196 protein-coding genes and 3 tRNA genes (2 of these 199 cut by a window edge) are annotated in these 229,660 nt (G+C 69.0%); 93 read left to right on the top strand and 106 right to left on the bottom strand.

Going from position 1 to position 229,660, the window contains the following annotated elements:
* Positions 1-174, bottom strand: the beginning of a protein-coding gene (locus tag V5F59_RS19930; RefSeq protein ID WP_393976914.1) for a phosphoglycerate dehydrogenase. 816 nt of this gene lie to the left of the window's left edge; only the first 174 of its 990 coding nucleotides appear in the window; its start codon is at positions 172-174; its stop codon lies off the left edge, out of view.
* A 219-nt stretch (positions 175-393) separates the two neighbouring features.
* On the bottom strand, positions 394-891 hold the full coding sequence (locus tag V5F59_RS19935; protein ID WP_393976916.1) for an Hsp20 family protein: 498 nt from the start codon (positions 889-891) through the stop codon (positions 394-396).
* A gap of 362 nt (positions 892-1,253) precedes the next feature.
* Here V5F59_RS19935 and V5F59_RS19940 point away from each other — a divergent pair, with 362 nt between their 5' ends.
* Complete coding sequence (locus V5F59_RS19940) at positions 1,254-1,751, top strand: hypothetical protein (protein WP_393976918.1); 498 nt, start codon at positions 1,254-1,256, stop codon at positions 1,749-1,751.
* A 113-nt stretch (positions 1,752-1,864) separates the two neighbouring features.
* Positions 1,865-2,809, top strand: a complete 945-nt coding sequence (locus tag V5F59_RS19945; RefSeq protein WP_393976920.1) for an alpha/beta fold hydrolase — start codon at positions 1,865-1,867, stop codon at positions 2,807-2,809.
* A 656-nt stretch (positions 2,810-3,465) separates the two neighbouring features.
* On the opposite strand, the gene hisN (V5F59_RS19950) is transcribed toward V5F59_RS19945, so the two are convergent.
* Both hisN (V5F59_RS19950) and V5F59_RS19955 read right to left on the bottom strand, forming a co-directional pair.
* Positions 3,466-4,248 (bottom strand): histidinol-phosphatase, encoded by a 783-nt coding sequence (gene hisN, locus V5F59_RS19950; RefSeq protein WP_393976922.1) that lies wholly within the window; start codon positions 4,246-4,248, stop codon positions 3,466-3,468.
* A 1,226-nt stretch (positions 4,249-5,474) separates the two neighbouring features.
* A complete protein-coding gene (locus V5F59_RS19955) occupies positions 5,475-6,362 on the bottom strand; it encodes an N-formylglutamate amidohydrolase (RefSeq protein WP_393976924.1) in 888 nt (295 codons plus the stop codon).
* 157 nt (positions 6,363-6,519) lie between these two features.
* Between V5F59_RS19955 and cpdR the strand changes: the two genes are divergently transcribed.
* The 3 genes from cpdR to hemH all read left to right on the top strand — a co-directional run bounded on the left by cpdR (position 6,520) and on the right by hemH (position 8,269).
* Positions 6,520-6,912 (top strand): cell cycle two-component system response regulator CpdR, encoded by a 393-nt coding sequence (cpdR, locus tag V5F59_RS19960; RefSeq protein ID WP_393976926.1) that lies wholly within the window; start codon positions 6,520-6,522, stop codon positions 6,910-6,912.
* A 62-nt stretch (positions 6,913-6,974) separates the two neighbouring features.
* A tRNA-Val gene (locus tag V5F59_RS19965) sits at positions 6,975-7,049 on the top strand.
* A gap of 158 nt (positions 7,050-7,207) precedes the next feature.
* Positions 7,208-8,269, top strand: a complete 1,062-nt coding sequence (gene hemH, locus V5F59_RS19970; RefSeq protein WP_393976928.1) for a ferrochelatase — start codon at positions 7,208-7,210, stop codon at positions 8,267-8,269.
* A gap of 9 nt (positions 8,270-8,278) precedes the next feature.
* Here hemH and V5F59_RS19975 read toward each other — a convergent pair whose 3' ends face one another.
* Complete coding sequence (locus V5F59_RS19975) at positions 8,279-9,157, bottom strand: methylated-DNA--[protein]-cysteine S-methyltransferase (RefSeq protein WP_393977088.1); 879 nt, start codon at positions 9,155-9,157, stop codon at positions 8,279-8,281.
* 157 nt (positions 9,158-9,314) lie between these two features.
* The gene (locus V5F59_RS19980) at positions 9,315-10,088 is read right to left on the bottom strand and encodes an SDR family NAD(P)-dependent oxidoreductase (protein ID WP_393976930.1); all 774 of its coding nucleotides are present in this window, start codon (positions 10,086-10,088) and stop codon (positions 9,315-9,317) included.
* Positions 10,089-10,389: 301 nt separating this feature from the next.
* Between V5F59_RS19980 and V5F59_RS19985 the strand changes: the two genes are divergently transcribed.
* Positions 10,390-10,950 carry a protease inhibitor Inh/omp19 family protein gene (locus V5F59_RS19985; protein ID WP_393976932.1) on the top strand — a complete coding sequence of 187 codons (561 nt, stop codon included), beginning with the start codon at positions 10,390-10,392 and terminating at the stop codon, positions 10,948-10,950.
* A 21-nt stretch (positions 10,951-10,971) separates the two neighbouring features.
* On the opposite strand, the gene bluB is transcribed toward V5F59_RS19985, so the two are convergent.
* The gene (gene bluB, locus V5F59_RS19990) at positions 10,972-11,652 is read right to left on the bottom strand and encodes a 5,6-dimethylbenzimidazole synthase (RefSeq protein ID WP_393976934.1); all 681 of its coding nucleotides are present in this window, start codon (positions 11,650-11,652) and stop codon (positions 10,972-10,974) included.
* Between the two features lie 308 nt (positions 11,653-11,960).
* On the opposite strand from bluB, the gene V5F59_RS19995 reads away from it, so the two are divergent.
* Positions 11,961-13,394, top strand: a complete 1,434-nt coding sequence (locus V5F59_RS19995) for an NAD-dependent succinate-semialdehyde dehydrogenase (protein WP_393976936.1) — start codon at positions 11,961-11,963, stop codon at positions 13,392-13,394.
* A 60-nt stretch (positions 13,395-13,454) separates the two neighbouring features.
* Here V5F59_RS19995 and V5F59_RS20000 read toward each other — a convergent pair whose 3' ends face one another.
* From V5F59_RS20000 to V5F59_RS20020, 5 genes are all read right to left on the bottom strand, one after another.
* Complete coding sequence (locus tag V5F59_RS20000; RefSeq protein WP_393976938.1) at positions 13,455-14,651, bottom strand: amidohydrolase family protein; 1,197 nt, start codon at positions 14,649-14,651, stop codon at positions 13,455-13,457.
* A 179-nt stretch (positions 14,652-14,830) separates the two neighbouring features.
* Positions 14,831-15,604, bottom strand: coding sequence for a ferredoxin--NADP reductase (locus V5F59_RS20005; protein ID WP_393976940.1), 774 nt, complete (start codon positions 15,602-15,604; stop codon positions 14,831-14,833).
* A 30-nt stretch (positions 15,605-15,634) separates the two neighbouring features.
* Positions 15,635-15,964 (bottom strand): ferredoxin FdxA, encoded by a 330-nt coding sequence (gene fdxA, locus V5F59_RS20010; RefSeq protein ID WP_393977090.1) that lies wholly within the window; start codon positions 15,962-15,964, stop codon positions 15,635-15,637.
* A 341-nt stretch (positions 15,965-16,305) separates the two neighbouring features.
* Entirely contained in the window at positions 16,306-19,857 is a 3,552-nt protein-coding gene (locus V5F59_RS20015; RefSeq protein ID WP_393976942.1) for a molybdopterin cofactor-binding domain-containing protein, read from the bottom strand.
* Positions 19,854-20,357 (bottom strand): (2Fe-2S)-binding protein, encoded by a 504-nt coding sequence (locus tag V5F59_RS20020; protein ID WP_393976944.1) that lies wholly within the window; start codon positions 20,355-20,357, stop codon positions 19,854-19,856. The genes V5F59_RS20015 and V5F59_RS20020 overlap by 4 nt, the downstream gene beginning before the upstream one ends.
* Positions 20,358-20,664: 307 nt before the next feature.
* Between V5F59_RS20020 and V5F59_RS20025 the strand changes: the two genes are divergently transcribed.
* The 9 genes from V5F59_RS20025 (at position 20,665) to V5F59_RS20065 (ending at position 29,551) form a co-directional block, all read left to right on the top strand.
* A complete protein-coding gene (locus tag V5F59_RS20025; RefSeq protein ID WP_393976946.1) occupies positions 20,665-22,155 on the top strand; it encodes a 6-hydroxynicotinate reductase in 1,491 nt (496 codons plus the stop codon).
* Between the two features lie 4 nt (positions 22,156-22,159).
* On the top strand, positions 22,160-23,122 hold the full coding sequence (locus tag V5F59_RS20030) for a UPF0280 family protein (RefSeq protein WP_393976948.1): 963 nt from the start codon (positions 22,160-22,162) through the stop codon (positions 23,120-23,122).
* Entirely contained in the window at positions 23,115-23,699 is a 585-nt protein-coding gene (locus V5F59_RS20035; RefSeq protein ID WP_393976950.1) for an amino acid synthesis family protein, read from the top strand. The genes V5F59_RS20030 and V5F59_RS20035 overlap by 8 nt, the downstream gene beginning before the upstream one ends.
* Positions 23,700-23,707: 8 nt before the next feature.
* The gene (locus tag V5F59_RS20040) at positions 23,708-24,292 is read left to right on the top strand and encodes an amino acid synthesis family protein (RefSeq protein ID WP_393977092.1); all 585 of its coding nucleotides are present in this window, start codon (positions 23,708-23,710) and stop codon (positions 24,290-24,292) included.
* 67 nt (positions 24,293-24,359) lie between these two features.
* Positions 24,360-25,556 carry an ABC transporter substrate-binding protein gene (locus V5F59_RS20045; protein WP_393976952.1) on the top strand — a complete coding sequence of 399 codons (1,197 nt, stop codon included), beginning with the start codon at positions 24,360-24,362 and terminating at the stop codon, positions 25,554-25,556.
* Between the two features lie 115 nt (positions 25,557-25,671).
* Positions 25,672-27,576, top strand: a complete 1,905-nt coding sequence (locus tag V5F59_RS20050) for an ABC transporter permease (RefSeq protein ID WP_393976954.1) — start codon at positions 25,672-25,674, stop codon at positions 27,574-27,576.
* Positions 27,573-28,355 carry an ABC transporter ATP-binding protein gene (locus tag V5F59_RS20055; RefSeq protein WP_393976956.1) on the top strand — a complete coding sequence of 261 codons (783 nt, stop codon included), beginning with the start codon at positions 27,573-27,575 and terminating at the stop codon, positions 28,353-28,355. Before V5F59_RS20050 ends, V5F59_RS20055 begins: the two co-directional genes overlap by 4 nt.
* On the top strand, positions 28,352-29,056 hold the full coding sequence (locus tag V5F59_RS20060) for an ABC transporter ATP-binding protein (protein WP_393976958.1): 705 nt from the start codon (positions 28,352-28,354) through the stop codon (positions 29,054-29,056). Before V5F59_RS20055 ends, V5F59_RS20060 begins: the two co-directional genes overlap by 4 nt.
* A gap of 6 nt (positions 29,057-29,062) precedes the next feature.
* The gene (locus tag V5F59_RS20065; protein WP_393976960.1) at positions 29,063-29,551 is read left to right on the top strand and encodes a MarR family winged helix-turn-helix transcriptional regulator; all 489 of its coding nucleotides are present in this window, start codon (positions 29,063-29,065) and stop codon (positions 29,549-29,551) included.
* 60 nt (positions 29,552-29,611) lie between these two features.
* Here V5F59_RS20065 and V5F59_RS20070 read toward each other — a convergent pair whose 3' ends face one another.
* Both V5F59_RS20070 and V5F59_RS20075 read right to left on the bottom strand, forming a co-directional pair.
* Positions 29,612-30,220 carry an invasion associated locus B family protein gene (locus tag V5F59_RS20070; protein WP_393976962.1) on the bottom strand — a complete coding sequence of 203 codons (609 nt, stop codon included), beginning with the start codon at positions 30,218-30,220 and terminating at the stop codon, positions 29,612-29,614.
* A gap of 146 nt (positions 30,221-30,366) precedes the next feature.
* Positions 30,367-37,692 carry a beta strand repeat-containing protein gene (locus V5F59_RS20075; protein ID WP_509211117.1) on the bottom strand — a complete coding sequence of 2,442 codons (7,326 nt, stop codon included), beginning with the start codon at positions 37,690-37,692 and terminating at the stop codon, positions 30,367-30,369.
* 740 nt (positions 37,693-38,432) lie between these two features.
* Between V5F59_RS20075 and V5F59_RS20080 the strand changes: the two genes are divergently transcribed.
* Positions 38,433-39,119, top strand: coding sequence for a helix-turn-helix domain-containing protein (locus tag V5F59_RS20080; RefSeq protein WP_509211118.1), 687 nt, complete (start codon positions 38,433-38,435; stop codon positions 39,117-39,119).
* Between the two features lie 225 nt (positions 39,120-39,344).
* Positions 39,345-40,400, top strand: a complete 1,056-nt coding sequence (locus tag V5F59_RS20085; RefSeq protein WP_393976968.1) for an aldo/keto reductase — start codon at positions 39,345-39,347, stop codon at positions 40,398-40,400.
* A gap of 30 nt (positions 40,401-40,430) precedes the next feature.
* Here the strand turns inward: V5F59_RS20085 and V5F59_RS20090 are convergent, their stop codons facing one another.
* Genes V5F59_RS20090 through V5F59_RS20115 form a run of 6 tightly spaced genes read right to left on the bottom strand, consistent with a single transcriptional unit; the run spans position 40,431 to position 48,796 of the window.
* Positions 40,431-41,408, bottom strand: a complete 978-nt coding sequence (locus V5F59_RS20090; protein ID WP_393976970.1) for an NAD(P)H-dependent flavin oxidoreductase — start codon at positions 41,406-41,408, stop codon at positions 40,431-40,433.
* A gap of 50 nt (positions 41,409-41,458) precedes the next feature.
* On the bottom strand, positions 41,459-42,613 hold the full coding sequence (locus V5F59_RS20095) for an acyl-CoA dehydrogenase family protein (protein WP_393976972.1): 1,155 nt from the start codon (positions 42,611-42,613) through the stop codon (positions 41,459-41,461).
* 14 nt (positions 42,614-42,627) lie between these two features.
* Entirely contained in the window at positions 42,628-43,824 is a 1,197-nt protein-coding gene (locus V5F59_RS20100) for an acyl-CoA dehydrogenase family protein (protein ID WP_393976974.1), read from the bottom strand.
* A 3-nt stretch (positions 43,825-43,827) separates the two neighbouring features.
* Positions 43,828-45,015 (bottom strand): acetyl-CoA C-acyltransferase, encoded by a 1,188-nt coding sequence (locus tag V5F59_RS20105; RefSeq protein ID WP_393976976.1) that lies wholly within the window; start codon positions 45,013-45,015, stop codon positions 43,828-43,830.
* 20 nt (positions 45,016-45,035) lie between these two features.
* Positions 45,036-46,706: an AMP-binding protein gene (locus tag V5F59_RS20110; protein WP_393976978.1), complete on the bottom strand. Its 1,671-nt coding sequence runs from the start codon at positions 46,704-46,706 to the stop codon at positions 45,036-45,038.
* Positions 46,706-48,796: a 3-hydroxyacyl-CoA dehydrogenase NAD-binding domain-containing protein gene (locus V5F59_RS20115; protein WP_393976980.1), complete on the bottom strand. Its 2,091-nt coding sequence runs from the start codon at positions 48,794-48,796 to the stop codon at positions 46,706-46,708. Before V5F59_RS20115 ends, V5F59_RS20110 begins: the two co-directional genes overlap by 1 nt.
* 400 nt (positions 48,797-49,196) lie before the next feature.
* On the opposite strand from V5F59_RS20115, the gene V5F59_RS20120 reads away from it, so the two are divergent.
* The 10 genes from V5F59_RS20120 (at position 49,197) to V5F59_RS20165 (ending at position 59,132) form a co-directional block, all read left to right on the top strand.
* Entirely contained in the window at positions 49,197-50,387 is a 1,191-nt protein-coding gene (locus V5F59_RS20120) for an ABC transporter substrate-binding protein (protein ID WP_393976982.1), read from the top strand.
* A 93-nt stretch (positions 50,388-50,480) separates the two neighbouring features.
* Positions 50,481-51,353 (top strand): branched-chain amino acid ABC transporter permease, encoded by an 873-nt coding sequence (locus tag V5F59_RS20125; protein WP_393976984.1) that lies wholly within the window; start codon positions 50,481-50,483, stop codon positions 51,351-51,353.
* Positions 51,354-51,364: 11 nt separating this feature from the next.
* Positions 51,365-52,357 (top strand): branched-chain amino acid ABC transporter permease, encoded by a 993-nt coding sequence (locus V5F59_RS20130; RefSeq protein ID WP_393976986.1) that lies wholly within the window; start codon positions 51,365-51,367, stop codon positions 52,355-52,357.
* Positions 52,344-53,054 (top strand): ABC transporter ATP-binding protein, encoded by a 711-nt coding sequence (locus V5F59_RS20135; protein WP_393976988.1) that lies wholly within the window; start codon positions 52,344-52,346, stop codon positions 53,052-53,054. Before V5F59_RS20130 ends, V5F59_RS20135 begins: the two co-directional genes overlap by 14 nt.
* Positions 53,047-53,769 (top strand): ABC transporter ATP-binding protein, encoded by a 723-nt coding sequence (locus V5F59_RS20140; RefSeq protein WP_393976990.1) that lies wholly within the window; start codon positions 53,047-53,049, stop codon positions 53,767-53,769. The genes V5F59_RS20135 and V5F59_RS20140 overlap by 8 nt, the downstream gene beginning before the upstream one ends.
* A 28-nt stretch (positions 53,770-53,797) precedes the next feature.
* Entirely contained in the window at positions 53,798-54,541 is a 744-nt protein-coding gene (locus tag V5F59_RS20145) for an enoyl-CoA hydratase-related protein (RefSeq protein ID WP_393976992.1), read from the top strand.
* Positions 54,542-54,562: 21 nt separating this feature from the next.
* Positions 54,563-55,366, top strand: coding sequence for an IclR family transcriptional regulator (locus V5F59_RS20150; RefSeq protein ID WP_393976994.1), 804 nt, complete (start codon positions 54,563-54,565; stop codon positions 55,364-55,366).
* Between the two features lie 26 nt (positions 55,367-55,392).
* Positions 55,393-56,529, top strand: a complete 1,137-nt coding sequence (locus V5F59_RS20155) for a CaiB/BaiF CoA transferase family protein (RefSeq protein ID WP_393976996.1) — start codon at positions 55,393-55,395, stop codon at positions 56,527-56,529.
* Positions 56,530-56,679: 150 nt separating this feature from the next.
* Entirely contained in the window at positions 56,680-57,432 is a 753-nt protein-coding gene (locus tag V5F59_RS20160) for a sulfite exporter TauE/SafE family protein (protein ID WP_393976998.1), read from the top strand.
* Between the two features lie 77 nt (positions 57,433-57,509).
* Complete coding sequence (locus tag V5F59_RS20165) at positions 57,510-59,132, top strand: ABC-F family ATP-binding cassette domain-containing protein (protein WP_393977000.1); 1,623 nt, start codon at positions 57,510-57,512, stop codon at positions 59,130-59,132.
* Between the two features lie 62 nt (positions 59,133-59,194).
* On the opposite strand, the gene eutC is transcribed toward V5F59_RS20165, so the two are convergent.
* The 7 genes from eutC to V5F59_RS20200 all read right to left on the bottom strand — a co-directional run bounded on the left by eutC (position 59,195) and on the right by V5F59_RS20200 (position 69,182).
* On the bottom strand, positions 59,195-59,986 hold the full coding sequence (gene eutC, locus V5F59_RS20170; protein WP_393977002.1) for an ethanolamine ammonia-lyase subunit EutC: 792 nt from the start codon (positions 59,984-59,986) through the stop codon (positions 59,195-59,197).
* A 14-nt stretch (positions 59,987-60,000) separates the two neighbouring features.
* The gene (locus tag V5F59_RS20175) at positions 60,001-61,401 is read right to left on the bottom strand and encodes an ethanolamine ammonia-lyase subunit EutB (protein ID WP_393977004.1); all 1,401 of its coding nucleotides are present in this window, start codon (positions 61,399-61,401) and stop codon (positions 60,001-60,003) included.
* 36 nt (positions 61,402-61,437) lie between these two features.
* Complete coding sequence (locus V5F59_RS20180) at positions 61,438-62,316, bottom strand: phosphotransferase (RefSeq protein WP_393977006.1); 879 nt, start codon at positions 62,314-62,316, stop codon at positions 61,438-61,440.
* Positions 62,313-64,298: an ABC transporter permease gene (locus V5F59_RS20185; protein WP_393977094.1), complete on the bottom strand. Its 1,986-nt coding sequence runs from the start codon at positions 64,296-64,298 to the stop codon at positions 62,313-62,315. Before V5F59_RS20185 ends, V5F59_RS20180 begins: the two co-directional genes overlap by 4 nt.
* 41 nt (positions 64,299-64,339) lie before the next feature.
* The gene (locus V5F59_RS20190; protein ID WP_393977008.1) at positions 64,340-65,374 is read right to left on the bottom strand and encodes a quaternary amine ABC transporter ATP-binding protein; all 1,035 of its coding nucleotides are present in this window, start codon (positions 65,372-65,374) and stop codon (positions 64,340-64,342) included.
* Positions 65,375-65,578: 204 nt separating this feature from the next.
* Complete coding sequence (locus V5F59_RS20195) at positions 65,579-66,526, bottom strand: ABC transporter substrate-binding protein (protein WP_393977010.1); 948 nt, start codon at positions 66,524-66,526, stop codon at positions 65,579-65,581.
* Between the two features lie 208 nt (positions 66,527-66,734).
* Positions 66,735-69,182 (bottom strand): GcvT family protein, encoded by a 2,448-nt coding sequence (locus tag V5F59_RS20200; protein WP_393977012.1) that lies wholly within the window; start codon positions 69,180-69,182, stop codon positions 66,735-66,737.
* A gap of 306 nt (positions 69,183-69,488) precedes the next feature.
* On the opposite strand from V5F59_RS20200, the gene hisN (V5F59_RS20205) reads away from it, so the two are divergent.
* The gene (gene hisN, locus V5F59_RS20205) at positions 69,489-70,262 is read left to right on the top strand and encodes a histidinol-phosphatase (protein WP_393977014.1); all 774 of its coding nucleotides are present in this window, start codon (positions 69,489-69,491) and stop codon (positions 70,260-70,262) included.
* 238 nt (positions 70,263-70,500) lie between these two features.
* Here the strand turns inward: hisN (V5F59_RS20205) and V5F59_RS20210 are convergent, their stop codons facing one another.
* Positions 70,501-71,469: a phosphotransferase family protein gene (locus tag V5F59_RS20210; protein ID WP_393977016.1), complete on the bottom strand. Its 969-nt coding sequence runs from the start codon at positions 71,467-71,469 to the stop codon at positions 70,501-70,503.
* A 61-nt stretch (positions 71,470-71,530) separates the two neighbouring features.
* A complete protein-coding gene (locus V5F59_RS20215) occupies positions 71,531-73,951 on the bottom strand; it encodes a GcvT family protein (protein WP_393977018.1) in 2,421 nt (806 codons plus the stop codon).
* Positions 73,952-74,301: 350 nt separating this feature from the next.
* Between V5F59_RS20215 and V5F59_RS20220 the strand changes: the two genes are divergently transcribed.
* The 8 genes from V5F59_RS20220 to V5F59_RS20255 all read left to right on the top strand — a co-directional run bounded on the left by V5F59_RS20220 (position 74,302) and on the right by V5F59_RS20255 (position 84,865).
* Entirely contained in the window at positions 74,302-75,114 is an 813-nt protein-coding gene (locus tag V5F59_RS20220) for a DeoR/GlpR family DNA-binding transcription regulator (RefSeq protein ID WP_393977020.1), read from the top strand.
* Between the two features lie 374 nt (positions 75,115-75,488).
* Complete coding sequence (locus V5F59_RS20225; protein WP_393977022.1) at positions 75,489-76,748, top strand: aromatic ring-hydroxylating oxygenase subunit alpha; 1,260 nt, start codon at positions 75,489-75,491, stop codon at positions 76,746-76,748.
* Between the two features lie 18 nt (positions 76,749-76,766).
* Positions 76,767-77,885 carry an FAD-binding oxidoreductase gene (locus V5F59_RS20230; protein ID WP_393977024.1) on the top strand — a complete coding sequence of 373 codons (1,119 nt, stop codon included), beginning with the start codon at positions 76,767-76,769 and terminating at the stop codon, positions 77,883-77,885.
* Between the two features lie 19 nt (positions 77,886-77,904).
* The gene (locus V5F59_RS20235) at positions 77,905-78,906 is read left to right on the top strand and encodes a GlxA family transcriptional regulator (protein WP_393977026.1); all 1,002 of its coding nucleotides are present in this window, start codon (positions 77,905-77,907) and stop codon (positions 78,904-78,906) included.
* Positions 78,907-78,949: 43 nt separating this feature from the next.
* Positions 78,950-80,989 (top strand): oxidoreductase, encoded by a 2,040-nt coding sequence (locus tag V5F59_RS20240; RefSeq protein WP_393977028.1) that lies wholly within the window; start codon positions 78,950-78,952, stop codon positions 80,987-80,989.
* Between the two features lie 5 nt (positions 80,990-80,994).
* Entirely contained in the window at positions 80,995-82,917 is a 1,923-nt protein-coding gene (locus V5F59_RS20245) for a DUF3483 domain-containing protein (protein ID WP_393977030.1), read from the top strand.
* A complete protein-coding gene (locus tag V5F59_RS20250; RefSeq protein WP_509211119.1) occupies positions 82,914-84,110 on the top strand; it encodes an FAD-binding protein in 1,197 nt (398 codons plus the stop codon). Before V5F59_RS20245 ends, V5F59_RS20250 begins: the two co-directional genes overlap by 4 nt.
* On the top strand, positions 84,107-84,865 hold the full coding sequence (locus V5F59_RS20255) for an electron transfer flavoprotein subunit beta (protein ID WP_393982598.1): 759 nt from the start codon (positions 84,107-84,109) through the stop codon (positions 84,863-84,865). The genes V5F59_RS20250 and V5F59_RS20255 overlap by 4 nt, the downstream gene beginning before the upstream one ends.
* 407 nt (positions 84,866-85,272) lie before the next feature.
* On the opposite strand, the gene betA is transcribed toward V5F59_RS20255, so the two are convergent.
* Positions 85,273-86,949 (bottom strand): choline dehydrogenase, encoded by a 1,677-nt coding sequence (gene betA / locus V5F59_RS20260; protein ID WP_393982599.1) that lies wholly within the window; start codon positions 86,947-86,949, stop codon positions 85,273-85,275.
* An 11-nt stretch (positions 86,950-86,960) separates the two neighbouring features.
* Positions 86,961-89,066: a betaine-aldehyde dehydrogenase gene (betB, locus tag V5F59_RS20265; protein ID WP_393982600.1), complete on the bottom strand. Its 2,106-nt coding sequence runs from the start codon at positions 89,064-89,066 to the stop codon at positions 86,961-86,963.
* Between the two features lie 328 nt (positions 89,067-89,394).
* On the opposite strand from betB, the gene V5F59_RS20270 reads away from it, so the two are divergent.
* The 3 genes from V5F59_RS20270 to choV all read left to right on the top strand — a co-directional run bounded on the left by V5F59_RS20270 (position 89,395) and on the right by choV (position 92,766).
* A complete protein-coding gene (locus V5F59_RS20270; protein ID WP_393982716.1) occupies positions 89,395-90,357 on the top strand; it encodes a choline ABC transporter substrate-binding protein in 963 nt (320 codons plus the stop codon).
* A gap of 318 nt (positions 90,358-90,675) precedes the next feature.
* A complete protein-coding gene (gene choW / locus V5F59_RS20275; protein WP_393982601.1) occupies positions 90,676-91,533 on the top strand; it encodes a choline ABC transporter permease subunit in 858 nt (285 codons plus the stop codon).
* Between the two features lie 3 nt (positions 91,534-91,536).
* A complete protein-coding gene (gene choV, locus V5F59_RS20280) occupies positions 91,537-92,766 on the top strand; it encodes a choline ABC transporter ATP-binding protein (RefSeq protein ID WP_393982602.1) in 1,230 nt (409 codons plus the stop codon).
* Positions 92,767-92,871: 105 nt separating this feature from the next.
* On the opposite strand, the gene maiA is transcribed toward choV, so the two are convergent.
* The 5 genes from maiA to V5F59_RS20305 all read right to left on the bottom strand — a co-directional run bounded on the left by maiA (position 92,872) and on the right by V5F59_RS20305 (position 98,605).
* Entirely contained in the window at positions 92,872-93,507 is a 636-nt protein-coding gene (gene maiA / locus V5F59_RS20285; RefSeq protein ID WP_393982603.1) for a maleylacetoacetate isomerase, read from the bottom strand.
* Between the two features lie 4 nt (positions 93,508-93,511).
* On the bottom strand, positions 93,512-94,831 hold the full coding sequence (fahA, locus tag V5F59_RS20290) for a fumarylacetoacetase (protein WP_393982604.1): 1,320 nt from the start codon (positions 94,829-94,831) through the stop codon (positions 93,512-93,514).
* 73 nt (positions 94,832-94,904) lie between these two features.
* Positions 94,905-96,272 (bottom strand): homogentisate 1,2-dioxygenase, encoded by a 1,368-nt coding sequence (hmgA, locus tag V5F59_RS20295; protein ID WP_393982605.1) that lies wholly within the window; start codon positions 96,270-96,272, stop codon positions 94,905-94,907.
* A gap of 45 nt (positions 96,273-96,317) precedes the next feature.
* Complete coding sequence (locus tag V5F59_RS20300) at positions 96,318-97,547, bottom strand: ABC transporter substrate-binding protein (protein WP_393982606.1); 1,230 nt, start codon at positions 97,545-97,547, stop codon at positions 96,318-96,320.
* 89 nt (positions 97,548-97,636) lie between these two features.
* Positions 97,637-98,605 (bottom strand): MBL fold metallo-hydrolase, encoded by a 969-nt coding sequence (locus V5F59_RS20305; protein ID WP_393982607.1) that lies wholly within the window; start codon positions 98,603-98,605, stop codon positions 97,637-97,639.
* A 201-nt stretch (positions 98,606-98,806) separates the two neighbouring features.
* Between V5F59_RS20305 and V5F59_RS20310 the strand changes: the two genes are divergently transcribed.
* Complete coding sequence (locus V5F59_RS20310) at positions 98,807-99,274, top strand: MarR family winged helix-turn-helix transcriptional regulator (RefSeq protein WP_393982608.1); 468 nt, start codon at positions 98,807-98,809, stop codon at positions 99,272-99,274.
* 49 nt (positions 99,275-99,323) lie between these two features.
* Here the strand turns inward: V5F59_RS20310 and V5F59_RS20315 are convergent, their stop codons facing one another.
* On the bottom strand, positions 99,324-99,788 hold the full coding sequence (locus tag V5F59_RS20315) for a MarR family winged helix-turn-helix transcriptional regulator (RefSeq protein WP_393982609.1): 465 nt from the start codon (positions 99,786-99,788) through the stop codon (positions 99,324-99,326).
* Between the two features lie 220 nt (positions 99,789-100,008).
* Between V5F59_RS20315 and V5F59_RS20320 the strand changes: the two genes are divergently transcribed.
* From V5F59_RS20320 to V5F59_RS20330, 3 genes are all read left to right on the top strand, one after another.
* Entirely contained in the window at positions 100,009-100,548 is a 540-nt protein-coding gene (locus V5F59_RS20320; RefSeq protein WP_393982610.1) for a VOC family protein, read from the top strand.
* A gap of 102 nt (positions 100,549-100,650) precedes the next feature.
* Complete coding sequence (locus V5F59_RS20325; protein WP_393982717.1) at positions 100,651-102,255, top strand: FAD-dependent oxidoreductase; 1,605 nt, start codon at positions 100,651-100,653, stop codon at positions 102,253-102,255.
* A gap of 11 nt (positions 102,256-102,266) precedes the next feature.
* On the top strand, positions 102,267-102,500 hold the full coding sequence (locus V5F59_RS20330; RefSeq protein ID WP_393982611.1) for a DUF2783 domain-containing protein: 234 nt from the start codon (positions 102,267-102,269) through the stop codon (positions 102,498-102,500).
* A gap of 18 nt (positions 102,501-102,518) precedes the next feature.
* On the opposite strand, the gene V5F59_RS20335 is transcribed toward V5F59_RS20330, so the two are convergent.
* The 12 genes from V5F59_RS20335 to V5F59_RS20390 form a co-directional block, all read right to left on the bottom strand.
* Positions 102,519-104,066 (bottom strand): fumarate hydratase, encoded by a 1,548-nt coding sequence (locus V5F59_RS20335; protein ID WP_393982612.1) that lies wholly within the window; start codon positions 104,064-104,066, stop codon positions 102,519-102,521.
* 58 nt (positions 104,067-104,124) lie between these two features.
* On the bottom strand, positions 104,125-105,114 hold the full coding sequence (locus tag V5F59_RS20340) for an MBL fold metallo-hydrolase (protein ID WP_393982613.1): 990 nt from the start codon (positions 105,112-105,114) through the stop codon (positions 104,125-104,127).
* A gap of 217 nt (positions 105,115-105,331) precedes the next feature.
* Positions 105,332-106,081, bottom strand: coding sequence for a glucose 1-dehydrogenase (locus V5F59_RS20345; protein ID WP_393982614.1), 750 nt, complete (start codon positions 106,079-106,081; stop codon positions 105,332-105,334).
* Positions 106,082-106,094: 13 nt separating this feature from the next.
* Positions 106,095-107,558, bottom strand: a complete 1,464-nt coding sequence (locus V5F59_RS20350; protein WP_393982615.1) for an aldehyde dehydrogenase family protein — start codon at positions 107,556-107,558, stop codon at positions 106,095-106,097.
* Positions 107,555-108,232, bottom strand: coding sequence for an ABC transporter ATP-binding protein (locus tag V5F59_RS20355; protein ID WP_393982616.1), 678 nt, complete (start codon positions 108,230-108,232; stop codon positions 107,555-107,557). The genes V5F59_RS20350 and V5F59_RS20355 overlap by 4 nt, the downstream gene beginning before the upstream one ends.
* Positions 108,233-108,234: 2 nt before the next feature.
* The gene (locus V5F59_RS20360) at positions 108,235-108,984 is read right to left on the bottom strand and encodes an ABC transporter ATP-binding protein (protein WP_393982617.1); all 750 of its coding nucleotides are present in this window, start codon (positions 108,982-108,984) and stop codon (positions 108,235-108,237) included.
* Positions 108,981-109,952 carry a branched-chain amino acid ABC transporter permease gene (locus V5F59_RS20365; RefSeq protein WP_393982618.1) on the bottom strand — a complete coding sequence of 324 codons (972 nt, stop codon included), beginning with the start codon at positions 109,950-109,952 and terminating at the stop codon, positions 108,981-108,983. The genes V5F59_RS20360 and V5F59_RS20365 overlap by 4 nt, the downstream gene beginning before the upstream one ends.
* A 2-nt stretch (positions 109,953-109,954) precedes the next feature.
* Positions 109,955-110,860 (bottom strand): branched-chain amino acid ABC transporter permease, encoded by a 906-nt coding sequence (locus tag V5F59_RS20370; RefSeq protein ID WP_393982619.1) that lies wholly within the window; start codon positions 110,858-110,860, stop codon positions 109,955-109,957.
* 115 nt (positions 110,861-110,975) lie between these two features.
* Entirely contained in the window at positions 110,976-112,274 is a 1,299-nt protein-coding gene (locus V5F59_RS20375; RefSeq protein WP_393982620.1) for an ABC transporter substrate-binding protein, read from the bottom strand.
* 130 nt (positions 112,275-112,404) lie between these two features.
* Positions 112,405-113,382, bottom strand: coding sequence for a LysR family transcriptional regulator (locus V5F59_RS20380; protein WP_393982621.1), 978 nt, complete (start codon positions 113,380-113,382; stop codon positions 112,405-112,407).
* Positions 113,383-113,445: 63 nt separating this feature from the next.
* Complete coding sequence (locus V5F59_RS20385; protein WP_393982622.1) at positions 113,446-114,174, bottom strand: class I SAM-dependent methyltransferase; 729 nt, start codon at positions 114,172-114,174, stop codon at positions 113,446-113,448.
* Positions 114,175-114,200: 26 nt separating this feature from the next.
* Entirely contained in the window at positions 114,201-115,343 is a 1,143-nt protein-coding gene (locus tag V5F59_RS20390) for a CaiB/BaiF CoA transferase family protein (RefSeq protein ID WP_393982623.1), read from the bottom strand.
* Between the two features lie 321 nt (positions 115,344-115,664).
* Between V5F59_RS20390 and V5F59_RS20395 the strand changes: the two genes are divergently transcribed.
* The 4 genes from V5F59_RS20395 to V5F59_RS20410 are packed head-to-tail and all read left to right on the top strand — an operon-like array spanning position 115,665 to position 119,938.
* A complete protein-coding gene (locus V5F59_RS20395; RefSeq protein WP_393982624.1) occupies positions 115,665-116,507 on the top strand; it encodes an HpcH/HpaI aldolase/citrate lyase family protein in 843 nt (280 codons plus the stop codon).
* Positions 116,504-117,880 carry an MmgE/PrpD family protein gene (locus V5F59_RS20400; protein WP_393982625.1) on the top strand — a complete coding sequence of 459 codons (1,377 nt, stop codon included), beginning with the start codon at positions 116,504-116,506 and terminating at the stop codon, positions 117,878-117,880. Before V5F59_RS20395 ends, V5F59_RS20400 begins: the two co-directional genes overlap by 4 nt.
* Before the next feature lie 28 nt (positions 117,881-117,908).
* Positions 117,909-119,072, top strand: a complete 1,164-nt coding sequence (locus V5F59_RS20405) for an acyl-CoA dehydrogenase family protein (protein ID WP_393982626.1) — start codon at positions 117,909-117,911, stop codon at positions 119,070-119,072.
* 14 nt (positions 119,073-119,086) lie between these two features.
* Complete coding sequence (locus V5F59_RS20410; protein ID WP_393982627.1) at positions 119,087-119,938, top strand: HTD2 family dehydratase; 852 nt, start codon at positions 119,087-119,089, stop codon at positions 119,936-119,938.
* Positions 119,939-120,215: 277 nt separating this feature from the next.
* Here V5F59_RS20410 and V5F59_RS20415 read toward each other — a convergent pair whose 3' ends face one another.
* The 9 genes from V5F59_RS20415 to V5F59_RS20455 all read right to left on the bottom strand — a co-directional run bounded on the left by V5F59_RS20415 (position 120,216) and on the right by V5F59_RS20455 (position 128,866).
* The gene (locus V5F59_RS20415) at positions 120,216-121,577 is read right to left on the bottom strand and encodes an LLM class flavin-dependent oxidoreductase (protein ID WP_393982628.1); all 1,362 of its coding nucleotides are present in this window, start codon (positions 121,575-121,577) and stop codon (positions 120,216-120,218) included.
* A gap of 18 nt (positions 121,578-121,595) precedes the next feature.
* Complete coding sequence (locus V5F59_RS20420) at positions 121,596-122,378, bottom strand: class II aldolase/adducin family protein (RefSeq protein WP_393982629.1); 783 nt, start codon at positions 122,376-122,378, stop codon at positions 121,596-121,598.
* The gene (locus V5F59_RS20425) at positions 122,375-123,208 is read right to left on the bottom strand and encodes an ABC transporter ATP-binding protein (RefSeq protein WP_393982630.1); all 834 of its coding nucleotides are present in this window, start codon (positions 123,206-123,208) and stop codon (positions 122,375-122,377) included. Before V5F59_RS20425 ends, V5F59_RS20420 begins: the two co-directional genes overlap by 4 nt.
* An 8-nt stretch (positions 123,209-123,216) precedes the next feature.
* On the bottom strand, positions 123,217-124,092 hold the full coding sequence (locus tag V5F59_RS20430) for an ABC transporter permease (RefSeq protein ID WP_393982631.1): 876 nt from the start codon (positions 124,090-124,092) through the stop codon (positions 123,217-123,219).
* Positions 124,089-125,096, bottom strand: a complete 1,008-nt coding sequence (locus V5F59_RS20435; RefSeq protein ID WP_393982632.1) for an ABC transporter substrate-binding protein — start codon at positions 125,094-125,096, stop codon at positions 124,089-124,091. The genes V5F59_RS20430 and V5F59_RS20435 overlap by 4 nt, the downstream gene beginning before the upstream one ends.
* Positions 125,097-125,212: 116 nt before the next feature.
* Complete coding sequence (locus V5F59_RS20440; protein ID WP_393982633.1) at positions 125,213-125,971, bottom strand: ABC transporter ATP-binding protein; 759 nt, start codon at positions 125,969-125,971, stop codon at positions 125,213-125,215.
* The gene (locus V5F59_RS20445; protein WP_393982634.1) at positions 125,964-126,794 is read right to left on the bottom strand and encodes an ABC transporter permease; all 831 of its coding nucleotides are present in this window, start codon (positions 126,792-126,794) and stop codon (positions 125,964-125,966) included. Before V5F59_RS20445 ends, V5F59_RS20440 begins: the two co-directional genes overlap by 8 nt.
* Positions 126,795-126,862: 68 nt before the next feature.
* Complete coding sequence (locus V5F59_RS20450; protein ID WP_393982635.1) at positions 126,863-127,831, bottom strand: ABC transporter substrate-binding protein; 969 nt, start codon at positions 127,829-127,831, stop codon at positions 126,863-126,865.
* Positions 127,832-127,903: 72 nt separating this feature from the next.
* Positions 127,904-128,866 carry a TauD/TfdA dioxygenase family protein gene (locus V5F59_RS20455; RefSeq protein WP_393982636.1) on the bottom strand — a complete coding sequence of 321 codons (963 nt, stop codon included), beginning with the start codon at positions 128,864-128,866 and terminating at the stop codon, positions 127,904-127,906.
* 295 nt (positions 128,867-129,161) lie between these two features.
* Here V5F59_RS20455 and V5F59_RS20460 point away from each other — a divergent pair, with 295 nt between their 5' ends.
* The 4 genes from V5F59_RS20460 (at position 129,162) to V5F59_RS20475 (ending at position 133,392) form a co-directional block, all read left to right on the top strand.
* Positions 129,162-130,589: an MFS transporter gene (locus V5F59_RS20460; protein WP_393982637.1), complete on the top strand. Its 1,428-nt coding sequence runs from the start codon at positions 129,162-129,164 to the stop codon at positions 130,587-130,589.
* Between the two features lie 43 nt (positions 130,590-130,632).
* Positions 130,633-131,499, top strand: coding sequence for a sulfurtransferase (locus tag V5F59_RS20465; protein ID WP_393982638.1), 867 nt, complete (start codon positions 130,633-130,635; stop codon positions 131,497-131,499).
* Between the two features lie 79 nt (positions 131,500-131,578).
* Positions 131,579-132,445, top strand: a complete 867-nt coding sequence (locus tag V5F59_RS20470; RefSeq protein ID WP_393982639.1) for an ABC transporter substrate-binding protein — start codon at positions 131,579-131,581, stop codon at positions 132,443-132,445.
* 17 nt (positions 132,446-132,462) lie between these two features.
* A complete protein-coding gene (locus V5F59_RS20475) occupies positions 132,463-133,392 on the top strand; it encodes an NAD(P)-dependent oxidoreductase (protein ID WP_393982640.1) in 930 nt (309 codons plus the stop codon).
* Between the two features lie 37 nt (positions 133,393-133,429).
* On the opposite strand, the gene V5F59_RS20480 is transcribed toward V5F59_RS20475, so the two are convergent.
* Positions 133,430-133,726, bottom strand: a complete 297-nt coding sequence (locus V5F59_RS20480) for a transposase (protein WP_393982641.1) — start codon at positions 133,724-133,726, stop codon at positions 133,430-133,432.
* A 242-nt stretch (positions 133,727-133,968) separates the two neighbouring features.
* Between V5F59_RS20480 and V5F59_RS20485 the strand changes: the two genes are divergently transcribed.
* The 5 genes from V5F59_RS20485 (at position 133,969) to V5F59_RS20505 (ending at position 140,941) form a co-directional block, all read left to right on the top strand.
* Positions 133,969-134,844, top strand: a complete 876-nt coding sequence (locus tag V5F59_RS20485; RefSeq protein ID WP_393982642.1) for a sulfurtransferase — start codon at positions 133,969-133,971, stop codon at positions 134,842-134,844.
* Positions 134,845-135,140: 296 nt separating this feature from the next.
* Positions 135,141-136,595 (top strand): NRAMP family divalent metal transporter, encoded by a 1,455-nt coding sequence (locus tag V5F59_RS20490; protein WP_393982643.1) that lies wholly within the window; start codon positions 135,141-135,143, stop codon positions 136,593-136,595.
* 828 nt (positions 136,596-137,423) lie between these two features.
* Complete coding sequence (locus V5F59_RS20495; RefSeq protein WP_393982644.1) at positions 137,424-139,607, top strand: FAD-dependent oxidoreductase; 2,184 nt, start codon at positions 137,424-137,426, stop codon at positions 139,605-139,607.
* Between the two features lie 26 nt (positions 139,608-139,633).
* Positions 139,634-140,506: a hypothetical protein gene (locus V5F59_RS20500; protein ID WP_393982645.1), complete on the top strand. Its 873-nt coding sequence runs from the start codon at positions 139,634-139,636 to the stop codon at positions 140,504-140,506.
* Between the two features lie 12 nt (positions 140,507-140,518).
* Positions 140,519-140,941, top strand: coding sequence for a hypothetical protein (locus V5F59_RS20505; protein ID WP_393982646.1), 423 nt, complete (start codon positions 140,519-140,521; stop codon positions 140,939-140,941).
* Between the two features lie 488 nt (positions 140,942-141,429).
* On the opposite strand, the gene V5F59_RS20510 is transcribed toward V5F59_RS20505, so the two are convergent.
* Both V5F59_RS20510 and V5F59_RS20515 read right to left on the bottom strand, forming a co-directional pair.
* A tRNA-Ser gene (locus tag V5F59_RS20510) sits at positions 141,430-141,519 on the bottom strand.
* Positions 141,520-142,006: 487 nt separating this feature from the next.
* The gene (locus V5F59_RS20515) at positions 142,007-144,442 is read right to left on the bottom strand and encodes a thiamine pyrophosphate-binding protein (RefSeq protein ID WP_393982647.1); all 2,436 of its coding nucleotides are present in this window, start codon (positions 144,440-144,442) and stop codon (positions 142,007-142,009) included.
* 211 nt (positions 144,443-144,653) lie between these two features.
* Here V5F59_RS20515 and V5F59_RS20520 point away from each other — a divergent pair, with 211 nt between their 5' ends.
* The 5 genes from V5F59_RS20520 to V5F59_RS20540 all read left to right on the top strand — a co-directional run bounded on the left by V5F59_RS20520 (position 144,654) and on the right by V5F59_RS20540 (position 150,967).
* Positions 144,654-145,058 carry an Lrp/AsnC ligand binding domain-containing protein gene (locus tag V5F59_RS20520; RefSeq protein WP_509211237.1) on the top strand — a complete coding sequence of 135 codons (405 nt, stop codon included), beginning with the start codon at positions 144,654-144,656 and terminating at the stop codon, positions 145,056-145,058.
* 27 nt (positions 145,059-145,085) lie between these two features.
* Complete coding sequence (locus tag V5F59_RS20525) at positions 145,086-145,886, top strand: DUF72 domain-containing protein (RefSeq protein ID WP_393982649.1); 801 nt, start codon at positions 145,086-145,088, stop codon at positions 145,884-145,886.
* Positions 145,887-146,028: 142 nt separating this feature from the next.
* Positions 146,029-147,024 carry an HlyD family secretion protein gene (locus tag V5F59_RS20530; RefSeq protein WP_393982650.1) on the top strand — a complete coding sequence of 332 codons (996 nt, stop codon included), beginning with the start codon at positions 146,029-146,031 and terminating at the stop codon, positions 147,022-147,024.
* An 11-nt stretch (positions 147,025-147,035) separates the two neighbouring features.
* A complete protein-coding gene (rbbA, locus tag V5F59_RS20535) occupies positions 147,036-149,765 on the top strand; it encodes a ribosome-associated ATPase/putative transporter RbbA (RefSeq protein WP_393982651.1) in 2,730 nt (909 codons plus the stop codon).
* Positions 149,765-150,967: an ABC transporter permease gene (locus V5F59_RS20540; RefSeq protein WP_393982652.1), complete on the top strand. Its 1,203-nt coding sequence runs from the start codon at positions 149,765-149,767 to the stop codon at positions 150,965-150,967. The genes rbbA and V5F59_RS20540 overlap by 1 nt, the downstream gene beginning before the upstream one ends.
* 13 nt (positions 150,968-150,980) lie before the next feature.
* Here V5F59_RS20540 and V5F59_RS20545 read toward each other — a convergent pair whose 3' ends face one another.
* The 3 genes from V5F59_RS20545 to V5F59_RS20555 all read right to left on the bottom strand — a co-directional run bounded on the left by V5F59_RS20545 (position 150,981) and on the right by V5F59_RS20555 (position 152,967).
* Positions 150,981-151,427, bottom strand: a complete 447-nt coding sequence (locus V5F59_RS20545) for an RrF2 family transcriptional regulator (protein ID WP_393982653.1) — start codon at positions 151,425-151,427, stop codon at positions 150,981-150,983.
* Positions 151,428-151,511: 84 nt separating this feature from the next.
* Positions 151,512-152,144, bottom strand: coding sequence for a septation protein A (locus V5F59_RS20550; protein ID WP_393982654.1), 633 nt, complete (start codon positions 152,142-152,144; stop codon positions 151,512-151,514).
* Positions 152,145-152,292: 148 nt separating this feature from the next.
* Entirely contained in the window at positions 152,293-152,967 is a 675-nt protein-coding gene (locus V5F59_RS20555) for a biosynthetic peptidoglycan transglycosylase (RefSeq protein ID WP_393982655.1), read from the bottom strand.
* A gap of 154 nt (positions 152,968-153,121) precedes the next feature.
* Here V5F59_RS20555 and V5F59_RS20560 point away from each other — a divergent pair, with 154 nt between their 5' ends.
* Positions 153,122-154,048, top strand: a complete 927-nt coding sequence (locus V5F59_RS20560) for a polyprenyl synthetase family protein (RefSeq protein ID WP_393982656.1) — start codon at positions 153,122-153,124, stop codon at positions 154,046-154,048.
* A gap of 131 nt (positions 154,049-154,179) precedes the next feature.
* Positions 154,180-155,511, top strand: coding sequence for a flavin monoamine oxidase family protein (locus V5F59_RS20565; RefSeq protein WP_393982657.1), 1,332 nt, complete (start codon positions 154,180-154,182; stop codon positions 155,509-155,511).
* Between the two features lie 155 nt (positions 155,512-155,666).
* Here V5F59_RS20565 and phoB read toward each other — a convergent pair whose 3' ends face one another.
* The 7 genes from phoB to V5F59_RS20600 form a co-directional block, all read right to left on the bottom strand.
* Entirely contained in the window at positions 155,667-156,368 is a 702-nt protein-coding gene (gene phoB, locus V5F59_RS20570; RefSeq protein WP_203194853.1) for a phosphate regulon transcriptional regulator PhoB, read from the bottom strand.
* Positions 156,369-156,406: 38 nt separating this feature from the next.
* The gene (gene phoU, locus V5F59_RS20575; protein WP_393982658.1) at positions 156,407-157,135 is read right to left on the bottom strand and encodes a phosphate signaling complex protein PhoU; all 729 of its coding nucleotides are present in this window, start codon (positions 157,133-157,135) and stop codon (positions 156,407-156,409) included.
* 20 nt (positions 157,136-157,155) lie between these two features.
* Positions 157,156-157,980 carry a phosphate ABC transporter ATP-binding protein PstB gene (gene pstB / locus V5F59_RS20580; RefSeq protein WP_393982659.1) on the bottom strand — a complete coding sequence of 275 codons (825 nt, stop codon included), beginning with the start codon at positions 157,978-157,980 and terminating at the stop codon, positions 157,156-157,158.
* Positions 157,981-158,034: 54 nt separating this feature from the next.
* The gene (gene pstA, locus V5F59_RS20585; protein ID WP_393982660.1) at positions 158,035-158,868 is read right to left on the bottom strand and encodes a phosphate ABC transporter permease PstA; all 834 of its coding nucleotides are present in this window, start codon (positions 158,866-158,868) and stop codon (positions 158,035-158,037) included.
* A gap of 18 nt (positions 158,869-158,886) precedes the next feature.
* Positions 158,887-159,864 (bottom strand): phosphate ABC transporter permease subunit PstC, encoded by a 978-nt coding sequence (pstC, locus tag V5F59_RS20590; RefSeq protein ID WP_393982661.1) that lies wholly within the window; start codon positions 159,862-159,864, stop codon positions 158,887-158,889.
* Between the two features lie 183 nt (positions 159,865-160,047).
* Positions 160,048-161,088 (bottom strand): phosphate ABC transporter substrate-binding protein PstS, encoded by a 1,041-nt coding sequence (gene pstS / locus V5F59_RS20595; protein ID WP_393982662.1) that lies wholly within the window; start codon positions 161,086-161,088, stop codon positions 160,048-160,050.
* A gap of 123 nt (positions 161,089-161,211) precedes the next feature.
* Entirely contained in the window at positions 161,212-162,741 is a 1,530-nt protein-coding gene (locus V5F59_RS20600) for an ATP-binding protein (protein ID WP_393982663.1), read from the bottom strand.
* Between the two features lie 433 nt (positions 162,742-163,174).
* Here V5F59_RS20600 and V5F59_RS20605 point away from each other — a divergent pair, with 433 nt between their 5' ends.
* Positions 163,175-163,852, top strand: a complete 678-nt coding sequence (locus tag V5F59_RS20605) for a hypothetical protein (RefSeq protein WP_509211120.1) — start codon at positions 163,175-163,177, stop codon at positions 163,850-163,852.
* A gap of 36 nt (positions 163,853-163,888) precedes the next feature.
* On the opposite strand, the gene V5F59_RS20610 is transcribed toward V5F59_RS20605, so the two are convergent.
* Together V5F59_RS20610 and V5F59_RS20615 are read right to left on the bottom strand one after the other, a co-directional pair.
* Complete coding sequence (locus V5F59_RS20610; RefSeq protein WP_393982665.1) at positions 163,889-164,710, bottom strand: exodeoxyribonuclease III; 822 nt, start codon at positions 164,708-164,710, stop codon at positions 163,889-163,891.
* A 74-nt stretch (positions 164,711-164,784) separates the two neighbouring features.
* Positions 164,785-165,972: a type I restriction endonuclease gene (locus V5F59_RS20615; protein WP_393982666.1), complete on the bottom strand. Its 1,188-nt coding sequence runs from the start codon at positions 165,970-165,972 to the stop codon at positions 164,785-164,787.
* A gap of 176 nt (positions 165,973-166,148) precedes the next feature.
* Between V5F59_RS20615 and V5F59_RS20620 the strand changes: the two genes are divergently transcribed.
* Positions 166,149-166,391, top strand: coding sequence for a hypothetical protein (locus V5F59_RS20620; protein ID WP_393982667.1), 243 nt, complete (start codon positions 166,149-166,151; stop codon positions 166,389-166,391).
* Positions 166,388-166,621 (top strand): type II toxin-antitoxin system HicB family antitoxin, encoded by a 234-nt coding sequence (locus V5F59_RS20625; protein ID WP_393982668.1) that lies wholly within the window; start codon positions 166,388-166,390, stop codon positions 166,619-166,621. Before V5F59_RS20620 ends, V5F59_RS20625 begins: the two co-directional genes overlap by 4 nt.
* Before the next feature lie 28 nt (positions 166,622-166,649).
* Here V5F59_RS20625 and V5F59_RS20630 read toward each other — a convergent pair whose 3' ends face one another.
* Positions 166,650-166,994, bottom strand: a complete 345-nt coding sequence (locus V5F59_RS20630) for a hypothetical protein (RefSeq protein ID WP_393982669.1) — start codon at positions 166,992-166,994, stop codon at positions 166,650-166,652.
* An 86-nt stretch (positions 166,995-167,080) separates the two neighbouring features.
* On the opposite strand from V5F59_RS20630, the gene V5F59_RS20635 reads away from it, so the two are divergent.
* The 4 genes from V5F59_RS20635 to V5F59_RS20650 all read left to right on the top strand — a co-directional run bounded on the left by V5F59_RS20635 (position 167,081) and on the right by V5F59_RS20650 (position 169,213).
* Positions 167,081-167,533 (top strand): hypothetical protein, encoded by a 453-nt coding sequence (locus V5F59_RS20635; RefSeq protein ID WP_393982670.1) that lies wholly within the window; start codon positions 167,081-167,083, stop codon positions 167,531-167,533.
* 85 nt (positions 167,534-167,618) lie between these two features.
* The gene (locus V5F59_RS20640; protein WP_393982671.1) at positions 167,619-168,089 is read left to right on the top strand and encodes an SRPBCC family protein; all 471 of its coding nucleotides are present in this window, start codon (positions 167,619-167,621) and stop codon (positions 168,087-168,089) included.
* Positions 168,090-168,189: 100 nt separating this feature from the next.
* Entirely contained in the window at positions 168,190-168,408 is a 219-nt protein-coding gene (locus V5F59_RS20645) for a hypothetical protein (RefSeq protein WP_393982672.1), read from the top strand.
* A 79-nt stretch (positions 168,409-168,487) separates the two neighbouring features.
* Positions 168,488-169,213 (top strand): TetR/AcrR family transcriptional regulator, encoded by a 726-nt coding sequence (locus V5F59_RS20650; protein WP_393982673.1) that lies wholly within the window; start codon positions 168,488-168,490, stop codon positions 169,211-169,213.
* A 9-nt stretch (positions 169,214-169,222) separates the two neighbouring features.
* Here the strand turns inward: V5F59_RS20650 and V5F59_RS20655 are convergent, their stop codons facing one another.
* The 5 genes from V5F59_RS20655 to ahcY form a co-directional block, all read right to left on the bottom strand.
* Positions 169,223-170,242 (bottom strand): phosphotransferase family protein, encoded by a 1,020-nt coding sequence (locus V5F59_RS20655; protein ID WP_393982674.1) that lies wholly within the window; start codon positions 170,240-170,242, stop codon positions 169,223-169,225.
* Positions 170,239-171,456: an acyl-CoA dehydrogenase family protein gene (locus V5F59_RS20660; RefSeq protein ID WP_393982675.1), complete on the bottom strand. Its 1,218-nt coding sequence runs from the start codon at positions 171,454-171,456 to the stop codon at positions 170,239-170,241. Before V5F59_RS20660 ends, V5F59_RS20655 begins: the two co-directional genes overlap by 4 nt.
* A 138-nt stretch (positions 171,457-171,594) precedes the next feature.
* The gene (locus tag V5F59_RS20665) at positions 171,595-172,671 is read right to left on the bottom strand and encodes a lysylphosphatidylglycerol synthase domain-containing protein (RefSeq protein ID WP_393982676.1); all 1,077 of its coding nucleotides are present in this window, start codon (positions 172,669-172,671) and stop codon (positions 171,595-171,597) included.
* Positions 172,672-172,830: 159 nt separating this feature from the next.
* Positions 172,831-174,681 (bottom strand): KUP/HAK/KT family potassium transporter, encoded by a 1,851-nt coding sequence (locus V5F59_RS20670; RefSeq protein ID WP_509211121.1) that lies wholly within the window; start codon positions 174,679-174,681, stop codon positions 172,831-172,833.
* Between the two features lie 469 nt (positions 174,682-175,150).
* Entirely contained in the window at positions 175,151-176,548 is a 1,398-nt protein-coding gene (ahcY, locus tag V5F59_RS20675; RefSeq protein ID WP_393982678.1) for an adenosylhomocysteinase, read from the bottom strand.
* Positions 176,549-177,059: 511 nt separating this feature from the next.
* Here ahcY and V5F59_RS20680 point away from each other — a divergent pair.
* On the top strand, positions 177,060-177,647 hold the full coding sequence (locus tag V5F59_RS20680; protein ID WP_393982718.1) for a CarD family transcriptional regulator: 588 nt from the start codon (positions 177,060-177,062) through the stop codon (positions 177,645-177,647).
* A gap of 145 nt (positions 177,648-177,792) precedes the next feature.
* A complete protein-coding gene (locus V5F59_RS20685) occupies positions 177,793-177,969 on the top strand; it encodes a hypothetical protein (protein ID WP_393982679.1) in 177 nt (58 codons plus the stop codon).
* Positions 177,970-178,080: 111 nt separating this feature from the next.
* Here the strand turns inward: V5F59_RS20685 and V5F59_RS20690 are convergent, their stop codons facing one another.
* Complete coding sequence (locus tag V5F59_RS20690) at positions 178,081-179,688, bottom strand: gamma-glutamyltransferase family protein (RefSeq protein WP_393982680.1); 1,608 nt, start codon at positions 179,686-179,688, stop codon at positions 178,081-178,083.
* A gap of 199 nt (positions 179,689-179,887) precedes the next feature.
* Between V5F59_RS20690 and V5F59_RS20695 the strand changes: the two genes are divergently transcribed.
* On the top strand, positions 179,888-180,142 hold the full coding sequence (locus tag V5F59_RS20695; protein WP_393982681.1) for a hypothetical protein: 255 nt from the start codon (positions 179,888-179,890) through the stop codon (positions 180,140-180,142).
* Between the two features lie 15 nt (positions 180,143-180,157).
* On the opposite strand, the gene V5F59_RS20700 is transcribed toward V5F59_RS20695, so the two are convergent.
* Complete coding sequence (locus tag V5F59_RS20700; RefSeq protein WP_393982682.1) at positions 180,158-180,814, bottom strand: nitroreductase family protein; 657 nt, start codon at positions 180,812-180,814, stop codon at positions 180,158-180,160.
* Between the two features lie 680 nt (positions 180,815-181,494).
* Between V5F59_RS20700 and V5F59_RS20705 the strand changes: the two genes are divergently transcribed.
* Both V5F59_RS20705 and V5F59_RS20710 read left to right on the top strand, forming a co-directional pair.
* Positions 181,495-182,013, top strand: coding sequence for a cold-shock protein (locus V5F59_RS20705; protein WP_393982683.1), 519 nt, complete (start codon positions 181,495-181,497; stop codon positions 182,011-182,013).
* A 217-nt stretch (positions 182,014-182,230) separates the two neighbouring features.
* Entirely contained in the window at positions 182,231-182,419 is a 189-nt protein-coding gene (locus V5F59_RS20710) for a hypothetical protein (protein WP_393982684.1), read from the top strand.
* Positions 182,420-182,812: 393 nt separating this feature from the next.
* Here the strand turns inward: V5F59_RS20710 and yihA are convergent, their stop codons facing one another.
* From yihA to V5F59_RS20725, 3 genes are all read right to left on the bottom strand, one after another.
* Entirely contained in the window at positions 182,813-183,484 is a 672-nt protein-coding gene (yihA, locus tag V5F59_RS20715) for a ribosome biogenesis GTP-binding protein YihA/YsxC (RefSeq protein WP_393982685.1), read from the bottom strand.
* Positions 183,485-183,530: 46 nt separating this feature from the next.
* On the bottom strand, positions 183,531-185,753 hold the full coding sequence (locus V5F59_RS20720; RefSeq protein WP_393982686.1) for a transglycosylase domain-containing protein: 2,223 nt from the start codon (positions 185,751-185,753) through the stop codon (positions 183,531-183,533).
* A gap of 305 nt (positions 185,754-186,058) precedes the next feature.
* Positions 186,059-186,364, bottom strand: coding sequence for a hypothetical protein (locus V5F59_RS20725; protein ID WP_393982687.1), 306 nt, complete (start codon positions 186,362-186,364; stop codon positions 186,059-186,061).
* 476 nt (positions 186,365-186,840) lie between these two features.
* Between V5F59_RS20725 and V5F59_RS20730 the strand changes: the two genes are divergently transcribed.
* The 5 genes from V5F59_RS20730 to V5F59_RS20750 all read left to right on the top strand — a co-directional run bounded on the left by V5F59_RS20730 (position 186,841) and on the right by V5F59_RS20750 (position 192,432).
* Complete coding sequence (locus V5F59_RS20730; RefSeq protein WP_393982688.1) at positions 186,841-189,645, top strand: [protein-PII] uridylyltransferase; 2,805 nt, start codon at positions 186,841-186,843, stop codon at positions 189,643-189,645.
* A 198-nt stretch (positions 189,646-189,843) separates the two neighbouring features.
* A complete protein-coding gene (mnmA, locus tag V5F59_RS20735; RefSeq protein ID WP_393982689.1) occupies positions 189,844-191,013 on the top strand; it encodes a tRNA 2-thiouridine(34) synthase MnmA in 1,170 nt (389 codons plus the stop codon).
* Positions 191,014-191,044: 31 nt separating this feature from the next.
* Positions 191,045-191,689: a class I SAM-dependent methyltransferase gene (locus tag V5F59_RS20740; protein WP_393982690.1), complete on the top strand. Its 645-nt coding sequence runs from the start codon at positions 191,045-191,047 to the stop codon at positions 191,687-191,689.
* Positions 191,690-191,765: 76 nt separating this feature from the next.
* Positions 191,766-191,842, top strand: a tRNA-Met gene (locus V5F59_RS20745).
* Between the two features lie 161 nt (positions 191,843-192,003).
* The gene (locus V5F59_RS20750) at positions 192,004-192,432 is read left to right on the top strand and encodes a DUF805 domain-containing protein (protein WP_393982691.1); all 429 of its coding nucleotides are present in this window, start codon (positions 192,004-192,006) and stop codon (positions 192,430-192,432) included.
* A gap of 110 nt (positions 192,433-192,542) precedes the next feature.
* Here V5F59_RS20750 and mmsB read toward each other — a convergent pair whose 3' ends face one another.
* The 5 genes from mmsB to V5F59_RS20775 all read right to left on the bottom strand — a co-directional run bounded on the left by mmsB (position 192,543) and on the right by V5F59_RS20775 (position 197,049).
* A complete protein-coding gene (gene mmsB, locus V5F59_RS20755; RefSeq protein ID WP_393982692.1) occupies positions 192,543-193,442 on the bottom strand; it encodes a 3-hydroxyisobutyrate dehydrogenase in 900 nt (299 codons plus the stop codon).
* A gap of 243 nt (positions 193,443-193,685) precedes the next feature.
* A complete protein-coding gene (locus V5F59_RS20760; protein WP_393982693.1) occupies positions 193,686-194,828 on the bottom strand; it encodes an isobutyryl-CoA dehydrogenase in 1,143 nt (380 codons plus the stop codon).
* 1 nt (position 194,829) lies between these two features.
* Positions 194,830-195,255 carry a type II toxin-antitoxin system VapC family toxin gene (locus tag V5F59_RS20765; RefSeq protein ID WP_393982694.1) on the bottom strand — a complete coding sequence of 142 codons (426 nt, stop codon included), beginning with the start codon at positions 195,253-195,255 and terminating at the stop codon, positions 194,830-194,832.
* A complete protein-coding gene (locus V5F59_RS20770; RefSeq protein WP_393982695.1) occupies positions 195,252-195,476 on the bottom strand; it encodes a FitA-like ribbon-helix-helix domain-containing protein in 225 nt (74 codons plus the stop codon). The genes V5F59_RS20765 and V5F59_RS20770 overlap by 4 nt, the downstream gene beginning before the upstream one ends.
* Positions 195,477-195,552: 76 nt before the next feature.
* Positions 195,553-197,049 carry a CoA-acylating methylmalonate-semialdehyde dehydrogenase gene (locus tag V5F59_RS20775; protein ID WP_393982696.1) on the bottom strand — a complete coding sequence of 499 codons (1,497 nt, stop codon included), beginning with the start codon at positions 197,047-197,049 and terminating at the stop codon, positions 195,553-195,555.
* A gap of 137 nt (positions 197,050-197,186) precedes the next feature.
* Between V5F59_RS20775 and V5F59_RS20780 the strand changes: the two genes are divergently transcribed.
* Both V5F59_RS20780 and rpmB read left to right on the top strand, forming a co-directional pair.
* Complete coding sequence (locus tag V5F59_RS20780; RefSeq protein ID WP_393982697.1) at positions 197,187-198,107, top strand: LysR family transcriptional regulator; 921 nt, start codon at positions 197,187-197,189, stop codon at positions 198,105-198,107.
* Between the two features lie 136 nt (positions 198,108-198,243).
* Positions 198,244-198,549: a 50S ribosomal protein L28 gene (gene rpmB, locus V5F59_RS20785; protein ID WP_393982698.1), complete on the top strand. Its 306-nt coding sequence runs from the start codon at positions 198,244-198,246 to the stop codon at positions 198,547-198,549.
* Between the two features lie 337 nt (positions 198,550-198,886).
* Here the strand turns inward: rpmB and V5F59_RS20790 are convergent, their stop codons facing one another.
* Both V5F59_RS20790 and dapE read right to left on the bottom strand, forming a co-directional pair.
* Positions 198,887-199,648 carry an alpha/beta hydrolase gene (locus tag V5F59_RS20790; protein ID WP_393982699.1) on the bottom strand — a complete coding sequence of 254 codons (762 nt, stop codon included), beginning with the start codon at positions 199,646-199,648 and terminating at the stop codon, positions 198,887-198,889.
* 13 nt (positions 199,649-199,661) lie between these two features.
* Complete coding sequence (gene dapE, locus V5F59_RS20795; protein WP_393982700.1) at positions 199,662-200,843, bottom strand: succinyl-diaminopimelate desuccinylase; 1,182 nt, start codon at positions 200,841-200,843, stop codon at positions 199,662-199,664.
* Positions 200,844-201,619: 776 nt separating this feature from the next.
* On the opposite strand from dapE, the gene V5F59_RS20800 reads away from it, so the two are divergent.
* The 3 genes from V5F59_RS20800 to V5F59_RS20810 all read left to right on the top strand — a co-directional run bounded on the left by V5F59_RS20800 (position 201,620) and on the right by V5F59_RS20810 (position 206,344).
* The gene (locus V5F59_RS20800) at positions 201,620-203,953 is read left to right on the top strand and encodes a DUF3772 domain-containing protein (protein ID WP_393982701.1); all 2,334 of its coding nucleotides are present in this window, start codon (positions 201,620-201,622) and stop codon (positions 203,951-203,953) included.
* A gap of 134 nt (positions 203,954-204,087) precedes the next feature.
* On the top strand, positions 204,088-204,630 hold the full coding sequence (locus tag V5F59_RS20805) for a CAP domain-containing protein (protein ID WP_393982702.1): 543 nt from the start codon (positions 204,088-204,090) through the stop codon (positions 204,628-204,630).
* Between the two features lie 115 nt (positions 204,631-204,745).
* Positions 204,746-206,344, top strand: a complete 1,599-nt coding sequence (locus V5F59_RS20810; protein ID WP_393982703.1) for an AMP-binding protein — start codon at positions 204,746-204,748, stop codon at positions 206,342-206,344.
* A 27-nt stretch (positions 206,345-206,371) separates the two neighbouring features.
* Here the strand turns inward: V5F59_RS20810 and V5F59_RS20815 are convergent, their stop codons facing one another.
* Positions 206,372-207,136 carry an aldolase/citrate lyase family protein gene (locus V5F59_RS20815; protein WP_393982704.1) on the bottom strand — a complete coding sequence of 255 codons (765 nt, stop codon included), beginning with the start codon at positions 207,134-207,136 and terminating at the stop codon, positions 206,372-206,374.
* A gap of 382 nt (positions 207,137-207,518) precedes the next feature.
* On the opposite strand from V5F59_RS20815, the gene V5F59_RS20820 reads away from it, so the two are divergent.
* Positions 207,519-207,881, top strand: coding sequence for a nuclear transport factor 2 family protein (locus V5F59_RS20820; protein ID WP_393982705.1), 363 nt, complete (start codon positions 207,519-207,521; stop codon positions 207,879-207,881).
* 237 nt (positions 207,882-208,118) lie between these two features.
* Here V5F59_RS20820 and V5F59_RS20825 read toward each other — a convergent pair whose 3' ends face one another.
* Positions 208,119-209,216 carry an NAD(P)/FAD-dependent oxidoreductase gene (locus V5F59_RS20825; protein ID WP_393982706.1) on the bottom strand — a complete coding sequence of 366 codons (1,098 nt, stop codon included), beginning with the start codon at positions 209,214-209,216 and terminating at the stop codon, positions 208,119-208,121.
* 253 nt (positions 209,217-209,469) lie between these two features.
* Here V5F59_RS20825 and V5F59_RS20830 point away from each other — a divergent pair, with 253 nt between their 5' ends.
* The 3 genes from V5F59_RS20830 to V5F59_RS20840 all read left to right on the top strand — a co-directional run bounded on the left by V5F59_RS20830 (position 209,470) and on the right by V5F59_RS20840 (position 212,435).
* Positions 209,470-210,657, top strand: coding sequence for a pyridoxal phosphate-dependent aminotransferase (locus V5F59_RS20830; RefSeq protein WP_393982707.1), 1,188 nt, complete (start codon positions 209,470-209,472; stop codon positions 210,655-210,657).
* Between the two features lie 30 nt (positions 210,658-210,687).
* On the top strand, positions 210,688-211,398 hold the full coding sequence (locus V5F59_RS20835; RefSeq protein WP_393982708.1) for a lysozyme inhibitor LprI family protein: 711 nt from the start codon (positions 210,688-210,690) through the stop codon (positions 211,396-211,398).
* Between the two features lie 98 nt (positions 211,399-211,496).
* The gene (locus V5F59_RS20840; RefSeq protein ID WP_393982709.1) at positions 211,497-212,435 is read left to right on the top strand and encodes a sugar kinase; all 939 of its coding nucleotides are present in this window, start codon (positions 211,497-211,499) and stop codon (positions 212,433-212,435) included.
* Between the two features lie 53 nt (positions 212,436-212,488).
* Here V5F59_RS20840 and V5F59_RS20845 read toward each other — a convergent pair whose 3' ends face one another.
* Positions 212,489-212,995 (bottom strand): PadR family transcriptional regulator, encoded by a 507-nt coding sequence (locus V5F59_RS20845; protein WP_393982710.1) that lies wholly within the window; start codon positions 212,993-212,995, stop codon positions 212,489-212,491.
* A gap of 292 nt (positions 212,996-213,287) precedes the next feature.
* Here V5F59_RS20845 and V5F59_RS20850 point away from each other — a divergent pair, with 292 nt between their 5' ends.
* The 3 genes from V5F59_RS20850 to V5F59_RS20860 all read left to right on the top strand — a co-directional run bounded on the left by V5F59_RS20850 (position 213,288) and on the right by V5F59_RS20860 (position 215,145).
* Entirely contained in the window at positions 213,288-214,310 is a 1,023-nt protein-coding gene (locus V5F59_RS20850; protein WP_393982711.1) for a tyrosine recombinase XerC, read from the top strand.
* Positions 214,311-214,405: 95 nt separating this feature from the next.
* The gene (locus V5F59_RS20855) at positions 214,406-214,843 is read left to right on the top strand and encodes a VOC family protein (RefSeq protein ID WP_393982712.1); all 438 of its coding nucleotides are present in this window, start codon (positions 214,406-214,408) and stop codon (positions 214,841-214,843) included.
* A 134-nt stretch (positions 214,844-214,977) separates the two neighbouring features.
* Complete coding sequence (locus V5F59_RS20860) at positions 214,978-215,145, top strand: hypothetical protein (RefSeq protein ID WP_393982713.1); 168 nt, start codon at positions 214,978-214,980, stop codon at positions 215,143-215,145.
* Positions 215,146-215,379: 234 nt separating this feature from the next.
* Here V5F59_RS20860 and lpdA read toward each other — a convergent pair whose 3' ends face one another.
* The 12 genes from lpdA to modD form a co-directional block, all read right to left on the bottom strand.
* Positions 215,380-216,783 (bottom strand): dihydrolipoyl dehydrogenase, encoded by a 1,404-nt coding sequence (gene lpdA / locus V5F59_RS20865; RefSeq protein ID WP_393982714.1) that lies wholly within the window; start codon positions 216,781-216,783, stop codon positions 215,380-215,382.
* 185 nt (positions 216,784-216,968) lie between these two features.
* Positions 216,969-218,198, bottom strand: coding sequence for a 2-oxoglutarate dehydrogenase complex dihydrolipoyllysine-residue succinyltransferase (gene odhB, locus V5F59_RS20870; protein ID WP_509211122.1), 1,230 nt, complete (start codon positions 218,196-218,198; stop codon positions 216,969-216,971).
* A 26-nt stretch (positions 218,199-218,224) separates the two neighbouring features.
* Positions 218,225-218,566 (bottom strand): YciI family protein, encoded by a 342-nt coding sequence (locus V5F59_RS20875; protein WP_509211123.1) that lies wholly within the window; start codon positions 218,564-218,566, stop codon positions 218,225-218,227.
* A 9-nt stretch (positions 218,567-218,575) separates the two neighbouring features.
* Entirely contained in the window at positions 218,576-221,530 is a 2,955-nt protein-coding gene (locus V5F59_RS20880) for a 2-oxoglutarate dehydrogenase E1 component (protein ID WP_509211124.1), read from the bottom strand.
* A gap of 378 nt (positions 221,531-221,908) precedes the next feature.
* Entirely contained in the window at positions 221,909-222,793 is an 885-nt protein-coding gene (sucD, locus tag V5F59_RS20885) for a succinate--CoA ligase subunit alpha (RefSeq protein WP_509211125.1), read from the bottom strand.
* The gene (gene sucC / locus V5F59_RS20890) at positions 222,793-223,995 is read right to left on the bottom strand and encodes an ADP-forming succinate--CoA ligase subunit beta (RefSeq protein WP_509211126.1); all 1,203 of its coding nucleotides are present in this window, start codon (positions 223,993-223,995) and stop codon (positions 222,793-222,795) included. Before sucC ends, sucD begins: the two co-directional genes overlap by 1 nt.
* Positions 223,996-224,244: 249 nt before the next feature.
* Positions 224,245-225,210 (bottom strand): malate dehydrogenase, encoded by a 966-nt coding sequence (gene mdh / locus V5F59_RS20895; protein ID WP_509211127.1) that lies wholly within the window; start codon positions 225,208-225,210, stop codon positions 224,245-224,247.
* 907 nt (positions 225,211-226,117) lie between these two features.
* Positions 226,118-226,459, bottom strand: a complete 342-nt coding sequence (nifW, locus tag V5F59_RS20900) for a nitrogenase stabilizing/protective protein NifW (RefSeq protein WP_509211128.1) — start codon at positions 226,457-226,459, stop codon at positions 226,118-226,120.
* 34 nt (positions 226,460-226,493) lie between these two features.
* Positions 226,494-227,300: a serine O-acetyltransferase gene (cysE, locus tag V5F59_RS20905; protein WP_509211129.1), complete on the bottom strand. Its 807-nt coding sequence runs from the start codon at positions 227,298-227,300 to the stop codon at positions 226,494-226,496.
* Positions 227,301-227,303: 3 nt separating this feature from the next.
* The gene (gene nifV / locus V5F59_RS20910; RefSeq protein ID WP_509211130.1) at positions 227,304-228,551 is read right to left on the bottom strand and encodes a homocitrate synthase; all 1,248 of its coding nucleotides are present in this window, start codon (positions 228,549-228,551) and stop codon (positions 227,304-227,306) included.
* A 77-nt stretch (positions 228,552-228,628) separates the two neighbouring features.
* Positions 228,629-228,970, bottom strand: coding sequence for an iron-sulfur cluster biosynthesis family protein (locus tag V5F59_RS20915; RefSeq protein WP_509211131.1), 342 nt, complete (start codon positions 228,968-228,970; stop codon positions 228,629-228,631).
* 333 nt (positions 228,971-229,303) lie between these two features.
* On the bottom strand, positions 229,304-229,660 hold the 3' portion of the coding sequence (gene modD / locus V5F59_RS20920) for a ModD protein (protein WP_509211132.1). Its footprint extends 486 nt past the window's final position; only the last 357 of its 843 coding nucleotides appear in the window; its start codon lies off the right edge, out of view; it ends in the stop codon at positions 229,304-229,306.

Consider the following 229,660-nt stretch of genomic DNA (forward strand, 5'->3'; position numbering starts at 1 on the left):
GCCCCGCGCGCCGTCGAGCAAGGCGTGGAGCTCGGCGTCGGGAATGGGGGTGTCGAGCGCATCCGGCGGAAGTCCGCAGGGCACCGCCTCGCAATCATGGGCGGCGAGAAAGCGCGCCGCCGCATCGTCGAACAGGCGGGTGGTGATGAGGACCTTGCGGACGGAAGATGCCAAGGCGCGGACTTTCCTGGGGCAAAGGAAGGGTGGGGGTCTCCTCCCCCGCCGGCCGGCAAATTTCAAGCCCCGCGGCGGCGCGGCGGCCCTGCGGCGAGCGCAGGCCGCGCGCAAAAAAGGGCACGTCCCCACCGGAACGTGCCCTCGCAGAAACGGAATAACGCGGGAAACCGGCGGGCAGATGCCGCCGTCTCCCCCGTTTCCTCCGTCAGGCCACGGTCACGCGGCCTGGGAGGGAGCCGCCGCCGCGCCCGCGACGGTTACGCTCTCCACCGCCCTGGGCGCATCGGCGCCGCTGGCGATGGGGATGATGCGGGGCTTCTTCGCCTCGGGAATGGTGCGCACGAGGTCCACGTGCAGCAGGCCGTTCTCAAGGGCCGCGCCCTTCACCTCCACATGGTCGGCGAGCTGGAAGCGGCGCTCGAAGGCGCGGGCCGCGATGCCGCGATAGAGCACCTGGCTGTCCTTCTGGCTCTCGGCCACCTTCTTCTCGCCCTTGAGAGTGAGGGTGTTCTCCTTCACCTCGATGCCGAGCTCGGCCTCGGTGAAGCCCGCCACGGCCACGGTGATGCGGTAGGCGTTCTCGCCGGTCCGCTCGATGTTGTAGGGCGGGTAGGTGGGCGCCGTATCGACGCCGCCGACGGAATCGAGCAGCGAGAAGAGCCGGTCGAAGCCGACGGTGTTGCGATACAGCGGAGCAAGATCAAACGTACGCATGGCATATCCTCCTTTGAAGCGACATGCAGGGCCCGCATGAAGCCGGGCCCGGGTTCGGCGCCGCCAGGGATCTGCCCGGCGCCGTTTTCGATGTGGGAAGAGGCCCCCGGGCCGTCAAGGGACGGCGAGCCACCCGCACGGCCCGCCGCGAACCTGAACGGCGGATGAATGCCGGCGTCGGCCCGCGTTCAAGCGGGGGGCCTAAACTCGCCCGGAGCGTTTTCGAGCGAAGTGGAAACCGGGCCGCGTCCGGAAGGCGCGGCGGCGCGATGCGGCCGGGCGCTGGCCCGATTCCATGAAGCGGGGACACGCTCGAGACAACAGGCCTCCAACCGCCGCGGGCGGAACGAGAGGAGCGGGCGATGCGGGCGCTTGTGGCTGCCGTCTCGGCGATCATCCTGGCGATGCTGGGCGCGCCGGCCGCCCGCGCCGAGTGCGCCCTGCCCGAAGCGGCCGCAGGCATCGCGCCGCCGGCCGTCACGCTCCCGCGGCTCGACGCCCGGGCTGCCGATGCCCACGTCGCCGCGCGCCTGCTGCCCGCCCCGCCGCCGCTGCGGCTCGCCGACGAGATGCCCTCCACCCGCGCGCCGTCGGCTCTCACCCTGACCGAGCCGAACCCCTACAAGCCCTACACCACCCACACCCCCGCCCAGGGCGAGGGGCGCGCGCCGCTGCGGCCGGCGGACGTGGCCGCCCACCTGAGGGCACGCGGCTTCGTGGACGTGAGCGAGGTGCGCCAGCGCGGCCGCGCCTTCCTCGCGGAAGCCACCGGCCCAAGGGGAGAGCGCGTGCGCCTGGTGGTGGATGCCTCTTCCGGGGAGATCAGCGGCATGCAGGTGATCGGCTTCGGGCCGCGCTGAACGGCACCCGATGGCAGTCCCGGACGAGGGTGCGTGATTGTGGCGGATGCCGCGAGCGTGTAACCCTGCCGGAAGAGCCTTACCGCTTCCCGCCGCACGTTGCGCGAGCCGCCATGACCCTGTTCGCCCTTCCGAACCACCCGGTGCCCGATGGCTGCGTTGATGGCGAGCTGATCGCCGCAGACGGGGTGAAGCTGCGCTATGCCCGCTGGATGCCGGAGGGCGCCTCGAAGGGCACGATCGCCCTCCTCACCGGCCGCACCGAATTCATCGAGAAATATTTCGAGGTGGTGCGGGAGCTGCGCTCGCGCGGGTTCGCCGTGGCCATGCTGGACTGGCGCGGCCAGGGCGGCTCCCAGCGCCTGCTGCGCAACCGGTTGAAGGGCCACGTGCCGCGCTTCTCCGATTATGTGCTCGACCTGGAGGTGTTCGCCCGCGAGGTGCTGCTGCCCGATTGCCCGCCGCCGCATTTCGCCCTGGCCCATTCCATGGGCGGCACGGTAGCCCTGCTCTCGGTGCTGGCCGGCCACCGCTGGTTCGACCGCATGGTGCTGAGCGCGCCCATGCTGGGCATCGAGGCGATTCCCCTGCCCGACCTCGTGCGCCCGCTGGCCACGGTGCTCGCCCATGTGGGCTTTGCCCGGGCCTATGTGCCGGGCGGGCAAGGCAAGCCCATGTCGCGCCGCCGCTTCGAGGGCAACCCGCTGACCACCGACCGCGCCCGCTTCGAGCGCACGCAGGAGCTGCTGCGGGCGCACCCTTCCCTCGATCTCGGCGCGCCCACCCTCGGCTGGCTGTCCTCCGCTTATGCCGCCATGGCGGAGATCACCCATCCCGATACGATCCCGCGCATCCGCCAGCCGCTGCTCATCATCGCCGCCGGGGGCGACCAGCTGGTGTCCAACACGGCGATCGAGCATTTCTCCGCCCGGCTGATCGCCGGCGCCCATGTGGTGGTGCCGGCCAGCCGGCACGAGCTGCTGGCCGAGCGGGACATCTTCCGCGCCCAGTTCTGGGCCGCCTTCGACGCCTTCATCCCCGGCACGCCGATCCTGTGAACGGAAGGCCGGGGCTTCCGGCGCGGGTGGCGATCCAGAGGGCAGGCGCCGGGCATGGCCGGCGTGCCGGCCCGCTGCGCCTCCCCGGCGCGCTGTTGCGTTCAGGGAAGCGCCTGCGGATGCCGCGCAGATGGAAAGGGCGCGCAGCGCAGCCGCAACGCTTCCCTTTTGCACCGCCGGCGGGCGCCCAGTTCCCCGCCGGGAGACAACGGGAGCTGACACGCCCGAAAGCGAACGTTTGAGCGACGGCGCTCGCAGGTTCGCCCTGATGCGCGTCATCCGTCAGGCGGCACAAGAGCTTTTGGCGCATGACCAGGGGGCCACAGCGATGCGGGCTGGGCTGTCCGCTTCCCGTCGCCTCCATCCGCGCTGTCCACTCGCGGGCCCTCGAAACGTCGCGAATTTTGGCCCGAAGTCCCCGGGGCCAATTGTAGCGTTCAAGAACGCGCACCCGGAGGCAGCTCAGGCGGTGAGGGCGCGCAGCGCTTCCCGGTCCCTGCGTTCGAGGACGCGCACCCGGAGGCAGGTCGGCGGTGAGGGCGCGCAGCGCTTCCCGGCCCCTGCGTTCGAGGACGCGCACCCGGAGGCAGGTCAGGCGGTGAGGGCGCGCAGCGCTTCCCGGTCCCTGCGTTCGACGACGCACACCCGGAGGCAGGTCAGGCGGTGAGGGCGCGCAGCGCTTCCTCATGAACCTTGCGGCTGCCCGCCGCCACCACCCGGCCGCCGGCCACCGGGGAGGTGCCCTCCCAGCTGGTGACGATACCACCCGCGCCCTCGATGATGGGCACCAGCGCGATGATGTCGTGGTCGTGCAGCTCGGTCTCGATCACCAGATCCACCAGGCCCGCCGCCACCATGCAATAGGCATAGCAATCTCCGCCGTAGCGGGAGAGGCGAACCCGCTCCTCCACCCCCTCGAAGGCCGCGCGGTCCTCCTTGTTCATGAGGCGCGGGCTGGTGGTGAAGAGGATGGCGTCCTCCAGGCGGCCACAGTCGCGGGCGGTGAGGATGCGCTCTCCCGCCGGGCCGCGATAGCGCGCAACCCCGCCGTCGCCGAAGAAGCGCTCGCCGATGAAAGGCTGGTGCATCATGCCGTAGACCGGGTCCCCCTCCTTCAAAAGGCCGATCAGCGTGCCCCAGGCGGGCAGGCCGGCGATGAAGGACTTGGTGCCGTCGATGGGGTCGAGGGCCCAGGTGTAGGGCGCCTCCGCGACCACGTTCTCGAACTCCTCGCCGATGATGCCATGGGCGGGGAAGGTCTCGCGGATGAGCTTGCGCATCACCTGCTCGGCCGCCCGGTCCGCCGCCGTGACCGGATCGAAGGCGCGGCCCGCGCTCTTGTCCTCCACCCCGAGGGCGGTGCGGAAGAAGGGCAGGATCGCTTCGCCGGAAACGGTGGCGAGCTTGTGGACGAAGGCGTCGAAATCGACGGCGGTCATGGCGGCTCCGGAAATGGACGAGGCATCGGCACCGTCCCTCCGGCTCCGCGACCCGAGGGGGTTCGCCCGGAACCCCGCCGAAGGCATCGAACCGGCCGGCGAAGGCATGCCGAACCCCGTGAACGTCTGGAAGTCAGCGCGCCGCCCGGAACCCCGGCGCAGCCGGCCCGTCCGGCGCCTGCCCTTCAGCCGGCAAGAAAGCGCGCATGCCCGGGACTGCCAAGGGAAAAGTGCGCCGGAGCGGGCCGGAGCCCCCTCCGTGCAGCGCACCACGCTGGCAAGCGGACGGGCATTCCCGGGAGGCAATCGCGCAAGGATTATGCACGACCCCTCGGAAAGCCTTGGATATGAAATGATTTAAACACGCGCGCGGTGCCCAAACTATCGGCCGGGAGGCATCTTGAAGCCGACCACCGATCCGCGCATATTGATGCGGCGCGGCAATGCTTGTTGCAGTGCCGCTGCCCTCCTTGGGCGTTTCCTCCCTAGACTTGGGCCGCAGCGAATTTCGCGAGCGGCCCCTTTCTTTTTCAGCCCGGCTGTCCCGCCGGTGCTCCAACGCCCCTGCCCTATCGCCCTGCCTTTGGGCTCTTCCATCCCATCAGGAACCGCGCTGCTGCCGCGGGCCATCGCGCCATGTCGGGCGGCCGAGTCGCCTCGCGAAGCGATATTCGCATTCACGAGGCGTGCGCACTGCGACATGCACATGCGGCGACGCAGTCGGCAGCCTCAAGAAAAGCCGTTGGATAACAACGACTTGCTCTGGCATACCAGACTGCGACAAACGCGCACTTGATTTTCGGCAGCGCACTGGGCTATTTGTGCATTGCGACATGGCGATTGGCGTCGCTGTGTCGCTGCCCTCCTTGGGCGTTTCCTCCCTAGACTTGGGCCGTTCGCTCACGCGGACGGCCCCTTTCTTTTTGGGGCCGGCTCTCTCAGGAGCCTTCTGTGGCCCGGACATTCCGGCTTCAGCGCCGCATTCCCCCTCGAACACGTTGTTCTTGCGCACACACTGCTCTTGCGCACTCCGAGCCCGTGGGTACGTCCACCGGGCCCGCAGAACCTTATTCCATTCACAGCGCCATAAACGCCGGGCTCAACGACAAAAGCCTCCGCGCGGCCTTTCGGACGCTGCTGGGCGACCCCCAATCGGAGCATGGCGATAGTCGTAACCTTGCCATTCGAAAAACGCAAGGCACCAGGCTAATTTTTGCAAGGCTCTGTCATTCTGCTGCCGCACGCGGCGGCGCCAGGCCTTCCGCAACGGCAGAGAAAAGCACCGGCATCAGCGCGGCGAGATCCGCCTTAACCCTTGAGAAACCAGCATTTCGCTCATAAGCAGCCTCATCCATGTAAAGGCCACGGTTGAGCTCGATCTGCACGGCATGCAGGCCGGCGGACGGGTTGCCATAGTGCTCGGTGATATAGCCGCCGGCATAAGGCTTGTTGCGCACCACCCGATAGCCCCGGGCCACCAGAGCCGTCTCGATGGTCTCCGTCACCAGCTCCGAGCAACTGGTCCCGTAGCGGTCGCCGATCACGAAATCCGCCCGAACCGCGTCATCGCGGCTGGAGGTGGAAGGCATGGAGTGGCAATCGACCAGCACGGCGTGGCCCCATTGCCGCTGGGTGCGGGCGATGAGACGACGCAAAGCCTGATGATAGGGCTTGTAATAGGCCTCGATGCGGTCGAGCGCCTCGCTCACCGCCAACCGGCGCGGATAGATCTCCTGCGCGTCGCCCACCACGCGGGCGATGGTGCCCAGCCCGCCGGAAACACGAATGGACCGCGTATTCGCAAAAGGCGGCAGCCGACCGTCGAACATGCGCGGGTCGAGCTCGTAGGGCTCGCGGTTGAGATCGAGGAAAGCGCGCGGGAACAGCGCCCGCATCAGCGGCGCGCCCGCCGTCACCGCATCCGCGAACAGCTCGTCGACGAAGGTGTCCTCCGAGCGGCGCAGGGTCTGGAAGTCCAGCCGCGCCTGCTCGACGAAGCCGCGCGGATAGATGCGGCCCGAATGGGGGGAGTTGAAAACGAAGGGCGCCGCGGCTTCGGCCGGAGCGAGCACCTCGAAGGCGGGTTCTACGGTGTCAGCGAGACAGGCGGTCATCGAGAACCCAGCACCTTGGAATCATTCCAGAAAAATAGATCGAGGCCCAGCCATCATGGCCGGTCCGCCCGGCTCTTGTGAAGAGGCGGCGCAACTTTCACTTCGAATTTACCCGATTGGGGCAGACAAGTCATATGCACCCCGGCCCCGCCGGGGAATGACCGAACACGACATCAGGGGAAATGGCGTGCCCAAAATCCTGCTCGCCGAAGACGACAACGACATGCGCCGGTTTCTCGTCAAGGCGCTGCAGAATGCGGGCTACTCAGTGGCCTCCTGCGACAACGGACGCTCCGCCTATGAGCGCATGCGCGAAGAGCCCTTCGAGCTGCTGCTCACCGACATCGTGATGCCGGAGATGGACGGCATCGAGCTCGCCCGCCGGGCCACCGAGCTCGATCCGGACCTGAAGGTGATGTTCATCACCGGATTCGCCGCCGTGGCGCTGAATTCCGATGGCGAGACGCCCACCGAGGCGAAGGTGCTCTCCAAGCCCTTCCATCTGCGCGATCTCGTCCATGAAGTGGGAAAGATGCTGGCGGCAGCCTGATCATCCACACCCCCGCCTTGCCTCCGGCGATTCAAGTCGATATAGAGGCGGCTCCTGCGAGGGGGCGCGTAGCTCAGCGGGAGAGCACTACGTTGACATCGTAGGGGTCACAGGTTCGATCCCTGTCGCGCCCACCATCCCTCACCCAGCCTTTCAGGCACCGGCCCGGGACCGCCATCCGGCGGGTCTCCCGGCGCGTAGATGCGGGCGACGGCGCCTGCGGTGCCGCATTGACGCGCGAATTGCCGACCGCCATTCCGGTGGGCCATCTCGCCGCCGATCAGGTGAGGAGCTGATGACGACGCCTGTGCCCGCATTTTCCCCCGACATGACGCACCTGTCCGCCGACCATCCGAAGGTCGCGTGCGGCCGCATCGGCGTGCTGATCGTCAATCTCGGCACGCCCGAGGGCACCGATTACTGGTCCATGCGGGCCTACCTGAAGGAGTTCCTCTCGGACCGGCGCGTCATCGAGGCGAATCGGGTCGTGTGGTGGTTCGTCCTCAACGCCATCATCCTCACCAGGCGCCCGGGGCCGAAGGGGCGTGATTACGCGAGCATCTGGAACACAGAGCGTGATGAAGGGCCGCTGAAGACCATCACCCGCGCCCAGGCGGAAAAGCTCGCCGCCCATCTCGCCGGCATCGACGGGCGCATCGTGGTGGACTTCGCCATGCGCTACGGCAAGCCGCCCATCGCCGAGCGCCTCGCGGCGCTGCAGGCGCAGGGGTGCGAGCGCATCCTGCTGGTGCCGCTCTATCCGCAATATTCGGCCGCGACATCCGCCACCGTATGCGACGAGGCCTTCGACGCGCTGAAGGAAATGCGCTGGCAGCCGACGCTCCGCGTTGCCCCGCCCTGGCATGATGACCCGGTCTATATCGATGCCGTGGCGAACGATCTGGAACGGCGCCTCTCGGAGCTCGATTTCGAGCCGGAGGTGATTCTCGCCTCCTTCCACGGCGTGCCGAAATCCTACCTGCTGAGGGGAGATCCCTATCACTGCCAGTGCGTGAAGACCGCGCGGCTGCTGCGGGCCCGCCTCGGCATGGACGAGACGCGCCTCAAGCTCACCTTCCAATCGCGCTTCGGGCGGGAGGAATGGCTGAAGCCCTATACGGACGAGACGGTGAGATCCCTCGCCGAGAGCGGCGTGAAGCGGCTCGCGGTGTTCAATCCCGGCTTCGTCGCCGACTGCCTGGAGACCCTGGAGGAGATCGGGGTCGAGAACCGCGAGATCTTCCTGCACCATGGCGGCGAGAAGTTCGCCGCCATTCCCTGCCTCAACGCGGGCGACGAAGGCATGCGCGTTCTGACCAGCGTGGTGGAACGGGAGCTGAAAGGCTGGGTCGGCTGAGCCCGGCCGCTACTCCCCCGCAGGCTCCACCTTCCCCGCCTCCCAGCCGAGTATGGCGCGCTTGCGGGTGAGGCCCCAGTGGTAGCCGGTCAGGTCCCCGCTCTTGCCGATGACGCGATGGCACGGCACCACGAAGGAGATGGGGTTGCGCCCGATGGCCGCGCCCACCGCCCGCGCCGCCCTGGGCTTGCCCACGTGCTCGGCGATGCTGGAATAGGTGGTGGCCCGGCCCATGGGAATGCGCAGCAGGGTCTCCCACACCTTGATCTCGAAATCCGTGCCGATGAAGACGATCCGCAGCGGCTGGTCGCCGAGCCAGGAGGCCGGATCGAAGATGCGCGCCACCAGCGGGGCGGTCGCGGCCGGATCCTCCACATAGGTGGCGTTCGGCCAGCGCCGGCGCATGTCGGCGAGGGCGGCCACCTCCTCGCCGGGATCCGCGAAGGCCAGCCCGCACAGCCCCCTTGGCGTGGACATGGCCAAGGACTGGCCGAAGGGCGAGGGGTGGAAGCCGAAACGGATCACCAGCCCCGCCCCGCCGGTCTTGAACTCGCCCGGCGACATGGCCTCATGCACCACGAAGAGATCGTGCAGGCGCCCCGGCCCGGACAGGCCCAGCTCCAGCGCGGCATCGAGCACATTCGGGCATTCGGAGACGATGCGGCGGGCCCGGTCGAGGGTCACCGCCTGGAGGAAGGCCTTGGGGGTCAGGCCGCACCAGCGGCGGAAAAGGTCCGTCAGCGCCCGGGACGAGACGCCGGCGGCGGCAGCGATCTCCTCCACCTCCGGCTGCTGGCGCATATGGCGCGAGATGTACTCCACCGCGCGGCGCACCACGTCATAGTCGCTGGCGGCGATGGCGAGCGGGGTGGCCGGGGTCGCGGTCATGGCGCGGCAGGACACGGGCAGGACGAGACCTGGGGGATCGAGCGCCAGCACGGGGCATCTCCTTCACATCGAGCGTGCCCTATCTGAGCAGAGCCGGCAAACCCGGCCCACCCGATTTCACCGCTCCATGCCATCCAGCCGCAGCGCGCCACCGGCGTCAGGCCGGATCGCGCTTCACCGCCAGCGGCGCGAAGGTCTGCTGGGCGGCCATGGATTCGATGCTGTTGATGTTCACGTGCCGCGGCAGGGTGCAGGCGAAGAACACCTGCTCGGCAATGTCCTCGCCGGTCATGGGCGCCATGTCGGCATAGACCTTCTCGGCGCGCCCGGCGTCGCCGGCGAAGCGCACGGAGGAAAATTCCGTTTCAGTGAGCCCGGGCTCGATATTGGTGACGCGCACGCCCTTGCCGGCCACGTCCGCATAGACGTTCATGGCGAAGAGCTTCACGAAGGCCTTGGAGGCGCCGTAGACGTTGCCGCCCGGATAGGCATAGGTGCCGGCCACGGAACCGGTGAACACCACATGCCCCTCGCGCCGGGCCACCATGGCCGGCAGGGTCGCCCGCACCGTGTAGAGGACACCGTTCACGTTGGTGTCCACCATGGTCTTCCAATCGTCGAGGCTCGCCTCATAGGCCGGCTCCAGCCCGCGGGCGAGACCGGCATTGGCGAACACCACGTTATAGGCATCGAACGGGGCCGGCAGGCTGGAAAAGGCGGTAAACGTCGCCGCCTCGTCGCGCACGTCCAGCTCCAGCGTGTGGACGAGGTCCCCGAACTCCGCCTTCAACCCCTCGAGGCGATCGGCCCGACGGCCCACGGCCACCACGCGTGCGCCCGCGCCAGCGAAGCGGCGCACGGTCGCAGCGCCGATGCCGGAGGTCGCTCCGGTGACGATCACGGTGAGGGTGCGGGGATCGAGCATGCTCATGGGGAGATTTCCTGCGCGGGGCAACAGCGGGGCGGAACGAGCGGACGGCGAAAATACCGCGCCCGCTGATAAACCGCCTTAACCATCCCGTCCATCCGCTGCGGCCCGCAGGTATCAAGGTAAATAGCCGCCTTGCTGCTGCCATGTTCTGCCGAAAGGGTGCCTCTTCACGCAGTTGCGAGCGGGGCGTCCGATCGTGGCGAGCGGTCCGAACGTTGATAGCGCATCATTGGCGCGCCGCCCCGAGTGGCGGAAGCACTGGTGACACGCTAGGGTTTGCGGGCACGTCCGGAGAGTGTGTATGCGGGTGGTTCTGGTATCGGCGGCGCTGGCGTTCGTCCTTGGGGGTTGCAGCACCGAGCTCGACGGCTTCGGGGCGAAGCCGTCCGCCGTAGCGGGCAATAGGGTTCTGACCGCGCCGACCGGCTCCGTGGAGAGCACGCCGGTGGCTGAGGCCGTGTCTGCCTCCACGGCCGAGACGGCGACGGGCGCCATCACGCCGCGCACTGCTGCCAACAACGTTCCCCTCACCCCGCCCCCGGCAAGCCCCACCGGCAATGCCTATGCCCCCACGGCTGCGAAGGAGCAGCTCTCCGGCGCCTGGAGCTTCGGCTGGGACAACGGGCGCAACACCTGCCCGCTCCGCCTCAGCACCGACCGCGGGCTGAACGGCCTGTCCGCCCAGGCGGACGTCTCCTGCCCCAGCGAGATCTTCATGACCAAGGGCTGGGACATGATGGGTCCGGACATCGTGCTGCAGAATCACCAGGGCAAGGTCACCGCCCGCCTGCAGCCCGCCGGACCGAACCGCTACGTGGGCCTCATCACCGACACCAACCAGCAGATCAGCCTGACGCGCTGATCTCGCGGCGGCATCCACAGCTCAGTCGCCCGCCGGCATGGGGTCGCGCCGGCCGAACTCCTCCTCGAAGACCAGCTCCTCCAGCGGCAGGCGCTTGCGCCAGCCGGCCCGCTCCAGGTCCGGCGTGGTCTCGAAATGGTCCACATAGCCGATGCACAGCAGCGCGATGGGCACGATGTGCTCGGGAATCGCCAGAATCGCGTGCAGGTCGGCGAGCGAGAGGATGGAGACCCAGCCCACGCCGAGGTTCTCGGCCCGCGCCGCAAGCCAGATGTTCTGCACGGCGCAGACCGTGGAATAGACATCCATCTCGCTCTGGTGCGTGCGCCCCAGCACCACCGGCCCCGCCCGCCCCCGCTCGCAGGTGACGCACAGCAGCACCGGTGCTTCCCTCAGCCCTTCCAGCTTGAGCGAGCGATAAAGCGTCGCCCGCTCATCCTCGAACATGGCCGCTGCCTCCGCGTTGGCGCGGATGAAGGCGGCATGCAGCGCCTCCTTGGTGGCCGCCGCGCGGATGACGATGAAATTCCACGGCTGCAGAAAGCCCACCGATGGCGCCGCGTGGCCGGCACTCAGGACCCGGCCGAGCACCGCATCGGGCACCGGCTCAGGCAGGAAATTGCGCCGGACATCCCGCCGCTCGGCGATGCAGCGGTAGATGGCGGCGCGCTCCTCGGGAGAGAAGCTCTCGTCCCTGCTCATGCGCTGGGCCTCCCGTTCTTCTTGCGCACCATTCGGCGGCAAGCCAGCCATGAGGTCAAGGGAGAGGCCGAAGCTTCGCTCTGCGCGGCGCGCAATTGCGGCAGGCCCAGCCGGGCACTACCATGCACGCGCCGCCGCGCCTCGCGGCGCTGCCCAACCTCTCGGCACGGACGGATCCCTCCAGGCCAGCCTTCCTCCTCCGGCCCGCGCGCCCGCGCGGGTAAAACCGCCGAACCGCGGGGGAGCGCCCATGGGCGCCCCGAAGGCCCCGCGCCCGGCCAAGACCATGGATTCGCAAGGAGACGCTCATGTATCCCGATGTTCAGCTTCACATCGACGGTGTCTGGCGCGACGCAGAGGGTGCGCGCCGCATCCCGGTGATCAACCCCGCCACGGAGGAGCAGATCGGCACCGTCGCCCATTGCTCCATCAATGACCTCGACGAGGCCCTCGCCGCCACCACCCGCGGCTTCGAGGTCTGGAGCAAGGTCTCCGCCTTCGACCGCTCCAAGCTCATGCGCAAGGCGGCCGACCTGCTGCGCGAGCGCGCGGACGGCATTGCCCGCCTGATGACGCTGGAGCAGGGCAAGCCGCTCCCCGAAGCACGGGCCGAAACCCTGGCGGCGGCGGACGTCATCGACTGGTTCGCGGAAGAGGCCCGCCGCGCCTACGGCCGTGTGATCCCGGCCCGCGCGCCGGGCGTCTACCAGCTCGTCATCAAGGAGCCGGTGGGCCCGGTGGCGGCTTTCACGCCCTGGAACTTCCCCATCAACCAGGTGGTGCGCAAGCTGTGCGGCGCGCTCGCCGCCGGCTGCTCCATTATCGTGAAGGCGCCGGAAGAGACCCCCGCCTCCCCGGCCGAGCTGATCCGCGCGTTCGTGGACGTGGGCATTCCGAAGGGCGTCATCGGCCTTGTCTACGGTGTCCCGGCGGAGGTGAGCGAGTATCTCATCCCGCATCCGGTCATCCGCAAGATCACCTTCACCGGCTCCACCCCGGTGGGGAAGAAGCTGGCCGCGCTCGCCGGCGAGCACATGAAGCGCGTGACCATGGAGCTGGGCGGCCACTCCCCCGTCATCGTGTTCGACGACGCGGACGTGAAGGCGGCGGCCAGGCAGATCGCGACGGCCAAGTTCCGCAATGCCGGGCAGGTGTGCGTCTCCCCGACCCGCTACCTGATCCAGGAGAGGGTCTATGAGGAATTCGTGGACACCTTCGTCTCCGTAGCCAAGGCGGTGAAGGTGGGCAACGGCCTCGATGAGGGCACCACCATGGGCCCGCTCGCCAACGAGCGGCGCATCCCCGCCATGGAGGCGCTGATCGCCGACGCCCGCCAGAAGGGCGCGGAGGTCCCCGCCGGCGGCGCGCGCATCGGCAACAAGGGCTATTTCTTCGAGCCGACGGTGGTCACCGGTGTGAACCGCGACATGCGCATGATGAACGAGGAGCCTTTCGGCCCCCTCGCCATGATGCTGCCCTTCACCGATTTCGACGAAGCCGTCACCGAGGCGAACCGCCTGCCCTACGGCCTCGCCTCCTACGCCTACACACGCTCCGCCAAGACGGCGAACGCCATCGCCTCGCAGGTGCAGGCGGGCATGATGACCATCAACCACCTGGGCCTCGCGCTGCCGGAAGTGCCGTTCGGCGGCGTGAAGGATTCCGGCTACGGCTCCGAGGGTGGCTCCGAGGCCATCGAGGCCTATCTGAACCCGAAGTTCGTGTCCCAGGCGGGCATCTGAAACGAGAAAACCCGGCCGCAGCTTCCACCGCGGCCGGGTTTTCCTTTGCTGCTCGGGCCTTTACCTGACGACGAAGGGCATCCGCGTCGCCGGCGGCGTGTTGCGCGAGCGCTCGGTGCGCACGATGCCGTCGATGATGGTCATGCCGATGCCCGGCAGGTCGCCAAGGCGCACGCTGTCGAGGAGGGTGGTGCCCGCCGAGTGCTGGGCGGCATCCATGATGATGAAATCGGCGACCCGTCCCACCTCGATCATCCCGCAATCCAGGCTGCGCATGCGTGCCGTGTTGCCGGTGGCGAGGCAGAAGGCCTGCTCGGCCGGCAGATCGCCGAGCGACGACAACAGTGAGATCATGCGCAGGATGCCGAGCGGCTGGACGCCCGAGCCCGCAGGGCCGTCGGTGCCGAGGATCACCCGGTGCAGCTCGCCCATCTCGCGCGCCGTGCGCAGGGTGAAGAGGGCGGAGCGCTCGTTACCGTTGTGCACCAGCTCCAGGCCGCGCTTGCAGCCCTCGCAGATGCAGCGGATCTGACTGTCCGGCAGGGCCGTGTGGCCGCCATTGATGTGGCCCACCACGTCCGCGTCCGTCTCCAGCACCACATCCTTGTCGATGAGGCCCGAGCCCGCGATGGACGGTCCGCCGGTGTGGATGGTCGACTGGATGCCATACTTGCGCGCCCAGCCCACCATCTTGTTGGCAGTCGGGCCGTCCTTCACGCCGCCGAGGCCGATCTCGCCGAGGAGCTTCACGCCGGCGGCGGCAAGCTCCTTGAAGTCATTCTCCTCCATCTCATGCTCGATGACCGGGGCGCCGGCATGGAGCTTCACGCCACCGGGGCGGAAAGCGGAGAAGCTGCGCTGCGCCGTGATGGCGAGGGCCTTGATGCCGATGACGTCCTTCGGCCGCCCGGGATAATGCACCTCGCCCGCCGAGATCATGGTGGTGACGCCGCCATGCAGCGAGGAATCGATCCAGCTGACCTGGTTCTGGCGCGGCGTCCAGTCACCGGCGACGGGATGCACGTGGCTGTCGATGAGGCCGGGGGTGACGGTCGCGCCATTGGCATCCACCGTGGTGGTGGCCCCTTCCGTGTCCACGTCCTTCAAGCGGCCGATGGCGGTAATGCGCCCGTTCTCGGCGACGATGGTGTCCGCGTCGAGGATCGGCTTCTCGAGGTCACCACTCAGGATGAGGCCGATATTGCGGATGACAAGCTTGGTGGGGCCGGAAGGGGCGCCGGGGGCATCGTGGGCCATCTTGCTACTCCGGAAGCGGGCCGAGTGACCATGGAGGCGATCCATGAGAGCGCACCACTTGGGCGCGCTGATTGGGCGCCTCATTTGGGCAGTCCCGGCCTTTTATTTGTAGGCATATGAATGTTAGACCCGCGCACGGCGCTTGAGAACCGCGCGTGGGATTTTTTTCCCGACGCGGGTCAGCGCTCGGCGAAGGCCTTCTCCAGCACGAAATCGCCGGCCTCGCCGTGGTTGCCTTCCTCGAAGCCGCGCGCGCCGAGCATGGTGCGCAGCGCGCCCATCATCTGCGGCGATCCGCAGAGCATCACCCGGTCGCGCGCCTTGTCGAGGGGCGGCAGACCAGTGTCCTGAAACAGCTTGCCGCTTTCGATGAGGCTGGTGATGCGCCCCTGGTTGCGGAACGGCTCGCGGGTGACGGTCGGGTAATAAATGAGCTTCTCGGCCACATCCTCGCTCAGGAATTCATGGGCCAGAAGATCGTTCACGCTGCGCTCGCCATAGGCCAGCTCCGCCACGTGGCGGCAGCCATGCACCAGCACCACCTTCGCGAAGCGCTCATAGGTCTCCGGATCGCGGATGATGGAAAGGAACGGCGCAAGGCCGGTGCCGGTGCCCAGAAGGTAGAGGTTCTCGCCCTCGCGCAGGTTGTCGATGACGAGGGTGCCGGTGGCTTTGCGGCCCACGATGATCGCATCGCCTTCCTTCAGGTGCTGGAGGCGCGAGGTCAGAGGGCCGTCCGGCACTTTGATGGAATAGAATTCCAGCGTGTCCTCGTAGTTCGGGCTCACCACCGAGTAGGCGCGCAGCAGCGGCTTTCCGTCCACCTTGATGCCGATCATGGTGAACTCGCCATTGCGGAAGCGGAAGCCCGTGTCGCGCGTGGTGGTGAAGGAGAAGAGGCGGTCGGTCCAGTGGCGCACGCTGAGCACGCGCTCTTCCATCAGGTTGCTCATGGGACGGCTCCGGAGGGGAATGGTCGTGGATCAGGAGGAGGCGACCGGCGAAAACAGCGCGGCCTTGTCGCCCTTGCCGTTCCAGGCATCGGCATCGTCGGGTGGGGCGCCCTTCTCGGTGATGTTCGGCCACTTCGCCGCATATTCGGCATTCAGGGCGGTCCACGCGGCCGCGCGCGGATCCGTATCCGGCACGATGGCCGCGGCCGGGCACTCCGGCTCGCACACGCCGCAGTCGATGCACTCGTCCGGCTGGATCACCAGCATGTTCTCGCCAGCATAGAAGCAATCGACCGGGCAGACCGAAACGCAATCCATGTATTTGCAGCGGATGCAGCCATCGGTGACGACATAGGCCATGGGGGACGCCTTGCACATGGATGCGGGATCGGCCGCATCATTTTCATTTGTGTACAAATAAAATATGGACAGACCACCTGAGCTGTCAACGGTTTGAAGCACGCCCGAATGCGGATTTTTCGAGCAACCCTGCCGCAGGAAAGCGCACAGCGTGCCCAGGCTCGACCACGGATATCCCGGGCGCACGATGGGCGAAGCCGGCTTCGCTCGAAATGTCAGAGAGCGCTTCATCAAAAACTGGAAGCCGAAGCAAGGCTTCATACGTCGGGATCGCCCGCTAATTTTAAGATAGAGAACGCGTAATCCGATTCGATTGTGATGCAATCGGATCGGCGCGCGCTCTAATGCGCGGGTGCATTGCGCAGCCGCGCCACCTCCGCCTCGACCCCTTCCCAGACGGGCGCATCGGGAGCGAATTTCGCGCGAATGTAGCGCACCAGCGCCGCCACCTGCGTGTCGTCAAGACTGTCGCGGAAAGCCGGCATGTCGCCGAGATCCCGCGCGGCGGGCTCTGGAATGCCTTCCAGGATCACGCGAATGAGGTTGTCCGGCCGCGCCGCATGAACATTGCTGTTCAGGGACAGCGCGGGCCGCACGCCAAACATGGTCGGCCCGCTCTCGGCATGGCAGGCCGCGCAGGCGCCCTCGTAGAGCCGGCCGCCGAGGCTGTCGAGCGGCCGGAGCGAAGCGCTGGCCTTCGCCTCCAGCTCCGCCGCGCGGGCCGCCGGATCGGCAAGGCCAGGTCCCGCGAAGGATACCAGATAGACCGCCATGGCGCGGATGTCCGCGTCGGGAAGCGTCGAGAGTTCGCGGACCACCGGCGCCATGGGCCCGGCGGCGGTGCCGTGGAAGCGGGAAAAGCCCGTGCGCAGGTAGGCGTAGAGCTCCTCCTCCGTCCAGGGGATGGGAGCGGCGGAGAGCGCGGTAAGGGCGGGGGCCTCCCAGCCGTCCACCATGGCCCCGGCGAGCTTCGCCGCGCCATCCTTCTCCGCGCCAAGGAGGTTGCGCGGCGTGTGGCAAGCGCCGCAATGGCCCAGCCCTTCCACCAGATAGGCACCCCGGTTCCACTGCGGCGAACGGGCCGGCTCGGGCGCAAGCTGCCCCGTCCTCAGGAACAGCGCATTCCAGCCCGCAAGGAGCGGACGGAAGTTCAGCGGAAACGCCATCTTCGCCTCGGGTGTCGCGGCCGGGACCGCCGTCTGCGACATCAGATAGGCATAGAGGGCCTGAAGATCCGTGTCGGACGCCCTGGTGAAGGCGGTGTATGGGAAGGCGGGATAAAGGTGGCGCCCATCCCGCGAGATGCCCTCGCGCATGGCCCGCTCGAAAGCGGCATAGGACCAGCGGCCGATGCCGGTCTCAGGGTCCGGCGTGAGATTGGTGGAATAGACCGTGCCGAAGGGCGTCTCCATGGCGCGCCCGCCGGCGTTTGCCATTCCGCCGGGCACCGTGTGGCAGACAGCGCAATCCCCCAGCGCCGCGAGCTGTCGCCCACGTGCGATCATTTCCACTGAGAACTGGGCCGGATCCGGCGGGGAGATGGGGGCGATGGCGCCGCGGATGGGCAGAGCGAGCGCAGCCATGCCCAGGGCGCCGGCCAATGCCGCGCCCGCCAGGGCGAAGAGCGAGCGGCGCTTTTCTGGCGCGCGCACCGGGTCCCTGGGCGGCGCTTCCCCGGCAAGGGCGGCGCGCACCCGCTCGGGCGTGAAGGGCGGCTCGCGCATGCGTACGCCGGTGGCGTCGAAGATGGCGTTGGCGATGGCGGCCGCGCTCGGCACCGAGGCGGATTCGCCCGAGCCCAGGGGTGGATCATCCGGCCGCGGCATCAGCACCACGTTGATGACCGGCACCTCGGGAAAGGTAAGGATGGGATAGGCACCCCATTCCCGGCTCGCCACGGCCGAGTCGGTGAAGCCCACCTGCTCCTTCAGCACCCGGCTGGTGGACTGGATGACGTTGCCGTGGATCTGATGCTCGATGCCGGCAGGGTTGATCATGAGGCCGGAGTCCTGCCCCACCACCACCCGCCTCACCTTCACGTCTCCGGTGGTCCGGTTCACCTCCACCTCAGCCACCCAGGCCGACCAGGCCGCCCCGTAGCCCGGGAACTTCGAGTGCACGTAAAGGGCATAGGCAAAGCCCTGCCCGCGCACCACGTCGCCCTCCACCACCGTGCGCCGCGGCCCGGTGCGCGGCTCCCACCCGGCACGGGCGGCCACCTCCTTCACGAGGTCGACGGCGCGGGAATCGTGGAGGTGCCGCAGGCGATAGTCCACCGGGTCGACGCCCGCTTCCGTCGCCAGCTCATCGATATAGCTCTCGTGGGCGAAGGAATTGGGCAGCGCCGATACGCCCCGCAGCCAGGCGGCGCGGACGATGGGCGCCATGTCGTGCACCTTCACCCTGAGATTGTCATAGGCATAAGGCGGGATGGCGGTGCGGTCCCCCATCTCGAAGACGGGATTGTTGGCCGGCACTCGGCCCGTCAGCAGCAGCGCCAGCGTGACGGCGGCGTTGGAGGGATAGCGCGTGGCGAAATCGTAGGCGGCGGGCGTCCCGTCCGCATTCAGGCCACCGCGCACATCCATGAGCTGGGCGGCGCCTTTGGGCTCCCAGGCGTGCTCCTGCTCGCGCGTCAGCTGCACCCGTACCGGCCGCCCCACGGCGCGGGAGAGGAGCGCGGCATCCGCGGCCACGTCGTCGGCGCAGTTGCGGCCATAGCAGCCGGCCGCCTCGAAGCGGACGATCTCGACATCCTCTTCCCGAATGCCCAGGAGCACGGAGATGTCCACGCGCAGCGGGTAGGGATTCTGCGTGCCGGACCACACGCGCACACCATCCGGCCGCACGTCCGCGACCGCGCAGGAAGGGCCGATGGAGGCGTGCATCTGGAACGGCCAAACATAGGTACGGTCCATGGGAACCGCAGCATCCGCGCGGGCGCGCTCCACATCGCCGCGGTCGATGAGAACACGCTCGGTGGAAGGGTTCGTGCGCAGCGCCTGCGCCACGTCGCCGAGGTCCGGCAGCGCGGGCGGCGCCTTCCAGCGGACGACGAGGCGGCGGGCCGCTTCGGCCGCCTGCTCCTCCCGCTCGGCCACCACGCCGACGAAATCGCCCATGGTGACCACGGCCACCACGCCGGGGACGGAGGCAATGGAGGCCTCGTCCACAAAGATCAGGCTGTTGCCGATGAAGTCTCCCGCATCGATGCCGGCATAGGGCGGACGCACCACCCGCCCATGAAGCATGCCGGGCACGCGCACATCGTGCACATAGACGAGCTGGCCCGTGGCCTTGGCGGGGATGTCGACCCGCGGAACCCGCCGGCCCACCACGCGATGCTCGGAGGCGGGCTTCACCGCCACCGTCTCGGCGAGCAGCAGTCGATCTTCCCGCCCGGCGAGAAGCTCCGCGTAGGAGATGCCCGCATTGCCGCCCGCCCTGGGATGCACCACCCCATCGGTGACGGCGAGCTCCTCGGCCGGCAGGCCCAGGCGCGCCGCCGCCAAGGCGACGAGGTGATGGCGCGCCTGCGCCGCCGCCCGGCGCAAGGGAATAGCGGAGACCTGGATCGAATCGCTGGCGATGGTGGCGCCCTGGTTGGGCGTGCCGCCGGTGTGGCCGAGCACCATCAGCACCCGCTCGAAGGACACGTCCAGCTCCTCCGCCACGATCTGGGCGAGGGCGGTACGGATGCCGGTACCAAGGTCCACATGGCCGTTGAAGGCGGTGACCGCCCCGGCGTCATCCATGAACAGGAAGAGATCGAGGGCCCCCTCTCTCGGCGCCGCCGTGCGCTGAAGTCCGCCGACCACCTGCGCGGGACGCAGCACCGCAAGGCTGCCGGTGCGGGCGAGGAGGGATTGAGGAGACGGCGCTGGCTCGGTCATGATGCAGGAGCCTCGCCGGCGGGAACCGCCATCGCGCTCATCTCCGCGGCGGCGCGCATCACGGCGCGGAGGATCTCCACGTGCGTCCCGCAGCGACAGAGATTGTAGCGCAGGGCTTCCCGCACCTCATCGAGGGACGGATCGGGATGGCGCGCGAGGAACGAGGCCGCGGTCATGATCATGCCATTGAGGCAATAGCCGCACTGCGCCGCCTGCTCGGCGATGAAGGCCCTCTGCACCGGATGGGGCCGCTCGAGGGTGCCAAGCCCCTCCAGCGTGGTCACGCTCCGCCCCGCCACGCTGCCGAGCTTGAGGACACAGGCGCGTGCCGCAAGGCCGTCCACCAGCACGGTGCACGCGCCGCATTCGCCGAGACCGCAGCCGAACTTCGGTCCGTTGAGGCCGAGATCGTTGCGCAGCACGTAAAGCAGGGGCGTCTCGCGCGGCAGCGGAAAGGCGTGCATCATCCCGTTCACGATCAGGCTGACCGGCTCGGACATCTCACGCGGGCCCCACTGCCGGCGCATTGTTTCCGCCGCGGCGCCCGCGAAGGCGCAAGCATGGGTGTGCTGTCGGGGTCATGTCCGCCCTCTGGCTCGGTCGGAAGATCTCTCGTTGGGCAGATTGTTTCTATACTAATGAACTGCGTCAAGCGGTGCGTCAGCAATGCTGCCCTTTAATGCAGCGTGCCCGTTCCTTGTGCTTGACACCGGGCGGGACGCATATTTCATTAGTACACATATGAAATGCGCCGACCGCCGGCGTTCTGGTCCCGGCGCCGACCCGCGCCCCGGAGCTGTGAGCGACATGCCTGAAGATTCCATCGGCGCGCCCCGTTCCGCCGCAGACGACAAGATCCGCTGCGATGCCTGCCCGGTGATGTGCTACATCAAGCCAGGGATGACGGGGGCGTGCGATCGCTACGCCAACAATGCGGGAGAGCTGGTGCGCGTGGATCCCCACGTGGTCCTCGACCGGACGCTGGCCCTCGGGGGCACCGTGGTGCCCTTCCACCGCGACGGCGCGGACTGGGACGGCAAGCTTGTCGGCGGCGCTGAGACCTTCGTCACCGCCATCGGCGCCGGCACCACCTATCCCGACTACAAGCCCGCGCCCTTCATCGTCTCCGCCGAGGTGGAGGGCGTGGACATGGTGACGGTCGTGACCGAGGGCATCTTCAGCTATTGCGGCGTGAAGGTGAAGATCGACACCGACCGCTTCCTCGGCCCCGAGCAGGCCACCGTGCGCGCGGCGGGCGAGCCGGTGGGCCATGTGACCACCTCCGAATATGGCTCGCAGATGCTCTCTTTGGGCGGCGTGCATCACCTCACCGGCGGCGGCAAGAAGGAAGGCCGCGTCACCTGCGAGGCCTTGCTCGATCTGTGCAACGGCAAGGCCGTGGAGCTGACCATCGACGGCGGCTCCACCGTGGTGGTGGAGGCGGGCAAGCCGCCCATCGTCAACGGCGTTCAGGAAGAGCGCATGCGCGTGGGCTGCGGCTCGGCCACCATCGGCATGTTCGCCAAGCAATGGTTCGGCAAGGCCGACGAGGTGGTGGTGGTGGACGACCACATCACCGGGGTTCTCTCCGAGCACCAGGCAGGCAAGCTGCTCGGCGTCAGGGAGACCGGCATCCGGATGAAGGGCCGGCGCTCCACCCCCGGCCGGTACTTTCAGGTCGCCGACCCCGGCACCGGTTGGGGCGGCACCGACATCACCGATCCACTCGCCATCATCGGCCCGTTCGACCCGAAGGTGGCGTGGCCGGGCCTGCGACTGTTCTTCATCTCCACCACCGGCGAGCATGCGGCCTATTTCGAGCTCGACGACCAGCTGGCTCCCGTGGCGAAGGAAATGCCCGCGGATCTCGCCGCGTCCGCCGAGCGGGTGAAGGAGAATTGCGAGCCTGCCCTGTCCACCGTGCTGTTCATGGCGGGGGCCGGAGGCTCGCTGCGCTCCGGCGTCACCGAGAATCCGGTGCGACTGACCAAATCCGTGAAGGACGCCATCACCTATGTCACCTCCGGCGGCGCGCCGGTCTATGTCTATCCCGGTGGCGGCATCACCTTCATGGTGGATGTGACGCGCCTGCCCCAGAACGCCTTCGGCTATGTCCCGACACCGGCGCTGGTGGCGCCCATCGAGTTCACCCTGCGCCTCTCGGACTATGAGGCGCTCGGCGGGCACATGGCCGAAGTGCGCCCGGTCTCCTCCGTCCATGGCGACCTCCCGGTGGCGCCGCGGCCGGATAACCCATGGCCGCTGGCGCCCCAGAGCGCCAAGCGCTCGCACGGCTGACCCCATGCCCCCTGCCGCCCCCCTCCCCTCTCCCGGCACGCGCGCGCCACAGGCGGCTCTGCTGTCGGACGGGCGTCGCCTGCACCTGCAGGACGGGCCGATCGACCTCGTGATCGAGGCGAACGGGGACGAGGCGGCAGTCCGCGCGGCTTATCACGACGCGGTGGCGCGCTTCACCGGCCTTCTCGATGCCTTGTGCGACGAGCTGGAGCTGCTGCGCCACCCGGCCCAACCCGGCCCCTGCCCCCTTCAGGGGCCGGTGGCGCTGCGCATGCGGGCGGCTGTCCTCCCGCATGCGCGCGCCGGCTTCATCACGCCCATGGCCGCGGTCGCCGGAGCGGTGGCGGAAGAGGTGCTCCTCGCCTTCCATCGGCCGGGCATCACCCGCGCCTATGTGAACAACGGCGGGGACATTGCCCTCCATCTCCCGCAGGGCGCCCGCTTCATGGTCGGGCTGGTGGACCGACCCGACCGGCCCCGCCTCGTCGGCACCTCCTGCGTGACCTTTGAAAGCCCGGTGCGCGGCATCGCCACGTCCGGCTGGCGGGGGCGGAGCTTCTCGCTCGGCATCGCCGATGCGGTCACGATCCTCGCCCCCACCGCCTCCATGGCGGACGCGGCGGCAACGGTGGTGGCGAATGCCGTCGATCTGCCGGACCACCCCGGCGTCCTGCGCGTGCCGGCCTCGGACATCCTGCCCGACAGCGACCTGGGCGCGCGCCTGGTGACACGTCATGTGCCGGAGCTTTCCGCCTCCGAGCGCGCCGAAGCCTTGGGACGCGGCCTGGCGATGGCGCGGACGCTGGCCGGGCGCGGGCTCATCTGCGCCGCCGCCCTCCATCTCCAGGGGGAGACCGCGAGCACGGACCCGCTCGCGCTTGCCCCCACCCTACTTCCCGCCGCCGCCGCGCCGGCTTCCGACCTTTCCCTCCCGCCAGAACCAGAACAAAGGCTCGCCCATGCCTGAGGTGAAAATCCGCAAACGCCTTCTGATCCTCGAGGAGATCCTCCACGAGGGCGGCCCTGCCGCCGCCACGCCCCGCAAGCGTGGGGCGATCCTCGCCGTCGTCGAGAATCCCTTCGCCGGCCGCTATGTGGAGGAGATCGCCTCCTTCATGGACGACCTGAAGCCCCTCGGCCTCGCCATGGCGCAGGACCTCATCGCCGCGCTCGGTGTTCCGCCGTCCGCCATCGACGGCTATGGCAAGGGCGCCATCGTTGGAGCCGCGGGCGAGCTGGAGCACGGCGCCCTGTGGCACGTGCCCGGCGGCTACGCCATGCGCGAGGCCCTCGGCGACGCCAAGGCCATCGTGCCGTCCACCAAGAAGGTGGGCGGCCCCGGCACGCGGCTCGACGTGCCGGTGACCCATGTGAACGCCTCCTATGTGCGCAGCCATTTCGACGCCATGGAAGTGGGCGTGCCGGACGGCCCCAAGGCCGACGAGATGGTGCTCGTCCTGGTCATGACCACCGGTCCGCGGGTCCATGCCCGCGTCGGCGGCCTGAAGGCGAGCGAGATCAAGGGGGAGGACGGCCTGCGATGAGCGCCGAAATCCACGCCAGGATCCGCAAGATCGTCACCTTCGTCGAGGAGACGCGCACGGAGATGGGTCGCCCCGTCTCCCCGCCCACGCGGCGCGCGGCAGCCGTCGCCGTCATCGAGAACCCCTTCGCCGGACGCTATGTGGAGGACCTCTCCGAGCTTATCGCCATCGGCGAGGAGCTCGGCGGCCTGCTCGCCGAGAAGGGGGTCGCGGCGCTGGGCATCGAGGGGACGGCGGCGCAGAGCTACGGCAAGGCGGCCCTCGTGGGCGAGAATGGCGAGCTGGAGCACGCCGCCGCCCTCCTGCATCCGAAGATGGGCACCCCCGTGCGCAAGGTGCTGGGCAAGGGCGCGGCGCTCATCCCCTCGTCCAAGCGGCGGGGCGGGCTCGGGGCCGAGCTGGACATCCCGCTCGGCCACAAGGATGCCGCCTATGTGCGCTCGCATTTCGACGGCATGCAGGTGAGCATCAACGATGCCCCGCGCGCCAACGAGATCATGGTTGCGGTGGCGGTGACAGATTCCGGCCGCCCGCTGCCGCGGGTCGGAGGACTGGTCGTTGCCGACATCAAAGGCGAGGACGGACTGAGATAAGCTCGCGTCGGGTTCGACGTGCGCTGAATGTTCCACGGTGCATCGAAAAACCAGAGGGGATGACCGGATGAAACGGATGATGGGTGTGGCGCTGGCGGCGATGCTGTTCGCTTCCGGGGCGGCAAGGGCCCAGCAGGGCGAGATCAAGGTCGGCGAGATCAACAGCTATTCGGCGCTGCCCGCCTTCACCGAGCCCTATCGCAAGGGCATGGAGCTGGCGCTCAAGCAGATCAACGATGCCGGCGGCATCAAGGGCAAGAAGCTCGTCATCATCTCCAAGGACGACGGCGGCAAGCCGGGCGACGCGCTTACCGCCGCCAACGAGCTGGTCTCGCGCGACGGCGTGGTGATGATCGCCGGCGGCTTCCTCTCCAACGTCGGCCTCGCGCTCTCCGACTTCGCCAAGCAGAAGAAGGTGGTGTACCTCGCCGCCGAGCCGCTGACCGACGCCATCGTCTGGTCGAAGGGCAACGACTATACCTTCCGCCTGCGCACCTCCAACTACATGCAGGCCGCCATGCTGGCGGAAGAGGCCGCCAAGCTGCCGGCCAAGACCTGGGCGACCATCGCCCCCAACTACGAGTTCGGCCAGTCCTTCGTGGCGGTGTTCAAGGACCTGCTGAAGAAGAAGCGCCCGGACGTGGAGTTCGTCGCGGAGCAGTGGCCGCCGCTGAACAAGATCGACGCCGGCCCGGTGCTCCAGGCCATCGACGCCGCCAAGCCCGACGCCATCCTCAACGCCACCTTCGCCGGCGACCTGGTGAAGCTGGTGCGCGAGGGCAACACCCGCGGCGTCTTCAAGGACCGCGCGGTCGTCAGCTACCTGACCGGCGAGCCGGAATATCTCGATCCGCTGAAGGGCGAGACGCCGGAAGGCTGGATCGTCACCGGCTACCCCTGGTACGCCATCGACACGCCGGAGCATAAGGCCTTCCTCGACGCCTACCAGCAGCTCCACAAGGACTACCCGCGCCTCGGCTCCATCGTCGGCTACTCCACGGTGATGAGCATCGCCGCCCTGCTGAAGGGCACCGACGACACCTCGGCCGAAGGCCTCATCAAGGGCATGAAGGACCTGAAGGTGTCCACGCCGTTCGGCGACATCGTCTATCGCGGCGCCGACCACCAGAGCACCATGGGCGCCTTCGTGGGCAAGACCGCCCTCAAGGACGGCAAGGGCGTGATGATCGACCTCGTCTTCAAGAAGGGCGCCGACTACCTGCCCCCCGCCGACGAAGCTGCCAAGCTCCGCCCGAAGGAGTGACGGATCCCTGCCCTGTCCCGGGCAGATGACCAGATGGCCCGTCCCGGTGCCCGGCACCGGGGCGGCCCCAAAAGAAAAAGCACACTTCCAGATCCGGTGAACGAAAGGCCGAGCCGTGGAATTCCTTCTGGTCCAGGCCCTGAGCGGGCTCGCCAGCGCCGCGTCCCTGTTCCTGGTGGCGTCGGGCCTGTCGATCATCTTCGGCGTGACGCGCATCGTGAACTTCGCGCACGGCGCCTTCTACATGCTGGGCGCCTATGTCGCCTTCACGCTGACCGACCGGTTCGCCGGCCCGCTGGGCTTCTGGGGCGGCATCCTCGCAGCCAGCCTCACCGTCGCCGCCCTCGGCGCGCTGATGGAAATGGTGCTTTTGCGCCGCATCTACCATGCGCCGGAGCTGTTCCAGCTGCTGGCCACCTTCGGCGTGACGCTGATGGTGCAGGACCTGGTGGTGCTCATCTGGGGCGCCGAGGACCTGCTCGGGCCGCGCGCCCCCGGCTTTACCGGCGCGGTGGAGCTGTTCGGCCGCCGTGTTCCCTCCTACGACCTCCTCCTCATCGCCATGGGCCCCGTGGTGCTCGGCCTCATCTGGCTGCTGTTCCACCGCACCCGCTGGGGCGTGCTGGTGCGTGCGGCGACGCAGGACCGTGAGATGGTCGCCTCCCTGGGCGTGAACCAGAAGTGGCTGTTCACCTCCGTCTTCGCCCTCGGCGTCTTCCTGGCGGCGCTGGGCGGCGCATTGCAGATTCCCCGCACCACGGTGAGCCATGCCATGGACCTCTCCATCATCGTGGAGGTGTTCGTGGTGGTGGTCATCGGCGGCCTCGGCTCGGTGACGGGCGCGTTCGTCGCCGCCATCCTCGTGTCGGAGCTGAACGCCTTCGGCATCCTCATCCTGCCGCAGATCTCCATGGTCATCGTCTTCCTCGCCATGGCGGCAGTGCTGGTGGTGCGTCCCTGGGGCCTGTTCGGCAAGCCCGATGCGGCGGTGCGCACCTCCACCGGCATCGCCATCCGGCCCTGGCGGCCGATGACACCGCTGGAGCGGACGGGTGTCACGGCAATGGTCGTGGTGGCGGCGGCGCTGCCGTTGTTCTCTGGAAGCTATGCGCTCTCGGTGGGGTCGGAGATCCTTGTCTACGTCCTGTTCGCCGCCAGCCTGCACTTCCTGATGACCGTCGGCGGCCTCGCCTCCTTCGGCCACGCCGCTTATTTCGGGCTCGGCGCCTATGGGGCCGCCTTCATGGTGAAGCTCCTCGGCGCCCCCATGGAGGCAGCCCTTCTCGTCGGCCCGCTGCTGGGCCTTGCGGGCGCGGTCGTGTTCGGCTGGTTCTGCGTCCGGCTGTCCGGTGTCTACTTCGCCATGCTGACGCTGGCCTTCGCGCAGATCGCCTGGTCGGTCGCCTTCCAATGGGTGGAAGTGACGGGTGGCGACAACGGCCTGCTCGGCATCTGGCCCTCGTCCTGGGCGGCAAGCCCGCAGGGCTTCTACTGGATGACCCTCGCCATCGTGACCCTGGGGACCTGCCTGCTGCGGGTGCTGGTGTTCTCGCCCTTTGGCTTCGGCCTGCGGGCGGCCCGCGACAGCACCCTGCGGGCGGAGGCCATCGGCATCAACCGCACCTCGGTGCAGTGGGCGGCCTTCGTGGTTGCGGGAACCTTCGCCGGCGTCGCCGGCGCCCTGTTCGCCTTCCTGAAGGGCAGCGTCTTCCCCGAGAGCCTCGCCATCCCGACCTCGGTGGACGGCCTCGTGATGGTGCTGCTCGGCGGCATCGAGACGGTATCGGGCGCGGTGGTGGGCGCCGTGGTCTACAAGGCCTTGGCCATCTGGCTCATGAGCAAGACCGAGCTGTCGAAGCTGGTGCTGGGCGGCGTGATCGTCCTGCTGGTGGTCGCCTTTCCCAAGGGCATCGTCGGCTTCCTCGAGGACCTGCGGCATCGGCTGCGTCCACCCGCGCCCAATGGCGCGGGGCCGCAAGCCGCGGGCATGGGCATCGCCAAGGTGGAGGCTGCGGAATGAGCGCGCTTCTCGAAGTCAAAGGGCTGATGAAGGCCTATGGCGGGGTCCATGCCGTGCGTGGCGTGACCTTCTCGGTGGCGGCGGGCGAGATTCTCGCCCTGATCGGGCCGAACGGCGCGGGCAAGAGCACCTGCTTCAACATGCTGAACGGGCAGATTCCGCCCGATGCCGGTTCCATCGCCCTCGCCGGCGAGGAGATCGTCGGCCTGCCGCCGCGCGCCGTCTGGCGCCGGGGCGTGGGGCGCACTTTCCAGATCACAGCGACCTTTTCCTCCATGACCGTTCGGGAGAACGTGCAGGTGACGCTGCTCTCCTTCCACGGCGGGCTGCGGGCCCTGGTGGGCTATGCCGGTGCCGCCCACCGGGAGGAGGCCGACCGCCTGCTCGCCCTGGTGGGCATGGACGCCCAGGCCGAGCGCCCCTGCGGGGAGCTCGCCTATGGCGACCTCAAGCGCTTGGAGCTCGCCATCGCGCTCGCCAACGACCCGCGCCTTCTGCTGATGGACGAGCCCACCGCCGGCATGGCGCCGAAGGAGCGCGTCGACCTCATGCGCCTCACTGCCGAGATCGCCCGCAAGAAGGGCATCGGCGTGCTGTTCACCGAGCACGACATGGACGTGGTGTTCGAGCACGCTGACGCGGTGATGGTGCTGAACCGGGGCGAGCTGATCGCCCGCGGCACCCCTGCCGACGTGCGCAAGGATCCCAACGTGCGGGCCATCTATCTCGGCGAAGGCCTGCTCTATGACGCCAAGCACCGTGAGGAGAGCGCGGCATGAAGCTCGAGGTCTCCGGGCTCAACAGCCATTACGGGCCGGCCCACATTCTGTTCGATGTCGGCTTCGAGGTGGGCGCCGGCGAGGTGGTAGCCTTGCTCGGCCGCAACGGCGCGGGCAAGAGCACGACCTTCCGCTCCGTCGCCGGCCTCGTGTCCCGGCGGACGGGCAGCGTGCGCTTCGACGGCGAGGACATCTCGCGCCTGCCCACCTATGAGATCGCGCGGCGTGGCCTCGGCTACGTGCCGGAGGACCGGCGCGTCTTCAGCCAGCTGACGGTGGAGGAGAATTTCGAGGTGGGCCGCCAGCCCGCACGCCAGGGCGTCGCCACCTGGACGCCGGAACGCATCTACGCCCTGTTCCCGAACCTGGGCGAGATGCGCAAGCGCCCCGGCGGGCAGATGAGTGGCGGCGAGCAGCAGATGCTCACCATCGGCCGCACGCTCATGGGCAACCCCTCCCTCGTGCTGCTGGACGAGCCGTCCGAAGGCCTCGCGCCGAAGATCGTCGAGCAGATGGCGGATGCCATCCTCACCATGAAGCGGGAGGGGCTCTCCATCGTCATTTCGGAGCAGAACCTTCATTTCGCCAAGCTGATCTCCGATCGCGCCTATATCATTGAGAAGGGACGGATGCGCTTCTCCGGCACCATCGCGGAGCTTGAGGCCAATCCGGAGATCAAGGACGCCTATCTCGCCGTGTGAGGGCGGATGGGCGAGAACGGGGGCCGAGGGGTGAGCATCAAGGTGGAGACCGGCGCGCGGCGCCGCCGCAGGAAAACCGCGGGGGACGTCTACATCCTCGACGATCAGGTGGGATTCGTGCTGCGGCAGGTGATGCAGCGGCACACCACGATCTTCGGCGCCCGCATGGGGGAGGATCTCACCTCCACCCAATGGGCGGCGCTCGCCAAGCTGTTCGAGAAGGGGCCATGCTCGCAGAACCTGCTGGGCCGGCTCACCGCCATGGATGCCGCCACCATCAAGGGCGTGGTGGATCGCCTGGTGAAACGCGGGCTGGTGGAGACCCGCCCAGACCCGGAGGACGGCCGCCGCCTCGTCGTGGCCCTCACCGAGGACGGCGCGCGCCTCACCGAACGGTCGACGCCCCTCGCCCGGGAGATCACCGAGGAGACCCTCGCCCCCCTGGCGGCTGACGAGCGCGACCAGTTGCTGGCCCTGCTCTCCCGCCTGAAATAGCGCGCGCAGGGCGCAGCGTGCCGCCAAGCCCGGCCGCACGCTGCGCGGAAGGCTTCGGGATCAGCTCTTCTTCAGGCTGGCCAGCACCTTGTCGACGCCGTTGAGCGCCACCTTCACATTCACCTGCCGGCCGTCCTGGATGCGGAAGCTAAGGGTCGCTTCCTTGTTGGCCGCGAGGTCGTTGGCGAACGCCTGGTCGTAGGCGGCGCTCGCCTCGCATTCCTTCGGGCCGCACCACTGATAGGCCAGCTTGCGCGTGCTCTGGCCCAGCGTCAGGTCCAGCCCGTCGCGGACGAACACGCCGGTCGGCGTGGTCACGGCAAGCGTCGGCACGTCCTTGCCATCGCGGCCGAGCTTGAGGACAAGAACCACCTGGCTCGACTTGGCCTCGGTCACCCGCATCACGGCCCAGCAGGTCTTCCTTCCGGTCTTCGCGCCAGCCGCGGGCGGCACTTCCTGGCAAGTGAGGATCCAATTGTCGAAGCTCGTCGTCTCGGTCTTCACCGGGCCGGCGGGCGCCGCCGCCTGGGCGGTCCGCGTGGCCTGCTGCGGCGCTTGCTGAGCCTCGGCAACCGTCGCGTAGCCCGAGAGCAGGGGCACGGCCACGGCGCCGGCCAGCAGCAGCGACAGGCCGACGATGCTGGTCTTCACGGTCTGGATGGGGGTCACGGACGTCTCCGGGCTGTCTTGCGCGCGCCGATGGCCGGTGGGAAGACCCGCCCTTGCTCTCAGGCGACGCGGCTCCTGTTGAAGATGGAAAGGGCGGCAAACCCCTTGAGGTTTGCCGCCTTCTCCTGCGTTTCGTCAGGTTTCGCTCACCACTGGTAGCGGACACCACCCCGGGCGCTGCCGGCCGTGTAGCTGTCACCGAACTTCACGCTTGCATTGGTGAAGCCGTTCCAGCCGTTGCCCTTGCCGAACACATTGACACCCACGCCGAGTTCGCCGAACGCGCCGTCGAACGTGTCGGTGGCGATGAAGGGCACGCCGGGGTTGAACAGCGTGACCGAGTTGTTGCCCAGGAACTCGTACCACAGGCGACCGGTCAGGCTCGCCTCGACCCAGTAGGTCTGGGCATCGAAGGCCTGCATGCCGACCCGGGCGCCGATGCTGCCGCGCAGGCTGTCGTTGTTGCCGAAGTCGGCGAAGGTGCCGCCCCCGAGCGCGAGGTTGCCAATGTTGGTGTTCACATAGCTCAGGGTGGCGAGGGGCTCGAAGAAGCCGGTCGCGCCCCACTTCATGCGGTAGCCCGTGTCGAGCACGAAGCCGAGGTTCCGCACGTCCGAGGACTGCCCGAAGTACCCCGCCCCGAGCAGCGTCGGCGCGTTGTAGTCCATGGACAGGAAGTCCGCCTTGAACAGAGCGTCAATGAACCAGTTGGCGTTGAGGTAGGTGGCGTAGGCACCCACCGTGCCGCCCGAGTAGTCGGCCGAGTTGGGCGCGACATCGAACGACAGGTTCGAGGTCACGTAGCCGCCGAGGACACCGAACAGGAGCGTCCCGTCCGGAGATCCGACACCTTCCTTGCCGAAGTCGGCACCCGCCATGAAGCCGTAGGTGTTCTGGCTGTAGCCGGTGTCGAAGCCGTAGGTGTGGCCGAAGGCGGAGAAGCTGTCGGACGCATCACGAGAGCCCCAGCTGCCCACCACCTTGCCCCAGATGCCGGGGGTGACGGAGGCCGGCTGGCCAGCGACGGCCTTCACGCCTTCCTTGGTGACCAGGGTCGTCGTAGTGCCCTGCAGGTAGGTGCGCAGGTCGGCCTGACGGTCGAGCCACACGCCGGTAGTCTCCTGCCAGACGCTCTGGGCGCCGGTGACGAGCTTGGGCAGCTGGAACACTTCCACGTCGGGCAGGCCGATCAGGTACTGGTCGTTCCCGATCACCGCCAGGTCGTAGAAGAACAGGCCCTTGTCGATCACGCCGCCGAACTTCGAGGAATAGTTGTCGGAGGCCGACGAGATCACGAAGCTCGCGGGGTTGTTGGGATCGTACTTGCCGTAGGTGACGCCGGTCGGATCCTGGACGTCCACCACCTTGATGCCCGCGAGATTGAAGGAGCCGGGCCCGGTGTTGACGTCGTGGATGACGAGGGCCGTCTGGCCGGGGGTGACGAGGCCGTTGATCGGGTTCCCGTTCACGTCCAGGCCGCCGATGGCCAGCACGTCGGAGGTGGACCCCGCCGCTCCGAGGTAGCTATCGAGGCCCACGGCGCTGTTGCCGACCCCGTTGAACACCCCGCTCACGTAGGTCACGTCGCGGGTGCCGTTCCAGGCGATCTGCCCGGGGGTCTCGTCGATCATCGTCAGCAGGCCCGCCTGCACAAAGGCCGGGTCGCCGTTGTTGAAGGTCTCGAGGCTGTTGAAGCTGGTGGTCTCGGCCACCGCGCCCTGCAGCGCCGTGACGACGCGGCCGGTGTTGTTCACGGTGTCGTTGCCGCCACCGAAGTAGTTGTTGCCGACGGTGACCCAGGTGTTCGACGACAGGTTGTTGAAGGTGTCGTCGTTGTTGGTGAGGCCGACGCGGCCGATGATGGTGCCGTTGTTGGTGATGGTGGTGGCACCGCCATCCGTGTCGATCACGATGTCGCTCGCCGCCACGATCAGGCCCGGCAGGTTGTTGCCGCCCTGGTAGCTCCAGGAGCTGACGAGCGCGCCGGCGCCGACGTTGATGTTGGTGGCGACATCGCTGTCGATGGAGATCACCGCCTGCGACCAGCTCTTGCCGGAGCCGATGACGGCGCCGTTGTCACCCACGTTCACGGTGGCCGTGTCCGCGGAGAAGATGCGGATGCCGTTGCCGACCCCGTTCTCATCCCCGTCGCCGCGCACGATGGAGTAGGCGCCGGTGTTGATCGTCACATCGTCCCAGCCGCCGGCGCGGATGCCCTTGTCGGCGCCCGAGGTGATGGAGAGGCCGCCGGTGGAGACGGTCACGTCGTTGCCGGGGCCGAAGGCGAAGTTGGTCGCCGTGATGCCGTCGTCGCCGGCATAGATCCGGCCGCCGGTGCCGGTGGTGACGAAGACATCGCCCGTGCCGGCGAACTTGCCGGCGACGACGCCGTCGCCACCTGCCTGCAGGAAGCTGTTGATGCCCGTCGTCACGTTCACGTCGCCCGAGGTGCCGATGGACTGGGCCTCGATGCCGGTGGAGCCGGCGAAGATGAAGCTGTTCGGGCCGGTGATGACGGTGGTGTTGCCGGTGCCGCCGAAGTGGCCGGCGAAGATGCCGGCGCCGGCGGTGATGGTGGTGTCGAGCCCGGTCTGGACCAGCACGTTGCCATCCCCGAGGGACTTGGTGGCGATGATGCCGTAGTCCTGGGCGGAGATGATCTTGTTGGTCGCGAGCTTCACCGTCACGTCGCCCGCGCCACCGATGGCGTTCGCCTCGATGCCGTTGGCGGTGGTGGAGGTGATGTTGGCGTTGGCGTTGACCGCCACCGCACCGTTGCCGCCCTTCAGGATGAAGATGCCGTTGTCGCCGGCGGTGATGGCCGCGTTGTTGGTGACGGTGACGTCGCCGGAGGTCAGCGCGAGGCTGAGCACCTGGATGCCCTCGTCGCCGGCGGTGATCACGCCGTTGGTGGTGATGGCGATGTTGCCGCCGCCCACGTGGCCCACCGAGATGCCGTCGTCACCCGCATTGATGGTGCCGTTGGCGGTGGTGTTGATGGTGATCGGGCTCTCGCCGAAGGCCAGGGCGAAGATGCCGTCGCCGCCGGTGGCCGCCTGGCTGAGGCCGCCGATGGCCGCATCCACGTCGATGGTGGTCGGGCCGTCGCCCAGCTTGAAGGTGGCGACGCCGATGCCGTCGGACTTGATGGTGCCACCGGCGTTGATGTTCACGTCGATGGCGCCGTTGCCGATGTTGGCGCCGACGATGCCGATGCCCGTCGCCTGCACCTCGGCGTTCACATTGGCGATCGCCGTGCCGGAGCCGATGGTCACCGCCGCGCCGCCGACGATCGGCGGATCGATCACGGCGTTGATGTTGAGGGTGGCGTTGCCGGAGCCGCCGCCGATGGCGGCCGCGCCCACGAGGCCGCCGGACGCCACGGAGACCTTCTGGTTCACCGTCACGTCGGTCTGGCCGCCGGTATTGAAGCCGACCACGCCGGCCACGGTCGCGTTCACCGTGCCATCGGTGACGACCGTCACCGTGCCGCCGTTGCCCACCGAGCCGCCGAGCACGCCAACCCCGTTGGTGGCCGTCACCGCCGCGAGGGTGTGAACGTTGAGGTTCACGTTGTCTCCGAAGCTCAGAGCCCCCACGCCGAGCAGGTTGCCCAGCACGGTGTCCTCGGTGGTCACCTTCACGGTGTTGCCGTCGCCGAAGGCGAGCGCGGCGACACCGAAGCCGTCGGTGGAGGTCTCCGCCTTCTTGGTGGTGATGTCGAGGCTGCCGCCGGTCGCGCCCAGCACGCCGCCGACGCCAAGGTACTTGCCGTCCACGGTCTGGTCGGTGGTCACCTTCACGGTGCTCACGCCGGAGCCGATGGAGCCGCCGAACACGCCGAAGCCGTCCGAGGACGTCACCTTGTCCTTGGTCTCGACGGTGACCGCCGTGTTGCCGAAGGCCAGGGCGCCGACGCCGAGGAGCTTGCCGTCCACCGTCTTCTCGGTGGTGACGTTCACCGTGTTGCCGTCGCCGAAGGACAGGGCCGCGACACCGAACCCGTCGGACGAGGTCACCTTCTCCTTGGTCACGATGTCGAGGCTGCCGCCGGTCGCGCCCAGCACGCCGCCGACGCCGAGGTACTTGCCGTCCACGGTCTGGTCGGTGGTCACCTTCACGGTGCTCACGCCGGAGCCGATGGAGCCGCCGAACACGCCGAAGCCGTCCGAGGAGGTCACCTTGTCCTTGGTCTCGACGGTGACCGCCGTGTTGCCGAAGGCCAGGGCGCCGACGCCGAGATACTTGCCGTCCACCGTCTTCTCGGTGGTGACGTTCACGGTGTTGCCGTCACCGAAGGACAGGCCCGCGACACCAAAGCCGCCGGAAGAGGTCACCTTGTCCTTGGTCACGATGTCGAGGGTGGAACCGTCGCCGCCGATGGCGCCGCCGACGCCGAGCAGCTTGCCGCTCACCTCGTCCAGCGTCGTCACCTGGACGGTGCTGGGGCCGGAGCCGATGGCGCCACCGAAGACGCCGAAGCCGTCAGAAGAGGTGACCTTGTCCTGGGTCTCGACCGTCACGTCGCCCTGGCCGAGGATGAGGGCCCCGACGCCGAGGTACTTGCCCTGCACCTCCTGCTGGGTCGTCACGTTGATGGTCTGCCCCGTGCCGATGCCGAGGCCGGCGACGCCGAAGCCGTCGGAGGAGGTGACCTTGTCCTCGGTCACGATGGCGAGCGAGGAGCCGGTGCCACTGATCAGGCCGCCGACGCCGAGGTACTTGCCGTCCACCTGCTCGCCCGCGGTGACCTTCACCACCGAGCCGTCGCCGAGGCCGGCGCCGACCACGCCCGCGCCGCCCGAGGTCACGGCGGCCGTGGTCTTCACGTCCACATTCCCGTTGGCGCCGATGCTGAAGCCGCCCACGCCGAGGATGCCGCTGTCGACGGCACCGGAGGTGGAGACCTTGACCACCTGGTTGTCGCCGATGCCACCACCCAGCACGCCGATGCCGTCATTGGTGATGGCCGCGGAGTTCTTGACCTCCACGGTGACCGGGATGTTGGTGGTGTTGTTGCCGACCACCACGCCGCCCACACCCAGCACACCGCCGGTGATGGCGCCGGCGTTGGTGACCTTCACCTGGCCGTCGTCGCCCACCACGAGGCCGGCGACCGCCGCGCCCTGGGTGGTGATGGCGCCGGAATTGGTGACCCCGAGGTTGCCGCTGCTGCCGACCACCACGCCGATGACGCCGCCCACGTCGGCATTCACCGCGCCCTGGTTGGCGAGGGTCACCGTGTGGTCGGTGCCGAGCGCGAAGGCGCCGACGCCGATGCCGGCGTTGTTGCTGATGGCACCGGAGTTCTGAACCGTCACAGTGGTGCCCGTGCCGGGGCCCACCGCCACGCCGGCCACCCCGAGGAAGCCGCCGGAGATGGCGCCGGAATTGTTCACGTTGACGTTGGTGCCGAGGCCGGAATTGTTGGTGTCGATGGCCGCGCCGAGCACGCCGATGCCGCCGGTGTCGACGGCGCCGGAGTTGGTCACCTTGACCGTCTCCACACCCGTGCCGTCGCCCACCACGATGCCGCCGACGCCGAGGAAGCCGGCCGAGACGACGCCCTGGTTCTTCACCGTCACGTCGTTGCCGTTGCCGACCGCGAGGCCGAGCACACCCACCTGGTAGTCCTCGACCACGCCCTTGTTCTGGACGTCCACATCGGCACCGGCGCCGGCATTGTTGTTGCCGACCTTGACGCCGGCGACGCCGACGAGCGGGTTGACACCCACGCTGGATTCCACGGTGGCGCTGTTGTCCACCCTCACCTTGCCGTCACCCACATTGAGGGCGATGACGCCGATCAGGTCGGCATCGATGTTGCCGGAGGTGTTGGTGGTGGCCGTGCCGGAACCGATGGCCAGCGCGCCGGCGCCGATCAGCGGCGGGTCGATCACGCCGGAGAAGTTCACCGTGGCGTTGCCGTTGTTGGAAATGGCGCCGACGCCGATGAGGCCGCCCTGCGCCACTTCCACCGTGCCGTTGGTGGTGACGGTGGTGTTGCCGTCGGTGTTGAAGCCGAGCACGCCGCCCTGGGTGCCGGACACGTCCTTGGTCTTCACCACCACCGTACCGCCGGTGCCCACGGAGCCAGCCAGCACGCCGAAGCCGCCGGTGGCGTCCACATTGTCCTTGGCATTGACGTTCACGTCGTTGCCGGTGCCGATGCCGAGCGCGAGGATGCCGGTGCCGTTGTTGGCGGTGACGTTGTCCTCGGTGGTGACGTGGACGGTGGCCTTGCCGGTGCCCGCGATATTGTTGAACGTCGACGGATCGTTGATGTTGATGTTCGGCAGGGTGGTGATGTCGCCGACGCTGGCGCCGATGGCGACGATGCCGTTGCCGTTGGTGCCCTTCACGTCGCCGGACACGTCCACGGTGGTGTTGGCATTGCCGTTGAGGCTGCCCGAAAGGGCGAAGATGCCGTTGGCGCCGCCGGTAACGTCCGCGCTGCCTTCAACCGTCGTGGTCGCGGTCTTCGGCGCCCCGCTCAGGGGAGCGGTGATGGAGGAGGCGAAGATGCCGGCCCCGGTGCCGCCGGTGACCGCCCCGCCATTGGCCGTGACATGGGTGAGCGTATCCACGCCGCCCCCGCCCAGTCCGATGGCGGAGGAGGTGGCGTTGATGCCGTTGGTGCCGCCGGACACCAGCGTGCCGTTGGTGGCAACGGTGGAGGTAGCGCCGAACGTGGTCTGGCCGACGGCAACGCCAAGCGCGGTCGCCTTGATGCCATCGCCCGAAGTGCCAATGGCCGCGCCGCCGGTGAAGCCCAGGTTCACATTGGCGCCGGAGGCGTCGACGCCGTCCGTGCCGCCCACGAAGACGGTGTTGGTCGACGTGAGATTGACCGTCTGACCGGCCAGGTTCGCGCCATCCCCATTCGTGCCACCGAAGTAGCCACCCACAGTGGTGACGCCGACCGTCCCAAGGCTGGTAAAGGCGAGGCCGTTCGTGCCGCCGGTCACGAAGGCGGACGGGGTGGAGGAAAAGGTGACGCCCGAGGTGCCGGAGAGATGGATGCCGTCGCCGCTGCCGCCGCTGGCCGACCCACCAAACCCGGTCATGGTGATGGTGCCGAGCAGACTGGTGAAATTCAGCCCGTTGGTGCCACCGGCGGCGCTGCCGGTGAAGTTGTTGGCAGTGATGTTTCCGGTCGTGGCGGTGTAGATGACGCCGTTTGCATTTCCAGTGAAAGATGCAGCGGTGTTATTGCTGGTGATTGAGCCACCGGTGACGATGTTCAGCGCGGACCCGTTAGGACCGGCGGCCGACTGGACGATTACGCCCGGCCCGGCGTTGACTGTCGTATTATTTATAGCACCGCCACTGAACCCGTTACTGTCCGTACCGGTGCACGTCACCGTGACGCTCAGGCCGAGCGTCTGCGAGCAATCCGCCCGCGCCACGCCCGGCTGGATCACGCCCGCCAGAACCGTCGCCAGCGCGGAACTGAGGAGCAGCGCCTTCATGCGCCCCTTGTTGACCGAGGAACCTGTGTTCCCGCCAGAAAGGATGGTGCCGCCCGAATTGACCATCTTCACCCCCAGTTGCGGACGACCCCTCACGGAGCTGCCCGGAAATCCCACTGCCGCGGTTCGCGACCCGATTCTTGACGCGGTGCAAAAGCGACCGCCTACAACTGCGGGACGTTAGCGACAGTCGGCCGGCGCCTCTCCTCAACCGGCGAATCGGGAATGCTCAAAAAACGAATTCAACTGTTTTGTTCGCAGGTGTTGCACTTCTGCATTTAGTGAATTTAATAGTTATTTATCAATATGTTAGTTGAGTTTTTAGGTGGTTGAAGGTTTCATAATACCTTATGACAGAAGCCCTTATCTAAATTTAGATAGAGTATTATTATACCTCTATTTGCTTTTAGACTCAATTTGATCTTTTGTTCACCACATTCGCCAAGGGCAATAGACCCACCATGAAGAAATACAGGGAGGTGTGCGACGATCTATATTTAAGTATAGATTTCGTCCCACATACGATGACTACCCTCCAATCTGGACTGGAGGGGTCCGGTTCCGAGACAATCCTGCCGGGCCATGAGCAAAAGAGGGTTAACGTTCCCTCAACGTTAGCCACCGTTCTGTTACATTCTGTCACGATTGCCTCAGGACACGCAGAAGTTGCCGGCACCCTGCGCGTCGAATCGGCAGACGGCGCGTTGGCAGTTGCCTTTAGGGCAGCCGAATCTTCTTTGGTGTCGATCGACGGGGGAGAGCCGGCGCCCATCCCGGCGTCCAGCGCGGTCGTGCTCCATATGGCCACGCGCGCGGACATCGCCTGCGGTCCCGGAGAGCTGACTCTGGTCGCTATTCCGCGCGAAACCTTGCGCCGCTATGGCCTGCGCCAACCCGCAACCCCCGCCATCGCTGCGCAGGACGACCCCGCGCTGGGCATTTTCCTGGCCCAGGCCCGCAGCCTGCTCGGCAGCAATCCCCCGCCTGCCCTGGCCCTGTTGTGCGAGACCAGCCTCCTCGGCCTGCTCGCCCTCGCCTTCACGGATCCCCCGCCGGGCGCCCGCCGGCGAACCAGCGCCCCCAAGGTGCCGCTCTTCCAGGACATCCTTCGCACCATCGCGGCCAATTGCAGCCAGCACGACTTCAGCGCAGCGCAGGTGGCGGAGCAGTACCGGATGAATGTGCGCACGCTGCAGAAGCTCTTCCAGCAGCACGGCACCACATTTCACCAGCACATTTCCTCCGCGCGGCTGCAAGTTGCGCGGCAGGCGCTGCTGGACCCGGCGAACAATTCCAAGAACATTTCCGAGATCGCATTCGAGGCGGGCTTCAACGACATCGCCACGTTCAACCGGCTGTTTCGGAAGACCTTCAACGACTCTCCCTCGAACCTTCGACGCCAGCGCGCCTCCCGGCAGGACGCGTGAGGCACAAGGTTCCTCCGGCGCGCCGTCCGTCCCCCAGATCGCCCTTCGCCGATCTCCCAAGCCGCCGTGGCAGGGACGCGCCCGTGGCCTTCGGGCACCGGAGCCCTGCGGTGCCCCATCCGGACGCGCCGACGGGATGCGCCTCCATCCCGCATTGACGGCACCACCGCCCCCCGGCATTCCTGCGGGACTTCTTCCTTCCCCTTCCCGGGAGCCAGCCCTTTCATGCTCCAGTATCGTCCTCTTGGGCGCACCGGCCTTTCCGTGTCCTCCATCGCGCTTGGGACCATGACCGTCGGCCAGCAGAATTCGGAAGCCGAAGGCCACGCCCAGCTCGACCTCGCCCGCGACCGCGGGATCAATTTCATCGACACGGCAGAGCTTTATTCCATCCCACCCATGGCTGAGACGCAGGGCTCCACCGAGCGCATCATCGGCACCTGGCTGAAGGCCCGCGGCGGCCGCGACAAGGTCATCCTCGCCACCAAGGTGGTGGGGCGCTCGGACGCCACCTATTTTCGCGCCGACGGCAGCACCACCTGCCTCGACGCGAAGAACATCCACGCCGCCATCGACGCCTCGCTCAAGCGGCTCCAGACCGATTACGTGGACCTCTACCAGCTCCACTGGCCGGATCGGCGCGTGCTGCTCTTCGGCCAGCGGGCGGCGACCCCGGCGCGCGGTGCCGGCACCGGCGCCGAAGTGCCCGTCGAGGACACCCTGGGCGTCCTCGCTGATCTCGTGACGGCGGGCAAGGTGCGCCACATCGGCCTCTCCAACGAGACCGCCTGGGGCGTGCACGGCTTCCTCAAGGCGGCGGAGAAGGGCATCGGCCCGCGCATCGCCTCGGTGCAGAATTCCTATCACCTCCTGAACCGCACCTACGAGATCGGCCTTGCCGAGTTCGCCGAGCGGGAGAACGTGGGCCTGCTCGCCTATTCGCCCCTCGCTCAGGGCTTCCTGACCGGAAAATATCTCGACGGCGCCCGGCCGGCGGGGACCCGCCTCACCCTGTTCGACCGGGGCCAGCGCTACCAGAAGCCCGGCTCGGAGGAGGCCATCAGGGCCTATGTGGCGCTGGCGCGGGAGCTCGGCCTCACACCGGTGCAGCTGGCCCTCGCCTTCGTCACCAGCCGTCCCTTCGTGACCGCCAACATCATCGGCGCCACCACCATGGCGCAGCTGGAGGAAAACCTCGCCACGCTGGACGTCGCGATCACGCCGGAGATCGAGGACAGGGTGGACGCCATCTACCAGCTGCACGGAAGCCCGGCGCCCTGAGGCGCCACCGCTCTCCCGGGACGCGGCGGGTCAGCCGCACAGGGCGGCGCGCGCCGCGGCGTATTCCTGCTTCAGCCGAGCGATCCGCTCGGCTGCCGGCAGCACCTGCCCCACCGCGCCGATGCCCTGGCCCGATCCCCAGATGTCTTTCCAGGGCTTCACCCGGCTGGAGCCGAAGTTCATGGCGGAGGGATCGGAGGCCGGCAAATTTTCCGGATCGAGCCCGGAATTGCGGATGGACGGCTTCAGATAGTTGCCGTGCACGCCGGTGAAGAGGTTCGTGTAGACGATATCCTCCGCCTTCCCCTCAACGATCGCCGCCTTGTAGCCGTCCGAGGCATTCGCTTCCGCGGTGGCGATGAAGAGCGAGCCCATATAGGCAAAGTCCGCCCCCAGGGCCTCGGCCCCGAGAATGGAGCGGCCGCAGGCGATGGCGCCGGACAGGGCCAGGGGCCCGTCGAAGAAGGCGCGGATCTCCTGCACCAAGGCGAAGGGCGACAGCGTGCCCGCATGCCCGCCCGCCCCGGCCGCCACAGCTATGAGCCCGTCCGCCCCCTTCTCCAGCGCCTTGCGGGCGAAGGTGGGATTGATCACGTCATGGAAAGTGAGGCCGCCATAGCCATGCACCGCCGCGTTCACCTCGGGCCGGGCCCCCAGGGAGGTGATGACGAGGGGCACGCGATATTTCACGCACAGCTCCAGGTCCTGCTCCAGCCGGTCGTTGGAGCGATGGACGATCTGGTTCACCGCGAACGGCGCGGCGGGCGCCTCCGGGTGGGCGGCATCATGCGCCGCCAGTTCCTCGGTGATGCGCGCCAGCCATTCGTCCAGAAGCGCGGCGGGCCGGGCGTTCAGCGCCGGAAAGGAGCCGACGATGCCCGCCTTGCACTGGGCGATCACCAGCTCGGGCGTGGAGATGATGAACATGGGGGAGGCGATGACGGGCAGCGCCATGCGCCGCTTCAGGCGGGCCGCCACGGCTGCGGGCGTGGTCTCGGGCTGGTTCATGACACCCTCGATGGATGCGAAGCGGGGCGCCTGCGGGCGCCCCTTCTCCCTCAGGCGACGCTCACGAGGCCGCCGGCGGCGACGACCCGGCGCTGGTGGTAGGGCGTATCGCCGAACATCAGCTCGATCATGGCGAGGCGGCGGAAATGATGCGCGCCGATGTATTCCATGGTCATGCCGATGCCGCCATGAAGCTGCACCGCCGTCTGCCCCACGAAGCGAGCGGAGCGGTTGATCTGCACCTTGGCGGCGGAGAGCGCCACCCGGCGTTCTTCCGGGTCCTCCGCCTCCGCCATCATGGCGGCATAGAGGGCCATGGAGTGGGCCTGCTCCAGCGCCACGAACATGTCCACCGCCTTGTGCTGGAGCGCCTGGAACGAGCCGATGGAGACGCCGAACTGCTTGCGCGTCTTCAGATAGTCCACGGTGAGGGCGTGGAGCGCATCCATGAGGCCCACGGCCTCGGCGGAAACCGCGGCGATGGCGCCATCCGTCACCCGCTCGATGACCTCAAGCCCGGCGCCGATCTCGCCCAGCACCGCGTCGGCGGGCACGAGCACGTCGGAGAGCGTCACGTCCGCGGCCCGGCCGCCGTCCTGCGTGGCGTAGGGCACGATGGCGACGCCCGGCGCATCGGCCGGAACCAGGAACAGCGTGATGCCCGCCTCGTCGCGTCGCCCGCCGGCCGTGCGGGCGCTGACCACCAGGGTCTTCGCCGCATCGGCATTCAGCACCACGCACTTGCGGCCATCCAGGCGGAAGCCGCCGTCCACGGGGCGGGCGCTGGTGGCGACGTCATTGAGGTCGTAACGGGCCTGCACCTCGGAATGCGCGAAGGCGAGCCGAGCCGTGCCCTCCATGAGTCCCGGCAGCAGGGCCGCCTTCTGTGCGGCGCTGCCGGCAAGGCGCAACGCCCCGCCACCGAGGATGACGCTGGCAAGAAAGGGCTCCGGCGCCATCACGCCACCGAGCGCTTCCATCACCACCTGCATCTCCACCGGCCCGCCGCCGAAGCCGCCGTCCTCCTCGGAGAAGGGCAGGCCCAACAGGCCCAGCTCCGCCAGCTCGGCCCATCTGGCTTCCGGAAAGCCCAGGGGCTCGGCGCGCGCGGCGGCAAGCTGCTCGAGGGTGGAATAGGTATCGGCCGCCCAGCGGGAGACGCTCTCCTTGAGGAGGGTCTGCTCGTCGGAAAAATCGAAGTCCATGGGTCAGCCCTCCCTCACAGGCCGAGGATCGCCTTGGCGATCACATTGTGCTGGATCTCGTTGGACCCGCCGTAGATGGAGACCTTGCGGTGGTTGAAATAGGTGGGCGCCACGGCGTCCGCCCAGGCGAACAGGGAGTCCGTGTCGTTGTGGCCGAGGCCCTCGCGGCTCGCCGCCAGCGCCTGCGGGCCGGCCAGCTCCAGCAGCAGCTCCGTGGTCGCCTGCTGCAGCTCCGACCCCTTGATCTTGAGGATGGAGGAGGCGGGATCAGGCTTCGTCGGATCCCGCGTGGCCTGCGCCGCCACCACACGCATCTGCGTGATCTCCAGCGCCTTCAGCTCGATCTCGACCGAGGCGAGGCGGGAGCGGAAGTCCATGTCGTCCCACATGGTGCCCTCGCCCGCCGGGGTCGCCCTGGCGAGGCGCTTGATGCGGGCGATGCGCTCCTTCGACATGCCGATGCGGGCGATGCCGGTGCGCTCGTTGGCGAGCAGGAACTTGGCATAGTCCCAGCCCTTGTTCTCCTCGCCCACCAGGTTCTCCACCGGCACCCGCACGGCATCGAGGAACACCTCGTTCACCTCGTGCCGGCCGTCGATGGTGATGATGGGCCGCACGGTGACGCCGGGGCTCTTCATGTCAATGAGGATGAAGGAGATGCCGGCCTGCTTCTTCGCCGCCGGATCGGTGCGGGCAAGGCAGAACATCCAGTCGGCATACTGGCCGAGGGTGGTCCAGGTCTTCTGCCCATCAATGACGTAGTGGTCGCCGTCCTTGACCGCGCGGGTCTTCAGCGAGGCGAGGTCGGAACCGGCGCCGGGCTCGGAGAAGCCCTGGCACCACCAGTCCTCCAGGCTCCGGATGCGCGGCAGGAAACGGGCCTTCTGTGCTTCGTTGCCGAAAGTGGCGATCACCGGGCCGACCATGTGGCAGTTGAACTGCAGCGGCAGCGGCACCGCCGCCTGCATCAGCTCCTCCATGAAGATGTAGCGCTGCACCGCGGTCCAGTCCTGGCCGCCATGCTCCACCGGCCAGTGGGGCACCGCCCAGCCCTTGTCGTTGAGGATGCGCTGGGAGGTCACATAGTCCTCGCGCGCGAGCTTGCGGCCCTCGGAGACCTTGGCTCGGATCTCGGCCGGGATCTCGGTGCGGAAGAAGGCACGCACCTCCTCGCGGAAGGCGGTCTCTTCGGGGGTGAAGCGCAGGTCCATGGCTCAGGCTCCCGGATTGATTTCGATGAGGCCCGCCGCGCCCATGCCGCCGGCGATGCACATGGTGACCACGGCGTAGCGCACGCCGCGCCGGCGCCCTTCCAGAACCGCGTGGCCGACGAGACGCGCCCCGCTCATGCCGAAGGGATGGCCGACGGAGATGGCGCCGCCGTTGACGTTGACGATCTCGGGGTCGATCCCGAGCGTGTCACGGCAGTAGACGGACTGGGAGGCGAACGCCTCGTTCAGCTCCCACAGGCCGATGTCGGACACCTTCAGCCCCTGCCGCTCCAGCAGGCGCGGCACCGCGTGGACGGGGCCGATGCCCATCTCGTCCGGCTCGCAGCCGGCGGTGGCGTAGCCGCGGAAGATGCCGAGCACGGGGGCGCCTCTCCGCGCCGCCTCGGCCGAGGACATGAGCACGGTGGCGGAGGCGCCGTCGGAGAGCTGGCTGGCGTTGCCGGCGGTGACGAAATGCTCCTCGCCACGCACCGGCTTCAGCTTCGAAAGGCCTTCCAGCGTGGTGTCGGGGCGGTTGCCCTCATCCCCGGCGAGGGTCACCGTCTCGCGCCGCGTCTCGCCGGTCTCCTTGTCGGTGACCGCCTTCTCCACGGTGATCGGCACGATCTCGTCGTCGAACAGGCCCGCGGCCTGGCCCCGCACCGTGCGCTGCTGGCTGGCGAGGGAGAAGGCGTCCTGCGCCTCGCGCGTCACCCCATAGCGCTTCGCCACGGTGTCGCCGGTCTCGATCATGGTGACGTAGATGTCCGGCTTGTGCGCCATGAGCCAGTCATTGCGGAACAGCTCGCGGTTCACCGGCTGCACCAGCGAGATGGATTCCACGCCGCCGGCCACCGCAACGGGCATGCCGTCCATCACGATGCGCTTTGCGGCATGGGCGATGGCCTCAAGGCCGGAGGCACAGAAGCGGCTCACGGTGACGCCGGCGGACTGCACCGGAATGCCAGCGACGAGGGCCGCATGCCGGGCGACATTCCCGCCGGTCGCACCTTCCGGGTAGCCGCAGCCGAGGACCACCTCCTCCACCTCGCCCCCTTCCACCTGGCCGCGGGCGAGCGCGTGGCGGATGGCATGGGCGGCCATGTCCGCCCCCTTGGTGATGTTGAGCGCACCGCGCTGCGCCTTGCCGATGGGCGTGCGCGCGGTGGAGACGATGACGGCATCGACCATGAACGCTTCCTCGTGTGCTCTTAATTGGCGACGGAGCCACCCGTCCCGCCGGCGGCTTCCGCCATCAGGACCTTGGGCAACAGCTTTCCGACCGGACTGCGCGGCAGCGCTTGGCGGAATTCCAGCGCGCGGGGCATCTCGTGGCGGCCGAGACGATCGGCGAGGAACGCGGTCAGCTCGTCCAGCGTGAAGGGAGACGCGCCCGCCTTCAACTTCACATAGGCCTTGGCGGACTGGCCGCGGTAGGCGTCCGGCACGCCGATGACGATCACCTCTTCCACGGCCGGATGCTCGTAGATGGCGTTCTCCACCGCCGCCGGATAGACGTTGAAGCCCGACGAGATGATCATGTTCTTGCGGCGGTCGACGATCTCGAACAGGCCGGTCCCGTCCATGCGGCCCATGTCTCCGGTGAGGAACCAGCCGTCGTGGAAGACCGCCGCCGTGCCGGCCTCGTCGCCCATATAGCCCTTGAAGACGTTGGGGCCGGAAATCGCGATCTCGCCCACCTCGCCGGGGGGCAGCGGCCGGCCCGGGTCCTCCATATCGACGATGCGCATGGCGAGCCCCGGCAGCGGCACGCCGATGAGGCCGGGCCGGCGCGGCACATGGCTCGGCACGCGCGAGCCGGCAGGGCCAGTCTCCGTCATGCCCCAGCCGTTGTTGAGCTGGGTGCCCACCAGCGCCTCGATCCGCGCCTGCACCTCGAACGGCAAGGGCGCGCCGCCCGACACGCAGGATTTCAGGGCGGAAAAGTCCACCTGCTCCACGCCCGGCCGGTTCATGAGCGCCACCCACATGGTGGGCACCCCGGAGAACTGGCTGGCCTTCAGCTGCGCGACGTCGTGGATGAGGCCTTCCACGTCGAAGCGCTGGCGCAGGAGGATCTCGTTGCCGTCGCGCAGATGGCGCAGCAAAACGGTGGTGAGGGCATAGATGTGGAACAGCGGCAGCACCGCCACCACCTTCTCGGTGCCCGCCACCAGCGGCCGGCCGCCGTCGCGCCACGCGCGGTACATGCTCACCGCGGAGGTGAGATTGCCGTGGCTCAGCATGGCCGCCTTGGGCAGGCCCGTGGTGCCGCCCGTGAACTGCAGCACGGCGATATCGTCTACCGACGGCAGGGGCGCCTGAAGCGGCGCGTCGCTGAAGAGAGCTGCGAGGTCGCGCACGCCGGCCTGCTCCGGCATCGGCAAAGGCAAGGCCTCGCCCACGCCCCAGCGTGCGTCGTCCCCGACCAGCACCTCGTCCACCACGCCCGCATCGAGCTGGTCCAGCGCGCCGGGCAGGAAGCCCGGAAGGTTGGTGGTGACGAGCCGCCGCGCGCCGGAGATCTTCAGCTTGTGCGTGATCTCGCGCCGCGCGTCGAGGGCGCTGATATGCACCACCCGGGCGCCGAGGCGCGTGAGGGCAAAGAAGGCGAGCGGATGATAGGGCGTGTTGGGCAGGAGCAGGCCCACATTCTCGCCCCGCGTTACCCCCGTCGCGGCAAGGCCGCTGGCAAGGCGCTCCACCTCCCGCGCCAGATGGCGATAGCTGATCTTCGCGCCTCGGAAGTCGAGGGCCGGCGCCTCCCCGCGCGCGGCGACGCCGGCAGCCAGAAGCTCCGGCAGGCTGGAGACCTCCAGGGGCGCGTCCCAGTCGCAGGCATCGGGAAAATGCACCTGCCAGAGGGGCCTCTCGCCGGCCATCACGCGCCCTCCCCGGCGGCGAAGACGCCGCCGGTCTCGGCAAGGTGGCGCAGCAGCGGCGCCGGCTTCAGGGTCTCATCGCCGGTCTCGGCGGCGAAGGCGTCCAGCGCGGCCACGATCTTCGGCAGCCCCACGCTTTCGGCCCAGAACATGGGACCGCCGGTGAAGGACGGCCAATTATAGCCATTCACCCACACGGCATCGATGTCGCTGGCGCGGGCGGCGATGCCCTCCTCCAGGATTTTCGCCCCCTCGTTCACCATCGGATAGAACAGGCGGGCGAGGATCTCCTCCGCGCTGAAGCTGCGGCGGACGATGCCCTGCGCGTCCGACAGGGAAGTGATGAGGGCCTCCGTCTCCGGGTCCCGCACACCGGCGCGCGCGCCTTCCGGATAAAGGTAGAAGCCGCGCCCGGTTTTCTGGCCGAAGCGGCCCTGCTCCGCCAGCGCATCCGCCACCGGGGCGCGGCCGCCGGTGGCCTTGCGGGCGCGCCAGCCGATGTCGATGCCGGCGAGATCCAGCATGGCGAACGGCCCCATCCGGAAGCCGAACTGGGTCACCGCCGCATCCACCTCGTGCGGCAGCGCCCCCGCCAGCAGCAGGCGCTCACCCGCCTGGGTGCGCTTCGCCAGCATGCGGTTGCCCACGAAGCCGTAGCACACGCCCACCACCACCGGCAGCTTGCCCAGCCGGCGGCCGAGATCGAGGCTGGTGACGAGCACGTCCGGGGCCGTCGCCGCGCCGCGCACCACTTCCAGAAGACGCATCACATTGGCCGGGCTGAAGAAATGCAGCCCCACCACGTCCTGCGGGCGCTGCGTCATGGCGGCGATGGCATTCACATCCAGATAGGAAGTGTTGGTAGCAAGGATGGCCCCCGGCTTCGCCACCCGATCGAGGGCGGAGAAGATCTCCGCCTTCACGGCCATGTCCTCGAAGGCGGCCTCCACGACCATGTCGGCGCTCGCGGCCGCATCGAGGCCCACCGCGCAGATGATGAGGGAAAGGCGCTTGTCCATCTCCTCCTGCGAGAGGGAGCCGCGCTTGACGGAGGCTTCGTAATTGGCGCGGATGCGTGCAAGGCCGGCGTCCAGCGCCTCCGCCTTCACCTCGATCAGCGTCACCGGGATGCCGGCCTGGGCGAAGCACATGGCGATGCCGCCGCCCATGGTGCCGGCGCCGATGACGGCAGCCTGCTCGATGGGCCGGGCCTTCACCTCCCGGCCGATGCCGGGGACGCGCCCGGCAGCACGCTCAGCGAAGAAGAGGTGGCGCAGGGCCTTGGAGCGCGGGTCCTCCACCAACGCCTGGAAGCGCGCGCGCTCCACCGCGAGCGCCTCGTCGAAGGGCAAATCGAGGGCGGCCCGCACCGATGCGACCAGGGCTTCCACATTGGGCTGCCCGGAAGCGCGCTTGAGCGCCGCAGCGGCGGCCGCCTCAAACGCGGCGCGGTCCTCCGGGGAGAACCGGTCGGCACGGTCCCGCACCCGCGGCGGGTGCTCCGCATCGGCCAACCGAAGGGCATGCGCGCATGCCGCGCCGAGGAGATCCCCCTCCGCCAGGGCATCGGCGATGCCGAGGGAAAGAGCCTTGCGCGCATCCACCGGATCGCCGCTCAGCATCATGGCGAAGGCGGGGGCCGCGCCGAGGATGCGGGGCAGGCGCTGGGTGCCGCCTGCGCCGGGAATGAGGCCGAGCTTGATCTCCGGCAGCCCGAGCTGCCCCTGAGGGGCGACCACCCGCCCGTGGCAGGCCAGCGCCAGCTCCATTCCTCCGCCCAGGGCGACGCCGTTCAGGGCCGCCACCACCGGCTTGGCGCATTGTTCGATGGCTTGCAGCACTTCGGGAAGGGAGGGGGGCGCGGGCGGCTTGCCGAACTCGGAGATGTCGGCGCCTGCGATGAACGCCTTGCCGTCTGCCGCGATCACGATGGCCCGGACTGCGGGATCGTCCTCCGCCTCGCGGAGGGTCCTGAGAAGCCCCGCCCGCACCGACGCCGCAAGGGCATTGACCGGCGGATTGGCGATCGTGACCACCGCCACGCCACCACCGGAAGCGCCCGTCCGGGCCTCCATGCGAACCGGTTCCATCCCGTCTCCATTATTCTGCATTGCAGAATTACAGTCTGCAAATTAATTCGCTACGAGACGGATGCCATATGATCCAACCCATTTCAACCGTCATTTCTCCATCCCTTGATACCAGGAAAATCCACATGTTCTGATATGCGGAATTTCATCCTGCAAAATTGACAAGCCGTCCGCGGCCGTGGCAATGATCGGACAACCGCCGGGAACACCTGCGGCGCGAACGGCACGAAGCCAACCGTGCAGCGAAAATCGGGAGGGGCGCCGTGTCATCGGTGGCGACGTGATCCGCGCGGAAGCCCCGTGCCCGACGCGCGCTCCGGCCGCCGCAGCCCTGCCTCCGGCCAGAACCGAAGCGACCCGGGCCGAAGCAATCGGTTCGACACGTTCAGGGAGGATTTGAATGATCCGCAATTCCGTTGCCACGGCGGCGCAGGCTCTCGCCCTGTCCGCCGGCCTCTGCCTCGCCGCGGCGCCCGCCGTCCGCGCGCAGGAGGCCAGGGAGGTCGTCATCGGCGCGCACATGCCGCTCACCGGCACCCTGGCGCGGTCCGGCCAGGCCTTCACCGAAGGCATGAACGTTGCGCTCAAGATCTGCAACGCGGCGGTGCCGAAGCTCCGGGTGAAGGTCAACATCATCGATGACGAGAGCACCCCGGCGAAGGCTGTCTCCGCGGTGGAAAAGCTGGCGTCGGAAGGGGCGGTCGCGGTGATCGGCGGCTATGGATCCAACATCGTCGGCCCGGCCTCGGATGCCTCCGAGAAGCTCGGCAAGGTCTATATCACCGCCGGCGCTGTGAGCGACGAGCTGACCACCCGCGGCCTGAAGACCTTCTTCCGCATCAACAACAACGCCGGATACCAGAAGGGCATCGCCACCCTCATCACCGGGCTTCAGCCGAAGGCGGTGTCCATCATCGCCTCCACCAAGGAAGCGCCGGCGCTGCTCGCCAAGGGTCTGGAACAGGACCTCACCGCCAAGGGGATAGCGGTGACCATCCACAATTTCGACCCCGCCATCACCGACTTCAAGCCGATCCTCAACAAGGTGAAGCTCCAGGACAAGCCGGACATCATCATGATGTCCGCCTATGAGAACGACTATGTGGGCATCCTGCGCGCGGCGAAGGTGCTGAAGCCCCAGGTGAAGCTCATGGTCGGCACCTGGTCTCTGGCGACGCCGAAGATGTATGCCGAATTTCCCGACCTCATGAACAACGTGGTCGGCACCTCCTTCCTGCCCTTCCCCGTCGAGGTGAAGGACGAGGAGGGCAGGAAATTCGCCGAAATCTACAAGGACGCCTACAAGAAGGACATCGAGTACCTCTCCACCCTCGGCTTCGTGGAGACCATGGTCCTGTGCGAGGCTGTCCAGCGGGCGGATGCCGCCGGCACCCTCGACAAGGGCGGGCTCGCCGACGAGATGCGCAAGACCGACCGCGCCACCATGCTCGGTCGCGTGCAGTTCGACCAGACCGGCGACAATCCGAACTTCGCCCTCAGCATGGGCCAGCACCGCGAGGGCAAGATCGTCCTCGTCTCGCCCAAGGCGTCCGCCACCGGCGACATCGCCTATCCCGGCCTTCCCTGGTGATCCCTCCCCTGCGCGGCGGCGCCCCCGGGTGTCGCCGCGCCCTTTTTCCCACCTGACCGTCCTCCCCGTCGACGCGCCACTGCGCGAGGTGCCATGTCCGATCTCATCCTGCAGGCGCTGTTCTCCGGCGTGCTCATCGGCAGCGTTTACGCCTTGGTGGCCCTCGGCCTCGCCCTCGCCTTCGGCGCCATGCGCATCATCAACCTCGCCCACGGCGAGCTGGTGCTGCTCGCCGCCTACATGGCCTATTTCGTGGAATCGCAGACGGGGCTCGACCCCTACGCGGCGATCCCCCTCGCGCTCCTCGTGGTGGTGTCGCTGAGCTTCGTCCTGTTCGTTCTGGTGGACCGCATCCGCGAGCACCGCGAGCTGAACTCGCTGATCCTCACCTTCGCCATCGGCATCATCCTCACCAACGCCATCCTGCTCGTCTTCAAGAGCGACATGCGCAGCACCTCCTCAGCTGTGCTGCAGGATGCCATCTCCTTCGGGCCGCTCTATGCCATGCAGGGCGAGATCATCGCCTTCGGCGTCTCGCTGGTGCTCATGGCCGCCCTGTGGTGGTGGCTGAAGAAAAGCTGGTACGGCCGCGCGGTGCGCGCCGTCTCGTCCCACCGCAACGCCGCCATGCTCATGGGCATCAATCCCGCGCGCATCGAGACCGTGGCGTTCCTCGTCGCCGGGGCGCTGGCGAGCTTCGCCGGCGTGGCGCTCTACACCATGAGCGTGATCCAGCCGGCGGTGGGCCACGCCCTCACGGTAAAGGCCTTCATCGTCACCGTGCTGGCCGGCGTCGGCTCCATCCCCGGGGTCTTCCTCGGCGCGGTGCTGCTCGGCGTCACCGAGGCGCTCACCGTCACCCTCGCCTCTTCCGCCCTTCAGGAGCTGGCCGGCATGGTGCTGTTCCTGCTCGTCCTCTTCTTCCTGCCGAACGGCCTGTTCGGCGCGCGCGCCCGCCGCGGCTGAAGGACCCCGACATGCCCGCGACACCCGCATCCCCACCCGTCTCCGCCCGCAACCTCGGCCTCCTCGCCGGGCTCGCGCTCATCGCCATCGCCCCGCTTCTCCTCGGCACCGGCAACTACATGCTGGGCCTGCTCATCTCGGCCCTGATCCTGGCCGGCCTCGCTCTGTCCTGGGCGTTGCTCGGCAATCTCGGCGGCATGGTCTCCTTCGGCCACGCCGCCTTCTTCGGGGTGGGCTCCTATGCCTCGGCGCTGATGGCGGCGAAGCTGGGCGTGCCCGTGCTCCTCGCCATTCCGCTGGCCGGGGCGATCGCGGCGCTGAGCGCCCTCGCCATGCTGCCGGCGCTGCGCCTGTCCGGCCCCTATTTTGCCCTCGCCATCCTCGCCTACGCGCAGATCTTCCGCATCCTCGCCACGGAGGCGTCCTGGCTCACGGGCGGCGCGGCCGGCCTCCAGCGCTATCCGGGCCTGCCCACCGTGCTCGGCCTCGACTTCTCCAGCCGCGCCGGCAGCTATACCCTGGTGCTCCTCGCGGTTGCCATCTCCGCGGCCGTCTACGTGGCGGTCCGCAGGAGCTACGTGGGCACGGCGCTGCGCGCCATCGCCGAGAGCGAGGACGCGACCCGCGTCGTCGGCGTGAACAGCTTCGTGCTGAAGATCTGGATGCTGCTGCTCTCGGCCTTCATCGCCGGCGTGTTCGGCGCGCTCAACGCCCACATCATCGGCTTCCTGGAGCCGGACTACGCCTTCTCCGGCATCTGGAGCGTCATGCCCATCATCGCGGCCGTGTTCGGCGGCTACCGCAGCGTGCTCGGGCCGGTGTTCGGGGCGGTGGTGATCTATCTGTTCGACCAGCTGGTGGCGAAGAGCCTGATCCCGGTGGGGCATCAGATCCTTCTCGGCTTCCTGCTCGCCATCATGGTGCTGGTGGCGCCGAACGGCATGAGCGGGCTGGTGACGCGCCTCACCGGCCGTCGCGCGGGAGGCCAGCATGCTGCGGCTTGAGGAGGTCAGCGTCCGCTTCGGCGGCCTCGTCGCCCTGTCGGGGATCAGCTTCTCCATCGCCAAGGGCGAGATCCTCGGCCTCGTGGGCCCGAACGGCGCCGGAAAGACGACGCTGTTCAATGCCATCTCCGGCCTCGTGAAGGCGCGCGGGCGCATCCTCTTCGAGGAGAAGGACATCGTCCGGCTGCCCCTGCACCTGCGGGCGCGCGCCGGCATCGGGCGCACCTTCCAGATCCCGCAGCCGATGCATCACCTCACCGTGCGCGAGAACCTGACGGTGGCGCAGGTGTTCGGCGCCGGAAAGCACGATCCGGCCCGCATCGAGGAGATTCTCGAGGTCATGAACCTGTCCGCCAAGGCGGACCAGGATGCCGCCACCACGCTCGCGCTTCAGGAGCTGAAGCGCCTCGAGATCGCCAAGGCGCTAGCCACCGAGCCGAAGCTCCTCCTGCTGGACGAGGTGCTGGCCGGCCTGGAAAGCCAGGCGAAACGCACCTTCATGCTGAAGCTGAGGGAGCTGCACGCGCTGTTCGGCCTGACGATCGTGATCGTGGAGCACGACATCGAGACCATCTCGAACCTGTGCACCCGGGCGGTGGTGCTCAATTTCGGCCAGCTCATCGCCGACGGCACACCGGACGCGGTCTTCCGCGATCCGCAGGTGATGAAGAGCTACACGGGGACGGTGGATGCTTGAGACCCGCAACCTCACCGCCGGCTACGGTGCCATCACCGTCCTGTGGGACCTCTCGGTGACGTTCCGCGAAGGCGCGCTCACCACCATCGTCGGCCCCAACGGCGCGGGCAAGACCACCCTGCTGCGGGCCCTGACCGGCCTCATCCCGCACCAGGGCGAGATCCTGCTCTCCGGCACGCCGCTAAAGGGCAAGGGCCTCATGAAGACCTGGGACCTGGTGGCCGAAGGCCTGGTGATGGTGCCGGAAGGCCGCCTCGTGTTCCGCGACATGAGCGTGGAGGAGAACCTCTGCCTCGGCGCCTATCCCACCCGCTGCCGCGGCCGCCTCTCCAGCAACCTGGAGCGCATGTACACCCTGTTCCCCCGGCTGAAGGAGCGGCGCCACCAGTTCGCCGGCTCCCTGTCCGGCGGCGAGGCACAGATGGTGGCCATGGGCCGCGGCCTGATGGCGGAGCCGCGCATCCTTCTCATCGACGAGCCGTCGCTGGGCCTCGCCCCGGTGATGGTGAAGGAGGTGTTCGACATCATCCGCCGCCTGAAGGCGGAGGGCACCACCATCGTGCTCATCGAGCAGAACACGTCCGTGGCCCTCTCGGTGGCGGACGACGTGCACCTCATGCGCTCGGGCAAGGTGATCTTCTCGCAGGCCGCGGCGGACGTGAACCTCGACCACCTGCACGACCTTTATTTTGCCCGCGAGGGCCAGGCGGCCTGACCCGCCGCACGCTCCCAAGGAGGCCGCCATGACCGAGACCGTGATCATCGAAGACCCGCAGCCGGGCGTGCGCGTCCTGACCCTCTCGCGTCCCGACCGGCGCAACGCGCTCGACCGTGCCACCTATCGCGCCCTCGGCGATGCCCTGACCGCCGCCGCGGCGGACGAGAACATCCGAGCCCTGGTGCTGACCGGGGCAGCCGGCTGCTTCACCGCCGGGAACGACCTCGCCGACTTCCAGGAGACGAGCGACACCGGGCCCAGCGCTGGCCTGACCTATCTCGGCGTCCTGTCCGGCTTCCCGAAGCCCGTCATCGCAGCGGTGGAAGGCTTCGCGGTGGGCATCGGCACCACCATGCTGCTCCACTGCGACCTCGCCTATGCGGGGGCGGGCGCGCGCTTCCGCCTGCCGTTCGTGAACCTCGGCCTGTGCCCCGAGGGAGCGTCAAGCTATCTCCTGCCGCGGGTCGCCGGCACCAAGAAAGCCGCCGAGCTGCTGCTCCTCGGCGAGATGTTCTCCCCCGAGGTGGCGGCCGAGGCCGGAATCGTCAATGCCGTCGTCGCCGCGGGCACAGCGCTGGAGACGGCGCTTTCCAAGGCCGCGGCCCTGGCAGCCCTGCCGTCGGTTTCCCTCGCCGCCACCAAGCGCCTGCTGAAGGCCGCGACCCGGGAGACGGTCGCCGCTACACTGGCGCTGGAGGCAGAATCGTTCCACGCCCTGCGGAAGGGGCCGGAGGCGCAGGCCGCCTTCGCCGCCTTCTTCAAGCGCTGAGACCGGGACCCGAGCGACATCATGACCGAACCGAACGCAGAGACGCCCGAGCTCGATGCCGCCAAGGATGACCGGCATTTCGTGACGGCGCTCGCGCGCGGGCTCGACGTGCTCGCGGCATTCAAGCGGGGCGAGACCTTCCTTGCCAACCACGAGATCGCCGAGCGCTGCAGGCTGCCGCGCTCCACCGTCTCGCGCCTCACCTACACGCTGACCAAGCTCGGCTACCTGCATTTCGTGGAGGAGGTCGGCAAATACCGCCTCGGCACGCAGCTGCTGGCGCTGTCCTCCATCGCGCTGGGCGGCCTTTCCATTCGCCAGATCGCCCGCCCCGCCATGCGCGAGCTCGCCACCTTCTCGGACGCTTCCGTCGGCCTCGGCGTGCGCGACCGGCTGAGCATGCGCTATGTGGAATGCCTGAGGGGCCCCGCCGCCATCGCCCTCAACATCGACGTGGGCTCGCGCCTGTCCATGGCCCGCAGCTCCATGGGCCGCGCTTATATCGCCGCCCTCACCGAGGCCGAGCGCGCGCCGCTGTTCGAGGAGCTGAAGCAGTTCGACCCCCTCGCCTGGCCGAAGCTGAAGGCCGGCATCGACAAGGCGCTGGAGGAGCACGCGACGATCGGCTGCTGCTGCTCCTTCGGCGACTGGCAGGAGACGGTGAGCGCCATCGCGGCGGGCTTCCGCCCGGGTGGAGGGCTCGAGCCCATGGTCGTCAACTGCGGTGCGCCCACCGTCATCACCTCCCCCCAGTTCCTTCTCGACGAGGTGCGCCCGCGCCTTGTCGAGCTGGTGCGCCACCTCGACGGCGTGATGGGCGCCTGAGGCAGAGTTACCGGAGCTTCATCCCGATGACCGACCCCGTTGCCGACGCGCTTCCCCTTTCCGGCGTCAGGGTGCTCGACCTATCGCGCATCCTCGCCGGGCCGTGGTGCGCGCAGGTGCTCGGCGACCTCGGAGCGGAGGTGGTGAAGGTGGAGCATCCCCAACGCGGCGACGACACCCGCGACTGGGGCCTGCGCACGACGCCCACCAACACCTCCTATTTCGACAGCGTGAACCGCAACAAGCGCTCGGTCGCCATCGACCTCGCCACGCCCGAGGGTCTCGCCCGCGTGAAGGCCATGGCCCGCGAGAGCGACGTGGTCATCGAGAACTTCAAGACCGGCGGCGCGGACCGGCTCGGCCTCGGTTATGCGGCGCTGAGCGCGGAGAACCCCGGCCTCATCTATTGCTCCGTCACCGGCTACGGATCGGAGGGGCCGGAGGCGAAGCGCCCCGGCTACGACCTCCTGGTGCAGGGCGAGGCGGGCCTCATGGCGCTCAACGGCGAGGCGGACCAGCCGCCGCTGAAGTTCGGCGTCGCTGCGGTGGACCTGTTCACCGGCCAGTATGCGGCGCAGGCCGTGCTCGCCGCCCTCTACCAGCGCTCCCGCACCGGACGCGGCCGCCACGTGGAGCTGGCCCTGTTCGACTGCGGCCTCGCCATCACCTCCTATTACGGGCTGGAGGCGCTGGTGCAGGGCAAGGACCCGCCCCGCTACGGCAACGCCCACCCCTCCATCGTGCCCTATGGCGTGTTCGAGGCGGCCGATGGACCGGTGGTGATCACCGTGGGCAACAACGCCCAGTTCCGGCGCTTCTGCGAAAGCGTGATCGCCCGGCCGGAGCTGGCGGACGACCCGCGCTTCGCCACCAACCTGGAGCGCTCACGCAACCGCGAGGCGCTGCTGCCAGAGCTGCGCGCCGAGCTGCTGAAGCATTCCCGCACCGATCTCCTCGCCAGGCTCCGCGCCGAAGGCATCCCGGCAGGCGAAGTGTTGGGCCTTCACGCGGCGTTGACCTCGGAGCGCGCCCGCGCCGCCGGGATGGTGGTTCAGGCCGGCACGGACGGCGCCGCGCGCTTCGTCCTTGCCCCGCCCTATCGCTTCGACGGCAAGCGCCTTCCGGTGCGCGCCCTGCCGCCTCCCCTCGATACCGCGGACTGAGCCCCTCCCCTTCCGGCATCGGCCGGCGCGACCGGCCCGCGACGCACGGACAGCGCGCGAATACTGCGGCGCGGCCTTGCGAAACGCCGCGAAATCCATCAGGGCATGGCGCGCGATGCCGGATGCCCTGGCCGGCGCGGGAGTGCGCGAGTGATCGTCGATCCGATGTTCTATGCGGCCGCGGTGCCCGCCACGATCCTCGTGGGGTTGTCGAAGGGCGGCTTTACCGGCCTGTCCGTCCTCGCCCAGCCGCTGCTCGCCCTCGCCATGTCGCCGATCCAGGCGGCGGCGATCATCCTGCCCGTGCTCATCGTGCAGGACCTGGTGAGCCTTTATGCCTATTGGCGGCGCTGGAGCCGCGAGGAGCTGCGCCTCACCCTGCCCGCCGCCCTGGTCGGCATCGTGCTCGGCTACCTGCTTGCGGCTTCCGTGTCCGACCGCGCCGTCGCCACGGGCATCGGCCTCCTCTCCCTCGCCGAAGCCTCCCGCCATTTCCTGGCTGTGGGGCTCCGGCGGTCCCCGGCGCCGGCGGGGCGGCTGTCCGCCGCGGTCTGGAGCGTCGTCTCCGGCTTCACCAGCATGATCGCCAACGCGGGCGGGCCGCCGCTGATGATCTACCTGCTGCGCCGACCGCACCTGCGGCCCGAGCAGTTCGCCGCCACCTCCGCCGCCTTCTTCGCGGTGGTGAACTGGGCGAAGGTGCCCTTCTTCCTCGCGCTCGGGCAGATCACGGGCGCCAACCTGGGCACCTCGGCGGTGCTTCTGCCGGTCGCCGTGGTGGCGACGGCGGCGGGCGTGCAGCTGGTGCGCCGGGTGCCGGCAAAGCGTTTCTTCGGGCTCATCTACGCCATCCTCGCCGCGGTGGGCGCCAAGCTGGTGTATGACGGCCTGATCACCGGCTGAGCCGCGCCCGCCCTTCCCTGCGGCCGCCACATGCCCTATTGCCCCGCGTAAGTTTTCCCTGGGATGGCCCCGCACCCATGATTCGTCTCGACAACATCGGCAAGCAGAACGGCAAGCAGATCGTCTTCATCGAAGCCTCCGCCGCTCTCCTGAAGGGCGAGAAGGTGGGCCTCGTGGGCCCCAACGGCGCCGGCAAGACCACCTTGTTCCGCATGATCACCGGCCAGGAGCCGCCCGACGAAGGGCAAGTCTCCGTCGATCGCGGCATCACCATCGGCTATTTCAACCAGGACGTGGGCGAGATGGCGGGCCGCCCGGCACTGGCCGAGGTGATGGACGGGGCCGGCCCGGTGAGCGTCGTCGCCGCCGAGATGAAGGAGATCGAGGCAGCGCTCGGCGATCCCGACCGGGCCGACGAGATGGAAGCGCTGGTGGAGCGCTACGGCGAGGTGCAGGCCCGCTTCGAGGAGCTGGGCGGTTATGCCCTCGAGGGCCGCGCGGCCGAGGTACTGGCCGGCCTCGGCTTCAGCCAGGAGATGATGGACGGCGACGTGGGCAAGCTCTCCGGCGGCTGGAAGATGCGCGTGGCGCTCGCCCGCATCCTCCTCATGCGGCCGGACGTGATGCTGCTCGACGAGCCGTCCAACCATCTCGACATCGAGAGCCTCATCTGGCTGGAGAGCTTCCTCAAGGGCTTCGACGGCGCCCTGATGATGACCTCCCACGACCGCGCCTTCATGAACCGCATCGTCAACAAGGTCGTGGAGATCGACGCCGGCGCGCTCACCAGCTTTTCGGGCGACTACGAATTCTACGCCCAGCAGCGGGCGCTGAACGAGAAGCAGCAGCAGGCGCAGTACGAGCGCCAGCAGGCCATGCTGGCCAAGGAGATCCAGTTCATCGAGCGCTTCAAGGCCCGCGCCTCCCACGCCGCGCAGGTGCAGAGCCGGGTGAAGAAGCTGGAGAAGATCGACCGGGTGGAGCCGCCCCGCCGGCGCGAGAGCATCGCCTTCGACTTCCCCGCTCCGCCCCGCTCCGGCGAGGACGTGGCGGCGCTGAAGGGCGTCCACAAGAGCTACGGCGCCCGCACCATCTACGAAGGGCTCGACTTCTCCATCCGCCGCAAGGACCGCTGGTGCGTCATGGGCGTCAACGGCGCGGGCAAATCCACGCTCCTGAAGCTCATTGCCGGCACCACCGCGCCGGACCAGGGCTCGGTCGCCCTCGGCGGCAGCGTGAAGATGGGCTATTTCGCCCAGCACGCCATGGACGTGCTGGATGGCGAGCGCACCGTGTTCCAGACCCTGGAGGATGCCTTCCCCCAGGCCAGCCAGGGCTCCCTGCGCTCGCTGGCCGGCTGCTTCGGCTTCTCAGGGGACGACCAGGACAAGCGCTGCCACGTGCTCTCGGGCGGCGAGAAGGCGCGCCTCGCCATGGCCCGCATGCTCTTTGACCCGCCGAACTTCCTGGTGCTGGACGAGCCCACCAACCACCTGGACATCGGCACCAAGGAAATGCTCATCGCCGCGCTTGCGGAGTACGAGGGGACGATGCTGTTCGTCTCCCATGACCGGCACTTCCTCGCCGCCCTTTCCAACCGCGTGCTGGAGCTGACGCCGGACGGCATCCACCAGTATCCGGGCGGCTATACGGAATACGTCGCCCGCACCGGGCAAGAAGCCCCCGGCCTCAGGACCTGATCGGCCGGCGTGGGCGCTCACGCACCCGCCGGTCCTTCCCCGTTCCCGTTGGCCTTCCGCCCTCACGTGGACGCCAGAAGGTGCGTGGACGCCGGAAGGGCCGGCATGTCGTCCTTCAGGTCGACACCGGTCAGGCCGCGCCGCTTGGCCTCGCGCACGAGCCAGGCCAGCTTGTCCGCCGCGGCGGCGTATCCCAGGCCGCCCTTGCCGTGGATGTTGGAGATGCAGTTGCGCTCGCTGTCCCGCCGCCCACACTTCGGGCCATGGGTGAGGTAGACGCCGAGGCTTTCCGCCACCGAGAGGCCCGGCCGCTCGCCGATGAGCACCGCCACCATGCCGGCGCCGAGACGCGCGCCGATGTCGTCCCCCAGCGCCACCCGCGCCTGGGTCGCGAGCACCACAGGGCCCGTGCGCAAATCACCCAGGCGCTCCATCGCCGCATGGACGAGGGGTGCCGCATGCACGGCCACCGCCGTGGCGGACAAGCCGTCCGCCACCACGAAGACGAGGTCCGCCCCCTTCGGCATGGCGGCCAGCGCCTGCGCCCCCTCCATACCGAGGCGGCGGCCGAGATCGGGCCGGCGCAGATAGATGGAGCGGTCGGTCGCCTCGCTCCTCACCCGCACCGTATCGAGCGGGGCGATGTCGGCGGCGAGCGCATCGAGATCGAGGGGCGCATGCACCGCATCCCGCGCGCGGGCGTGGGCATGCTGGAAGTCCAGCACCGCATCGAGCGGCATGGCATCGCCCGTGCGGCCAAGGCCGATGCGCGCCGCGGTGGCGCCACGCAGGGCGGACCAGGGGTCCTTGCTCAGGTCCCTGCGCGGATCGGTGCGGATATCGGACGTGTCCATGGCTGGCTCCTCGGTCATGCGACCCGCGCCGCGCCATCCACCAGCCGGGCGACACGGGGGTCGCGCGGCTCCAGGGAACGGATGCGGCCGTCGGGCGCCACCATGTCCATGCGCTCCAGCCAGGCCTCGAACTCCGGCGCGGCCTTGAGGCCGAGGGTGGAGCGCACGTAGAGCACGTCGTGGAACGACAGGCTCTGATAGTTGAGCATGATGTCGTCGGCGCCCGGCACGGCGATAAGGAAGGTGAGGCCCGCCGTGGCCAGGAGGGTCATCAGGCCATCCATGTCGTCCTGGTCGGCTTCGGCATGGTTGGTGTAGCAAACATCGCAGCCCATGGGCAGGCCGAGCAGCTTGCCGCAGAAATGATCTTCCAGCCCGGCGCGGATGATCTGCTTGCCGTCATAGAGATATTCAGGACCGATGAAACCCACCACCGTATTCACGATCATCGGCTTGAAGGCGCGGGCCACCGCATAGGCGCGCGCCTCCATGGTCTGCTGGTCGACCCCATGGTGCGCCTCGGCGGACAGGGCTGCGCCCTGGCCGGTCTCGAAATACATCACATTGTCGCCCACCGTCCCGCGCTTCAGACCAAGCGCCGCCTCCCGGGCCTCCTTGAGGATGGCAAGGTCCACGCCGAAGCCGCGGTTCGCCGCCTCCGAGCCCGCGACGGACTGGAACACGAGGTCCACCGGCGCGCCCCGGTTCATGATCTCGATGGCATTGGTCACATGGGTGAGCACGCAGGTCTGGGCCGGGATGTCGTAGGTCTGGCGCAGGCCGTCGAGCATCTCCATGAGGGCGATGGCGTTGGGCACGCTGTCGGTGGCCGGATTGATGCCGATCACCGCATCGCCCACCCCGTAGAGCAGCCCGTCCAGCACCGAGACGGCGATGCCCCTCAGGTCATCGGTGGGGTGGTTCGGCTGCAGGCGCGAGCCGATCCGCCCCGGCAGGCCGAGAGTGGTGCGGAAGGCCGTCACCACCCGGCACTTGCGCGCCACCGCGATGAGGTCCTGCGCGCGCATGAGCTTGGAGACCGCAGCCACCATTTCCGGCGTGAGGCCGCCCGCGAGCGCTCCGAGCGCCTCCGGCGTCGCCTCGTACCCCAGCAGCCAGTCGCGGAACTCGCCCACCGTGAGATGGGAAACCGGTGCGAAGGCCGCCGCGTCGTGCCCGTCGAGGATGAGGCGGGTCACCTCGTCCTCCTCATAGGGCACGAGGGGCTCGGCGAGGAACAGCTTCAGCGGCAGATCGGCGAGAACGCTGCGGGCCGCCACCCGCTCCGCGTCGCTCGCCGCGGCAAGGCCGGCCAACTGGTCGCCCGAGCGCAGCGGCGAGGCCGCCGCCATCACCTGCTTCAGATCAGCGAACACATGGCGCTCGCCGCCGAGATCGCACCTGTAGGGCGCCATGGTGGTCTCCTGCCTGATCCGGTTGCGTTCAGCGTGTCAGAGCGCCATCGCCTCGAACTCCGCGAGCGCGCGCTCGAAGCGGAAGAGGTTGGCGGCGGTGTAGGCGCGATAGTCAAAGGCGATGGTGGAATCGAGCTCGGACACCATGCTCCACAAGCTCTCGCGCAGCAGCGAGGCGACGATCATCGCCTGGAGCCGCACACGCAGGGCATCGTCCGGCTGGCGGTCGAAATAGAAGGCCAGCATGGCTTCGCGCTCGCCACGGTCGAACTCGTTGTTGGAGGCGAGGTTGCCGAGGTCGAACAGGGGCGTGTTGAAGCCCCCGTAGTCCCAGTCGATCAGCCAGAGGCGCTTGCCGTCGTCGATGAAGTTTCCGGGCAAGAGGTCGTTGTGGCCGAACACGGTCTGCGAAGGACCGAGCCGGCTCTCCAGGCGCTCCGCGACGCGCGCGAGGCGCGGCAGCTCGGCCGTCAGCCGGTGCCGGCGGGTGGCCAGCACCGAGAGGTAGTTGCGGAGCACATGAAAGGTCCAGAAGCTGAGGGCCGGCCCACGCAGATGGCGCGTCACCTCCCGATGGGCCGTCTTCACCAGCTCCACCACCCGGGGCATCTCGGCCCGCACATCGGCGGCAGTGAAGGTATGTCCCTCGATGAAGTCGATGACGATGAGGCCCGGCTCGAAATAGCGCAGCGCCGGCGACACGCCGGCCGCCTCCGCCGCCAGCGCCGCCGCGCGCTCGTTGAAGCGCATCACGTTGTGCAGCGGGATGTCGTCGCCGAGGCGGACCACATAGCGGCGCGGCCCGTCCTCCACCAGAAAGTTGCTGTTGGTGATGCCGCCGCCCAGCGGCTGCGGGTCCACCGGGCCGCTCCAGAAGGCGAGTGCGCGGATGCGGTCCGCGGCGGTGATGGTCATGCCAGTCCCTTGCGCGTCTGGATCTTCTCGGCCGCGGCGCCGATCAGCCGGTCGGCGATCATGCCGATGAAGGCCACGCACAGGCCCGCCACGATGCCGAGGCCCACATCCGCCTTCGACAAGGCGGCATAGGTCACCTGGCCGAGGTCCCGCGTGCCGACGAGCGCCGTGATCACCAGCATGGACAGTGCCAGGAGGATGGTCTGGTTGAGCCCCAGCAGCATGTCCGGCAACGCCAGCGGCAGGCGGATGCGGGTGAGGATCTGCCGCCGCGTGCAGCCGCTCATCACCCCGGCCTCGATCAGCTGCGGCGACACCTGCGCCACGCCGTGCGCCGTGTAGCGGATGGCCGGCGCGATGGCATAGAGGACGATGGCGACCAGCGCGGTGAAGTCCCCCACGCGGAACAGCATCACGATGGGAATGAGGTAGACGAAGGCCGGCAGCGTCTGCAGCGTGTCGATCACCGCCTCCACCACGGCCCTGAGCCTCGGCCGCTCGGCGCAGGCGATGCCCACCGGAACGCCGATCAGCACCGAGATGACCACCGCCACCCCGCACAGGTAGACGGTGATCATGGTGGCCTGCCACAGGCCCACCGCGGCCATGAAGGCGCACATGATCCCCACCGTGAGGGCAAGCCGGAAGCCGCCGAGCCGGAAGCCGGCCAGCGTCACCACCGCCACCACCCACGGCCAGGGCAGCGCCAGCATGAAGCGCTTCACCGGGGCAAGGACATTGAGCAGGATGAGGGTCTTCACCGCTTCGAGCGGATCGTGGAAATTGAGGTTGATCCAGGAGACGAGCTCACTCCAGAACGGGGCGGTGGACAGCCGCCAGGCCTGCGGATAGGGCGCGATCTGGGGGGCGCTCGCCGCAGCCAGCCAGAGGCCGCCGGCCACCGCCAGGGCGAGCCAGAGCCCGAGCCGCAGCCGGCGCAGCTCCCGCTCCCCCCGGCGCGGGCTCCGGGCCCGGTGGGCAAGCGCCTGGGCGAAGCGGTCGAGCAGGATGGCCAGCACGGTGATGGCGAGCCCCGCCTCCAGCCCCGCGCCGATGTCGAGGCGGCGGAGCGCGGCCAGCACGTCCCAGCCCAGGCCGCCGGCGCCGATCATGGAAGCGATGATCACCACGTTGAGCGAAAGCATGATCACCTGGTTCACGCCCACCATGAGCGCCGGCATGGCGGAAGGCACCAGCATCTTCCAGGTGATCTGGTGGCGCGTGCATCCGGTCATGCGGCCGAGGGCATGGATCTCCTCCGGCACGGCGCGGATGGCGACGATGGTGACGCGGACCATGGGCGGCACCGCGTAGATGACGGTGGCGATCATGGCCGACACCGGCCCGAAGCCGAACAGGATCAGCATGGGCAGGAGATAAGCGAAGACCGGCATGGTCTGCGCCAGATCAAGCAGTGGCGAGACGAGGCGCTCCAGCGCCTTGTGGCGCACGCACGCGAGCCCGATCAGGAGCCCTCCCCCCGCGCCGAGGAGGCTCGACACCAGCACCGAGGCAAAGGTGGACATGGCGCTCGTCCACTGGCCGAAGGCAGCAAGGTAGAGCAGCCCCACGGCCATGCCGATCGCGAGCCTTGGGCCACCCACCGCGTAGGACAGTGCGGCGGCCGCTATGACCATGGAGAACCAAGGAATGGGTGGGAAGAGCTGCACCGCCGCCGACCCCTCGCCCTGCAGCACGCCGGTGGAGAAGAGCATCTTCGCGAGCGTCAGGGGCAGGTCCAGGAGCGAGGCGATGGCGCGCGTCAGGTCGCGCACCGTGAACAGGCCGAAGGAGGCCTGTCCCATCAGCCACTTCATGAAATCGGAAATCCAGCGGGCCACCGGCACCTGCCAGGCGGCAGGATATTTCCACGCCCAGGCGGGCAGCGCCTCCGGAGTGAGCGACACGAGGACAATTGTCGCCAGCGTCACGGCGATCCACAGGCGGCGGGGCCCTGTGAGGGTCCGGGCCACGGCCGCCATGACGCCGGCGACCCGGGGCGCTCCCTGCGTTGAAGCCATGGTCATGCCGCCGACGCGCCCCGCTCGCGGCCCACCAGCATGTCGATCATGGCGAGGCGGTCGATGGCGCCGATGATGCGGCCGTTATCCACCACGCCGAACGCCGCATCGGAGGCGCCCACCTGATGGGCGAAGGTGACGATGCGCGCCCGCGCGTCGATGAGGCCGCCGAACTGCGCCCCGGCGGGGGCCGGGCGCATGACCGAGCGGGCGGTGAGGATCTTTGCCTTGGGCGCCTCGCGGGTGAAGGCGCGCACATAGTCCGTGGCCGGGCTCATCACCAGCTCCTCGGCGGTGCCGATCTGCTCCACGCGGCCGTCCTTCATGATGGCGATGCGGTCGGCGATGCGCACCGCCTCGTCGAAATCGTGGGTGATGAAGACGATGGTCTTCTTCAGCATGCCTTGCAGGCGCAGCACCTCGTCCTGCATCTCGCGGCGGATCAGCGGGTCGAGCGCGGAGAAGGGCTCATCCAGGAACCAGACGTCGGGGTCGGCGGCGAGGGAGCGGGCAATGCCCACGCGCTGCTGCTGGCCGCCGGACAATTCGCGGGGAAAGCGGGCCTCGCGGCCAGAGAGGCCGACGAGCTTGATCATCTCCAGCGCCTTCGCCTCCCGCACCGCGCGCGGACGGCCTTGCACCTCCAGCGGGAAGGCCACGTTGCCAAGCACGCTCAGGTGCGGCAACAGCGCGAAATGCTGGAACACCATGCCCATCTGATGGCGGCGGATCTGGATCAGCTCGCCCTCGGAAAACCGGAACAGGTCGCGCCCCTCGAACAGCACCTCGCCGGCGGTGGGCGGCGTGAGGCCGGAGAGGCAGCGCACCAGCGTGGACTTGCCCGACCCGGACAGGCCCATGATGACGAAGGTCTGCCCGCGGGCGATCTCAAGGTCCACGTCACGCACCGCGGCGGTGACGCCAGCGGCGGCAAGCTCCGCGGCGTCGGCGGTCAGGCGGCCGTCGGTCACGAAGCGCCGGGCCTTCGGCCCGTAGAGCTTGGCGACGCCACGACAGGCGAGGACGGGATGGCTCATGGCTGGCAGCCCTTCTGGGAAGACGAACCCGGTCCCGCGCCGGGGCGAAGAGCGAGCTTCGCGGCGGGCGCAGGACCTGGAGCATTTCACGGGAGCGGTGGAAAGCTCCAGGTCATTGAGCATCAGGGCTTTCGCGAAGCGAAGCGGAAGCCGGTTCGCTCGAAACCCCTTCCATGGGTCAGCAATGACGGGTGACAGGACCCCTCACGACTTGACCCAGGCCTTCCAGACGGCTTCGTTCTTCTTCACCCAGTCGGCCGCCACGTCCTCGACCTTCTCGCCGTCGATATCGACGCGGGCGGCGAGCTCACCCATGGTCTTGTTGTCGAAGGTGTAGGCCTTGATGATGTCGTAGGCGCCCGGCCACTTCTTCTGCATGCCGGACCACACCGCCTTCCAGATGGGACCGCGGGGCTTGGCGCAATCGTACTTCGCGTCCTTGTTCACGCCCCAGGCCGGATCTTCGTAGCAGGCTGCCTCATAGGGCGGGAACTCGACGAACTCGCCCTTGTACTTGATGGGCGCCCAGTGCGGCACGTAGATCCACAGGATGATCGGCGCCTTGCGCTCATAGGCGCTCTTCAGCTCGGCGAACATGGCGGCGTCGGTGCCGGCGTGCACCACCTCGAACGGCAGGCCAAGAGCCTCGACCCGCTCCTCGTCATAGCCGCCCCAGGTGGAGGGGCCGCCGAGATAGCGCCCCTTGGGCGCGGTGTCGGCGGTGGCAAAGACCTTGGCGCAGGCCTTCAGCGCCTTCCAGTCCGGCAGGCCGGGGCACTTTTCCTTCATGTATTCGGGGAACCACCAGTCCTCGCGCGCCTCCATGCCGGATGACCCGAGGTTCTGCACCCCGCCCGTCTTCACGGCGGCATCCAGCGCCTCCTGGGCGGTCGTGGCCCACACCTCCGGGGCGACGGTCAGGTCGCCGGTGGCCATGCCGCTGAACTGGGCGAGGTAATCGGCCGGCACGTAATCCACGTTGTAGCCGGCCTTCTTGAGGATCTCGCCCATGATATGGGCGCTCAGGAGCTCGCCGGTCCAGTCGTTGAGGGTGATCTTGATGGGATCCTTGGACTCGGGGGCGGCGCTGGCCGTGCCGACCGCGAGGGAAAGGGCGCCCGCAAGGGCGATGCGAGACAGCGTGCGAAGCATGGAAATCCCCTTTGGAAGTTATGATCTGATGCGCTTCGACTGTTTACCCTATAGAAAATAACACATAGTCTCAGGAATTTTCTGGAGCATATTTTGTTTTTTGGGCACTCGCCTGCGCTAATTTGTGGCTTCCCGTGACTATTTTCGGTGCACGCCCCCGCCGATTTCCTCCCTTGAGCGATGAACGGCCTTTCAACTCCCGCAGCACTCAGGCGAGGATCTTCGCCATCTGCGGATCGATGAGCGGGGTGAGATGCACCTGCGCCGGAACGCGGACGGTCGCCACATCCAGCTCGTAGGTGCCGGCCAGCACGAACGCCTCGTCCAGCCCCGCCTGCGGCTGGCGCACATAGCCGAAGCCGATGGGCCTGCCGACCGTGTGGCCGAACCCGCCGGAGGACAACCAGCCCACGCGCTCGCCGTTGCGATAGATGGTCTCGCGGCCGAGCAGAACCACTTCCGGATCGTCCACGGTGAAGCAGGCGAGGCGCTTCTTCAGCGGCTCGGCCTGCTTCCTTTCCAGGGCGTCCCGGCCGATGAAGGAAATGTTCTTGTCGAGCTTGATCGCCCAGCCGAGGCCGCTCTCGAAGGGGGTATGGTCCGGCCCGATGTCGGCGCCCGAGGCCCAGTAGCCCTTCTCCAGCCGCAACGTCTCGATGGCCCGGTAGCCGGCGTTGCGGATGCCATGCCCGGCGCCCGCCTCCATGAGCGCGTCATAGACCGTGGCGGCGAACTCCACGGGCACATGCAGCTCGAAGCCGAGCTCGCCGACGAAGGTGAGGCGCAGCGCCATCACCGGGGCGCCCGCCACGGTGATGTTGCGCAGGGTGGCGAAGGGAAAGGCGCTGTTGGAAACATCGTCGCGGGTCAGCTTCTCCAGCACCCGGCGCGCGTTCGGCCCCATCAGCGAGAGCACCGAATACATGGAGGACACGTCCATGAGGTGGGCGTCGAGCCCCTCCGGCAGGTGTCGCTTCAGCCAGTCGAAGTCCTTCGTGGCGGCGCCCGTGCCGGCGACGATGTAATAGGAGGTCTCCGACAGGCGCCCCACGGTGAGGTCGCATTCGATGCCGCCCCGGGCGTTGAGCATGGGGGCGTAGGTGAGCGTGCCCACCGGGCGCGTCATGTCGCCGGCGCTCACATAAGAGAGCGCCTCCTCCGCATCCTTGCCCACCAGCAGGAACTTGGCGAACGAGGTCTGGTCGAAGACCGTGACGCCCTCGCGCGTCGCCTTGTGCTCGCGGGCCACCGCGTCGGTCCAGTTGGGGCGGCCGAAGGTGTAGTGGTCCCTCGCCTCCTCGCCCGCGGCCGCGAACCAGTTGGGCCGCTCCCAGCCGAGCTTCTCGCCGAACACCGCGCCCTGCGCCTTCAGCCGGTCGTAGAGCGGCGAGCGGCGCAACGGCCGGCCGCTCTTGTGCTCCTCATGGGGCCAGGCGACGGTGTAGTGCTTGGCATAGGCCTCGAGGGTGCGGGCGCGCACCCAGTTCACGTCCTGGTGGTTGCGGCCGAAGCGCAGAATATCCACCGGGGAGAGGTCGTAGGGCGGCTCGCCGCCGGCGATCCACTCCGCCAGCACCTTGCCTGCGCCGCCGCCGGAGGCGATGCCGAAGGCGTTGAAGCCCGCGCCCACGTAGAAGCCCGTGAGCTCGGGCGCCTGGCCGAGGATGAAGTTGCCGTCCGGCGTGAAGCTTTCCGGCCCGTTGATGAGCTGCTTGACACCTGCCGTCTGGAGCGCCGGCACGCGCCCCAGGGCCAGCTCCATGAGCTGCTCGAAATGGTCGAAGTTCGATTGCAGCAGCTGGAAATTGAAGTTCTTGGGGAAGCCGTCCGCCGCCCAGGCGATGGGGTTGGGCTCGTAGCCGCCCATGACGAGGCCGCCCACCTCTTCCTTGTAATAGGTGAGGCGGTCGGGATCGCGCAGGGTCGGCAAAGTGGAGGTGACGCCCTCGATGCGCTCGGTCACCATGTACTGGTGCTCCACCGAGACGAGGGGCACGTTGACGCCCACCATGGCGCCCACCTCGCGCGCCCACTGGCCGGCGCAATTCACCACGATCTCGCAGCGGATCGGCCCGCGGCTCGTCTCCACCACCGTGACGCGGCCGTTCTCCACCTGGAAGCCGAGCACCTCCGTGTCCTCAATGATGCGGGCGCCGTTCATGCGCGCGCCCTTGGCGAGGGAGCCGGTGATGTCGGAGGGGTTGGCCTGCCCGTCGGTGGGCAGGAAGGCGGCGCCCACCACGTCGGAGATGTCCATGAGCGGCCACAGCTCCAGCGCCTCCGAGGGGGTCAGGAGGTGCATGTCGAGGCCGAAGGAGCGCGCCGTGGTGGCCTGGCGCTTCACCTCGGTCCAGCGCTCCTCGGTGCAGGCGAGGCGCAGGCCGCCGTTCATCTTCCAGCCGGTGGCGAGGCCCGTCTCCTGCTCCAGCGTCTGGTAGATCTTCACGGACTCGCCGAGCAGCTGGGTGATGTTGGCGTTGGAGCGCAGCTGGCCCACCAGGCCGGCCGCGTGAAAGGTGCTGCCGGAGGTGAGCTTGTGGCGCTCGATCAGCACCGTGTCCTTCCAGCCCAGCTTGGCCAGGTGGTAGGCCGTCGACGTGCCGATGATGCCGCCACCGACGATGACGACCTGCGCTTGGGTCGGAAACTCAGCCATGAAGATCCCCTGATAGGTCCCGGCGGCAGGCCGCGCGGAGGAAGGAGCAGCGCATGCGCCCGTCCTCCCTCGCCAGGCCGGAACCGGAGCCCTGTCCGGCCCGGCCGCGCTGCGTCGTCAACGCCTGCCGTCGCAGCATCCTTGACACCTCACAGCATGAAGTCAACATAATCCCACAATCAAATATTGATTCATGTGGGAAATCGAGGTTTTGTGGATTTGCCGCCCCTGAGACCCTTCACGGGCCGGCCGTTTTCCCGCGCATCACTTCGCCCATCGGGCCCTGGCATTGGAGAGTGGACGGACATGACCGACCTCGATACGGACCTCCTCGCGGACTTCGCGGGCCGGCTCGCGGACATCGCCCGGCACCTCGCGCGGGCGCATTTCCGACAGACGACGGCCTATGAGCGCAAGGCCGACGAGAGCCCGGTGACCATCGCCGACAAGGCCATCGAGGCGGCCATGCGCGACGCCATCGTCCAACGCTTTCCGGGCCACGCCATCCTGGGGGAGGAGGCCGGCATGACGGGGGCGGACACGCGCCTGTGGGTGCTCGATCCCATCGACGGCACCAAGAGCTTCATCACCGGCATGCCCCTGTTCGGCGCCCTCGTCGCCTTCGCGGAGGAGGGTGTGCCCCGGGTGGGGGTGATCGAGATGCCGGCGCTTGCCGAGCGCTGGACCGGCGCCCGGGGCAACACCTTCCTCAACGGCGTGCCCGCGCGCGTCAGCGGATGCGCCGGGCTTGCGGATGCAAGGGTCTATACCTCTTCCCCGGACTTCTTCCGGCCCGAGGACTGGGCCCGCTACGACGCGCTGAGCCGCAAGGGGGCGATGCGCCGGTTCGGCGGCGATTGCTACCAGTACGGCCTGCTCGCCTCGGGCCATTGCGACCTGGTGGTGGAGACCTCGCTCCAGCCTTACGACTTCATGGCCCTGGTGCCGGTTGTGGAAGGCGCCGGCGGCGTCATGACCGACTGGGACGGGTACCCCCTCGGCCTATCCTCGGACGGAAAGGTGGTGGCCGCCGCTTCCGCCGCCCTTCATGCCGAGGCCCTGCGCGTCCTCAACGCCTGAGGCTCCGGCCCCTTCCCGCACCTGCGATGCCTGGACCGGCCATCCCCCGGTGGCCGGGCAAGTCGCGCGATCCGCCGCCTCCCGCAGGCCTTCCCCACCGCCAGCCCCGGTCGGCGCAGCCGGCCTCGCGGTGGTCTTATGTTGCGACAGACTTGGCTTTGTGTGGCTTTCGCCTCGTCCCACAGGGCCGGAGGGCGATGCAACGGGGGAGATCCGCCTCCATCGCCGGGCTTCCCCCTCAGCCGCGCGCCGAAGGACCCGCCGCCACGTCCCGCACGCTTTGTGCGAACACGTCCGTCGTCATGAGGGCGCGGCAGCGGTCGAAGCGGCGGTTGGCATAGGCCCAGAAGTCGTCCACCGGATTGGCGTTGGCGTGCTGGATGAGGCCCCACAGGGTCCACAGCAGGTCGCACATGGCCTTGTAGATGACCACTCGCCCCGCCTCGTAAGGCGTTGGCAAGCCATCGAAATAAGCCTCCACCAGCAGGCGCTCGCCGGCCGGGTCCAGCTCCGCCTCCACCACCACGTCGCCGAGGTCCCAGGCGGGATCGTTCATGCCGGAATATTCCCAGTCGACGATCCACATGCGCTCGCCTGTGTCGAGGAAGTTCTCGGCCAGGGGATCGCAATGGCAGGGGCAGCTGGGCAAGGGGTGGGCGGCCAGGGCCGAACGCACCTCCCCGGCGGAGGCAAGCACCTCGTAATAGCCGTCCGGCACCTGCGCCCGCTTCGCCTTCAGGATGGCAAGATACTGATCCAGCATGGAAAAAAGGTCGAAGGTGAAGGCGAATGTCTCACCGCTGTCGTGCAGCGTCCGCAACGCCCGCGCGGCCCGCGCCACCGCGCCGGGCACCTTGGCGAAGCTCGGGCCGGACATGGTGCGGCAGTCCGCGACGGCCTCGGTGAGCATGAGCCCGTCCTCGCTCGCCGCCACCACCCGCGGGCTCACGCCGGCACGGGCTGCGGCGCGCGCCGCCACCAGTTCCACGCGGCGGTCGATATATTCCGCGGTGCCGTGGCCGGGAATGCGCAGCACATGCCTGCCCTTCGGCCCCGCCACCGCATAGACCCGGTTGGTGAGCCCGCCGAGCCGCGCGATCCGAAGCCCCGCCTCCGCCGCATCGTAGAAGCCGAGGCGCGCAAGGGCGGCGCGCGCTTCGGCCTCTTCATCCCCGACGACACCGCCGGCCGTGTCCTGCTCGCTCATGCTCGTCTCTCGGAAGTGCGGCGCGCTTCGCGGCGCCTTGTGCCTTGGAACTGGGGCCGCCTCAGGCGAGAAGGCGGCTGTTGTCCGGGTCGTAGAGCGTGCGCGGGACGCGGCTGGCGGAATAAGCGGTGCCGAAGGCCTCGATCTCGAAGCTGTCCGCCTTCGCCGCCTCCACCGGCAGCCAGCCGAAAGCGATCATCTTGCCCACCGTATGGCCGAAGCCGCAGCTCGCCGTCTGCCCCACCACCTTTCCGTCCTTCAGGATAGTCTCGCCGCCGAGGAGGGGGACAAACCCCTCCAGCGTGAACAGCTCCAGGGTGTGGCTCGGCCCGCCCTCGCGCAGCTTCAGCAGCGCGTCGCGGCCCTTGAAATCCTTGGAGAAGTCCACGGCGAAGCCGAGCCCCGCGGAAAGCGGATCCTGGTCCGGCCCGATCTCGGCGGACCAGTAGAGATATCCCTTCTCCAGCCGGCAGGTCTCGATGGCGCGGTAGCCCACGTCGCGGATGCCGAAGGCGGCGCCGGCCCTCTTCAGCGTCTCGTAGAGGCCGGCGGCATATTCGGTGGGAACGTGCAGCTCGAAGCCCAGCTCGCCCACGAAGCCGACCCGCACCGCCCGCACCGGCACATCGCCGACCTCGACCTCGCGCACCGCCAGGAAGGGGAAGGACTCATTGGAGAAATCGTCATCCGAGACCTGCTGGAGCACGGCGCGGGAGAGCGGGCCGCAGATGTTGATCACGGCATAAGCGGAGGTCACCTCGGTGAGGCGCACCGGGCTTCCAGCCGGGATCTGGCGGGTGACCCAATTGGCATCGCGCACCCCGAAGGCGGAGCCGGAATTCATGACGAAGCGGTCCTCGCCGATGTGCAGCAAGGTCACTTCCGCCTCGATTCCACCCTTTGAATTCAACAGGTTGGTGTAGATGCAGCGACCCGGCTCGCCGGCGATGCGGGCGCTCGACATGCCTTCCAGAAGTTCAGTGGCTCCGGCACCTTCGATGAGGAATTTCGAGAAGGAGGTCTGGTCGATCAGAACCACCCCTTCCCTGATGGCCCTGTGCTCTTTTCCCACCCCGTCGAACCAGCTCGGCTTGCCCTCGAAGCTTGAGACCTCCGGCTGAATGTCCTCAGGTCCGGGAAACCAGAGGGGCCGCTCCCAGCCGAAGCGGGCGCCGAACAGCGCGCCGGCCGCCTTCAGCTGCTCGTGCAGGGGCGACCGGCGCAGGCCGCGGCCGGCCTTGTTCTCCTCCGCCGGCCAATGGACCTTGTAGTAATTGCCATAGGCCTCGATGGCCCGCTCCTCCAGGAAGCGGCCCACCGCGTGGGGCTTGCCGAAGCGGCGCACGTCGAAGGCCCACAGGTCCATGCCCGGGTCGCCGTCGATAATCCAGTTGGCCATGGCCTCGCCCGCCCCGCCCGAGGCGGCGATGCCGGCGGTGAAGCCGCAGGCGACGAAGAAATTGTCCAGCTCCGGGGCGAGGCCCATGATGGGCTCGCCGTCCGCCGAGGCGGGGATGGGACCGTTGATGACGGTCTGGATGCCCACCTCGTTGAGGATGGGCAGGCGCTCGGCGCAAGGCAGGGCGAACAGCTCCAGCCGGTCCATGTTCTCCGGGAACAGCTCGCGGCCGAACTCGAACGGCGGGCGGGAACGCCAGCACCCCTTGGTGCCGTCCTCCCAGCCGCCGATGGCGAAGGCGGCCACATCCGGCTTCAGATAGAAATTCTTGTCCGGGTCGCGCAGGGTGGGCAGGGTCTTGGGCAGGTCCAGCTTCTTCTCGGTGAGGAAATACTGGTGCTCCACCACGCCGGCGGCGAGGGACACGCCGGCCATCTCGCCGATGCGCTTCGCCCACAGCCCGGCGCAATTGACCAGGATCTCGCAGCCGATGGTGCCCTTGTCGGTCTCCACCCCGACCACCCGGCGCCTCTCCTTCAGGATGCGGGTGACGAGGGTGTTCTCCTGGATCGTCACCCCGCCCTTGCGGGCCTCGAAGGCGAAGGCCTGGGTGAGCGCATAGGGGTCGATATAGCCGTCGGACGGGATGAAGGCGGCGCCCACCACCCCCTCGGGATCGATGAAGGGGAAAAGGTCCTTCGCCTCCGAGGTGGAGAGGGAGTGGCACTCGAAGCCGAAGCTCTTCGCAAGCGTCATGGAGCGGCGGATCTCGCTCCAGCGGTCGGGCGAGGAGGCGAGGCGCAGGGAGCCCACCTTCTTCCAGTCGATGGCCTGCTCGCTCTCGGCGGCGAGGCGGTCGAACACCGCCACGGAATTCTGCATCAGCCGCGTCAGGTTCCTGCGGCCGCGCAGCTGGCCCACGAGGCCGGCGGCATGCCAGGTGCAGCCGTTGGTGAGCAGGGATTTCTCCAGCAGCAGCACGTCCTTCTCGCCGCGGCGGGCGAGATGATAGGCGAGCGAGCAGCCGATGGCGCCACCTCCGATGATGACGATGCGGCTGGTGCGGTCGAACGATCCGGACATGCCTCTGGCCTCTGGATACGCGGAATGGGGAGGGCGCGCCCCAGCCCCATGCCGGCGGCGCAGGGGAAAGCAAACATGCGACCCCAACAAGTGTCAAACTTTTATCTCTTAAAACCACATTCAATTTGGCTTTTTGTGGCTTTTCGGAGAATCGCCAACAGGCCGGCCGTTGGAGGGCGCCCGGCGCCAAAGCCCCGGTGAAAAGCCCCTGCGAGCGGCACACGTACACAAAACACAGCACAAATGCTCGATTTTCGTGCGTCGCGCCCTGACACGGGCGATGCTTTGTGGCATTCATTGCAACATGCGGGTCGCGCCCCAGCCGCGGCCGCCGGGGAAACCGTCCGATCATGTCTCTCAAGCGCCAGAACGACATCCTGCAGGTGGTCCGCGCCAAGGGCAGCTATTCCATCGCGGAGCTCGCCTCGCGCCTCTCGGTCTCCACCGAAACCATCCGCCGCAACATCCAGCCCCTCATCGAGGACGGCACGCTGCTGCGCTTCCACGGCGGCATCATGATTCCGGAGGTGGCGGAGGAGCCGCCGTTCCAGCGCCGCATGCATGTGAACAACGAGGCGAAATGGGCGGTGGCCACCCTGGTGCGCGACCAGGTGCAGGACGGCGACAGCCTCATCCTCGACAACGGCACGACCTCCGCCTATCTGGCGGACGCCCTCTCCAGCCACTCCCGGCTCACCGTCGTGACCCACTCGGTGCAGATTGCCCACCGCCTCGCCTCCAAGAACGGCAACCGGGTGTTCATGGCCGGCGGCGAGCTGTCCGGCGAGGATGGCTCGGCCATGGCCCCCTCCACGCTGGACTTCATCCGCCAGTTCCAGGTGCGCTACGCCTTCATCTCCGTGGGCGGCATCACCCATGCCGGCGAGCTCGGCGACTTCCATCTGTTCGAGGCGGAATTCGCCCGCGTCGCCATGCAGCAGGCCCAGGAGGCCTGGGTGATCGCCGACCGCACCAAGTTCGGCCGCGAGGCGCCGGTGAAGGTGTGCCAGCTGGCGGCGGTGGACACCCTGGTCTCCGACGCGGCGCCCCCGCCGGAATTTGCCGCCCGCTGCCGCGGCGCGGGAGTGCGCATCCTGGTGCCCCATGAGGCGGGCAGGAGCGCCGCGAAGGACAGCGCGAAGGCGGGCAAGGCCTCCACCTGAGCAGGCTGCCCGGCGCGCCCTCCCGCTCCGTCACCGGCGCTGCCCCGGAAAGCGGCGCGCCGCCTGCGATGCCGCCAGGCCATGCGCCTGCTTTCCCGGCAGGCGCCGCGCCCTTGGGCAGGCGGTTCGCGCGCGTCCCGATCCGCGTCCGGCGCAAGCTGGCCGGATGATGCCTTCTCGCGCATGAAGCGGGGGGCGCGGCTCGCTTATGGCGGGTTTTCGATATAAAATGTCGTGATCTGAAAAGCGTCGAAGGACCCAGGATCGAACAATTCCAGTCGACGCCTGGAGCGTGATCCCGCCGGAGCGACACGATCCGGCCGGTCAATCGCCTCCGGCTCCAGAGCGCAGCGCGGCGCCGCAGGGAGAGCGAGATGCTGGACACCACCGACACCCACCTTCAGGCGCTCCTGCGCCGCCGCAAGCCGGGCTACAGCCTGGAGGCGCCGTTCTACACCGACCCCGCCATCTTCGCCGCCGACCTCGACCTCATCTTCGGCCGCCACTGGATCTATGTGGGCGTCGAGCCCGACGTGGCCGAGCCCGGCGATGCCATGGTGATCGACATCGGCAAGACCTCCGTGATCATCGCCCGCACCGACGACGGCGAGGTCCGCGCCTTCCACAACGTATGCCGCCACCGCGGCGCCCGGCTGGTGGAGGAGTACAAGACCACGGTGGGCAACCTCGTGTGCCGCTACCACGCCTGGACCTACGACTTCGACGGCAAGCTCCTGTTCGCCGAGCACATGGGCAAGGACTTCGACACCTCCTGCCACGGGCTGAAGCCGGTGCACATCCGCTCGCTGGAGGGCCTGCTGTTCATCTGCCTCGCCGACGCGCCGCCCGACGATTTCGACGCGATGGCCGCGCGGATGGCGCCCTACCTTGCCCCCCATGACCTGCGCAACGCCAAGGTGGTGGCCGAGAGCGTCATCATCGAGCCGGGCAACTGGAAGCTGGTGATGGAGAACAACCGCGAGTGCTACCACTGCGCGGGCAACCACCCCGAGCTCACCGTGCCGCTGTTCGCCTACGGCTTCGGCTTCGCGCCGGAGGAGCTGGACGAGGTGGGCCGGCTGGAGGCCCGGCGCTACGCCGACCTGGTGGAGACCAGCCACGCCCAGTGGGAAAGCTGCGGCTTCCCCTCCCGCGGGGTCGAGCACCTGGACGACATGATCACCGGCTTCCGCACCGAGCGCCTGCCGCTGGACGGCGCCGGCGAGAGCCACACCGGCGACACCCGGGCGGCCTGCCGCAAGCTGCTCGGCAGCATCGACGACCCCCGGCACGGCGCCCTGCACTTCTGGACCCAGCCCAACAGCTGGCACCATTTCATGAGCGACCATGTGGTGACCTTCTCGGTCATCCCGCTCGATGCCGAGCAATCCCTGCTGCGCACCCGGTGGCTGGTGCACAAGGATGCGGTGGAAGGCGTCGACTATGACGTGGAGAACCTCACCTCGGTGTGGACCGCCACCAACGCGCAGGACAGCGCCCTGGTCGGCCTGTGCCAGGAGGGCGCCCGCAGCCCCGCCTATGAGCCGGGGCCCTATTCCCCGCACACGGAGATGCTCGTGGAGAAGTTCTCCAACTGGTACGTGGGCCGCATGCGCGCCCTCAACGCCCGCTGATCCGTGGACGCCTGATCCATGGATGCCCTTGCCACCCGCCCGGATTCCCGCCTCGCCCCCCGCGGCGCGGCCCTGCCCACCTGGGATCCGGAGCGCGACGACACCCTCGTGGTGCGGCAGGTGCGGCAGGAAACGGCGGACGTGAGGACCTTCGTCCTCGCGCCCGTGGACCCTGCCCGGTTCGCCTACGAGCCGGGCCAGTTCCTCACCCTCGATCTCGACATCGACGGGCAGAGGGTCAACCGCTGCTACACCCTCTCCTCCACGCCCACCCGGCCGGACACCGTGTCCATCACGGTGAAGCGCGTGCCGGGCGGGCGGGTATCCAACTTCCTGCACGACCACGTGGCCGAGGGCAACCTGCTCCATGCGGTGGGCCCCATGGGCGACTTCACCTGCGCGCGGCACCAGGCGGAGAAATATCTCTTCCTGTCCGGCGGCAGCGGCATCACGCCGGTCATGTCCATGGCCCGCGCGCATCTCGATCTTTCGACCCGCGCCGACATCGCCTTCCTGCACAGCGCGCGCACGCCGGCCGACATCATCTTCCGCGCCGAGCTGGAGCTGATGGCGCGGCAGGAGCCGCGCTTCCGCTTCGCCGCGATCTGCGAGCAGGACGCCCCGCTCGAGCCGTGGCACGGCCTGCGCGGGCGGCTCTCCCTCGCCCATCTGGAAGCGGTGGCGCCGGACTTCCGCGCGCGCGAGGTGTTCGTGTGCGGGCCCGCCCCCTACATGGCGGCGGTGCGTGACCTGCTGAAGGCTGCCGGCTTCGACATGGCCCGCCACCATGAGGAGAGCTTCGACTTCGCCACCCTCGCCGCCGCCGAGCCGGACGTCGCCGCGGAAGTGGTCGCCGACGCGGCGGCGCCGGCCACGGGCTTCAGGGTGGAGTTCAGGAAGAGCGGACGCACCATCGACTGCCCCTCCGACATGAACGTGCTGGAGGCCGCCCGCCGCGCCGGGGTGCGCCTGCCCTCCTCCTGCACCAAGGGCCTGTGCGGCACCTGCAAGTCGAAGCTCGTCGAGGGCACGGTGGAGATGAAGCACGGCGGCGGCATCCGCCAGCGGGAGATCGATGCGGGCATGGTGCTGATCTGCTGCGCCAGGCCCACCAGCGACCTCGTCATCGACCGCTGAGCGGAGGGTCTGCGCCCCCATGACCCTCTCCGCCTCCCGCACCGCCCCGCCGCCCGCCGGCCCCGCCGCGCCGGAGCCGATCGCGCGCCTGAAGCGCATCGGCTTCCTGACGCTGCCCAATTATTCCATGATCGCGCTCTCCAACGCGCTCGAAGCCGCCCGCATGGCCAATTACGTGACCGGCGAGGACACCTATGGCTGGGAGGTGCTGACCCTGGACGGCATCCCCGCCCCCGCCAGCAACGGCCTGTCGCTCAGCCCCACCCGCCGCCTCGCCGAGGCCGGCCCGCTGGACCTGCTCATGGTGTGCGGCGGCATCGACGTGCGCCAGGCGGTGGGCCGCGCCACCAGCGAGGCCCTGCGCCGCGCCGCCCGCAAGGGCCTCGCGCTCGGGGCCCTGTGCACCGGCACCTTCGCCCTCGCGGAAGCCGGGCTGCTGGACGGCTACCGCTGCGCCATCCACTGGGAGAACCTCGCCGCCATCCGCGAGGAATTCCCGGACGTGGCCTTCCAGGACGACGCCTTCGTCATCGACCGCGACCGCCTCACCTGCACCGGCGGCGTCGCCCCCCTCGACATGATGCTGGTGCTGATCGCCGCGAGCCTCGGGGCGCGCACGGCGGGGCTGGTGGCGGACCAGTTCATCGTCCGCCGCGCCGCCCCCCCGGAGCGGCAGAAGCCGCCGCTCGCCCCCGAGGTCGCCGGCCGCGCCCCCGCCCTCGCCAAGGCCACCGAGGTGATGACCCGGCACCTGGAGCGCCCGCTGGCCGTGGGCGAGGTGGCGGCGGCCGCCAACCTCTCCCAGCGCCAGCTGGAGCGGCTGTTCCAGCGCCATCTTCAGGTCTCGCCCGCCGCCTTCTACCTGGACCTGCGCCTGTCGCGGGCGCGGGAGCTGCTGCGCCTCTCGCCGCTGCCCGTCACCGACGTGGCGCTCGCCTGCGGCTTCCAGTCCGCCGCGCATTTCTCCGTCGCCTACGGGCGGCGCTTCGGCCATCCGCCCCGCGCGGAGCGCACCGCCTGACCCCTTGTTCCACGCCCCGCGCGTGACCCGGAGCTGCCCCCCGATGATCGCCCATGCCGACGCGCTTCTGAAGCCCCTCACCCTCAAGGGGCTCACCATCCGCAACCGGGTGATGAGCACCAGCCACGCCCCCGGCTACGGCAAGGACGGCAAGCCCCAGGAGCGCTACCAGCTCTATCACGAGGAGAAGGCCAAGGGCGGCATCGGCCTCACCATGTTCGGCGGCTCCTCCTCCGTCGCCCTCGACAGCCCGGCGGCGCCGTGGAACCAGGTGTCGGTGGCGGACGACAGCGTCATCCCCTTCTTCCGCAGCTTCGCCGAGCGCATCCACCGCCATGGCGCCAAGCTGATGATCCAGCTCACCCACATGGGCCGCCGCACCAAGTGGGACACGGAGAACTGGTTCCCCACCGTCTCCGCCTCGCCCCGGCGCGAGCCGGCCTCGCGCACCATCCCCAAGGAGCTGGAGCCGGAGGAGATCCAACGCATCATCGCCGATTTCGCCGCCGCCGTCCGGCGCTGCCGGGACGGCGGGCTCGACGGCTGCGAGGTCTCCGCCGCCCACGGCCACCTCATCGACCAGTTCTGGTCGCCCTCCGTGAACCGGCGCACCGACGGCTACGGCGGCAGCCTCGAAAACCGCATGCGCTTCGGCCGCGAGGTCCTGGACGCCATGCGCCGCGCGGCGGGCGACGATTATGTCATCGGCATCCGCATGTCCGGCGACGAGATGATCGCCGACGGCCTCTCCCACGAGGAGTGCGTGGAGATCGCCGCCACCTATGCCCGCGACGGCCTCGTGGACTTCATCAACGTGCTGGGCGGGCAGGCGCGGGACGACATGGCCCACGCCATCTCCCTGCCCAACATGTCCTTCCCGGTGGCGCCCTTCCTCAGCCTGCCGAGCGCCATCAAGCGCGAGGTGGACGTGCCCGTGTTCCACGCCCAGCGCGTGACGGACCTCGCCACCGCCGCCCGCGCCGTGGCCGAGGGGCACGTGGACATGGTGGCCATGACGCGCGCCCACATCGCCGACCCGCACCTCGTGAAGAAGCTCTCCGAGGGGCGCGAGGACGACATCCGCCAGTGCGTGGGCGCCGGCTATTGCATCGACCGCATCTATGTGGGCGGCGATGCCCTGTGCATCCAGAACGCCGCCACCGGCCGCGAGGCCACCATGCCCCACGTGATCCCCAAGGCGGAGGTGCGCCGCAAGGTGGTGGTGGTGGGCGCCGGCCCGGGCGGGCTCGAGGCGGCGCGGGTGTGCGCCGAGCGCGGCCATTCCGTGGTGCTGTTCGAGAAGAACGCGGCGGCCGGCGGGCAGGTCAACCTCGCCGCGAAGGCCGGCTGGCGGGAGGCGCTCTCCGGCATTCCGCGCTGGCTGGTGGGACAGGCGACGCGCCTCGGCGTGGACCTGCGCCTCGGCGTGGAGGCGACCGCCGAGGCGATCCTCGCCGAGGGGCCGGACGTGGTCATCGTCGCCACCGGCGGCCGGCCGAGCCACGGTCCCGCCAGGGGCGCCGACCGCGCGGCCACCACGGCGGACGTGCTCGCCGGCACGGCGGCGCCCTCCGGCTCGGTGCTGCTGTTCGACGAGATGGGCCAGCACAATGCCGCCTCCACCGCCGAGCAGCTGGCGAAGCGCGGCTGCCTCGTGGAGTTCGTCACCGCCGACCGCACCGTGGCGCAGGAGGTGGGCACCACCAACCAGCCCATCCACTATCGCGAGCTCTACAAGCTCGGCGTGGTCTTCTCCCCCAATCTCGACCTCGTGGAGATCTATCCCGAGGGCAACCGGCTGGTGGCCGTGCTGCGCAACACCTTCACCGATGCGGAGGAGGAGCGGGTGGTGGACCACGTGGTGGTGGAATACGGCACCCTGCCCGTGGATGGCGTCTACCACGCCCTCAAGGCGCAATCGGTGAATGCCGGGCAGATCGACCTCGGCGCCATCGTGCGCGGCGCGCCGCAGCCCCACGACCTCTCCAGGGGCTTCGCCCTCTACCGGGTGGGCGACGCGCTGGCCGGCCGCAACATCCATGCGGCCATCTACGACGCGCTGCGCCTGTGCAAGGACATCTGACCGCCATGGCCGCCGGCCTCCCCCTCCTCGTCTGGACGATGGCGCTCGTCGCCGGCATCGCCGCCGGCCGCCGGGCGCTGCTGTGGCGGCAGGGCCGGGCCGCGCCCGTGGCCTGGATCGGCGGCCTCCTCGCCATGCCGCGGCGCTATCTGGTGGACGTGCACCACGTGGTGGCGCGCGATCCCAGGGCGGCGCGCATGCATGTGCTCGTGGCGGGCGGGCTGCTCGCCGGCTCGGGCCTCGCGGCGCTGGGGGTGGTGCCGGCGCTGGCGGGCGCGCGCCTCTATTGGGCGCTGGTGGCCCTCGCCTTCGCCGCCATGCTCGCGGGCGCGGCGCAGGTGGCGGCGCGGCGCGTCCCGCGCCGGCCCGCGCGCCTGTCCGGCGGGCGCTTCCAGGTGCTGCCCTTGCTGCTCCTCGGCTACGGCCTCGGCGCCGGCCTTTCGGCGGTCCCCCTCGCTCTTGGCCTGCCGGCCCTCCTCGCCGTGCCGCCCCTGGCGCTGGCCACGGGCTGCGGCCTCGCCTTGGCGTGGTTTGCCGGCGCCGGCCCCATGCGCCATGCGGTGGCCGGCGCCCTGCACCTGGCCGCCCACCCGCGTCCCGCCCGCTTCGCCGGCCCGCGCGACGTGGCGCTCGCTCCCGTTGACCTTTCCGCCGACCGCCTCGGCGTGGAGACGCCGGCGGACTTCGCCTGGAACCGCCTGCTCGGCTTCGATGCCTGCGTGCAGTGCGGACGCTGCGAGGCGGCCTGCCCGGCCTTTGCCGCCGGCCAGCCGCTGAACCCCAAGCGGCTGGTGCAGGATCTGGTCGCCGCCATGGAACCGGCCGGCGCCGCTCTCCCCTATTCCGGCAGCCCCTATCCCAACGCCCGCCCGGTGGCGGGCCCGGGCGGCGCCCACGCGGCGATCATCGGCGCCGACGCCGCGATCCATCCCGACACCCTGTGGTCCTGCACCACCTGCCGGGCGTGCGTGGAGGAATGCCCCATGATGATCGAGCATGTGGACGCCGTCATCGACCTGCGCCGCCACCAGGCCCTGGCGCTGGGCGCCGTGCCCGGGACGGCCGCCGCCCGCCTCGACGATCTGCGCGACACGGACGAGGCCGGCGGGCGCGCCCTCGCCGCCCGCGCCGATTTCGCCGCCGGCCTCGATTTGCCCGTGCTGGCGGAAGGGGGGCAGGCGGACGTGCTGCTCTGGCTCGGCGAGGGCGCCTATGACCTGCGCTACGGGCGCACCCTGCGCGCCCTCGTGCGGCTGCTGCGCGCAGCGGGGGTGGATTTCGCCATCCTCGGCGCGCGGGAGAAGGATTGCGGCGACACCGCCCGCCGCCTCGGCGACGAGGCCACCTTCGCCCGCCTCGCCCAGGAGAATGTGGACATTCTCGCCGGCGTGCGCTTCGCCCGCATCCTCACCGCCGATCCGCACGCGCTGAACAGCCTGCGCAACGAGTATCCCGCCTTCGGCGGCCGCTACGCGGTCTGGCATCACGCCGCCTTCCTCGACCGCCTGGTGGCGGAGGGGCGCCTGCCCGTGGGCGCGCTGGGGGCCCTGTCCGTCACCTATCACGACCCCTGCTATCTCGGCCGCTACAATGGCGAGGTGGAGGCCCCGCGCCGGCTGCTGGACGCCCTCGGCCTCGACCGGCGGGAGATGGCCCGCCACGGAGTGCGGGCCATGTGCTGCGGCGGGGGCGGCGGGGCGCCGCTCTCCGACATCGAAGGCGACCGCCGCATTCCCGACCTGCGCATGGAACAGGCGAGCGCCACCGGCGCGGCCATCGTGGCCGTGGCCTGCCCCACCTGCACCGCCATGCTGGAGGGCGTGCCCGGCGCCCGGCCCGAGGTGCGCGACATCGCCGAGCTGGTGCTCGCCGCCTGGGAGGCCGGCGCCGCCCGGCCCGCGCGCCGCCCGGTGGAGGAGCCCGCATGAGCCGCCCCCGCCGCGATCCCCGCGCCGCCCGGGCCGCCTGCGCCGTGCCCTCCCCCGCCGGCCGGCCGCGCTTTGCCCTGGCCACCGCGCCCGCCGCCGGCCGCCCGCGCCGCGACCCGCGGGCGGAGCGCGCCGCCGCCGAGGTGCCCGGCCAGGGCCGGCGCCGCTTCGACCTCAGCGCCACCGGACGCGCCCCGGTGCCGCCGGCGCCCGTCCCCGAGGCCACGCCCGAGCCGGCCGGCGGGCCGCAACTGCGGGCCATTCCCCAGCCGGCCTATCTGGTCCTCGCCATCGCCGATGCGCCGGCGGGGCACCTCTCGCCCCACGACCGGCAGGTGCTGGGGGCCGCGCGCCTCCTCGCCGACGCCGGGGGCGGCGCGGTGGTGCTCCTCGCGGCCGACATCCCCGCCGATGCGGGCGAGGCCGGCGCCGATCGCGTCGCGCCCCTGCCCGCCGATGCCGACCCGGACCGCCGCGCCGCCACCCTTCTGGAGGCCATCGCCGCCCTCCAGCCGCGCCATGTGCTCTGGCCCGAGAGCCGGGATGGCGGCGACCTCGCCCGTCGCGTCGCCGTGCGGCTGGGGGAGGCCCTGTTCTGCGGTGCCGAGCAGGTGAACGCCAGGCTCGTCTCCCGCCCTGCCCGAAGCGGAGGGGTGGAGCAGCGCCGCGCGCCGCCGCGCCTCCTCACCCTCGCCGACGGTGCCGCCGCGCCCCACCGCGCCACCCGCCACGCGGCGCAGCCCATCGCCCTGCCCGCCCCGGCTCCGGCCGCGAGCGGGGCCATCCTCCACATCGAAGAGGTGCCGGCCGATCCCGCCACCGTGCCGCTGGCGGAGGCGGAGTTCGTGGTCTCGGCCGGCAACGGCGTCACCGATTTCGCCGCCTTCGCCGCTCTCGCCCGGGCCCTCGCCGCCACCCCCGGCGCGAGCCGCATGGTGTGCGATGCCGGGCTGATGCCGCGCGCGGCGCAGGTGGGCGCCTCCGGCACCGTGCTTCAGGCCCGGTGCTATTTCGCCCTCGGCATCGCCGGCGCGCCGCAACATTTGCAGGGCGTGGCCGGGTGCGAACATGTGGTGGCGGTGAACACGGACCTGCACGCCGCCATGATCGAGCGCGCGAGCCTCGCCATCGTCGCCGACGCGCAGGCGGTGATGCCTGCCCTCATCGCCCTCATGGCGGAGGGGGAGGCATGAAGGCCCTCGTGCTGCTGTCGCAGGGCCGCCATCCGGTCTCCGGCAAGCCCTGCCTGCCCCGCGCCGAAGCCCAGGCCGCCCGGCTCGCCACCGCCATCGACCCCGCCCCCGCCGGCCTCCATGCGGGACCGGATGCGGAGACGGTGCGCGAGGCGCTGGGCCGGGGCCTCCACCGCCTGTCCCACCTCGTGATGGACGCCGACCCCTCCGCGGCGCTGGCCGACGCCATCCGCGCCGCCGCGCCGGACGTGGTGCTCGCCGGCCCGCGCGGACAGGGCGGGGCTGACACGGGCCTCCTGCCCTATGCCCTCGCTCATGCCCTCGGCTGGCCGCTCGTGGCCGATGCGGTGGCGCTGGAGGCAGGGGAGGAACCCGGCACGCTGCGCATCACCCAGGCTCTGGGCAAGGGCGCGCGCCGGCGCATCCTGGTGCGCCTGCCGGTGCTGGTGAGCGTGCATGCGGGTGCCCCCGCGCCCTTGCCTTTCGCCTTCGGCCGGGCCCGCGCCGACGGGGTGGAGCGCCACGCGGCCGCCGCCGCGCCGGCCCGGCCGGAGGAGAGCATGGAGGAGCGGCCCTATCGCAAGCGGCCGAAGGTGATGGCGCTGGCCGGCGGCACCGCCGCCGAGCGCCTCGCCGCCGCCACCGGCGCGGGCGCCGCCAAAGGGCGCGTGCTGGTGGACCCCGACCCGCGGGACGCCGCCCGCGAGATCCTCGCCTTCCTGCGCGCGGTGGGGGTGGTGAAGCAGCGGGCGTAGGTCGCCGCCGCCTCCCTCCCGTCATGGCCGGGCTTGTCCCGGCCATCCACGCCCCGCGGCCGGCCCCCTTCGGGCCGGCATGGACGCTGCCGGGCACGAAGCCGGGCACGACGGCGCCTGCGGGGCACCGGTGCGGAAGGATCAACACGACGATCTCAGGTCGATTTCGGGCCGCGCGCGGCCCCGCGCCGCGCGCTTTCCGGCATGCCGCCGGCGCCTCCCCCATCCGTCATGGCCGGACCTGTCGCGGCCATCCAAGGCCCGCGGCGGGGAGCGCCTTCGGACGGGCCCGCCGGCGGGCCGGCGCGGAGGCCGGGCCTGACGCGGAGAGCCGAACGGCGGGGCAGCCGCACCCGGCCTTTCAGGCTGCGGAACAAGAGAGCCGCCTGCGCGCTCCCCCGCCCCGCTCAGCGCTGGGCGGCCTGCCAGTTGTCGGCGGTGTAGAAGGGCGCGTTGGAGGCGGCGAGCGGGTCCTTGCCGAGGATGATGTCCGCCGCCTTCTCGCCGATCATGATGGTGGGCGCGTTGAGGTTGCCGGTGGTGATGGACGGCATGATGGAGCTGTCCACCACCCGCAGCCCCTCCACCCCGATCACCTTCGTATCGGGCGAGACCACCGCCAGGGGATCGTCCTCCCGGCCCATCCGGCAGCTGCAGGAGGGGTGGTAGGCGCTCTCCACCTTGGCCCGCACGAAGGCGTCGATGGCCTCGTCCGAGGTCACGTCCGCCCCCGGCTGGATCTCCCGGCCGCGATAGGCATCGAAGGCCTTCTGGGCGAAGATCTCGCGGGTGAGGCGCACGCAGGCGCGCATCTCCACCATGTCGTCCTCATGGCCGAGATAGTTGAAGAAGATGCGCGGGGCCTCCTTCGCATCGCCGGACTTCAGCCGCACCCAGCCGCGGCTCTTGGTGCGCATGGGGCCGACATGCGCCTGGAAGCCGTGCTCGTCGGCGAGGCCCTTTCCGTCATAGGTCACGGCCAGCGGGATGAAATGGTACTGGATGTCCGGATACTTCACCCCCGGCCGGGAGCGGATGAAGCCGCAGGTCTCGAAATGGTTGGTGGCGCCGAGCCCGGTGCGGGTGAACAGCCATTGCGCGCCGACGAGGCCCCGCCCCACGAGGCCGGTCTGGGAATAAAGGGTGATGGGCTCCTTGCAGGCCACCTGGAAGTAAAACTCCAGGTGATCCTGAAGGTTCTCGCCCACCCCTGCGCGGTCCGCCACCACGTCAATGCCGAAGCCCTTCAGCTCCGCCGCCGGCCCCACGCCGGAGAGCTTGAGCAGCTTGGGCGAATTGATGGGCCCGGCGCAGAGGATGACCTCCCGCCGGGCGCGCACGCGATAGTCCCGCCCGTCGCGCTCATAGGCGACGCCCACCGCCTGCCGGCCCTCGAACAGCACGCGGCTGACCAGGGCGTGGGTGACGAGGCTGAGGTTCGCCCGCTTCAGCGCCGGCTTGAGATAGGCGTTGGCGGTGGACCAGCGCACGCCATTCCGCACTGTCATGTCCATGCGCCCGAAGCCTTCCTGCTGGGCGCCGTTGATGTCGGCGGTGGCGGGATAGCCGGCCTGCTGCGCCGCCTGGACGAAGGCGGTGTAGAGCGGGTTGTCGATCCTGCCGTATTTCGTCGCCAGCGGGCCGCCGGCGCCGCGATAGGCATCGCCCCCCTCCTGCCGGTCCTCCGCCCTCTGGAAATAGGGCAGGACATGGCGATAGCCCCAGCCGGCGGCGCCCTCCTCCTCCCAGCGCTCGTAATCGTGCGGGTTGCCGCGCACATAGACCATGCCGTTGACCGAGGAGGAGCCGCCGATGACCTTGCCGCGCGGGCACACCAGCCGCCGCCCGCCCAGACCCGGCTCCGGCTCGGTCTCGAAGCCCCAATTGTACTTGGACATGTTCATGGGCATGGAGAGCGCGGCCGGCATCTGGATCAGCACGGAGCGGTCCGAGCCGCCGTACTCCAGCACGAGCACGCGGCTCGACCCGTCCTGCGAGAGCCGGTCCGCCAGCACGCCGCCGGCCGAGCCCGAGCCCACGATCACATAGTCGAAATCCTGATCGTATGTCTGGGATGAGGCCACGATACGCTCCTTCAATACGGCGAGACGACGCGTCCGAGATTCACGTAGACGCTCTTGACCTGGGTGTAGTGCTCGATGGCGGCGCGGCTGTTCTCGCGGCCGAGGCCCGATTGCTTGGTGCCGCCGAACGGCAGCTCGATGGGCGTGATGTTGTAGTGGTTGATCCAGCAGGTGCCCGCCTGGAGCTGGGCGATCACCCGGTGGGCGCGGGAGATGTCCTGCGTGAACACGCCGGCGGCGAGGCCGAAGTCGGTGGCGTTGGCGCGGGCCACCACCTCCTCCTCGCCCGAGAAGGCGAGCACGGACATGACCGGGCCGAAGATCTCCTCGCGCACGTTGGGCATGTCGTCGGCGCAGTCGGCGAACACGGTGGGGGCGACGAAGAAGCCCTTCGCCAGCGCCCCCGCCTCCACCCGGTGCCCGCCCGCCACGAGCCGCGCGCCGGCGGCCTTCGCCGCCTCGATGTAGGAGAGCACCTTCTGCATGTGCGGCGCGCTGATGAGCGCGCCCACCTGCGTGGCGGGATCCAGCGGATCGCCGACGATCATCCGCGCGGTGCGCTCGGCAAGCTCGGCGAGGAAGGCCTTGAGCACCTTCCTGTGCACGAACACGCGGGTGCCGTTCGAGCAGATCTCCCCGCCCGAGTAGAAATTGCCCAGCATGGCGGCGGAGACCGCATCCGAGACGTGCGCGTCCTCGAACACGATGAGCGGGGACTTGCCGCCCAGCTCCAGCGTCACGTGCTTGAGGCTTGCGGCGGCGTCCGCCATCACCTTCCTGCCCGTGCCCGCCTCGCCGGTGAGCGACACCTTGGCGATGCCGGGATGGCGGGTGAGCAGGCGCCCGGTGTCGGCGAAGCCCTGCACCACGTTGAACACGCCGTCCGGCAGGCCGGCCTCGCGGAACACCTCGGCGAGCTTGACGGCGGTGAGGGGGGTGAGCTCCGCCGGCTTGAAGATCATGGCGTTGCCGCAGGCCAGCGCCGGGGCGGCCTTCCAGCAGGCGATCTGGAGCGGATAGTTCCAGGCGCCGATGCCGGCCACCACGCCCAGCGCCTCGCGCCTGGTGTAGCCGAACGCCTCGGGACCGAGGTCCACATGCTCGCCCGCCAGCGTCGGGGCAAGGCCGGCAAAATAATCGAGGCAGTCCGCGCCGGAGAGCACGTCCACCACGCCCGTCTCCTGGATGGGCTTGCCCGTGTCCTGCGTCTCCAGGCGCGCCAGCTCGTCATTGCGGGCGCGCAGGAGGTCGGCGGCGCGGCGCAGGATGCGGCCGCGCTCGGCGCCGGTCATGGCGGCCCACTTTTTCTGCCCGGCGGTGGCGGCCGCCACCGCCCGGTCCACCTCCACCGGGCCGGCGATCTCCACCTCGGCGAGGATCTCGCCGGTGGCCGGGTTGGAGGTGGTGAAGGTGGTCGCCGCCGCGCTCGCCACCGGCGCCCCGGCGATGTGGTTGCGCACGGGGGCACGGACCGGCTCCGCCCTGGCGGCGGCCGCCGGCACGTCGCTCCTCAGCGGCGCGGCGGCGGCGATCTGGGAATCGGCGAAGGCGGCGGCGATGCTGCGGGCGAGAACGCTGTCCGGCTCGCCGCCGCTGGAGAGGGTGGCGCGCAGCCACAGACCGTCGATCACCGCTGCGATGGAGACGGCGATGCGGTGGGCATCGTCCGGCGCCACCATCTTCTTCAGGGCATGCACCAGGTCCGACATCATGCGCCGCTGGTAGATGCGCTGCACCCGGGCGAAGCGCTGCTCGTGGATGACCTGGCCCCAGAAGGCGAGCCAGACACTGGAGGTCTTGCGGTCGAACTCCTCGGGGGCAAGGTTCGCCTCGATCACCGCCTGCACGCGCTCGCGCGGGGTGCGGGCGGCGGCGAGGCGGTGCGCGGTGCCTTCCGCCACGCGGCGCGCAAGATGACGCAGGGTCGCCTCAAGCAGACCGTTCTTGTCGCCGAAGTAATGGGCGACGAGGCCGGAGGAGACATTGGCCCGGCGCGCGATCTGCACCAGCGTGGTGGCGACGAAGCCGATCTCCGCGAGGCAGGCGATCGTGGCGTCGATGAGCTGCTGGCGCCGCACATCCTCGGCCTCGACACGGGTCTGCACTGCCTCTGCCATCTCGGCCTCCTGGGTGTAGCTCCATTGATTATACGTTCAATCAACCAACTGCCTAGCGCAAAAATCCGGCACCATCACATCTGTCGAAAAATCGGAAATTCGCGACGAACTCTGTTGCAGTGCTTATAATCTCATCGTTGAACGGGCAAATAATGAGCGTGACAAACGGACGCGATCGAGATTGAATGTTCAATCAATGGGTCCGCAAATGGACCGCGGTCCGCCAAGTGACCACCGCAGCCGACGCCGCAGAGCGTCCCGGCCGCCGCCTTCTTCAGAGTGACCTGGGCCGCACCTTCGGCCGCCGGATTTGAGGGGAATGGACATGATGGGCATTCGCGCGATCAGGGCATTGGCCGCCACGCTCGCCTTGGGCGTCGGCATTTCGGGGCTGGCCGGCCTTCCGGCACAGGCGGCGGATGCGCCGGCATGCAAGACCGTCCGCTTCGCCGACGTGGGCTGGACGGACATCGCCGCCACCACGGCGATCACCTCCACCATCCTGAAGGGTCTCGGCTACACGCCCAAGACCCAGGTGCTGGCGGTGCCGGTGACCTATACGTCCATGAAGAACAAGGACATCGACGTGTTCCTGGGCAATTGGATGCCCACCATGGAGGCCGACCGCAAGCCCTATGTGGAGGACAAGTCGGTGGAGGTTCTGGGCGCGAACCTCGAAGGCGCCAAATATACCCTGGCCGTGCCCACCTATCTCTATGACGAGGGCCTGAAGACCTTCGCCGACATCGCCAAGTTCAAGGACAAGCTGAAGGGCAAGATCTACGGCATCGAGCCCGGCAACGACGGCAACCGCCTGATCATCGGCATGATCAAGGACAACAATTTCGGCCTCGGCAAGTTCGAGATCGTGGAATCCAGCGAGCAGGGCATGCTCTCGCAGGTGGATCGCCTCTCCAAGCGCAAGGAGGCCATCGTGTTCCTGGGCTGGGAGCCCCACCCCATGAACACCAAGTTCGCCATCAAGTATCTGGAGGGCGGCGACGACGTGTTCGGCCCGAACCTCGGCGGCGCCACCATCTATACCAACGTGCGCGCCGGCTGGCTCGACGCCTGCCCCAATGCCGGCACCCTCATCAAGAACCTGAAGTTCTCGCTGCCCATCGAGAATACGGTGATGGGCTACATCCTGTTCGACAGCATGGATGCCGACAAGGCCGCCACCAAGTGGCTGAAGGCCAATCCCAAGGCCTGGGAACCCTGGCTCGCCGGCGTCACCACCTTCGACGGCAAGCCCGGCCTCGAGGCGGTGAAGAAGTCGCTGAACCTCTGACGCCGCACGCCCGGCCGCGGCCTGCGCCGCGGCCCGCCGCCCGCGAAACGCGCTCGGCGCGGCAATACGCCTGAAGCCCCGGCCCCGCGGGCTTTTGCGATTTGAGAGTGCGATCCGGGAGCCGCCCTCTCGGCCTGAGGAAAAGGAACGCGTGACCCGAAGATTGCATCGCGATCTGCTCGGTGCATGCTCCAGGTCTCGCGCACGGCCCCGTCCGAACCGGCCCGCCGCGCGACACCAGTCACAGCCGGGCCGTCCAGACGACCGGCCGCAGCACACAGGCCCGCAAGAGGGGCGCAGAGGCCGAGGAGATAGGCCATGTACGACTGGCTCACCGACCACAAGATCCCGCTCGGCCAGTGGCTCAGCGCGGTCGTCGATTTCCTGAGCACCCATGCCCAGGTGGTCTTCGACGTCATCTCCGTCACGCTCGCCGCCATGATCGGCGGGCTCACCACGGCCCTGCTGTTCATCCCGCCCCTGCTGCTCATCGCCTTGTGCGCCATCGGCGCCTATCTGGTGCACCGCTCGGTCGGCCTCGCCGTCTTCATCCTGGGCGCGCTGCTGCTGGTGGCGAACCTCGGCTATTGGGAAGCGACGGTGGAGACGCTCTCCCTCGTGCTCTGCGCCACCTTCGTGTGCGTCATCATCGGCGTGCCGCTGGGCATCGCGGCGGCGCACCGCCCCTGGCTCTACACCGCCATCCGGCCGGTGCTGGACCTGATGCAGACCATCCCCACCTTCGTCTATCTCATCCCCACCCTGGTGCTGTTCGGCCTCGGCGTGGTGCCGGGGCTGATCTCCACCGTCATCTTCGCCCTGCCGGCGCCCATCCGCCTCACCCACCTCGGCATCTCCTCGGTGCCCCCGGCGCTGGTGGAGGCGGGCGAGGCGTTCGGCGCCACGCGGCGGCAGCTGCTGTTCAAGGTGGAGCTGCCCTATGCCATGCCCACCATCACCGCCGGCATCACCCAGTGCATCATGCTGAGCCTCTCCATGGTGGTGATCGCGGCCCTCGTGGGCTCGGACGGGCTCGGCAAGCCGGTGGTGCGCGCGCTCAACACGGTGAACGTCGCCATGGGGTTCGAGGCGGGCATCGCCATCGTCATCCTCGCCATCGTGCTCGACCGCGTGTGCAAGCGGCCGGACCGCGCCCAACGCTCCCGGAAGGCCTGAGCCATGAACGCACACAGCACCCTGCCCGAGACGTCCGCCGCCGCCTCCACCCGCGACACGGCGGTGGAGTTCCGCAACGTGGACATCGTCTTCGGGCGCCGGAGCGACCGCGCCTTCCCGATGATCGACGCCGGCGCCACCCGCGACACCATCCTGGAGCAGACCGGCTGCGTGCTCGGCGCGGCGGGGGTGAACCTCGCCATCGACCGCGGCGAGATCTGCGTGCTCATGGGCCTGTCCGGCTCGGGCAAGAGCACCATCCTGCGGGCCATCAACCGGCTGAACAAGGTGGCGCGGGGCGAGATCTTCGTGCGCCACGACGGCACGCTCGTCGACGTCGCCCGCTGCGACGAGCGCATGCTGCGCGAGATCCGCATGCACACGGTCTCCATGGTGTTCCAGCAGTTCGGCCTCCTGCCCTGGCGCACGGTGCGCGAGAACGTGGGCTTCGGCCTGGAGCTGCGCGGCATGGCCGCCGCTGAGCGCAACCGCCTGGTGGACGAGAAGCTCGCCATGGTGGGCCTGTCCAGATGGGCGGAGAAATATGCCCACGAGCTCTCCGGCGGCATGCAGCAGCGGGTGGGCCTCGCCCGCGCCTTCGCCACCGACGCCGACATCCTGCTGATGGACGAGCCCTTCTCCGCCCTCGACCCGCTGATCCGCGACAAGCTGCAGGACGAGCTTCTGGATTTGCAGAAGCGCATCCAGAAGACCATCGTCTTCGTCAGCCACGATCTCGACGAGGCGCTGAAGATCGGCAACACCATCGCCATCATGGAGGGCGGGCGCATCATCCAGGCCGGCACGGCGGAGGATATCCTGCTGCGCCCCGCCAACAACTATGTGGCGGAGTTCGTGAAGCACATGAACCCGCTCAACGTGCTGCGCGGCAATGCGGTGATGACCCCGGCGAGCGCCCTGCGGCGCCACGAGGGCGCCTTCCTCCTCGGCCGCGAGGGCAAGGTGCGGGTGGTCATCGACGAGGAGGGCCGCCCCGTCTCCGTCTCCCTCGACGGGCGCGTGGGCCGGCTCGGCAGCGCCAATCCCGAAAGCGGCGCGGCGGACCCCGCGGTGGACGTGATCGTGGCGCCGCTGGACCTGAAGCTGAAGGCGGCCATCGCCCTCAAGTGCCAGACCGACCACCCCATCCTTCTGGTGGACCAGCTGGGCCGCCTCGCCGGCCTGTGCGACGACGAGGAGATCTACCGCGGGCTCCTGCGCCGCGGCGCGTGAGCCTGACCCGCCCGGCATCGGTCACGGCCGGCACCACGCGGGTCCGCCCTGGTCCCGCGCGGCCTTGACCAAGGGCCCGTGAGGAACCCCCGCGGTCCTTTGATCTCACTCCGCGTCGGGCTGGCGGGCCGGATGGGCGGCGGCGAAGGCCGGGTGCCGGGCCGCCAGCGCCTCCACGCGCAGGATGCGGGGATACGCGTCCAGCGGCACGTCGAAGCGGCGGGCGGAATAGAGCTGCGGAATGAGGAAGACATCCGCAAGGCCCGGCTCCGGGCCGAAGCAGAAGCCGTCCTCGCCGATCAGCGCCTCCACCGCGGCGAAGCCTGCCCCCACCCAGCGGGCGATCCAGGCCGCCACCTCGCCTTCGTCATGCCCGAGGGTCCGGCGCAGATAGGCGAGCTGGGAGGAATTGTTGGGCGGATGGATGTCGCAGCCGATGATGGCCGCCACGCCCCGCACCCGCGCCCGCTCCACCGGCGCGGCCGGCAGCAGGGGCGGAGCGGGGAACACCTCCTCCAGATATTCGAGGATGGCCGGCGACTGGATGAGCACCGTCCCGTCATCCAGCTCCAGCGCCGGCACCCGCTCCTGCGGGTTGAGGGCGCGATAGGCCGGGGCGTGCTGCTCCCCGCCGTTCCGCACCAGATGCACCGGCACCTGCTCCACGGCGATGCCCTTCAGGGCGAGGGCGATGCGCACGCGATAGGCGGCGGAGGAGCGCCAGTAGGTGTAGAGCCGCATGTCCTCACACCGCCGGCGCGGGCAGGACGGTGCCGCGGCATTCGCCGAAGCCGATGGAGGCGAAGCCCTCGCGGGTGGCACGGCCGCGGAAGATGACGGTGTCGCCATCCTCCAGGAAGCGCCGCTCCTCCCCTGAGGCGAGGGTGAGGGGCGCCTTGCCGCCCCGGGACAGCTCCAGCAGGCTGCCGAAGCTGTCCGGCGCCGGTCCGGAGATGGTGCCGGTGCCCAGAAGGTCGCCGGGCGAGAGGTTGCAGCCGCCCGAGGCGTGGTGGGCCACCAGTTGGGCGAAGGTCCAGTAGAGATCACGGGACGAGCCGCGGGAGAGCCGGTGCGGCGCAAGCCCCTTCGCCGCCATGGCCCCGGTCTCGATCAGCACCTCCAGCGTGATGTCGAGGGCGCCGGCCGCCTGGTCCTGTGCATCGAGGAGATAGGGCAGCGGCGCCGGGTCGCCCTCCGGCCGCGGCGGCTGGGGGATGCGGAAGGGGGCGAGGGCCTCCGGCGTCACCACCCAGGGCGAGAGGGTGGTGGCGAAGTTCTTGGCCAGGAACGGGCCCAGCGGCTGGTATTCCCAGCCCTGGATATCGCGGGCCGACCAGTCGTTGAGCAGGCAGAAGCCGGCGATGTGGCTGCCCGCCCCGGCGATGGGGATGGGCTCGCCCAGGGCATTGCCGGCGCCGATGAACACCCCCAGCTCCAGCTCGTAGTCGAGGTTGCGGGAGGGGCCGAAGCTAGGCTCCGCCTCGTCCGCCCGCTTGCGCTGGCCATTGGGGCGACGCACCGCTCCGGCCGACACGCCGATGGAGGAGGCCCGGCCGTGATAGCCGATGGGTACGTACTTGTAGTTGGGCAAAAGCGGATTGTCGGGCCGGAACAGCTGGCCCACGTTGGTGGCGTGGCAGATGCCGGCATAAAAGTCCGTATAGTCGCCGATGGCGGCCGGCAGGTGGGCCGTGCAGTCGGCCGCACGGTGGAGCAGCGCACCGGCCTTTGCCTCCACGGCGGCCCGCTCCGCACCGCTCGCATCCAGCACTTCCGCAAGGCGCGCCCGCAGCGCCTGCCGGGGGCCAGCGCCGAGGGCGAAGAAGGCATTGAGCCGTGGCCCCGATGCCGCCGCCGCCGCGTCCTGCGCCTCGCCCTCGAACAGGCCGAGCTTCAGCGCGACACCGAGGTCCAGGATCTCCTCGCCGATGGCGACACCGCCGCGCGGCGCGCCGTCCTTCGGGCTGAAGATGCCGAAAGGCAGGTTCTGGATGGGAAAGTCGGAATGGCCGTTGGCCGAGGCCACCCAGCTCGTGCGGGCGGGATCGTGGGTCGCGTCGATCATGGCAGATCCGGAGGGCAGGAAGGGCAGGGCCCGCGCCGGGCAAGGCGCGGGCGGTCGGGCGGCGGGGCGGGTTCTACCACGCATCCCGGCGGGTGGGATCGAAGCGCTTCTTCAGGCCGGCCCAGCAGTCCACATAGTCCGCCTGCAATTGCGGCACCCCGGCCGCATAGGCGGTGACCCGCTGGGGCAGGCGCGTCTCGAACATGAAGGCGAGCGTGTTGGTGAGCTTCACCGGCGCCTGGGCGCCGGTGGAAGCCTGCTCGAAGGCCTGCTCGTCCGGCCCATGGGGGAGCATCAGATTGTGCAGGGAGAAGCCGCCCGGCTCGAAGCCCTCGGGCTTGGCGTCGTAGACGCCGTAGATGAGCCCCATGAACTCGGACATGATGTTGCGGTGGTACCACGGCGGGCGGAACGTGTTCTCCGCCACCATCCAGCGCTCGGGGAAGATCACGAAATCGATGTTCGCCGTGCCCGGCGTGCCCGAAGGCGAGGTGAGCACGGTGAAGATGGACGGGTCCGGGTGGTCGAAGGCAATGGCGCCCACCGGCGAGAAGGTCCTGAGGTCGTATTTGCAGGGCGCGTAATTGCCGTGCCAGGCCACCACGTCCAAAGGCGACTGGCCGATCTCGGTGACGTGCAGTTCCCCGCCCCACTTCACATAGAGAAGCGAGGGCTCCTCCTTGTCCTCGTAGGCGGCGACGGGGGTGAGGAAGTCACGCGGATTGGCAAGGCAGTTGGCGCCGATGGGGCCGCGGTCCGGCAGGGTGAAGGTGGCGCCGTAATTCTCGCACACATAGGCGCGGGCCGGGCCGTCGATCAGCTCCACCGTGAAGATCACGCCCCGCTGGATGAGGCAGATCTCGCCCGGCGCGATGTCGATGACGCCGAACTCGGTGCGGAAGCGCAGCGCGCCTTGCTGCGCCACCACCAGCAGCTCGCCGTCCGCATTGAAGAAATACTCGTTCTCCATGGACGCGGTGACGAAGGCCATGTGCGCGGCCATGCCGCCCTGCCCGTCCGCGTCGCCGGCGGTGGTGAGGGTGCGCAGGCCGGTGAGGAAGGTGAGCTTTTCCTCGGTGAGCGGAATGGCGCTCCAGCGATACTGGCCGAGCGCGAGATCGCTTTCATCGCGCGCCATGGGTGCGGTGCGGATGAAGCCAAGGTCCACCCGCCGGTAGCGCCCGGAGTGCTTCACCGTCGGCCGGATGCGGTAGAGCCAGGAGCGCTCGTTCACCGCCTGCGGGGCGGTGAAGGGCGAGCCGGAGAGCTGCTCGGCATAGAGCCCGAAGTTGATCTTCTGCGGCGAGTTGCGGCCCACCGGCAGCGCCCCCTCGATCGCCTCCGTCTCGAAGGAATTGCCGAAGCCGGACATGTAGCCGGGAACGAGGGCACGGGAGCGCACCGGCGTGCCCTCGGGCTGCGATTGCGGCAGAACATTCATCGAAACCTCCCGAAAATCACGCCGGCGTTCGCCCGCCTTGGAGGGTCAGGACTTGCCCAGGGAGCAGCCGGTCTCGCCGGCGGGGCGGAACACCTCGTCCGCGGACAAGGTGGCGATTGGCTTGTAGAAGTCCCACGGGCCCTTGCTCTCGGCCGGGCTCTTCACCTCATAGAGGGTGAGGTCGTAGAGCACGCGGCCATCGGGACGGATGCTCGCGGGGTGGCCGAAATAGTCCACCGGCAGGCTGCGCATCTGCGCGTTCACCTTGCCGGCCTCGTCGGTGCCGGAGGCCGCGACCGCCTTCAGATAATGCTTCACCGAGGCGTAGACCGAGGCCTGCTGCTTGGTGGGCATGCGGCCCACCTTGGCCTCGAACCGCCTGGCGAAGGCGCGCGCCTCATCGTTCTGGTCCCAGTAGAAGCCGGTGGAGACCATCAGCCCCTTGGCGAGCGGCAGGCCCATGGCCTTGATGTCGGTGAGGAAGACGAGGAAGCCCGCAAGCTTCTGCCCGCCGGAGGTGATGCCGAACTCGGCCGCCTGCTTCACCGCATTGCTGGTGTCGCCGCCCACGTTGGCAAGGCCGATCACCTCGGCCCTGGAGGCCTGCGCCTGCAGGAGGAAGGAGGAGAGGTCCGGCGCCCCCAGGGGGTGGCGCGCGGTGCCCAGCACCTTGCCGCCGGCGGAGGCCACCGCGGCCGCGGCGTCGCGCTCCATGGCGTGGCCGAAGGAATAGTCCACCGTGACGAAGAACCAGCTCTTGCCGCCCGCCGCCGTCACCGCCTTGCCGGTGGCGTTGGCCAGCGCATAGGTGTCGTCCGCCCAATGGGTGGAGTAAGGCGAGCAGGCCTTGCCGGTCAGCTCGGACACCGCCGCGCCGGAGATGAGCAGCGTCTTCTTCTTCTCGCGGGCGATCTCCTGCGCGGCGAGGGCCACCGAGCTCACCGGCAGGTCGGCGACAGCATCCACGCCCCCCTCGTCGAACCATTTGCGCAGGGTGGCGCCGCCCACGTCCGCCTTGTTCTGGTGGTCGCCGGAGACGATCTCGACGGGCACGCCGGCGACCTTGCCGCCGAAATCCTCGGCGGCCAGCTCCGCCGCCACCACCGAGCCGCGGCCCCCGATATCGGCGAACTGGCCGCCCATGTCACCGAGCACGCCGATGCGCACCACATTGTCCGATATCTGCGCCCGCGCCGGGGCCGGCGCCACGGCGGCGGCCAGGGCAAGGGCGGCGAGCGCCGCGCGCGACTTCAGAACGTGACCCACAAGCTGCATGTCTTCCTCCCGAGGGCGTGCGCCGTCGTTCCTGCGACGCTGCGCCGGTTCAATCCCTGCCGAACGGATGCCTGCTGCTGGCGCCGGCCTCAGGCCTCCAGGGCGCGCCACATCTCGACATCGCGCTCGGCGGTCCAGATGCGCGGATGGTCGATGCCCTGCGCCTCGTCATAGGCCCGGGCGATGTCGAACGGCATGCAATGCTCGAAGATCACCCAGTGGCCGTACTTGGGGCGCATCTGGCGCATGGCCTCGGCATAGACGGTCTTCAGGTCGTGCCCCGCCTTCACGCCCGCCTCGGCGATGGCGAAGGCATCGCGCAGGAAGGCGCGGGTCTCGTCGAGCCCGGCCTTGATGGCGTCCGGCGTCACCAGCGCCTCGCCGCGGCCGGGCACCAGCTTCTGCGGGGCGAGGGCCTCCAGCCGGTCGAGGGTCTGCGGCCAGTCGCGGAAATGGGCGTCGCCGCAATAGGGCGTCGCGCCGTATTCCACGAGATCGCCGGCGAACAATACCTTCTCCTTCGGCAGCCAGGCGATGGTATCGCCGCGGGTGTGGCCGCGCCCGGCATGGATGATGCGCACCTCGCGCGCGCCGAGCCACAGGGTCATCTCCTGGTGGAAGGTCACGGTGGGCCAGGTGAGGCCGGGGATCGTCTCCTGCGCCCGGAACAGGCGCGGGAAGCGCTGGATCTCAGAAGCCATGTCCTGGGCGCCCCGCTCCACGATCATCTCGCGGGTGACATCGCTGGCGATGACGTTGACGCGCTCCTCGAACCCCGCCGCGCCCAGCACGCGCACCGCGTGATAGTGGGTGAGCAGCACATGGCGGATGGGCTTGTCGGTGACGGCCCGGATGCGCTCCACCAGCTCCTTCGCCATCACCGGCGTGGCGCGGGCATCGATGACCAGCACGCTGTCGTCGCCGATGATGACCCCGGAATTGGGATCGCCCTCCGCGGTCAGGGCGAAGACCCCATCCGCGAGCTCCGTGAAGGTTTCCTTCTTCTCGGCAAGATCACCCTGGCTGGCGAAGGTCCTGGTTGCGGCGGCGGTGCTCACGCGGTGCTCCTCCCCTGCGAGGGTATGCCGGCGGGGGACGACGGGCCCTCGGCCGGGCCCGGAAACTCCCTCGCGCTCTTCCCTCGTCCCCGGCGGTTTGATATAGCGCAATTGGTTGCGACTGAGACGATGTTATGCAGTTGCAACTGCAACAGTCAAGGGCCGGACGCGGTCCGTTTTCGAAAGTGCGGGTTCCCGGTCATGTCAAAGCGCAAGGTGGAGCGGCTCAACCTGCTGAAATTCATGCCGTTCCGGCTCAACCGGCTGGCGGCGGAATTCTCGACCGCCCTCGCCGCCGAATACATGGCCCGGTATCGGATCGACATTCCCGAATGGCGCGTCATCGCCACCCTCGGCCTGCATGACGCGCCGCGCAGCGCGCAATATGTGGTCCGCTGCACCCGCACCCACAAGTCGCGCATCAGCCGCGCGGTGAGCGCGCTGGTGGAGCTGGGCTATGTGGCCCGCCTCGACAGCGCCGACGACCGCCGTGAGGTGATGCTGGAGCTGACCCCCCAGGGCCGGGCCGTCTATTGCGAGCTGGTGCCTTTGCTGCTGAAACGCGAGGACGTGATCCTCTCCTGCCTCACAGCCGAGGAGCAGGCCCAGCTCAACCACCTGATGGACAAGCTGGAAAAGAGCTTCGGCCTGGTGCAGTGCGCGGACTGAATCCTCCCGCGCCCGGCCGGCGCATCTCGCCCGGGGGCGACGTGCTGCCCTAGCCCCGCTCGACGAGCCCCTGGGCGCGGGCGAGCACCTTGTCCATGGCCTGCTCAAGAACCGCGCGCTCTTCCGCATTGAGGTCCTGCAGCAGGTCCTCCTCCCGGGCTTTCGCCAGCGGCACGATCTTGCGGAACAGGGCGCGGCCCGCGGGCGTCAGCGTGAGGATCTTGGCCCGCCGGTCGGCATCGTCGGTCGCGCGGGTGACGAGGCCCGCCTCCTCGAGGCGCGCCACCGCCCGGCTCACCTGCATCTTGTCGAGGGTGGAATAGGCGCTGATGTCCCTGGCCGCCATGGCGGCATTCACGCCGAGCGCGGCGAGCACCCGCCACTCGGCCCGGCTGATGCCGAAACGATCCGCGTAGAGCTGCGCCACCGCCATGGACACCCGCTCCGCCAGCACCGCGAGGCGATAGGGAAAGAAATCGCCGAGCGCGAACGGCACAGGCTCGTGTCTCGTCATGCCCCGCCTTTCCGCCGGGCGCGCCCGCCGGCCATTTGATAACAGCGGTGACATATACACCCTCCGGGCGGGGACGGGCCAGGGACGCGCGGATGCGTCTGGTTTTGCAGGCCCTCCGAAAATAGTCTCGCTTGCAACGAATTCCGCTTGCGCCATTTAGTAACACTAGTTACTTTTTGATTGGCCCCACACAGCCCAACAACGAAAGAGGAGGCAACGCATGCTCATCGAGAAAATCCACCACGTCGCCTATCGCTGCAGGGACGCGAAGGAGACCGTGGACTTCTACCGCAACATCCTCGGCATGGAGCTGGTCGGCGCCATCGCGGAGGACAAGGTGCCGTCCACCAAGGCGCCCGACCCCTACATGCACATCTTCCTCGATGCGGGCGCCGGCAACATCCTCGCCTTCTTCGAGCTGCCCAATTCCCCGCCCCAGGGCCGCGATCCCAACACCCCCGAATGGGTGCAGCACATCGCCTTCCAGGTGGGCGACGTGGACGCGCTGGAAACGGTGAAGGCCAAGGCGCAGGCCGCCGGCATCGATGTGGTGGGCCCCACCGACCACGACATCTTCAAGTCCATCTATTTCTTCGACCCCTCCGGCCATCGCCTGGAGCTCGCCGCCTGGACCACCACGCCGGAGGTGCTGGCGCGCCTGAAGTCCGTGGCTCCGGCGATGATCGAGGAATGGGCGCGGACCAGGAAGCCGCCGCGCCACGCCGCCTGGCTGCACGAGAAGGAATTCTCCGCGCACTGACGCGGCGCTTGCCCTGCCCCGCAGGCGGCGCACACTCAAGAAGAGAGGCCGAAAAGGCCCGTGAAGTCCTCGGGAGAGACGTTCGGGAGAAACGCTCCGATGATGAGCACCTATACCTATCCGAAATTCGCCTACCGCATCTCGGCCGAGCAGGAAGCCGGCCGGCTGGCGCGCCACCCCGTGGTGGTGATCGGCGCCGGGCCGGTGGGCCTCACCGCCGCCCTCGACTTCGCCCGCCGTGGCATTCCCACCGTGGTCCTCGACGACAACGACACCGTCTCCGTCGGCTCGCGCGCCGTGTGCTACGCCAAGCGGCCGCTGGAGATCTGGGACCGGCTCGGCTGCGGCGAGCGCATGGTTCAGAAGGGCATTTCCTGGCGCATCGGCAAGGTCTTCTTCGAGGAGGACCTGCGCTACCAGTTCGACCTGCTGCCGGAGCCGGACCACAAGATGCCGGCCATGATCAACCTCCAGCAATATTATCTGGAGGAATACATGGTGGAGGCCTGCGCCGCCGAGCCGCTCGTCGATTTGCGCTGGAAGCACAAGCTCATCTCCCTCCAGCAGAACGAAGATTTCGCGACCCTCGTGGTGGAAACGCCGGACGGCGTGTTCACGCTGGAGGCGCAGTGGGTGGTGGCCTGCGACGGCGCCCACTCCGACACCCGCAAGATGGTGGGGGCGGACTTCTCCGGCCAGGCCTTCATGGATCGCTTCCTCATCGCCGACGTGGTGATGAAGGCGCACTTTCCCACCGAGCGCTGGTTCTGGTTCGACCCGCCCTTCCACCGCAACCAGTCGGTCCTGCTGCACCGGCAGTCGGACGACGTGTGGCGCATCGACTTCCAGCTGGGCTGGGACGCCGACCCGGCGGAGGAGAAGAAGGCGGAGAACATCATCCCGCGCGTGCAGGCCATGCTGGGCCCGGAGGCGCAGTTCGAGCTGGAATGGGCCTCGGTCTACCAGTTCGCCTGCCGGCGCATCGACAACTTCCGGCACGGCCGCGTGATCTTCGCCGGAGACAGCGCCCACCAGGTGTCGCCGTTCGGCGCGCGGGGCGCCAACTCGGGCGTGCAGGACGTGGACAATCTGGGCTGGAAGCTGAAGCTGGTGCTGGATGGCGAGGCGCCTGAAAGCCTCCTCGACACCTATCACGACGAGCGGGCGCTGGCGGCGGACGACAACATCGCCAACTCCACCCGCTCCACCGATTTCATCACCCCCAAGAACGCCATGAGCCGGCGCTTCCGCAACGCCGTTCTGGAGCTGGCGGGGGAACACCCCTTCGCCCGCCCGCTGGTGAATTCCGGCCGCCTCTCCACCCCCACGCCCTACCTCAACTCCCCCCTCAACACGCCGGACGAGGATGCGTTCGCCGGTCTGATGGCGCCGGGCACCGCCTGCGCCGACGCGCCGGTGCGGGTGGACGGGCGGGACGGCTGGTTCCTCGGCCTGCTCGGCAGCGGCTTCGCCGTGGTCACGTTCGGCGCCGCGCCCGTGGCCGAGGTTGCCTGTGGCGGCATCCGGGCCGGCGTGCTCGGCATCGGCCCGGAGGTGGAGGACGTGAAGGGGCGCCTTGCGGAGCGCTACGATGGGCGGGAGGGCACCACCTATCTCATCCGCCCCGACCAGCACGTGGCCGCGCGCTGGCGCAGCTTCGATGCGGCGAAGATCCAGGGCGCCATCAAGCGCGCCGTCGCAGCCTGAAGGAGGACGCCATGCTCACGGAAACCCCGCGCGCGCTGATCGACGGCACCGCGCTCATCCGCACCCCGAACATCAAGGACCCGGACGGCTTCTACGAGGAGCTGATCGAAAGCCAGCGCGACCTGACCGACGAGGAGGCGCAGAACATGAACTGCCGCCTCATCCTGCTGCTCGCCAACCACATCGGCCACCGCGGCGTGCTGCGCGAGGCGCTGCAGGCGGCGGGGCCGGCGCGCAAGGCGTAGGCCGGCCGGCGCATGCGCTCACCCCGCCCGGCGCCAGGCGGCGGGGCCGAGGGTATGGATGGACTTGCCCTCGGCGCTCACCGCCACGGTCACGGGCATGTCCTCCACCTCGAACTCGTAGATGGCCTCCATCCCCAGGTCCGCGAAGGCGACCACGCGCGCCGCCTTGATGGCCTTGGAGACGAGATAGGCCGCCCCGCCCACGGCGACGAGATAGGCGGCCTTGTGCCGGGCGATGGCAGCGATCGCCTCGGGCCCCCGTTCCGCCTTGCCGACCATGGCGAGGAGGCCGGTGCCGAGGATCTCGTCGGTGTAGCGGTCCATGCGGGTGGAGGTGGTGGGGCCCGCCGGGCCCACCGCCTCGTCCCTCACCGGATCCACCGGGCCGACATAATAGATGACCCGCCCGTCGAGGCTCACCGGCAGGGGCGTGCCCGCCTTCAGCATGTCGCTCAGGCGCTGATGGGCGGCGTCGCGCCCGGTGAGCATGCGGCCGGAGAGCAGCAGCTTCTCGCCCGGCGTCCAGGAGGCGACCTCCTCGCGGGTCAGGGCATCGAGATCGACGCGGCGAGTGCCCGCATCCGCAGTGTGGAGCACCACCTGCGGCCAGAGGGAAAGATCGGGCGGATCGAGCCGCACCGGTCCGGACCCGTCGAGCACGATGGTGGCATGGCGGTTGGCGGCGCACTGGGGAATGAGCGCCACCGGCTTGGAGGCGGCATGGGTGGGAAAGGTGGCGATCTTCACGTCCACCACCGTCGTCAGCCCGCCGAGCCCCTGCGCGCCGATGCCCAGCGCATTGATCTTCTCGTAGAGGGAGATGCGCATCTCCTCCAGCCGGTTCGCCGGCCCGCGGGCGAGGAGATCGGTCATGTCGATCTCCTCCATGAGCGCTTCCTTGGCGATGAGCATGGCCTTTTCCGCCGAGCCGCCGATACCGAGGCCGATGACGCCGGGCGGGCACCAGCCCGCGCCCAGCTCCGGCACGGTCTTCAGCACCCAGTCCTCCACGCTCGCGCCGGGATCGAGGGTGGTGAACTTCGCCTTGTTCTCCGAGCCGCCGCCCTTGGCCGCCACCGTGATCTCCAGCGTGCCGCCGGGCACCAGCTCCACATGCACCACCGCCGGGGCGTTGTCCCTGGTGTTGCGCCGCTCGAACAGCGGATCACCCACCATGGAGGCGCGCAGCGGATTGGCCTCATCGAGATAGGCGCGGCGCACGGCGTCGTTGATGAGCTCGGCGAAGGGACGCGGGCTGTCGATGCGCACGTCCATGCCCACCTTCGCGAACACCACCACGAGGCCGGTGTCCTGGCAGATGGGCCGCCGCCCCAGGGCCGCCATGCGCGAGTTCACGAGGATCTGCGCGATGGCGTCGCGGGCGGCGGGGGAGGCCTCCCGCTCATGGGCGCGGGACAGGTGCGCAATGTAGTCCGCCGGATGGAAGCAGGAGATGTACTGGAGCGCGTCGGCGACGCTCGAAACGATGTCGTCCTCGCGGATGACCACGACGGGGCTGAGCGGGGCGGGGCGGACCTCGCCGGGATGGACCTTCTCGGCGCACATGGCCTGGCTTTCCTTCTGCAACGGAGCGGAGGCGGCCTGAGGCCGCCTCCACCCGGTCTCACATCTCCATGACCATGGGCGCCGGAAAATAGCGGAAGCCCTGGCCCTGGGCCGCCACGTAGCCGAAGCCCGGCCAGGCGAAATGGTAGGCGATGAGCGGGATGCGGTTCGCCGCCAGCATGGACAGCACCTTCACCCGCGACTGGGCCGACTGCTTGGGGTCCGTGTCGTAGACGAACTCGGTCAGCGGCTGCTCCAGCAGCAGCACCGGATGGTGCGCGAGGTCGCCGATGTAGCACAGCTGCTTGCCGCCCGAGGTGATCATGAACACGGTGTGGCCCACCGTGTGCCCGGGCGCGGAGATGGCCTGGATGCCGGGAAGGAACTCCTGCCCGTCCTTGAAGAAGACCATGCGGTCCCGGTTGGGCACGAGGTTCCTGCGCGCCTGGTCGAGGAAGGCCTTCAGGCTCGGCCCCACCGTCTTCTCGTCGGTCCAGTAATCGTAGTCGGCCTGCGAGATGTAATACTGGGCGTTGGGGAAGTTGCGCGTGCCATCCTCAGCCATGCAGCCGCCGCAGTGGTCGATATGGGCGTGGCTCATCACCACCGCGTCCACGTCCTTCGGGTCGATGCCGGCCTGCTTGATGGAGGCCATCAGCTTGCCGGTGGAGGGACCGAACAGCTTGGAGGTGCCCATTCCGGTGTCGAACACCACGAGCTTGTCGCCGGTGTTGAGGATGAGCACGTTCTGCTCCAGCACCGCATTGGAGAGGGGCAGGAAGTTGGTCGTGAGCTGCCGGTCCATCTCCTGGGCGGAGAGGCCGGTGAAGTTGGCATGGGGGTCGCCCAGCGGCAGCGTGCCGTCGGAGACCACGGTGATCTCGCCGTCGCCGAACTTGAAGCGGTAGAAATAGGGCGCGGGCTGGCCCACGAGGGGCGCCTTGGCGAAGGCGGGCGCAAGGCCCCCTCCCATGGCCAGCGCGCCGACGGAAAGGGCGCCGCCCAGGAGCGCGCGCCGGCGTGTGATCAGCATCCTCGGATCGTTCATCTGTGTCCTCCCTGACGCATTGGTCCGGGAGCCTGGCCGATCCGCGCCATCGTCGGGATGCGAGACAGGTGACGATGCGTGGCGGGCGACCCGGCTCCCTCCTCCCTCATGGCGCCGTAGGCCGGCGCTCCTTCCCCTCGGAAATCGCGAAACCCCCGCCGTGGCGGGGGAGCAAGGAGGCCCGGCCGGTTGGCGCCGGCCGGGCACCCGTCGGTGATCAGATGGTGCGGCCGCCGTCCACCTCCAGCACCACGCCGGTGATGAACTCCGCCTCGTCGGAAGCGAGGTAAAGGCAGGCGTTGGCGATGTCCTTCGGCTCGGACAGCCGGCCGAGCGGAATGGTGGCGATGAAGCGCGCCCGGTTCTCCGGCGTGTCGGGCACGCCCATGAAGCTGTCGAGCAGACCCGTCGCGCCCATCACCGGGGCGACGCAGTTCACGCGGATCTTCTGCGGCGCCAGCTCCACGGCGAGGGAGCGGGTGGCGAGGTTCACCGCGCCCTTGGAGGAATTGTACCAGGTGAGGCCGGGGCGCGGACGGATGCCCGCGACGGAGCCCACGTTCACCACCACGCCGCCGCCCTGCGCCGACATGATCGGCACGATGGTGTGGGTCATGTGGTAGATGGACTTCACGTTGATGGCGTAGACCTTGTCGAACTCCTCCTCGGTCACCTCCATCAGCGGCTTGTTGCGGTGGGTCCAGCCGGCGTTGTTGACGACGATGTCGAGCTTGCCGCCGTGGGCGAGGGTGGCCTTCACCGCCGCCTCGATGTCGGCGCGGCTGGTCACGTCCGCCTTGACCGCGATGGCGGCCGGGCCGATCTCGGCGGCCACCTTCTGCGCCCCCTCGCCGTTCAGGTCGACGACGGCGACCTTGGCGCCCTCGCGGGCGAAGACGCGGGCGATCTCGGCGCCGAAGCCCGAGGCGGCGCCCGTGACGAGCGCGGTTTTTCCGGAAAGACGCATCTGGGACGTTTCCTCAGTCGTGCTTGATGATCAGGGTCTTGAGGGTCGAGAACTCGTAGAGCGCCTCGAAGCCCTTCTCCCGGCCATGGCCGGACTTCTTCATGCCGCCGAAGGGCAATTCGATGCCGCCGCCAGCGCCATAGGCGTTCACATAGACCTGCCCCGCCTTCACCTTGCGGGCCACGCGGATGGCCCGCGAGGCGTTGGTGGACCAGATGCCGGCCATGAGCCCGAACTCGGTGCCGTTGGCGAGAGCGATGGCGTCCGCCTCGTCGTCGAAGGGCAGCACCGCGAGCACCGGGCCGAACACCTCCTGGGTGGCGAGCATATGGGTGCGCGGCACCGGGCCGTAGACCCGCGGCGGCACGTAGAAGCCGCCGGCGGGCACGCCCTCGGCCACCAGCCCCTCGGCCACCACGCTTACGTCGTCCGCCGCCGCCGTGGCGAAGAAGCCCTCGACGCGCTCCTTCTGCTTGGCGTTGATCACCGGGCCGAGGTCGAGGTCCATCTCCGGCGAGCCGGCGCGCAGCGAGGCGAACCGGGCATTGAGGCGGGACACCACCTCCTCATACACCTTGCGCTCCACCAGCAGGCGCGAGCCGGCCGAGCAGGTCTGCCCCGCGTTCTGCACTACCGTGTTGGCGATGACCGGGATGGCCGCGTCGAAATCGGCGTCGGCGAACACCACGTGGGGCGACTTGCCGCCCAGCTCCAGCGTGCAGCCGATGTGGTTCTTCGCCGCCGCGGTCTGGATCAGGATGCCCACCTCCGGCGAGCCGGTGAAGGCGATGAAGTCAATGTCCGGATGGGCCGAAAGGGCCGCCCCCGCCTCCTCGCCGAGGCCGGGCACGATGTTGATGGCGCCGTCCGGAAAGCCCACCTCGGCGGCAAGCTCCGCCATGCGCAGCGGCGTGAGGCAGGCATCCTCCGCCGGCTTGATGACGGTGGCGTTGCCCACCGCCAGCGCCGGGCCGATGGTGCGGCCGAACATCTGCGCCGGATAGTTCCAGGGGATGATGTGGGCGGTGACGCCGTGGGGCACCCGCTCGGTGGGCACGAAATAGCCGGCGAGGAAGGGGATGGTCTCGCCGTGCAGCTTGTCGGCCGCGCCGCCGTAGAACTCGAAATAGCGTGACGCGGCGGCGATGTCCGCCCTGGCCTGCTTCATGGGCTTGCCGGTGTCGCGGGCCTCGAGCTTCGCGAGCTCCTCCGCATGGTCGGCGATGGCGACGGCGAGCTTCGAGAGCAGGCGGCCGCGCTCGGTGGCGGTGAGGCGGCTCCACGCCCCCTCCTCCACCGCATGGCGCGCGGCCTTCACCGCGGCGTCCACGTCCGGCTTGGTGCCGGCGGCGATCTGGGCGAAGACGCGGCCCTCCGCCGGGGCGTAGACGTCGACCACGCGGCCGGAGGCGGCCGGGCGCCAGGCGTTGTTGATGAACACGCCCTTGGCGGGCATCAGGGGGCTCAGCTGGTTCATGCGGCCAGTCCTTCGTTCGGCAGGTCCGTTGCAATCTCGCCGCGCTCGATGGTGATGGTCCGCTCGGCGAAGCTGCGCAGGAGATGCGGGTTCGATTCCGTGATGATGAGCGCGAGGCTCGGGTCGGTGTCGCGCAGGCGCCGCAGCGCCTCCGCGTAGCGGTTGGCGAGCACGGGCGCGAGGCCCTGGAACGGCTCGTCCAGCAGCACGAGGCGGGTGGCGAGCATCAGCGCGCGGCCGAGCGCCACCATCTTGCCCTGGCCGCCGGAGACCGAGCCCGCCGGGCGCTTCGCCATCTCCTTCAGCTCCGGCAGCACGTGGTAGACGCGCTCCAGCCGGCGCTTCGTCTCCTCCTGGGAGAGCTTGGCCACCTGCGCCGGAAGCAGGATGTTCTCCTCCACCGTGAAGCGGGAGAACAGCCGCCGGTCCTCCGGCGCGTAGCCGATGCCGAGGCCGGGCCGCAGGTGCGCGGCAATGCCGGCGAGGTCGTGCCCGTCGAACACGATGCGCCCGCCATTCCGGGTGAAGCCCATGATGGTGCGCAGCGTGGTGGTCTTGCCGGCGCCGTTGCGGCCGACGAAGGCCACCGCCTCGCCTTCCTTCAAAGCGAAGGAAACACCGCGCAGCACCGGCACGGTGCCGAAGGAAACGGTGACATGATCGAGGATGAGCATGATCACACTCCGATCACGGTGCGAATGACCTCGGGGTCCTCCAGCACCTCGGACGGGGGGCCGAGCTTCTGGATCTTGCCGGCGCTCCACACGGCCACCCGGCCGGCGTAGCGCTGCACCATGTCCATGTCGTGCTCGACGAAGACGGAGGCGACCTTGGCCTTCTTCAAGGCCGAGACGAGGATCTCCATGACGCCGAACTTGTCGGCGGTGGCGACTCCGGAGGTGGGCTCGTCCATGAGCAGCAGCTTGGGCTTCATGGCGAGGGCGATGGCGATGTCCACGAGCTTCCTGTGGCCCTCGGGGAGGTCGCCGGCGCGCTTGTCCCGGTCGCCGGCGCAGCCCACGAGGTCGAGCAGCTCGACCATCTCGTCGTGCTCGGCGATCTTGCCGAGCGGGCGCAGCAGGTTGAAGCGCCGCGCGCGGGAGGCCGCGGCCAGCAGCATGTTCTCCAGCACCGTGTGGTCGGAGAAGAGCTGCGGGATCTGGAAGGCGCGGGCGATGCCGAGACGGGTGATGTCCCGTGGCGGATGGGCGGTGATCTCCCTGCCCTCGAACCGCACGGTGCCGGCCTTGGGCCGCAGATAGCCGGTGCAGATGTTGAGGAAGGTGGTCTTGCCCGCGCCGTTGGGGCCGATGATGGCGAGGTTCTCGCCGCCGCGGACATCGAGGTCGATGCCGTTCGCCGCCACCACGCCGCCGAAGCGGATCTCGAGGCCGCGCGCCTGAAGCAGGATGGGATGCTCGCTCATCGCGCGGTCTCCACGGTGAGGGCGGCGTCCCCCGCCTTGCGACGGCCGGCGAGGGCCTGCACCAGGCCGACGATGCCGGAGGGCGCCTTCAGGATGATGGCGAGCAGCACGAAGCCGAGGATCATCTGCCAGCTGTCGGCCACGAAGGCCGCCGCATAGGTGCGCACCGCCTCATAGACGAAGGTGCCGGTGAGCGCCCCCGCCACATGGCCCACCCCGCCGAGGATGGCGATGAAGACGAACTCCGCCGAGCGCGTCCAGTAGCTGTATTCCGGCGTCGCGATGCCCTGGATGATGCCGAGGCAGGCCCCGCCGATGCCGCACAGGAGGGCGGAGATCACATAGCCCACCAGCATCACGAAGCGGGCGGACAGGCCGATGTATTCGAGCCGCGTCTCGTTGGTCTTGATGGCCTTGAGCGCCTGGCCGAGTGGGCTCCTGAGATAGCGCCACACCAGGTAGGCCGCGCCGAAGGCGAGCACCAGCGTGAGGTAATAGAGCAGCGTGTCGAACTGCGCGCGGTCGAAGGCGAAGCCGAAGGCCGATGGCCGGCGGATGCGCAGGCCGTCCGAGCCGCCGGTGAGGTGGAAGAACTTCTCCAGCACCGAGTAGAGCACCATGGAGAAGGCGAGGTTCAGCATGCCGAAGAAGATGTAGCGGTAGCGCACCACGAACAGCCCCACCACCAGCCCCAGCACCACGCTGGAGACCGCCGAGGCCGCCAGCAGCAAGGCGATGTCGCCGCCGCCGAGGCTGCGGCCGAGGAAGGCCACCGTGTACGCCCCCGTCGCGAAGAACATGCCGTGGCCGAACGACACCTGCCCTGCCTGCAGCAGGAGCAGGAGGCCGAGCACCGCGAGGCTTTTCGCGAACACGATGGCAAGGAAGGTCTGCGAGGAGGCGGCGAAGGCCGGCACGGCCGCCAGCACCGCGAGGAGGAGGACGAGAAGGATCCAGCGCACGGCCATTTTCAGATCTTCCTGAGCTGGGGCGCGCCGAACAGGCCGCTCGGGCGGAAGATGAGCACCGCGACCATGAGGATGTAGGGCACGAGCACCTCGAATTCGGGGGCGAGATAGACGGCGACGGAGCGCCCGAGGCCGATCATCAGCGCCGCCACGGCGGCCCCCTCGATCTGGCCGAGGCCGGCGGTGGCAGCGACCGCGAAGGAGAGCACGATCATCTCCGCCCCCATGCCCGGCATGAGGGAAGTGGTGGGCGCCGCCAGCGCCCCGCCCAGCGCCGCGAGCGTGGCGCCGGCGATGAAGGTGATGAAATAAACCTTCTGGGCATCGATGCCGATGGCGCTCGCCGCCTCCCGGTCCTCGGTGACGGCGAGGATCTGCGCGCCCGCCGAGGTATGCCGCAGGAAGAAGCGCAGCCCGAACAGGACGATGAGCGCCAGCGCCGGCAGGAACAGGGTCTGGTAGGCGGTGTAGCTGATGCCGAACAGCGAGACGTTGCCCAGCAGCTGGAGCGGCTCGGACATGAAGTAGGGCTGCACGCCCCACACCAGGCGCTGCACATTCTCCAGGATCATGAACACGGCGAAGGTGACGAGGATCTGCAGCACCTGCTCCTTGTCGTAGATGCGCTGGAGCAGCAGCTTCTCCATCAGCCCGCCCAGCACCACGCCCACCGCGATGGCGCCGACGAACAGGGCCGGGAAGGTGAGCCAGGGGTTGAACCCCGCCTTGGTCAGCGCCAGCCCCGCGCTCACCGCCATGTAGGCGCCCAGCGCATAGAAGCTGCCATGGGCGATGTTGAGCACGCCGAGCACGCCGAAGATGAACGTCAGCCCCACCGCCACCAGGAAGACCAGGGAGGCATAGGCGACGCCGTCGCAGACGGCCAGCACGATGGTGTCGAAGGACATGAAGGCACCTTGCGATACGGACGCGGCGCGTGACGCCCCGCATCCGGAGGGAGGCCGGGCGGCGGCGTCTCGCCGCCCGGCATGCAGCCTTACCGGGACAGGCCGACCCTGGACCTCACTTCGTCGCCTTGAAGGTGTCGACCTTGATATCGACGATCTCAGGCTTCAGGGTCGCGATCCAGGCTTCCGACTTCTGGCCGACGGGCGGCATCAGCTTGGCGGCCGGGAAGATCATCATGTTGTCGAGGATGTCGAAATTGTAGGCCGGCACGCGGGTGGTGGTGCCGATCAGCTGGTCCTCGATGCCCTGGCCGTCGGCGCGGATTTCCACAGGCCGGCCAAGGGCCTGGAAGGTGAGGCCGGGCATCGCCTTGGCCACCTGGTCGTGGGTCGGCCACTTGCCGCCGTTGGCGGCCACCGCCTTGGCGTAGACCGCTTCGAGGGCGGCAAACGCCTGGGCCATGTGGAACACGGGGTAGATGGGATAGCTGCCGGTCTTCTGATTGAAGGCGTTCATGAAGGCCTTGAACTTCGCGTCGCCGATGCGCTCGGGATGCAGGAAATAGTGATCCCCGCGGCCGCCCACGATCACGCCCTCCGGCAGGTCGTTGCCGAGGCGCTGGAGCGAGCTCTCGGCGAGCGGCAGCACGAACAGGGACGACTTGAACAGCCCGCGCTGGTTGGCCTGGCGCACGAAGGTGTCGAGATCGCCACCCCAGGAGGTGGAGAGGATCACGTCCGGCTTGAGCGCCAGCAGGCGCGAGACCTCGGTGGAGAAGTCGGCGGCGCCGAACTTGGGGAAGAATTCCGCCACCACCTTCACGTCCGGCTTCAGCACCTTCAGCGCCTGGGAGAAGATCGCCCAGCTGTCGCGGCCCCAGGCGTAGTCCTGGTTCACGACGGCGATGGTCTTGAAGTCCGGCTTGGTCTTCAGGAGATACAGGAGCGGCGCAAGGACCTCAGGCGTCGCGTTGGCCTGCGTGCGGAAGACGTAATTGTACTTGTCGTCCTCCAGGATGCGCTGGGTGCCGCAGTCCCACATGAAGTTGAGGACCTTCAGGTCCTCGGCCAGCGGGGCGACCTTGTTGCACACGCCGGAGGAGATGGAGGCGAACATCACGTCCACCTTGGTGTCCTCCACCAGGCGGCGATATTCGGTCATCAGCGTCTCGATGCCGGCGCCTTCGTCCACGAAGAACAGCTTCACCGGCACGCCCTGGACGCCGCCCTTGGCGTTGATCTCGGACGCCAGCATCTCCGCCGCCTCGCGGGCCGGGATGCCGAAGACGGACGCCGCCCCGGAGCTGTAGGTGGTGATGCCGATCTTGAGCTCGGCCGGCTTTTGCTGGGCGAGGGCGGGACAAAGGCCGAGCAGCGACAGTCCCGCTGCCGCGACGAGGCGACGAAGCAACATCGGCGTTCCTCCAGGTCGGTCTGATGCGACCGTGTTTCTTCTCTCCCCCGCAGGGGAAGCGAGCGCATTCTGGTTTCGCCGAATGCTATCTCAAAAGACTATTTTGACTTGGATCCCATAGCGAAATGTTTTAGCTCCGCCCCCGCTCGAGGAGCGCCGCCGCGCCCGCCTCGTCATCGATGAGGTCGGCCGGCCAGGCCCCTTCCCGCACCAGGCGGACAAGGGTCGCATGGGCCAGCTCCTCGATGGCCCGGACCGCGTTGGACATGGGTCGATCGGACGGCCGGACGAGGTGCAGATCGCGCGAGAGCACCGGATCGCCCATGGGCCAGGTGCGTAAAAGGCCCTTCTCCACCTCGGTCCGCAGCGCCGCGCCGGGCAGGATGGAATAGCCGAGACCGCCTTCCACCAGCAGCTTGATCTGGCCATAGGTGTCGATGTCGATGACCGTGTTGAGGTGCACGTTCTCCGATAACGCGCGCTCCTCGATGAGATCGCGCAGGCCATGGCCGAGGCTGGGCAGGATCAGCGTCAGGTCGGCAACGGCGGCGAAGGAGACCGGGCCGGGCGGGGGATGGGGCCGATCCATGGGCTCCGCCGGGCCCAGCAGGCACAATTCTTCGGAGAGCACCCGGCGGGCCTGCAGCGTCCTGTCCGCGACGGAGCGGTAGAGCACGCCGAGGTCGATCTTGCCCTCGCGCAGCCAGTCGAGCACGAAGCCGCTCATGGCCTCGGCCACGCGCAGCCTGATCTTGGGATAGCGCCGGCGCGCCTCGCTGAGCAGGGGCACGCAGAGCATCTGGCTCACCGTCCCGGGAAGGCCGAATCGCACCTCGCCCTCCGGCTCGGCCTGGCCGCGGCGCACCGCCTCCCGCGCCACCTCCATCTGGCTGAGGATCAGGCGCGCGTGGCGCACCAGCGTCTCCCCCGCCTCGGTGGCCCGCACGCCCTGCGGGCTGCGGAACAGGAGGTCCACGCCGAGGTCGATCTCCATGTTGCGCACGTGCTGGCTCAGGGCCGGCTGCGCGACGCGCAGGCGGTGGGCGGCCTTGGAGAAGGAGCCCACCTCCACGATCGTCACGAAATACCTGAGCTGGCGCAGGTCCATGGCTTCCCCCATCCGTCGGCTAGATGGGGAGCTTATAGGATTTCGCCTGGCAGAGGGGGAAAGTTATGAGCCTGTCGCCGGAGGCATCAACAGGATCGCCCGGTGGGGCTGGTCGAGGCGCAGGCCTTCCCTCTCCCTCACGCCGAGCCGGGCCACCAGGGCTTCCACCTCCGGGCGCAGGCGGCGGGCGGCCTCGGCGCGGGCGGGGTCCACCGCGACGATCTTGGCGAGGAAGGCATCGACGCCGGAGAAGTGGCGCACCTCGTCATAGTCCAGCGCGCGGCCGACCACGGCCCGGCCCTCCGCCACATGGCGGGCGATGGCGGCCTGCGCAGCGGCGCGGATCACGCTCTCGTCCTCCACCGGCCGCATGGCCTCGAAGAAGGCTCCTGCGGCCAGAGGCTCGATGACGAGCACCGGTCCCCGGCTGACCCGCAGGGCCTCGGCAAGGGCACCGGGCATGAGAGGTGCCGGCACGTGGTGGAAACTGTTGAGGAGGATCGCCGCATCGAAGCTGTCGTCCGCAAACGGCAGGGCCTCGGCGCCCGCGTCGACGAATTCGGCCTCCGGCACCGCGGCCCGCGCCTCATGGATCGCCTCCGCGGAAGGGTCGATGCCGCTCACCCTCGCCCCCCGCGCCAGGAGCGCCCGGGCGAGCGCGCCGCGCCCGCAGCCCACATCCAGCAGGCTCCGGCCGGCGATGGGTCCAAGCCAGGCCTCGATCACCCCCAGGGCGGTGTTTGCGGGGCGCGACGCCGCGGGGGACGCGTTGACCGTCTCATGTGCCTGCACGCCGACTCTCCCGAGGTTTCGTCCGATCAGATCCGTTCGGCCACCGCGGCGCCGAACTCCCGGCGCAGCGCCTGCGAATGGGCGCCCAGCGCCGGCACCGGGCCGAAGTCCGGCACCACGCGGTCGAACAGGGCCCCCGGCGCCAGATAGCGCACCGGCCCCGTGGGTGTTTCCACGTCCACGTACCGGTTCTGCGGGTGCGCCACCAGATCGTCCATGGTGCTCACCCGGCCATAGGCGATGCGTCCCTTCTCCAGCCGGGCAACCATCTCGTCCCGCGGATGGGCGCCGAAAACGGCGGTGATGGCGGCATCGAGATCGGCCCGGCTGGCAACGCGCTGGCTGTTGCCGGCGAAGCGCGGATCGGCCGCCAGTTCCGGCATCCCGAGCACCTCGGTGCAGAAGTTCCCCCACTCCCGCTCGTTCTGGATGGAGAAGAGCACCGCCTTGCCGTCGGCGCAGGCATAGGCCCCGTAGGGCGCGATGGTGGGATGGTTGAGCCCCGCCCGCTCCGGCACCTTGCCGCCGTAGGCGAACTGGAGGAAGGGCACGTTCATCCAGTCCGCCAGCGCATGGTAGAGCGAGACGGCGATGTGCCGCCCCTGCCCCGTCCGCTCGCGGCCGATCACCGCCTGCAACACCGCCTGGAAGGCCGTCATCCCGGCCGCGATGTCGCACACGGAGACCCCCACGCGCGCCGATCCGGCCGCGTTGCCGGTAATGGAAGACAGCCCGCTCTCGGCCTGCACCAGAAGGTCATAGGCCTTCAGGTCCCGATAGGGCCCCTCCTCCCCATAGCCGGAGATGGAGCAGGTGATGAGGCGCGGGTTGCGGGCGCGCAGCGCGTCCGGCGCGAAGCCGAGGCGGTCGATGACGCCCGGCGCGAGATTCTGGATGAAGATGTCGGCCCGGTCGAGCATGGCGGCAAGCAGCTCCGCATCCGCCCGCTCCTTGAGATCAAGGCAGATGGATTCCTTGCCGCGGTTGAGCCACACGAAATAGGCGCTCTCGCCATGGACGAGGCTGTCGTAATGGCGGGCGAAGTCGCCTTCCGGCCGCTCCACCTTGATGACGCGCGCGCCTGCATCGGCGAGCCGGCCGGACACATAGGGCGCGGCCACCGCCTGCTCCACGGAGACGACCAGCATTCCTTCGAGATCACGTGGCATCGGGGCACCGACAGGCTGGATGCAGGGACGATGACCCCGGCATGAGGCGCCGGGGCGCTCCGCCGGAGCTTCAGGATCTGCAACGTCGCCGCGCCGATGCCAGAATACAAATATAAGTGAAGCCTAGGCGGCATAGGCCGATGTTATAGCCCCATCCCCTCCGGCCACCCGCGAGGCTATAGGCCCGGCTTCTGCGGGGCAGCGCAAATCCCTATTTCGCCCTGCCGCGCTTTCCGGCGACTGTGCGCTGCGTTTTCGTTTAGCGCGTCGCGCGGACTCAGGCCGGGACGACGCGCGCCTGCTACCGAGTGGTGTTCGACCATGACCGGGCTCACGCGCCCCTCCCTGCTGCAGAGCGGGCGGCTCGTTGCACTTTTCGTTCCCGCCACGCGGCCCGACCGTTTCGGCAAGGCCCTGTCCTGTGGCGCCGATGCCGTCATCATCGATCTGGAAGACGCGGTGGGCACGGCGGAGAAGGGACAGGCCCGCGCGGCCGTCGCCGCGGCCATTCCGGCGCAGGGCACCGTGCTGCTGCGCATCAACGGCGCGGGCACGCCCTGGCACGCGGACGATATGGAGATGGCACGCGACGTGCCGCTGGCCGGCATCGTGCTGCCGAAGGCGGAAAGCCCGGACGAGGTGGCCGAGGTGGCCGCCCGCGTCGGCCGCCCCGTCATCGCCCTCATCGAGAGCGCACGCGGGCTGGCGGCCGCGCGCGCCATCGCGGCCGCTCCCAAGGTCGCCCGCCTCGCCTTCGGCTCCATCGACTTCGCCGCGGACCTCGGCTGCGCCCATACCCGCGACGCCCTCCTTGCCGCCCGCTCGGAGCTGGTGCTCGCCTCGCGCCTCGCGGGCCTCGACGGACCGGTGGATGGCGTCACCACCCAGGTGAGCGACGCCGCCCTCGCCGAGGACGACGCCCGCTTCGCCGCCGCGCTCGGTTTTGCCGGCAAGCTCTGCATCCATCCGGCCCAGGTCGCGCCTGCCGGCGCAGGATTTGCGCCATCGCCGGCGGAGGTCGCCTGGGCGCAACGCATCGTGTCGGCCCTTGCCGACGGCGGCTCGGTGGTGACGGTGGACGGCGCCATGGTGGACGCTCCCGTGCGTCTGCGCGCCACGCGCATCCTGGCCCGCGCCGGGCTGAACGAGGAGACACAGGCGTGACCGAGGCAACCCGCATCCTGGCCACCTACGCCGCGCGGATCGCGCTGGCGGATATCCCGCCACAGGTGGTGGCGCGCGCCGAGCGCCTCATCCTCGATTTCGTCGGCAATGCCGCGCGGGGCGGGGCGGAGGCGGATTCCTCCCCCAGCCTCAGGGCGCTGGTGGAAAAAGCCGGCCTCGGCACCCCCGGTCCCTGCACGGTGATCGGCGAGGCGCGGACCTATGGCCCGGCGGCCGCGGCGCTGCTCAACGGCGCCTTCGGCCATTCCCTCGATTTCGACGACACCCACGCGGCAAGCTCGCTGCACCCCAGCGCGCCGGTGATCCCTGCGGCGCTGGCGGCGGCGGAGATCACCGGCGCCTCGGGGGCCGACTTCGTGGCGGCGGTGATCGCGGGCTATGAGGTCTGCTGCCGGCTCGGCCTCGCCCTCGACCCGACGCGGCACTATGCGCGCGGCTTCCATCCCACCGCCACCGCCGGCACCTTCGGCGCCGCGGCCGCGGCGGGTCGCCTGCTGGGCCTCGATGCCGAGGCCATGGCTTCGGCCTTCGGGGTCGCCGGCAGCCAGGCGGCGGGCTCCCTGCAATTCCTCGCCAACGGCGCCTGGAACAAGCGCTACCAGGTGGGCGCGGCAGCCATGAACGGCCTCATCGCCGCTTTTCTGGCGCAGGAAGGCTTCCACGGATCGAGTGAAGCCATTGAGGGCGAGCACGGCTTCCTGAAGGGCTATTCCGACGGCGCCGACCCCGCCGCGGCGGTGGACGGGCTCGGCACCCGCTACGAGACCCTGCACATCGGCCTGAAGCCCTATCCGAGCTGCCGCTACACGCATGCGGCCCTCGACGGCCTCATCGCCCTTAAAGCGGAGAAGGACCTCGCCCCCGCGGATATTGAGCGGGTGGAGATCGGCCTTCACCGCAACGGCATCACCCTGACCGGCGACCCGCTCCACGCCAAGCGGCGCGCCCGCACGGTGGTGGACGGGCAGTTCTCCATGCCCTTCACCGCCGCGGTGGCCCTCGACCAGGGCAGCTTCGGCTGGGACGACTACCGGCGCCTCGGCGATCCCCAGCTCGACGCCCTGTGCGACCGTATCGATGTGGTGGCCGACCCACGGCTCGAGAACCGGGCCCATCCCTTCGGCGCCACGCTGCGCCTCACCACGGCGCGGGGCATCTTCGAGCGCATGATCGCCGACCCCTCCGGCGAGCCGGACGCCTTCCCGGACGACGCCGCGCTGGCGCGCAAGTTCAACACGCTGGCCGGTCCCGTCGTCGGCGTGCCGCAGGCCGAGGCGCTCGCCGCGGCCATCCTGAAGCTCTCGCGCGCGGACAAGGTGGCGCTTTCAACCCGCCCCCACGACCGCGCCTGACCCCTTTTCACGCCGAGGACCCAGAACGATGCATACGGTTGGGAGCGGGCAATACGATGAAATCCGCGATGCGGTACGGGCGCTGTGCGCGGATTTTCCCGCCGAGTACCACCGCAAGGTCGACGAGGCCCGCGGCTATCCGGAAGCGTTCGTCGACGCGCTGACGAAGGCCGGCTGGATGGCGGCGCTGATCCCCGAGGAATACGGCGGCTCGGGCCTCGGCCTCACCGAGGCTTCCGTGATCATGGAGGAGATCAACCGCGCCGGCGGCAACTCCGGGGCCTGCCACGGCCAGATGTACAACATGAACACGCTGGTGCGGCACGGCTCGGAGGAGCAGCGCCGCAAGTATCTGCCGAAGATCGCCGCGGGCGAGCTGCGCCTCCAGTCCATGGGCGTCACCGAGCCCACCACCGGCACCGACACCACCAAGATCAAGACCACGGCAGTGAGGACGGGTGACCGCTACGTCATCAATGGCCAGAAGGTGTGGATCTCCCGCGTCCAGCATTCCGACCTGATGATCCTGCTGGCCCGCACCACGCCGCTCGATCAGGTGCGGAAGAAATCGGAAGGCCTCTCCATCTTCATCGTCGACATCAAGGACGCCATGGCCGAAGGGATGCAGGTGCGCCCCATCCTCAACATGGTGAACCACGAGACCAACGAACTGTTCTTCGACAATCTGGAAATCCCCGCCGAGAACCTGATCGGCGAGGAGGGCCAGGGCTTCAAGTACATCCTCACCGGGCTCAATGCCGAGCGCACCCTGATCGCGGCCGAGTGCATCGGCGACGGCTACTGGTTCATCGACAAGGTCTCCGCCTATGCCGGCGAGCGGATGGTGTTCGGCCGGCCCATCGGCCAGAACCAGGGGGTGCAGTTCCCCATCGCGGAAGCCTTCATCGAGGTGGAGGCGGCGAACCTCATGCGCTTCGAGGCCTGCCGGCTCTATGATGCGCACGCGCCCTGCGGCAGCCAGGCCAACATGGCCAAATATCTGGCCGCCAAGGCGTCGTGGGAAGCGGCCAACGCCTGCATCCAGTTCCACGGCGGCTTCGGCTTCGCCTGCGAGTACGACGTGGAGCGCAAGTTCCGCGAGACCCGCCTCTACCAGGTGGCCCCCATCTCCACCAACCTCATCCTGAGCTATGTGGCCGAGCACGTCCTCGGCCTCCCGCGCTCGTTCTGAAGAGGCGCTTCCCCATGAGCGAGACCAGCCCCCTCGACATCGACCACCTGAAGAGCTGGATCGGCCGTGAGGAGGCCGCCACGGAGGAAGTGACGGCGGCCCTGGTGCGCCGCTTCAGGGCGACCTTCGACGTAGAGCCCGGCGATCCCGTCCCCGGCGATGTCGCGCCGCGCTTCATCCACCTTTGCCTCGCCCCTCCGGCGGTGCCCATGCATGCGCTCGGCCCCGACGGCCACCCCCGGCGCGGCGGCTTCCTGCCGCCCGTGCCTTTGCCCCGGCGCATGTGGGCCGCCGGCAGCCTCGCCTTCACCGGCGACCTCAGGGTGGGGGACACCATGCGGCGGATCTCGCGGGTGGAGGATCTTTCGGTGAAGGAAGGGCGCTCCGGCACCCTGTGCTTCGTCACCGTGCGGCACGCCATCGAGGCGGACGGGCGGCCCGTCCTCACCGAGGTCCAGGACATCGTCTATCGCGGCCTCGACACGGGCGAGGCGGCCAGGACCGCCACCCCCGCCGAGGCCGGTCCCCACCGGCGGGAGGTTGAGCCCTCCCCGCCCCTTCTGTTCCGCTATTCAGCGCTGACCTTCAATGGCCACCGCATCCATTACGACCACCCCTATGTCACCCAGGTGGAAGGCTATCCCGGCCTCGTGGTGCACGGCCCGCTGCAGGCGACGCTGCTCTACCGTTTCGCGGCCGAGATCCTCGGCACGCCACCCGCGCGCTTCACCTTCCGGGGGCTTTCGCCGCTGTTTGACGACCGCCCCTTCTTCCTGAATGCCCGGAAGGCGGAGAACGACACCCTCAAGCTGTGGAGCGCAGCCCCCGGCGGCCCCGTGGCCATGCAGGCGGAGGCGGCGCCTTAGGAGGCGAACAGCACCTCGACCTTGCTCCCCTGCCGCCGCGCGGTGACGTCGGCCAGTGTGGCGGCCATGTCCCCCGCCATGTCGCACCCTCGTGGATCGACCGCAGGCCCTCGTGCCTCGGCGCATTGGGGCAGCATCCTGGGTCCCCCGCGCAGGCGTCGCAGTCGCAGTGGTCGCGCGGTGGCGTGTGAGGCCATGAGCATCGACCCCTCGGGGTCGCACGGAAGCGGCGACGACAAGGTCCATACCCGGCGCTTCCATGCCTCTTGGCGGCTCGCTAATGCTCGGAGTAGACGGGACCACGCCGCGGAGCGCCCAGCGGGGGCGCATATCGGCTCACAGGCCGTGCGAGGCCCAGCCGGTCGCGCAGCGTTCCGGGCGCATAGGCCGTCTTGTAGAGGCCCCGCGCCTGGAGGACCGGCACGACGCCATCCACGAAATCCTCAAGACCTCCCGGCAGATAGGGCACCATGACGTTGAAGCCGTCGGCGGCGCCGCCGAGGAACCACTGCTCCAGGGTGTCGGCCACCTGCACGGGGCTGCCCACCACCACGAGGTGGCCCCGCCCGGCGGCAACGATCCGCGCCAGCTCGCGCACGGTCAGCCGTTCCGCGCGCGCAAGGCGGGCGAGGAGTTCGGTGCGACTCTTCATGGCGTCCGACGTGCTCAGCTCGGGCAGCGGCTCATCCAGCGGCAGGCCGGAGACATCGTGGCCGAGGAAGAAGGACAACAGCGGCAAAGCCTGCTCCATGTCCACGAGGCTCTGCAGGTGGTCGAACTTTGCCCGCGCCTCCGCCTCGGTGGCGCCGAGGATGGGCAGCACGCCGGGAAACACCTGCAGGCGGGAAGCGTCGCGCCCCGCCTCGGCGGCCCGACGCTTCACCCCGGCATAGAAAGCCTGCGCCGCGGCGAAGTCATTCTGGGCACTGAAGACGATGTCCGCCACCTGCGCCGCCAGGGCCTGCCCCTCATCGGAGGCGCCCGCCAGCACCAGCAGCGGATGGCCCTGCGGCGGCCGGGCGAGGGAGAGCGGCCCGCGCACGGAGAAGTGCGTGCCCTCGTGGCGCAGGTCGTGCAGCTTCGCCTTGTCGAAATAGACCCCGCTCGCCTTGTCGCGCACGAAGGCGTCGTCCTCCCAGCTGTCCCACAGGCCCCTGGCCACCTCGATGAATTCGGCGGCCCGCGCATAGCGCTGCGCGTGCGGCAGATGGCCCGCGCGGCCGAAGCTCGCGGCGACGTCTCCCGAGAGGGTGGTGACGATGTTCCATGCCGCCCGCCCGCCACTCAGGTGGTCCAGGGAGGCCAGCTGCCGGGCGAGGTTGAACGGCTCGTTGTAGGTGGTGGAGGCAGTGGCGACGAGGCCGATGTCGCGCGTCACCGCCGCAAGGGCGCTGAGCAGCGTCAGCGGCTCCAGCCGCGCTGCCGCCGACGGCGAGGCCCCGCGCGAGGAGGTCGGCGTGTCGGGCAGGAAGAACAGGTCGAACAGGCCGCGCTCAGCGGTGAGCGCGGTCTCGCGCATCAGGCCGAAATCCTCTCCGCCGGAGCGCGCCTCAGGATGCCGCCAGCCGGCGAGGTGGTAGCCCGCATGGAGCACGAACAGGCCCAGCCTGATCTGCCTCTTGCCCTCGTCGCGCTCCATGGCCTCGGGCCCTTTCCGCTATTGGCGATAGGAAGTGTCGACGGCGTCCAGCTCGCGCACGAACGCCTCCCAGTTGCGGGTGGTGTAGCTGCCGCCAGAGGCCCGCTCGTAGGTCTGCGAGGCCTGCCGCAGCGCGGCCTCGTCCGGCACCACCAGCGCCGCGCCACCGGCGAGGGCGGCGATCTGGATGGCGCAGGCGCGCTCCAGGAAATACAGCTCCTGCAACGCTTCGCCCACGCTGCGGCCAGCCGCCAGCAGGCCGTGGTTGCGCAGGATCATCACCCGCTTGTCGTCGAGGTCGCGCACCAGGCGCTGCTGCTCGTCGAGGTTCAGGGCGAAGCCCTCGTAGTCGTGGTAGGCGACGCGGCCGTAATAGCGGGCGGCGTGCTGCGAGATCATCAGCAGCCCGTCGCGCTGGGCGGAAACGGCGGCGCCGGTGGTGGTGTGGGTGTGGAGCACCGCCTGAAGGTCGGGTCGCGCCGCGTGCACCGCGCTGTGGATCACGTAGCCCGCCTGGTTGTGGCCGCGGCCGGTGACGTCGAGCAGCACGTTGCCGGCAAGGTCCACCTTCACCAGATTGGACGCCGTCACCTCGTTGAAGGTGAGGCCGAAGGCGTTGATGAGGAAGTGCTCCTCCCGGCCCGGCACGCGGGCGGAGAAGTGGGTGTAGATGTGGTCCGTCCACCCCCAGCGCGCGGCGAGCCGGTAGCAGGCGGCAAGATCGAGGCGCGCCTGCCACTCCTCGGCGCTCACCTGGTCGCGGACGGACGGGGTCCTCAGGGCTTCGACAGCTGCGGTCATCGGATGGCCTCCTCGGGTGTGTGCGCGGGATCGGCGAGGCCGGCGGGCGGCGCGCCGGTCTCCACGTGGAGCGCCTCGAACAGGCGCGCCTTGAGGGCGTTGAAGACCGGCGAGACGCGGTCGCGCGGGCGCGGCAGCCGGTTCTCCACCACCGTGCGGATGCGGCCGGGATCGGCCTCCAGCACGACGATGCGATCGGAGAGGTAGACGGCCTCCTCGATGTCGTGGCTGACGAGGATCATGGTGATGCCCGTGCGCAGCCACAGCCGCTCCAGCTCCAGCTGGAGAGCGAGGCGGTTAAAGGCGTCGAGGGCGCTGAACGGCTCGTCGAGCAGCAGCAGGCGAGGATTGCCCGCGAGCGTCCGAGCGATGGAGGCGCGCTGCGCCATGCCGCCGGAGAGCTGGCTCGGGAACAGGTCCGCCGCGTGGGCGAGCCCCACCCGTTCCAGCAGACCGCCCACATGGGCATCGAGCGCCGCCGCGCCGAGGCCGGAATGGAAGGCGCCCAGCGCCACGTTCTGGCGCACGGTGAGCCAGGGAAACAGGCGATGCTCCTGGAACAGCATCCCCCGCGACAGATCGGGGCCGCGGATCGGCACGCCGCCGACCCGGATCGCGCCGGAAAAGTCGGCGTCGAGCCCCGCCACGAGGCGCAGGATGGTGGACTTGCCGCAGCCCGAGGGGCCGATCAGCGTGACGAAGGCGCCGGCCTCCACCTCCAGATCGATGCCGCGCAGCACCTGTCTGGGTCCCCGCCGGGTCCCGGACCGATCCGCATAGTGCTTGTCCAGCCGGGCGATTTCGAGCGGAAGGCCACGCGCCGTATCCATCGCCCGCCTCACACCTGCGCCGTCCGGCGCCAGCGCATCAAATGATGCTCCAGCCGGGCAAGGACGCCGTATTCGATCACGCCCATCACCGCCGCGAAGCCGAGCGTCCAGGCGATGACGCCGGCCACGTTCTGGGCGCCGAACTCGCTGTTGAGCTGGTAGCCGATGCCGCTCGACAGGCCGAACAGCTCCACCAGCACCACCACCTTCCAGGCCAGCGAGAGGCCAAGGCGGGCGCCGCCGAGCAGCGCCGGCATCAGGCTCGGCAGCCACAGGCAGGCGAGGCGCTTGCGCAAAGGCAGGCGCAGCATGGCCGCCACCTCCAGCAACTCGGCGTCCACCCCGCGCACGCCCTGGAGGATGTTGAGCAGCAGCGCCGGGGCGATGGAGAGCGCCACCGCCACCGCCGCGCCGGTGAGCCCGATGCCGAACCAGATGACGCACAGGAGCGCCCACACCAGCCCCGGCACGGTGAGGCCGACGATGATGGCCGGCTCCAGGAAATGCGCCACCGCCTTCTGCCGGCCCATGGCGATGCCGGCGCCGACCGCGACGACGAAGGCGATGGCGAAGCCGGACGCCACCCGCAGCAGCGTCACCGTCATCTCGCCGAAGAAATGCCCGCCCTTGAAGATGCGCGCGAGCTCCCTGCCGATCTCGGGCAGGTGCGGCACCAGCGGGGAGTGGAGCGCCACCGCCATCGCCTCCCACGCGCCGGCGACGAGGCTGAACAGCAAAAGAGGCAAGGCCACGGGGGCGATGCGGCCCACCGCGAGCCGCCACCTTCCAGCACGGAACAAGGTCCCGGCGCGGGAAGGCGCGGCACGCGGCGCCTCGGCCCCGCCTGGCGCGAGGAGGCCGCCGGAGGAGGCCTCTACGCTCATGACACACCCGGCAGCACGGTATAGAGCGGCTGGGTCGGGCGGGACGCCAGCGTGCCATACTTGAGCGCCAGGTCGATCTGCTGGCCGATATTGTCGAACACGCCCTGGTTCCACTCCACCGGCGTCACGCGCGCGATGCGCTCGGGCAGGAGCGCGATGGCGTCCGTCTCGTCCTCGCGCAGGCCGAGGGCGGTGTAGAGCTCGGGCCGCTTGAGGATGGAAGGGTCCCTGCGCACCACCCGGTTGATGTGCAGGTAGGCCCTGGCGACCTTGGCGGCCACCTCGGGATTGGCGTCGATCCACGACTTGCGTGCCGCCCAGCCCACGAGGAACAGGGGCTCCTTGTTGCCGGTGGCGGCGTTCCACAGGTCCTCCACGCGGGCGATCTCCCGCGCGCCGCGGGCGACGAGGCGGGTGGAGTTGGGCTCGATGGCAAGGATGGCGTCCACGTCGCCGCGCTCGAACAGGGCGAGGCTGGCAAGGCCGGGGCTATGGCTCACCTGGAAATCCTTGCGCAGGTTCAGCCCGTAGAGGGCGACGGCCACCTCCGCCTGGCGGAAGGTGTCGGTGTTCACCGGCACTGTGGCGATGCGCTTGCCCTTCAGGTCTTCCAGCTTGCGGGCCGGACTGCCGGCGGGGACGATGAAGCTGCCGTGGTTGAGGCTGAGGGGAGCGAACAGGGTCACGTCCGCGCCCTTCGACTGGGCCTCGGCCACGCCCAGCGCGCCATAGCCGCCCACGTTCAGCGCGCCGGAAAGCAGCTGCACCTGCATCTGCCCCGGGGCCGTGCCGACCCAGGAGATATCGAGGCCGGACAGGTCCACGAGGTCGGGGGTCATGAGCGCGGGATAGATGGCGGATGTGCTGCCCTTGTTCGGCGCCATCAGGTTGATGGGAAAGGGCTTTCCAGCCTCGGCCCGGGCCTTTCCGGACAAGGCGGCGAGCCCGAGCGTGGCGATGCCGCCCCGAAGGAACGCGCGCCGTCTCAGTCCGTCGTGGGGCATGGGCAGGATCCCTTGGCTGTGGGCACGGCAGCCGGCAGGCTGTGGCCGCGTTGGTCCGCCCGGCCGGGAAACCCGGTCGGTCCGTCTCATGGAAAAGGAGGGCCGGCGCGGCCGCGTCAGGCCTCGCCGAGCGCGTGCAGCACCTGCCGGTGGATGGCGAACAGGGCCGGGTCCTCCGGATCGCGCGGGTGCGGCAGGTCGATGTCCATCACCGCGGCGAAGCGGCCGGGATGGCCGTCGAGCACGAAGATACGGTCGGCGAGCAGGGCCGCCTCCAGCATGTTGTGGGTGACGAGGACGCCGGTCGGCCGCGGGCCGTCCTTCTCGCCCCACAGGCTCTGCAGCAGCAGGCGCAGCCGCCGGGCGGTGAGCTCGTCGAGGGCGCTGAAGGGCTCGTCCAGCAGCAGGATATCCGGCCCCACCGCGAACGCGCGGGCGATGGCGACGCGCTGGCGCTGCCCGCCGGAGAGGAATTGCGGATAGGCGCCGCCGTGCTCGGCGAGGCCCACCTTGCGCAGCAGGGCGCGCACCGTCTCGCGCGCGTCGCCGGGGGGCCGACGGCCCTCGCGCTCGAAGGCGAGGGCGACGTTCTCCTCCGCCGTCAGCCAGTCCACGAGGCGCGGCTGCTGGAACACCATGGCGAGGCGGCTGTCGCGGGAGCGGCCATCGAAGCGGATGGCGCCCGCGTCCGGCGCGTCGAGCCCGGCGATGAGGTTGAGCAGCGTGGACTTGCCGCAGCCCGAGGGCCCCACCAGCGCCACCAGCTGACCGGCCTCGACCCGCATGTCGAGACCGTCGAAGATCACGGCCGGGCGGCGCCCGCCGTGCGGGGCATAGGCCTTGCCCAGCCCCTCGATGACGATGTCGCTACTCATAGGCCGACTTCTTCCAGTGGTTGGCATTCTTCTCGATCGGCCGGAACACCAAGTATTCCACCGCCATCATCGCGAGCCAGAAGGCCAGGGTCCAGGCGATCACGCCCTCCACGCTCTGCAGGCTGAACTGGGAGTTGAGCTGGTAGCCCACCCCGTTCGACATGCCGAAGATCTCCACCAGCACGATCACCTTCCAGGCGATGGAGAAGCCCACCCGCGCCCCGGAGATGGTCGACGAATAGAGCAGCGGGACCCAGATGCGCCGCAGCACCGTGGTGCGCTTCAGCCGGAATACGCGCGTCATCTCCACGATGTCGGCGGAGAGCGAGCGCACGCCCTGCTGCACCGTGATGACCATGGAGGGGAGCACCCCCAGCGCCACCGCGATCACCGGCGAGGCGATGCTCACGCCGAACCAGATCACGCACAGGAGCGCCCACACCAGCCCGGGCACGGTGAGGCCGAGGATCACCCCCGGCTCGAAGAAGCGCTCGGCCGTGCGCGACACCGCCGAGGCGATGCCGATCGGGAATGCCAGAGCCACCGCCAGCAGGAAGCCGAGCCCCATGCGGTAGAAGGTGGCCCAGATCTCGCGGAACGCCTTGCCGCTCTCGCAGATCACCAGGAACTCGCGCAGCACGGCCGAGAGGTCGGGCACGAGCGGCGAGCGCAGCCACAGCGCCATCGCCTCCCACGAGACCGCGAGGAGCACGAAGGAGGCGATGAAGGGCAGCGCCTCACCGGCGGCGGCACGCGCCGCCGGCACCCAGCGGGCGGCGGGGCGCTCCCCCCGCAGGCGGGCGTGGGCGTCGGTTTTGTCCACGACTGACATCGTACCTCTTTCGCGTGTGCCGCGCGGGGCGCGCCGATGCCGGCAGACCCCGCCGCTCCCTAGACCTTCACATAGATCTTGCCGGCGGGGGCCTGCTTCAGCAGGCCGAGCTTCACAGCGACCTCGATCTGCTTATCGATGACCTTGAACACCTCGTCGTCCCACGCCGTGGCATAGGAGTCCCGTGCCCGGCCGGGCAGCAGAGCGAGGGCCTCGGTCTCGTCCGGCTTGATGCCGATGTCGCGAGCGACATCCACCAGCAGGCGCGGGCTCTCGCGGATCGCCGAGTTCACCTTCACGAACAGCTTCGAGACCTTGGATGCGGTCTCCCGGTTGGCGTCGAGCCAGGTGCGGCTCGCCGCGAGACCGACCAGGATGGGGGCGCCCTTCAGCCCGGTCCCGCGCTCCCACTCGTCCGCCACCCGGGCGAGGTCGCGGGCGCCACGGGCGACCAGGCGCGTGGCCGTGGGCTCAAGGGTGAGGATGGCCTCGACATCGCCCCGTTCGAACAAGGCGAGGTTCGCGAGAGGTGAGCCGAACACGATCTTGAGGTCGTTGAAGTCGAGGCCGGCAAGAGAGGCGGCGATCTTCGCCTGCTGGTAGGTCTCGCTGGTCTCGGCGGTGGAGGCCACGGTCTTGCCGGCGAGGTCCCTGGGGGTCTTGTAGGGGCTGTCGCCGCGCACCACCCAGCGGGTGTTGTTGTCCAGCGCCGGACCGAACAGCACGATGTCGCTGCCCTTGTTGACGATGGTCGAGAGCCCGACGGAACCGTAGACGCCCACGTCCAGCGCGCCGGCGGTCAACTGCGTCTGCATCTTGCCCGGATCGGCGACGATCCATTCCAGGTTCAGCCCCAGCGCCTCGGCGATGCCGAGCCGCGACACCAGCGGCTGCCACACCGAACCGGCGCTCCCGGGCGAAGGCAGGGTGATGCGCACCGGCGCGGCGGCAGCGGACGCCCGCCCCGCCGGCAGCAGCGCGGCGGACGCAGCGCCCGCGAGCAGCTTCAGGCTTTCTCTTCTGTTCATCTTCACGTCTCCGCCCGAGTCCGGGCATTCGGTGGCCGGCGGCGGCCAGGCGCGGCCGGCATGTCGCGCCGGTTACTGGACGATAGCGCGATGGAGCACGCGCAGGCCGTCGCCGTAATCGGCGACGCCGCGATGCTGGACCACACGGTTATCCCAGATCACCGCAGCGCCCTCCAGCCAGGCGACGCGGGTCTGCACGTCCGGAGACTTGACGTAGTCGAACAGGATCTGGAGCAGGTGATCGCTCACCGTGCGGGGAACACCCAGGATGCGCTGGGTATACAGCTCGCTGACGAAGATCTGCTTGCGGCCGGTATCGGGGTGCACGCGGATCACCGGCGCCTCGATGGGCGGATACTTGGCGCGCTGGGCGGCAAGGGCACCGGGGTCCTGGTAGGCGAGGGTCAGGAAACCCTGCGTCTCTACGTCATGCACCGCGGTCAACGTCTCCAGGTAGCGCGCGAAATCAGGGTCGAGCAGGTCATAGGCAGCGGTGGCATTGGCGAACAGGGTGTCGCCGCCGGTGGGCGGTGCCTTCTTGCCGAACAGGGCGGTGAAGCGCGGCGGCTCGGGCACGAACGCCTGGTCGATGTGCCAGATCAGGTTCATGCGCGTCTTCTTCACCGAGGAGTCGATGGTGTTGACGCTGGTGTTCTCAGCCGGAGCGGGGGTGTATGGCGTGCCGGCATAGCGGGCATGGCCGAACAGGCTGACGAGGCGGCCGAAGTCCTCAGCCTGGACCGTGCCGGGCGCAAAGAACAGGAAGCCGTACCGCACCAGGCGGTCATGGAGAAACTGGGCGAGCGCCGCATCCCGCTCCGGTGCGGAGGCGCCGAAGTCGAGGCCCCGCACATGGGCGCCGACCACCGGCGAATAGGGCTCGACCACCACGTCGCCGAAGGCTTCCCGGTCGCCCCGGTAATCGGCGATGGACAGGATCTTGGCCTGGGCGCTGTCGAGCCGCTCCTCGGGGATGTGCAGAACCCGAGCGGCCTGGATGTCGGACCCGGAGGAAGCTTGCGGCAGAGCAGTCATGTGTCGCTCCAAAACGGCGTTCGATTTTTGTTGCGCTTCGGGGCACGCATGCGGCCAGACCGCCGCTCCGAATGTCGGCAGGCCCACCAGCGCGGGATCGGGCGAAATGGCGGCACCCAGGCGGGTGGGCCAGGACGCGGTTCCGTGCTTCCGAGGCGGTGCCGGCCGCCGCCCGAGGGGCATAGCGCCGGCACATCTCGACGCTACCGACTTAAAATTCTAAGTTCAACCTTTATTTTATAAAATTGATGGACTAAATGAACTACTCTCCTTCCGCGGCCAAAGAAGCCCTGCCATGCCGTCCTGGACCACCAGCTATCGTCCCCTCTCCGTCCTGGTCGGCCTGGCCTATTTCATGGACCAGCTGGACTCGACCATCATCGCCCCCGCGTTGCCGCAGATCGCCGTGGCCTTCGGGGTCAGCCCGCTGAACCTCGATTTGACGATGACGGTCTATCTGCTGGCCAACGTCGCGATCATTCCGCTGAGCGGTCTGCTGGCCGCCCGCTTCGGCACCCGCTCCGTGTTTCAGGCCTCGCTCGTGCTGTTCGCCGCGAGCTCGGCCCTGTGCGGCTTCGCACAATCCCTTCCCGCCCTCGTGGCGGCGCGCGTGCTGCAAGGCGCGAGCGCCGCCCTGATGATGCCGGTGGGGCGCATGGCCATCATCCACGCCACCAGCAAGGCCGACCTCGTGGCCGCGCTCGCCTGGATGATCACGCCCGCCATGCTCGGACCGCTGATCGGGCCGCTGCTGGGCGGGGTGATCGCCACCTATTCCGACTGGCGGTGGATCTTCTTTCTCAACCTGCCGCTCGGCCTCGCCGGCTATGTCTTCGCAGCGCGCCTCATGCCCCAGGTCACCGACGAGGAGCCCCCGCCCTTCGACCTGCGCCAATGGCTGTGGCTGGCCCTGCTGCTGGTCGCGGGGGCGAGCTTGCTGTGGCTGGTGCGCCATCCGAGCATTTCGCCTGCCGTGTATGCCGGCCTGGTCGCGGTGGCGGCCCTCTCCGGCACCGCCTATGTGCGGCGCGTGCGCCGGGGCGGGCATCCGCCACTGCTCGACTTCGCGCTGCTGAAGGTGCCGACCTTCAGCGTCTCGTTCTGGGGCGGCTGCCTGGTGCGCGTGGGTTATGGCGCGCTGCCGTTCCTCCTGCCGCTGCAGCTCCAGCTCGGCCTCGGCTTCACCGCGATCGAGAGCGGCGTCGTGCTGCTGGCGAGCGGCCTCGTCGCCTTCGTCACCAAGACGTTCACCGCCCGGATCCTCGCGCACTTTGGCTTTCGCAGCGTGATCATCTGGAACGGCGTGCTGTGCGGCCTCGCGCTGGCCCTCTGCGCAGCTTTCCAGGCGGCCTGGAGCGTGGCGCTCATCGCCGTCCTCGCCTCGGTGGGCGGCTTCTTCCGCGCCATCCAGCTCAACGCGCTGGCAGCCATCGCCTATGCCGACCTGCCGCGCCGCTCGGTGGCACCGGCGACCTCGCTCAACACCACCTTCCAGCAGTTCGCCGTGATGATCGGCATCTCGCTGTCCGTCACGGTGGTGAACCTCTCCGCCTGGGTGGCCCAGCGCCCGCATCCCGGCGGCGGGGACTATGCGGCCGCCTTCCTCCTCCTCGCGGCCCTCGTGCTGGTCGCGGTGCCGGTGGCTTTCCGCCTCCACCCCGGCGCCGGGCAAGAACTCAGCGGGCACCGACGGGCCTCCGGCTCGCCGGCGGGCCGCGCGTGACCGCCCCCGCGCAGCACCCCCGATACTTTCAAGGAAAGACGCCATGACCGAGCCTGCCCCCTCCCTCGTCGTTTCCAGCCAGTGGCTGGCGGACCACCTCGCCGATCCCGCGCTGCGCCTGTTCGACGCCACGGCGGGCACCGCGGTGGCGCCCGGCGCCTCGAACGCCGAGCCTGCCCGCGCCGTGTTCGAGAAGGCGCACATCCCCGGCGCCCGCTATCTCGATCTGAAGAATGAGCTGTCCGACACCGCCGCCGCGCTGGACTTCACGCGGCTTGCACCCGAAGCGGCTGCGGCGGCCTTCGCCAGGCTGGGTGTCGGGCCGGATGCGCTGGTGGTGGTCTATTCCACCTCAACCTATGGCTGGGCGACCCGCGTGTGGTGGCTGCTGAACGACCTCGGCTTCACCCGCGTGGCGGTGCTCGACGGCGGCCTCGCCAAATGGATCAAGGACGGCCGGCCTACCGCGAGCGGCGCGCAGCCGTCCTATCCGCCCGCGAGTGCTTTCACGCCCGTGACGCAGCACCTGTTCGCCGACCTGCCGGATGTCTCCGCCGCGGTGGAACGCGGCGGCGCCACGCTGGTGAACGCCCTGAGCCCGGACCACTTCAGCGGCGCCGTCGCCGGGCCCCACGGGCGTCGGGGGCGGATCCCCGGCAGCATCTCCCTGCCGGCGGGATCCCTCGTGGCGGCGGCGGACAACAGCCTCAAGCCCCTGGACGTGCTGAAGGCCGAGTTCACCGCCAGGGGCATCTCCCCCGAGAGCGATGTCATCGCCTATTGCGGCAGCGGCATCGCCGCCACCCTCGACGGCTTCGTCCTCAAGGCGCTCGGCCACGACAAGGTTCGCGTCTACGACGGCTCGCTCTCCGAATGGTCGAAGGACCCCCAGCGCCCCCTGGAGGCCTGAGCACGCTTTCGGCAGCCCCCCACCCGGCCGGGGGACCTGTCCCGATCCCCTCCCATCGCACAGCAATCGAGAGCCTGCCATGTCCGCCATCCCATCTGACGTGATCCGTCTCGCCCCCAACGTTCCGGTGTTCGACCTGCCCATCATCGTCGCCCTGGAACGCGGCCTGTTCCGCGCGCAGGGCATCGAGGTCGCGTTCGTGGCGCGGCACGACCCCGTCACCTCCAATCAGGATGCCTTCAAGCGCCAGAAGGAATCGCTCTACGAGAGCGGTCGCGCGGACGCGTACAATCTGTGCGAATGGGCCGGCCTCGATCGCTCCGACCGCAGCGGCCGCGGCAGCCGGGTGCACGCTTTGCGGCCGGCCGTGGCGGCGCAGGTGATCCTCGCCTTTGATCGCGATATCCAGGAGCCGCGGGACCTCGCCGGGGTACCCGTGGGCATCAACGAGTTCACCGGCTCGCACTACACCGCCCTGCAGTTCCTGGAAGGCACGCTGCCGCGGGAGGACATCGTGCTGCAGCACGTAGGCGAGCCCTTCCTGCGCTATGAGCAGCTGAAGGCCGGCACGCTGCGCGCCGCATCGCTGATGGAGCCCTATGTCAGCCTCGCGCTGAAGGAAGGCGCCCACATCATCGCCGCCAACTTCTACCGCGGCGCCGAGGTGATCTCGCCCAGCCTCTCGCCGGAGCAGCGCCAGGGATATCTCGCCGCCGTCAACGCCGCTGCGGACCTCATCAGCGCCGATTTCGCGAGCTTCAAGCACCACCTGATCGTGGAGCAGATCCGCCACCGCATCGCGCCCCACGAGATTGCAGATCACTTCGTCCATTACGCCCATGCCAAGCCGCTGGACCCCAAGCGCTTCGCCTACACCACCGAGTGGATGCGCAGCTGGAACCTCGCGCCCCGGCATGATGCCTTCGACGAGCTGGTGGTGATCTGACCCGCAGGAGGCATGCCATGCTCATTGCCAGCCAGCTTGAGCCGTTCTTCAACGAGGCCCTCGCGGACCGTCTCGGGGCCGAGGTGCTGCCCGTGCCCCGCGGGGCGCCGGCGGCGCTGCCTGCCGAGGCGCGGCTCCTCGTCGCCGCGCCGGTGTTCGGGGTGTGGGACCTGCCCCATGTGCCGAACCCGCCGGATCAGCCGGCGGGCTGGCCATTCGGGCTGGAATGGATCCAGCTCGTCTCCTCCGGGACGGACCATTATCCGCGCTGGTTCCTCGATACGCTCCCCGTCAGCACGGCGCGGGGGGTGGCGGCGGGCCCCATCGCGGAGTTCGTCATCGGCGCCATCTTCGAGGCGGTGAAGGCCCTGCACACCGTGTGGATCGATGGTCCCGAGGCGTGGCGCACCCGCCCGTTCGCGCCCATCGAGGGCACCACGCTGGGGCTCGTGGGCTATGGCGCCATCGGCCGGGCGGTGGCGCGCCGGGCGCAAGGGCTGGGGATGCGCGTCCGCGCCTTGCGTCGCGCCGCATCGGCGGCGGAGGACGGCGTCGCCTTCGCCCGATCGGTGGAGGAACTGCTCGCGGTGAGCGACCATCTCGTGCTCGCCGCGCCGGCCACGCCGCAGACCCGGCACATCCTGAACGCAGAGAGTCTGCGCGCGGCAAAACCGGGCATCCACATCATCAATGTGGCGCGCGGAAGCCTGATCGATGACGACGCCCTGCTCGACGCTCTGGCGGATGGCAGGGTGGCCCGCGCCACCCTTGACACCACGACGCCCGAGCCACTCCCCGCCGGCCATCCCTTCTACAGCCATCCGCGCGTTCGCGTGTCGCCCCACACGGCGGCCATCGGCAATGGCGCCCGCCTGGCACTGGTGGAGAAGGTGGCGGCGAATCTGGACAGGCGGAGGCAGGGGCTGGGCCTGCTCGATCCACCGTGACGAACGCCGGCGCGGCCAGGCCCCCGCCGGATTCTCTCTATTTGTCGTGTCCCCATTCGGAGGAGAACACGACAAAGGCCCGCTTCAGCACATCGTTCTCGGTCCGCAGCTTCTGGATCTGTCGCCGCAGGGCCTGAAGCTCACTGTGCATCTGTTCCGGCGACATGACATCGCCCGACCCGGCCGCCGGCTCGGCGGCTTCCAGTCGCTCCGCGTCCCTTTTTTTCATCCACAGGCGGAGGGACTGCTCGCCGACGCCGAACTGGCCGGCCACTTCGCGGTAAACGGTGCGGTCGCGCGGATTGAGGAGCCTCCGCCGCTCCACCTCGCTCACCGCCAGGTCCTTGACCGCGGCACCGTAGCGGGCAGAGGACGGCGCCACTCCCGGCGGGGGGAACTCTCCCCCCACGGTCTGCGCGCGATCCTCGCCATCGGCGGCGGAGGCGACAGATTGAAGTGGAGCCCCGCGCATTCCTTGCATTTCATATATAAATTTAGTTTAGAATCTATATCGGCCGCGACGCGGACGCAAGTCGCCGATCCTGCCTGCCGCCCGACCCGGACCGGATTTTCAGTATGCCCAAGACCTTTCCTCTCGTCTCCACGCAATGGCTCGGGGGACATCTGGGCGATGACGATCTGATCGTTCTGGACGCCAGCGTGTACCTCGAGCCGCCGCGCGGCGGCACCCCGGCCGAGTTCCGCAGCGGGCTCGACGACTATGAACGCCGCGGCCACATTCCCGGCGCCCGCTTCGCGGATCTGTTCACCCAATTCTCCGATCCGGGCGCGCCCTTGCCCTTCACCCGCCCCACGGCCTCCCAGTTCGCCGCCGCGGCCAGCCGGCTCGGGATCACGCGCACGTCCCATGTGGTCATCTATGATGATCTGACGAACCAATGGGCCGCGCGTCTTTGGTGGGTCTTCCGCTCTTACGGTCATCAGCGCGTGAGCGTGCTGGATGGCGGCCTGCGCAAGTACCGCGCCGAAGGCCGCCCGTTGGAGCTCGGCCTCTCCCCTTATGTGAAGTCGTCCTACACGCTGCCGCTTCCGGCCGGTACCGTTGCCTCCACGCAGGACGTTCTCGACATCGTGGCGGGACGGCGACCGGGCCGGCTGATCTGCCTTCTGCAGAGGGACGACTTCTCCGGCCGGGTGCCCGGCCGGTCGCGGCCGGGGCATATTCCCGGCAGCGCGAATCTTCCCTTCGTCGAGCTCCTGGACGAGGCGGACAACACTCTGCGGCCGCCGGCGGAACTGCACAGCCTGTTCAAGGCACGAACGGCGTTGGCAGGAGAGGTGGTGGTGACCTACTGCGGTGGCGGCGTCGCCTCAGCCCTGGGAGCTCTCGCGCTTGCAGTGATCGGCTATGGAGCGACACTGGAATACGACGGATCCCTCGCCGAATGGACAGCGGACCGGACGCGTCCTCTCGAAATCGGCGAAGCCTGAGACCGCCAGGGCGGGACATCCGCAAGCGAGGTCAAAGAGCGGCGCGCCGAAGAGCGCACGGTCGATGGCCTCCCTTCGCCTCCTCCGCAAGCTGGATCGATGCATCCCCAGGCATGCTGGAGGATTTTGGCGCCGGCACTCCCCCATCGAGGGGGTGCAACCGGCTCGGGTTCGCTCAATTCTCCCCCGCAGACCAGCCGGAGCCGGCATCTTTCGATCGCAGCGTGACCATGATCACGTTTTCAGCGAGGCGCTCCGAATCTGCTGACGGTTGCTGGTGCTCAAGATCCGGCCGCATGTTGCAGCTACAGCGTCGACGATGCCGGCGCGGCTGTCCGCCTCCCGGACGTTCGCTCCGGCGACGTCGTGCCGCGCGCGACCGTAACTGGCTCTTATGGACCGAGACGGTAGAGTTTTTGGCGGCGGGGAAACGTGAACCGATGACGGACTTGAAAGACAGCGCTTCCTTTTTGGCAGATGCAGCGGCGCCACAATCGGTTTGGCTGCGCCTGAAGACGCTCACGGTTTCCCGCCTCGGGCCCGGTCTCGTTACCGGTGCGGCAGATGATGATCCAAGCGGAATCGCGACCTACAGCCAGGTCGGCGCCCAATTCGGATACGCATTTGCCTGGACGATGCTCTTCAGCTTTCCGCTCATGGCAGTCATTCAGGCGGTCAGCGCGCGCATTGGCTGCGTGACGGGACGGGGCATCGCCCGGAACCTGCGCCTGCACTATTCGCCCTGGCTCCTGCGCTGGGTCATCCTGCTGCTGCTCGTGGCCAATGTGATCAACCTCGGCGCCGATCTCGGAGCGATGGCGGCGGCGCTGGGCCTGCTCGTGGGCGGCCCGGAGCTCCTCTACACGGCCTTGTTCGCCGTCGTGTGCGTCCTGCTGGAAACCTTCATGAGCTATGCGCGCTATGCCGCCGTGCTCAAATGGGCGACGATTTCGCTGTTCGCTTATGTCGCCGTCGCCTTCGCCGCCCATGTGGACTGGCCGGCGGCGCTCTCCGCCACCCTTGTCCCAAGGATAGCCTTCGATGGGGACCACGCGACGGCCCTCATCGCCGTGCTGGGCACGACCATCAGCCCGTATCTCTTCTTCTGGCAGGCCGGACAGGAGGTCGAGGAACTGCATCGCCGCCATGTGAAGGCGCTCCGCATCTCGCCACGCGATGCGAGCCCGGAACTGTCGCGGATCCGCACCGACACCTTCGTCGGCATGGGATTTTCCAATCTCATCGCCTTGTTCATCATCTTCGCCACGGCCGCAACCCTGCACGCCAATGGCGTCACCGATATCCAGACCTCGTCCCAGGCGGCCGAGGCGCTGCGTCCCATCGCCGGTCCGTTCACTTTCGCCCTGTTCGCCACCGGCATTATCGCCACCGGCATGCTGGCGGTGCCGGTGCTGGCCGGCTCGGCGGCTTATGGGGTCAGCGAGCTGTTCGGCTGGCCCGAGGGGCTCGACCACCGGCCGAGGGAGGCCAAGGCCTTCTATTCGATCATCGCCGCGGCCACCCTCGGTGGTGTCGCGCTGAATTTCACGGCCCTGGACCCGGTGAAGGCGCTCTACTGGAGCGCGGTGGTCAATGGAGTGCTCGCCGCCCCCCTGATGGCGGTCATGATGGTGGTCGCCATGAACCCGCGCATCATGGGCCGGCTGACCCTGCCGCGCCCCATGCTGGTGATCGGATGGGTCGCGACCGCCGTCATGAGCGTTGCTTCCATCGGTTTCTTCATTCTGTAGGCACCACAGCGCGCCCCCCGACGGGACCCGCGGAATAGCGGCCATCCGGCAGCCCCCGCACGGGGTCCGGGCCGTTGCCCTGGACCACATGCCGGGCCCGCACACGGGTTAGGCAGCGACCCCGCAACACGTTGATTCAGTTGGGACAGTTCCAACGGGCCCGTCGACGCAGTATGGCCGGACTGCTCCTCGACGAGGCAGACCAGGTGTCGACCCAGGCACAAATTGCCGCCTCCGACACCATTTGCATGGTCATAACCACCCGAACACCATCCCCATACGTGAACTCCTCATATTTATGTGATGGTTTGCCAGATACATTGTTTTATTTGGCGTCCCCATACCATTCAATGCCACACATTACGCTAGGGTATGCACGGTATCATCTGCACCTTCGGCTACGGCCAAGCCGGTGCGAAAGCTGGATTTCTCCCCCCTCTGCCTTGTTGAATTATGTCATAATTTTGTCATCAAAAGGGGGTTCACACAAAAATTCCGCCCTCTGAACGGATGTGCTATGACATCCCTCCATTGGTTCTAATAAAAAAGAAGAAGGACGCCGACTCTCGATCCTGAAGACGAGTAGCCGTACCGGTGAAGATCAAAAAAGGATCTGCATGTGCGGCATGTCTACGACATCGTGCGACCCAAAGGGTAGCTTACAATAAGCTCATCTTTTGCTCCTATGCTTGACGAAAGCGCCGAAAAAGGCGCACTCGACCAAAGCAAGATGCGCGCGGATAAATTCAGCCGGGCGGCCGCCGTAAGAATGACAACGTAGATTTCGTCTGACGATCGCAAGGTGTCGGCTGCACAGAGGAGGCGGCAATGCGATATGTCACGTCCCCGGCCAAGTTCCGCAGAAGCGTTCCCAGTGAATGCACGGTGGCCATCGTCGGCGGCGGGCCGGGCGGCCTGTTCACCGCGTGGCATTTGGCGGAAAAGCTAGGCAATGCCTGCAAGATCACAATCTATGAGGCCAGCGAACGTCTCGGCGGCAAGATCGTAACCGGAGAATTTGCAGGCGTCGGCCCCTATGAGGCGGGCGTCGCAGAAATCTACGACTACTCGGCCCTCGGCCCCGACCCCCTGCGCACCCTGATCGAGACGGAACTCGGGCTGGAGATCCGCCACATCTCCGGCGGCTCCTGCATCTTCGACGGCCACATCATTCATGACGTGGACCATCTTGGAGAGATCTTCGGCGCGCAGGCGCGAGATCAGGTGAAAGCGTTCCGCCAGAAGTGCTCCGACCTTCTGAACCAGCAGGACTTCTACTCGAGCACCCGGAACGTGGACAATCGCCATGCCTGGGCCCGAAAATCCGGTGAGGACACCCTGCACCAGGAGATCGACGACGACGTGGCCCGGCGCTACGTGCGCATCATGGCCCACAGCGACGTCGCGGCACCGCCACATCTCACCAACGGGCTGACCTTCCTGAAGAACGTGCTGATGGACGTCCCCGGCTACATGGACGTCTTCTCGGTGATCGGCGGCAACGAGCAGATCGTCGAGCGGCTGACCGACCAGATCGACGCCGAAATCCGGCTCGGGGCGACCGTGAAGTCGATTACTCCCCTGTTTGACGGCCGCTTTCAGCTCGGCCTGTGCGCCCACGGCACCCAGGAGACCGTGGTGGCCGATTACGTGGTCGTCGCGCTGCCCTTGACCGCGCTCTCCATCATCGACTGGCGCTCACCGCACCTGCAGGCGGCGATGGCGCGGCACATCGACTACTTCGACCGGCCCGGCCACTATCTGCGCGCGACCCTCCTGTTCGAGCGGCCGTTCTGGCGCGAGCACATTTCCGGCGCCTGGTGGATGCTGGACGCCTTCGACGGCTGCTGCGCCTATGACGAGGGTGCCCGCACGCCGATCGGTCCATGGGGAGCCCTGGGCTTCCTCATCGCCGGCAACGCCGCCCTGGGGCTCGCCAACATGCCGGACGAGGAAATCGAGCGGCTCTGCCTCGATGCCCTGCCCCCCGCCTTCGGGAACGCCCGCAAGCTGCTGATCGACCGCCGGATCCACCGCTGGATGGCCTCGGTGAACGCCATTCCCGGCGGCTATCCCGTGCGCTCGGCCTTTGTGAACCACCGGCCCGCGGCCAAGCAGCTCCCCGGCCTTCTGGTGGTCGGCGACTACATGTTCGATGCCACGCTGAATGGCGTGCTCGATTCCGCCGACGCCGCCTCCGACATCGTGCTGAGCGAGGTGCTCGCCCGGCGCCGGGCGCAGTCTCTGCCGGTGAGCGCCAACCAGAGCGACCCCGCCAGGAGCACGGATGCCTCACGGGCGGGCGGGCTGGGGGCCGGCTATCTCGCGGAGCTCCTTGATGTCGCCTGGGGCATCCGCCCCGGCCATCGCATCCTCCACATCGGCTCGGGCTCCGGCCAGCTCGTGGGAGAGCTGAGGTCGATCGGCTTCGATGCCGTCGGCGTCGAGCCCTGCCGCGCCGCCTGGGAAGGCACGTCGATACGCCGGCGCAAGTACAACTTGCGGGCCTATCCAAACCACCTGCCCTTCCCGGATTCCTCCTTCGACGTGGTGATCGAGACCGGCCTCTGCCGGATCGAGCGGGACCAGCTCAGCGAAGTGCTGGCGGAAATCCGGCGCGTCACCCGGCGCGGCTTCATCCTGGGCTCGGTGACCAGCGATCTGCCGATCGAGGTCATTGAAAGATACGAGCTGCTGGCCGGCATCAAGACTCTCACGTCGCGGTGGGGCTGGTCGGACCTGCTTCAGTCCCTCGGTTTCCGCTTCGCGCTTACCGATCCGGTCCGGCTCGAAACCGCCTGGCGGCGCTCCGTGGCCGCCGGCGTCGCGCCCAGCGCCCGGTACGAAGACTCCGAGAGCCTGCGCTACTGCATCTACGAAACAAGCGAGAAAACGGCTTCCCAGGACCTCGCCGCGGCCGCCGAGGCCGCACGGATCATCGCTGAGCATCTCTACGATGACGACCGTGTTCCGGTGGCGCTCCCCGCCACCGACGCCACCGCGATGTCCTGAAGCCGCACTTGGGAAAGGACAAGACCATGCAACGCGCACTCACCGTCCCATCCATTGACATCGAAGCCCGCGCGTGGCGGCTGCATTTCCAGACGCGTCCGCCGGGCGTAGGATCATCCCTCGCCAACGCCGACGTCCTGACCGTGCGCGAGCCGCGCCAGGTCCATGTGGTCGCCGAACCGGTCGACGCTTCGGTGCCCCCCCTCACCACCACCGACAGCGGCGGCAGCTCGCTGGCCCTGCTCTGGATGCCGCCGCTCGCCAACGAGGATGCCGATGCCGCCTGGCTGGAGGGCATCCCCCTGGAAGGCTCGCGCAACGGCGCCAGGGTCGTGAGGGCAGGCCTTCGCACCGCGCGGGTGGTGTGGACCGATCAGGTCGCGGTCATCTATGCGACCCATGATCAGTTCGAGGATGCGCGCGACGCCGTCATCCGCTTCACCGTGCTGGAGCGCGACACCTGTGAGATCGAGGCCGGGATGCCGGCCGTTTGGGCCTCGATCCACCGCAACGTAAGGCTCACGCATACGGTCCGGTCCAGCGACCTGCGCCGCGACGGCAACGAGGTCGGCCTCATGACCGAGCAGGTGACGGAGATGAACAGCCGCGCCCTGCACAACGATGCGGCCCTCGAGCAGCTCGACACGACGCTGAAGGCCGGCTCGAAGCGGCTGTTCGCGGAGCTTGCGCTCCAAGCCGATCTCTACGACCGCCTGGAGGGCCTCGGGGAACCCCTCGATTTCGCCTTCGAATATCACGAGACGCTCAACACGAGGATCATCGACGCCGCGCAATGGTCCCTCAACAACCGCCTGGAGATGTCCATTCTCCTGGTTCTCACGCTCGAGTTCGGGGTCACCATTTACCCCTACCTTGCCCATTTCATCGCGGCAAATTGAGGAGAGCGTGCCATGAAATTCCTAGCTTCGGCGATGCTTGCTCTGGCGGTGACAGGTGTTCACGCGTCAGACCTCGAGCTTACGGCGGGTGAGATCCATTCGCGCATGGTGGGAAACACCATCGTCGGCATCGAGGACGGCGAGTTCTATGCGGAATACCTCAGCCCGAATGGCGTCATCTATGGGCAGAACAAGAACGACGCCTACCGTGGCTACTGGCGCGTCGCCGGCAACAAGCTCTGCTTCGCCTACGAGCTCGACGACGGCAAGAAAATGAGCTGGAACTGCGTGCTGGTGGCGCTCGCCGGCGACAAGGTCATCTGGAACGACGACAATGAGACGTCGTTCGCCCGGCTGCTTCCCGGTCGTGCCGAGAAGACCGCGGCGACGCAGACGTCCGCGCCGGGAGCCCCCGCGCGCGGGCTGCGTCGCTGACCCCTGTTCCACTCGTCCCGGGCACGCCGCAGCCCGGGTGCGAGCCCGGAGCATCGCAGACCGCAAGTCGCATGCAGCGTCGCGGTGCTCCGGTGAGCATCTTATGCGGGCCGTTGCCCTTCGGCATCCTGCCGCCGCAACCCGTTGCGGATCACATGGCCTTCCGGCGAAAGAGGAACACCCCAACGCCGCGCGCCCGATTGGTCCACCACGAGGTAGAGGCCGCCCCATCGGCATGTCGGCCGGACGCTCTGATGGCCTGCACTTGCCGGGGTTTCAACTTGCCGGGGTTTCAAGCGGTTGAGGGCAACAGCCATACGGACTCAGCTTCGGCGACTTAGGTCCCAACGGGCTTAACCCCAACGCCGCCCCAACCCAAAACAGCAATCTAGGGGCATTGCGTGAGGCAGCAAGAGCCACAAAGGCGGAAGAAAAGCCTTGCAGACGCTCCATTCTGGAGCTTCGGGAGATTGCCTGAAACAGGAAACTGGCGGAGAGGGGGGGATTCGAACCCCCGATACGGTTGCCCGTATGCCGCATTTCGAGTGCGGTGCATTCGACCACTCTGCCACCTCTCCGCGAGGACGCGATGCCTCGGGCACCGACGTGTGGTGCTGCGCTTCTAGCGGACGGGAACAGGATCGACAAGTCATCCCGAAACATCCCCTCCGGCTTTTCCAACACAGGCTGCGCCGACGCTCCTCGAGGCCGGTGCCTTGGGGGTGAAAGGGGCGGGCGCAGATCACCGGCGGCCGGCCCGCGCCTCTCCATCCCGGGAGACCGTGAGCTGGTCGGCGGGTGGCGTCGTGAGAACGGACGGGATGCGGGGCGTCGGCCCAAGGGAGGGTCCCGGCCGGGCGGCACCCAGACCGGCGGCGAGACAGCCCGGCTGCTGCTCCACGAGCCCCCTTCGGAACGCCCAGCCTCACATCGAGACATGCCAATTGGACCGGGCGGGCCATGACGATCGTCGAAGACCTCGCCCCGGCCGCTGAACACCGGAGCATCCGCCGCGGCGAGCGCCGCCGCAACGCGCCGGTGCGGCCTCCAACCCGGAGGGAAGCTTCACACCGCCTTCAGGTGCCGAAGCGGGCGCCCGGTCGAGATGGCCTGGGCGCCCGCGACGATGGCAGCGGTGTCGAGACCGTAATAAGCGTAGAGGTCCGACAGCGTGCCCGTCCGGCCGAAATGCTCCACCCCCAGGGCCCGCACGCGATGGCCGGCCACGGCGCCCAGCCAGCCGAGCGTCGCCGGATGGCCGTCGATGACCGTGACGATGCCGCAATGGCGCGGCAGCGGCTCCAGCAAGCGCTCCACATGGCTCATCGCGCCGGCAAAGCCGCGTTCACGGGCGCGGCCGGCGGCCGTCCAGCCGGCGTTGAGGCGATCCGCGGAGGTGACGGCAAGCAGGCCCACGTCGCGCCGGTCCTCGGCGATGAGGGCGACCGCGTCGATGGCTTCCGGCGTCACGGCGCCCTGCACCGCCACCACCACATCGCAATTGGGGCCCGGCTCCCGCAGCCAGTAGGCGCCATCGACAATGCCCTGTCGCTGCGCCTCGGTGAGCCGGCGCTTCGGTTGCTCCAGAGCGCGGGTCGACAGGCGGAAGTAGATCGAGCCACCGGTCTCATCCCTGAGCCAGTTGCGCTCGTCGGGCGCGGCCTCGCCGTCCCGCTGGACGTAGTCGAAGGCAAACTCCATCAGCACAGCCAGCTCGTCCACGAAGGCCGGCTCGAAGGCGGCGAGGCCATCCTGCGCCATGCCGATGAGGGGAGTGGAGATGGACTGGTGCGCCCCGCCTTCGGGGGCGAGCGTGATGCCGGAGGGGGTCGCCACCAGGATGAAGCGCGCATCCTGGTAGCAGGCATAGTTCAGGGCATCGAGCCCGCGGCAGATGAAGGGATCGTAGAGCGTGCCCACCGGCACGAGCCGCGCCCCGAACAGGGAATGGGAGAGGCCGAAGGCCGACAACGTGAGGAACAGGTTCATCTCGGCGATGCCCAGCTCCACGTGCTGTCCTTCCGGCGAGAACTCCCAGGCGAAGGTGGAAGGAATGCGCTCGCGCTTGAACACGTCGGCGAGCGCCTCGTGGGCGAAAAGGCCGCGCCGGTTCACCCACGGGCCGAGATTGGTGGAAACGGTCACGTCCGGCGAGGTGGTGACGATGCGGCTCGCCAGCGGGCTGTCCCCCCTGGCGAGGTCCTGCAGGATGAGGCCGAAGCCCGCCTGGGTGGAAAGGGCCTCATGGGGCGGCGGAGCGATGGCGGGCACGTCGAGCGCCGGCGCGGTGAAGCGGCGCGTGCCGCCCTGGAAGAAGGGCGCGCGCGCCAGGAACGCCTCCAGCTCGGCAGCCGGGCGCTTCAGCCCCTCGAAGGGCTCCCATTCGCGCCCCTCGGCCACGTGCATGGCGGCGCGCAGCGCCTCCATCTGGGCGGGGGTCATCAGCCCGGCGTGATTGTCCTTGTGGCCGGCGAGCGGCAGGCCGAAGCCCTTCACCGTGTAGCAGAGGAAGGCGACGGGCCGGTCGTGGTCGATGGCGTCGAAGGCGCCGATAAGGCTCGCAATGTCATGGCCGCCAAGGTTGGTCATCAGCGCCGACAGCTCGGCATCCGAACGCCGGGCGATGAGGGCGGAAACGTCCCCCTGGTCGCCGAGGTCGTCCATCAGCCGCTTGCGCCAGGCCGCGCCTCCCTGGAAGGTGAGGGCGGAATATTCGGCGTTGGGGCAGGTGTCGATCCAGCGCTTCAGGGCCTCGCCGCCGGGCTCGGCGAAGGCGGCCTGCTGCAGGGTGCCGTACTTCAGCACGACCACCTGCCAGCCCATGGCCTCGAAGATGCCGGTGAAGCGCTCGTAGAGCCCCTCGCGCACCACGCCGTCGAGGCTCTGGCGGTTGTAGTCGATGATCCACCAGGTGTTGCGCGCCTCGTGCTTCCAGCCTTCCAGCAGGGCCTCGAAGACGTTGCCCTCGTCCAGTTCGGCATCGCCCACGAGGGCGATCATCCGCCCCTTGGGCCGCCCGCCGGCGAGGCCGTGGGCGTGCACGTAATCCTGCGCGAGGCTGGCGAACAGCGTCTGCGCCACGCCCAGCCCGACGGAGCCGGTGGAGAAATCCACGTCGTCCGCATCCTTGGTGCGGGAGGGATAGGATTGCGCGCCCTTGAAGCCGCGGAAATTCTCCAGCCGCTCGCGGGTCTGCCGGCCCATCAGATACTGGATGGCGTGGAAGACGGGGCTGGCATGGGGCTTCACCGCCACCCGGTCCTCGGGGCGCAGCACATGGAAATAGAGCGCGCTCATGATGGAGGCGAGGGAGGCGCACGACGCCTGGTGCCCGCCGACCTTCAGGCCATCCGCATTGGGGCGGACGTGGTTGGCGTTGTGGATCATCCAGCTCGCGAGCCAGAGCACCTTGCGCTCCAGCTCCCTGAGAAGGGCGATGTCCTGCGCGCTCGGCGCGGACGGGCGCGGGCGGAGGGGAGCGGGATCCGTCGAACGGGACATGGGCGTTTCCTTCACCGGTGCGACGCGCCAGACGCGGGCACGCCGCTTGATGGAATGCTACGCCGGAATGCGAGGCGCTTTCGCTCAAATCCTGCTTAACGAAGCCGCCGTGGAGGCATATTCTGCCAAGAATTCGCCTGCCTGGAGCGTGTTCGTGCGCCTTGATGCCATCGACCGGAAGATCCTCGCTGCCCTCCAGCGCGACGGCCGCATGAGCATCGCCGATCTCGCGGAGGAGGTGGGACTCTCCCCCTCCCCCTGCCTGCGGCGGGTGCGGGCGCTGGAGGAGGCCGGGCTCATCTCCCGCTACGTGGCGGTGCTGGACCAGCGACGGGCCGGCCTGCCGGTGAGCGTGTTCGTCTCCATCAAGCTGGAACGGCAGCGGGAGGAGGCCCTCGACACCTTCGCCGCGGCCATCCGCGCCTGGCCGGAAGTGCTCGAATGCTACCTGATGACCGGCCCGCGCGACTATCTCTTGCGGGTGGTGGCGGCCGACCTCGATGCCTATGAGCGCTTCCTCAAGCAGAAGCTCACCCGGCTCGAGGGCATCGCCTCCATCGAGAGTTCCTTCGCGCTGGAACAGGTGAAATACTCCCACGTCCTGCCGCTGCCCTGAGCGGGCCCGGCGGAAGGAGAAACGGGCATGACCATCCGGGTGGGCATCGGCGGCTGGACGTTCGAGCCCTGGCGGGGTGTCTTCTACCCGCTGGGCCTGCCGCACGCGAAGGAGCTGTCCTTCGCCGGCCGGCAGTTGAAGACCATCGAGATCAACGGCACCTTCTATCGCACGCCTTCGGCCAAATCCTGCGCCGACTGGGCGCGGCAGGTGCCGGACGGCTTCGTCTTCGCGCTGAAGGCGACGCGCTATGTCACCCACCGCCGGATACTGGCGGAGGCGGAAGAGAGCATCGGCAAGTTCATCGCCAGCGGCATCGTGGAGATGGGCGACCGGCTCGGCCCCATCAACTGGCAGTTTGCCGCCACCAAAGCCTTCGACCCGGACGATTTCGCCGCTTTCCTCGCCCTGCTGCCCGAAAGCCATGCCGGCGTGCGGCTGCGCCATGCGGTGGAGGTGCGCCACCCCAGCTTCGCGTGCGCTGCGTTCGTGGCACTGGCGCGCGAGCACAAGGTTGCCATCGTCTTCGCCGACCACGACAGCTATCCCGCCATCGCCGACGTGACGGCCGACTTCACCTACGCCCGCCTGCAACGGACGCGAGAGGAGGTGGAGACCGGCTATGACGCCGCAGGGCTGGCGAGATGGGCCGAAGCCGCCCGCGCCTGGGAACGGGGCAGCACGCCCCAGGGCCTGGCGCCGCTCGGTCCAGCCGCCAAGGCGGGATCGGGCGCGCGGGATGTCTTTCTCTATCTCATCAGCGGCGCCAAGGTGCGCAATCCCGCCGGCGCCGTGGCGTTGCAGGAAAGGCTGGACGCGGGCACATAAGCTGTTGACCTTGATCAACGCCCGACTGCTGCACTGCGGTAGTTTGTGATGATATAGGTTCGTTCCCGAAGCCCCGCGGGAGTGACGATCCTTCGTCGACACCTCCACGGGTGCGTCTGCCCCTCCGAAAGGGTGTCCTTACATGAAGCGCACGCTGGTCATCATCGCCCTCATCGCCGCCCTCGCTGGCGCGGGCGGGGCCGGCGCCTGGTACCTTGCCTCCCGCAGCCGGGCGGTTCCACCGGGCTTTGCCTATGGCAACGGCCGGATCGAGGCGACGCAGGTGGACGTAGCCACCAAGGCCGCGGGCCGCGTGCTCGACGTGCTGGTGGAGGAAGGCGACTTCGTGCGCCAGGGCGAGGTTGTCGCCCATATGGATGTCGCCGATACCGCGGCGGCCCTGCGCACCGCGGAGGCGCGGGCGAGCGAGGCGCGCCAGTCCCGCGACACCGCCAGCCACGTGGTGGAACAGCGGAAGGGCGAGCTGGATCTCGCCACCAAGGAACTGGAGCGGCAGGAGATTCTGGTCTCCAAGGGCTTCGCCACCGAGCAGAAGGTGGACCAGTATCGCACCACCAAGCTCACGGCGGCGGCTGCGCTCGCGGCGGCCCAGAGCAGCTTGGCCGCGAGCGAATCCGCCATCCGCGCCGCGGAGGCGGAGGTCGAGCGCCTCACCCGGCTGGTGGAGGACGGAACCCTCGTCGCCCCCAAGTCCGGCCGCGTCATCTATCGCCTCGCCGAGCCGGGCGAGGTGCTGGCTGCGGGCGGCAAGGTGCTGACCTTCATCGATCTTTCCGATGTCTACATGACCATTTTCCTCCCCGCGGCGGAGGCCGGCAGCGTGGCGCTCGGCGCTGAGGCGCGCCTGCTGCTGGAGCCGCTTCCCGACCGGGCGGTGCCGGCCAGCGTCTCCTTCGTCTCAGCCCGCGCCCAGTTCACGCCCAAGCAGGTGGAGACCCAGCGCGAGCGCGACCGCATGATGTTCCGCGTGAAGCTGCGCATCGCCCGGCCGCTGGTGGAGAAGTATCTGGAGCAGGTGAAGACCGGCATCACCGGCGTCGGCTACGTGCGGACCGATCCCAAGGCGCAATGGCCGTCCTGGCTCGATTCCGACCTCGTGCGCGGGGCCGCCAAGTGAGTGAAGGCGGAGTGCGTGACGATACGGATCCGGGGCCGCGCGCGGACGCCATCCGCCTCGCCGGCATCCGCCACCTTTACGGCAGGACGCTCGCGGTGGCGGGGCTCGACCTTGCCATATCCGAGGGCGCGTCCGTCGCTCTGGTGGGGCCGGACGGGGTGGGAAAGTCCACCCTCCTCGGCCTCATCGCCGGGGCCAAGCGCATCCAGCAGGGTCAGGTGGAGGTCCTGGGCGCGGACTTTTCCAGCCGCCGGGCGCGGGAGGACACCCAGCCACGCATCGCCTTCATGCCCCAGGGGCTGGGGCGGAATCTTTATCCGAATCTGACGGTTGCGGAGAACATCGCCTTCTTCGCCCGGCTGTTCGGCGAGGATGCGGCACAGAAGGGCGCGCGCGTCGCCCCGCTGCTCGCCGCGACCGGGCTCGACCCCTTCGCCGACCGGCTCATGCGCAAGCTTTCCGGCGGCATGAAACAGAAGCTCGGCCTGTGCTGCGCGCTGGTACACGACCCGGACCTGTTGCTGCTGGACGAGCCCACCACCGGCGTCGATCCCTTGTCCCGCCGGCAGTTCTGGGAATTCGTGGAGACCATCCGCGCCGCCCGGCCGCGCCTCACCCTGCTCGTCGCCACCGCGGACATGGAGGAGGCGGCCCGCTTCGAGCGGGTGGTGATGATGGAGGCCGGGCGCATCCTCGCCGACGGGAGCCCGGCGGAGCTTCTCGCCCGCACGGGGCAGGAAAATCTGGAGCGCGCCTTCATCTCCCTGTTGCCCGAGGACCGGCGGGGGGAGAGCGAGGGGCCGACCCATCCTGACATCGTCGATGTCAACGCGGCCATCGCCATCGAATCCCGCGACCTGACGCGCAGTTTCGGCGACTTCGTCGCCGTCGATCACGTGAGCTTCAGGATTCGCCGCGGGGAGATCTTCGGCTTCCTCGGATCGAACGGCTGCGGCAAGTCCACCACCATGAAGATGCTCACCGGTCTCCTGCCGGCGACATCGGGGGAGGCGCTGCTGTTCGGGGTGCCGGTGGACCCCACCGATATCGAGACCCGCCGGCGGGTCGGCTACATGAGCCAGGCCTTCTCGCTCTACGGGGAGCTCACGGTCCGGCAGAACCTGGAGCTGCACGCCCGCCTCTTCTCCCTCCCGGAGGCGGCGGCCCAGGCGCGCATTGCCGACCTCGTGTCCGCCTTCGACCTCACCGCCCACCTCGACGACCTCTCGGACGGCCTTCCGCTGGGCGTGCGCCAGCGCCTGTCTCTGGCGGTGGCGGTGCTGCACGAGCCGGAGGTGCTGATTCTCGACGAGCCCACCTCGGGCGTCGACCCGGTGGCGCGGGACAATTTCTGGGACCATCTCCAGCGCCTCTCGCGGGAGGAGAAGGTGACCATCTTCGTCTCCACCCACTTCATGGGGGAGGCGGAGCGGTGCGACCGCATCTCCTTCATGCATGCGGGCAAGGTGATCGCCACCGGCACGCCGCTGGAGCTGAAGGAGGCCAAGGGCGCGCCAACGCTGGAGGAAGCCTTCATCGCCTATATGGAGATGGGCGGCCGGCAGGCGAAGGCCGAAGCCGGCCTGCCCGCTCCCGCCGCGGAGCCGCGCAAGCCGGCCGCCTTTTCCCCCCGCCGCCTCGCCGCCTATGCCTGGCGCGAGACGCTGGAGCTGAAGCGAGACCCGGTGCGCCTCGCGTTTGCGTTGCTCGGCACCGCGCTCCTCATGGTGATCTTCGGCTACGGCATCACCCTCGACGTGGACAAGCTGCGCTTCGCCGTGCTCGACCGCGACCAGACGCCGGAGAGCCGCGCCTATATCGACGGCTTCGCCCACTCCACCTATTTCAACGTCCAGCCCCCCTTGAAGGACCCGGAAGACCTCGACCGGCGGCTGAAATCCAATGCCATCGCCTTCGCCATCGAGATCCCGCCCAATTTCGGCGCGGACCTGCGCTCGGGCCGGCCCACGGAAATCCTCGTCACCATCGACGGCGCCATGCCGTTCCGCGCCGAGACCATCCAGGGCTATGTGGCGGCGGTGCACGCGCTGTTCCTGTCGGACGCGGCGCAGGCCGCGGGGCGCAGCCTCACCTCGCTCGCCTCGCTGGAGATGCGCTACCGCTACAACCAGTCGTTCCGCAGCCTCGATGCCATGGTGCCGGCCAACATCGCGCTGATGCTCATCTTCATCCCGGCCATCCTCACCGCGTTGGGGGTGGTGACGGAAAAGGAGCTGGGCTCCATCACCAACCTCTACGTGACGCCGGTCACCAAGCTGGAATTCCTGCTGGGCAAGCAGGCCCCCTATGTGGGCGTGGCCTTCTTCAACTTCCTGGTCATGGTGCTCATGGCCCTGTTCCTGTTCGGCGTGCCGCTGAAGGGCTCCTTCGCCGGGCTGGCCCTGGGCGCCTTCGCCTATGTGCTCGCCACCACCGCCATCGGCCTCGTCTCCTCCACCCTCACCAACACCCAGGTGGCGGCCCTGTTCGGCACCGCCATCGGCACCATGATGCCGGCGAGCCAGTTCTCCGGCCTGCTCCAGCCGGTGGCGACGCTGGAAGGCGGCGCGTGGGTGGTGGGCACCTTCTTCCCCACCACCTATTTCATGCGCATCAGCGTCGGCGCCTTCACCAAGAGCCTCGGCTTCGCCGAGCTCACGCCCTTCATCCTCGCCACCGCCGCCTTCTGGCCGGCCCTGCTGGGGCTCGCCTATGTCATCCTGCGCAAACAGGAGCGATGATGGTCGGCGCTTCCTCCACCCCTTCGCCGGCCACCGCCGGCCCTGGCCCGGCCGCCGGCAAGGGCCCGCCCCGCTGGCGCGGCTTCGCCAGCAACGTGTGGAACCTGGTGGGGAAGGAACTCATCAGCCTGTGGCGCGACCGCTCGCTGCTGGTGCTGGTGGTCTATGCCTTCAGCCTCGCCATCGTGCTGCAGGCGAACGGCATGAAGCACGACCTCAACCGCGCCACCGTCGGCGTGGTGGACGAGGACAATTCACCCCTCTCCAACGCCATCCTCAACGGCTTCCTGCCGCCGCGCTTCCAGCGGCCGGTCCCGCTCGCGCCCCAGGACGTGGACAAGGGCATGGATTCGGCGCGCTACACCTTCGTGCTCAACTTCCCGCCGGACTTCCAGTCGGACGTGCTGGCCGGCCGCAGCCCCTCCGTCCAGCTGCTCATCGACGCCACCGCCCTCATGCAGGCCGGGCTCGGCGCCAACGACATCTCCGCCATCTTCCAGCAGGAGGTGAACCAGTTCGTGCTGCGCCACTCGGAAGGGGTGGCGACGCCGGTGGACCTGCAGATCCGCGTCGCCTTCAACCAGGGGCTCGAATCCTCCTGGTTCACGGGCACCATGGGGCTGATCACCAACATCACCATGCTGTCGGTGCTGCTGGCCGGCGCCGCCCTCATCCGCGAGCGCGAGCACGGCACGCTGGAGCACCTGCTGGTGCTGCCCGTGCGCCCGTCGGAGATCATGCTGGCGAAGATCCTCGCCAACGGCGCCGTCATTCTCGTAGGCGCGGCGTTCAGCATCGTCGTGGTGCTGAAATGGGGGCTGGGCATGGGGATCGCCGGCTCCATCCCGCTGTTCCTCGCGGGGGCCGCGCTCTATCTGTTCTTCACCGCCTCGCTGGGCATCTTCCTCGGCACCCTGTCCGGGTCCATGCCGCAGTTCGGCCTGCTGTTCTTCCTGACCGTGCTGCCTATGAACCTGCTGTCGGGCGGGTTCACGCCGCTGGAGAGCATGCCGGTGTGGATGCAGACCGCCATGCAGTTCTCGCCGTCCACCCAGTTCGTCGCCTTCGCGCAGGCGATCCTCTACCGCGGGGCGGGGATCGAGACCGTGTGGCCGCGCTTTGCCGCCACCTTCGGCATGGGCCTGCTGTTCTTCGCCGTGGCGCTGGCCCGGTTCCGCACCTTCCTCGCCGCCCAGCAGTGAGGGCGAAACGCCCTCAGATGTAGTCGACGAAGGAGGTGAGCTGCTCCTGGGAGAGGTCGCGCATCTGCGCCAGGGTGTAGGTATCGAGCACGGTGCCCATGGCATCGCGCACGCGCACCATCAGCAGGCGCACCTCGCAGGTGGTGACGTCGCAATCCTCGCACGGCTCGTAGGCATTGCGGCTAGCGCAGGGGAAGGGCGCCAGCGGCCCGTCCAGCGCGCGGATCATCTCGCCCACCACGATGTCCTCTGGCGCCTTGGCGAGACGGTAGCCGCCGAGCTTGCCCTTCTTGGAGGACAGGAAGCCGGCGTTGCGCAGCTCACCCAGGATGACGTCCAGGAACTTCTTGGGGATGTTGTTGGCCTCGGCGATGTCCGCCACCTGCGTGGAGGCGCCCGGCGGCAGGCGCGCCAGGTGCACCACCGCCTTGAGACCGTATTTTCCTTTTTTCGTCAGCATTCTGCGCCCTCTTTCGGGCTTATGCGGAGGAGACGGGCCGCCGTCAACCGGAAGTTTCGCACGGGCAGGAGGCGCCCCCGCGCCTCAGTTCGGTTCCGGGGCGTCCTTCAGCTCGTGGCGGGACATGAGGGGCGCCTGCGCGACGGCAAAGGCGAAGGTGATGGGCAGATAGCCGAAGGTCTTGAACATCACCCAGGTGTCGGTGGACACGGAGCGCCACACCACCTCGTTCAACACCGCCATCACCAGGAAGAACAGCCCCCAGCGGATGGTGAGCTGGCGCCACCCCTCGTCGGTGAGATTCACCATGCCGTCGAGCACATAGGGCATGAGCGGCTTCTTGAACGCCAGCCCGCCCAGGAGCAGCGCCCCGAACAGGGCATTCACCATGGTGGGCTTCAGCTTGATGAAATGGTCATCCTGCAACCACAGCGTGAGGGACCCGAACACCATCACCACCAGCGCCGAGACCAAAGGCATCACCGCGATGCGCCGCGCCAGCACCCACATGGCGCCGAGGGCCAGCAGGGTCGCCACCATGAACACGCCCGTCGCCATATAGATGCCGCCGCGGGCATTGGCCGCGAAGAACAGCACCAGCGGACCGACCTCGAGGCCGATCTTCAGCCAGGGGTTCATCTTCGGCCGGGCGGGAGCCTCGGGGCCGGCAGCCGGAGCACTCTCGGGCTGGGGACCTGACGTCTTGGAACCTGTCATCTCGGGCATCGGGCGGGCCGGCTGGGAGGAAAGGGGCATCCGGCATGGCACCGGCTTTGCCGCCCATGTGGCCATTGTCGGCGGCACAATCAAGGCCTTATCACAGGGTGCCGCTGCGTTTTGGCCGAGATCCGGCCCCTGGAAGCGTTCATGGGCGCATTGGACCAAGGCACGAGACCAGCTCCGGCCCCTCCCGGGGCACCCGCGCCTGCAACCGGGAGGCGAGCCGCTCGACGCCCGGCGAGGGGTTCCCGGCATCGCGCCTCAGCGGGTTGGGCAGCATCACCGCCAGCAGCGCCGCCTGCCGCGCATTCACCATGGACGCCGGGATGCCGAACGCGCGCCGGGCCCCCGCATCCACCCCGAACTCCCCGTTCGGGCCCCATTCGGCGATGTTGAGATAGATCTCGATCAGCCGCCGCTTGCTCACCACCAGGTCCAGCCAGACCGCCAGGGGGATCTCGATGGCCTTGCGGATGAAGGAGCGGCCCGGCCACAGGAACAGGTTCTTGGCGACCTGCATGGGGATGGTGGAGGCCCCGCGCGTGTCCTCCAGCTCGTCGGCCTTGTCCAAAGCGGCGCGCATCTCGGCGAAGTCGACGCCCCAATGATGGCAGAAGCTCGCATCCTCGGAGGCGATCACCGTGCGCACCAGCGCCGCCGGCATCTGCTCGATGGGCAGCCAGATGCGCTCCACCCGCTCCCCCGTGGCCCAGCGCGCCAGCATGAGGGTCGAGGCCGGATCGACCATGTTGTAGAGGATGGAGAGCCCCATCGGGACGGCGGCGAGCAGGATCAGGATACGCAGCGCCAGTTGAGCCATCCAGGGTTCTCCCTTCCTTCGCCGTCTGCCGGCCCGTTCGGGCGGCTTCGGCTTGACCTTGCCCCTTCGTTGGGGCACGCGGTGGCCGCCGTCAACGGCGCGCCCGGCCCGGGCGTTCCCCCGCTTTGCCCCTCCTGACGCACGAAGGCCTGACGTGACCCTCTCCCTCAAGGACCGGCTCGACGCCTCCGCCACCCTCACCGAAGCCCGCCTCGCCGCCGCCCTCTCCGGCACGCCGGAGGCCGGGGAGCGGCTGCGGCCGGAGCGGCTGATGGCGGCCATGCGCCACGGCACCCTCGCCGGGGGCAAGCGCCTGCGCCCGTTCCTGGTGATCGAGAGCGCCGCGCTGTTCGGCGTTCCGGCGGCGCAGGCGGTGACCGCCGCCGCCGCCGTCGAGTGCATCCATTGCTATTCCCTCGTCCACGACGACCTGCCGGCCATGGACGACGACGACCTGCGCCGCGGCCGGCCCACCGTGCACAAGGCCTATGACGAGGCCACCGCCATCCTCGTGGGCGACGCCCTCAACACCCTCGCCTTCGACCTCCTCGCCGGGGAGGACACCCATCCCGACCCCAAGGTGCGCATCGCCCTCGTCCGGGCGCTGGCCCGGGCGGCGGGGGTCGGCGGCATGGTGGGGGGCCAGATGCTGGACCTCGCCGCCGAAGGCCGCTTCTCGGACGGCACGCCCCTTCCCCTCTCGGAAGACGCCATCCGCGACCTCCAGGCCATGAAAACCGGCGCCCTGCTCGCCGTCTCGGTGGAGGCGGGGGCCATTCTGGGCGGGGCGGATGCGAGCGAGCGCGCAGCGCTGCTCGCCTATGGCCGGGCGCTGGGCGCGGCCTTCCAGATCGCCGACGACATCCTGGATGTGGAAGGCACCGCCGAGGAGGTGGGCAAGAAGGTGGGCAAGGATGCCGCCGCCGGCAAGGGTACCCTCGTCTCCCGCCTCGGCCTCGACGCCGCCCGCGCGCTGCTCGCCCGCCTGGTGGAGGACGCCGCCGCGGCGCTTTCGCCCTTCGGCGCCCGGGGCGCGGCGCTGAAGGAGGCCGCCCGCTTCGTCGCCGACCGCCGGAGCTGAGGTGGCTGCCTCCACCGGCCGGGCGATCGACCTCTCGGCCGAGGCCCGCCGCGGGGCTGCTCCGCGCACCCTCGCCCGCCGGCATCGCCCGTGCTAGCTTCCCGCCCGTGACCGACCTTCTCGGACAGCAGATGAACCGCCGAAAACTGCTCGCCCGCGGCGCCGCGCTCGCCGCAGTGCCGTTCGCGGGCCCCTATGCGGCGCTCGGACAGGGCGCGGAAGCGGACGTCATCATCATCGGCGCCGGCGCCGCCGGCATCGCCGCGGCGCGCAAGGTGGCCGAAGCCGGCCGCCGCTACACCCTCATCGAGGCCTCCGGCCGGGTGGGCGGACGCGCCCTCACCGACACCGCCATCTTCGGCGTGCCCTTCGACATGGGCGCCCACTGGATCCACATGCCGGGCGCCCATCCGCTCTCGGCCTTCGGCCGGGCGGCGGGCCTCGACGTCTACCGCGCGCCGGACGGCGGCCGGCTCTACCTCAAGGGCAAGGAAGCCGCCGATTCGGACTATGAGGCCTTCATCGGCGCCGTCCGCCGGGCGGAGCGGGCCATCGTCGCCGCCGGCGACGTGGGGCGCGACCTGCCCGCCGCCCGCGTGCTGCCGGACCTCGGCCCGTGGGGACCGAGCGCCGAGTTCGTGGTGGGCCCGTTCTCCTGCGCCAAGGACATCGACCAGATCTCCACCGTGGATTTCGCCCGGTCGGAAGAGAAGGACATGGACGATTTCTGCCGGCAGGGGTTCGGCACGCTGGTGGCGAAGCTGGCCGAGCCGCTCACCGTGCGGCTGGACACCGTGGCGCGCTCCGTGGACATCGGCGGGCGGCTCGTCTCCGTCTCCACCAATCGCGGCACGATCCAGGGCCGCGTCATCATCCTCGCCGTGCCGCCCAGCATCATCGCCGCCGGCGTGCTCCGCATCCAGCCGGGCCTCGGCCAGCGCTACCGGACCGCGGTGGAGCGCATCACCCTCGGCGCCTACGACCACATCGCCTTCGAGCTGCCCCACAACCCGCTGGGACTGAAGGAAGACGAGCTGATCTATTTCAAGGCGGACGGCCCCCGGGCCTATGGCCTTCTCGCCCGCATCAACGGCGGTAGCCTCTACAGCCTCGAGGTGGCCGGCACCGTCGCGCGCGACCTCGCGGAGGGGCCTGCGGACGGGAGCCGCGCCTTTCTCAAGGAAGCCCTGACCCACGAGTTCGGCGCCGACATCGCCAGCCGGGTCGGCAAGGTCCACGCCACGCGCTGGACAAAGGAGCCCTGGGCGCTCGGCGCCTTCTCCTGCGCTCTGCCCGGGGCCGGCAACATGCGCCGCGCCTTCACCGAGGTGGTATCGGGCCGGCTGCTGTTCGCCGGTGAACACGCCCACGAGACCCTCTGGGGCACGGTGGGCGGCGCCTGGCTGTCCGGCGAGCGCGCCGCCAAGCAGGCCCTCGCCATCCTGGCCGGGCGGGCGGGATAGCAACACCGGAAGACGCGGGGCGGACGGTTCGGGAGAACGTGCGCCGCCCCATCCCCGCGCGGCCGTCAGCCTCGCCGGCGCGTCCCATGATGAGGCCAGCACCAGCCGCCACCAGCCGCTCCGCCGCGCGCCGGAGAAGCGCCCACGCCCGGCCCTCAATGGGCGCGGGCGAACATCTCGTTGAAGGAATAGCCGGCGCCGCGCACCGTGCGGATGGGATCGGACTGGCGGCCGCGGTTGATGGCCTTGCGCAGGCGGCCCACGTGCACGTCCACGGTGCGCTCGTCGATATAGACGTCCTGACCCCACACCCCGTCGAGCAGCTGCTCGCGGGAGAAGACGCGGCCGGGGCTCTGCATCAGGAATTCCAGCAGGCGGAACTCGGTGGGGCCGAGGTGCACCTCGCGGCCCGCGCGATGCACCCGATGGGTCTCGCGGTCGAGCTCGATGTCGCCGGCCCGCAGCAGGGTGGCCACATGCTCCGGCTTCGCCCGGCGCAGCAGGGCGCGCACGCGGGCCAGCAGCTCGGGCACCGAGAAGGGCTTCACCACATAGTCGTCCGCGCCGGTGGCGAGGCCGCGCACGCGCTCGGTCTCCTCGCCGCGGGCGGTGAGCATGATCACCGGCAGCCGCTCGGTCTCCGGGCGGGTGCGCAGGCGCCGGCACAGCTCGATGCCGGAGAGGCCCGGCAGCATCCAGTCGAGGATGACGAGATCGGGCACGCTCTCGCGCAGACGCGTCTCCGCCTCGTCGCCGCGGCCGACGCTTTCGACCCCATAGCCCTCCGACTCCAGATTGTAGCGGAGCAGGAGGGTCAGGGGTTCCTCATCCTCGACGATCAGAATACGCGCCGGCACTGTCTTTCACCCATCTCTCGACAAGGTCCGCCCAAAGCTCAGCTCTGAACGGTACGGCCCGGGAACGCCAGGGTGGTCTCGCTGGAGACGTCCGCCTTGGGGCGGCTCTCCGGCAGGTTCTGGCCGGTGACCATGTAGTAGACGATCTCCGCGATATTGGTCGCGTGGTCGCCGATGCGCTCGATGTTCTTGGCGCAGAACAACAGGTGCGTGCACACGGAGATGTTGCGCGGATCCTCCATCATGTAGGTGAGGAGCTCGCGGAACAGGGAGGTGTACATGGTGTCGATGGCGCCGTCGCGGCCCCACACCTCCACCGCCTTGGCGTCGTTGCGGGCGGCATAGGCGTCGAGCACCTCCTTGAGCTGCTCCAGGACCAGCTCGGAGATGTGCTCCACGCCGCGCACCAGCTTGTGGGGATGGTACTCGCCCTCGATGGCGATCACCCGCTTGCCCACGTTCTTGGCGAGGTCGCCGATGCGCTCGAGATCGTTGGCGATGCGGATGGCGGCCACGATCTCGCGCAGGTCGTTGGCGACCGGCTGGCGCTTGGCGATGACGAGGATCGCGCGATCCTCGATCTCGCGCTGCATCTGGTCCACCGCGGCGTCCTGCACCACCACCTTCTGGGCGAGGGCGCCGTCGCGCTTGATGAGGGAAGTGACGGAATCCGCGACGAGCCGCTCCGCGTGCCCGCCCATTTCCACCACCTTGCGGCCGATTTCCTTCAGTTCCACGTCGAAGGAGGCGACGATATGCTCCGGCATCTCAGGTGTCCTTCAATCCGTCAGCCGAAGCGGCCGGTGATGTAGTCGCGCGTCTTGATCTCCTTCGGGTTGGTGAAGATCACGTCCGAAGGCGCCACCTCGATCAGCTCGCCGAGGTAGAAGAAGGCGGTGATGTCCGCGCAGCGCGCCGCCTGCTGCATGTTGTGGGTCACGATGACGATGGTGAAGTCCTGCTTCAGCTCGTCGATCAGGTCCTCGATCTTCGAGGTGGAGATGGGGTCGAGCGCCGAGGTGGGCTCGTCCAGCAGGATCACCTCGGGGCGCACCGCGATGGTGCGGGCGATGCACAGGCGCTGCTGCTGGCCGCCGGACATGCCGAGTGCCGAGGTGTGCAGGCGGTCCTTGGTCTCGTCCCAGATGGCGGCCTTGCGCAGGCACCACTCCACCCGCTCGTCCATCTGCGCCTTGGAGAGCCGCTCGTGCAGCTTCACGCCGAAGGCGATGTTGTCATAGATGGACATGGGGAAGGGCGTGGGCTTCTGGAACACCATGCCGATGCGCGTGCGCACGATGGTGGGGTCGAGTTCCTTGCCGACGATGTTCACGCCGTCGAACAGCACCCCGCCCTCGGCCCGCTGGCCGGGGTAGAGGTCGTACATGCGGTTGAACACGCGCAGCAGCGTGGACTTGCCGCAGCCCGACGGGCCGATCATGGCGGTCACGCGCTTCTCGGGAACCTCGAAGTTGATGTTCCGCAGCGCATGGTTGCTGCCGTAGTAGAAATGCAGGTTCTCCACCTTGATCTTGGCCGGGGCGGCCGGCGCGTCGGGCCGGGCGGAGACCGACGAGGCGATGTTGAAGGTGGGATCGACGGCTGAAGTCATCTCGGGCCTCGCTTCGGAGGATGAATGCGGGAGAGGGTTCGGCGGCGGCGGGGCCTAGTGGCCCCGCGCCAGGAACAGTCGGGACGCCACGTTGAGCACGAGCACGCCCACGGTGATGATGAGCGCGCCGGCCCAGGCCAGGGAGACCCAGTCGTCGAACGGGCTGCCCGCATACTGGTAGATGGCGATGGGCAGGCTCGCCATGGGCTTCGACAGGTCGGTGGACCAGCCGTTGTTGCCCAGCGAGGTGAACAGCAGGGGCGCGGTCTCGCCGGCCGCGCGGGCGATGGCGAGCAGCACGCCCGTGACGATGCCGGCCCGGGCCGCCCGCCAGGTGATGAACATCACCACCTTCCACTGGGGCGCGCCGAGGGCGAAGGCGGCCTCGCGCAGGCCCACGGGGACGAGGTTCAGCATGTCCTCGGTGGTGCGCACCACCACCGGGATCACCAGGATGGCCAGCGCCAGCGCCCCGGCCCAACCGGAGAAGCCGCCGAACGGCACCACCAGCAGGGAGTAGATGAACAGGCCGACCAGGATGGACGGGGCCGAGAGCAGGATGTCGTTCACGAAGCGGGCGGCGGCGCCGATCTTCGTGCCCTTGCCGTTCTCGGCGAGGAAGGTGCCGCAGAAGATGCCGATGGGACCGCCGATGGCCATGGCGATGGCGATCTGGATCAGCGAGCCGACGATGGCATTGAGCAGGCCACCGCCCTGTCCCGGCGGCTTGGTGATCTGGGTGAAGACGTTGAGCCCCAGCGCCGGCAGGCCGCGGGAGAGCAGGGTCCACAGGATCCAGGCGAGCAGGAAGATCGCGAGCACGGCGAAGCCGGTCGAGATCGCCTTGATGGTGGTGTCCTTGGCGCGACGCGCCGCAAGGGAGGCCATGGGTGCTGTCTCCTGCGATCAGTCGAGCCGCGAGCGCACGAGCGCGCGGGACAAGGCGAGGACGATGAACGAGATGACGAAGAGGATGAAGCCCAGCTGCAGCAGCGAGGTCAGCTTCAGCGAGCCGATGGGCGCCTCGGGGAACTCGTTGGCGATGGTGGAGGCGATGGTGGCGCCCGGCGCGAACAGGGAGGCGGACATGCGGGTCGCGTTGCCGATCACGAAGGTCACCGCCATGGTCTCGCCCAGGGCGCGGCCGAGGCCCAGCATGATGGCGCCCACCATGGCGGTCTTGCCGTAGGGCACCGACACGTTCTTGTAGACCTCATAGGTGGTGCAGCCGACGCCGTAGGCGGATTCCTTCAGCATGGTCGGCACCGATTCCAGCGTCTCCACGAACATGGCCGTGATGAAGGGCACGATCATCACCGCCAGGATGAGGCCGGCGGTGAACATGCCGGAGCCGAGCGGCGGGCCCGCGAACAGGGCGCCGATGAGCGGCAGGTTGCCGAAGATGTCGATGATCGGGGGCTGCACATAGGCCGCCATCAGCGGAACGATGACGAAGAAGCCCCACATGCCGTAGATGATGGAAGGCACCGCGGCCAGCAGCTGCACCGCCACGCCGATGGGCCGCTTCAGCGGCTGGGGCGCGATCTCGGTGAGGAAGAAGGCGATGCCGAAGGACAGGGGCAGCGCCACCACCACGGCGATGATCGCCGAGAACAGCGTGCCGTAGATCATCACCAGCGCGCCGAAATTCTCGGTCACCGGGTTCCAGGCGGGCGACCAGATGAAGTCGAGCCCGAAGTGCTGGAGCGCGGGCAGGCCGCCCTTGAACAGCTCGGCAATGATGAGGCCGAGCAGGATGAGGACGAAGATGCCGCTCGCCCACAGGAGGCCGACGAAGATCGGATCGGCAAGCCTGCCGGTCGCCTTCGCCTTGCTGATGGGCTGGGCCGAGCCAGACCGCATGCTGTCCACCGTCGCGTCCATCGGATGCCTGTCCCCCCGAACGCCGCATCGAGCGCGGCCTAAAACTGATGAAGCGCGCCGTCCTCCGGCGCCGGAAAAGGGTGCCGGCGCCCCTTCGCGCCGGCGGAGAAGGCGGGACGCCCGTGGGCATCCCGCCCTGCTCCGGCACCGCCCTCATGGAAGGGCGATGCCGGATGGCGGGGATCAGAGGACGGGCTTGCCGTCCGGACCCTTGATCTCGCTCTTGAAGGCAGCCTCGATCTGCTTCACCACGCTCTCGGGGAGCGGGATGTAGTGCAGGCCTTCGGCGATCTCGGCGCCTTCCTTGGTGTAGGCCCAGGAGAAGAACTTCATCACCTCGCGGGAGGGCTCGACGTTCTTCGGATCCTTCGGGAGAAGGATGTAGGTGGGGCTCACGATCGGCCAGGCCTCGGCGGAGGGGGTGTCGATCATGGAGGCGGCGAAGTCCTTCGCATTCGCCCAGTCGGCGGCGGCGGCGGCAGCCTGGAAGCCGGACACCTCCGGGCTGACGAACTTGCCGGCCTTGTTCTGCAGCTGGGTCACCACCAGCTTGTTGGCGGCGGCGTAGATGAACTCCACGTAGCCGAGGCCACCCTTGGTGTTCTTCACGGTGCCGGTCACGCCCTCGTTGCCCTTGGCGCCCGCGCCGGTGGGCCACTGGACGGAGGTGGCGGAGCCGACCTTGGACTTCCACTCGGCGCTCACGGCCGAAAGGTAGCCGGTGAAGATGGCGGTGGTGCCCGAGGAGTCAGACCGGTAGACCGGAACGATCGCCTGCGCCGGCAGCTTCACGCCGGGGTTCAGGTCGGCGATGGCCTTGTCGTCCCACTTGGTGATCTTGCCGAGGTAGATGTCGGCGAGCACCGGGCCGGTCAGCTTCAGCTGGTTGGTGGTGATGCCGTCGAGATTGACGGTCGCGACCACCGAGCCGATCACGGTCGGGAACTGGAGCAGGTTGTTGGCGGCGAGCTTCTCGCTGGCGACGGTGGCGTCGGAAGCACCGAAATCGACCGTGCGGTTGATGATCTGGTTCTGACCACCACCCGAGCCGATCGACTGGTAGTTCAGCGTGTTGCCCGTCTTCTCCTTATACTTCGCACCCCACGACTGATAGACGGGGGCGGGGAAGGACGCCCCGGCGCCGGTGAAATCGACGGCTTGGGCGCTGCCAGCGAACAGCGTGCCGGCCACGGCGATCACGCCGAGAGCGGTGGTGAGCTTCACGGTATCTCTCCTTGCCAAATTGGTCGCTGCCGGACGGCCATGGGCCGGGCAACGTTGGGCTCGGGACTCTTAAGCCCCTCGCGCCAAGGTTCTATGACGACTGAATGACAACAGAATGACGGTCTATACTGTTGCCTTCTCTACACTTTTTCCGCGCTCGGGCGAAGCGTCCATGCGCACTGTAAAAGTTGCCCCCTGGCCGAGCACGCTCTCCACCCCGAGCCGCCCGCGATGGCGCGCCACGATGTGCTTGACGATGGCGAGACCCAGCCCCGTACCGCCCTGCTCCCGGCTTGCCGCAACGTCCACCCGGTAGAAGCGCTCGGTGAGGCGCGGCAGGTGCTCCGGGGCGATGCCCGGGCCGAAGTCGCGCACGCTCACCACCGTGGCCTGGCCCTCGCGGGCGAGGCGGATTTCCACGCTCTTGCCGTCCGCGCCGTATTTCAGCGCATTCTCCACCAGGTTCTCGAACAGTCGAATCAACTCATCGCGGTCGCCCAGAACCTCCAGGCGCTCCGCCTCCTTGATCTGCTCCAGGGCGACGCCCCGGTCCCGCGCAATGGGGGAGAGGGTGTCGCACACATGGGCGAGGATGGAGGCGAGGTCCACCGGCGTCTGCGGGCGCACGTGGGCGTTGAGCTCGATGCGCGAGAGCGACAAGAGGTCGTCGATCAGACGCGACATGCGCCGCGCCTGCGCCGCCATGATCGTGAGGAAGCGCTCGCGGGCGGGCGTATCGTTGCGGGCCGGGCCCTGCAGCGTCTCGATGAAGCCGGACAGGGAGGCGAGCGGCGTGCGCAGCTCGTGGCTCGCATTGGCCACGAAGTCGGCCCGCATCTGCTCCACCCGCCGCTGCTGGGTGAGGTCGCGGAAGGTGAGCAGCACCGCGTCCGGCCCCTCCTCGCCCTTGCGCCCGGCGGAATCGAGCCGGAGCGGCACCACATGGGCCTCCAGCCAGCGATCCAGGGGGATGCGCTCGGCGAATTCCACCCGCCGGGGAATGCCGTCCGCTGCCGCGGCGCGCACCGCATCCAGGACCTCCGGCACGCGCACCACGAAGGAGAGGGGATCGCCCACCTTGGTGGGGCCGATGGCCAAGGCGACACGCTCGTTGGCCATCATGATCTCGCCGTGCGCCGTCAGCAGCAGGGCCGGCTCCGGCAGGGCCGCCACCACCGCGGCAGCCTGGCTGTCCCGCCGCTCGGGCTTCGGCGCCGCCGGTGCCGGGCTCGGCACGGCTGGTGCCGGAGCCGGGCGGGAATCCGCCGGCACGGACAGATAGAGAGCCACCCCAACCCCGGCCAGCACCGCGGCGAGCACAGGATGGATCGCCCCGGAGAACAGACCCGCGCCGAGGGCGAGGGCGGCCACCGCGAGACCCGGAAGCAGCCGGTGCCGGAGCACGGCCACGCGCCCGGTGACCACATCCCCGGCCTCGCTGGCCAAGGCAGCCGGGGGCACCACGGCAGCGGGCGCGGAAACGGCCGGGTCCGGCGCGGCGGGCGCCGCCACCGGCGCCGGCGGCGCGCCCTCATCCGAAAAGATCATCTCCGGCACGACAGGGGGCTGCGTGACGGCGGGCCCGGCCATGGTGTGCTCCGCGACGGTCTCCTGCACGATCACCTCCTGCGGCCGGGGCTGGCGTAGCTTCATGCTCGTTTTCCGGCCAGGCCCTGGCGCAGCCATCTCCCCGTTCCTCCCGCGACTCGCGGATTGTCCACCGCGTTCTGCCGATGCTGGCCTGCCTCGGCGAAAGCTTTACGACAGCTTTGCCCTGTCCTTGCGTCGCCGCGCCGCGGATCGACACCCGAAGCCGGTGCCAAGAACCTGCGCCCGAAGCGCTCGCCCCAAGCTTTGCCGCAAGCATTCTGCGGACGCGCCTGAATTCCCGCATATCCTATTTTTGCAACGGCAGCCAAACTCTGTTGGCGCCGGATCCACTCACTCTGGTTCGCCTCATGCTTTTCGGTGGGCGTGGTGAATCCGTCTCTCTTCCAAGATCTTGATGAGCGATTGACCGACAGCATGGGAACAGAATTCGGTTCCATGCTGTTGGATCGCGCTCTAAGAGAAGGGAGCGGAGGACTTGACCATGCGACAGCCGGAGGAGCGGAAGGCCAAGCACGGACGGGTGATGCGCGGTGCGGCGATGGTTGCCGGCGCGCTCCTGTGCGCGGGCCCCGCCCTGGCTGATCCCCTGCCGCTGCCGACCGTCGATTTCGCGCTCAAGGGCTCCCTGCGCCACGGCGGCACGCTGGATCTCGCCCACAGCCAGGGCAAGATGCGGGTGGAAATAACCCGCCCCAACGTGCCGGGTAGCGTCGTCGGCATTCTCGACCTCAAGGTCCGGCGCATGGTGATGCGCACGCCCAACCTCCCCAACATGGCGCTCGACGTGGAGCTGCCGCCCGAATTTGCCCTCGGCGCCGTCAGCGGCAATGGCACCCGGGTCGGCCCCGGAGCCCCGGTGGCCGGGGAGGCGTGCGAGCTCTGGATCACGGAGGCGCCCACCAGCGCACCGACGGGGGTGGTGCTGGGCCCCACCACGGCCTGCATCACGGCGGACGGCATCACCGTGCGCACCGAGGTGGAGCTGAACGGCAAGAAGCAGCAGCTGTTCGAGACCACCACCCTCACCCGCGGCCCGCAGGATCCCAAGCTCTTCCAGCTGCCGCCGGGGGTGCAGGTGGTGAAGCTGCCCAAGGGCAAGCTCGGCTCGGCCCTCGGCCTTGGCGTCCCGCCGCCCCCCGCCACCAAGCCCTGACAGGGGCCCTGTCCGGGTTGCCGGATCGCGCGCGCCTCAGCCGAAGGTGAGGGCCACGGGCACGTGGTCGGACGGCTTCTCCCAGCTGCGCGCATCCTTCAGCACCGTCATGGCGCCGGCGGAGGGGGCAAGGGTGCGGCTCGCCCACACGTGATCGAGCCGTCGGCCGCGGTCGTTCACCGTATGGTCCGGCGAGCGGTAGCTCCACCAGGTGAAGAGCTTTTCCTGTGGTGGCACGAAATTGCGCATCACGTCCACCCACGCGCCGGCCGCCTGGAGCGTCGTCAGCTTGTCCACCTCGATGGGGGTGTGGCTGACCACGGACAGCAGTTGCTTGTGGTTCCACACGTCGGTTTCGAGGGGGGCGATGTTGAGGTCCCCCACCAGCACGGCATGGCTGTCCGCATCCCCGGCGTCCCGCAGGAGCGGCGCCCACGCTGTCAGCTCGTCGAGGAACGCCAGCTTGTGGGCGAACTTGGGGTTCAGCTCCGGATCCGGGATGTCACCACCCGCCGGGACGTAGAAATTGTGCACGGTCAGCGGCTTGCCCAGCGCCGCCTCGGGCGCGAGGGTGACCGCGATGTGCCGGGCGTCGCCCTTGCCGCAGAAGTCGCCTTTCTCCACCTTCACGAAGGGCCGGCGCGAGAAGGTGGCGACCCCGTGCCAGCCCTTCTGGCCGTTCAGCGCGATATGGGGAAAGCCCATATCGCGGATGGCGTTGAGCGGGAACTTGTCGTCCTGGCACTTGGTTTCCTGGAGGCACAGGACGTCGGGCCGCAGTTGCTCCACCGCCGCGCGGACGATGTCGAGGCGGATGCGGACGGAATTGATGTTCCAGGTGCAGATGGTGAGGGGCAAGGCAATGGCAGGCTGAAAAGGAAGGACGCCAGAGCCTTACACCCCGCGCCGGAGCCGAGGCAAGGAGGAAGGACTCAGACGGTCTCCGCAGCCACGGTCGCAGTTGATGCCGTCCCGCCCTTGGCAATTGCAGCGACACGGGCCCGGAAGGCGGCAAGCAGCGGCGCATCGATCTCGGTGAGGGCCGCCACCACCACATCAGGCGGCGTAAGGCCACTCTCCTCCGGAAAGATGAAGCGGTAGCCGGCCTGGCCCTTGCCTTCAATGAACTCGAACAGGCGACCCTTGCGCTCCATCTTGTAGTAGACGACGAACTTACCCTGGTAATCACGGTAGTCCACCGCCGCGATCTCCGAGAACAGCGCATCTTCCCGCACCAGAAAGGCAAGCCGCTGCTGGGTCCAGCGGAACACCTCCATCTCCCGGTCGGTGGTGACGATTGCGTCCGCAACTGCCGGAGCAACAGGGGCCGGCGACGTATCGGCGGGGAGCTGGCTGGCAGCACTCTGGGGCTGGTCGGGCTTCGGCAAGTCGAGCCGGTGGAGGATCTGCCGGTTGATGAATTCGCGGAATGCGGCCTGAATCAGCGGCCGGTATTCATCCAGCGCCTTTTGAGAGATATGGCCGATGCCCGCCTTCTTCAGCAGCGGCCGAGCAAATTCCTCAGGGGGCTCGGCGAAGATGGTCGCCACCTGCGCTAGCACGGAATTGTAGATGTGCTTGCGCTTCGCCTCGGCTCCGATGTTCTCCGGGTCGAACTGCGCCTTGCTCAGGCTGTAGAGCCCCTCCAACGCGCTGTCATCCACCTTGCCCTTCGCGACCTCCCGAAGGTCGAAACGCAGGAAGGGATTGGCGTCCATCATGTTGGGTTCGTCAGAATCCGCATAGAATTCCCAGATAAGCCCATCAGTGAGGATACCCATCTTCACCGTCTTCGCGGCATTGAAGTAGCTGCGCAACTGGCCGCGATCGTCGCGCAGGCTTGGAGCGCCCACTGGCTTCGATTCGATGGCGATCACCGGCGCTTCCGCCTTGAAGATCGCGAAATCGACCCGGTTTTTGTACTTCTCCGAGAAGTCACAATGGTGTTCCGGAAACACCTCATTCGGATCCATGGGATCGTAGCCGAGGAAGGCGATCATCGGCACCACCAGGAACATCTTGGTGGATTCCTCATTGGCGCAGCGTGGCGCCGCAGTGGACGCGCGCTTGGCAAGATCGACCAGCCTGTCGCGAAATTCCGGAAGAACCGCAGCGTCCATCGTACCCCCCAAATGACGGGAGCATTTAGCGGCTCATACAATCATAAGTCCAGCACCCTAACGTCACTACCACCATGAACGCGGACCGCCCTGCCCAGCATTTCGGCTTGCCCATCCAGAAGGCAGGCCTACACTGAAGGCTTTCCATTCAGTGCTTTCTTTTCACGGATACTGTCATGCACAATAAGCGGCTCGAGGCCTTGCGCGCCAATCCGGGCGGGGAATGGAGGCCGGCGGACATCGAGATCACCGCCTCGCAATACGCCATGAAGTTCAGGAAGGTCACCGGCACCCACGTGGTGTTCACCCACCCCTCCGTGCCCGATTGCGTGGCCGTGCCGCTGAAGAAGAAGATCCGCTCCGTCCACGTGAAGGCGTTCGTCGCCATGGTGGACCGCATGGACGGGATCGCCCCATGACCGAGGCCGCCGCACCCGACCTTTCCGCATATCCCTGCGCCGTCGCCCCCATCCCTCCGGAGGAAGGCGGCGGCTTCGTCGCGAGCTTTCCCGACTTGCCCGGCTGCCACGGCGTCGGCGAGACGCCGGAGGAGGCCGTCGCGGACGGGCGGCTAGCCCTGTTCGCCTGCATCGACGCCCTCAAGGCCGCCGACCGCACGCCGCCCGCGCCCGGCTCGGCAAAGGCCTGAGGGCATGGGTGCGGGCCAGACTGCCGCCTCAGGCCTCCGGCCGGGCGCGCCCCGCGCGCTCCTCCAGGAAGGCGGAGACCGTATCAAGCAGACGGATGGCGCCCGGAAGCTGGGCATGGGCCTCGCCCTGCTCCGGCGTCTCGGGCTCCAGGGTCCGCCACCAGACGATGAAGCGACGGATCAGCGCCCGCCCCGGAATCTGCGCGAACGGCACGCCGGGGAACGCCTCCACGCCGAAGGCCGCCTCCACCCGGCGCAGGCATGCCTCCACATAAGCGGCATCCTCCCCATCGAGGGCGAACGGGCCTTCCGGCGCGCGCCGCTCCATGCGCACCTCGCTGAGCTCGGGAATGTAGTCGGTCTTCGCCACCATCCTGCCCTTCCGCGCGCCCTCCGGGTTCTGCGCCGGCCAGATCAAGCAGGATCGGTGCCAGCGCTCCGCCCACGCGGGCGCGCCACATGAAGGCGCCGGCCCCCTCCCCGGCCTCCGCGCCAGCCGAGTGCCTCGCCGTCCGAGCCGTGGCGGCGACGCCTTTGCCCCAAGGCTTCCGGGTGCTGGTGATGCGGGAGTTCTTGTCCGACGACGGCCCTTCCGCCTTTGCCGTCATCGAGCAGCAAGTGCTGCGCGCCCCGCCACGCCCGCTGCGGCACGGCCTCGCTTTCGCCCTCGCCTTCCGGCCGGAGGTGGTGGCGTGGCTGAGCTTTCACCTCGGCAAGCCGGCGGCGCGCGGGCCTCAGGGGGCCGCGGTGCGCAATCCCCTCTGGCCCGCGCTGGCGTGGGACAAGGCGCCGCGCACCTGGCCGGACGGCACCCGGACCATCGAGTGGAGCGCCGACATCCGTTTTCCCGCGGATGCGCCCCACCTCGCCTTCGCGCGGCAGTTCCATGGGGTGCTCGACGGGGCGGGCTGACACATCCGCAGGCCCGCTTCTTGCTTCACCTCATCCTGAATGCATTCCCGTGTCTTTCATTGATCGCCATTTGGGAGTTTCCCCCATGACGGACGTCGTCGAGACCCGCTCCATTGTCTCCGAGGCCGAGTTCGAGCACCCCGTGGAGCTCGTCTGGCGCGCCATGACCGATTCCGAATGGCTCGCCGTGTGGTTCTTTCCCAACGACATCCAGCCGCTGGAAGGGCACAAGTTCACCATCTGGGGCCGTCCCATCGAGCGATGGGACGGCGAGTTCCAGTGTCAGGTGAAGACCGCCATCCCCGAGCGCGAGCTGTCCTTCCGCTGGTCGGGCGGGCACGAGGAGCTGAAGGGCTTCGGCCACTATATCGACACGGTGGTCACCTGGACCCTCACGCCGACTCCCGGCGGCGGCACCCATTTCCGCTTCCAGCACGACGGCTTCGGCACCGAGGCAGCCAGTGACGGCGTGTTCGACGTGATGACCAAGGGCTCGCAGAGCGTGCTGCGCACCCTTGCCCGCCGCCTGCCGGACCTCATCGCGCACGGGGCCTGAAGTGACCGCCGAGTTATATGCCGCGGGAACCCCGCGGCTCCGGTTGCGTTGAGAAACCGGTAGCCATCCCGCGCCGGGCGCGATGCGAACGGAGACCGTAATGGGCCAGAGGCTTGATCCGACCGATCCTTTCTCGCTGCGCATCGTCATCGGCGAGGCGGAAACCCGCGCCTCCAGCGTGGAGGACGTGGTGAAGTTCCTGCGCGCGCAGGAGGCCGGCGATCTCGCCGATCTGCTCCTCGCCGTGCCGGCGGACGGCTCCCCGCAATCCCTCACCGATTTCTGCGCCCGCATGGAAGCCCTTTGCGCCATGGTCTGAGGTCGCCGCGCGGTCGGCCATGCTTGACTTTCCCTTCATCCCCCGCAGTCTTCGCAGCTTGCGAAGCAGGGGATGGACCTTGGGAGAGGACGCGCAGCCGGCGCCGAGTTCCGATCATGCGCTGGATGCGCCGTATTGCCTGGATGCGCCGCATCTGCTGGATGCCCTCGCCGCCCGCATCCACGCGCGCCACCGCGACATCATCAAGGTGCAGAAGCCCCATGTGGCGGCCGCCAACCTCGCCCGCATCCTCGATGCGGCGCTGACGCTGGGCAACAGCCATGGCTTCCACGCCATGACCCTGCGCCAGCTCGCGGCCGAATCCGGCCTCAGCATGGGGGCGCTCTATTCCTATCTCGACAACAAGGACACCCTCCTCCTGATGATCCTGGGAGAGGTGTCCCATGCGGTGGAGGAGGTTCTCGGCGCTCCGCCGGGGCACGTGCGCGCGGATCCCGCCCGGCATCTCGCCTGGCTGATCGCCCGGCACGTGGCCCTGTCCGAGGCCATGCAGCCGTGGTTCGTCTTCTCCTACATGGAGGCGAAGGCCTTTCCGCCCGCCGCCCGCCGGCAGGCGGTGGAAAGCGAGCGCCTCACCGAAGGCATGCTGGCCGACGTGGTGGCGGAAGGCGTGCGCCGGGGCGTCTTCGCCACCGACGATCCCCTATTCGCCGCCACCCTCATCAAGCCCCTGCTGCAGGACTGGTATGTGAAGCGCGGCAAGTATCGCGCCCGGGGCGTCGAGGCCAAGGACTATGCGGCCCGCGTGAATGCCTTCGTGCGGGCCGCGCTCGCCCCGCGCTGAGGCGTCGCCTCAGGTGAAGGCGGCCGCCCTTTTGGCGAAGGCCGCGGCGAGACGCCCGGTGTCGGCCGCACCCTCGGCCGCCGCATTGCCCGCCCTCGCCCGCGCGGCGATGCCCTCGAAAATCACCGCCCAGCGGAACAAGGCGAAGGCCATGTGGAAGTCCGTGAGCGCGCAGCCATGGGTGGCTGCGGCCTGATACTCGGCGACGAAGGCGTCGCGGGACGGAATGCCGAGCGCATCAAGGTCCAGCCCCTCGATGCCGCCATACTCGTCCGGCCGCGAGACCCAGGCCATGGCGCAATGGGCGAGGTCGGCCAGCGGATGGCCGAGGGTGGACAATTCCCAGTCCAGCACCGCCACCACCTCCGGACGGTCGGGGTGGAACATGAGGTTGCCGATCCGGTAGTCGCCATGGGCGATAGCGGTGGTGTCGTCCGCCGGCACATGGGCCGGCAGCCACGCCACGAGGCGGGCGATGTTGGCATCCTCGCGCGTCTTCGAGAGGTCCCATTGCCGCGTCCAGCGGGCGATCTGGCGGGCGAAGTAGTTTCCGGGCCGACCGAAGTCCGAAAGGCCCGCGGCGGCATAGTCCACGTTGTGGAGCGCCGCCAGCGTCCGCGCCATGGCGGCATACATGGCGCGCCGCTCCTGCGGTGGCACGCCCGGCAGGGTGCAGTCGTGGAAGACGCGCCCCTCCACCTTCTCCATCACGTAGAACAGCGTGCCGATGACGGACTTGTCCTCGCACAGGACCAGAGCCGGCGGCACCGGCACGGGGGTCTGCGCCAGCGCCCGCATGATACGGTATTCGCGGTCCACCGCATGGGCCGACGGCAGAAGCTCCCCCGGCGGCTGCTTGCGCAGCACGAGGAACCGATCGCCATAGGTGACGAAGAAGGTGGGGTTCGACTGCCCGCCCGAGATGGTCTGGAGATGCGGCGCGCCGGCAAGGCCCGGAATGCGGGCCCTCAGATAGGCGTCGAGCGCCGCAACATCGAAGCCGTAAGGCACCGTCCCGCCCGCGCTCATGGCGTCACCTCCGCCACCGGCCAGTTCCAGAAGCCGTCGCCTTCCTTGTCCAGGAAGCGGTTCAGAACCATCTCGTGCACCGCATCCGCGCCGTCCACGAGGCGGGCCTGGCGGGCGTAGCGGTAGATCCACTCCAGCACGGTGTCCTTGGAATAGCCGCGGGCGCCGTTGATCTGGATGGCGGTGTCCACCGCCAGATGCAGCGTGTTGGCCGCCTTGATCTTGGCCATGGAGACCTCCTTGCGGGCGAGGCCGCCGCGGTCGAGCTCGAAGGCCGCCTTCATGGTGAGCAGGCGGGCCACCTCGATCTCCAGGGCCACCCGGCCCAGCATGGTCTGCACGCTCTCGCGGTCCGCCAGGCGGATGCCGAAGCCCTCGCGGACCGCCGCATACTCCCGTGCGATGGCGACCGAACGCATGGCGAGGCCCAGCCAGCGCATGCAGTGGGTGAGACGCGCCGGGCCGAGGCGGATCTGCGTCACCTTCAGGCCCTTGCCCTCGCCCAAAAGCACATCCTCCGGCGGGATCTCCAGCCCATCGAACTCCAGCTCGCAATGTCCGCCATGCTCTTCCGGGCCCATGATGGGGATGCGACGGACGATGCGCCAGCCCGGCGCATCCTTGTGGAAGGCGAAGGCGGTGAGACCGGTGCGGGCATCATCCGAGGTGCGGGCGATGAGGATGAAGTGCTCGGCCTCCTCCGCGCCGGTGATGAACCATTTGCGGCCGTAGATGCGATAGCTGCCGTTCGGCTGCTTCTCGGCCCGGGTCATGATCATCGAAGGGTCGGAGCCGCCGCCGGGGTGGGGCTCGGTCATGACGAAGGCGGAGCGCACCGCCCCGGAGACGATGGGGGCGAGCCACTTGGCCTTCTGCTCCGGCGTGCCCACCGCCTCCAGCACCATCATGTTGCCGTCGTCGGGCGCGGCGGAATTGAACACCACCGGGCCGAAGATGGAGCGGTTCATCTCCGTGTAGCAGACCGCCATGCCCATGCGCCCGACGCCGAGGCCGCCATTTTCGGGCTTCAGCTGCAGGCACCACAGGCCCTGCGCCTTCGCCTTCTGCCGGAGACGCGCCAAGGGTTCGGCGGCGATGTTCTCGTGGGCGTCCCACGAGGCGCGGTCCGCCTCCACGGGCAGGATCTCCTGCGCCACGAAGCGGGCGATCCGCTGCCTCAGGTCCTCAAGCTCGGGAGAGATGGTGAAGTCCATGGGCGCCTCGCCGTCGTCGGATGGGGGAAGGTCAGAAAATTGAACGAGCGCTCGCTTTTTATTCTGGCGCATCTAATTCCGCAAGGCCGAACGCGTCGGGACCGGCGGACGTCCCCGACGCGGGTCACCCGGCAGCGGTCACTCGGCAGCAGTCTTGGGCGCTTCCACCTCGCGCCGGGCCACGGCCGGCGCCTCGGCGGACACCGCGGAGGCCTCATCGGCGGCGGGCACCGGCGTGGCGCCACCGGCCAGGCGCAGGCTGAGTTCGCGGGCCCCCAGCAGCGTCAGCGCGAAGGTGAAGGGCACGATGTAATAGAACAGGCGGAACACCAGCAGCGCGCCCACCAGCTCCCCCGTCTCGAACTGCGGCAAGGCCACGAGCAAAGCGGCATCGAACACCCCGAGCCCGCCCGGCGCATGGCTGGCGAAGCCGAGCAACGTGGCGGTGACGAAGATCACCGCCAGCGAAATCGGATCGATATAAGGCGTGCCCGGCATCAGCATGTACATGGCCGCGGCGCACAGGGTCAGGTCGAGGATGCCGATGCCCACCTGCACCAATGTGGTCCGCCCGCGCGGAAGCTGGACGAACCAGGACGAGCGCCCGATGGTGCGCTGGGCATAGGACACCCAGGCGATATAGCCCGCGAGCACCGCCAGCGCGGTGACGCCGATGATCCGGTTGATGGCGGGCGGCAGCTGGTCCACCGCCGTCGCGGCGTCGGGATGCAGGGTGATGCCGAGCCCGAGCACCGCAATGTTGCCGAGCCAGAAGGTGAGGCCGGCCACGAAGCAGATCTTCGCGACATCGATGGCGCCGAGGCCCCAGGCCGAATAGATGCGGTAGCGCACCGAGCCGCCGGTGAACACGGTGAAGCCCACGTTGTGCCCCACCGAATAGGAGCAGAAGCCCGCCAGCGCCGCGACGCGATAGGGCACATGATGCTTGCCGATGGCGCGCAGGGCGAACCAGTCATAGAAGGTGAGCGTCAGGTAGGCGCCCGCCACCAGGAAGAAGGCGATGAGGACGTCGCGCGGATTCTTCGCCGCCAGCGCCGCCGTTACATCCGACCACTTCAGATTGTGGAGCATGCGGTAGAGAACCACCGCCGCGAATGCGATCACGATCAGGCTCAGGACGAAACCGAGCCCATGCAGCCCCACCCGATCCCGCAGGAAGACCCACACTTTCTTGCTTATTGCCCGCACACCCATTGCGTCACCGATTTCCCCCGCCCGCAACGTCACCGGCCCGCCCACATCTGCACGCTTTCGCGCGAGATTGAAGCGCAATCTTCACCATCCCCGTGTTGTGACGCCGCTCGCGCGCCCCACTGTGCCCCGCCGTGCCGGCGCGGCGCCTTCCGGCGGCCCTTAGAGCTTCACCGGATAGCCGATCTCGACCGTGCGGGCCCTGGGCAGGCCGAACCGGTCCACCGAGCGCTCCGCATTGCGGGCGAGGAAGGCGAAGACGTGGGCCACCACGTCCCGCACCCGCGTCACCTCGTCGGGCGGGATGATCCGCTCGTGGCCGATCACATAGATGGCCGCATCCGGATCGATGCCGCGGGCGCTGAGCGCCGGGCCGAGCACCGAGGGAACGTCGATCTGCTGCATGTAGCCGAATCGCAGATCCACCCGCACGAAGCCCTCGTTGAGGGTCGTCACCTTCACCCGGTCCTCCACCGAGACGCGGGGCCGCGCGGCGATCCACACGGAAACGATCACGGCCTTCTCGAACCGGACCTTGAGCAGGTCCGCCATGCGCGAGAGGGCGACCGGGGTCATCGCACCCGCACGCGACAGAAAGATGGCGGTGCGGGGACTTTCGACATCGTTCGTCCGGTCCTTGCGGGCGACGAAGCCGTCGAGCGGCTCGGTGAAGCGGTTCTGCTGGGCCACCACGCCCTCCAGCCCGCGCCGCCAGCTGACCATCACGAAGATGACCACGCCGGCGATGGTGAGTGGCAGCCAGCCGCCGTCATGGATCTTGGTGAGGTTGGAGGAGGCGAAGGAGAAGTCCAGCGCCAGCAGGCCCGTGGCCATGGCCCACACCGCCGGCGCCGGCCAGCCCCAGGCCCGGTGCACCTGGGCGATGAACAGCACCGAGGTGGTGACCATGGCGAACGCCACCGCGATACCATAGGCCGAGGCCAGCCGGTCGGACGCCTCGAAGCCCAGCACCACGGCGATGCAGGCGATCATGAGCAGCCAGTTGAGGCGGCCCACATAGATATGCTGCTCGTTGTGCTCCGACGTGTAGCGGATGCGCATGGGCGGCAGATAGCCGAGCTCGATGGCCTGCTTCGCCAGCGAGAACACGCCGGTGATGATGGATTGCGAGGCGATCACGGTCGCCGCTGTCGCCAGAAACAGCATGGGCACGTCGAACATGTCGGGGCAGAGGTCGTAGAACGGGTTGCGCACCGCGTTCGGATCCACCAGCAGGACCGCGCCCTGGCCGAAATAATTGAGCAGAAGCGCCGGCATGGCCACGAACATCCAGGCGCGGGCGATCACCGGACGGCCGAAATGGCCGAGGTCCGCATAAAGCGCCTCGCCGCCGGTGACGGCCAGGAAGCAGGCGCCGAGGATGACGCCGGCAAGACCCGGATGCTCCAGCATCAGCCGGATGCCCTGCCGGGGATCGAGCCCGGCGAGCACCTGCGGCGCCTGGAGAATGCCGTAGACGCCGAACGCCCCGAGGGCGAAGAACCACAGCAGCATCACCGGCCCGTAGAAGGCGGCGATGCGCTCGGTCCCCAGCCGCTGCGAGAGGAAGACGGCGGCAAGCACCAGCACGGTGAGCGCCACCACCCAATGCTCCAGCTGCGGCGCGATGACCTGCAGGCCCTCGATGGCGGACAGCACCGACATGGCCGGCGTGAGCACGCCGTCGCCGATGAGCATGGCCGCGCCGAGCAAGCCGGCCCCGAGAAGATACCACCGCACCCCCAGGGCGCTGCGATGCAGATCGAGCAGGGTGACGAGGGCGAGGATGCCGCCTTCGCCATCGTTGTCGGCCCGGAGCACCAGCATCACGTATTTCACCGTGACGGAAAGGATGATGCTCCAGGTGATGAGGGACAAAAGGCCCAGCACGTCCGAGCCGAGGAAATTGGTGCCCCCCACCGCCAGGACGCCCTGCTTGAGGGCGTAGAGGGGGCTCGTGCCGATGTCGCCGAACACGACGCCGAGGGCGCCGATCTCTGCCGCGAACGGCATGAGGCGCGTACGATCGCTGGAGAAGCTCATGGCCATTTAGGGCAGCTGCCTCAGCGCAGGAGCGACTGCGCTTCTGGGGAGCGGCGGATCCCGCGCGCCCGGCGGAACGCTGACCGCCCTGCTGCGCACACTGTCACGCCTCGCGACCGTCGCACGAAACCGTTCAAGGCCAAGCCCCCGCCACGAGCGCGATGCCCTTGCCGAGGGAGCCGGAACGGCCAACCCCCGAAGGTATCGCCCATCGAAGAGAACCGTCTTCCCCCCATCTTAGCGCCTGAAGCGCCACGCCCGGAGGGCATCCGGCTCACCCCGCAATCCGCGGGTGCCGTCAACACCTAGCTCTGTTCGCGAGGGAAGACAATGCGCTGCGGAAAACCCCGCATGCCCGCCCGAAAATAAAAACGCCGGCCCTTGGGCCGGCGTTTCGTGGCTGATGCTGCGGCGGGCGGCCGGGGGCCGGGCGCGGCGCTCAGTAGCGGTAGTGCTCGGGCTTGAAGGGCCCCTTCTGCGGCACGCCGATGTAGGCGGACTGCTGGTCGGAGAGCTTGGTGAGCTTCACGCCAATCTTGTCGAGATGCAGCGAGGCCACCTTCTCGTCGAGGTGCTTGGGCAGGGTGTAGACCTTCTTGTCGTACACGCCCGGCTTGGTGAACAGCTCGATCTGCGCCAGCGTCTGGTTGGTGAAGGAGGCGCTCATCACGAAGCTCGGGTGGCCGGTGGCGTTGCCGAGGTTCACGAGGCGACCTTCCGACAGCAGGATGATGCGCTTGCCGTCGGGGAACTCCACCTCGTCCACCTGCGGCTTCACATTGTGCCACTTGAAGTTCTTCAGCGCGGCGACCTGGATCTCGCTGTCGAAGTGGCCGATGTTGCAGACGATGGCGCGGTCCTTCATGTGCCGCATGTGGTCCACCGTGATGACGTCCAGGTTGCCGGTCGCCGTCACGAAGATGTCGGCGCGGGCGGCCGCGTCCTCCATCGTGGTGACCTCATAGCCTTCCATCGCCGCCTGCAGGGCGCAGATGGGATCGACTTCCGAGACCATCACACGGCAGCCCGCATTACGCAGCGAGGCGGCGGAGCCCTTGCCCACGTCGCCGAAGCCCGCAACCATGGCCACCTTGCCGGCCATCATCACGTCCGTGCCGCGGCGGATGCCGTCCACCAGCGACTCACGGCAGCCGTAGAGATTGTCGAACTTCGACTTGGTGACGCTGTCGTTGACGTTGATGGCGGGCCACAGCAGCGTGCCCTTCTTCTGCATCTCGTACAGGCGATGCACGCCCGTGGTGGTCTCTTCCGTCACGCCCTGGATGGTCTTGGCGAGCAGGGTGTACCAGCCGGGCTTGTGCTTCAGGCGGCGCTTGATGGCGGCGAAGAGGACTTCCTCCTCCTCGTTGGTGGCGCCGTCGAGGAAGGCGGTGTCGCCATTCTCCGCGCGCAGGCCGAGGTGGACGAGCAGGGTGGCGTCACCGCCGTCGTCCAGGATCATGTTCGGGGTGCCCCCGTCCGCCCATTCGAAGATGCGGTGGGTGTACTCCCAATACTCCTCCAGCGTCTCGCCCTTCACGGCGAAGACCGGGGTGCCGGCAGCGGCGATGGCGGCCGCGGCATGGTCCTGGGTGGAGTAGATGTTGCAGGAGGCCCAGCGCACGTCGGCGCCCAGCGCCTTCAGGGTCTCGATCAGCACGCCGGTCTGGATGGTCATGTGCAGCGAGCCGGCGATGCGCGCGCCCTTGAGCGGCTGCGAGGCGCCATACTCGGCGCGGGTGGCCATCAGGCCCGGCATCTCGATCTCGGCGATGTCCAGCTCCTTGCGCCCCCAGTCGGCAAGGTTGATGTCCTTCACCACATAATCGTTGCTCATGGATCGCTCCGCTTGGAAATGGCCGCCCGGACGGGGCGCGAATTCTGCGGCCCCTCTAGCATGGCCGCGGGACGAAAGGCAATAAGGATATAAAGAAATGTTTATATGAGAGTCGCGGATTTGTCATCGATCCTGGCGAGCCCAGCGACCGCAAGGACCCGCAAGTTGCCGCCATTATCCGCCAAGGTAAGGTTGGCGACACGGCGCGCTTTGATTCCGACAAAAATTGTGATATACGTGACTTTACAGTCGATTGCTTCCACCACCAGCCGCACCGCGCCCTGAGTGGCGCATTCTCGGGAACAGAGGGGCGAGAATTTGCGTGTCAGCCGGCATCACCGGCTTGGCGCGGGGGCTGAACATCGCCATCGACTGGCAGAGCGGGTTGTCGGGCGTTCCGGCCGCGACCCAAGTCCGCAGCACAAAGGTGCGCGTCGTCCCGGTGACCGGACCGGTCCGCCGGCGCACCAGCAGGTTCGGCCTCCGGGCCGGATCAGGAGTGGTCAAGAGCATGTCGGCAAAGAAGAACGCGCAGGCCCGTCTCGGCTTCAAGACGGGCGAGCACATTGTTTACCCTTCCCACGGTGTGGGCCGCATCATGGCCATCGAGGAGCAGGAAGTCGCCGGTTTCAAGCTCGAACTCTTCGTGATCTCGTTCGAAAAAGACAAGATGACGCTGCGGGTGCCCCTCTCCAAGATCGCCACCGTCGGCATGCGCAAGCTCTCCGAGACCAATATCGTCGAGAAGTCGCTCGAGACCCTGCAGGGCCGCGCCCGCATCAAGCGCACCATGTGGAGCCGCCGCGCGCAGGAATACGAAGCCAAGATCAATTCTGGTGATCTCGTGGCCATCTCCGAGGTGGTGCGTGACCTTTACCGGTCCGACGCCCAGCCGGAGCAGTCCTACTCCGAGCGCCAGCTCTACGAGGCCGCGCTCGACCGCATGGCCCGCGAGTTGTCCGCGGTGCAGAACATCACGGAGACCGAGTCGGTGAAGCTCATCGAGCAGAACCTGCTCAAGGGCCCCCGCCGCGGTGCCGCCAAGGCGGCCGAGGAAGCGGACCTCGACACCGATATCGAGGCCGACGAGGCCGCCTGAGACCTCTTTGCTCCTCGCGAAAAACGCCACGAAGACCCGGCTCCGGCCGGGTCTTTTCGTTTGCGCCTCCCGTTTTTCCCCCACCCTCCGGAACCAGCCCGGAGCGAACGCGTTGTGCGCGTGGGGCTGAAGTGGAGAAGCGATCATGTCGGAACGCGATCAGGATCAGCGGAACCCCCAGACCCAGCACGAGAAGAACCAGCCCGGCCAAGGCAAGGGCCAGCAGCAGCAGGCGCAGGTGCCCGGCCAGAAGAGCGGCCAGCAGCAACAGGGAGGTCAGCGCAGCGAACATCAACGGGACCAGCGGCGCGACCAGCGCTGAACCGGCCCGAAAAGCCCAAGCCGAAAAGCACAAGCTGAAGCTGCCGGCTGCCCTCTTCCCCGGAGGGTGGCCGGCTTTGCTTCAATCGGCCCGGCTCCGGGCGGCCTCCGGTCAGACCCCCGCGGCGCCACCATCGGAGCGCGGATCATGCGCGCCCTCGATGCCGCCGCGCGGATGCAGCACCACACCGCCCGCATGGCCCATCGTGTCGCTGTACGCCTCCGGAATGACCACCAGGTCGTGCCCGGCGGACGCCAGGCGCTGCACCAGCTCCTCGTCGAAGCGCGATTCCAGCTTCAGGTTCGTCTCCACGTCGCCCCAGGTGCGGCCCAGCAGCCAGCGGGGGCGCGCCACCGCCTCTCCCAGCGGCACCCCGAACAAGGCGTAGCGGCTGAAGACCGCGGCCTGGGTCTGCGGCTGCCCCTCGCCCCCCATGGTGCCATAGGCGACGACCCGCCCGTCCGGCAGCACGGCCATGGCCGGGTTCAGCGTATGGAACGGCCTGCGGCCGGGCTTCAGGGCATTGAGGGCGGAGGGATTGAGCGAGAAGCTCGCGCCCCGGTTCTGCATCAGCACGCCGGTGTTCTTCAGCACGCAGCCCGAGCCGAACTCGAAGAAGATGGACTGGATGTAGGACACCACCAGCCCCGAGGCATCCGCGGCGCCCATCCACACCGTGTCGCCGCCGGGCTTGCCCTCCGGCCAGCGCAGGGCCCGGCGCATGTCGATCTCCGCCGCCAGCGGATCGAGCGTCGCCGGAGAGAGGATCCGGGCGAGATCGGCGGACACCTGGTCGTAGTCGCACACCACCTTGTCACGCACCCGGAAGGCGCGCTTGGTGGCCTCGATCAGCCCGTGCACATGGGCGAAGCTCTCCGCCTCGGTCACGCCCAGCCGTCCGAACAGGCCGAGGATCATGAGCGAGGCGAGGCCCTGGGTGGGCGGCGGCGCGTTGAAGAGCTGGGCCTGCGGCAGCGCCAGCGACAACGGCGTGCGCGCCACTGCCTTGTAGTGGGCGAGGTCGTCGCGGGTGACGGGGCTGCCGATGCCCTCCAGGTCCGCCGCCATCTCCCGCCCCACGTCGCCGCGGTAGAAGTCGTCGAGCCCGGTGCGGGAGAGATGCTCCAGCGTGTCGGCGAGGCGCACCTGCCGCTGGAGGGCGCCCCTGGCCGGCACCCGTCCGTCCACGAGGAAAGCCTCGGCGAAGCCGGGCGCGCCTTCCAGGTCCTTCTTCTTCTCCTGCGTCAGCCGCGCCTGCGAGGCGGAGACAGCGACGCCTTCCCGCGCATGGCGGACGGCCGGCTCCAGCAGGCGGGCGAGCGAGATACGCCCGCCGGCGGCCTTCGCGGCCTCCAGCGCCATTTGCCAGCCCCCCACCGCCCCCGGCACCGTGAGCGCCGCGAAGGGGCCCCGGGTGGGAATGGCGTCGAAGCCCATGTCACGGTAACGGGGAATGCTGGCCAACGCTCCGGCAAAGCCGGCCGCCTCGATATAACGCACCTTGCCGGACGGCTCGCGGATGAGCCAGAAGCCGTCGCCGCCCGCGTGGTTCATGTGCGGATAGACCACGGCGATGGTCGCCGCGGCCGCCACCATGGCCTCGATGGCGTTCCCGCCTTCCGCCAGAACATCCCGCCCCGCCTCGGCCGCGAGGTGATGCGGCGCCGCGACGATGCCGCGCGCGGCATGGGTGCTTTCATAGGCGTGGGCAGGCAGCATGGGGCTCTCTCTTCGGGAGGCGCGCGACAGGGCCAATCCGCCAAGGCTTGACCCGGCGGCGCGCCCGTCGCAGTTTCCGCCACCATATAGAGCAGCGGCGGTCCCCGGCTCCAGTGCCGGAACGCGATGTCGGCACAGGGGCGCGGCATCACCGCCGCGAGGCATGGAAATGGCGCGCACCGGCGCGCGGGAGATGGCAATGGCGGGTTCGGTTCAGGCAAAGACGGGCGCGGCACGGCGCGGCAGCATCGTCACCGTCCTCAGCGCGGCGACACTGATCGCGACCGAATCGTTCGCCACCGCCATTGCCGCCGGCTGGGCGCTGGCCGGCCTGCTCAACCTGGGCGATGCGGGCGAATACGCGCTCATGGGGCTGTTCAGCCTCGCCGCCCTCTACGTGACGGTGAAGTATTTCCGCCGCGCCTATGCCGTGGAGATGACCCTCACCATCTGAGCGGCCGGCAGATCCTCAGGGCGTGTAGCGCGTGACCACGTCGGCGATCTTCGGTCGCGGACGGTCCTCGACCTGCGTCGCCGGCCGGCCGATATGGATGAAGCCGGCGACCTTCTCCCCCTCCCCAACCCCGAGCAGCGCCGCGGCGGCCGGGTCCCGTCCCGGCCATTTCAGCAGCCACAGGGCGCTATAGCCGAGCGCGTGCGCGGCGAGGATCAGGTTCATGCAGGCAGCTCCTGCCGACAGCACCTGGTTCAGCTCCGGGATCTTGGCGGCCGGGTCGGCGCGGCTCACCACCACCACCGTGACCGGCGCCCGCAGCAGGTAATCCCGCCACATGTGCGCCTTCTCCGACGCAAGACCCGGGTTCTGCGTGGCATAGAGGGCGTCGAGCCGATCTCCCGCCACCTCCCGCGCGGCCTCTTCCAAGACGATGAAGCGCCAGGGCACGAGACGGCCGTGATCGGGCACCCGTGCGGCGATGGCGAGCATGCGGTCGAGCTCCTCCGGCACCGGCCCCGGCGCGAGCAGAGCCCGCAGCGGCAGGGAACGGCGACGCTCCAGCAACGCCAGCGTCTCGGGCGAGGGCTGCATGACGAGGGGCGGACCATCGAAGGAAGCCGCGCCATGGGCATGTCCATGGGCGCGGGCGGTATCTGCCGGCTCTTTCATCGGCCTCTCCCCGGCGCATCGGGCCTGGTGTCCCGCACCATTTTCCGGTCGCTCAGGACTGAAGAGCTCGGAGCACCTCCAATAGAACTGGAGTTCTTCCGAACTGGATTTTCCTTTTTCTTCAATGCGCCCCCCGCTTCATCCCGGCGTCAGACACGATGGCCGGGCCCACCGGCGCGGCCCGCGTGCGCCAGCCAGCACCGCCTGCTGCCGAAGCCCTCGCGCGGAGAGGTAGTCAGAGATGCAACCGTCGCTGAACATTCATGTACCAAAGCCCGGGAGATGTGTTAGTCTGTTTGTTGGTCGGAGGCATGGGCCCATTGGTAGGGGCATGCATTTCGGCTTTGTCATATAGGCTGCGAGGCGAGACGCGGGTGGCTGGATCGAGCGTTGTTGTGCGAAGGCGTATTTCAAGACGCCCGGAACGTGCATCTTAAAGTCTGCACGGAAAAACGCATCAACATCCGGCAGTGGTGGATGGCCCTAGCCAAAATTGGCGACTGACCTCAACGGAAATACACATGAGCCGTAACCGAGACTTCCGAGAGCCGCGCCGCCGTGGCTTTGACGACGACTTTGCGCCGCCGCGTGACCGCGGCTTCGGAGGGGACCGTCCTTTTTCTTCGCCGAGCAGCAGCTTCAGTGCCCCCGTCCCGTCCGGTCCGCCCATCGAGGCGACCGTGAAGTGGTTCAACCCCGAGAAGGGCTTCGGCTTCGTCGAGCTGTCCGACGGCTCGGGTGACGTGTTCCTCCACGCCCGCGCGCTCGAAGCCGCCGGCCAGGAGAGCGTGCCCCCCGGCTCCAAGCTGTCGGTGCGCGTCGGCCAGGGCCAGAAGGGCCGGCAGGTCACCGAGGTGCTCGAGGTTGACACCTCGACCGCCGAGGCCGCGCCTCCCCGCCGCAGCAGCTTCGGCGACCGGCCCAGCGGTGGCGGCTTCGGTGCGCCCCGCGCCGGTGCCGGCGGCCCCCGCGCCGCGACCGGCCCGACCGAAGAGCGCGTCGGCACGGTGAAGTGGTACAACCCCGACAAGGGTTTCGGCTTCATCGCGGTGGAAGGCGGCGGCAAGGACGTGTTCGTGCACGTCACCGTCATCTCCCGCTCCGGCCTCAGCGACCTCGCCGAGGGCCAGCGCGTGGTGGTGCAGGTGGGTCAGGGCCCCAAGGGTCCGGAAGCCCGCGGCATCGAGCTCGCCGACTGAGCCTCATCGCCTGAACGCCACGGGATGCGCCCACCGGCCCAGCTGAAATCAGCCGGGCCGGACCGCGCGGCATCGAGACGACCGGTTTCCGGACCATGGTCCCTGGATCATGGTCTCGGAAGCCGAGCGGTGTCTCCTCCCGAAGCGGCCGGCTTGAATTGGACAGGCGTGGTCTTCACCGCGCCTGTCTTCTGCATTTGTGGAGTTGAACAACAACATGGCGCAACAGCCCGAGGCAGACCTTTCCAGCCTCCTCGAACGTCTCAAGGCGGCGCAGCGCGAGTTGCTGCTGACCGCCGCCAAGGGGGCCACCCTTCCCTCCGATGGCACGCTGCGCAAGCTCTCCGACCTCGAAGGCGCCATCGCCGCCACCGAGGCTCTCATCCAGGAAGAGCACGACCGCTGAGCGCCGGGGTGGCATTGCCATCCTCAGCTTCTGCGTCTCGCGCGGCCCACCCGGACCCGCGGCCGGCAGCGTGACAAGATGCTGGCGGCGCGCAGCCGCCGGCCGGGGAATTGCGCCATCCGTTCGGCCCACGGACGCCGGAGAACCAAGCGCCGACCAGATTGCGCCGCAAGCGGATCGGACACCGCGCCCCCTTCTTCAGGTTTAGCGGGCGGTTCCCCCGATCAAATGGATTCGATTTGATCGGGTCCTGCTCTGAAGCTCCGGGCGCATGGCCCAGGGGGCGCCCGATACGAACCTCTCCCCGTTCCCCGAACAGCTCATCCTGAAGGCCGGCGTGGCCTTGTCGCCAGCGGCGCACCTGCGCGCCGGGCGCGCGCCTCGCCGCAGGCCTCAGACCAGCCCCTGCTCGGCGAGGAGCCGCGCCACCGCCGCGCGCAGCTCCGGAAAGCCGGCGCCCGTCTCGCTGGAGGTGGGAAAGACCACCGGATAGGCCGCCGGCCGGCGGCGGATCTTCTCCTCCACCGCGGCGATCACATGCGGCAACGCCGTTGGCTTCACCTGGTCGGTCTTGGTGAGGACGATGGCGTAGGACACCGCCGCCTTGTCCAGCAGGTCCAGGATCTCCTCGTCCACCGGCTTGATGCCGTGGCGGGAATCGATCAGCACGAACACCCGCGCCAGATTCACCCGCCCGCGCAGATAGGCCTTGATGGTGCGCGTCCAGGCGTCGACCTTCTCCTTCGGAGCCTTGGCGAAGCCGTAGCCCGGCATGTCCACGAGGCTGAGCTCGGGCCCCACCCGGAAGAAGATCAGCTCCTGCGTCCGCCCCGGCGTCACCGAGGTGCGCGCCAGCGCCTTGCGGCCCGTGAGGGCGTTCACGAGGGACGACTTGCCCACGTTGGAGCGGCCCGCCAGCGCGATCTCCATCCCCTCCATGGGCGGCAGGACCTCGATGGTGGGGGCGGCGGAGAGGAAGTTCCACTCGCCGGCGAACAGCAGCCGCCCGGCCTCCAGGAAGGGGTCGGGGGCGTCGGTCGCGGCGTCGGGTCGGGTGTTGGTCATCTGCGCCTTATCCTAGAGCGTGCGGGCTGGCGCAAGCCACGCGGCCTCAGCGGCGCTGTCCGCCGCCGAGGAAAGTCTGCACGAACCAGCGGTCGAGGGTCATGGGCTCCTCCTGCTGCTGGGGCGGCGCCGGCATCTGGCCCACCACGGCCGGCGGACGGTCGTCCGGTCCCCCCTCCGGCGGCGCGAAGAGGCCGCCCGGCGGGCTGTAGCCGATGCCGCCGAAGCCGGCAGTGCGCAGGCCGCCCGGCAGGTCCGCCACCGGCACGCCCTGGTGCGCCGTCTTCATGTAGCGGGACCAGATCTCCACGGGCAGGTTGGCGCCGGAGGCCTTCTTGGTGGGGGAGGAATCGTCGTTGCCGAGCCACACCGCCGTAACGTAGCGCGAGGTGTAGCCCACGAACCAGGCGTCACGGTAATCCTGCGAGGTCCCGGTCTTGCCGGCGGCCTGCCAACCCGGAAGATCGGCGCGGCGGGCGGTGCCGGTGGAGAGCGTCTCCGTCATCATCCGGTTCATCATCGCCACATATTCGGGCGCCACCACCCGGCCCGGCCCATCGCCGGCGCGCTGGTAGAGCGGCTTGCCGTCCATGGTTTTCACGCTGTCGATGACGTGGGGAACAACGCCGATGCCCCCGTTGGCGAAGGGCACATAAGCGGAGGTCAGCTCCAGCACGGACACCTCGGACGTGCCGAGGGCGATGGAAGGATTGGGATCGAGCGGGGACGCCACCCCGAGGCGATGCGCCGTCGCCACCACCGCCTTCGGACCCATCTCCAGCACGAGGCGCACGGACACGGTGTTGAGCGACAGGGAGAGGGCTGTGGTGAGCGTCACCGGGCCGCGATAGTCGTGGGAGGCGTTCTCCGGCCGCCAGCCCTTCAGCTGGATGGGCCCGTCCTCCCGCACCGTGTCGGGGGTGAGGCCATGCTCCAGCGCGGTGAGGTAGATGAAGGGCTTGAAGGCGGAGCCCGGCTGCCGCCGGGCCGTCACCGCGCGGTTGTACTGGCTGTCCGCATAGGATCGGCCGCCCACCAGCGCCTTCACCGCGCCGTCGGTGTCGAGGGAGACCACCGCCCCCTGCCCCACGCCGTATTTGGCGCCGGACTTCGCCAGCGTGTCCTCCAGCGCCCGCTCCGCCGCCTGCTGCAGGTTCGGCTCGATGGTGGTGCGCACCACCACGTCGCCCGGCAGCTCGCCCACGTAGGTATCCAGCTGATCCATCACCCAGTCGGCCACGTAGCCCGAGGAATCCGGCATGCCGGCGCGCGAGAGCTGGCCCGGCCGGGCCAAAGCGGCGCTGGCCATGTCCTGGGTGATCATCCCCTGCTGGCGCATGGCGGCGATGACAAGGGCGGCGCGGGCCTGCGCGCCCCTCAGGTTGCGCGTGGGCGCAAGGCGCGAAGGCGAGTTGACGAGGCCGGCGAGCATGGCCGCCTCGGCCAGCGTCACCTGGCGGGCGGACTTGCCGAAGTAGCGCTGCGCCGCCGCCTCGACGCCATAGGCGCCGGCGCCGAAATAGACACGATTGAGATAGAGGTCGAGCAGTTCGTCCTTGCTGAACTTGTGCTCCAGCCACAGGGCCAGCACCAGTTCCTGGATCTTGCGCGAGGCGGTGCGCTCCTGCGTCAGGAACAGGTTCTTGGCCAGCTGCTGGGTCAGCGTCGAGCCGCCCTGCCGCAGGCGCCGGGAGGTGAGATTGGTCACGAGGGCGCGCGCGAGGCCTTCCGGGTCCAGGCCGAAATGGCTGTAGAAGCGCTGGTCCTCGATGGCGACGAACGCCTTGGGCAGATAGGGCGGCAATTCCCTTATGGGCACCGCTACCCCGCCCATGTCGCCGCGGCTGGCGAGCGTTTTGCCGTCCGCCGCCTGCACGATGACGGTCGGCGGGCGCTTGGGGATCATCAGCGTCTGCATGGGCGGCAGCTTGGACGCCTCGTAGGCGATGACGCCCGCGATCGCCAGCACGCCCCAGATGCCCAGGATGAAGCCCCATTTGATGAGACGGAACAGCAACGGCCCGCGCCGGCGGCGCTCCCTGCGACCGCGCCCGGAAGGCTCGCCGCGCCGCGGCTCGGGCGGCGAGGCCTTGGCCGGCGCGACCTTGGCGGGAGGGGTCTTCGATCTGGCCGCACGACGGGGAGGCTCCACCGGCGGCGGGGCGCCGGCAGCGCGATCGCGGGGATCGAGGCGGATGTCGAACAGGGATTCAGGCCGCTCCAGAAGCGGCTCCTGCCTCGTACCGTCGCTGCGTCCGCGTGCCGCCATCCACAAACCCGTCGTTCTCGCCTGTGCCGTATGCCATCCCTTCCACCATCAAATTGGGGCGGAAGAGCAGCGCGGCTCGCTGAAGGTAAGCCCTGCGCAATAAGGATTCGGTTAAGGATGGCCGCGTTTGCGACCATGCAGCGGACAGGCCGGGACCGGAAGTCGGTCGGCGGGGGCAGCCGACCCCATCATGCCAATGGGTGAAAAGCACGCCTCCGGGCCAAGGGTGTCGCCGGCAAGGCGCCGGGAGCGAAGCGTGTTCGGCATCGGCAGGAGACCGGGCCGGGCGTTAAGGGGCCCCAGCCTTAGCTGCACTTGTCCCAGAAGCCCACCTTGCGGTCCGGCGTCTTGTAGTACCAGCACATGCCGTTGGCCGGCGGCGGGCCCGCGACAGAGACGGCGAGCCCGGCCGGCATGGAGCCAAGGGCGGCCCCCGCCGCCACTGGCCCGCCGGCACCCCAGGAGGTCTGGGGTGGCTGGAGGATCACCGGGGAATTGGACACGATCGGCGTGTTGTCGGGGGGAGGCACGGGCTGCCGGCCGGGCTTCTTCGCAGCCCCGGTCGCGGTCTCCCGCGCCGCCTTGGCGCCGGTGGACGGGGCGTCACGCACCGTTGCGGGAGGCCGAGCCGGCTGGAGCCGGGGCGTGACCAAGGGGCGAGGTGTCGCCACAGGGCGGGGGGAGACGGAAGGCACCACGGCAGGCCGAACGGACGGCGCCGGGCGCACCGTGGGAGCCGGCTTCACCGTCGGTCGGGGAGAAGGACGCACCGCCGGGGCTGGCGAAAGCCCGTTCACCGTGCCCGGCTGGGCCGCGCCGGCCGCACCCGGCCCCATGGCCATGGCCACAAGAGCCGCAGCCGTCAGGAACCGCACCACTCCGCGCGCTTGCCCCGCCGTGCCCATGCCGATCTCCTTCCGCCGCCGCTCGCGCCGCCGCAAAGCATGCCCCTGCGTCAGCGCATGACCTTCCCCTGCAAGATGGGCGCTTTGATGGGCGAGGACCACATACGCCGCTCGCGGCGGGCGGTCGATTGCGGTAAATATCCAGTCTGTCCTTTTCTCGCGGGCCCTCCAGATCGCCGAGCATGAGCAGCATCCGTACCCCCAAAGCCCACCGCGTCATCGGCGAACCCTTCGAAGGTCAGAAGCTCAAGGCGGAGATCCGCGAGATCGCCAATGCCCACAAGGGCCGCGACCTCGAGCTGCGCAATGCCGTGGTCGCCCGCCTCAAGAAGTCCATGCAGGACGGCCGGGCCGAGGCCGAGCGCCTCCTGCGGGAGGACGGCTGCGGGCGCTGCTGCGCCATGCGCCTCTCCGCCTTGCAGGACGCGGTCATCACCTCCGCCTACGAGGTGGCGACCACGTTCCTCTATCCGGTGGACAATCCCTCCCGCTCCGAGCGCATGGCGGTGGCGGCAGTCGGCGGCTACGGCCGCGGCATGATGGCGCCGGGCTCGGACACGGACATCCTGTTCCTCCTGCCCTACAAGCAGACCGCCTGGGGCGAGAGCGTGGCGGAGGCCATGCTCTACATCCTCTGGGACCTGGGCCTGAAGGTGGGCCACGCCACCCGCTCGGTGGAGGAATGCCTGCGCCAGGCCCGTGCCGACTTCACCATCCGCACCTCCATCCTCGAGGCGCGCTACATCGTCGGCGACAAGGCCCTGTTCGAGGACCTGGAGAAGCGCTTCGACGCGGAAGTGGTGGAGGGCACCGGCGCGGAGTTCGTGGCCGCCAAGATGGCTGAGCGGGAGGAGCGGCTGCGCCGCTCCGGCCAGTCGCGCTACCTGGTCGAGCCCAACGTGAAGGAAAGCAAGGGCGGCCTCCGCGACCTGCACACCCTGTTCTGGATCGCCAAGTACGTCTACCGGGTGCAGACCACGAGCCAGCTGGTGGCCAAGGGCGTGTTCACCCGCGAGGAAGCGCGGCTGTTCACGCGCTGCGAGGACTTCCTCTGGTCGGTGCGCTGCCACCTGCATTTCCTCACCGGCCGCGCCGAGGACCGCCTCTCCTTCGATGTGCAGCGGGAGATGGCCCTGCGCCTCGGCTACACGGAGCATCCCGGCCAGAAGGACGTGGAACGCTTCATGAAGCACTATTTCCTCGTGGCGAAGGATGTGGGTGACCTCACGGCCATCCTGTCCGCCGCGCTGGAGGAGCGCCACGAGAAGCCGGTGCCCGGCCTCAAGGGCATGGTGGAGCGGTTCCGCGCCGGCTCGCGCCGCATCACCCTGAAGGACACGCCCGACTTCATCCTCGACCATGACCGCCTGAACGTGGCGGACGCCGAGGCGTTCAGCCGCGATCCGGTGAACCTCATCCGCATCTTCCAGGTGGCGGACAAGCGCAACCTGGCGCTCCATCCCGATGCCATGCAGCTCGCCGCCCGCTCGCTGCCGCTCATCGACGCCGGCGTGCGCGAGAATCCGGAAGCGAACCGCCTGTTCCTGGAGGTCGTCACCTCGAAGAATGCGCCCGAGACCGTTCTGCGGCGCATGAACGAGGTCGGCGTGCTCGGCCGCTTCCTGCCGGAGTTCGGCAAGGTCGTGGCCATGATGCAGTTCAATATGTACCACCACTACACGGTGGACGAGCATCTCCTGCGCTGCATCGGCGTGCTCTCGGAGATCGAGCGGAAGGTGAACCCGGAGAACGGGCTCGCCAACGACCTGATGGGCACGGTGAAGAACCGCAGCCTGCTCTATGTGGCCCTCCTCCTCCACGACATCGCCAAGGGCCGGCCGGAGGACCATTCGGTGGCGGGCGCCCGCATCGCCCGGCGCCTGTGCCCGCGCTTCGGCCTCTCCCCGGTGGAGACGGAGACGGTGGCCTGGCTGGTTGAGCAGCACCTCGTCATGTCGCAGGTGGCCCAGTCGCGCGATCTCTCCGACCGCAAGACCATCGAGAACTTCGCCTCCGTGGTGCAGAACCTGGAGCGCATGAAGCTGCTCACCATCATCACCACGGCGGACATCAAGGCGGTGGGGCCGGGCACCTGGAACGGCTGGAAGGCGCAGCTGCTGAAGACGCTCTATTACGAGACCGAGCCGGTGCTCACCGGCGGCTTCTCCGAGGTGGACCGGGGCAAGCGCGTCGCGGCCGCCCAGAGCCAGTTCCGCGCGGCGCTGTCCGACTGGTCGGACGAGAAGGTCGCCACCTACGTGGCGCGCCACTACCCGCCCTACTGGCTGCGCGTGGACCTCGACACCAAGCTGCGCCACGCCCGCTTCGTGGACGCGGCGGAGACGGCCGGCCGCTCCATCGCCACCCATGCGGCGCTGGAGCCGGGCCGCGGCATCACCACCCTCACGGTGCTGGCGCCGGACCACCCCAAGCTCCTGTCCATCATCGCCGGGGCCTGCGCGGCGGCGGGCGCCAACATCGTGGACGCCCACATCTCGACCACCACGGACGGCCTCGCCCTCGACACCATCGCCCTGCGCCGCGCCTTCGACCATGACGCGGACGAGCTGCGCCGGGCCGAGCGGATCCAGAAGGCGGTGGAGCAGGCCCTCACCGGCGAGGTGCGCCTGCCGGAGGTGATGGCCAAGAAGCTGCCCAAGGGCCGCCGCACCTTCACGGTGGAGCCCGAGGTGACGGTGAACAACGCCTGGTCCAACCGCCACACCGTGGTGGAGGTGTCGGGCCTCGACCGGCCGGGCCTGCTGTTCGCCCTCACCAATACCCTGTCGCGGCTCAACCTCAACATCGCCTCGGCCCACGTCGCCACGTTCGGCGAGCGGGCGGTGGACGTGTTCTACGTGACCGACCTCATGGGCGCGAAGATCACCGGCGCGGCCCGCCAGTCCGCCATCCGGCGGGCCCTGGTGAGCGTGTTCGAGGGGCCGGCGGAGGACGAGGAGCCCGCCCGCCGGGCCGCACGGGGCTGAGACGCCGCGGGCGCAGGCCCGCCTGGTCCATCGGCCCTGGTCTTCGCTCGGCCGAAGACCAGCGTGCCAAGCGCCCCGGCCTTTGGCATCAGCCCTTCTTTCGCCTTGCTCCATGGCCAGAAGGATGCGAGCCATTTGCACCTCCGGCGCGCGCGGCCTAACCTTCCGCCACCCCAGCCGGGTAAAGACCGCCAGACCATGACCGACCTTCCCCTCCTCGACATCGACGGCGACCCCGCCTCCACCCGCGTGGTGGTGGCCATGTCGGGCGGGGTGGATTCGTCCGTGGTGGCAGGCCTTTATGCGCGTGCAGGCTATGACGTGGTGGGCGTCACCCTCCAGCTCTACGACCATGGGGAGGCGGCCCATCGCCGCGGCGCCTGCTGCGCCGGGCAGGACATCTACGACGCCAGCGAGGTCGCCCGCACCCTGGGGATCCCCCACTACGTGCTGGATTACGAGAGCCGCTTCCAGGAAGAGGTGATCGACCGCTTCGCCGCGAGCTATGCAGCCGGCATCACCCCCATTCCCTGCGTGGACTGCAACCGCACCGTCAAGTTCCGCGACCTGCTCGCCACCGCCGGCGACCTCGGCGCCGGCATCCTCGCCACCGGGCATTATGTGGCGAGCCGCGCCCTTCCGGACGGCCGCCGCGCCCTTTTCCGGGCGGCGGAGGAGGCGCGGGACCAGAGCTATTTCCTCTATGCCACCACCGCCGAGCAGCTCTCCCGCCTGCGCTTCCCGCTTGGGGAGCTGAAGAAGGCGGACGTGCGCGCGCTCGCCAACCGGTTCGGCCTGCCGGTGGCCGACAAGCCGGACAGCCAGGACATCTGCTTCGTGCCCGGCGGCGACTATGCCGAGGTGGTGAAGCGCCTTCGGCCCGAAGCGGCGGAGCCGGGGGACATCGTCCATCTCGACGGCCGGCTGCTGGGGCGTCACCGCGGCGTGATGCACTACACCATCGGCCAGAGGAAGGGCCTGGGCATCGCCACGCCCGAGCCGCTCTATGTCATCGCCATCGATGCGGCGCGGCGGGAGCTGCGCGTCGGCCCGCGGGAGGCGCTGGCGGTGCATGCCATCTCCATCGCCGACGTGAACTGGCTGGGCGACATGCCGTTCGCCGAGGCGCTGGCGCGGGAGACCGAGGTCCACGCCAAGGTGCGCTCCACCCGTCCGCCCGTGCCCGGCCGGCTCGGCCGCGCGGCGGACGGAACGCCCGCCGTCCACCTCGCCGCCGGCGAGGAAGGCGTTGCGCCGGGGCAGGCCTGCGTGCTCTACGATGGGCCGGACGCGGGCGCGCGCCTCCTGGGCGGCGGCACGATCCTGAAAGCGGAACGGGTGGCGAAGAACGTCGCCGAGGTGGCCTGAGGCCTCAGGGTCCGGGCGGGAGTGACTGACGATGGCGGTCCAGTACGATCTCGAAGGCCAGAAGCGCGCCTATGCCAAGTGGGCGCCCATCTATGACAAGGTCTATGTGAAGCTGCTGGCGGACGCCCAGCGCAAGGCCGCCCGGGCCGCCGCCGCCTGTGGCCCGAACATCCTGGAAGTGGGTGTCGGCACCGGGCTGGTGCTGCCCTATTACCCTGCCGGCTCCAACGTCACCGGCATCGACCTCTCCTTCCACATGCTTCAGAAAGCGGTGGAAAAGAAGGTGGAGCGCGATCTTTCCCAGGTGGGCCTCCTCGCCGCCATGGACGCCTGCCACCTGGGCTTTGCCGACCAGAGCTTCAACGCCGTCACCGTCCCCTTCGTCATCACCCTCGTGCCCGACCCGGAAGGCGCGCTGGATGAAATGTACCGCGTGCTGAAGCCGGGGGGAGAGATTGTCATCGCCTCCAAGCTCGGCGCGGACGAGGGCGCCGCCATGCACATCGAGGCGGCGCTGGCGCCGCTGGTGAAGAAAGTGGGCTGGAGCATCGCTTTCAAGGCCTCGCGCCTGCGCAACTGGGCGGCCCGCTATCCCGACATGGAGGTGATCGAGATATCCCCGGTCTTCCCCATCGGCTTCTTCAAGCTGGTGCGCATCAAGAAGAAGGCGGCCTGAGGACCGCTCCGCTTTCTTGACACCCGCGAGGCGCCGCGACTATATGCGCGTCTCTCGACGCCCTGGCGTTCGACTTGGCAGCGTAGCTCAGTTGGTGAGAGCGCCGGATTCATAACCCGGAGGTCGGCGGTTCAAGTCCGCCCGCTGCTACCACCCAACCTTCCAGACATTCAGCGGCATCGACACCTTCAGGCGCAGGGCTTCCCCGGCTTCGAGGCGAGATTCGGCGAATCCGCTCGCCATGGCACCGTGACCTGCGTTCCGGTATATGGAGACCGATGCGCCGGGGGCATCCCGCGCCGCGAGGAGGGGCCATGACATTCACCGCCGCAGTCCGAAGCTGCCTGTCCCAGTACGCGACCTTCACCGGCCGCGCGCCCCGCAGCGAGTTCTGGTGGTTCTGGGTGTTCACCCTCGTGGTGGAAGTGGCCGCCGTCTTCCTGGGTGGGCTCCTCTTCGCCGGCTCGGTGCGGGAGGTGGCCATGGGGCCGGGCATGTCCTCCATGCACGGCTTCTATGTCTATGCTTTCCCCAACTGGCTGTCGGGCGTCGTCCACCTTGCCCTCATCCTGCCGTCGCTGGCGGTGGCGGTGCGGCGCCTGCACGACGTGGGGCGCTCCGGCTGGTGGCTGCTGATCGCCTTCATCCCCCTCGGCGTCTTCGTGCTGCTCTTCTGGTGGGTGCAGCCGTCCCAGCGGGAGCCGAACGCACACGGCCTGCCGCCCCTCCTGCCGGCGCGCTGAGGGGCCCGGAGCCTCCTGGCGCCGCGCCCTCTGCCAAAGGCCCGTGAGACAGGCTCAGGGGCCTTTGGTCCAGCCCGGCGGGCGGCGGGCGAGGAGCGGGGCTGCGGCCCTCAGGTCTCGTCCGCCCGGGTGCGGATCCACTCGATGATGCCGGAGAAGTCCTTGCCCTCGTTCCCCTCGCCGGCAAACGCCGTGTAGAGGGCGGTGGCGGCCGCGCCCAGCGCGGTGGCGGCGCCGGAGACGTCTGCCGCCTCCTGCGACAGCTTCAGGTCCTTGAGCATCAGGGCGGCGGCGAAGCCCGGCTGGTAGGCGCGGTTGGCGGGGCTGGCGGGCACCGGCCCCGGGACCGGACAATAGGTGGTGAGCGACCAGCACTGGCCCGACGAGGTGGAGGCCACGTCGAACAGCGCCTGGTGGGAGAGGCCGAGCTTCTCGCCCAGCACGAAGGCTTCGGACACGGCGATCATGGAGATGCCGAGGATCATGTTGTTGCAGATCTTCGCCGCCTGACCGGCCCCCGCGCCGCCGCAATGCACGATCTTCCGGCCCATCAGCTCCAGGATGGGCTTGGCCGCGCCGAAGGCCTCGTCCGTGCCGCCCACCATGAAGGTCAGGGTCGCGCCCTCGGCGCCGCCGACGCCGCCGGAGACCGGAGCGTCCACGCTCGCGTGTCCCGCCGCCTTGGCCGCCTCGTGGAAGGCGCGGGCGGAGGCCACGTCGATGGTGGAGGAATCGATGAACAGGGTGCTGGGCTTGGCCGCCGCGAACAGGCCGTCCGGCCCGTTGGTGGCGCCCACCACATGCTTGCCGGAGGGCAGCATGGTGATCACCATGTCCGCCGCGGCCACCGCCGCCCGGGCGCTTTCGGCCAGCGCCACGCCGCGCGCCTTCGCGCCCTCCAGCGCCGCCGGGGCGAGGTCGAAGCCGAGCACGGTGTGACCGGCCTTCACGAGGTTGCCGGCCATGGGCCCGCCCATGTTGCCGAGGCCGATGAATGCGATGGTGGCCATGATGGTTCCTTCCCGGATTTCGTCCCGCGCTCCTTTGGGCGAAAACCGCTCCTGGGAGGCTGTCGGGGCCTTCTGCTCTTTCAACTCGCCGCTCTTGCCGGCTCCGTCATGCCCCGGCCCGTCCGGGGCATCCGCTTGGCCGCCCGTCCGCGTTTCAGGCGGAAGGCGCCGGCCCCGCCGCAGGGTGGATCCCCGGCACGAGGCGGGGGATGACGTCCGGCCGGATGTCTCCGCGCCTTCGCCTCAGTTCCCCTGCGCGATCAGCGCGCGGGAAACGATAAGCCGCATGATCTCGTTGGTGCCTTCGAGGATCTGGTGGACCCGCAGGTCGCGGACGATCTTCTCGATGCCGTAGTCGGCGAGGTAGCCGTAGCCGCCGTGGAGCTGGAGGGCGTCGTTCGCCACCTCGAAGCCGCGGTCGGTGGCGATGCGCTTGGCCATGGCGCACAGCTGGGTGGCATCGGGCGCCTTGGCGTCCAGCGCGGAGGCGGCCCGCCACAGGAAGGTGCGCGCGGCCTCCAGCTCGGTGGCCATGTCGGCGAGGCGGAACTGCAGCGCCTGGAACTCGTCGAGCCGCTTCCCGAAGGCCTTGCGCTCACGCATGTAGGCAAGGGTCTTCTCCAGCGCGGCCTGCGCCCCGCCGAGCGAGCAGGCGCCGATGTTGAGCCGCCCGCCGTCCAGCCCGGCCATGGCGATCCTGAAGCCCTCGCCCTCTTCCCCCAGCCGGTTCTCCACCGGCACGCGCACGCCCTCGAAGGTGACGGTGCGGGTGGGCTGCACGTTCCAGCCCATCTTGCGCTCGTTGGCGCCGAAGGAGAGGCCCGGCGTCCCCGCCTCGATGACGAGGGTGGAGATGCCCTTCGGCCCGTCCCCGCCGGTGCGCACCATCACCACATAGATGTCGGAGGAGCCGGCGCCGGAGATGAACTGCTTCTGCCCGTCGACGATGTAATGATCGCCGTGGCGCACCGCCTTCGTCTTCAGCGCCGCCGCGTCCGATCCCGCCCCCGGCTCGGTGAGGCAGTAGGAGGCGAAATGCGCCATGGCGGCGAGGCGCGGCACCCACCTGTGGCGCTGCGCGTCGTCGCCGAAGCGGTCGATCATCCAGGTCGACATGTTGTGGATGGACAGGTAGGCGGAGGTGCCGGGGCAGCCGGTGGCGAGCTGCTCGAAGATGAGCGCCGCATCGAGCCGCGAGAGGCCGGAGCCGCCCACGTCCTCCCGCACATAGATGCCGCCCATGCCGAGCGCCGCCGCAGCGCGCAGGGTCTGGACGGGGAAATGCTTCGTCTCGTCCCACTCGACGGCATAGGGCGCGATCTGCTCGTTGGCGAAGTCGCGCGCCATGTCGCGGATGGCGATCTGGTCCTCGGAGAGCGTGAACATGTCAGGAGCGCCAGGAGGAGAGGGGGAGGATCGGGGGAAGGTCCGTCTGGCCCGCCGTCTTGCGGGCGAGGCGGCCGTCTGCGGTCAGGAACGGGCAATCCGTTTCGCGGGCGAGGCTGAGGTAGATGCAGTCGTAGATCGCGTGGTCGAGCCTGAACGACAGTTCGATGGCGGCAGGAAGCAGGGGCTCGACCGGAAACAGCCGTTGGAAGAAGGGCGGCAACTGCGCGCAGATGTCGATCGCTTCCGTCATCGTCACCGCTCCTATCCGCCGTTTCTTCCATAAGGCATTGGCGACTTCCGTCTGAATGAGCAGCGGAGCTATGAGCGCGGAGCCGGATGCCACAAGGGCGTCCGCCTCAAGCTGATCTCCCTCATCGAAGAACCATTTCAGCGCGATGGAGGCATCCACCACGAAACGGCTCATTTCGATCCCTCGCGAATTTCATCAAGGGTCAACGCCGGCGAGGGCTTGGTGCGGGAGCGGAAATAGCGCGACACCGCCACCCGCTCTTCCGGCGTGTAGGGCCGGTTCTTCTCAAGCAGGTTGCGGATTTCCTGCTCCAGCGAGATGCCGTTCCTTTTCGCCCGCTCCCGGTAGACGTTGAGTGTCTCCTCGGGAATGTTGCGCACCAGAACCTGGGCCATCGTCGCCTCCTTGCGATATCGATCGTGCTATCAGAAATGATAGCACGATCGCGTCCGTACAAGGAGGAGCGCCGCCTCACCCCATGGTGGGGATGACGAAGTCCGCGCCGTCCTTGATGCCCGAGGGCCAGCGGGAGGTGACGGTCTTGGTCTTGGTGTAGAAGCGCACGCCGTCCGGGCCATGCTGGTTCAGGTCGCCGAAGCCGGAGCGCTTCCAGCCGCCGAAGGTGTGGTAGGCGAGCGGCACCGGGATCGGCACGTTGATGCCCACCATGCCCACGTTCACCTTGGAGGCGAAGTCGCGCGCCGCGTCGCCGTCGCGGGTGAAGATGGCGACGCCGTTGCCGTATTCGTGCTCGGTGGGCAGGCGCAGGGCCTCCTTGTAGTCGGGCGCGCGCACCACGGAGAGGACGGGTCCGAAGATCTCCTCCTTGTAGATGCGCATGTCGGCGGTCACGTGATCGAACAGGCAGCCGCCCACATAGAAGCCGTTCTCATAGCCCTGGAGCTTGAAGTTGCGGCCATCCACCAGCAGCTTGGCGCCTTCCTGGACGCCCAGGTCCACATAGCCCTTCACCCGCTCCATGGCCTCGCGGGTGACGAGGGGGCCGAAGTCGGCGGAGCCGTCGGTGGACGGGCCGATCTTCAGGTTCTCGACGCGCGGCACCAGCTTCTCCAGCAGCCGGTCGGCCGCCTCGGGGCCCACCGGCACGGCCACGGAGATGGCCATGCAGCGCTCGCCCGCCGAGCCGTAGCCGGCGCCGATCAGGGCGTCCACGGCCTGGTCCATGTCCGCGTCGGGCATGATGATCATGTGGTTCTTGGCGCCGCCGAAGCCCTGGATCCGCTTCCCGTTGGCCGCGCCGCGGGCATAGATGTACTGGGCGATGGCGGAGGAGCCGACGAAGCCGATGGCCTGCACGTCCGGATCGTCGAGAAGACCGTCCACCGCCTCCTTGTCGCCGTTCACCACATTGAGGATGCCCGGGGGCAGGCCGGCCTCGAGCATCAGCTCGGCCAGGTGCATGGGCACGCCGGGATCGCGCTCGGACGGCTTCAGGATGAAGGCGTTGCCGCAGGCGATGGCCGGGCCGAACTTCCACATGGGGATCATGGCCGGGAAGTTGAACGGGGTGATGCCGGCCACCACGCCCAGCGGCTGGCGCATGGAATAGATGTCGATGCCCGGGCCGGCGCCGTCGGTGAAGTCGCCCTTCAGCAGGTGCGGGATGCCGATGGCGAACTCGACCACCTCCAGGCCGCGCTGGATGTCGCCGCGGGCGTCGGGCACGGTCTTGCCGTGCTCGCGGGCCAGCAGGTCGGCGAGCAGGTCGTAGTCGCGGTGCACCAGCTCGAGGAACTTCATCAGCACGCGGGCGCGGCGCTGCGGATTGGTGGCGGCCCAGGCGGGCTGGGCAGCCTTGGCGTTGGCCACGGCGGCGGCGAGCTCGTCCTTGGAGGCGAGCGCCACATGGGCGATCACCTCGCCGGTCATGGGCTGGTAGACGTCCGCGGTGCGGCCGGACGTGCCGGGCACGTGCTTGCCGCCGATGAAATGACCGATCTCGCGCATGATGCGTCTCCTCCCGAGTGGGTTCTGCGGTGCAGCAGAGGCACCGTTGGTTGGCCGGCACATTGCCGTATCTTTTTCTGCACGGCCACGGCAATCTCTGCACGAATGATGTGCGCCATTTCACATGAAGGCGAGCCGTGCGCGCGAGCGATTTCGAGTGGTCGGACTTGAGGTTCTTTCTCGCCGTGGCGCGCGCCGGCCGCCTCACGGTGGCGGCGGCGCGCCTCAAGGTGGAGCATTCCACCGTGAGCCGGCGGATCGCCGCGCTCGAGGTGGCGCTGGGCGCCAAGCTGTTCGACCGCCACCCCCACGGCTACGGCCTCACCGCGGCGGGCGAGCGCCTGATGGCGGCGGCCGAGGGCATGGAGAGCCTGGCGCTGGCCGCCCAGGGCGAGATCGGCGGGGCGGACCTGGGCGTCGCCGGCACCGTGCGGATCGGCGCGCCGGACGGCTTCGGCAGCTATTTCCTCGCCCCGCGCATCGGCGCGCTGGCCGACCTGCACCCCGAGCTGGATATCCAGCTCCTCGCCATGCCGCGCCTGTTCTCCCTGTCGAAGCGCGAGGCGGACATCGCCATCTCCCTCTCCCGGCCGAAGGAGGGGCGGCTGGTCGCCCGCAAGCTCACGGACTACCGGCTCGGGCTCTATGCCGCGCGCGCCTATCTGGAGGCCCACGGCGGCATCGACAGCCGCTCCGCGCTCGCCCGCCACGCCTTCATCGGCTACGTGGACGACCTGATCTACGCGCCGGAGCTCGACTACGTGCCCCTGGTGGCGAAGGACATCAGGGTGCGGCTGAAGAGCTCCAGCCTCATCGCCCAGATGACCGCGACCCGCGCCGGGGCGGGCGTGTGCGTCCTGCCCTGCTTCATGGCGGACCTGTTCGCCGGGGAGGGGCCGGACGCGCTGGTGCCCATCCTCCCCGGCGAGGTGGGGCTGACGCGCACCTTCTGGCTGCTCACCCACGCCGACACCCGCGACCTCGCCCGCATCCGGGTGGCGGCGGACTTCATCGCCGGCGTGGTGCAGAAGGGCAAGGGCGTGCTGATGCCGGGGTGAGGCGATGCCCCGTGCCTTGACCTTGAAGGCCTCTGCCTCTATAGGAGCCGCTTCCCGATAGAGCGGGTGAGTGCACGAGGGTCGTCTGGCCCCGATGGCGCTCCCCGCGCCATACGAAGAAAAAAGGACTTTCGCCATGTCCCGGCGGTGTGACCTGACCGGCAAGGGGGTTCTGAGCGGCAACCTCGTGAGCCACTCGAACCGCAAGACCAAGCGCCGGTTCCTGCCGAACCTGTGCAACGTCACGCTTGAGAGCGAGACGCTGAAGCGTTCCGTGCGCCTGCGCGTGAGCGCCAACGCGCTCAAGAGCGTGGATCACCGCGGTGGCCTCGACGCCTTCCTCAAGAAGGCCCGCGACGAGGAGCTGTCTCCCGTCGCCCTCGAGCTGAAGCGCCAGATCGCCAAGGCCGTCCTCAAGGCCGAGGCCGCTCCGGCCGCCTGAGCCTTCGACTCAAGGTTCGGATGATTTTCGCCCGCGGGTGGCAACGCCCGCGGGTTTTCGTCGTCTGCGCGGGCTGGAGGGCGAACCCCATGCCCCGAACAAGCGACACCGCAGGTGGAGCGCCGATCCGGGCGTGAGTGGAAAATCCCGCGCGGCAGGCAATATCCGCCGCGTTCGCCGATGAAGCCGCCTGCCGCGCACCCTTGCGCTGGGCCCCGGCTCTCCTTCCGCTTCTCGCTCCAGTCGGCCGGGGCACGAGGGTGGCGTCTCATCATCGCATCCCCTCACCCCCAAGCCCTCCCCCGACGGGGAGAGGGGAGCGCGTGCCGCGGCCCCCTCACGCCAGCTGCGCCACGGCCTCCACCAGCCGCTCCAGGTCCTCGGGGCGGGAGAGGCGGTGGTCTCCATCCTTGACGAGGGTGAACACCACGTCGTCCTCGGCGAGGCAGCTCACCAGCCGCATGGCATGTTCCCACGGCACGTCCTCGTCGCGCGCCCCCTGCAGGATGCGCACCGGGCAGCCCACCGCGAACGGCGCGCCGAGCAACAGGTGCCGGCGCCCGTCCTCGATCAGGGCGCGGGTGATCACATAGGGGTCCTCGCCATAGAGGGTGGGCTTCAGGAACTGCCCCGTGGTCTCGATCAGCTGGCGCACCGGCGGGGGGAATCGCTCCCACATGAGCGCCTCGGTGAAGTCGGGCGCCGGCGCCACCAGCACCAGCCCCCGCAGGCGCTTCTCGCCCCGCGCGGCCAGCAGGCGGGCCAGCAGCAGCGCCATCCACCCGCCCATGGACGAGCCGATGACCACCTGCTCGCCCGTGGTCTTGCGGTCGAACACCGCCGCCGCCTCCTCCAGCCATCGCGAGATGGTGCCGTCCTCGAAGGCACCGCCCGAGACACCGTGGCCGGAATAGTCGAAGCGCACGTTGGCGTGGCCGCGCTCCACCGCCCACTGGGCGAGGCGCTCGGCCTTGGTGCCCGTCATGTCGGACTTGAAGCCGCCGAGCCAGAACAGGCCCGGCGCGCGCCCGGCCAGGGAACGCACGGCGATGTCGCGTCCGCCCACGTCGAGGCGGGTCAGCTGCTCGGAGGAGATCATGTGGGGGTCCGGCTCAGGCGAAGGCCGCGAAATAGCGGGCGATGATGCGCTCATAGATGCGGGTGAGCGCCTCCAGGTCGGCGACCGGGGTGGCCTCATCCACCTTGTGCATGGTCTGGCCCACGAGGCCGAACTCCACCACCGGGCAGATGTCCTTGATGAAGCGCGCATCCGAGGTGCCGCCGGAGGTGGAGGGCTCCGGCCGGCGGCCGGTCTCCGCCTCCACGGCGTCGGCCACCAGCTCGGTGAAGGGGCCGGGCGCGGTGAGGAAGCTCTGGCTCGCCCCCGGCTGGAAGTCGAGCGCATAGGCGACGCCCGCCGAATCGAGCCGGCGGACGATCTCCGCCTTCAGGCTTTCCAGGCTGAAGAGGTCGTTGAAGCGCACGTTGAAGCGCGCCTCCGCCTTGCCGGGGATGAGGTTGAACACGGGGTTGCCCACATCCACCGACACCACCTCGAGGTTGGACGGGGGGAAGAAGTCCGAGCCCTCGTCCAGCGGCGCGGCGGTGAGCGCCGCCACCAGCGCCACGAGGCGGGGAATCGGATTGTCCGCCAGATGGGGATAGGCCACGTGCCCCTGCATCCCCGTCACCGTCAGGATGCCGGAGAGGCTGCCGCGCCGCCCCACCTTGAACGCGTCGCCCAGCGCGACCGGGTTGGTGGGCTCGCCGAGGACGCAATGATCGATCTTCTCGCCCTTCGCCTTCAGCCACTCCACCACCTTCACCGTGCCGTCGAGGGCGGGGCCCTCCTCGTCGCCGGTGATGAGGAAGGAGAGGCTGCCCTTCGCGGGCTGCCCGGCCTTCAGCGCCGCGGCGAGGAAGGCGGCCACCGCCCCCTTCATGTCCACCGCTCCGCGGCCATGGAGCATGCCGTCCGCGATGGTGCCGGCGAAGGGGCCGTGCGCCCACAGGGCGGCATCGCCCTCCGGCACCACGTCCACATGGCCGGCGAAGCACAGGTTCGGCCCCTCGGTGCCGATGCGGGCATAGAGATTGGGAATGGGCACGCCGCCGGTGGCGAAGGTGAGCCGCTCCACGCGATAGCCGGCCGCCTCCAGCCGGCGGGCCACCAGCTCCAGGGCATCGGCGGCCCGCGGCGTCACCGAGGGCGCGCGGATCAGCTCGGCGGCGAAGGCGACGGGATCGACCACCGCAGCGGCGAACGTGGGCTTGACGGGAACCGCACCGGTCATCAAGGAAACCCCTCGCCGTTCGGCAGCAGTGGGCCGGCGGCGGCCAAATGAGAGCGCGTGCGCGCGAAGCAGATCCCGGCTCACGTGAAGAAGGCGCAACCACGCGACACCTTGGAGCGCGATCCGGGCGAATTGCATCAATCTGCCCGGTGAATCCCTCTCAACGTGAAGCAAGACAACCCATGATCCGATCGGACCCTGCGTTTTCTGGCGCCCCTCCTCGCGGCCGCGAAGCGAGGGGAGACTAGAGCGCGATCCCGGCGGATGGAAGCGGATTTTGCTTCCGTCCGGGTGGGGGCTTGCTCTCTAAGCTGTTGAACGGATACGGATTTGGCACTCGCATCGCTTGAGATGATTCGATGCGGGGCGGGTCCGGCCCTGACGGGAAACCGGTCCGCCGCGCCGGCAGCTTGTGCCGGCGGGAGCGGACGCGGCCCATGTTTCATGCCGATCCGCCACGAGGATGCCGCCTTCGGGCGACAGGAACGCCGCCGCGGAGGTCCCATATGCGATTGATGAAGCCCGCGGCCACCATGGCCGCGCTCGTCCTCTTCCTTTTGCCGGCGGTGCCCGCCGGGGCGCAGCAGCCACCGGCCGCGCAGCAGCAACAGCAGCCGGCCGCAGCGCCCCCGCAATCGCCGGCCACGCCCGCCGCGCAGCAGGCGCCTTCCGCTCCGGCACCTTCCGCCCCGGCGGCGGCCTCGGCGCCAGCGGAAGCCCCTCGCGCCGTCCCCCCCTTGCCGGCCGACCCCGCCTTGACCACCGGTCGCGAGAAGATGGACGCCGCTCGCGTCGCCCTCGAAGGCATCGACGCCGCCCTCGCCGTGGAGGGGCTCCGCCCCGGCGATCTCGACGAATTGCGCCAGCGGCTCGACCCCACCCGCCGCGACCTGCTCCAGGTCACCGAGCAGGTGGCGCCGCGCGTGATCGACGCGCAGAGCCGCCTCAGCGGCCTCGGCGCCAAGCCCGCCGATGGCGCCACCGAGGACCCCACCCTCACCGCCGACCGCGAGCGCCTCACCAAGCTCGCCGCCGAATACGAGGGCGTGCTGAAGCAGAACCGCGCCCTGCTGCTGCGTGCCGAGCAGATCTCCGACCGCATCAGCGCCCGTCGCCGCGCCCTTTTCACCGGCCAGCTGTTCGAGCGCTCCGATTCGATCCTCGACCCGGACCTGTGGAAGAACGCCGTCACCGCCGTCTCCACCGAGACGCGCGCCATCAGCTTCTTTCTCAGCGACTGGTCGGGCTTCGCCCTGCGCCGGCAGGGTCCGTGGGCGATGCTGGGCATCCTCTTCGGCGCCGCCGCCATCGTCGTGGCCGTGGTTGCGGGCGGGCGCTTCCTGCGCCGCCGCCTGCGCACGCCGCCCCCGGCGAACGGCGAGAGCTTCGGCCGGCTGCGCTCCGCCCGCGAGGCGCTGAAGGTCGCCTTCCTCAACGCCCTCGTCGCCCCCGCCGCCGCCATGGCCGCCCTCGCCTTCATCGGCGGCTTCGAGGTGGTGCCGCCCCGCGCCCAGGAGCTGCTGCACGGGCTGGTGGTGGCCATCTTCATCAAGGCCATCGGCAATGCCATGGGCCGGGCCATGCTGGCCCCCGGCGAGCCCTGGCGCCGCCTGCCGCCAGTCTCCGACCGCGAGGCGGTGATCGCCTACCGTTACTTCTCGTTCGCGGTGTGGACGCTGGCCATCGCCGCCTTCCTCAATGCCCTGCACAAGGTGCTGTTCGCGCCGCTGGGCCTCACCGTCATCACCAGCGCGGTCATGGCGCTGCTGATCGCGGGCTTCATCGCCCGCTTCCTCGTGAACCTCGCCGGCACCGAGGAACAGGCGGAGGGCGAGGCCAAGGCGGACGGCAAGGCGACGGAAGGCGACGCCGCGGCCGTGGGCGGGCTGGAAGGGCGCGCCTGGCTGCGCTTCGTGGTGTGGATCGCCGTCACGCTGCTGATCGTGGCGCTGGTCACGGGCTACATCAGCTTCGCCGCCTTCGTGGCCGCCCGCATGGTGGTGGCGGCGGCCGTGCTCGGCGGCCTCTACCTGCTCTACGCCCTCATCGACGCCTTCTTCGCCGAGGGCCTGTCGGCGGACACCCACCGCGCCCGCGCCCTGTCCAAGACGCTGGGCCTCAAGCCCACCAGCCTCGAGCTCATCGGCGTCGTGGTGTCGGGCCTTCTGAAGGTCCTGCTGTTCGTGGTGGCGGCCTTCCTCATCGTCGGCAGCTGGGGCGCCTCCACCGCCGACGTGATGGACACGGTGGAACGGGCCTCGTTCGGCGTGCGCATCGGCACCGCCACCATCACCCTGTGGAGCGTGTTCTACGCGGTGGCGCTGCTGCTGGTGAGCCTGGTGCTGGCCCGCGCCTTCCAGCGCTGGATCTCCACCTCGCTGCTGCCGCGCTCCGGGCTGGAGCCCTCGCTCCAGTCCTCCATCGCCACCATCGTGGGCTATGTGGGCACCATCATCGCCATCATGATCTCCATGAGCGAGGTGGGCCTCAACCTGGAGAACATCGCCCTCGTCGCCGGCGCCCTCTCGGTGGGTATCGGCTTCGGCCTCCAGTCCATCGTGTCCAACTTCGTGTCCGGCCTCATCCTGCTCGCCGAGCGGCCGATCCGGGTGGGCGACACCATTAACGTGAAGGGCGAGGAAGGCTACGTGCGGCGCATCTCGGTGCGCTCCACCGAGATCGAGACCTTCGAGCGCGCCACGGTGATCGTGCCCAATTCCGACCTTATCACCGGCATGGTGAAGAACTGGACGCACTCCAACACCACCGGGCGCATCATCGTGTCCGTTACCGTGTCCTACGATTCCGATCCGGAGGACGTGCGCGACATCCTGGTGTCCTGCGCCTGCGACCATCCGCAGGTGCTGCAGACCCCGCCGCCGCGGGTGTTCCTCACCAAGTTCGCCGATGCCGGCCTCATGTTCGAGCTGCGCTGCGTGGTGGCGAACGTGGACTACGCCCTGACGGTGAAGAGCGACCTGCATTTCCAGGTGCTGGCGCGCTTCCGAAAGTCCGGCATCGGCCTCACCGCCCAGCCTTGGGCGGCGCTCGCCCGCGCCCCGCACGACATGGTGCCGCCCCCGCCCGCGCCGCCCGACCCGCTCCAGTGATCGGCGGGCCGCGCCGGGGACGCTAACGCTTCCTCAACCAGGCCGGCCGCACAAGGCGTGCTGACCGCGGGGCCGTGCGCCCCGCGATGCCTCATCCCGGGGCGGGGAGCCCCGGAAGCTGCCGGAACCGAGCCATGCGCCACCCGATCCTCCGCCGTTCCCTCCTCACCGGTGCCGGGCTCGGTCTTGTGCTGTTCCTCGCCGGCTGCGGCACCACCGACACCCAGCTGGACAGCCAGCCGGCCTTCTACACGAACCTCGCCAAGACCGGTAAGCCGGTGGACGCGGCAGCCGCCGCCTCCATCCTCACCGATTATCGCACCGCACGCGGCCTCTCCGCCGTGGCGGTGGACGAGCAGTTGAACAAGATCGCCCAGGACCAGGCCAACGCCATGGCCCGCGCCGACAACCTCTCCCACGAGGTGGGCGGCCGCGGCTTCATGAGCCGCATGAAAGCCTCCGGCTACGATGCCTCCAAGGCGGTGGAGAACGTGGGCGCCGGCTATCACACCCTGGCCGAGGCGTTCTCCGGCTGGCGGGATTCCCCCTCGCACAACAAGAACATGCTGGAGCCGGGCGTGACCCGCGTCGGCATCGCCACGGCCAATGCGCCCAATTCCAAGTACAAGGTCTACTGGGCCCTGGTCCTCGCCGAGCCGGACAAGAGCGGGCGCTGAGGCCCCGCCGGCCTCCCGACCGGGCCTGTTCCGGCTAACGACCCTCTTGCACCGCGCTGCCGCAACCCTGTAGCGTGCGCCGCAGCATGCGGGGCAGAAGGGTCGGGTCGGTATCATGTTGGCGCACAGCAGTGAATATGAGCGCCGGCGCCGCGCGTTCAGCTGGGACATTCCCGCCCGCTACAACATGGCGGTGCACGCCTGCGACGCCATCGCCGCCCGCACGCCCGGGCGCGACGCCCTGTTCCTGCCCGAGGGCGAGGGCTTCCGTCCTGTCTCCTACGGCACGCTGTCCGCCCTCTCCAACCGCTTCGCCCATGCGCTCATCGCCCAGGGTGTCGGGCCGGGGGACCGGGTCGGCATCCTCCTGCCCCAGTCGCTGGAAGTGCTCGTCACCCATCTCGCCGTCTACAAGGTGGGGGCCATCGCGGTGCCGCTGGCCGGCGCCTTCGGCGTGGACGCCATCGCCTGGCGGCTCACGGATTCCGGCGCCAGGGCGCTGGTGACGGACGACGCCGGCCTCGCCAAGCTGGTCGAGCGGCCGGAGGCCCTCTCCCTCCTCATCAATGTGGAGGGCGCGCGCGACGGGGCCCTCGCCTTCTCCGCCCTTCTGGACGCCGCCTCCGACCGGCCGCTGGAGATCGCCTCCGGCCCGGACGACCCGGCGCTGATGATCTACACCTCCGGCACCACCGGCCAGCCCAAGGGCGCGCTGCACGGCCATCGGGTGCTGCTGCCGCACGTGAGCGGCGTCACCTTCACCCACGAAGGCATCGGCCGCCCCGGCGACCGCATGTGGACCCCCTCCGACTGGGCCTGGGCCGGCGGGCTGCTCAACACCATCCTCCCCGCCTTGTGCCTCGGCGTGCCGGTGGTGGCGCAACCCCGTGGCAAGTTCGATCCCGAGGCGGCCTTCGCCCTGCTGACGCGGGCGCAGGTCCGCAACGTCTTCATTCCCCCCACCGCCCTCAAGATGATGCGCGCTGTGCCAGACCCGAAGGCGCGCTTCGGCTTCGACCTGCGCACCGTGGGCTCGGCCGGCGAGGCGCTGGGGGCGGAGACCTTCGAGTGGGGGCGCGAGGCCCTCGGCGTGCCGGTGAACGAGTTCTACGGCCAGACCGAGTGCAACTACGTCATCGGCTCCTCGGCCGCCCTCGGCGTGGCCAAGGCGGGCGCCACCGGCAAGGCGGTGCCCGGCCACGAGGTGGCGGTGCTCGGCGAGGATGGCGAGGTGCTGCCCCCCGGCCGCATGGGCCAGATCGCCGTGCGCGCGCCGGATCCGGTGATGTTCCTCGGCTACTGGAACCGCGCCGACGCCACCGCCGACAAGGTGAAGGGCGGCTGGCTTCTCACCGGCGACCTCGCCACCGTGGACGAGGAGGGCTATTTCCACTTCCTCGGCCGCGACGACGACGTGATCACCTCGGCCGGCTACCGCATCGGCCCGGCGGAAATCGAGGATGTGCTGATCCGCCATCCGGCCGTGGCCATCGCCGCCGCCGTGGGCAAGAAGGACCCGCTGCGCACGGAAATCGTGAAGGCGGTCATCGTGCCCATGCCCGGCGTCGTCCCCACGCCGGAGCTGGAGGCCGACATCCGGGCCTTCGTGCGCACGCGCCTCGCGGCTTACGAATATCCCCGCGAGATCCAGTTCGTGGACGAGCTGCCGCTCACCACCACCGGCAAGGTCATCCGCCGCCTGCTGAGGGAGTGAGCCTCCCCCAGCCGCCAGGGCACCAGTTCACGCCTTGTACTGCCGCGCGATCCCATCCGCCGTGCGGGCGAAGACGGCGGCGTCCACGCCCACCGCGGTGAAGATGGAGCCGGCGGCGATGTAGCGCTGGCCCAGCGCATGGTCGCCCACCAGGATGCCCGCCCGGTTGCCGGCGGCGCGGATGCGGCCGATGCCCTGCTCGATCACCGCCACCACCTCGGGGTGGGCCGGCTGGTGGAGATAGCCCATGGAGGCGGACAGGTCCCCGGGGCCGATGAAGATGCCGTCCACGCCCGGCACGGCGGCGATCTCCTCCACCTTCTCCAGCGCCTCGATGGTCTCCACCTGCACCAGCACGCACATCTCGTCCGCGTAATGCGTGCAATAATCGGCGATGCGGCCGAACTGGGTGGCGCGGGAGGCCGAGGCGTAGCCGCGGATGCCGTGCGGCGGATAGCGCGTGGCCGCCACCGCCGCGCGCGCCTCCTCCGCGCTCTGCACCATGGGGATGAGCACGCTCTGCGCCCCCACGTCGAGGACGCGCTTCAGGGTCACGCTGTCGTTCCACGGCACCCGCACGATGGGATGCGCCGTGCCGCCCACCACCGACTGCAGCTGGGAATGCACGTTGGGCAGCTCGTTGGGGGCATGCTCGGTGTCGAGCAGCAGCCAGTCGAAGCCGGCGGTGGCCAGGATCTCGGTGGTGTAGTTGGAGGGAATGGCGCACCAGAAACCGATCTGCTGCCGGCCTGCATGGATGGCGTGCTTGAAGCTGTTCTTGGGGAGCTGCATGGAGGTTTCCTCGACGATGGTTGTTGAGGTGACCATAAAGGCTCGGCGCGCGGCGCTGAAGGCTCGTGCGAAGGAGGGAGCGGGGCGCCTGCCCGGCGCGAATCCCCAGCGCCTTACCGGCGGCCGCCGTGGGCGCGGACGACCGCCGAAAATTGTCGGAATGCGCCTGTTCTGCTAGATTTGCCTGCATCCTGCCGTGGCGCCCCGGCGTTGCCGGCTCGGCCGGGAAAGCCAGGGATGCGTTCCGGGATGCGTTCCCGATCCCCCCTGCCTCTTCCCCCCGATCCGCCACGGCGAACGGCCTTCCGTTTCGCACTGAAGGCATCGGGCGCGCGGGAGCGTCCGGATCGGGGCAACGGGCTCAGACCGGGAGGAGGGTGACATGCTCACCACCACAGAAGCCGTCACCGGCGCACACCTCAAGCGGGCGATCGAGACCCGCGACGGCGGAAGCCTCGCCAGCTTCTATGCCGATGATGCGGTGATGCGGATCGTCGATGAGGACAATCCTCCGAGCCACCCGCGGGAAATCCGCGGCCGGCCCGCCATCACCGCCTTCTGGGATGACATCTGCGGCCGCACCATGACCCACCAGGTGGACACGCTGGTCGCGGAAGGCAACCGCATCGCCTTCACGCAGGCCTGCGCCTATCCCAACGGATCGAAGGTGCTGTGCTCCGGCATCGTCAACCTGAAGGACGGCCGGATCGCCGAGCAGACCATGGTCCAGGCCTGGGACCACTGACCGCCACCGCGGCCGGGAGCGTCCGGCGCGGGCCGCGCCGGACCGGATGAGCGCAGAGGGCAGGCCGGAAGACTGTTCGCCCGGTGGCAGGCGCAGACTGGCGGGCGCGAACTGGCGCGCCCGAACGCATCCCCGGGGAGTGACTCAAGGGGGGTCCTGCCGCGCCCCTGCCCGCGGCACGCCGCGGCGACGCCGAGGAAAGGATGCGCCCTGTGCCGTCAGGCGGAGCGGACCGGCTCACCCGTCCGGCTGCAGCATGGCCGGAACGTCGCTGCCCAGCACCATGCCTGCCAGCATCTCGCCGAGGGCCGGCGCGAACTTGAACAGGTGCCCGCCGGCGAAGAAGTCCACGGCGCCGCGCCGCACCACCTCCAGCCGCTCGGACTCCCAGGGCGCCCCATCGGCCGGGTGCTCCAGCGAGGTGGAGACGCAGGACTCGATATCGAAGCGCGAGGCGTCGAGCCCCGGCAGCGTCTCCTCCACCAGCGCCAGGGTGTGCTCCACCACCTGGTCGGGATGGCCGCCGCCGCTGCGGTCCGTGTCGCTGGGCTCCAGGCCCACCGCGAACAGGTCGTCATGCAGCGCCGGCAGGCCGTAGGTGTAGAGGACGCCCTGGCGATGGTCGCTCTTGTCGCGGAAGGAGACCATGGGCCTCTCGCGCAGGGCCGGCTTCAGCGGGAAGAGCAGGCGCTGGTGGACGCTGTAGACCTGCGGCACCTCCACCCCCATGTGGCGGCCGATGACCGGCGTCTGCATGCCCGCGCACACCAGCACGCGCCGCGCCCGGTAGATGGCCTTGCGCGTCGAGACCAGCACATGCCCCGACCGCTGGGAGAGGCCGAGCACCGCCGTGTGCTCCAGAAGCGCCTCCCCCAGGGAGGACTTCAGCCATTCGACGCTGGCGCGGGCCCGGATGGTGCCGGCCTCCTCCTCCAGGATCACCGGCCTCGACCACGGCCGGCGCACCGGCAGCAGTTCCTCCTGCTCGGCCGGCGGAACGACCCGCACCTTCAGCCCGAGCCCCTCCAGCCGGGCGAGCTCATCCTGCGGCCTCTCGACGATGAGGAAGGAGCCGGTGCGGTCGATCAGCGCCAGCCCGGCGGCCGCCTCCCAGCGGTCCCAGCCGTCGCGGGCCTTGCGGGCGAGCCACAGCATGCGCGCGTCGCTGTAAGCCGCGCGCATGATCCGCGACCCTCCGGCCGACTGCGCTCCGCCCGCCGCCGCGGCGTCGAAGCAGCGCACGGAAAGGCCGAGCCCCCGCAGCACATGCGCCACCGACAGGCCGACGATGCCCGCCCCGACGATGGCGATCTCGGTTTCCTCAAACGGAAGCATGCCGTTGTCTCCCCCCGGCCGGCGGCTCCGGCCCGCGCGCCGTGGCGCGATGCCGAATCGCACGGCCCCGCTGCAGTATGGCACCGCGGTACGCACGTCACGCCCTGTCCCCTGAGCGCCGGGCCGCCATTCGCCCACTCCCCTCCCCCGGCCTTCGATGCTAGTTAGTCCCTCCCCCGCCAGCGACGCGTGAGACGCCGCGGCCCGGGTCGCGCCCCGGCGCTGCCGGCAAGATCATTCAGGGAGTTCCGCCATGCTCACCACCGTTTCCGCCTTCGACCGCATCGGCGAGGAAAACGCATTCGCCGTGCTCGCGCGGGCGACGGCGCTGGCGGCGGAGGGGCGCTCCATCCTCAACCTCGGCATCGGCCAGCCGGACTTCCGCACGCCGGAGCACATCGTCGAGGCGGCCATCAAGGCCCTGCGCGACGGCCAGCACGGCTACACCCCGTCCGTCGGCATCCTGCCCCTGCGCGAGGCGGTGGCGGCCGATCTCAACCGCCGCTATGGGGTGGCGGTGGACCCGGACCTCGTGATGATCGTGCCCGGCGGCAAGGTGACCATGTACGCCGCCATCCGCCTGTTCGGCGAGCCGGGGGCGGAGATCCTCTATCCGGACCCCGGCTTCCCCATCTACCGCTCGATGATCGAGCACACCGGCGCCACCCCCGTTCCGGTGCCGATCCGCGAGGAGAACGGCTTCGCCTTCTCGGCGGAGGAGACGCTCTCCCTCATCACGCCCAGGACGCGCCTCCTCATCATCAACTCGCCGGCCAACCCCACGGGCGGCGTGACCCCGGCGTCCGAGATCGACAAGCTGGTGAAGGGCCTCGCCGACCATCCGCACGTCGCCCTCATGTCGGACGAGATCTACGACCGCTTCGTCTTCGACGGGGAGGAGCACAGGACGCTGCTCGCCTATCCGGAGATCCGCGACCGGCTGATCTTGCTCAACGGCTGGTCGAAGACCTACGCCATGACCGGCTGGCGCCTCGGCTATTCCATCTGGCCGAAGGTGCTCTACGACCAGGTGCGCAAGCTCGCCGTCAACTGCTGGTCCTGCGTCAATGCCGCCACCCAGTATGCCGGCATCGCCGCGCTGGAGGGCCCGCAGGATGCGGTCACCGCCATGACCGCCGAGTTCGACGCCCGCCGCCGGATCGTGGTGGAGGGGCTGAACGCCCTTCCCGGCGTCTCCTGCGCCACGCCCAAGGGCGCCTTCTACGCCTTCCCCAACATCTCCGGCACCGGCTGGACCTCGGCCAAGAAGCTCGCCTCGGCGCTGCTGGAGGACGCCGGCGTGGCGGTGATCGGCGGGCCGGATTTCGGCGTCCACGGGGAAGGCTACCTGCGCCTGTCCTACGCCACCTCGCGGGAGAACATCGCCGCCGCCCTCGGCCGGATGGGAGACTTCCTCTCGGCCAACCGCAAGGTCGCCTGAGCGGTGGCGGGGCCGGGCCCGCGCGGGGGGATGGCGCGGCGGGGCCTCGCCCTGGCGCTGCTCGCGCTGGCCTTCGGCCCGGCCCTGCTCCTGCTGCGCGAGCGCCCGCCGGTGCCGCAGGACACCGCGACCGAGACAGGCCCGCCGATGCCCGAGGCCGCCCCGGAGGCGGCCCCGCCCGGCACGGGCCCGTTGCCGGCAGCCGATGCCGCGGAAGCGGCGCCGGTGGTCTCGCCCGTCGCGGCGGACGCCCCGCCCTCCCCGGCCCCCGCGCGCAAGATCGCGCCGCCGCCGCCGGAGCGCTGGCACGGCATCGCCGCCTGCCCGCGCGACAAGCGCTCCACCCGCGACTACAACCGCTGCCTCTATGACAACACCCGCACCTCCGAGCAGGAGCTGGAGGCGGAGCTGGCGAATGCCATCACCGTCATCGAGGCGCGCAGCGACCTGCCCGGCGTCCAGCGCACCAAATGGAAGGCGCTGCTGGACGAATCCCAGTCCCGCTTCCTGCTGTTCCGCAATTTCGACTGCCAGAGCGTCGCGCCCTTCGAGGGGCCGCGCGGCATCGGCAATTTCGAGCAGCGCGCGCTCTGCCTCATCGAGGCCAACACCCGCCGCGCCCGCGAGCTGCGGGCCCGCTACGGCTCCCCCGCCGCCGCCGAGGCCGTGGCCCAGGGCGCGCAAGGGCCGTGGGCGCCCGGCGGCAGCTGGACCCACGGCACGCCGCCCCGCCTGGAATGAGCGGCGCGCGCCCATCGGCGCGCCCCGGCGGGATATGCTAGAGCACGCGTAGAAGCTGGGCGCGGCGGACAGCGCGGCGCAAGATGGCGGAGGGGCCAGTGCCGAAGGTGGTTTGCGTGGGCGAGGTGATGGTGGAGCTTGCCCGCGGCTCCGATGGGCGCTTCGGCCTCTCTTTCGGCGGCGACACGTTCAACACGGCGGTCTACCTCGCCCGCGCCGGCGTCGATGTGGCCTACGCCACGGCGCTGGGAGACGATGCCTTTTCCGGCGACATCCTCGCCCTCGGCACGGCGGAAGGCGTGGACATGGGCCTCGTGCGGCGCGCCAGGGGGCGCGTGCCGGGCCTCTACCTCATCACCACCGACGATACCGGCGAGCGCAGCTTCCATTACTGGCGCGACACTTCCCCTGCCCGCAGCCTGTTCGAGGCCGAGGGCTGGGAGGAGGTGGCGGCGGCGCTGGTGGAGGCGCGGGCGGTCTATTTCTCGGGCATCACCCTGTCGCTCTATTCCAACCAGGGCCTCGGCCGCTTCCTGGCGGCGCTGGAGCTGGCCGGCGCGGGCGCGCCGGGCCAGCCCGGCGCCTGGCGTGTCTTCGACGGCAACTTCCGGCCGCGCGGCTGGGGCGGCGACCTCAACCGCGCGCGCACCGTGTTCGCGGAGGCGCTGAAGCGCTCCTCCATGGCCCTGCCCACCTTCGAGGATGAGGTGGCCCTGTGGGGCGACGCCTCGCCCGCCGCCACCATCGCGCGCATCACCACCTACGGGGTGAGCGAGGTGGTGGTGAAGAACGGGGCGGCCGGCGCCCTCGTCCATGCGGAGGGGCGCACCGTGGAGGTGCCGGTGGAACGCACCGTGGCGCCCGTGGACACCACCGGCGCCGGCGACAGCTTCAATGCCGGCTACCTCGCCGCGCGCCTGTCGGGCGCCTCGCCCGAGGACGCGGCGCTGGCCGGCCACCGCCTCGCGGCCGAGGTGATCCTGCACCGCGGCGCCATCATTCCCCGCGCCGCCCAGGAGGGTGTGCGGACCCATTGATCCCGGGGCCGGCGACCGGGCGCGCGGCCCGATCGCATCCGGCGGCGCAAGTCTCACGCCTCGCGGATATCATTGGCCGCGCGGGCGAGGATCTCCACGATGCGCGTCTCCGCGCTGCGGCCGGCCTCCAGCTTCTGCTGGGCCACGTCGCGCAGATTCTCGAGCGCGGCTTCCACCAGGCGCGGCAGCTCCGCCCCGTGGCTCGGGCCGTTCTCGCTCCAGCCCATCCACTTGCGCACCCTGCCCATCTTGAGCCCGACCTCCGACAGCCGGCCGATGATGGCGTCGGCGAAATCGCGGTTCTGCTCCAGATAGGCCCGGCCCTCCTCGGTGATGGCGTAGCGCTTCTTCGCGCCGTCCATCTCCGCGGTCACATAGCCGGCCTCCTCCAGGAAGGTGAGGGTGGGATAGACCACGCCCGGGCTCGGCGAATACCAGCCGCCCGTCTTCTCTTCCATGATCTTGATGATCTCGTAGCCGTGCCGCGGCTGCTCGGCGATGAGCGAGAGGGCGAGCAGCTTCAGGTCTCCCTGCGCCAGCTTGCGGCCGATGCGGAACATGTCGCCACCCCCGCGCCCGCCCCGGCCACCGCCGGGCCCGCCAGCCCCCCAATCCCCACGCCCGCCGGGCCCGCCGGCATGGCGCATCTCGTCAGGGCCATGGCGCCAGTCGCGCCGATCGTGCCTGCATCCAAACATGTTTGCCTCCTAAGTTATGTCGTAAGATATAGCGACGATGGTTATATCGTTAGATATATCTCAATTGCAAGGCCTCCCGAGCGGGTTCGATTCAGCCTTTCTGAAGGGCTTGCGGGGCTTCATGGGACGAACCTTTCCGGATGACCGACCTGCCATGGCCATGACCGATGCAGAGAAGGCCGCCCGCGCCGCCCATGGGCTGCTGGCGGCGGCGGCGCCCGACGTGGGCGCGGCGGCGCAGGCCTGGCTGGCGCGCCTTGCCCACGAGCGGCGGCTTTCCCAGAAGACGCTGGAGGCCTATGCCCGCGACCTTGCCGTGGTGCTGCTGCGCCTGAAGGACCATCTCGGCCGTGTTCCCGGCCTCGCCGACCTGTCCGCCCTCGCCCCGGCGGACGTGCGCGCCGTGCTCGCCGCCCGCCGCGCCGACGGCGTGGCGCCGCGCACCCTGGTGCGGCTGCTCGCCGCCGCCCGGTCCTTCGCCCGCCACCTGGAGCGGGAAGGCCAGGGCAAGGTGGGCGCGCTCGCGGCCGTGCGCGCGCCCAAGGTGCCGAAGGGGCTGCCCAAGCCGGTCTCCGTCGCCGCCGCCCGGGCGCTGGCCGATCCAGCCACCCGCGCCGGCGAGGACCGCGAGCCCTGGGTGCTCGCCCGTGACGCGGCGGTGATCGCCCTGCTCTACGGGGCGGGGCTGCGCATCTCCGAGGCCCTAGGCCTCACCCCCCGAGCGGTGCCGGAGGGGACGGACCAGATCACGGTGACCGGCAAGGGCAGCAAGACCCGCATGGTGCCGCTCATCGCCCCCGTGTCGGCCGCCCTAAGCGAATACCGCGCCCTCTGCCCCATGGCCCTGGCGCCGGATGCGCCGCTCTTCCGCGGCGCCAAGGGCGGGCCGCTCTCCCCCCGCATCGTGCAGCTCACCGTCGCCCGCATGCGGGGCGCCCTCGGCCTGTCCGAGACGGCGACGCCGCACGCGCTGCGCCACTCCTTCGCCACCCACCTGCTGGCCCGCGGCGGGGAGATCCGCGCCATCCAGGAGCTGCTCGGCCACGCCTCCCTCTCCACCACCCAGGTCTATACCGAGGTGGATACGGCCGCCCTGATGGCCGCCTACCGGGCCGCCCATCCCCGCGCCCGCGTGGCTCCGCCGGCGCCTGCCCAACCGACGGGCCGACGCGCCTGATTTTTCCTCAGGGGAATATCTGGAAGCGTGAAGGGAAACTGCTTTAATGGCTGCGGCGTCCGTTCGCGCCATCGCAGCCCCGAGAAAGGCCGTTCATGACCCCTGTCCGCCCCGTCATCGAGCACCTGTCGCTCACCACCGTGGACCTGTCCCGCGCCATCGCCTTCTATGACGCGGTGCTCGCGCCCCTCGGCCTGGTGCGGGTTGCAGACTATGCCGAGGCGGAGGGCGCCTCGGCCTGCTGGGGGCCGCCCGGCACCACGCCCGCACCGGAAGGCCTGCCCGGCGCCGCGCCCTTCTGGGTGCAGCTGCGGGACGGCCCGGTCGATCCGCCGGCGGGCACGCACATCTGCTTCTGCGCCCCGGACGTGGAGGCGGTGCATGCCTTCCACGCCGCCGGCCTTGCCGCCGGCGGCACTGATTATGGCGCGCCGGGCCCGCGGCCCCATTACGGGGCAGGCTATTATGCCGCCTTCCTGAGGGACCCGGACGGCTGGCGCATCGAGACCGTGACCGACCTCACCGGACGCTGAGCCGCCGCCCGCCTCACGGCCGCGCTCAAGGGTGCGCGCGATCGTGATCGGCCTGGGGAAAAAGAAGGGGTTCGCGGCCGGTGCAACCCGTGGCTTAATTGGCTCGGTGTCCCGCGTGCGGATGGGAGAGGACCATGAAGCGCTTCGCCTTCACCCTGTGCGCCCTCGCTCTTCTCACCGGCACCGCGCCCGCTTTCGCGGGCGGCACCGGATGCGCCCGGCAGACCAATGCCTCTGCCGACACGCCGACGTCCGGCGCCACCACCACTGCGAGCGCGCCCACCCCCCGCACGGGCGGCTGACGCGCTCTTCTCATCTTCAAGGGACCTCCATCCCCCTCCGGTCGTCGTGGCCGGAGGGTCTTTTTTTGTGACGCGGCCTTGTTCGTGGCACCGGCACAAAAGAAATGGCCGGCGGGATGCCCCACCGGCCATTCATGGATCTCCCGAGGCGCCGCGCGGGCACCGAGCGTGCTTCGCTCAGACGCCGCGCGGGCTTGGCCACAGGCCTATGCGCAAGCCCATGGGCCTGTGGCCTCACATGTGGATGGCGCGCTTCTCCACGGCCATGGCCGCTTCCTTCACCGCTTCCGAGCGGGTGGGATGGGCGTGGCAGGTGCGGGCGAGGTCCTCGGACGAGCCGCCGAACTCCATCAGCACCGCGCATTCGTGGATCATCTCGCCGGCCTCGGGGCCGATGATGTGCGCGCCCAGCACCTTGTCGGTGGCGGCGTCGGCGATGATCTTCACGAAGCCGTCCGTGGTGTTGTTCACCTTGGTGCGGCCGTTGGCGGTGAAGGGGAACTTGCCCACCTTGTAGGCGATGCCCGCCGCCTTCAGGTCGTCCTCGGTCTTGCCCACCGAGGCGACCTCGGGGAAGGTGTAGACCACGCCGGGGATGACGTCGTAGTTCACGTGGCCCGCCTTGCCGGCGAGCAGCTCGGCCAGGGCCACGCCCTCGTCCTCGGCCTTGTGGGCGAGCATGGGGCCGACGATCACATCGCCGATGGCGTAGATGCCCGGCACGTTGGTGGCGAAGTGGTGATCGGTGACCACGCGGCCGCGCGCATCCTTGGCGACGCCCGCCTCCTCCAGCCCGAGGCCGGCGGTGTAGGGGATGCGGCCGATGGCGACCAGCACCACGTCGGCTTCCAGCACCTCGGCGGCACCGCCCGCGGCGGGCTCCACCGAGACCTTCAGGGTCTTGCCCGAGGTGTCGACGCCGGTGACCTTGGTGCCGAGCTTGAAGGCGAAGCCCTGCTTGTCGAGGATGCGCTGGAAGCTCTTGGCCACGTCGCTGTCCATGCCCGGCAGGATGCGGTCGAGGAATTCCACCACGGTGACCTGCGCGCCGAGGCGCCGCCACACGGAGCCGAGCTCCAGGCCGATGACGCCCGCGCCGACCACCACCAGCTTGCCGGGCACCTTGGGCAGCTTCAGCGCGCCGGTGGAGGAGACGATGCGCTGCTCGTCGATGGCCACGCCCGGCAGCGGCGCCACGTCCGAGCCGGTGGCGATGACGATGTTCTTGGTGTCCAGCACCTCGACCTTGCCGTCGGCATTCAGGGTGACTTCCACCTTGCCGGCGCCGAGGATCTTGCCGGCGCCCATGTAGACGTCGACCTTGTTCTTCTTCAGCAGGAACTCGACGCCCTTCACGTTGCCGTCCACGCCGCGGTCCTTGAAGGCGAGCATGGCGGGAAGGTCGAGCTTGGGGGCGGGGACGCCGATGCCCATCTCGCCGAACTTGTGGCCCGCCTCCTCGAACAGCTCGGAGGCGTACAGCAGCGCCTTGGAGGGGATGCAGCCCACGTTCAGGCAGGTGCCGCCATGGGTGCCGCGCTTCTCCACCACGGCCACCTTCAGGCCGAGCTGGGCCGCGCGGATGGCGCACACATAGCCGCCGGGGCCGGTGCCGATGATGGTGAGATCGTAGGACATCGGTTCAGTCTCCAGACCTCAAGGAAAGCCGCTGTCCGCACCCGGGACCGCATCCATCACGATACCGGCAGACCAGCTCCAGTCGAGGCGATTTGGGGCATGCATCTGCCCGGGAAAACGTGCCGGCACGCGCGGCGCCGGAAGCAGGCGAAGGGAGCCCGTCCGCCGACGGACTCCCCGGATCCTCACAGATCCAGCACGAGGCGCGCGGGATCCTCCAGGGTCTCCTTCACGCGCACCAGGAAGGTCACGGCCTCGCGGCCGTCGACGATGCGGTGGTCGTAGGAGAGGGCGAGATACATCATGGGGCGGATCACCACCTGGCCCTTGATGGCCACCGGGCGCTCCTCGATGCGGTGCATGCCGAGGATGCCCGACTGCGGCGCGTTGAGGATGGGGGTGGACATCAGCGAGCCGTAGATGCCGCCGTTGGTGATGGTGAAGGTGCCGCCCTGCATCTCCTCGATGCCGAGCTTGCCGTCGCGCGCCTTCTTGCCGAAGCCGGCGATGGCCTTCTCGATCTCGGCCACCGACATCAGGTCGGCGTCGCGCACCACCGGGACCACGAGGCCCTTCTCGGTGCCCACCGCGATGCCGATGTTGTAGTAGTTCTTGTAGACGAGGTCCTGCCCGTCGATCTCGGCGTTCACCGCCGGAAGATCCTTCAGTGCCGCGATCACCGCCTTGGTGAAGAAGCCCATGAAGCCGAGCTTGGTGCCGTGCTTCTTCTCGAACGCATCCTTGAACTGGGCGCGCAGGGCCATCACCGCGGTCATGTCCACGTCGTTGAACGTGGTGAGCATGGCGGCGGTGTTCTGCGCATCCTTCAGGCGCCGCGCGATGGTCTGGCGCAGCTTGGTCATCTTCACCCGCTCCTCGCGGACCGCGTCCACCGGGGCGGACGGGGCGCGAACCGCGACCGGCGCCGGGGTGGCAGTCGCGGCAGAGGCGCCGGCGGCGATGGCCGCGAGCATGTCGCCCTTGGTGACGCGGCCATCCTTGCCGGAGCCGGCAACGCCCGCCGGGCTCACGCCGGTCTCGGCGGCAATGCGGCCGACGGCCGGGCCGTTGGCGCCGGTGGCCACGGCAGCGGCAGGCGCCGCGGCCGGCGCGGGCGCCGGGGTGGCAGCGGCCGGGGCCGGAGCAGCGGCGGCCGGGGCGGCGGCGGCAGCCCCCGCGCCGGCGGCGATGGCGCCGAGCAGGGCGCCGACGCCCACGGTGTCACCGTCCTTGGCGATAATCTCGGAGAGCACGCCGGAGGCCGGCGCGGGCACCTCGACGGTCACCTTGTCGGTCTCGAGCTCCACCAGGGGCTCATCGGCCTTCACGGCATCGCCGGGCTTCTTGAACCACTTGCCGATGGTCGCCTCGGTAACGGATTCGCCCAGGGTGGGCACGCGGATCTCGGTGGTCATTGCGTTCGCCCCCTGAGGGGCCTCCCTCAACTATCGGCAGGTGAGTTGGTGTCGGAGACCGGGCCAGCCGCCCGGCTCCGGATGAGCGAGAGGAGGGGCATCACCTGATAGGTAAAGCCCAGCTCCGCCCGCATGACGGGGTCTTCACAGGTGAGGCCGTTCGCCTCGTCCTCGTCGGGCACGTCCACCAGCGCCATGCCCCAGATGCCGGACGGATCGGCCACCGGCCCCACCGCCAGCGCGATCCCCCGGTCGGCCTTGGCCTGCCAGAAGGCGCTGTGGGCGGCCATGGCCTCCATCTCGGCCGCCGTCGCGTCCGCGGGAAAGCCCGGGCGCGGCGGCGAGAGGCGCAGGAGGAAGTGAGCCACGGTTCCTCCTCAGCCCAGGGCTTCGTCGAGGAAGGCCTTGAGCTGGGCCATGTGCTTGGACATGAGGCCCGTGGCGGTGGCGGCGGAGGCGGGACGGCCGGCATAGCGCGGACGCTTGGCCGCGCCGCCCACCTGCTCCAGCACCCACTCGAGGTAGGGCTGCACGTGGGCCCAGGCACCCTGGTTCTTCGGCTCCTCCTGGCACCAGACCACTTCCGCGTTCTTGAAGCGCGAGAGCTCCTGCACCAGGGTCTTGAGCGGGAACGGGTAGAGCTGCTCCACGCGCATCAGGTAGACGTCGGAAACGCCCCGCTTCTCGCGCTCCTCCAGCAGGTCGTAATAGACCTTGCCGGTGCAGAGCACGACGCGGCGGATCTTGTCGTCCGAGGCGAGCTTCACCGCATTCTGGTCCGGATGCGACTGGGCATCGTCCCACAGCACGCGGTGGAACGAGGTGCCCGCCACCATGTCCGACAGGGACGACACCGCCCGCTTGTGACGCAGCAGCGACTTCGGCGTCATCAGGATCAGCGGCTTGCGGAACTCCCGCTTCATCTGCCGGCGCAGGATGTGGAAGTAGTTGGCCGGCGTCGAGCAGTTCGCCACCTGCATGTTGTCCTCGGCGCACATCTGCAGGTAGCGCTCCAGGCGGGCGGAGGAATGCTCCGGCCCCTGGCCCTCATAGCCGTGCGGCAGCAGGCAGACGAGGCCGGACATGCGCAGCCACTTGCGCTCGCCGGAGGAGATGAACTGGTCGAACACCACCTGCGCGCCGTTGGCGAAGTCGCCGAACTGCGCCTCCCAGAGCACCAGGGTATTGGGCTCGGAGAGGGTGTAGCCATACTCGAAGCCGAGCACCGCCTCCTCCGAGAGCATCGAATTGATGACCTCGTACTTGGCCTGGGCCTCGGAGAGATGATTGAACGGCTTGTAGCGCGCCTCGCTCTCCTGGTCCGTCAGCACCGAGTGGCGCTGGGAGAAGGTGCCGCGCTCCACGTCCTGGCCGGAAAGGCGCACGGGGTGGCCTTCCTGCAGGAGCGAGCAGAAGGCGAGCGCCTCGCCGGTCGCCCAGTCGATGCCCGCGCCGTCCTCGATGGACTTCTTGCGGTTGTCGAGGAAGCGCTGGATGGTCCGGTGGAGGTGGAAGCCCTCCGGCACCTTGGTGATCTTCTCGCCGATGGCCTTCAGGGTGTCGACGGCGACGCCGGTGTTGCCGCGGCGCGGATCGTCATCCTCCTGGGCGGCCTTGAAGCCCGCCCAGCGGCCGTCCAGCCAGTCCGCCTTGTTGGGCTTGTAGGCCTGGCCGGCCTCGTGCTCGGCCTCCAGCCGGTCACGCCACGCGTTGCGCATGGTCTCCACCTCGCCGGCGGTGACCACGCCCTCCGCCTCGAGCTTCTTGGTGTACAGCTCCAGCACGCTCGCGTGCTGGCGGATCACCTTGTACATCTTCGGCTGGGTGAAGGACGGCTCGTCGCCCTCGTTGTGGCCGAAGCGGCGGTAGCAGAACATGTCCACCACCACCGGCTTGTGGAAGCGCTGGCGGAACTCGGTCGCCACCTTGGCGCAGAACACCACGGATTCCGGGTCGTCGCCGTTGCAGTGGAAGATCGGCGCCTCGATCATCTTCGCCACGTCGGAGGGATAGGGCGAGGAGCGCGAGTAGCGCGGATTGGTGGTGAAGCCGATCTGGTTGTTGATGATGAAGTGGATCGACCCGCCGGTGCGGTGACCCTTCAGGCCGGAGAGGCCGAGGCACTCGGCCACCACGCCCTGGCCGGCGAAGGCGGCGTCGCCGTGCAGCAGCAGGGGCAGCACCTTGGTGCGCTCGCTGTCGCCCAGCTGGTCCTGCTTGGCGCGGGCCTTGCCCAGCACCACGGGATCCACGATCTCCAGGTGCGAGGGGTTGGCGGTCAGCGACAGGTGGACCTTGTTGTTGTCGAACTCGCGGTCGGACGAGGCGCCGAGGTGGTACTTCACGTCGCCCGAGCCTTCCACGTCGTCGGGGGCCCAGGAGCCGCCCTTGAACTCGTGGAACAAGGCACGGTGCGGCTTGCCCATCACCTGGGTCAGCACGTTCAGGCGGCCGCGGTGGGCCATGCCGAACACGATGTCCTTCACGCCCAGGTTGCCGCCGCGCTTGATGATCTGCTCCAGCGCCGGGATCAGGCTCTCGCCGCCGTCGAGGCCGAAGCGCTTGGTGCCGGTGAACTTCACGTCGAGGAACTTCTCGAAGCCCTCGGCCTCCACCAGCTTGTTGAGGATGGCGCGCTTGCCCTCGCGGGTGAAGGTGACTTCCTTGTCCGGCCCCTCGATGCGCTCCTGGATCCAGGCCTTCTCCTCGGGCGAGGAGATGTGCATGAACTCGACGCCGATGGAGGCGCAGTAGGTGCGGCGCAGAATCGACACCATCTCGCGGACGGTGGCGAACTCCATGCCCAGCACGTGGTCGATGAAGATCTTGCGGTCGAGGTCGGCCTCGTAGAAGCCGTAGGAGGCCGGGTCGAGCTCGGGCGCCTCGCGGGGCGGGGTGAGGTTCAGCGGGTCGAGGTTGGCGTGCAGGTGGCCGCGCATGCGATAGGCGCGGATCATCATCAGCGCCTTGACGGAATCACGGCTCGCCTGCTGCACCTCGGCCGCGGAGAACTCGACGCCCGCCTTCTGCGCCTTGGCCTTCACCTTGTCGGAAATGGCCTTCTCGACCTCGATCCACTGCCCGTCCATGGCCGAGACCAGCTCGCCGTTGGCGTGCTGGGGCCAGTGGGGCTTCTTCCAGGACGCGCCGCGGGCGTTCTGGATCACCTGGTTGGGGTCGTCCTTCAGTGCCGCAAAGAAGCTCTGCCACTCGGGGCTCACCGAATTCGGGTCGGCTTCGTAGCGGGCGTAGAGATCCTCGATCCAGGCGGCGTTCGCGCCATAGAGGAAGGAGGTGGAGAGAAAAACGTCGTTCTGTTCCGCGCGCGACATGGGCATCTTCCCGGGTGGTCGGTGGCGCCTCGCCTTCCTTCAGCGCATTTCGCGCGGAAAACCAAGCCCCAAAGACCTTCGTCTGCCACAAATCCGGCGTCCGGCCAGGGGCCGGGCACCCTTTCACCCCTGCGAGGCTCGTGGCGGCCTTCGGCAACGGTGCTCGACAACCTACAGATGGGATACGCCGCCCCTGGCCGTAAGGCCATGGCGGCGCTTTCCCGGAACCGCGCTCGCCAGTCGCCGAATTTCATGGCGAAATTGCGCGGCATCTCCCGCTTCGTCAGCCCATTGCGCCAGCGCTGGATCCCGGCGCAGGCGCACGGACCGGAAGTCGATGCCCCTCCCCCTGCGCGAGCGGGAGGGGCTTTTGCATCCTCAACCCTTGAGGACCTCGACGAGGGTCTTGCCGAGGCGGGCCGGAGAGGGAGACACGCGGATGCCCGCCGCCTCCATGGCCGCGATCTTGTCCTCCGCGCCGCCCTTGCCGCCGGAGATGATCGCGCCCGCATGGCCCATGCGGCGGCCGGGAGGCGCCGTGCGGCCGGCGATGAAGCCCACCATCGGCTTCTTGCGCCCCTTCTTCGCCTCGTCGGCGATGAACTGCGCCGCCTCTTCCTCCGCCGAGCCGCCGATCTCGCCGATCATGATGATCGACGTGGTCTTCGGATCGGCCAGGAACATCTCCAGCACGTCGATGAACTCGGTCCCCTTCACCGGGTCGCCGCCGATGCCTACCGCCGACGTCTGCCCCAGGCCCTCCTGCGAGGTCTGGAACACCGCCTCGTAGGTCAGCGTGCCCGAGCGCGACACCACGCCCACCGAGCCCTTCTTGAAGATGTTCGCCGGCATGATGCCGATCTTCGACTCGCCCGCCGTCACGATGCCCGGGCAGTTCGGCCCGATCAGCCGTGACTTGGAGCCGGAGAGCGCCCGCTTCACCTTCACCATGTCCAGCACCGGAATGCCTTCGGTGATGCAGACGATGAGCGGGATCTCGGCGTCGATGGCCTCCAGGATGGCGTCGGCCGCCCCCGGAGGCGGCACGTAGATCACCGAGGCGTCGGCCCCGGTCTTCTCCTTCGCCTCGATCACGGTGTCGAACACCGGCAGGCCGAGGTGGGTGGAGCCGCCCTTGCCCGGCGAGGTGCCGCCGACCATCTTGGTCCCGTAGATGATGGCCTGCTCGGCGTGGAACGTGCCGTTCTTGCCGGTGAAGCCCTGGGTGATGACCTTGGTGTTGGCGTCGATCAGCACGGACATCACGCAGCTTCCTTCTTCACAGCGGCCACGATCTTCTGCGCCGCATCATCCAGATCATCGGCCGGGATCACGTTCAGACCCGACTCCCGGATGATCTTCTTGCCTTCTTCCACGTTGGTGCCCTCGAGGCGCACCACCAGCGGCACCTGCAGGCCCACCGCCTTCACCGCCGCCAGCACGCCGCGCGCGATCACGTCGCACTTCATGATGCCGCCGAAGATGTTGACCAGGATGCCCTTCACATTGGGATCCGCGGTGATGATCTTGAAGGCCGCCGTCACCTTCTCCTCGGTGGCGCCGCCGCCCACGTCGAGGAAGTTGGCCGGGCTTTCGCCGTACAGCTTGATGATGTCGAGCGTGGCCATGGCGAGGCCCGCGCCGTTCACCATGCAGCCGATGGTGCCTTCGAGCGCGATATAGGCGAGGTCGTACTTGGACGCCTCGATCTCCTTCTCGTCCTCTTCCGTCAGGTCACGCAGCTCGGCGAGCTCGGGATGACGGAACAGGGCGTTGGAGTCGAAGGTCACCTTGGCGTCGAGCACGCGCAGCTGGCCGTCCTTGGTGACGATCAGCGGGTTGATCTCGAGCATGGCCATGTCGGTGTCGACGAAGGCGGTATAGAGCACCTCGGCGAGCTTGCCGGCCTGCTTGGCGAGGTCGCCGGAGAGGCCGAGGGCCTGGGCGATCTTGCGGCCGTGGAAGCCCTGCACGCCGGTAACCGGATCCACCGAGAAGGTGACGATCTTCTCAGGGGTGGAATGGGCCACTTCCTCGATGTCCATGCCGCCCTCGGTGGACACCACGAAGGCCACGTGGGAGGTGGCGCGGTCCACGAGCAGGGAGATGTAGAACTCCTTCTCAATGTCGGAGCCGTCCTCCAGGTACAGGCGGTTCACCTGCTTGCCGGCCGGGCCGGTCTGGATGGTCACGAGGGTGTTGCCGAGCATCTGGGAGACGAAGGTCTTCACCTCGTCGATGGACTTGGCGAGGCGCACGCCGCCCTTGTCGCCGGCCTCGGGCTCCTTGAACTTGCCCTTGCCGCGGCCGCCGGCGTGGATCTGGGACTTTACCACCCAGAGCGGACCACCGAGCTCCTTGGCGGCGGCCTCGGCCTCTTCCACCTTCAGCACCGGCACGCCGCGCGAGACCGGCGCGCCGTACTTCTTCAGGAGCGCCTTGGCCTGGTACTCGTGAATATTCATCTCTCGTCCCTCAGGGTTGCGAAGCGCCCCTCCCCCCGCCCGACCCCGCTGCCGTCATCCGCCGCGGCATGGCTGCCGCCGCGGGATCGCCAGGCTTGGGGCCGCCTCCTCCGCGGATCGGGCCCGGGCGCCTGCGGCAGCCGCCGCGAAGCCCGATGCCCCGGGAGGGGAGCCTTCGTCTCCTTCACCTCGCCGGTCGTCGTGCCGGCACGAAAACGGCGCACCTTACGGCGCGCCGCACTGTCGAGATCACTTCCCGAGGCCGGGTGCGATCTTCAGGCAGGCCTCCACCAATCCTTCGACGGCGGCGACCGATCTTTCGAACATGGCGCGCTCAGTCCGGTCGAGCTCGACCTCCACGATACGCTCCACACCGCGCGCGCCGATGACGGCCGGCACGCCCACATAGATGTCCCTGAGGCCGTATTCCCCTTCCAGCTTCGCGGCGACGGGGAGCAGGCGCTTCTTGTCCCGAAGGTAGCTCTCGGCCATGGCGATGGCGGAGGCCGCCGGCGCGTAGAAGGCGGAGCCGGTCTTCAGCAGGTTGACGATCTCCGCCCCGCCGTCCCGGGTGCGCTGCACGATGTCGGCGATGCGCTCCTCGCTGGTCCAGCCCATGCGGATGAGATCCGGCACCGGAATGCCGCCCACGGCGGAATAGCGCACCAGCGGCACCATGGTATCGCCGTGCCCGCCCATGACGAAGGCGGTGACATCCTCCACCGACACGCCGAACTCCTCGGCGAGGAAATAACGGAAGCGGGCGGAATCAAGCACGCCCGCCATGCCCACCACCTTCTCCGCCGGCAGGCCGCTGGTGCGCTGGAGCGCCCAGACCATGGCATCGAGCGGATTGGTGATGCAGATGACGAAAGCGTCCGGCGCATACTTGCGGATGCCGGCGCCCACCTGCTCCATCACCTTGAGGTTGATGGCGAGCAGGTCGTCGCGGCTCATGCCGGGCTTGCGCGGCACGCCGGCGGTGACGATCACCACGTCGGCGCCAGCGATGGCGTCGTAGCTGGAAGCACCGGCGAAGGCAGCATCGAAGCCCGCCACCGGGCTGAGCTCGGCGAGGTCGAGGGCCTTGCCCTCGGGCACGCCTTCCGCAACATCGAAGAGCACGATATCGCCCAAGTCCTTCAGCCCGGCGAGAAGGGCGAGCGTGCCGCCGATCTGTCCGGCCCCGATGAGGGCGATCTTGTTGCGGGCCATCCCAAGTCCCCGGAAACCACACTGCGAGACCGGCACATGAGACGAGCCGCCGCAGGATACGAGCGGCGCTTGACTACTCCCATCCGACCAGGGGTTCAAGACGGCCGCACTGCACAAATAGTGGGAGACGAGGCATTTTTGCCTTCAATGGAGGCCATTTTAAGGGGTTTTTCGCTCGATTTGCACCATGCGGAAAACCATCCCGCATGACGGGCCCATCGGCCTACCGTCGGCTGCCGATCCCGCGCCCCGGACGGCCGCCCCGGGGCGGCTGGGGTCGAGCGGCGCATGCCACCTGGAGGCGAGTTTTGGTGGGAATATACCCGCGGAGATGGTAGGCACGAGACATCCTCTTCCGGTGGTCGAAGAGATCGGGGGCCCGGCGGGCGACGGCGAGCGCCCGCGAGCGCGAAGAGCGGAAGACGATCGCCTGGAACGCGCTCGGCGGACCACGACGACCGGCACCGCAAGCGTAAGCGCGCAGCGGCGGGCGGTCGTCGGAGTGATCACGAAGGACGAATAATCACGAAGGACGAAGGGGAGCGAATTGCGCCCGGCTCGCCGGAGCCGGAGGGATCGGGAGGCCAATGCGCCATCCGGATCGGCTGCCAGACGAGGATGACGGGCGCCCCAAAGGGAACACGCGGGCCGCGGAGGGCCCTGCCCTGCGGCCGGACGGCAATGACCGCCCCGGCCCTGAAAAAATCTGCCCTCTCCCCGCACACGGCCGAGCGACCAGCCGAATGAAAAATATAAAACAAGAACGAAAATGGAACAAACAATCAGCGGGGAGAGGGCAGCCGGCCGGGGGCAGAAAAGCCGTCCGGACGGGAGAGCGTGGCCCACGGTGCCCGCCGCGCCGAAACGGCGGGCCGGGCACCCGGGCGAAAAGGGGGCCGGACTCCGGTCAGCTGCCGGTGGTCAGCGAGGTCAGGGAGACGAACGCGGGCTTCGGGCCGGGAGCGGGCGGGCGGTTCGGATCGTGCTCCTTCAGCACCTTGAACACCCGCTCCGCCATGGGGTTGGACTTGATGAAGTCCGCATAGGCCTGCGCCAGCATGGTCTGAGCGGACTTGAAGATCTCCTCCTCGCTCATGCCGTCGAACTCGGCCGAGACCAAATACTGGCCCATGCGACGCAGGATGTGCAGGCGCAACACCTGCAGCACTTCCGGCTGATACTCCACCTGCAGCAGATCGAAGAATTCTTCCGCACTGTGCAGGGACTTCAGCTTTTCGATCACGGACATTTCAGTCTCCTTTTCTTGATCTCTCCGAGGGGCCTCACGCAGCCTCGTCGGCGGTCGCTCCGCGGCCGCGCGACCGCTCGCTCTGCAAATGCGCGAGGCGGGCCTCGAGGAACTCGATCCGGTCGAGCAGGGAGACGATGGCCTCGCCCACCGGATCCGGCATCAGGTGGTGCTCCAGGTCGATCCGGCCGTCACCGAGGCGTCGGCGGTCGGCCATGGGCTTCACCACGCGGCCGGGAATGCCCACCACGGTCATGCCCGGAGGCACATCCTCGATCACCACCGAATTGGCGCCGATGCGGCAGCCCGCGCCCACGGTGATGGGGCCGAGGATCTTGGCGCCGGCCCCCACCAGCACGCCGTCGCGCAGGGTGGGATGGCGCTTGCCCGAGGTCCAGGAGGTGCCGCCCAGCGTGACCCCGTGATAGAGGGTCACGTCGTCGCCCACCTCCGCCGTCTCGCCGATGACCACGCACGCGCCGTGATCGATGAAGAAGCGCCGGCCGATGGTCGCGCCGGGGTGAATGTCCACATTGGTGAGGAAGCGGCCGAGCCAGGAGATGAAGCGGGCCGGGAACTTCACGCCCCGCCGCCACAGCCGGCTGGCAAGCCGGTGCCAGATCACCGCATGCACGCCGGGATAGGTCAGCACGATCTCGAAGGTATTGCGCGCGGCCGGATCGCGCGACTTCACGCAGTCCACATCCTCACGGATGAGCTTCCACACCGAAAGGGACCGGGCGTCGAGCGCCTTCGCATCGACGGCCGTGGCCTCGCCCGCCGCCGGGGCAGCGGCGAGCGGCACTTCCGTTCCCTGCCATTTCGGGCTTCCCATGATCATGGATCAGGCTCCCATCACTGCTGCGTGGCGGCGCTTCAGCGCCTCTTCGGTGAAGCTTTCCTCGTAGAAGCGCCGGAGCACCTCCGGCGAGACCGACTGCTTGGTCCGGGTGGCGAAGTCGCGCACCCGGGCGAGGATGGCGCGGCCGCGCGTCTCGTCCACCGCGAGGCCCTCGTCCGCCAGCGCGCGGGAGATGGCAGCAAGGCCGGAATGCTTGCCCAGCACCACCCGGTGGGCGCGCCCCAGCAGCTCCGGGCTCAGCGCCTCATAGGTGCCGCGGTCCTTCAGCAGGCCGGAGACATGGATGCCGCTCTCATGGGTGAAGACGTCCTCGCCCACGATGGCCTTGGTGCGGGGCATGGGCCGGCTGGCCGCCTCCATCACCCTCTGCGCCAGAGGCCGCAGGGCGCAGGGGTCGATGCCCGTTTCCGCCCGCGCCAGCTGCCGCAAGGCGATGGCCACCTCCTCCAGCGCCGCATTGCCGGCGCGCTCGCCGAGGCCCGCCACCGTCACGCTCGCGTGACGGGCGCCGCCGGTGACCGCCGCCAGCGTGTTGGCGGTGGCAAGGCCCAGATCGTCATGGGCGTGGAACTCGATCTCCAGGTCCGTCGCGTTCGCCACCCGGCGCACCAGCGCATAGGTGGAGAAGGGATCGAGCACGCCCAGCGTGTCGGCGAGGCGCAGGCGGAAGGCCCCCACCTCCTTCGCCGTCTCCGCCACCTTGCACAGGAAGTCCGGGTCGGCGCGGGAGGCATCCTCGCAGCCGATGGCCACGGTGAAGCCGAGCTTGGTGGCGAGCGTGCCCACGTGCTTCAGGGCCGCCAGCGCCCAGTCGCGGTCGCGGTCCAGCTTGCCCTTCAGCTGCCGGTCCGAGGTGGGGATGGAGAGATTGACGTAGCTGACGCCGGCGGACACTGCGGCGAACAGGTCCGCCTCGCTCATGCGGCACCAGGCGGCGACGCGCAGCGGCAGCTTGAGAGAGACGATGGAGCGCAGCGTCTCGATCTCCTCGTCGCCCATCGCCGGGGTGCCGGCCTCGATCTCCGGCACGCCGGCCGCCGCCAGCGCCTCCGCGATCTCGATCTTCTCCTTGCGGGAAAAAGCGACACCCGGCGCCTGCTCGCCGTCGCGCAGGGTGGTGTCATTCAGGAAGACGGTGCGCCCCGGCATCGTCCCCGTGGCGGCGCCGGAGGCGTCCGCCGAGGCCCGGGTGGTACGTCCCGTGACGGCCGATGGTGACTTCGCGAGCATGGGTTCTTTCCCGTCTGCCCCAGCCGGAAAACCGGCCGGAGATGTGAATTCCCACCCGGGCCTAGGCCCGGACCCCATCAGTTCGGCAAGCCGGCGCCTCCCGGCGTCGGCAGCACCGGGTGATCCTCGAACACGAACCCGCCCCGTCCCGGCGCGCTCACGAAGTCGATGCGGATGCCCTGGGTCATCGCCCGCGAGGGTTGGTCGATGAACACCTTCAGCCCGCCCTGCTCGATCACCACGTCGCCGTCGCGCTCCGCGGTTTCGAGATGCATGGAGTAACGCACGTCCAACCCGGCCTCGGCGCCGATGCCTGCCGGAATGCCCGCATGAACGACCACCCGCAGGCCCTCGGCATCGGTGGCGCGCGAGAGGGCCGCCTTCACCGCAGCCACCGCACTGGTCGTGAGCGTGATCATCCTGTCCACCTGCGCCGGGTCAGCCCCCGCAGAGTGACTGGCAAAGCCTGTGCCATCACGCCAAGATGTTGGTTTTTATCGGAAAATTAAAAATCATGAGGCTGTCGCAAACACGACACCTGACGACCTTGTGCGGTGTTCGACAGGTTCACGACAGACAAGGCCGGCGCGCCTGGCGTAACAGCCTACGTAATACTACGTATCGCACCGTCCACGCGCCGGCTTTCTTCGCGGCGGCCCGGAACAACATGGCTGCGAGCGCCCTTCACCTCGCGCAAGGCGGGCGCGCGCACGTCACACGAGAACTGCGACCTGTCGGTGACGGCCGCCTGCTCAGGCGGGGGAGATCACCACCTTCACGTCGGCGGGCTTGGCCCAATAGGGCGCGGAAGTCACCAGCACATGGGCGCCGGCCGCCGCATAGGCCGCGGCGTTCTGCAGGTTCACGCCGCCGGCCGCCGCCACCTTGGTGGCGGGGGCGATCTCGGCCACGCGGGCGGCGACGATGCGAATGTCGTCCGGCGTCATCTTCTCGCACTGGAGGACATCGGGATAGGCAGGCAACACCTTCTCCACCTCGTCCGGCGTCTTCACCTCCACCACCACCTTCTTCTCCGGCGCCGCCCGGCGCAGCGCCCGGATGCCGGCGGCGGGATCGGTGAGAAACACCTGGTGCTCGGGAAACAGCAG

Origin of the sequence: Xanthobacter nonsaccharivorans (assembly GCF_043194755.2) — a bacterium.
Classification (GTDB): domain Bacteria; phylum Pseudomonadota; class Alphaproteobacteria; order Rhizobiales; family Xanthobacteraceae; genus Xanthobacter; species Xanthobacter autotrophicus_G.

Coding starts and splice junctions, on each gene's coding strand:
- V5F59_RS20375 (WP_393982620.1), bottom strand. CDS start 112,274: ATGTTGCTTCGTCGCCTCGTCGCGGCAGCGGGACTGTCGCTGCTCGGC.
- V5F59_RS20125 (WP_393976984.1), top strand. CDS start 50,481: ATGTCCGATCTCATCCTGCAGGCGCTGTTCTCCGGCGTGCTCATCGGC.
- V5F59_RS20765 (WP_393982694.1), bottom strand. CDS start 195,255: ATGAGCCGTTTCGTGGTGGATGCCTCCATCGCGCTGAAATGGTTCTTC.
- V5F59_RS20640 (WP_393982671.1), top strand. CDS start 167,619: ATGACGGACGTCGTCGAGACCCGCTCCATTGTCTCCGAGGCCGAGTTC.
- V5F59_RS20245 (WP_393977030.1), top strand. CDS start 80,995: ATGGCCGCCGGCCTCCCCCTCCTCGTCTGGACGATGGCGCTCGTCGCC.
- hisN (WP_393977014.1), top strand. CDS start 69,489: ATGACCGACCTCGATACGGACCTCCTCGCGGACTTCGCGGGCCGGCTC.
- V5F59_RS20175 (WP_393977004.1), bottom strand. CDS start 61,401: ATGGCGCCCTACAGGTGCGATCTCGGCGGCGAGCGCCATGTGTTCGCT.
- V5F59_RS20695 (WP_393982681.1), top strand. CDS start 179,888: ATGGCGGGTTCGGTTCAGGCAAAGACGGGCGCGGCACGGCGCGGCAGC.
- V5F59_RS20340 (WP_393982613.1), bottom strand. CDS start 105,114: ATGAACGATCCGAGGATGCTGATCACACGCCGGCGCGCGCTCCTGGGC.
- pstA (WP_393982660.1), bottom strand. CDS start 158,868: ATGGCCTCCCTTGCGGCGCGTCGCGCCAAGGACACCACCATCAAGGCG.
- V5F59_RS20630 (WP_393982669.1), bottom strand. CDS start 166,994: ATGGTGGCGAAGACCGACTACATTCCCGAGCTCAGCGAGGTGCGCATG.
- V5F59_RS20035 (WP_393976950.1), top strand. CDS start 23,115: ATGCCTGAGGTGAAAATCCGCAAACGCCTTCTGATCCTCGAGGAGATC.
- pstB (WP_393982659.1), bottom strand. CDS start 157,980: ATGACTTCAGCCGTCGATCCCACCTTCAACATCGCCTCGTCGGTCTCC.
- V5F59_RS20320 (WP_393982610.1), top strand. CDS start 100,009: ATGCTCATCGAGAAAATCCACCACGTCGCCTATCGCTGCAGGGACGCG.
- V5F59_RS20775 (WP_393982696.1), bottom strand. CDS start 197,049: ATGCGCGAGATCGGTCATTTCATCGGCGGCAAGCACGTGCCCGGCACG.
- V5F59_RS20045 (WP_393976952.1), top strand. CDS start 24,360: ATGAAACGGATGATGGGTGTGGCGCTGGCGGCGATGCTGTTCGCTTCC.
- V5F59_RS20120 (WP_393976982.1), top strand. CDS start 49,197: ATGATCCGCAATTCCGTTGCCACGGCGGCGCAGGCTCTCGCCCTGTCC.
- V5F59_RS20540 (WP_393982652.1), top strand. CDS start 149,765: ATGGTCGGCGCTTCCTCCACCCCTTCGCCGGCCACCGCCGGCCCTGGC.
- V5F59_RS20770 (WP_393982695.1), bottom strand. CDS start 195,476: ATGGCCCAGGTTCTGGTGCGCAACATTCCCGAGGAGACACTCAACGTC.
- V5F59_RS20005 (WP_393976940.1), bottom strand. CDS start 15,604: ATGAGCAACCTGATGGAAGAGCGCGTGCTCAGCGTGCGCCACTGGACC.
- V5F59_RS20680 (WP_393982718.1), top strand. CDS start 177,060: ATGTCGGCAAAGAAGAACGCGCAGGCCCGTCTCGGCTTCAAGACGGGC.
- nifV (WP_509211130.1), bottom strand. CDS start 228,551: ATGCTCGCGAAGTCACCATCGGCCGTCACGGGACGTACCACCCGGGCC.
- V5F59_RS20815 (WP_393982704.1), bottom strand. CDS start 207,136: ATGCAGCTCCCCAAGAACAGCTTCAAGCACGCCATCCATGCAGGCCGG.
- V5F59_RS20425 (WP_393982630.1), bottom strand. CDS start 123,208: ATGGATACGGCGCGTGGCCTTCCGCTCGAAATCGCCCGGCTGGACAAG.
- V5F59_RS20750 (WP_393982691.1), top strand. CDS start 192,004: ATGACATTCACCGCCGCAGTCCGAAGCTGCCTGTCCCAGTACGCGACC.
- V5F59_RS20820 (WP_393982705.1), top strand. CDS start 207,519: ATGCTCACCACCACAGAAGCCGTCACCGGCGCACACCTCAAGCGGGCG.
- bluB (WP_393976934.1), bottom strand. CDS start 11,652: ATGAGCAGGGACGAGAGCTTCTCTCCCGAGGAGCGCGCCGCCATCTAC.
- V5F59_RS20485 (WP_393982642.1), top strand. CDS start 133,969: ATGCCCAAGACCTTTCCTCTCGTCTCCACGCAATGGCTCGGGGGACAT.
- V5F59_RS20105 (WP_393976976.1), bottom strand. CDS start 45,015: ATGGTCGATGCCGTCATCGTCTCCACCGCGCGCACGCCCATCGGCAAG.
- V5F59_RS20370 (WP_393982619.1), bottom strand. CDS start 110,860: ATGTCCTTCGACACCATCGTGCTGGCCGTCTGCGACGGCGTCGCCTAT.
- V5F59_RS20110 (WP_393976978.1), bottom strand. CDS start 46,706: ATGGCCGGCGAGAGGCCCCTCTGGCAGGTGCATTTTCCCGATGCCTGC.
- V5F59_RS20310 (WP_393982608.1), top strand. CDS start 98,807: ATGTCAAAGCGCAAGGTGGAGCGGCTCAACCTGCTGAAATTCATGCCG.
- V5F59_RS20395 (WP_393982624.1), top strand. CDS start 115,665: ATGACCGGGCTCACGCGCCCCTCCCTGCTGCAGAGCGGGCGGCTCGTT.
- V5F59_RS20300 (WP_393982606.1), bottom strand. CDS start 97,547: ATGCAGCTTGTGGGTCACGTTCTGAAGTCGCGCGCGGCGCTCGCCGCC.
- V5F59_RS20720 (WP_393982686.1), bottom strand. CDS start 185,753: ATGGCGGCACGCGGACGCAGCGACGGTACGAGGCAGGAGCCGCTTCTG.
- cysE (WP_509211129.1), bottom strand. CDS start 227,300: ATGATCATGGGAAGCCCGAAATGGCAGGGAACGGAAGTGCCGCTCGCC.
- V5F59_RS20760 (WP_393982693.1), bottom strand. CDS start 194,828: ATGTTCACGCTCTCCGAGGACCAGATCGCCATCCGCGACATGGCGCGC.
- V5F59_RS20430 (WP_393982631.1), bottom strand. CDS start 124,092: ATGAGCGTAGAGGCCTCCTCCGGCGGCCTCCTCGCGCCAGGCGGGGCC.
- V5F59_RS20390 (WP_393982623.1), bottom strand. CDS start 115,343: ATGCCACGTGATCTCGAAGGAATGCTGGTCGTCTCCGTGGAGCAGGCG.
- V5F59_RS20845 (WP_393982710.1), bottom strand. CDS start 212,995: ATGTTCCGCATCGGCCGCAAGCTGGCGCAGGGAGACCTGAAGCTGCTC.
- V5F59_RS20330 (WP_393982611.1), top strand. CDS start 102,267: ATGCTCACGGAAACCCCGCGCGCGCTGATCGACGGCACCGCGCTCATC.
- V5F59_RS19995 (WP_393976936.1), top strand. CDS start 11,961: ATGTATCCCGATGTTCAGCTTCACATCGACGGTGTCTGGCGCGACGCA.
- V5F59_RS20625 (WP_393982668.1), top strand. CDS start 166,388: ATGACCGAGGCCGCCGCACCCGACCTTTCCGCATATCCCTGCGCCGTC.
- V5F59_RS20250 (WP_509211119.1), top strand. CDS start 82,914: ATGAGCCGCCCCCGCCGCGATCCCCGCGCCGCCCGGGCCGCCTGCGCC.
- V5F59_RS20670 (WP_509211121.1), bottom strand. CDS start 174,681: ATGCCGTTCGCGGCAGAGATCGGCGCCCTCGGCGTCGTGTTCGGCGAC.
- V5F59_RS20615 (WP_393982666.1), bottom strand. CDS start 165,972: ATGGACGCTGCGGTTCTTCCGGAATTTCGCGACAGGCTGGTCGATCTT.
- V5F59_RS20415 (WP_393982628.1), bottom strand. CDS start 121,577: ATGGAGCGCGACGAGGGCAAGAGGCAGATCAGGCTGGGCCTGTTCGTG.
- V5F59_RS20470 (WP_393982639.1), top strand. CDS start 131,579: ATGTCCGCCATCCCATCTGACGTGATCCGTCTCGCCCCCAACGTTCCG.
- dapE (WP_393982700.1), bottom strand. CDS start 200,843: ATGACCGGTGCGGTTCCCGTCAAGCCCACGTTCGCCGCTGCGGTGGTC.
- hisN (WP_393976922.1), bottom strand. CDS start 4,248: ATGACCGCCGTCGATTTCGACGCCTTCGTCCACAAGCTCGCCACCGTT.
- V5F59_RS20730 (WP_393982688.1), top strand. CDS start 186,841: ATGAGCAGCATCCGTACCCCCAAAGCCCACCGCGTCATCGGCGAACCC.
- sucC (WP_509211126.1), bottom strand. CDS start 223,995: ATGAATATTCACGAGTACCAGGCCAAGGCGCTCCTGAAGAAGTACGGC.
- V5F59_RS19955 (WP_393976924.1), bottom strand. CDS start 6,362: ATGACCGCCTGTCTCGCTGACACCGTAGAACCCGCCTTCGAGGTGCTC.
- fahA (WP_393982604.1), bottom strand. CDS start 94,831: ATGATCGACGCGACCCACGATCCCGCCCGCACGAGCTGGGTGGCCTCG.
- V5F59_RS20165 (WP_393977000.1), top strand. CDS start 57,510: ATGATTCGTCTCGACAACATCGGCAAGCAGAACGGCAAGCAGATCGTC.
- V5F59_RS19935 (WP_393976916.1), bottom strand. CDS start 891: ATGCGTACGTTTGATCTTGCTCCGCTGTATCGCAACACCGTCGGCTTC.
- V5F59_RS20805 (WP_393982702.1), top strand. CDS start 204,088: ATGCGCCACCCGATCCTCCGCCGTTCCCTCCTCACCGGTGCCGGGCTC.
- V5F59_RS20190 (WP_393977008.1), bottom strand. CDS start 65,374: ATGAGCCATCCCGTCCTCGCCTGTCGTGGCGTCGCCAAGCTCTACGGG.
- V5F59_RS20700 (WP_393982682.1), bottom strand. CDS start 180,814: ATGAAAGAGCCGGCAGATACCGCCCGCGCCCATGGACATGCCCATGGC.
- V5F59_RS20660 (WP_393982675.1), bottom strand. CDS start 171,456: ATGGACTTCACCATCTCTCCCGAGCTTGAGGACCTGAGGCAGCGGATC.
- V5F59_RS20195 (WP_393977010.1), bottom strand. CDS start 66,526: ATGCTTCGCACGCTGTCTCGCATCGCCCTTGCGGGCGCCCTTTCCCTC.
- V5F59_RS20235 (WP_393977026.1), top strand. CDS start 77,905: ATGACCCTCTCCGCCTCCCGCACCGCCCCGCCGCCCGCCGGCCCCGCC.
- V5F59_RS20015 (WP_393976942.1), bottom strand. CDS start 19,857: ATGACCGAGCCAGCGCCGTCTCCTCAATCCCTCCTCGCCCGCACCGGC.
- V5F59_RS20025 (WP_393976946.1), top strand. CDS start 20,665: ATGCCTGAAGATTCCATCGGCGCGCCCCGTTCCGCCGCAGACGACAAG.
- V5F59_RS20255 (WP_393982598.1), top strand. CDS start 84,107: ATGAAGGCCCTCGTGCTGCTGTCGCAGGGCCGCCATCCGGTCTCCGGC.
- fdxA (WP_393977090.1), bottom strand. CDS start 15,964: ATGGCCTATGTCGTCACCGATGGCTGCATCCGCTGCAAATACATGGAT.
- V5F59_RS20515 (WP_393982647.1), bottom strand. CDS start 144,442: ATGTCCCGTTCGACGGATCCCGCTCCCCTCCGCCCGCGCCCGTCCGCG.
- V5F59_RS19975 (WP_393977088.1), bottom strand. CDS start 9,157: ATGACCGCGACCCCGGCCACCCCGCTCGCCATCGCCGCCAGCGACTAT.
- V5F59_RS20555 (WP_393982655.1), bottom strand. CDS start 152,967: ATGGCTCAACTGGCGCTGCGTATCCTGATCCTGCTCGCCGCCGTCCCG.
- V5F59_RS20790 (WP_393982699.1), bottom strand. CDS start 199,648: ATGATCTCCTCCGAGCAGCTGACCCGCCTCGACGTGGGCGGACGCGAC.
- V5F59_RS20850 (WP_393982711.1), top strand. CDS start 213,288: ATGGCCATGACCGATGCAGAGAAGGCCGCCCGCGCCGCCCATGGGCTG.
- V5F59_RS20435 (WP_393982632.1), bottom strand. CDS start 125,096: ATGCCCCACGACGGACTGAGACGGCGCGCGTTCCTTCGGGGCGGCATC.
- V5F59_RS20495 (WP_393982644.1), top strand. CDS start 137,424: ATGCGATATGTCACGTCCCCGGCCAAGTTCCGCAGAAGCGTTCCCAGT.
- rpmB (WP_393982698.1), top strand. CDS start 198,244: ATGTCCCGGCGGTGTGACCTGACCGGCAAGGGGGTTCTGAGCGGCAAC.
- V5F59_RS20520 (WP_509211237.1), top strand. CDS start 144,654: ATGAGCATCGCCGATCTCGCGGAGGAGGTGGGACTCTCCCCCTCCCCC.
- V5F59_RS20465 (WP_393982638.1), top strand. CDS start 130,633: ATGACCGAGCCTGCCCCCTCCCTCGTCGTTTCCAGCCAGTGGCTGGCG.
- lpdA (WP_393982714.1), bottom strand. CDS start 216,783: ATGTCCTACGATCTCACCATCATCGGCACCGGCCCCGGCGGCTATGTG.
- V5F59_RS20460 (WP_393982637.1), top strand. CDS start 129,162: ATGCCGTCCTGGACCACCAGCTATCGTCCCCTCTCCGTCCTGGTCGGC.
- mdh (WP_509211127.1), bottom strand. CDS start 225,210: ATGGCCCGCAACAAGATCGCCCTCATCGGGGCCGGACAGATCGGCGGC.
- V5F59_RS20740 (WP_393982690.1), top strand. CDS start 191,045: ATGGCGGTCCAGTACGATCTCGAAGGCCAGAAGCGCGCCTATGCCAAG.
- V5F59_RS20690 (WP_393982680.1), bottom strand. CDS start 179,688: ATGCTGCCTGCCCACGCCTATGAAAGCACCCATGCCGCGCGCGGCATC.
- V5F59_RS20180 (WP_393977006.1), bottom strand. CDS start 62,316: ATGACCATCACCGCCGCGGACCGCATCCGCGCACTCGCCTTCTGGAGC.
- V5F59_RS20115 (WP_393976980.1), bottom strand. CDS start 48,796: ATGGAACCGGTTCGCATGGAGGCCCGGACGGGCGCTTCCGGTGGTGGC.
- phoU (WP_393982658.1), bottom strand. CDS start 157,135: ATGCCGGAGCATATCGTCGCCTCCTTCGACGTGGAACTGAAGGAAATC.
- V5F59_RS20270 (WP_393982716.1), top strand. CDS start 89,395: ATGGGCATTCGCGCGATCAGGGCATTGGCCGCCACGCTCGCCTTGGGC.
- V5F59_RS20200 (WP_393977012.1), bottom strand. CDS start 69,182: ATGGCTGAGTTTCCGACCCAAGCGCAGGTCGTCATCGTCGGTGGCGGC.
- V5F59_RS20055 (WP_393976956.1), top strand. CDS start 27,573: ATGAGCGCGCTTCTCGAAGTCAAAGGGCTGATGAAGGCCTATGGCGGG.
- V5F59_RS20505 (WP_393982646.1), top strand. CDS start 140,519: ATGAAATTCCTAGCTTCGGCGATGCTTGCTCTGGCGGTGACAGGTGTT.
- choW (WP_393982601.1), top strand. CDS start 90,676: ATGTACGACTGGCTCACCGACCACAAGATCCCGCTCGGCCAGTGGCTC.
- choV (WP_393982602.1), top strand. CDS start 91,537: ATGAACGCACACAGCACCCTGCCCGAGACGTCCGCCGCCGCCTCCACC.
- V5F59_RS20665 (WP_393982676.1), bottom strand. CDS start 172,671: ATGGGTGTGCGGGCAATAAGCAAGAAAGTGTGGGTCTTCCTGCGGGAT.
- V5F59_RS20410 (WP_393982627.1), top strand. CDS start 119,087: ATGAGCGAGACCAGCCCCCTCGACATCGACCACCTGAAGAGCTGGATC.
- V5F59_RS20810 (WP_393982703.1), top strand. CDS start 204,746: ATGTTGGCGCACAGCAGTGAATATGAGCGCCGGCGCCGCGCGTTCAGC.
- V5F59_RS20525 (WP_393982649.1), top strand. CDS start 145,086: ATGACCATCCGGGTGGGCATCGGCGGCTGGACGTTCGAGCCCTGGCGG.
- odhB (WP_509211122.1), bottom strand. CDS start 218,198: ATGACCACCGAGATCCGCGTGCCCACCCTGGGCGAATCCGTTACCGAG.
- V5F59_RS20325 (WP_393982717.1), top strand. CDS start 100,651: ATGAGCACCTATACCTATCCGAAATTCGCCTACCGCATCTCGGCCGAG.
- V5F59_RS20215 (WP_393977018.1), bottom strand. CDS start 73,951: ATGTCCGGATCGTTCGACCGCACCAGCCGCATCGTCATCATCGGAGGT.
- V5F59_RS20645 (WP_393982672.1), top strand. CDS start 168,190: ATGGGCCAGAGGCTTGATCCGACCGATCCTTTCTCGCTGCGCATCGTC.
- V5F59_RS20600 (WP_393982663.1), bottom strand. CDS start 162,741: ATGAAGCTACGCCAGCCCCGGCCGCAGGAGGTGATCGTGCAGGAGACC.
- ahcY (WP_393982678.1), bottom strand. CDS start 176,548: ATGAGCAACGATTATGTGGTGAAGGACATCAACCTTGCCGACTGGGGG.
- V5F59_RS19985 (WP_393976932.1), top strand. CDS start 10,390: ATGCGGGTGGTTCTGGTATCGGCGGCGCTGGCGTTCGTCCTTGGGGGT.
- V5F59_RS20185 (WP_393977094.1), bottom strand. CDS start 64,298: ATGGCGGCCGTGGCCCGGACCCTCACAGGGCCCCGCCGCCTGTGGATC.
- V5F59_RS19940 (WP_393976918.1), top strand. CDS start 1,254: ATGCGGGCGCTTGTGGCTGCCGTCTCGGCGATCATCCTGGCGATGCTG.
- V5F59_RS20230 (WP_393977024.1), top strand. CDS start 76,767: ATGGATGCCCTTGCCACCCGCCCGGATTCCCGCCTCGCCCCCCGCGGC.
- V5F59_RS20455 (WP_393982636.1), bottom strand. CDS start 128,866: ATGACTGCTCTGCCGCAAGCTTCCTCCGGGTCCGACATCCAGGCCGCT.
- V5F59_RS20635 (WP_393982670.1), top strand. CDS start 167,081: ATGAAGGCGCCGGCCCCCTCCCCGGCCTCCGCGCCAGCCGAGTGCCTC.
- sucD (WP_509211125.1), bottom strand. CDS start 222,793: ATGTCCGTGCTGATCGACGCCAACACCAAGGTCATCACCCAGGGCTTC.
- V5F59_RS20220 (WP_393977020.1), top strand. CDS start 74,302: ATGTCTCTCAAGCGCCAGAACGACATCCTGCAGGTGGTCCGCGCCAAG.
- nifW (WP_509211128.1), bottom strand. CDS start 226,459: ATGTCCGTGATCGAAAAGCTGAAGTCCCTGCACAGTGCGGAAGAATTC.
- V5F59_RS20240 (WP_393977028.1), top strand. CDS start 78,950: ATGATCGCCCATGCCGACGCGCTTCTGAAGCCCCTCACCCTCAAGGGG.
- V5F59_RS20140 (WP_393976990.1), top strand. CDS start 53,047: ATGCTTGAGACCCGCAACCTCACCGCCGGCTACGGTGCCATCACCGTC.
- V5F59_RS20360 (WP_393982617.1), bottom strand. CDS start 108,984: ATGAGCGAGCATCCCATCCTGCTTCAGGCGCGCGGCCTCGAGATCCGC.
- V5F59_RS20550 (WP_393982654.1), bottom strand. CDS start 152,144: ATGACAGGTTCCAAGACGTCAGGTCCCCAGCCCGAGAGTGCTCCGGCT.
- yihA (WP_393982685.1), bottom strand. CDS start 183,484: ATGACCAACACCCGACCCGACGCCGCGACCGACGCCCCCGACCCCTTC.
- V5F59_RS20565 (WP_393982657.1), top strand. CDS start 154,180: ATGAACCGCCGAAAACTGCTCGCCCGCGGCGCCGCGCTCGCCGCAGTG.
- V5F59_RS20830 (WP_393982707.1), top strand. CDS start 209,470: ATGCTCACCACCGTTTCCGCCTTCGACCGCATCGGCGAGGAAAACGCA.
- V5F59_RS20380 (WP_393982621.1), bottom strand. CDS start 113,382: ATGGACCTGCGCCAGCTCAGGTATTTCGTGACGATCGTGGAGGTGGGC.
- V5F59_RS20475 (WP_393982640.1), top strand. CDS start 132,463: ATGCTCATTGCCAGCCAGCTTGAGCCGTTCTTCAACGAGGCCCTCGCG.
- betB (WP_393982600.1), bottom strand. CDS start 89,066: ATGGCAGAGGCAGTGCAGACCCGTGTCGAGGCCGAGGATGTGCGGCGC.
- V5F59_RS20030 (WP_393976948.1), top strand. CDS start 22,160: ATGCCCCCTGCCGCCCCCCTCCCCTCTCCCGGCACGCGCGCGCCACAG.
- V5F59_RS20355 (WP_393982616.1), bottom strand. CDS start 108,232: ATGCTCATCCTCGATCATGTCACCGTTTCCTTCGGCACCGTGCCGGTG.
- V5F59_RS20060 (WP_393976958.1), top strand. CDS start 28,352: ATGAAGCTCGAGGTCTCCGGGCTCAACAGCCATTACGGGCCGGCCCAC.
- V5F59_RS20090 (WP_393976970.1), bottom strand. CDS start 41,408: ATGAACCAGCCCGAGACCACGCCCGCAGCCGTGGCGGCCCGCCTGAAG.
- V5F59_RS20620 (WP_393982667.1), top strand. CDS start 166,149: ATGCACAATAAGCGGCTCGAGGCCTTGCGCGCCAATCCGGGCGGGGAA.
- V5F59_RS20490 (WP_393982643.1), top strand. CDS start 135,141: ATGTTGCAGCTACAGCGTCGACGATGCCGGCGCGGCTGTCCGCCTCCC.
- mnmA (WP_393982689.1), top strand. CDS start 189,844: ATGACCGACCTTCCCCTCCTCGACATCGACGGCGACCCCGCCTCCACC.
- V5F59_RS20345 (WP_393982614.1), bottom strand. CDS start 106,081: ATGCGTCTTTCCGGAAAAACCGCGCTCGTCACGGGCGCCGCCTCGGGC.
- V5F59_RS20335 (WP_393982612.1), bottom strand. CDS start 104,066: ATGTGCGCCGAGAAGGTCCATCCCGGCGAGGTCCGCCCCGCCCCGCTC.
- V5F59_RS20420 (WP_393982629.1), bottom strand. CDS start 122,378: ATGACCGCAGCTGTCGAAGCCCTGAGGACCCCGTCCGTCCGCGACCAG.
- V5F59_RS20710 (WP_393982684.1), top strand. CDS start 182,231: ATGGCGCAACAGCCCGAGGCAGACCTTTCCAGCCTCCTCGAACGTCTC.
- V5F59_RS20825 (WP_393982706.1), bottom strand. CDS start 209,216: ATGCTTCCGTTTGAGGAAACCGAGATCGCCATCGTCGGGGCGGGCATC.
- V5F59_RS20530 (WP_393982650.1), top strand. CDS start 146,029: ATGAAGCGCACGCTGGTCATCATCGCCCTCATCGCCGCCCTCGCTGGC.
- V5F59_RS19980 (WP_393976930.1), bottom strand. CDS start 10,088: ATGAGCATGCTCGATCCCCGCACCCTCACCGTGATCGTCACCGGAGCG.
- V5F59_RS20315 (WP_393982609.1), bottom strand. CDS start 99,788: ATGACGAGACACGAGCCTGTGCCGTTCGCGCTCGGCGATTTCTTTCCC.
- V5F59_RS20000 (WP_393976938.1), bottom strand. CDS start 14,651: ATGGCCCACGATGCCCCCGGCGCCCCTTCCGGCCCCACCAAGCTTGTC.
- V5F59_RS19945 (WP_393976920.1), top strand. CDS start 1,865: ATGACCCTGTTCGCCCTTCCGAACCACCCGGTGCCCGATGGCTGCGTT.
- V5F59_RS20880 (WP_509211124.1), bottom strand. CDS start 221,530: ATGTCGCGCGCGGAACAGAACGACGTTTTTCTCTCCACCTCCTTCCTC.
- V5F59_RS20450 (WP_393982635.1), bottom strand. CDS start 127,831: ATGAACAGAAGAGAAAGCCTGAAGCTGCTCGCGGGCGCTGCGTCCGCC.
- V5F59_RS20020 (WP_393976944.1), bottom strand. CDS start 20,357: ATGTCCGAGCCGGTCAGCCTGATCGTGAACGGGATGATGCACGCCTTT.
- V5F59_RS20800 (WP_393982701.1), top strand. CDS start 201,620: ATGGACGCCGCTCGCGTCGCCCTCGAAGGCATCGACGCCGCCCTCGCC.
- V5F59_RS20545 (WP_393982653.1), bottom strand. CDS start 151,427: ATGCTGACGAAAAAAGGAAAATACGGTCTCAAGGCGGTGGTGCACCTG.
- V5F59_RS20100 (WP_393976974.1), bottom strand. CDS start 43,824: ATGGACCTGCGCTTCACCCCCGAAGAGACCGCCTTCCGCGAGGAGGTG.
- hmgA (WP_393982605.1), bottom strand. CDS start 96,272: ATGAATGTTCTGCCGCAATCGCAGCCCGAGGGCACGCCGGTGCGCTCC.
- V5F59_RS20405 (WP_393982626.1), top strand. CDS start 117,909: ATGCATACGGTTGGGAGCGGGCAATACGATGAAATCCGCGATGCGGTA.
- V5F59_RS20150 (WP_393976994.1), top strand. CDS start 54,563: ATGACCGAACCGAACGCAGAGACGCCCGAGCTCGATGCCGCCAAGGAT.
- mmsB (WP_393982692.1), bottom strand. CDS start 193,442: ATGGCCACCATCGCATTCATCGGCCTCGGCAACATGGGCGGGCCCATG.
- eutC (WP_393977002.1), bottom strand. CDS start 59,986: ATGGACACGTCCGATATCCGCACCGATCCGCGCAGGGACCTGAGCAAG.
- maiA (WP_393982603.1), bottom strand. CDS start 93,507: ATGCGGCTCTACACCTACTGGCGCTCCTCCGCCGCCTATCGCGTGCGC.
- V5F59_RS20210 (WP_393977016.1), bottom strand. CDS start 71,469: ATGAGCGAGCAGGACACGGCCGGCGGTGTCGTCGGGGATGAAGAGGCC.
- V5F59_RS20085 (WP_393976968.1), top strand. CDS start 39,345: ATGCTCCAGTATCGTCCTCTTGGGCGCACCGGCCTTTCCGTGTCCTCC.
- hemH (WP_393976928.1), top strand. CDS start 7,208: ATGACGACGCCTGTGCCCGCATTTTCCCCCGACATGACGCACCTGTCC.
- V5F59_RS20860 (WP_393982713.1), top strand. CDS start 214,978: ATGAAGCGCTTCGCCTTCACCCTGTGCGCCCTCGCTCTTCTCACCGGC.
- V5F59_RS20065 (WP_393976960.1), top strand. CDS start 29,063: ATGGGCGAGAACGGGGGCCGAGGGGTGAGCATCAAGGTGGAGACCGGC.
- cpdR (WP_393976926.1), top strand. CDS start 6,520: ATGACCGAACACGACATCAGGGGAAATGGCGTGCCCAAAATCCTGCTC.
- V5F59_RS20075 (WP_509211117.1), bottom strand. CDS start 37,692: ATGAAGGCGCTGCTCCTCAGTTCCGCGCTGGCGACGGTTCTGGCGGGC.
- V5F59_RS20655 (WP_393982674.1), bottom strand. CDS start 170,242: ATGAGCGCGGGCGGGACGGTGCCTTACGGCTTCGATGTTGCGGCGCTC.
- pstC (WP_393982661.1), bottom strand. CDS start 159,864: ATGGACGCGACGGTGGACAGCATGCGGTCTGGCTCGGCCCAGCCCATC.
- V5F59_RS20095 (WP_393976972.1), bottom strand. CDS start 42,613: ATGGACTTCGATTTTTCCGACGAGCAGACCCTCCTCAAGGAGAGCGTC.
- V5F59_RS20855 (WP_393982712.1), top strand. CDS start 214,406: ATGACCCCTGTCCGCCCCGTCATCGAGCACCTGTCGCTCACCACCGTG.
- V5F59_RS20915 (WP_509211131.1), bottom strand. CDS start 228,970: ATGATCACGCTCACGACCAGTGCGGTGGCTGCGGTGAAGGCGGCCCTC.
- V5F59_RS20225 (WP_393977022.1), top strand. CDS start 75,489: ATGCTGGACACCACCGACACCCACCTTCAGGCGCTCCTGCGCCGCCGC.
- V5F59_RS20350 (WP_393982615.1), bottom strand. CDS start 107,558: ATGAACCAGCTGAGCCCCCTGATGCCCGCCAAGGGCGTGTTCATCAAC.
- V5F59_RS20685 (WP_393982679.1), top strand. CDS start 177,793: ATGTCGGAACGCGATCAGGATCAGCGGAACCCCCAGACCCAGCACGAG.
- V5F59_RS20130 (WP_393976986.1), top strand. CDS start 51,365: ATGCCCGCGACACCCGCATCCCCACCCGTCTCCGCCCGCAACCTCGGC.
- V5F59_RS20145 (WP_393976992.1), top strand. CDS start 53,798: ATGACCGAGACCGTGATCATCGAAGACCCGCAGCCGGGCGTGCGCGTC.
- V5F59_RS20500 (WP_393982645.1), top strand. CDS start 139,634: ATGCAACGCGCACTCACCGTCCCATCCATTGACATCGAAGCCCGCGCG.
- V5F59_RS20135 (WP_393976988.1), top strand. CDS start 52,344: ATGCTGCGGCTTGAGGAGGTCAGCGTCCGCTTCGGCGGCCTCGTCGCC.
- V5F59_RS20440 (WP_393982633.1), bottom strand. CDS start 125,971: ATGAGTAGCGACATCGTCATCGAGGGGCTGGGCAAGGCCTATGCCCCG.
- V5F59_RS20365 (WP_393982618.1), bottom strand. CDS start 109,952: ATGGCCGTGCGCTGGATCCTTCTCGTCCTCCTCCTCGCGGTGCTGGCG.
- V5F59_RS20835 (WP_393982708.1), top strand. CDS start 210,688: ATGGCGCGGCGGGGCCTCGCCCTGGCGCTGCTCGCGCTGGCCTTCGGC.
- V5F59_RS20155 (WP_393976996.1), top strand. CDS start 55,393: ATGACCGACCCCGTTGCCGACGCGCTTCCCCTTTCCGGCGTCAGGGTG.